General features: G+C 34.6%; 230 protein-coding genes, 1 other RNA gene, 1 pseudogene and 1 riboswitch (1 of these 233 only partly in view). Of the genes and pseudogenes, 108 read left to right on the top strand and 124 right to left on the bottom strand.

The genetic code is table 11. From position 1 onward, the window contains the following. Both P177_RS11865 and P177_RS11860 read right to left on the bottom strand, forming a co-directional pair. Complete coding sequence (locus P177_RS11865) at positions 1-645, bottom strand: DUF4337 domain-containing protein (protein WP_036155006.1); 645 nt, start codon at positions 643-645, stop codon at positions 1-3. Continuing rightward, positions 632-1,219, bottom strand: coding sequence for a non-canonical purine NTP diphosphatase (locus P177_RS11860; RefSeq protein WP_036155004.1), 588 nt, complete (start codon positions 1,217-1,219; stop codon positions 632-634). The genes P177_RS11865 and P177_RS11860 overlap by 14 nt, the downstream gene beginning before the upstream one ends. Positions 1,220-1,278: 59 nt before the next feature. Between P177_RS11860 and P177_RS11855 the strand changes: the two genes are divergently transcribed. From P177_RS11855 to P177_RS11830, 6 genes are all read left to right on the top strand, one after another. After that, positions 1,279-1,731: a methyltransferase family protein gene (locus P177_RS11855; protein ID WP_036155002.1), complete on the top strand. Its 453-nt coding sequence runs from the start codon at positions 1,279-1,281 to the stop codon at positions 1,729-1,731. 97 nt (positions 1,732-1,828) lie between these two features. After that, positions 1,829-2,434, top strand: a complete 606-nt coding sequence (locus P177_RS11850) for a SatD family protein (protein ID WP_036154999.1) — start codon at positions 1,829-1,831, stop codon at positions 2,432-2,434. Between the two features lie 2 nt (positions 2,435-2,436). Then, a complete protein-coding gene (locus P177_RS11845; protein WP_036154998.1) occupies positions 2,437-3,132 on the top strand; it encodes a DUF3307 domain-containing protein in 696 nt (231 codons plus the stop codon). A 10-nt stretch (positions 3,133-3,142) separates the two neighbouring features. Next, positions 3,143-3,931 carry an alpha/beta fold hydrolase gene (locus P177_RS11840; RefSeq protein WP_036154995.1) on the top strand — a complete coding sequence of 263 codons (789 nt, stop codon included), beginning with the start codon at positions 3,143-3,145 and terminating at the stop codon, positions 3,929-3,931. A 140-nt stretch (positions 3,932-4,071) separates the two neighbouring features. After that, the gene (serA, locus tag P177_RS11835) at positions 4,072-5,964 is read left to right on the top strand and encodes a phosphoglycerate dehydrogenase (protein WP_036158305.1); all 1,893 of its coding nucleotides are present in this window, start codon (positions 4,072-4,074) and stop codon (positions 5,962-5,964) included. A gap of 193 nt (positions 5,965-6,157) precedes the next feature. Further along, a complete protein-coding gene (locus tag P177_RS11830; protein WP_167333112.1) occupies positions 6,158-6,955 on the top strand; it encodes a type IV pili methyl-accepting chemotaxis transducer N-terminal domain-containing protein in 798 nt (265 codons plus the stop codon). Between the two features lie 9 nt (positions 6,956-6,964). Here the strand turns inward: P177_RS11830 and rlmH are convergent, their stop codons facing one another. Then, positions 6,965-7,438, bottom strand: a complete 474-nt coding sequence (gene rlmH / locus P177_RS11825) for a 23S rRNA (pseudouridine(1915)-N(3))-methyltransferase RlmH (RefSeq protein ID WP_036154991.1) — start codon at positions 7,436-7,438, stop codon at positions 6,965-6,967. 65 nt (positions 7,439-7,503) lie between these two features. Between rlmH and nadC the strand changes: the two genes are divergently transcribed. The 4 genes from nadC to priA are packed head-to-tail and all read left to right on the top strand — an operon-like array spanning position 7,504 to position 12,225. Beyond that, a complete protein-coding gene (gene nadC / locus P177_RS11820) occupies positions 7,504-8,361 on the top strand; it encodes a carboxylating nicotinate-nucleotide diphosphorylase (RefSeq protein WP_036154989.1) in 858 nt (285 codons plus the stop codon). Continuing rightward, positions 8,361-9,329, top strand: coding sequence for a YihY/virulence factor BrkB family protein (locus P177_RS11815; RefSeq protein WP_036154986.1), 969 nt, complete (start codon positions 8,361-8,363; stop codon positions 9,327-9,329). The genes nadC and P177_RS11815 overlap by 1 nt, the downstream gene beginning before the upstream one ends. After that, positions 9,326-9,766 (top strand): DUF2147 domain-containing protein, encoded by a 441-nt coding sequence (locus P177_RS11810; protein ID WP_036154984.1) that lies wholly within the window; start codon positions 9,326-9,328, stop codon positions 9,764-9,766. Before P177_RS11815 ends, P177_RS11810 begins: the two co-directional genes overlap by 4 nt. A gap of 2 nt (positions 9,767-9,768) precedes the next feature. Next, positions 9,769-12,225, top strand: coding sequence for a replication restart helicase PriA (gene priA, locus P177_RS11805; RefSeq protein WP_036158302.1), 2,457 nt, complete (start codon positions 9,769-9,771; stop codon positions 12,223-12,225). Between the two features lie 55 nt (positions 12,226-12,280). Here priA and P177_RS11800 read toward each other — a convergent pair whose 3' ends face one another. After that, the gene (locus P177_RS11800) at positions 12,281-12,973 is read right to left on the bottom strand and encodes a LytR/AlgR family response regulator transcription factor (protein ID WP_036154982.1); all 693 of its coding nucleotides are present in this window, start codon (positions 12,971-12,973) and stop codon (positions 12,281-12,283) included. 230 nt (positions 12,974-13,203) lie between these two features. Here P177_RS11800 and rpsF point away from each other — a divergent pair, with 230 nt between their 5' ends. The 8 genes from rpsF to P177_RS11760 all read left to right on the top strand — a co-directional run bounded on the left by rpsF (position 13,204) and on the right by P177_RS11760 (position 20,938). Continuing rightward, a complete protein-coding gene (gene rpsF / locus P177_RS11795) occupies positions 13,204-13,545 on the top strand; it encodes a 30S ribosomal protein S6 (RefSeq protein WP_036154980.1) in 342 nt (113 codons plus the stop codon). 5 nt (positions 13,546-13,550) lie between these two features. After that, positions 13,551-13,847, top strand: a complete 297-nt coding sequence (rpsR, locus tag P177_RS11790) for a 30S ribosomal protein S18 (RefSeq protein ID WP_027067300.1) — start codon at positions 13,551-13,553, stop codon at positions 13,845-13,847. Between the two features lie 13 nt (positions 13,848-13,860). Then, positions 13,861-14,313, top strand: a complete 453-nt coding sequence (gene rplI, locus P177_RS11785; protein ID WP_036154978.1) for a 50S ribosomal protein L9 — start codon at positions 13,861-13,863, stop codon at positions 14,311-14,313. Positions 14,314-14,416: 103 nt separating this feature from the next. Further along, the gene (locus tag P177_RS11780) at positions 14,417-17,518 is read left to right on the top strand and encodes a TonB-dependent receptor (protein ID WP_036158300.1); all 3,102 of its coding nucleotides are present in this window, start codon (positions 14,417-14,419) and stop codon (positions 17,516-17,518) included. A gap of 61 nt (positions 17,519-17,579) precedes the next feature. After that, complete coding sequence (locus P177_RS11775; RefSeq protein ID WP_036154976.1) at positions 17,580-18,056, top strand: DUF6495 family protein; 477 nt, start codon at positions 17,580-17,582, stop codon at positions 18,054-18,056. An 82-nt stretch (positions 18,057-18,138) separates the two neighbouring features. Continuing rightward, the gene (hisS, locus tag P177_RS11770; RefSeq protein WP_036154974.1) at positions 18,139-19,518 is read left to right on the top strand and encodes a histidine--tRNA ligase; all 1,380 of its coding nucleotides are present in this window, start codon (positions 18,139-18,141) and stop codon (positions 19,516-19,518) included. Positions 19,519-19,655: 137 nt separating this feature from the next. Beyond that, the gene (locus tag P177_RS11765) at positions 19,656-20,426 is read left to right on the top strand and encodes an SDR family NAD(P)-dependent oxidoreductase (RefSeq protein WP_036154972.1); all 771 of its coding nucleotides are present in this window, start codon (positions 19,656-19,658) and stop codon (positions 20,424-20,426) included. 77 nt (positions 20,427-20,503) lie between these two features. After that, positions 20,504-20,938 carry an RbsD/FucU domain-containing protein gene (locus P177_RS11760; RefSeq protein WP_036154970.1) on the top strand — a complete coding sequence of 145 codons (435 nt, stop codon included), beginning with the start codon at positions 20,504-20,506 and terminating at the stop codon, positions 20,936-20,938. Between the two features lie 29 nt (positions 20,939-20,967). Here P177_RS11760 and P177_RS11755 read toward each other — a convergent pair whose 3' ends face one another. Together P177_RS11755 and P177_RS11750 are read right to left on the bottom strand one after the other, a co-directional pair. Continuing rightward, complete coding sequence (locus tag P177_RS11755; protein WP_036154968.1) at positions 20,968-21,522, bottom strand: NUDIX hydrolase; 555 nt, start codon at positions 21,520-21,522, stop codon at positions 20,968-20,970. Positions 21,523-21,565: 43 nt separating this feature from the next. Further along, on the bottom strand, positions 21,566-22,654 hold the full coding sequence (locus tag P177_RS11750; protein WP_036154965.1) for a M42 family metallopeptidase: 1,089 nt from the start codon (positions 22,652-22,654) through the stop codon (positions 21,566-21,568). 104 nt (positions 22,655-22,758) lie between these two features. Here P177_RS11750 and P177_RS11745 point away from each other — a divergent pair, with 104 nt between their 5' ends. After that, positions 22,759-23,451 carry a DUF4294 domain-containing protein gene (locus P177_RS11745; RefSeq protein WP_036158297.1) on the top strand — a complete coding sequence of 231 codons (693 nt, stop codon included), beginning with the start codon at positions 22,759-22,761 and terminating at the stop codon, positions 23,449-23,451. On the opposite strand, the gene P177_RS11740 is transcribed toward P177_RS11745, so the two are convergent. From P177_RS11740 to P177_RS11695, 10 genes are all read right to left on the bottom strand, one after another. Next, a complete protein-coding gene (locus P177_RS11740; protein WP_036154963.1) occupies positions 23,448-23,687 on the bottom strand; it encodes a DUF6095 family protein in 240 nt (79 codons plus the stop codon). The two genes, P177_RS11745 and P177_RS11740, sit on opposite strands and share 4 nt — an antisense overlap. Next, complete coding sequence (locus P177_RS11735; protein WP_036154961.1) at positions 23,674-24,576, bottom strand: DUF4249 domain-containing protein; 903 nt, start codon at positions 24,574-24,576, stop codon at positions 23,674-23,676. The genes P177_RS11740 and P177_RS11735 overlap by 14 nt, the downstream gene beginning before the upstream one ends. 3 nt (positions 24,577-24,579) lie before the next feature. Then, a complete protein-coding gene (locus P177_RS11730; protein WP_036154959.1) occupies positions 24,580-26,979 on the bottom strand; it encodes a TonB-dependent receptor in 2,400 nt (799 codons plus the stop codon). 113 nt (positions 26,980-27,092) lie between these two features. Next, positions 27,093-29,309, bottom strand: a complete 2,217-nt coding sequence (locus P177_RS11725; RefSeq protein ID WP_036154957.1) for an NADP-dependent isocitrate dehydrogenase — start codon at positions 29,307-29,309, stop codon at positions 27,093-27,095. Positions 29,310-29,955: 646 nt separating this feature from the next. Further along, on the bottom strand, positions 29,956-30,306 hold the full coding sequence (gene rplS / locus P177_RS11720) for a 50S ribosomal protein L19 (RefSeq protein ID WP_036154956.1): 351 nt from the start codon (positions 30,304-30,306) through the stop codon (positions 29,956-29,958). A gap of 135 nt (positions 30,307-30,441) precedes the next feature. Beyond that, the gene (trmD, locus tag P177_RS11715; protein ID WP_036154955.1) at positions 30,442-31,116 is read right to left on the bottom strand and encodes a tRNA (guanosine(37)-N1)-methyltransferase TrmD; all 675 of its coding nucleotides are present in this window, start codon (positions 31,114-31,116) and stop codon (positions 30,442-30,444) included. Between the two features lie 17 nt (positions 31,117-31,133). Continuing rightward, on the bottom strand, positions 31,134-31,577 hold the full coding sequence (locus tag P177_RS11710) for a GNAT family N-acetyltransferase (RefSeq protein WP_036154954.1): 444 nt from the start codon (positions 31,575-31,577) through the stop codon (positions 31,134-31,136). A 33-nt stretch (positions 31,578-31,610) separates the two neighbouring features. Next, positions 31,611-32,234 (bottom strand): hypothetical protein, encoded by a 624-nt coding sequence (locus P177_RS11705; protein ID WP_036154953.1) that lies wholly within the window; start codon positions 32,232-32,234, stop codon positions 31,611-31,613. Positions 32,235-32,380: 146 nt separating this feature from the next. Further along, positions 32,381-33,829 carry a glyceraldehyde-3-phosphate dehydrogenase gene (locus P177_RS11700; protein ID WP_036154952.1) on the bottom strand — a complete coding sequence of 483 codons (1,449 nt, stop codon included), beginning with the start codon at positions 33,827-33,829 and terminating at the stop codon, positions 32,381-32,383. 116 nt (positions 33,830-33,945) lie between these two features. Next, positions 33,946-35,337 (bottom strand): S1C family serine protease, encoded by a 1,392-nt coding sequence (locus P177_RS11695; protein ID WP_036158293.1) that lies wholly within the window; start codon positions 35,335-35,337, stop codon positions 33,946-33,948. 127 nt (positions 35,338-35,464) lie between these two features. Here P177_RS11695 and dapF point away from each other — a divergent pair, with 127 nt between their 5' ends. The 4 genes from dapF to P177_RS11675 all read left to right on the top strand — a co-directional run bounded on the left by dapF (position 35,465) and on the right by P177_RS11675 (position 38,579). Continuing rightward, the gene (gene dapF / locus P177_RS11690; RefSeq protein ID WP_036154951.1) at positions 35,465-36,241 is read left to right on the top strand and encodes a diaminopimelate epimerase; all 777 of its coding nucleotides are present in this window, start codon (positions 35,465-35,467) and stop codon (positions 36,239-36,241) included. Then, positions 36,235-36,759 carry a GNAT family N-acetyltransferase gene (locus tag P177_RS11685; protein ID WP_036154950.1) on the top strand — a complete coding sequence of 175 codons (525 nt, stop codon included), beginning with the start codon at positions 36,235-36,237 and terminating at the stop codon, positions 36,757-36,759. Before dapF ends, P177_RS11685 begins: the two co-directional genes overlap by 7 nt. Further along, positions 36,759-37,802: an endolytic transglycosylase MltG gene (gene mltG, locus P177_RS11680; RefSeq protein ID WP_036154948.1), complete on the top strand. Its 1,044-nt coding sequence runs from the start codon at positions 36,759-36,761 to the stop codon at positions 37,800-37,802. The genes P177_RS11685 and mltG overlap by 1 nt, the downstream gene beginning before the upstream one ends. A gap of 147 nt (positions 37,803-37,949) precedes the next feature. Then, positions 37,950-38,579: a hypothetical protein gene (locus P177_RS11675; RefSeq protein WP_036154946.1), complete on the top strand. Its 630-nt coding sequence runs from the start codon at positions 37,950-37,952 to the stop codon at positions 38,577-38,579. 55 nt (positions 38,580-38,634) lie between these two features. On the opposite strand, the gene P177_RS11670 is transcribed toward P177_RS11675, so the two are convergent. The 3 genes from P177_RS11670 to dnaA are packed head-to-tail and all read right to left on the bottom strand — an operon-like array spanning position 38,635 to position 41,247. Then, the gene (locus P177_RS11670; RefSeq protein WP_036154944.1) at positions 38,635-39,357 is read right to left on the bottom strand and encodes an SAM-dependent methyltransferase; all 723 of its coding nucleotides are present in this window, start codon (positions 39,355-39,357) and stop codon (positions 38,635-38,637) included. Beyond that, positions 39,358-39,810: a low molecular weight protein-tyrosine-phosphatase gene (locus P177_RS11665; RefSeq protein ID WP_036154942.1), complete on the bottom strand. Its 453-nt coding sequence runs from the start codon at positions 39,808-39,810 to the stop codon at positions 39,358-39,360. Between the two features lie 12 nt (positions 39,811-39,822). Then, positions 39,823-41,247: a chromosomal replication initiator protein DnaA gene (gene dnaA / locus P177_RS11660; protein ID WP_036154940.1), complete on the bottom strand. Its 1,425-nt coding sequence runs from the start codon at positions 41,245-41,247 to the stop codon at positions 39,823-39,825. 202 nt (positions 41,248-41,449) lie between these two features. Between dnaA and P177_RS11655 the strand changes: the two genes are divergently transcribed. Continuing rightward, a complete protein-coding gene (locus P177_RS11655) occupies positions 41,450-41,848 on the top strand; it encodes an acyl-CoA thioesterase (protein ID WP_036154938.1) in 399 nt (132 codons plus the stop codon). 3 nt (positions 41,849-41,851) lie between these two features. Here P177_RS11655 and P177_RS11650 read toward each other — a convergent pair whose 3' ends face one another. From P177_RS11650 to ribD, 4 genes are read right to left on the bottom strand one after another with little or no spacing between them, the layout of a single operon-like run. Further along, entirely contained in the window at positions 41,852-42,454 is a 603-nt protein-coding gene (locus tag P177_RS11650) for an IMPACT family protein (protein ID WP_036154936.1), read from the bottom strand. An 18-nt stretch (positions 42,455-42,472) separates the two neighbouring features. Continuing rightward, a complete protein-coding gene (locus P177_RS11645) occupies positions 42,473-43,357 on the bottom strand; it encodes an EamA family transporter (protein ID WP_036154934.1) in 885 nt (294 codons plus the stop codon). Further along, complete coding sequence (locus P177_RS11640; protein ID WP_036154932.1) at positions 43,358-43,960, bottom strand: HAD family hydrolase; 603 nt, start codon at positions 43,958-43,960, stop codon at positions 43,358-43,360. Beyond that, positions 43,953-45,026 carry a bifunctional diaminohydroxyphosphoribosylaminopyrimidine deaminase/5-amino-6-(5-phosphoribosylamino)uracil reductase RibD gene (gene ribD / locus P177_RS11635; protein ID WP_084684681.1) on the bottom strand — a complete coding sequence of 358 codons (1,074 nt, stop codon included), beginning with the start codon at positions 45,024-45,026 and terminating at the stop codon, positions 43,953-43,955. Before ribD ends, P177_RS11640 begins: the two co-directional genes overlap by 8 nt. Before the next feature lie 110 nt (positions 45,027-45,136). On the opposite strand from ribD, the gene P177_RS11630 reads away from it, so the two are divergent. From P177_RS11630 to P177_RS11605, 6 genes are read left to right on the top strand one after another with little or no spacing between them, the layout of a single operon-like run. Further along, positions 45,137-45,622, top strand: coding sequence for a GNAT family N-acetyltransferase (locus P177_RS11630; protein ID WP_036154929.1), 486 nt, complete (start codon positions 45,137-45,139; stop codon positions 45,620-45,622). Positions 45,623-45,624: 2 nt separating this feature from the next. After that, on the top strand, positions 45,625-46,494 hold the full coding sequence (gene prmC / locus P177_RS11625) for a peptide chain release factor N(5)-glutamine methyltransferase (protein WP_036154927.1): 870 nt from the start codon (positions 45,625-45,627) through the stop codon (positions 46,492-46,494). Beyond that, a complete protein-coding gene (locus P177_RS11620; RefSeq protein WP_036154925.1) occupies positions 46,491-47,072 on the top strand; it encodes an LOG family protein in 582 nt (193 codons plus the stop codon). The genes prmC and P177_RS11620 overlap by 4 nt, the downstream gene beginning before the upstream one ends. A gap of 5 nt (positions 47,073-47,077) precedes the next feature. Next, positions 47,078-49,069, top strand: coding sequence for an NAD-dependent DNA ligase LigA (gene ligA / locus P177_RS11615; RefSeq protein ID WP_036154922.1), 1,992 nt, complete (start codon positions 47,078-47,080; stop codon positions 49,067-49,069). A 6-nt stretch (positions 49,070-49,075) separates the two neighbouring features. Further along, positions 49,076-50,314 (top strand): cation:proton antiporter, encoded by a 1,239-nt coding sequence (locus P177_RS11610; protein ID WP_036154920.1) that lies wholly within the window; start codon positions 49,076-49,078, stop codon positions 50,312-50,314. Further along, complete coding sequence (locus tag P177_RS11605) at positions 50,311-50,610, top strand: hypothetical protein (RefSeq protein WP_036154918.1); 300 nt, start codon at positions 50,311-50,313, stop codon at positions 50,608-50,610. Before P177_RS11610 ends, P177_RS11605 begins: the two co-directional genes overlap by 4 nt. 9 nt (positions 50,611-50,619) lie before the next feature. Here the strand turns inward: P177_RS11605 and P177_RS11600 are convergent, their stop codons facing one another. After that, entirely contained in the window at positions 50,620-51,045 is a 426-nt protein-coding gene (locus tag P177_RS11600; protein WP_036154916.1) for a hypothetical protein, read from the bottom strand. A 234-nt stretch (positions 51,046-51,279) separates the two neighbouring features. Between P177_RS11600 and P177_RS11595 the strand changes: the two genes are divergently transcribed. Together P177_RS11595 and P177_RS11590 are read left to right on the top strand one after the other, a co-directional pair. Continuing rightward, the gene (locus P177_RS11595) at positions 51,280-52,422 is read left to right on the top strand and encodes an MFS transporter (protein ID WP_036154913.1); all 1,143 of its coding nucleotides are present in this window, start codon (positions 51,280-51,282) and stop codon (positions 52,420-52,422) included. 51 nt (positions 52,423-52,473) lie between these two features. Further along, positions 52,474-53,235 carry a helix-turn-helix domain-containing protein gene (locus P177_RS11590; RefSeq protein WP_036154911.1) on the top strand — a complete coding sequence of 254 codons (762 nt, stop codon included), beginning with the start codon at positions 52,474-52,476 and terminating at the stop codon, positions 53,233-53,235. 72 nt (positions 53,236-53,307) lie between these two features. Here the strand turns inward: P177_RS11590 and P177_RS11585 are convergent, their stop codons facing one another. The 9 genes from P177_RS11585 to P177_RS11550 all read right to left on the bottom strand — a co-directional run bounded on the left by P177_RS11585 (position 53,308) and on the right by P177_RS11550 (position 60,449). Next, the gene (locus P177_RS11585) at positions 53,308-53,922 is read right to left on the bottom strand and encodes a fumarylacetoacetate hydrolase family protein (protein WP_036154909.1); all 615 of its coding nucleotides are present in this window, start codon (positions 53,920-53,922) and stop codon (positions 53,308-53,310) included. A gap of 126 nt (positions 53,923-54,048) precedes the next feature. Then, a complete protein-coding gene (gene blaOXA, locus P177_RS11580; protein ID WP_084684679.1) occupies positions 54,049-54,891 on the bottom strand; it encodes a class D beta-lactamase in 843 nt (280 codons plus the stop codon). Positions 54,892-55,004: 113 nt separating this feature from the next. Continuing rightward, a complete protein-coding gene (locus P177_RS11575) occupies positions 55,005-56,255 on the bottom strand; it encodes a hypothetical protein (protein WP_036154907.1) in 1,251 nt (416 codons plus the stop codon). Positions 56,256-56,357: 102 nt separating this feature from the next. Then, positions 56,358-56,498, bottom strand: a complete 141-nt coding sequence (locus tag P177_RS20095; protein WP_157486546.1) for a hypothetical protein — start codon at positions 56,496-56,498, stop codon at positions 56,358-56,360. A gap of 184 nt (positions 56,499-56,682) precedes the next feature. Continuing rightward, positions 56,683-57,003: a hypothetical protein gene (locus tag P177_RS20215; RefSeq protein WP_167333111.1), complete on the bottom strand. Its 321-nt coding sequence runs from the start codon at positions 57,001-57,003 to the stop codon at positions 56,683-56,685. Positions 57,004-57,157: 154 nt separating this feature from the next. Then, positions 57,158-58,156, bottom strand: a complete 999-nt coding sequence (locus P177_RS11565; protein ID WP_036154903.1) for a leucine-rich repeat domain-containing protein — start codon at positions 58,154-58,156, stop codon at positions 57,158-57,160. A 137-nt stretch (positions 58,157-58,293) separates the two neighbouring features. Continuing rightward, positions 58,294-58,743: a GNAT family N-acetyltransferase gene (locus P177_RS11560; RefSeq protein ID WP_036154901.1), complete on the bottom strand. Its 450-nt coding sequence runs from the start codon at positions 58,741-58,743 to the stop codon at positions 58,294-58,296. Between the two features lie 13 nt (positions 58,744-58,756). Next, positions 58,757-59,662 (bottom strand): bifunctional metallophosphatase/5'-nucleotidase, encoded by a 906-nt coding sequence (locus tag P177_RS11555; RefSeq protein WP_036154899.1) that lies wholly within the window; start codon positions 59,660-59,662, stop codon positions 58,757-58,759. A 1-nt stretch (position 59,663) separates the two neighbouring features. After that, positions 59,664-60,449 (bottom strand): 5'-nucleotidase C-terminal domain-containing protein, encoded by a 786-nt coding sequence (locus tag P177_RS11550; protein WP_036154897.1) that lies wholly within the window; start codon positions 60,447-60,449, stop codon positions 59,664-59,666. A gap of 45 nt (positions 60,450-60,494) precedes the next feature. On the opposite strand from P177_RS11550, the gene P177_RS11545 reads away from it, so the two are divergent. The 13 genes from P177_RS11545 (at position 60,495) to P177_RS11485 (ending at position 72,996) form a co-directional block, all read left to right on the top strand. Next, positions 60,495-61,028: a DUF6913 domain-containing protein gene (locus P177_RS11545; protein ID WP_036154895.1), complete on the top strand. Its 534-nt coding sequence runs from the start codon at positions 60,495-60,497 to the stop codon at positions 61,026-61,028. 2 nt (positions 61,029-61,030) lie between these two features. Then, entirely contained in the window at positions 61,031-61,921 is an 891-nt protein-coding gene (gene dapA, locus P177_RS11540; RefSeq protein ID WP_036154893.1) for a 4-hydroxy-tetrahydrodipicolinate synthase, read from the top strand. A gap of 119 nt (positions 61,922-62,040) precedes the next feature. Beyond that, on the top strand, positions 62,041-62,868 hold the full coding sequence (locus P177_RS11535) for an outer membrane protein assembly factor BamD (protein WP_245233032.1): 828 nt from the start codon (positions 62,041-62,043) through the stop codon (positions 62,866-62,868). 17 nt (positions 62,869-62,885) lie between these two features. Further along, on the top strand, positions 62,886-63,212 hold the full coding sequence (locus tag P177_RS11530) for a DNA-directed RNA polymerase subunit omega (RefSeq protein ID WP_036158283.1): 327 nt from the start codon (positions 62,886-62,888) through the stop codon (positions 63,210-63,212). 5 nt (positions 63,213-63,217) lie between these two features. Beyond that, on the top strand, positions 63,218-64,423 hold the full coding sequence (gene coaBC, locus P177_RS11525; RefSeq protein ID WP_036154890.1) for a bifunctional phosphopantothenoylcysteine decarboxylase/phosphopantothenate--cysteine ligase CoaBC: 1,206 nt from the start codon (positions 63,218-63,220) through the stop codon (positions 64,421-64,423). Next, positions 64,416-65,309, top strand: a complete 894-nt coding sequence (gene porD, locus P177_RS11520) for a type IX secretion system protein PorD (protein ID WP_036158279.1) — start codon at positions 64,416-64,418, stop codon at positions 65,307-65,309. Before coaBC ends, porD begins: the two co-directional genes overlap by 8 nt. 55 nt (positions 65,310-65,364) lie before the next feature. Next, the gene (gene recN / locus P177_RS11515; RefSeq protein WP_036154888.1) at positions 65,365-67,032 is read left to right on the top strand and encodes a DNA repair protein RecN; all 1,668 of its coding nucleotides are present in this window, start codon (positions 65,365-65,367) and stop codon (positions 67,030-67,032) included. Between the two features lie 161 nt (positions 67,033-67,193). Then, a complete protein-coding gene (locus tag P177_RS11510) occupies positions 67,194-68,000 on the top strand; it encodes an enoyl-ACP reductase FabI (protein ID WP_036154887.1) in 807 nt (268 codons plus the stop codon). A 55-nt stretch (positions 68,001-68,055) separates the two neighbouring features. Next, a complete protein-coding gene (locus P177_RS11505) occupies positions 68,056-69,063 on the top strand; it encodes a glycosyltransferase (RefSeq protein ID WP_036154885.1) in 1,008 nt (335 codons plus the stop codon). After that, positions 69,063-70,028, top strand: a complete 966-nt coding sequence (locus P177_RS11500) for a YbbR-like domain-containing protein (protein ID WP_036154883.1) — start codon at positions 69,063-69,065, stop codon at positions 70,026-70,028. The genes P177_RS11505 and P177_RS11500 overlap by 1 nt, the downstream gene beginning before the upstream one ends. Further along, positions 70,025-70,609, top strand: a complete 585-nt coding sequence (coaE, locus tag P177_RS11495) for a dephospho-CoA kinase (protein ID WP_036154881.1) — start codon at positions 70,025-70,027, stop codon at positions 70,607-70,609. Before P177_RS11500 ends, coaE begins: the two co-directional genes overlap by 4 nt. Positions 70,610-70,692: 83 nt before the next feature. Further along, positions 70,693-72,276 (top strand): sensor histidine kinase, encoded by a 1,584-nt coding sequence (locus P177_RS11490; protein WP_036154879.1) that lies wholly within the window; start codon positions 70,693-70,695, stop codon positions 72,274-72,276. A gap of 6 nt (positions 72,277-72,282) precedes the next feature. Then, positions 72,283-72,996, top strand: coding sequence for a response regulator transcription factor (locus P177_RS11485; protein ID WP_027067244.1), 714 nt, complete (start codon positions 72,283-72,285; stop codon positions 72,994-72,996). Between the two features lie 51 nt (positions 72,997-73,047). Here the strand turns inward: P177_RS11485 and P177_RS11480 are convergent, their stop codons facing one another. From P177_RS11480 to P177_RS11450, 7 genes are read right to left on the bottom strand one after another with little or no spacing between them, the layout of a single operon-like run. Then, positions 73,048-73,536: a gluconokinase gene (locus P177_RS11480; protein WP_036154878.1), complete on the bottom strand. Its 489-nt coding sequence runs from the start codon at positions 73,534-73,536 to the stop codon at positions 73,048-73,050. Next, a complete protein-coding gene (miaA, locus tag P177_RS11475; protein ID WP_036154876.1) occupies positions 73,529-74,449 on the bottom strand; it encodes a tRNA (adenosine(37)-N6)-dimethylallyltransferase MiaA in 921 nt (306 codons plus the stop codon). The genes P177_RS11480 and miaA overlap by 8 nt, the downstream gene beginning before the upstream one ends. Beyond that, a complete protein-coding gene (locus tag P177_RS11470; RefSeq protein WP_036154874.1) occupies positions 74,442-75,302 on the bottom strand; it encodes an ion transporter in 861 nt (286 codons plus the stop codon). Before P177_RS11470 ends, miaA begins: the two co-directional genes overlap by 8 nt. A 1-nt stretch (position 75,303) precedes the next feature. After that, positions 75,304-76,671 carry an exonuclease domain-containing protein gene (locus tag P177_RS11465; protein WP_036154872.1) on the bottom strand — a complete coding sequence of 456 codons (1,368 nt, stop codon included), beginning with the start codon at positions 76,669-76,671 and terminating at the stop codon, positions 75,304-75,306. Positions 76,672-76,711: 40 nt separating this feature from the next. Beyond that, positions 76,712-77,365 (bottom strand): YggS family pyridoxal phosphate-dependent enzyme, encoded by a 654-nt coding sequence (locus P177_RS11460; protein WP_036154870.1) that lies wholly within the window; start codon positions 77,363-77,365, stop codon positions 76,712-76,714. Positions 77,366-77,388: 23 nt separating this feature from the next. Beyond that, positions 77,389-78,279 carry a 3-hydroxybutyryl-CoA dehydrogenase gene (locus tag P177_RS11455; RefSeq protein WP_036154868.1) on the bottom strand — a complete coding sequence of 297 codons (891 nt, stop codon included), beginning with the start codon at positions 78,277-78,279 and terminating at the stop codon, positions 77,389-77,391. Beyond that, the gene (locus P177_RS11450; protein WP_036154866.1) at positions 78,276-79,250 is read right to left on the bottom strand and encodes a Gfo/Idh/MocA family protein; all 975 of its coding nucleotides are present in this window, start codon (positions 79,248-79,250) and stop codon (positions 78,276-78,278) included. The genes P177_RS11455 and P177_RS11450 overlap by 4 nt, the downstream gene beginning before the upstream one ends. A gap of 146 nt (positions 79,251-79,396) precedes the next feature. Between P177_RS11450 and P177_RS11445 the strand changes: the two genes are divergently transcribed. Continuing rightward, positions 79,397-80,038: a protein-L-isoaspartate(D-aspartate) O-methyltransferase gene (locus P177_RS11445; RefSeq protein WP_036154864.1), complete on the top strand. Its 642-nt coding sequence runs from the start codon at positions 79,397-79,399 to the stop codon at positions 80,036-80,038. Here P177_RS11445 and smpB read toward each other — a convergent pair. Both smpB and P177_RS11435 read right to left on the bottom strand, forming a co-directional pair. Beyond that, positions 80,035-80,496, bottom strand: coding sequence for an SsrA-binding protein SmpB (gene smpB / locus P177_RS11440; protein WP_036158277.1), 462 nt, complete (start codon positions 80,494-80,496; stop codon positions 80,035-80,037). The genes P177_RS11445 and smpB overlap by 4 nt on opposite strands. 69 nt (positions 80,497-80,565) lie before the next feature. Next, positions 80,566-81,108 (bottom strand): SixA phosphatase family protein, encoded by a 543-nt coding sequence (locus P177_RS11435; RefSeq protein WP_036154862.1) that lies wholly within the window; start codon positions 81,106-81,108, stop codon positions 80,566-80,568. A gap of 84 nt (positions 81,109-81,192) precedes the next feature. Here P177_RS11435 and P177_RS11430 point away from each other — a divergent pair, with 84 nt between their 5' ends. Next, the gene (locus tag P177_RS11430; RefSeq protein WP_036154859.1) at positions 81,193-82,830 is read left to right on the top strand and encodes a PorP/SprF family type IX secretion system membrane protein; all 1,638 of its coding nucleotides are present in this window, start codon (positions 81,193-81,195) and stop codon (positions 82,828-82,830) included. Positions 82,831-82,888: 58 nt separating this feature from the next. On the opposite strand, the gene P177_RS11425 is transcribed toward P177_RS11430, so the two are convergent. Next, positions 82,889-83,482, bottom strand: coding sequence for a TetR/AcrR family transcriptional regulator (locus P177_RS11425; protein WP_036154858.1), 594 nt, complete (start codon positions 83,480-83,482; stop codon positions 82,889-82,891). A 110-nt stretch (positions 83,483-83,592) separates the two neighbouring features. Further along, complete coding sequence (clpB, locus tag P177_RS11420; protein ID WP_036154856.1) at positions 83,593-86,193, bottom strand: ATP-dependent chaperone ClpB; 2,601 nt, start codon at positions 86,191-86,193, stop codon at positions 83,593-83,595. A 158-nt stretch (positions 86,194-86,351) separates the two neighbouring features. Here clpB and ytxJ point away from each other — a divergent pair, with 158 nt between their 5' ends. Further along, a complete protein-coding gene (ytxJ, locus tag P177_RS11415; protein ID WP_036154854.1) occupies positions 86,352-86,747 on the top strand; it encodes a bacillithiol system redox-active protein YtxJ in 396 nt (131 codons plus the stop codon). 30 nt (positions 86,748-86,777) lie between these two features. On the opposite strand, the gene P177_RS11410 is transcribed toward ytxJ, so the two are convergent. Next, on the bottom strand, positions 86,778-87,962 hold the full coding sequence (locus tag P177_RS11410) for a hypothetical protein (RefSeq protein WP_036154852.1): 1,185 nt from the start codon (positions 87,960-87,962) through the stop codon (positions 86,778-86,780). A gap of 247 nt (positions 87,963-88,209) precedes the next feature. Between P177_RS11410 and glyA the strand changes: the two genes are divergently transcribed. Then, entirely contained in the window at positions 88,210-89,484 is a 1,275-nt protein-coding gene (gene glyA / locus P177_RS11405; RefSeq protein ID WP_036154850.1) for a serine hydroxymethyltransferase, read from the top strand. 29 nt (positions 89,485-89,513) lie between these two features. Here glyA and P177_RS11400 read toward each other — a convergent pair whose 3' ends face one another. The 8 genes from P177_RS11400 to P177_RS11370 all read right to left on the bottom strand — a co-directional run bounded on the left by P177_RS11400 (position 89,514) and on the right by P177_RS11370 (position 97,391). Further along, positions 89,514-90,152: a hypothetical protein gene (locus P177_RS11400; RefSeq protein ID WP_036154848.1), complete on the bottom strand. Its 639-nt coding sequence runs from the start codon at positions 90,150-90,152 to the stop codon at positions 89,514-89,516. A 155-nt stretch (positions 90,153-90,307) separates the two neighbouring features. Next, positions 90,308-90,976, bottom strand: a complete 669-nt coding sequence (locus P177_RS11395) for a response regulator (RefSeq protein ID WP_036154846.1) — start codon at positions 90,974-90,976, stop codon at positions 90,308-90,310. A 24-nt stretch (positions 90,977-91,000) separates the two neighbouring features. Continuing rightward, positions 91,001-93,091 carry a tetratricopeptide repeat-containing sensor histidine kinase gene (locus P177_RS11390; RefSeq protein WP_036154844.1) on the bottom strand — a complete coding sequence of 697 codons (2,091 nt, stop codon included), beginning with the start codon at positions 93,089-93,091 and terminating at the stop codon, positions 91,001-91,003. A gap of 94 nt (positions 93,092-93,185) precedes the next feature. Continuing rightward, positions 93,186-93,362 (bottom strand): hypothetical protein, encoded by a 177-nt coding sequence (locus P177_RS20090; RefSeq protein ID WP_157486544.1) that lies wholly within the window; start codon positions 93,360-93,362, stop codon positions 93,186-93,188. A gap of 135 nt (positions 93,363-93,497) precedes the next feature. After that, a complete protein-coding gene (locus P177_RS11385) occupies positions 93,498-94,229 on the bottom strand; it encodes a LytR/AlgR family response regulator transcription factor (protein ID WP_036154842.1) in 732 nt (243 codons plus the stop codon). 144 nt (positions 94,230-94,373) lie between these two features. Continuing rightward, positions 94,374-95,918 carry a hypothetical protein gene (locus P177_RS11380; RefSeq protein ID WP_051941817.1) on the bottom strand — a complete coding sequence of 515 codons (1,545 nt, stop codon included), beginning with the start codon at positions 95,916-95,918 and terminating at the stop codon, positions 94,374-94,376. Positions 95,919-95,944: 26 nt separating this feature from the next. Further along, a complete protein-coding gene (locus P177_RS11375; RefSeq protein WP_036154840.1) occupies positions 95,945-96,331 on the bottom strand; it encodes an acyl-CoA thioesterase in 387 nt (128 codons plus the stop codon). A 4-nt stretch (positions 96,332-96,335) separates the two neighbouring features. After that, positions 96,336-97,391 carry a glutaminyl-peptide cyclotransferase gene (locus P177_RS11370; protein ID WP_036154838.1) on the bottom strand — a complete coding sequence of 352 codons (1,056 nt, stop codon included), beginning with the start codon at positions 97,389-97,391 and terminating at the stop codon, positions 96,336-96,338. A gap of 133 nt (positions 97,392-97,524) precedes the next feature. Between P177_RS11370 and ffs the strand changes: the two genes are divergently transcribed. Both ffs and P177_RS11365 read left to right on the top strand, forming a co-directional pair. Next, an RNA gene (gene ffs / locus P177_RS19810) (signal recognition particle sRNA small type) lies at positions 97,525-97,623 on the top strand. An 89-nt stretch (positions 97,624-97,712) separates the two neighbouring features. Beyond that, a complete protein-coding gene (locus P177_RS11365; RefSeq protein WP_036154835.1) occupies positions 97,713-98,522 on the top strand; it encodes an SDR family oxidoreductase in 810 nt (269 codons plus the stop codon). A gap of 30 nt (positions 98,523-98,552) precedes the next feature. Here P177_RS11365 and P177_RS11360 read toward each other — a convergent pair whose 3' ends face one another. Beyond that, positions 98,553-99,935: a transaldolase gene (locus P177_RS11360; protein ID WP_036154833.1), complete on the bottom strand. Its 1,383-nt coding sequence runs from the start codon at positions 99,933-99,935 to the stop codon at positions 98,553-98,555. Between the two features lie 179 nt (positions 99,936-100,114). On the opposite strand from P177_RS11360, the gene P177_RS11355 reads away from it, so the two are divergent. Together P177_RS11355 and P177_RS11350 are read left to right on the top strand one after the other, a co-directional pair. Next, complete coding sequence (locus tag P177_RS11355) at positions 100,115-101,737, top strand: ABC-F family ATP-binding cassette domain-containing protein (RefSeq protein ID WP_036154831.1); 1,623 nt, start codon at positions 100,115-100,117, stop codon at positions 101,735-101,737. Positions 101,738-101,769: 32 nt separating this feature from the next. Further along, a complete protein-coding gene (locus tag P177_RS11350; protein ID WP_036154829.1) occupies positions 101,770-102,894 on the top strand; it encodes a hypothetical protein in 1,125 nt (374 codons plus the stop codon). A gap of 2 nt (positions 102,895-102,896) precedes the next feature. On the opposite strand, the gene P177_RS11345 is transcribed toward P177_RS11350, so the two are convergent. Beyond that, positions 102,897-103,619 (bottom strand): hypothetical protein, encoded by a 723-nt coding sequence (locus P177_RS11345; protein WP_036154827.1) that lies wholly within the window; start codon positions 103,617-103,619, stop codon positions 102,897-102,899. Positions 103,620-103,825: 206 nt separating this feature from the next. On the opposite strand from P177_RS11345, the gene P177_RS11340 reads away from it, so the two are divergent. Next, complete coding sequence (locus tag P177_RS11340) at positions 103,826-104,398, top strand: fasciclin domain-containing protein (protein ID WP_036154826.1); 573 nt, start codon at positions 103,826-103,828, stop codon at positions 104,396-104,398. Here the strand turns inward: P177_RS11340 and pheT are convergent, their stop codons facing one another. Next, positions 104,399-106,828, bottom strand: a complete 2,430-nt coding sequence (pheT, locus tag P177_RS11335) for a phenylalanine--tRNA ligase subunit beta (RefSeq protein WP_036154824.1) — start codon at positions 106,826-106,828, stop codon at positions 104,399-104,401. Positions 106,829-106,955: 127 nt separating this feature from the next. Between pheT and P177_RS11330 the strand changes: the two genes are divergently transcribed. Beyond that, on the top strand, positions 106,956-108,179 hold the full coding sequence (locus P177_RS11330) for a TlpA family protein disulfide reductase (RefSeq protein ID WP_036154821.1): 1,224 nt from the start codon (positions 106,956-106,958) through the stop codon (positions 108,177-108,179). A 2-nt stretch (positions 108,180-108,181) separates the two neighbouring features. Here P177_RS11330 and leuB read toward each other — a convergent pair whose 3' ends face one another. Both leuB and P177_RS11320 read right to left on the bottom strand, forming a co-directional pair. Next, positions 108,182-109,300, bottom strand: a complete 1,119-nt coding sequence (leuB, locus tag P177_RS11325; RefSeq protein WP_036154820.1) for a 3-isopropylmalate dehydrogenase — start codon at positions 109,298-109,300, stop codon at positions 108,182-108,184. 2 nt (positions 109,301-109,302) lie between these two features. Then, entirely contained in the window at positions 109,303-110,475 is a 1,173-nt protein-coding gene (locus tag P177_RS11320; protein WP_036158270.1) for a 2-isopropylmalate synthase, read from the bottom strand. 145 nt (positions 110,476-110,620) lie between these two features. On the opposite strand from P177_RS11320, the gene P177_RS11315 reads away from it, so the two are divergent. Both P177_RS11315 and P177_RS11310 read left to right on the top strand, forming a co-directional pair. After that, positions 110,621-112,165, top strand: a complete 1,545-nt coding sequence (locus P177_RS11315; RefSeq protein ID WP_036154818.1) for a hypothetical protein — start codon at positions 110,621-110,623, stop codon at positions 112,163-112,165. 15 nt (positions 112,166-112,180) lie between these two features. Beyond that, positions 112,181-113,041 carry a DMT family transporter gene (locus P177_RS11310; protein WP_036154816.1) on the top strand — a complete coding sequence of 287 codons (861 nt, stop codon included), beginning with the start codon at positions 112,181-112,183 and terminating at the stop codon, positions 113,039-113,041. A gap of 8 nt (positions 113,042-113,049) precedes the next feature. Here the strand turns inward: P177_RS11310 and P177_RS11305 are convergent, their stop codons facing one another. The 4 genes from P177_RS11305 to panB are packed head-to-tail and all read right to left on the bottom strand — an operon-like array spanning position 113,050 to position 115,674. Then, a complete protein-coding gene (locus tag P177_RS11305; protein ID WP_245233031.1) occupies positions 113,050-113,580 on the bottom strand; it encodes a DUF4252 domain-containing protein in 531 nt (176 codons plus the stop codon). Positions 113,581-113,611: 31 nt separating this feature from the next. Beyond that, positions 113,612-114,310, bottom strand: coding sequence for an RluA family pseudouridine synthase (locus P177_RS11300; RefSeq protein WP_036154812.1), 699 nt, complete (start codon positions 114,308-114,310; stop codon positions 113,612-113,614). A gap of 13 nt (positions 114,311-114,323) precedes the next feature. Next, the gene (gene lspA, locus P177_RS11295) at positions 114,324-114,812 is read right to left on the bottom strand and encodes a signal peptidase II (protein WP_245233030.1); all 489 of its coding nucleotides are present in this window, start codon (positions 114,810-114,812) and stop codon (positions 114,324-114,326) included. 43 nt (positions 114,813-114,855) lie between these two features. After that, complete coding sequence (gene panB / locus P177_RS11290; RefSeq protein ID WP_036154808.1) at positions 114,856-115,674, bottom strand: 3-methyl-2-oxobutanoate hydroxymethyltransferase; 819 nt, start codon at positions 115,672-115,674, stop codon at positions 114,856-114,858. A gap of 134 nt (positions 115,675-115,808) precedes the next feature. Between panB and P177_RS11285 the strand changes: the two genes are divergently transcribed. Continuing rightward, a complete protein-coding gene (locus P177_RS11285) occupies positions 115,809-116,276 on the top strand; it encodes a hypothetical protein (RefSeq protein WP_036154806.1) in 468 nt (155 codons plus the stop codon). A gap of 11 nt (positions 116,277-116,287) precedes the next feature. On the opposite strand, the gene P177_RS11280 is transcribed toward P177_RS11285, so the two are convergent. After that, positions 116,288-117,331, bottom strand: coding sequence for a ThuA domain-containing protein (locus P177_RS11280; protein ID WP_036154804.1), 1,044 nt, complete (start codon positions 117,329-117,331; stop codon positions 116,288-116,290). Between the two features lie 160 nt (positions 117,332-117,491). Here P177_RS11280 and P177_RS11275 point away from each other — a divergent pair, with 160 nt between their 5' ends. Beyond that, entirely contained in the window at positions 117,492-118,022 is a 531-nt protein-coding gene (locus P177_RS11275; RefSeq protein ID WP_036154802.1) for a hypothetical protein, read from the top strand. Between the two features lie 26 nt (positions 118,023-118,048). Here P177_RS11275 and P177_RS11270 read toward each other — a convergent pair whose 3' ends face one another. Further along, positions 118,049-119,089 (bottom strand): alpha/beta hydrolase, encoded by a 1,041-nt coding sequence (locus P177_RS11270; protein ID WP_051941815.1) that lies wholly within the window; start codon positions 119,087-119,089, stop codon positions 118,049-118,051. Positions 119,090-119,208: 119 nt separating this feature from the next. Next, positions 119,209-119,850, bottom strand: coding sequence for a GyrI-like domain-containing protein (locus P177_RS11265; protein ID WP_036154800.1), 642 nt, complete (start codon positions 119,848-119,850; stop codon positions 119,209-119,211). A 181-nt stretch (positions 119,851-120,031) separates the two neighbouring features. On the opposite strand from P177_RS11265, the gene P177_RS11260 reads away from it, so the two are divergent. Then, positions 120,032-121,036 (top strand): sugar kinase, encoded by a 1,005-nt coding sequence (locus P177_RS11260; protein WP_036154799.1) that lies wholly within the window; start codon positions 120,032-120,034, stop codon positions 121,034-121,036. Between the two features lie 13 nt (positions 121,037-121,049). Here the strand turns inward: P177_RS11260 and P177_RS11255 are convergent, their stop codons facing one another. The 5 genes from P177_RS11255 to P177_RS11235 all read right to left on the bottom strand — a co-directional run bounded on the left by P177_RS11255 (position 121,050) and on the right by P177_RS11235 (position 125,155). Then, the gene (locus P177_RS11255; RefSeq protein WP_036154797.1) at positions 121,050-121,478 is read right to left on the bottom strand and encodes a hypothetical protein; all 429 of its coding nucleotides are present in this window, start codon (positions 121,476-121,478) and stop codon (positions 121,050-121,052) included. Then, positions 121,478-122,038 (bottom strand): hypothetical protein, encoded by a 561-nt coding sequence (locus tag P177_RS11250; RefSeq protein WP_036154795.1) that lies wholly within the window; start codon positions 122,036-122,038, stop codon positions 121,478-121,480. Before P177_RS11250 ends, P177_RS11255 begins: the two co-directional genes overlap by 1 nt. A gap of 238 nt (positions 122,039-122,276) precedes the next feature. Beyond that, positions 122,277-122,675, bottom strand: a complete 399-nt coding sequence (locus P177_RS11245) for an OsmC family protein (protein ID WP_036154793.1) — start codon at positions 122,673-122,675, stop codon at positions 122,277-122,279. Positions 122,676-122,908: 233 nt separating this feature from the next. Continuing rightward, on the bottom strand, positions 122,909-123,685 hold the full coding sequence (locus P177_RS11240; protein WP_036154791.1) for a TIGR03915 family putative DNA repair protein: 777 nt from the start codon (positions 123,683-123,685) through the stop codon (positions 122,909-122,911). Positions 123,686-123,895: 210 nt separating this feature from the next. After that, the gene (locus P177_RS11235) at positions 123,896-125,155 is read right to left on the bottom strand and encodes a putative DNA modification/repair radical SAM protein (protein WP_036154790.1); all 1,260 of its coding nucleotides are present in this window, start codon (positions 125,153-125,155) and stop codon (positions 123,896-123,898) included. Positions 125,156-125,294: 139 nt separating this feature from the next. Here P177_RS11235 and P177_RS11230 point away from each other — a divergent pair, with 139 nt between their 5' ends. Then, positions 125,295-126,062 (top strand): XRE family transcriptional regulator, encoded by a 768-nt coding sequence (locus P177_RS11230; protein WP_036154788.1) that lies wholly within the window; start codon positions 125,295-125,297, stop codon positions 126,060-126,062. A gap of 9 nt (positions 126,063-126,071) precedes the next feature. Here P177_RS11230 and P177_RS11225 read toward each other — a convergent pair whose 3' ends face one another. The 5 genes from P177_RS11225 to P177_RS11205 form a co-directional block, all read right to left on the bottom strand. Then, a complete protein-coding gene (locus P177_RS11225) occupies positions 126,072-126,497 on the bottom strand; it encodes a GNAT family N-acetyltransferase (protein WP_036154786.1) in 426 nt (141 codons plus the stop codon). A gap of 196 nt (positions 126,498-126,693) precedes the next feature. Further along, entirely contained in the window at positions 126,694-127,290 is a 597-nt protein-coding gene (locus tag P177_RS11220) for an LURP-one-related/scramblase family protein (protein ID WP_036154784.1), read from the bottom strand. A gap of 77 nt (positions 127,291-127,367) precedes the next feature. After that, entirely contained in the window at positions 127,368-128,066 is a 699-nt protein-coding gene (locus P177_RS11215) for a hypothetical protein (RefSeq protein ID WP_036154782.1), read from the bottom strand. A 73-nt stretch (positions 128,067-128,139) separates the two neighbouring features. Continuing rightward, positions 128,140-129,831, bottom strand: coding sequence for a gamma-glutamyltransferase (gene ggt / locus P177_RS11210; protein ID WP_036154780.1), 1,692 nt, complete (start codon positions 129,829-129,831; stop codon positions 128,140-128,142). A 56-nt stretch (positions 129,832-129,887) separates the two neighbouring features. Next, positions 129,888-130,490, bottom strand: coding sequence for an acyl carrier protein phosphodiesterase (locus P177_RS11205; RefSeq protein WP_036154778.1), 603 nt, complete (start codon positions 130,488-130,490; stop codon positions 129,888-129,890). A 95-nt stretch (positions 130,491-130,585) separates the two neighbouring features. Here P177_RS11205 and glmM point away from each other — a divergent pair, with 95 nt between their 5' ends. Continuing rightward, the gene (glmM, locus tag P177_RS11200; protein ID WP_036154776.1) at positions 130,586-131,974 is read left to right on the top strand and encodes a phosphoglucosamine mutase; all 1,389 of its coding nucleotides are present in this window, start codon (positions 130,586-130,588) and stop codon (positions 131,972-131,974) included. A 71-nt stretch (positions 131,975-132,045) separates the two neighbouring features. On the opposite strand, the gene P177_RS11195 is transcribed toward glmM, so the two are convergent. Beyond that, the gene (locus P177_RS11195) at positions 132,046-132,942 is read right to left on the bottom strand and encodes a lysophospholipid acyltransferase family protein (RefSeq protein WP_036154774.1); all 897 of its coding nucleotides are present in this window, start codon (positions 132,940-132,942) and stop codon (positions 132,046-132,048) included. Positions 132,943-132,999: 57 nt separating this feature from the next. On the opposite strand from P177_RS11195, the gene P177_RS11190 reads away from it, so the two are divergent. Together P177_RS11190 and P177_RS11185 are read left to right on the top strand one after the other, a co-directional pair. Beyond that, the gene (locus tag P177_RS11190; protein WP_036154772.1) at positions 133,000-133,650 is read left to right on the top strand and encodes a rhomboid family intramembrane serine protease; all 651 of its coding nucleotides are present in this window, start codon (positions 133,000-133,002) and stop codon (positions 133,648-133,650) included. A gap of 126 nt (positions 133,651-133,776) precedes the next feature. Next, positions 133,777-135,441, top strand: a complete 1,665-nt coding sequence (locus P177_RS11185) for an LVIVD repeat-containing protein (RefSeq protein WP_036154771.1) — start codon at positions 133,777-133,779, stop codon at positions 135,439-135,441. Positions 135,442-135,516: 75 nt separating this feature from the next. On the opposite strand, the gene P177_RS11180 is transcribed toward P177_RS11185, so the two are convergent. After that, a complete protein-coding gene (locus P177_RS11180) occupies positions 135,517-136,635 on the bottom strand; it encodes a TlpA disulfide reductase family protein (RefSeq protein ID WP_036154770.1) in 1,119 nt (372 codons plus the stop codon). 103 nt (positions 136,636-136,738) lie between these two features. Next, entirely contained in the window at positions 136,739-137,218 is a 480-nt protein-coding gene (locus tag P177_RS11175; protein ID WP_036154769.1) for a hypothetical protein, read from the bottom strand. 90 nt (positions 137,219-137,308) lie between these two features. Here P177_RS11175 and P177_RS11170 point away from each other — a divergent pair, with 90 nt between their 5' ends. Next, a complete protein-coding gene (locus tag P177_RS11170; protein WP_036154768.1) occupies positions 137,309-140,224 on the top strand; it encodes an FAD-binding and (Fe-S)-binding domain-containing protein in 2,916 nt (971 codons plus the stop codon). Positions 140,225-140,227: 3 nt separating this feature from the next. On the opposite strand, the gene P177_RS11165 is transcribed toward P177_RS11170, so the two are convergent. Further along, positions 140,228-141,094 (bottom strand): UDP-2,3-diacylglucosamine diphosphatase, encoded by an 867-nt coding sequence (locus P177_RS11165; protein ID WP_036154767.1) that lies wholly within the window; start codon positions 141,092-141,094, stop codon positions 140,228-140,230. Positions 141,095-141,321: 227 nt separating this feature from the next. Here P177_RS11165 and aroC point away from each other — a divergent pair, with 227 nt between their 5' ends. Both aroC and P177_RS11155 read left to right on the top strand, forming a co-directional pair. After that, positions 141,322-142,386 carry a chorismate synthase gene (aroC, locus tag P177_RS11160; RefSeq protein ID WP_036154766.1) on the top strand — a complete coding sequence of 355 codons (1,065 nt, stop codon included), beginning with the start codon at positions 141,322-141,324 and terminating at the stop codon, positions 142,384-142,386. A 61-nt stretch (positions 142,387-142,447) separates the two neighbouring features. Continuing rightward, positions 142,448-143,749 (top strand): dicarboxylate/amino acid:cation symporter, encoded by a 1,302-nt coding sequence (locus P177_RS11155; protein ID WP_036154765.1) that lies wholly within the window; start codon positions 142,448-142,450, stop codon positions 143,747-143,749. A 2-nt stretch (positions 143,750-143,751) separates the two neighbouring features. On the opposite strand, the gene P177_RS11150 is transcribed toward P177_RS11155, so the two are convergent. From P177_RS11150 to P177_RS11140, 3 genes are all read right to left on the bottom strand, one after another. Then, a complete protein-coding gene (locus P177_RS11150; RefSeq protein WP_036154764.1) occupies positions 143,752-144,864 on the bottom strand; it encodes an AsmA family protein in 1,113 nt (370 codons plus the stop codon). A gap of 132 nt (positions 144,865-144,996) precedes the next feature. Continuing rightward, the gene (locus P177_RS11145) at positions 144,997-145,401 is read right to left on the bottom strand and encodes a thiol-disulfide oxidoreductase DCC family protein (protein ID WP_036154763.1); all 405 of its coding nucleotides are present in this window, start codon (positions 145,399-145,401) and stop codon (positions 144,997-144,999) included. 158 nt (positions 145,402-145,559) lie between these two features. Then, the gene (locus tag P177_RS11140) at positions 145,560-147,731 is read right to left on the bottom strand and encodes an endonuclease MutS2 (protein WP_036154762.1); all 2,172 of its coding nucleotides are present in this window, start codon (positions 147,729-147,731) and stop codon (positions 145,560-145,562) included. 158 nt (positions 147,732-147,889) lie between these two features. Between P177_RS11140 and P177_RS11135 the strand changes: the two genes are divergently transcribed. Both P177_RS11135 and P177_RS11130 read left to right on the top strand, forming a co-directional pair. Beyond that, positions 147,890-148,555 (top strand): uracil-DNA glycosylase, encoded by a 666-nt coding sequence (locus tag P177_RS11135; protein ID WP_036158263.1) that lies wholly within the window; start codon positions 147,890-147,892, stop codon positions 148,553-148,555. Positions 148,556-148,635: 80 nt separating this feature from the next. Further along, on the top strand, positions 148,636-149,064 hold the full coding sequence (locus tag P177_RS11130; RefSeq protein WP_036154761.1) for a response regulator: 429 nt from the start codon (positions 148,636-148,638) through the stop codon (positions 149,062-149,064). Here the strand turns inward: P177_RS11130 and P177_RS11125 are convergent, their stop codons facing one another. The 6 genes from P177_RS11125 to P177_RS11100 all read right to left on the bottom strand — a co-directional run bounded on the left by P177_RS11125 (position 149,065) and on the right by P177_RS11100 (position 155,182). Continuing rightward, the gene (locus P177_RS11125; protein ID WP_036154760.1) at positions 149,065-149,910 is read right to left on the bottom strand and encodes a substrate-binding domain-containing protein; all 846 of its coding nucleotides are present in this window, start codon (positions 149,908-149,910) and stop codon (positions 149,065-149,067) included. It lies immediately after the preceding gene. Beyond that, a complete protein-coding gene (gene ppk1 / locus P177_RS11120; RefSeq protein ID WP_036154759.1) occupies positions 149,897-151,933 on the bottom strand; it encodes a polyphosphate kinase 1 in 2,037 nt (678 codons plus the stop codon). The genes P177_RS11125 and ppk1 overlap by 14 nt, the downstream gene beginning before the upstream one ends. A gap of 54 nt (positions 151,934-151,987) precedes the next feature. Continuing rightward, entirely contained in the window at positions 151,988-152,854 is an 867-nt protein-coding gene (locus P177_RS11115) for a nucleoside phosphorylase (RefSeq protein WP_036154757.1), read from the bottom strand. A gap of 1 nt (position 152,855) precedes the next feature. After that, positions 152,856-153,788 carry a DUF1835 domain-containing protein gene (locus P177_RS11110; protein WP_036154755.1) on the bottom strand — a complete coding sequence of 311 codons (933 nt, stop codon included), beginning with the start codon at positions 153,786-153,788 and terminating at the stop codon, positions 152,856-152,858. A 108-nt stretch (positions 153,789-153,896) separates the two neighbouring features. Next, positions 153,897-154,226, bottom strand: a complete 330-nt coding sequence (locus tag P177_RS11105) for a translation initiation factor (RefSeq protein ID WP_036154753.1) — start codon at positions 154,224-154,226, stop codon at positions 153,897-153,899. Positions 154,227-154,231: 5 nt separating this feature from the next. Then, the gene (locus P177_RS11100) at positions 154,232-155,182 is read right to left on the bottom strand and encodes an isopenicillin N synthase family dioxygenase (RefSeq protein ID WP_036154750.1); all 951 of its coding nucleotides are present in this window, start codon (positions 155,180-155,182) and stop codon (positions 154,232-154,234) included. Positions 155,183-155,304: 122 nt separating this feature from the next. Here P177_RS11100 and P177_RS11095 point away from each other — a divergent pair, with 122 nt between their 5' ends. The 10 genes from P177_RS11095 (at position 155,305) to P177_RS11050 (ending at position 164,563) form a co-directional block, all read left to right on the top strand. Then, positions 155,305-157,281 carry an alpha-ketoacid dehydrogenase subunit alpha/beta gene (locus P177_RS11095; RefSeq protein ID WP_036154748.1) on the top strand — a complete coding sequence of 659 codons (1,977 nt, stop codon included), beginning with the start codon at positions 155,305-155,307 and terminating at the stop codon, positions 157,279-157,281. A 257-nt stretch (positions 157,282-157,538) separates the two neighbouring features. Continuing rightward, positions 157,539-158,018, top strand: a complete 480-nt coding sequence (locus P177_RS11090) for a lipocalin family protein (protein ID WP_036154747.1) — start codon at positions 157,539-157,541, stop codon at positions 158,016-158,018. 27 nt (positions 158,019-158,045) lie between these two features. Next, on the top strand, positions 158,046-158,738 hold the full coding sequence (locus P177_RS11085; protein ID WP_036154745.1) for an OmpA family protein: 693 nt from the start codon (positions 158,046-158,048) through the stop codon (positions 158,736-158,738). A gap of 81 nt (positions 158,739-158,819) precedes the next feature. Beyond that, the gene (locus tag P177_RS11080; RefSeq protein ID WP_036154743.1) at positions 158,820-159,941 is read left to right on the top strand and encodes an NAD(P)/FAD-dependent oxidoreductase; all 1,122 of its coding nucleotides are present in this window, start codon (positions 158,820-158,822) and stop codon (positions 159,939-159,941) included. After that, positions 159,941-160,648: a methyltransferase domain-containing protein gene (locus P177_RS11075; RefSeq protein WP_036154741.1), complete on the top strand. Its 708-nt coding sequence runs from the start codon at positions 159,941-159,943 to the stop codon at positions 160,646-160,648. The genes P177_RS11080 and P177_RS11075 overlap by 1 nt, the downstream gene beginning before the upstream one ends. 24 nt (positions 160,649-160,672) lie before the next feature. Continuing rightward, positions 160,673-161,728, top strand: coding sequence for a type III polyketide synthase (locus tag P177_RS11070; RefSeq protein ID WP_036154739.1), 1,056 nt, complete (start codon positions 160,673-160,675; stop codon positions 161,726-161,728). Between the two features lie 18 nt (positions 161,729-161,746). Continuing rightward, on the top strand, positions 161,747-162,529 hold the full coding sequence (locus tag P177_RS11065) for an SDR family oxidoreductase (RefSeq protein ID WP_036154737.1): 783 nt from the start codon (positions 161,747-161,749) through the stop codon (positions 162,527-162,529). Between the two features lie 13 nt (positions 162,530-162,542). After that, positions 162,543-162,992 (top strand): 3-hydroxyacyl-ACP dehydratase FabZ family protein, encoded by a 450-nt coding sequence (locus P177_RS11060; RefSeq protein WP_036154734.1) that lies wholly within the window; start codon positions 162,543-162,545, stop codon positions 162,990-162,992. Then, positions 162,985-164,262, top strand: coding sequence for a beta-ketoacyl-[acyl-carrier-protein] synthase family protein (locus P177_RS11055; protein ID WP_036154733.1), 1,278 nt, complete (start codon positions 162,985-162,987; stop codon positions 164,260-164,262). Before P177_RS11060 ends, P177_RS11055 begins: the two co-directional genes overlap by 8 nt. A 46-nt stretch (positions 164,263-164,308) precedes the next feature. Continuing rightward, positions 164,309-164,563: an acyl carrier protein gene (locus P177_RS11050; RefSeq protein WP_036154731.1), complete on the top strand. Its 255-nt coding sequence runs from the start codon at positions 164,309-164,311 to the stop codon at positions 164,561-164,563. A gap of 23 nt (positions 164,564-164,586) precedes the next feature. Here P177_RS11050 and P177_RS11045 read toward each other — a convergent pair whose 3' ends face one another. Then, a complete protein-coding gene (locus P177_RS11045; protein WP_036154729.1) occupies positions 164,587-165,525 on the bottom strand; it encodes a TerC/Alx family metal homeostasis membrane protein in 939 nt (312 codons plus the stop codon). A 476-nt stretch (positions 165,526-166,001) separates the two neighbouring features. Between P177_RS11045 and P177_RS11040 the strand changes: the two genes are divergently transcribed. After that, complete coding sequence (locus P177_RS11040) at positions 166,002-166,292, top strand: hypothetical protein (protein ID WP_157486541.1); 291 nt, start codon at positions 166,002-166,004, stop codon at positions 166,290-166,292. A 12-nt stretch (positions 166,293-166,304) separates the two neighbouring features. Here the strand turns inward: P177_RS11040 and hpf are convergent, their stop codons facing one another. Continuing rightward, a complete protein-coding gene (hpf, locus tag P177_RS11035; protein WP_036154725.1) occupies positions 166,305-166,607 on the bottom strand; it encodes a ribosome hibernation-promoting factor, HPF/YfiA family in 303 nt (100 codons plus the stop codon). Between the two features lie 232 nt (positions 166,608-166,839). Between hpf and P177_RS11030 the strand changes: the two genes are divergently transcribed. The 6 genes from P177_RS11030 to P177_RS11005 all read left to right on the top strand — a co-directional run bounded on the left by P177_RS11030 (position 166,840) and on the right by P177_RS11005 (position 170,635). Continuing rightward, a complete protein-coding gene (locus tag P177_RS11030; RefSeq protein WP_036154723.1) occupies positions 166,840-167,172 on the top strand; it encodes a hypothetical protein in 333 nt (110 codons plus the stop codon). Between the two features lie 168 nt (positions 167,173-167,340). After that, positions 167,341-167,616, top strand: a complete 276-nt coding sequence (locus P177_RS11025; protein ID WP_036154721.1) for a hypothetical protein — start codon at positions 167,341-167,343, stop codon at positions 167,614-167,616. Between the two features lie 156 nt (positions 167,617-167,772). Continuing rightward, entirely contained in the window at positions 167,773-168,216 is a 444-nt protein-coding gene (locus P177_RS11020; protein WP_167333110.1) for a DUF4251 domain-containing protein, read from the top strand. 149 nt (positions 168,217-168,365) lie between these two features. Further along, the gene (locus tag P177_RS11015) at positions 168,366-168,794 is read left to right on the top strand and encodes an FKBP-type peptidyl-prolyl cis-trans isomerase (protein ID WP_036154719.1); all 429 of its coding nucleotides are present in this window, start codon (positions 168,366-168,368) and stop codon (positions 168,792-168,794) included. A 93-nt stretch (positions 168,795-168,887) separates the two neighbouring features. Then, positions 168,888-169,394 carry a TlpA family protein disulfide reductase gene (locus P177_RS11010; RefSeq protein WP_084684676.1) on the top strand — a complete coding sequence of 169 codons (507 nt, stop codon included), beginning with the start codon at positions 168,888-168,890 and terminating at the stop codon, positions 169,392-169,394. Further along, a complete protein-coding gene (locus tag P177_RS11005; RefSeq protein ID WP_036154715.1) occupies positions 169,394-170,635 on the top strand; it encodes a hypothetical protein in 1,242 nt (413 codons plus the stop codon). Before P177_RS11010 ends, P177_RS11005 begins: the two co-directional genes overlap by 1 nt. Here P177_RS11005 and P177_RS11000 read toward each other — a convergent pair. Beyond that, complete coding sequence (locus P177_RS11000) at positions 170,628-171,098, bottom strand: FKBP-type peptidyl-prolyl cis-trans isomerase (protein WP_036154713.1); 471 nt, start codon at positions 171,096-171,098, stop codon at positions 170,628-170,630. The two genes, P177_RS11005 and P177_RS11000, sit on opposite strands and share 8 nt — an antisense overlap. Positions 171,099-171,192: 94 nt before the next feature. Continuing rightward, positions 171,193-171,390, bottom strand: coding sequence for a hypothetical protein (locus tag P177_RS19805; RefSeq protein ID WP_084684675.1), 198 nt, complete (start codon positions 171,388-171,390; stop codon positions 171,193-171,195). 238 nt (positions 171,391-171,628) lie between these two features. Here P177_RS19805 and P177_RS10995 point away from each other — a divergent pair, with 238 nt between their 5' ends. The 12 genes from P177_RS10995 to P177_RS10940 all read left to right on the top strand — a co-directional run bounded on the left by P177_RS10995 (position 171,629) and on the right by P177_RS10940 (position 184,776). Further along, positions 171,629-171,823: a cold-shock protein gene (locus P177_RS10995; RefSeq protein ID WP_036154711.1), complete on the top strand. Its 195-nt coding sequence runs from the start codon at positions 171,629-171,631 to the stop codon at positions 171,821-171,823. Positions 171,824-172,004: 181 nt separating this feature from the next. Then, on the top strand, positions 172,005-172,442 hold the full coding sequence (locus P177_RS10990; RefSeq protein ID WP_036154709.1) for a hypothetical protein: 438 nt from the start codon (positions 172,005-172,007) through the stop codon (positions 172,440-172,442). 134 nt (positions 172,443-172,576) lie between these two features. After that, complete coding sequence (locus P177_RS10985; RefSeq protein WP_036154707.1) at positions 172,577-172,885, top strand: hypothetical protein; 309 nt, start codon at positions 172,577-172,579, stop codon at positions 172,883-172,885. Between the two features lie 182 nt (positions 172,886-173,067). Continuing rightward, a complete protein-coding gene (locus tag P177_RS10980) occupies positions 173,068-174,210 on the top strand; it encodes a DUF1444 family protein (RefSeq protein WP_036154706.1) in 1,143 nt (380 codons plus the stop codon). Between the two features lie 310 nt (positions 174,211-174,520). Beyond that, positions 174,521-174,934, top strand: a complete 414-nt coding sequence (locus P177_RS10975; protein ID WP_036154704.1) for an HYC_CC_PP family protein — start codon at positions 174,521-174,523, stop codon at positions 174,932-174,934. A gap of 123 nt (positions 174,935-175,057) precedes the next feature. Next, positions 175,058-178,810, top strand: a complete 3,753-nt coding sequence (locus P177_RS10970) for an efflux RND transporter permease subunit (RefSeq protein WP_036154702.1) — start codon at positions 175,058-175,060, stop codon at positions 178,808-178,810. Beyond that, the gene (locus P177_RS10965) at positions 178,807-180,024 is read left to right on the top strand and encodes a TolC family protein (protein WP_036154700.1); all 1,218 of its coding nucleotides are present in this window, start codon (positions 178,807-178,809) and stop codon (positions 180,022-180,024) included. The genes P177_RS10970 and P177_RS10965 overlap by 4 nt, the downstream gene beginning before the upstream one ends. Before the next feature lie 33 nt (positions 180,025-180,057). Further along, positions 180,058-180,633: a DUF3347 domain-containing protein gene (locus tag P177_RS10960; protein ID WP_036158258.1), complete on the top strand. Its 576-nt coding sequence runs from the start codon at positions 180,058-180,060 to the stop codon at positions 180,631-180,633. Between the two features lie 160 nt (positions 180,634-180,793). After that, on the top strand, positions 180,794-181,285 hold the full coding sequence (locus P177_RS10955) for a DUF305 domain-containing protein (protein ID WP_051941813.1): 492 nt from the start codon (positions 180,794-180,796) through the stop codon (positions 181,283-181,285). Between the two features lie 2 nt (positions 181,286-181,287). After that, positions 181,288-183,060 carry an efflux RND transporter periplasmic adaptor subunit gene (locus tag P177_RS10950; protein WP_036154698.1) on the top strand — a complete coding sequence of 591 codons (1,773 nt, stop codon included), beginning with the start codon at positions 181,288-181,290 and terminating at the stop codon, positions 183,058-183,060. A gap of 21 nt (positions 183,061-183,081) precedes the next feature. After that, the gene (locus P177_RS10945) at positions 183,082-183,912 is read left to right on the top strand and encodes a class I SAM-dependent methyltransferase (protein WP_036154696.1); all 831 of its coding nucleotides are present in this window, start codon (positions 183,082-183,084) and stop codon (positions 183,910-183,912) included. Positions 183,913-183,978: 66 nt separating this feature from the next. Continuing rightward, positions 183,979-184,776, top strand: a complete 798-nt coding sequence (locus tag P177_RS10940) for a CPBP family glutamic-type intramembrane protease (protein WP_036154694.1) — start codon at positions 183,979-183,981, stop codon at positions 184,774-184,776. 979 nt (positions 184,777-185,755) lie between these two features. Here P177_RS10940 and P177_RS10935 read toward each other — a convergent pair. The 10 genes from P177_RS10935 to P177_RS10890 all read right to left on the bottom strand — a co-directional run bounded on the left by P177_RS10935 (position 185,756) and on the right by P177_RS10890 (position 201,065). Continuing rightward, on the bottom strand, positions 185,756-186,970 hold the full coding sequence (locus P177_RS10935) for a phospholipase D-like domain-containing protein (RefSeq protein ID WP_036154692.1): 1,215 nt from the start codon (positions 186,968-186,970) through the stop codon (positions 185,756-185,758). Between the two features lie 177 nt (positions 186,971-187,147). Next, a complete protein-coding gene (locus P177_RS10930) occupies positions 187,148-188,119 on the bottom strand; it encodes an HNH endonuclease (protein WP_036154690.1) in 972 nt (323 codons plus the stop codon). Then, on the bottom strand, positions 188,097-190,340 hold the full coding sequence (locus tag P177_RS10925) for an AAA family ATPase (protein ID WP_036154689.1): 2,244 nt from the start codon (positions 190,338-190,340) through the stop codon (positions 188,097-188,099). The genes P177_RS10930 and P177_RS10925 overlap by 23 nt, the downstream gene beginning before the upstream one ends. Before the next feature lie 12 nt (positions 190,341-190,352). Beyond that, positions 190,353-193,604 carry a DEAD/DEAH box helicase gene (locus P177_RS10920; RefSeq protein ID WP_036154687.1) on the bottom strand — a complete coding sequence of 1,084 codons (3,252 nt, stop codon included), beginning with the start codon at positions 193,602-193,604 and terminating at the stop codon, positions 190,353-190,355. A gap of 1,072 nt (positions 193,605-194,676) precedes the next feature. Continuing rightward, on the bottom strand, positions 194,677-196,629 hold the full coding sequence (locus P177_RS10915) for a heavy metal translocating P-type ATPase (protein ID WP_036154685.1): 1,953 nt from the start codon (positions 196,627-196,629) through the stop codon (positions 194,677-194,679). Beyond that, positions 196,626-196,988: a DUF3703 domain-containing protein gene (locus tag P177_RS10910; protein WP_036154683.1), complete on the bottom strand. Its 363-nt coding sequence runs from the start codon at positions 196,986-196,988 to the stop codon at positions 196,626-196,628. Before P177_RS10910 ends, P177_RS10915 begins: the two co-directional genes overlap by 4 nt. Before the next feature lie 54 nt (positions 196,989-197,042). Beyond that, positions 197,043-197,459 (bottom strand): Fur family transcriptional regulator, encoded by a 417-nt coding sequence (locus P177_RS10905; RefSeq protein WP_036154681.1) that lies wholly within the window; start codon positions 197,457-197,459, stop codon positions 197,043-197,045. Between the two features lie 2 nt (positions 197,460-197,461). Further along, positions 197,462-199,648 (bottom strand): TonB-dependent receptor, encoded by a 2,187-nt coding sequence (locus P177_RS10900; protein WP_036154679.1) that lies wholly within the window; start codon positions 199,646-199,648, stop codon positions 197,462-197,464. Positions 199,649-199,697: 49 nt separating this feature from the next. Next, complete coding sequence (locus tag P177_RS10895; RefSeq protein WP_036154677.1) at positions 199,698-200,015, bottom strand: DUF6660 family protein; 318 nt, start codon at positions 200,013-200,015, stop codon at positions 199,698-199,700. 435 nt (positions 200,016-200,450) lie between these two features. Next, positions 200,451-201,065: a hypothetical protein gene (locus tag P177_RS10890; RefSeq protein ID WP_245233029.1), complete on the bottom strand. Its 615-nt coding sequence runs from the start codon at positions 201,063-201,065 to the stop codon at positions 200,451-200,453. A 635-nt stretch (positions 201,066-201,700) separates the two neighbouring features. Between P177_RS10890 and P177_RS10885 the strand changes: the two genes are divergently transcribed. Continuing rightward, a complete protein-coding gene (locus tag P177_RS10885) occupies positions 201,701-202,630 on the top strand; it encodes a pyridoxamine 5'-phosphate oxidase family protein (RefSeq protein ID WP_036154675.1) in 930 nt (309 codons plus the stop codon). A gap of 61 nt (positions 202,631-202,691) precedes the next feature. After that, the gene (locus tag P177_RS10880) at positions 202,692-203,669 is read left to right on the top strand and encodes an alpha/beta fold hydrolase (RefSeq protein ID WP_036154673.1); all 978 of its coding nucleotides are present in this window, start codon (positions 202,692-202,694) and stop codon (positions 203,667-203,669) included. 18 nt (positions 203,670-203,687) lie between these two features. Here P177_RS10880 and P177_RS10875 read toward each other — a convergent pair whose 3' ends face one another. From P177_RS10875 to P177_RS10805, 17 genes and pseudogenes are all read right to left on the bottom strand, one after another. Further along, positions 203,688-204,560 (bottom strand): RNA polymerase sigma factor, encoded by an 873-nt coding sequence (locus tag P177_RS10875; protein WP_036154671.1) that lies wholly within the window; start codon positions 204,558-204,560, stop codon positions 203,688-203,690. A 56-nt stretch (positions 204,561-204,616) separates the two neighbouring features. Beyond that, positions 204,617-205,366 carry an SDR family oxidoreductase gene (locus P177_RS10870; protein WP_036158246.1) on the bottom strand — a complete coding sequence of 250 codons (750 nt, stop codon included), beginning with the start codon at positions 205,364-205,366 and terminating at the stop codon, positions 204,617-204,619. Between the two features lie 399 nt (positions 205,367-205,765). Next, positions 205,766-205,990 (bottom strand): annotated as a pseudogene (locus P177_RS20560) (DUF6642 family protein). Positions 205,991-206,022: 32 nt separating this feature from the next. After that, positions 206,023-206,994 (bottom strand): TIGR03571 family LLM class oxidoreductase, encoded by a 972-nt coding sequence (locus P177_RS10865; protein ID WP_036154668.1) that lies wholly within the window; start codon positions 206,992-206,994, stop codon positions 206,023-206,025. A gap of 56 nt (positions 206,995-207,050) precedes the next feature. Beyond that, on the bottom strand, positions 207,051-207,881 hold the full coding sequence (locus P177_RS10860) for an aldo/keto reductase (RefSeq protein ID WP_316930802.1): 831 nt from the start codon (positions 207,879-207,881) through the stop codon (positions 207,051-207,053). 111 nt (positions 207,882-207,992) lie between these two features. Continuing rightward, a complete protein-coding gene (locus tag P177_RS10855) occupies positions 207,993-209,201 on the bottom strand; it encodes an MFS transporter (RefSeq protein ID WP_036158243.1) in 1,209 nt (402 codons plus the stop codon). 25 nt (positions 209,202-209,226) lie between these two features. After that, a complete protein-coding gene (locus P177_RS20370) occupies positions 209,227-209,379 on the bottom strand; it encodes a hypothetical protein (RefSeq protein WP_245233028.1) in 153 nt (50 codons plus the stop codon). Next, positions 209,380-210,165 (bottom strand): cyclase family protein, encoded by a 786-nt coding sequence (locus P177_RS10850; protein WP_245233027.1) that lies wholly within the window; start codon positions 210,163-210,165, stop codon positions 209,380-209,382. 133 nt (positions 210,166-210,298) lie between these two features. Continuing rightward, positions 210,299-211,396, bottom strand: coding sequence for an L-dopachrome tautomerase-related protein (locus tag P177_RS10845; RefSeq protein WP_084684672.1), 1,098 nt, complete (start codon positions 211,394-211,396; stop codon positions 210,299-210,301). 32 nt (positions 211,397-211,428) lie between these two features. Continuing rightward, on the bottom strand, positions 211,429-211,911 hold the full coding sequence (locus tag P177_RS10840; RefSeq protein WP_051941812.1) for a cupin domain-containing protein: 483 nt from the start codon (positions 211,909-211,911) through the stop codon (positions 211,429-211,431). A gap of 118 nt (positions 211,912-212,029) precedes the next feature. After that, a complete protein-coding gene (locus P177_RS10835; RefSeq protein WP_036154665.1) occupies positions 212,030-212,602 on the bottom strand; it encodes a Crp/Fnr family transcriptional regulator in 573 nt (190 codons plus the stop codon). 122 nt (positions 212,603-212,724) lie between these two features. Continuing rightward, the gene (locus P177_RS10830; protein WP_036154663.1) at positions 212,725-213,324 is read right to left on the bottom strand and encodes a DUF6642 family protein; all 600 of its coding nucleotides are present in this window, start codon (positions 213,322-213,324) and stop codon (positions 212,725-212,727) included. Between the two features lie 151 nt (positions 213,325-213,475). Then, positions 213,476-214,276, bottom strand: a complete 801-nt coding sequence (locus P177_RS10825; protein WP_036154661.1) for a hypothetical protein — start codon at positions 214,274-214,276, stop codon at positions 213,476-213,478. A gap of 18 nt (positions 214,277-214,294) precedes the next feature. Further along, positions 214,295-215,017, bottom strand: a complete 723-nt coding sequence (locus P177_RS10820; RefSeq protein WP_167333109.1) for an alpha/beta hydrolase — start codon at positions 215,015-215,017, stop codon at positions 214,295-214,297. A 224-nt stretch (positions 215,018-215,241) separates the two neighbouring features. Then, a complete protein-coding gene (locus tag P177_RS10815; protein ID WP_051941810.1) occupies positions 215,242-215,808 on the bottom strand; it encodes a hypothetical protein in 567 nt (188 codons plus the stop codon). A gap of 20 nt (positions 215,809-215,828) precedes the next feature. Further along, the gene (locus P177_RS10810) at positions 215,829-216,560 is read right to left on the bottom strand and encodes an NAD(P)-dependent oxidoreductase (protein ID WP_036154659.1); all 732 of its coding nucleotides are present in this window, start codon (positions 216,558-216,560) and stop codon (positions 215,829-215,831) included. 124 nt (positions 216,561-216,684) lie between these two features. After that, entirely contained in the window at positions 216,685-217,734 is a 1,050-nt protein-coding gene (locus tag P177_RS10805; protein WP_036154657.1) for a serine hydrolase domain-containing protein, read from the bottom strand. A gap of 171 nt (positions 217,735-217,905) precedes the next feature. Between P177_RS10805 and P177_RS10800 the strand changes: the two genes are divergently transcribed. The 5 genes from P177_RS10800 (at position 217,906) to P177_RS10780 (ending at position 224,459) form a co-directional block, all read left to right on the top strand. Continuing rightward, positions 217,906-218,502, top strand: a complete 597-nt coding sequence (locus tag P177_RS10800; protein WP_036154655.1) for a hypothetical protein — start codon at positions 217,906-217,908, stop codon at positions 218,500-218,502. Between the two features lie 230 nt (positions 218,503-218,732). Then, positions 218,733-219,428, top strand: coding sequence for a TIGR04282 family arsenosugar biosynthesis glycosyltransferase (locus tag P177_RS19445; RefSeq protein ID WP_051941809.1), 696 nt, complete (start codon positions 218,733-218,735; stop codon positions 219,426-219,428). Positions 219,429-219,483: 55 nt separating this feature from the next. Then, positions 219,484-222,504 carry a TonB-dependent receptor gene (locus P177_RS10790; protein ID WP_051941808.1) on the top strand — a complete coding sequence of 1,007 codons (3,021 nt, stop codon included), beginning with the start codon at positions 219,484-219,486 and terminating at the stop codon, positions 222,502-222,504. 33 nt (positions 222,505-222,537) lie between these two features. After that, positions 222,538-223,479, top strand: a complete 942-nt coding sequence (locus P177_RS10785; protein ID WP_036154653.1) for a nucleoside hydrolase — start codon at positions 222,538-222,540, stop codon at positions 223,477-223,479. A 5-nt stretch (positions 223,480-223,484) separates the two neighbouring features. Next, the gene (locus P177_RS10780; protein WP_036154652.1) at positions 223,485-224,459 is read left to right on the top strand and encodes a phosphotransferase; all 975 of its coding nucleotides are present in this window, start codon (positions 223,485-223,487) and stop codon (positions 224,457-224,459) included. 81 nt (positions 224,460-224,540) lie between these two features. On the opposite strand, the gene P177_RS10775 is transcribed toward P177_RS10780, so the two are convergent. The 5 genes from P177_RS10775 to P177_RS10755 all read right to left on the bottom strand — a co-directional run bounded on the left by P177_RS10775 (position 224,541) and on the right by P177_RS10755 (position 228,993). Then, entirely contained in the window at positions 224,541-225,305 is a 765-nt protein-coding gene (locus P177_RS10775; RefSeq protein WP_036154650.1) for a phosphoribosyltransferase family protein, read from the bottom strand. A 3-nt stretch (positions 225,306-225,308) separates the two neighbouring features. After that, positions 225,309-226,307 (bottom strand): hypothetical protein, encoded by a 999-nt coding sequence (locus P177_RS10770; protein ID WP_036154647.1) that lies wholly within the window; start codon positions 226,305-226,307, stop codon positions 225,309-225,311. A 10-nt stretch (positions 226,308-226,317) separates the two neighbouring features. Then, entirely contained in the window at positions 226,318-227,772 is a 1,455-nt protein-coding gene (locus tag P177_RS10765; protein WP_036154645.1) for a nicotinate phosphoribosyltransferase, read from the bottom strand. Positions 227,773-227,782: 10 nt separating this feature from the next. Then, on the bottom strand, positions 227,783-228,220 hold the full coding sequence (locus tag P177_RS19440) for a nucleoside 2-deoxyribosyltransferase domain-containing protein (protein ID WP_051941807.1): 438 nt from the start codon (positions 228,218-228,220) through the stop codon (positions 227,783-227,785). 98 nt (positions 228,221-228,318) lie between these two features. Then, entirely contained in the window at positions 228,319-228,993 is a 675-nt protein-coding gene (locus P177_RS10755) for an NUDIX hydrolase (protein WP_036154644.1), read from the bottom strand. A 202-nt stretch (positions 228,994-229,195) separates the two neighbouring features. Further along, positions 229,196-229,289: riboswitch (TPP riboswitch) on the top strand. A 104-nt stretch (positions 229,290-229,393) separates the two neighbouring features. Between P177_RS10755 and thiS the strand changes: the two genes are divergently transcribed. The 3 genes in view from thiS to thiE are tightly spaced (at most 36 nt apart) and all read left to right on the top strand, a layout consistent with a single transcriptional unit that may run on beyond the window. Next, positions 229,394-229,597, top strand: a complete 204-nt coding sequence (gene thiS, locus P177_RS10750; RefSeq protein WP_036158226.1) for a sulfur carrier protein ThiS — start codon at positions 229,394-229,396, stop codon at positions 229,595-229,597. A gap of 36 nt (positions 229,598-229,633) precedes the next feature. Beyond that, positions 229,634-230,275, top strand: a complete 642-nt coding sequence (locus tag P177_RS10745) for a thiamine phosphate synthase (RefSeq protein ID WP_051941806.1) — start codon at positions 229,634-229,636, stop codon at positions 230,273-230,275. A gap of 14 nt (positions 230,276-230,289) precedes the next feature. Beyond that, positions 230,290-230,686, top strand: the 5' portion of a protein-coding gene (thiE, locus tag P177_RS10740; RefSeq protein ID WP_036154642.1) for a thiamine phosphate synthase. The gene runs 257 nt beyond the window's last position; the window shows 397 of its 654 coding nt (coding positions 1-397); its start codon is at positions 230,290-230,292; the stop codon falls past the right edge of the window.

Here is a 230,686-nt window from a genome sequence, read left to right as displayed (position 1 = left end):
TTACGGTGCCAGTGTATAACCATATATAGAAAGAAAAGTTCCTGTAATACCAAAGATAATCATAAGCACAATTAAGCCTTTTTGTAATGCAGGACTATCATATATAATAATGCATACGGCACCTAGAACGATGCAGATTTGATAAAACAGTAAGGCGTAGTCAAATTTTTTGGTGGCGTAATCATAGGTTTGTGTCAATTTTTCCCATTGTTTTACTCCGGTAATTTTACCCATTTTACCTTCTATATCTTGTACCCAGTTTTCTTCACCTACCACAGAAGAACCTAAAAGTATTTCTGTTTTTTCAGATTTATACTTAGTAATCTTTTTTTCAACGTCTGCCATTTTAAGTTCAATCGTCTCAATTTTATCACCTGTAACAATACCGCTCTCAATTAAAGCGCCTAAATAATCGAGTTCACTTTCCTTTAGGCTCTCTTTGATACTTTTTGACTGATACCAACTAGAATAGCTTACAACATTGTTGTGCGCAATCATCATTTCTTCTTCTAGCTCTCCATTTACCATTTGTGATATGGCCATAAGAGCGGCAAATAGTGCTATAAGTACACCGCCAATTGCTTCTGCACGTTCAGACGCAACCGATACTTCTACCGTTTCGTTATTTTTTTTACCCTGTAACATGAATACTATTTAAAAATGCAATCAGTTTTTTAAATGCTATTGCCCTGTGGCTAATTTCGTTTTTAATGGATAAAGGTAGTTCTGCAAAAGTCTCTTCATATCCATTAGGTTTGAAAATAGGGTCGTAGCCAAAACCATTTTCTCCTCTTTTATTTTCGGTAATGACTCCTTCTATTTTCCCTTCAAATATATGCGTTTTACCATTTAGGTTTAAAGCAATTACAGTTTTGAAGTGAGCTGATCGGTTTTGTTTTTCTTTAAGATTGTCCAGTAATTTGTCCATGTTGGCATTAGAATCGTTCTTTAAACCTGCATAACGAGCAGAATATACTCCAGGCTCTCCGTTGAGAGCATCTACCAAAAGTCCGGTGTCATCGGCAAAACATGATAATTGGAATTGGTCTGTAACAAAATCTGCCTTGATTTTGGCATTACCTTCTAATGTATTTGCAGTTTCGGGTATATCAGTAGTACAGCCAATAGTATTTAGGTTAATAAGTTCAATTTGGTCAGTTACCATTTGCTGAACTTCTTTTAATTTATTGGGGTTATGGGTGGCAAAAACAAGCTTCATGGGAACAATTTGGAATCTGGTTTGTCAATTTACACCTTCAAAAGTACTAATTTTATAAAATGGAATTAAAAGTACCACCAGCTTTAGTGTTTTTATGTTTTGGATTGATGATGTATCTGTTATCAGAATTTTTACCTATCGGTTATTTTGATTTCTTTGGCAAGCTCTTATTGACAAAGATTTTGATTGGTTTAGGATTGGTAATTGCACTTTTTGCTTTATTTCAATTTAGAAAAGCTAGAACAACCGTAGACCCGACTATGCCAGATAAAGCTTCTAACTTAGTTGTTGGCGGAATTTTTAAATTCTCTAGAAACCCTATGTATTTAGCGCTACTTCTTTTGCTATTAGCTTTAGGAGTATTTTTGGGTAATGCTTTTAACACGTTGATAGCTGCGGGTTTTGTTGGGTATATGAATCGTTTTCAGATTATACCCGAAGAGAAAATTCTATTGAATAAATTTGGGCGTTCCTTCAAAGATTATTGTATATTAACAAGGCGCTGGTTTTAAGCAACTTATTTTTCTTAATATTAATTGTAAACCTAATAATGTAGAATATTACTTATTTAGCTTATAATTTAATATATTAGCGTTTTAACTAATAATCATGATAGCTATAATCACCGGAGATATTATTAATTCTGAAAATCATCCTAGTTCTCAATGGATTGATTTATTGAAGAATTATTTTAGGAAATTTGGAGAATCGCCCATGAACTGGGAGATTTACAGAGGGGATGAATTTCAGTTAAAGGTTACGGAGAAAAATGCATTGTTTACGGCAATTCGCATTAAAGCCATGCTTAAAACTATAAAAGGTTTAGATGTAAGAATGGGTATTGGTATTGGTCTTGAGACATACATAGGTACTGGTGTTACAGAATCTAATGGACCGGCTTATCAACGATCAGGGCGTAATTTTGAAACGCTAAAAGAGAGTAAGGTAAACCTTAGTATTGCAACCGGAGAACAGGCACGTGACCGTACATTGAATTTAATGTTGAGATTAGCTTTGGATTTTATGGATGATTGGAGCGTTGTTTCTGCAGAAATTGTAACATTGTCGCTAGACTATCCTCATTATTCGCAAAAAGAAATTGCACAACAGTTGGGTATTAAACAGTCTGCCGTTAGTCAGCGATTAAAAAGAGCAAGATTAGATTTGGTTTTAGATGTATTATCATATTATAAAGAATTAATTACCGCAAAATAAATATGTTGATTTTCATAAAACTAGTGTTAGCTCATTTAATTGGAGACTTCGTTTTACAACCCACAAGATGGGTACTTCACAAGCAAGCGAACAAGATAAAATCTAAATTTCTATACTTACATGTGTTGTTGCATTTTACACTATACATGCTCCTTTTATGGGATTTGTCGTTATGGGAAATAGCATTAACGGTAACCATTGCTCATTTTGCTATTGACGTATTAAAACTGTATTCGAATGCTTTGTTCAAAAGAAAAAGTATTCCATTTTTTATAGATCAAGTATTACATGTTTTGGTTATTTATTGTTGTGCTTTTTATACTGACTTATATGCTCATACTTTATCGCTATTCGAAAATTTAGATTGGTACTTGGTAACTGCAATTGTCTTTGTAACCTATCCCGCGGCAATTATCATGGGTATGATTTTAGAAGGAATGTCTAATCAGATCGAAACAGATCACAAATCGCTTCCCAATGCCGGTAAGTATATTGGTATAATAGAAAGGTTATTTGTTTTAATTTTTATAGTGCTTGGTAGGTGGGAAGTTATTGGTTTATTGATAGCTGCAAAATCGGTTTTTAGATTCAATGACTTAAAAGAACGCAATAATAGAAAGTTAACAGAGTACATTTTAATAGGAACTTTAGTGAGTTTTGGTTTAGCTATTTTAGCAGGTCTTCTGTATATATCTTAAATAAGAAATAATGTCCACAAGATATTTTTTACTCTGTTTTTTACTGATAATCTTCTCTCAAGCAATTAATTCTCAATCAAACAAATTTAAATCATTTGACGGTGTACAAATTGTCTATACCGATGAAGGTAACGGAGAGGTGGTATTATTGTTACACGGATTTATAAACTCTAGAAAATCTTGGGAAAAAACAGCTCTAAGGAAAGATTTATTGGAAGCCGGTTACCGAGTAATCATTCCTGATTTACGTGGTAATGGCGATTCTGATAAGCCGCAAAGCGAAGAAGCATATCAAAACAATGCCGAAGTTAAAGATTTGGTGCTGTTAATGAATCATCTAAATATTGATAGGTATAAGGCTGTTGGTTATTCTAGAGGAAGTATTGTTTTGGCAAAATTACTAACGGAAGATAATAGAATAGAAAAGGCGGTTTTAGGTGGAATGGGAATAGATTTTACCAACCCAAATTGGGATAGAAGAATGATGTTCTCTAGAGCTTTTAATGGTAATGTCAATGACATTACCAAAGGAGCGGTAGATTATGCAAAATCTATTAATGCAGATTTACGTTCCTTACATTTGCAACAAAAGTACCAACCGGTAACATCAATTGGTGAATTAAATAAAATAGAGATTGATGTCTTGGTAATATGTGGTGATGAAGATATTGAAAATGGAGATGCAAAAGACCTGAGCCATAATTTTGAAAACGGAGAATTGATTAAAGTAGTTGGTGATCATAACGGTACTTTTAAAACTCAGGCCTTTTCAAATTCAGTAGTTCAATTTTTAGAATAAAAGAAGCCATTTTGTTAATTTGCATCATAACCTAACCTTTTTGTTTTATTTACAAGATATCGTATATCAGGATAAATTAAATTTTTACTTTTGTTTCTTATTTTTAGAACCAAAAATTCCTATCTAACCAAAAGAAAATGATGGTAGAAGTAAGTAGAAAATATGTTTTTGATTTCGACAGTACATTGACTAGGGTAGAAGCCTTAGATGTACTTGCTGAAATGACTTTAGAAGGAAGGTCAAACAAAGACGAGGTAATTCAGGAAATACAGAAAATTACCAATTTAGGTATAGACGGTGATATTTCGTTTACCGAGTCTTTGGAACGTCGAATTAAATTATTACATGCTAAAAAAGAAGATTTAGAGGGTTTAGTAGAAAATCTTAGAAATAAAATTTCTAAGTCCATCGCCGCTAATAAAGAGTTTTTTGAAAAGTATGCGGATGATATTTATGTAATATCTTGCGGTTTCAAAGAGTTTATTGATCCTATTGTAAAAGAATACAATATACCATCTGATCGAGTGTATGCAAATACTTTTAAATTCGACGAGGAAGGAAATATCATCGGTTTCGATGAAAAAAATGTGTTATCTCAGCATAACGGCAAGATTGATTGCTTAAAGCAAATGAATTTGGATGGAGAAGTTCAAGTGATTGGAGATGGTTACAGTGATTATGTAATGCGCGAGGCAGGTATTGCAGATAAGTTTTTTGCATATACCGAAAACGTGCATAGAGAAAAAGCCGCTAACAATGCGGATTATGTTACACCAAGTTTAGATGAATTTTTATTTGTGAACAAATTGCCAAGAAATATCTCGTACCCAAAGAATAGAATTAAGGTTCTATTATTAGAAAATGTGCACACCGCTGCATTCGATAATTTATCAGAAGACGGTTTTTCCGTTGAATTGATCAAACATAGTTTACCAGAGGAGGAGCTGATCGAAAAAATTAAGGGCGTTCACGTTCTTGGTATTCGTTCTAAGACTCAGGTAACAAAAGCTGTTTTAGATGCTGCTGACAAATTATTAGTTGTTGGTGCTTTTTGTATAGGTACAACGCAAATAGACTTAGAAACGGCAAAGAAAAAAGGTGTTGTCGCCTTTAACGCTCCTTATAGTAATACGCGATCAGTTGTTGAATTGGCTATAGGTGAAATTATTATGTTAATGCGTAGTGTATTTGACCGTAGTAGGGAGATACATGAAGGACAATGGCAAAAAACAGCAGCCGGTTCTCGTGAAGTGCGTGGTAAAAACCTAGGTATTGTTGGATATGGAAATATCGGTAAGCAATTATCCGTTTTAGCTGAAGCAATGGGTATGCGGGTTTATTACTATGATGTAGATGATAAGTTAGCGTTAGGTAATGCTGTCAAATGCAATACTTTAGAAGACCTGTTAGGTGTGTCTGATGTAGTTACCTTGCATATTGATGATAATAAGGCAAATAAAAACTTTATTGGAGAGCGCGAATTAAAGCAAATGAAAAAAGGTGCTATGCTGATTAATCTTTCTAGAGGTTTCGTTGTAGATATTGATGCCTTGGCAGAAGGATTGAAGAATGGCCACGTTGGTGGTGCAGCAATTGATGTGTATCCAGATGAGCCAAGAAGTAATGGTGACTTTCAAACAAAATTACAAGGTTTTCCTAATGTAATTCTTACGCCGCATGTTGGTGGTAGTACAGAAGAAGCACAGCGTGATATTGCTGATTTCGTACCTAATAAAATTATGGATTATATCAACTCAGGTAACACTGTAGATGCGGTTAATTTCCCGAATATTCGGTTGCCAAAACAAAATAAATCGCACCGTTTTTTACATATTCATAAAAACGTACCGGGCATTATGGCGAAAATCAACAAGGTGTTGGCTCAGTATGAATTAAATATTACAAGCCAATATTTATCTACGGACAATGAAGTTGGTTATGTAATTACCGATTTGGATAAGGAATACAACAAAGAGGTAATTAAAGAACTTAAGAAAGTAGAGAACACCATTAAATTTAGAGTTCTATACTAGATGTTTTAATTGTGATTACCACAAGGTTTTAATTTTATAAATACTTATAGTAAAAGTGCAAGTTGAAAAACTTGCACTTTTTTTTGTTCAGGTTTTACCTTTTTATTACAACATTTTTAAGATAAAACGGTTATGGTAGGGATGCATTTACAATTTGTAGGAAATATCTTTAATTATGTTTAAAAAGGTTTTAGTGAAATTAAAATCTGGTAAGTTTAATAACTACTATCTGTTGGTGTTTACCGTAATTGTGTTAACCATATTAATACAATCTATTATTCAGTATTCATTGTCCAAACAAAGACAAGATTCATTAAGAATTAATGAAGCTGGTAGGCAAAGAATGCTTTCTCAGTCTATTATGAAACATGTTTACGAATGTAAATACGGTACGTGCGATTTTGGAAAGTTGCGTATGGCTATGAATAAGTTGGCAAATGCGAATATCTCTTTACAACAAGGGAATGATGCTACAGGTATTCCAAAACTGGATAATGAAGAAGTGCAGAATAACTTTAATAAACTGCAACCCCATTTAAAGTATATGATGGAAACTCTTGATGATTTCACACAGTTAAAATCAGTTGATATAGAAAAACTGTCGTCAGAAACGGATCAGTTTTTGGTAATTATGGATACTATAGTAGGGCAATTTCAATCAGCGGCCCAAGAAGATGTAAAAACCTTAATGATTATTGAATTGGAATTAGCAGTTTTTTCATTATTGATTTTAATCTTTGAAATTTTCTTCTTCATTAATCCATCAATAAAAAAGATGGCAATTCAAAATCAAAAATTAAAAGAAATCAATTGGCATCAGACCCATGCTTTTGACTCGCACATGAAGAATATAAGGAATTATAACCATGTGTTGAAGATTGAAAAAAACATAGCACATAAAGAAGAACTCATATCATTTCTAATGGAAGAGCTTACAGACCTTGAGGTCGTTTCCAATAACATGGTAAAATCTTTAGAAAAACAAGCTTAGCCCTTTTGTTTACTGATGATGGTAAGGTTCATTCTTTAGAATGGTAAATGCCCTGTACACCTGTTCGGTTATAAATAAACGTACCATTTGATGGGAAAAGGTCATTTTAGATAAACTTATTTTCCCAGAAGCTTTCGCATATATTTCGTTACTGAAACCGTAAGGACCGCCAATTAAGAATACCACTTGCTTTATGCCAGAATTCATCTTCTTTTGTAAAAAGGTAGAAAATTCAACAGAGGTATATTGTTTTCCTTTTTCATCAAAAAGTATTAAAACATCTGTAGTAGATAATCTTTTAAGAATAAGCTCACCTTCTTTGTCTTTCTGTTGGTCTTCAGATAGATTCTTTGTCTTCTTTAAATCTGGAATTAATTCTATTTCAAAATTTACATAATGCTGTAATCGCTTTTGATATACTGCAATTAATTCTTGTAGTTGTTTGCTATCGGTTTTGCCAATAGCCAAAAGTTTTATAGTCATATGTCAAAAGTAAATCAATTTCGCAAATGGATTTGTAAATTAGCGATACAATAGATTTATTACATATGATTTCAGAAGAACAATTTAAAGAAGAAATAAAATTAATCATAGCAAATGCCATTAGAGAAGATGTAGGTGATGGTGATCATAGTTCGTTGGCATGTATTCCAGGTACAGCAACAGGAAAAGCTAAGTTGTTGGTAAAAGATGAAGGGATAATTGCTGGTGTAGATTTTGCCGAACTTGTTTTCTATTTTGTTGACCCTAATTTAAAGATAGAGAAATTGATAGAAGATGGTACGCCGGTAAGTCACGGTGATATCGTGTTTTATATAGAAGGTAGTTCACAAAGCATATTAAAAGCTGAACGTTTGGTCTTGAACGCTATGCAAAGAATGAGTGCAATAGCTACTAAGACCAATATGTTCGTTAATCTTTTAAAAGGTACGGGTACCAAAATTTTGGATACTAGAAAAACTACACCGGGTATACGTGCGCTAGAGAAGTGGGCGGTAAAAATTGGAGGTGGCGAAAATCATAGATTTGCGTTGTATGATATGATCATGTTGAAAGATAATCATATTGATTTTGCAGGCGGAATTACCAAAGCAATCAATAAGACAAAGAACTATTTAAAAGAAACGGGTCGTGATTTAAAGATAATCGTTGAAGCTAGGAACTTAGAGGAGATCAAAGAAATTTTAGAGTCAGAGGGCGTATACCGCATATTAATAGATAACTTTAATTACGAGGATACCCGCACAGCTGTTAAATTAATAGGTGATATTTGTTTGACCGAATCCTCTGGTGGTATCAATGAAAAAACAATTCGTGAATATGCAGAATGTGGTGTAGATTATATTTCTTCAGGTGCATTAACACATTCGGTTTATAATTTAGATTTGAGTTTAAAAGCGGTTTAATGTCTTTAGAGGTCGAAGAAAAGCTAGAAAAAATTCCCGTTGTAAATTGGTTGGTCAGGTTTTTGAAACAAATCAGGCTACCCGGTTTTGAGGGGCTTTCTATTTATGACCTTATTGAGATGTATGTGCTTGGTATATTAAGAGGTACATTGTCTACACGTGCTAGTGCAATTGCTTTTAGTTTATTTATGGCATTATTTCCATTAATAATTTTTATGGTTACATTGGTGCCATTTTTAGTGTCATATATTAGTATTGAGCATGGTGATTTTGACGTACAATTCCAGTTGTTTTTAGAGTCCTTTTTACCAAGTGCTACAGGTGATTATTTTGGTGAAGTATTTACACAGATAAAAGATCAGAAGCGAGGTGGTTTGTTGTCATCGGCATTTTTATTGTCAATATTCTTAATAGCCAACGGGGTCAACTCTATATTCGGTGGCTTTGAAACATCGTATCATATAAAACTAACAAGACATTTTTTTAGACAGTATTTATATGCATTGATGGTAGGTTTAATTCTGGGAATTCTAGTTATAGTGGGTTTTGTAGCATACATATACTTTGAATTTTACGTATTAGGGTATTTATCTGAGTTTGCTGCTAAGCAAGGTGGGTATATATTAGGAGAAGACGAAGTGGTAGGTGTACAAATAGCAAAAGTGTTATTTTTTATAATTCTATCGTATTTCACAACTGCCATACTCTATTATTTTGGTACTAGAGAAGGTAAGCAAGCGAAGTTTTTTTCTTTTGGGGCATTAATGACAACGGTTTTATTTTTATTGACCTCGTATCTTTTTGGTATTTACGTTGAAAAGTTTGCTAGGTACAATGAATTATATGGAGCTTTAGGGGGATTATTGATTTTAATGGTCTACATCTGGTTAAATTCTAATATATTGCTACTTGGGTTTGAGCTTAACGCATCTCTCAACACATTACGTAAAATCACTAAAAAAGAATGATAAATAAAACTGTACAATTAAGTATCCTCTTAACATTATTTATTTCAATGAGCATTTCTGCACAATCGGTTTTTGGTACGTGGAAAACTATTGATGACCGCACCGGTCTGCCTAAAGGCGTTATTGAAATCTATAAAAAAGATGGATTAATGTATGGCAAGGTTGTTAAGATTTTAGAAGAAGGACAAGAAAATAGAATTTGTGATAAATGTGACGGAGACTTAAAAGATAAACCTGTAACCGGTATGGAAATTATTACCGGTGGTGAGTTACACGATGATGGGGAATGGAAAGGAAAGCGTTTATTTGACCCAGAACAAGCAATGACTTTTCGTTTTAAGATATGGTTGAATCCAGATAATCCAGATGAGTTGAAAGTCCGTGGTTATTTAGCATTTATCTATAGAACCCAAACATGGCTACGGGTGGAAGGATAATTATGGCGAACTTTATTAATGTAATATTACCAATTCCGTTAGAGAAAAGTTTTACGTATAGTATAACTGCTGAAGAGGCGGCATTACTGCAACCTGGAATGCGTGTAGCAGTGCCTTTTGGTAAATCAAAGATATATACCGGTGTAGTTCAGAGTATTCATCAGAATCCGCCAGAAGTCTACGAGGCAAAGGAAATTCACCAATTATTAGACGATTATCCAATTGTAAACCCAACTCAGTTAAAACATTGGGAATGGATAGCGTCCTATTATATGTGTTCGTTAGGAGAAGTGGTACGCAGTGCACTTCCTAGTGCTTTTCTATTAGAGAGCGAAACTTTGGTTCTAAGGAATAGGGAAAACGAAATAGATGAAAACGAACTTTTAGATGATGAGTTTTTGGTGTTCGAAGCTTTGCAACATCAAACTATATTAAAAGTTCAAGAAGTTTCCGCTATAATAGAGCGTAAAAATGTGCTGCCAATTCTTAAGCGATTATTAGAGAAAAAAGTAATTGTATTAAAAGAGGAAGTTTACGAACAATACAAGCCAAAGTTGGTTAGGTATGTGAAATTAGGTGCAGAACATACTTCCGACGAAAAACTAGAAGAACTTTTAAAAACATTGACCAGGGCGCCAAAGCAAAGTCAAGTTGTACTTTCTTTATTTCAGTTACAGGGTAAAAGTCAACATCCAATCAAGATTTCTGAGCTTGAAGCGTCTAGTAATACCTCTAAATCAGTCATAAAGTCATTGGTAGATAAGGGTATTTTAGAAGAATATTACATAAAGACCGATCGGGTCAATTATGATGGTGAAGCAGATAATTCTGAAACCAAAGAATTAAATGAATATCAAAAGACTGCACTTGTAGATATTAAATCTTCATTTGAAACCGGAAAAGTCACTTTGTTAAAAGGAGTAACATCTTCTGGTAAGACCGAAGTTTATGTAAAGCTGATAGAAGAATGTTTGGAAAAAGGTTTGCAGGTATTATATCTGTTGCCTGAAATAGCCTTGACCACACAGTTGATCAGTAGACTGCAAGAGTATTTTGGTGAAAAAATCGCTATTTACCATTCTAAGTATAATGTACAAGAACGTGTAGAAGTTTGGCAAAATGTTTTGCAAGCAAAACCTAAAGCCCAATTAGTTATTGGGGCTAGATCGGCAATGTACTTGCCGTTTAGTAAGTTGGGGTTGGTCATTGTAGATGAAGAGCATGAGAGTTCTTTTAAGCAATTTGATCCTGCGCCAAGATATCATGCAAGAGATGCGGCAATTGTTTTAGGGCATCTACATAAGGCAAATATACTGCTAGGTTCGGCAACACCAAGTGTAGAAAGTTATTACAATGTGCAGACAGGTAAATATGGCTATGCAGAAATAACCAGGCGTTATGGTAATGTGCTTATGCCAGAAATGGAACTGGTAGATATTAAAGAAGCTTCTAGAAAAAGAAAGATGAAAGGTCATTTCTCTGAACGTCTATTTATGGAAATGGAAGAGACGTTAAGGGAAGGTGCACAAATCATACTTTTTCAGAATAGAAGGGGTTTTGCTCCATTAATGGAGTGTTTAACATGTGGTCATACCCCACAATGCCCAAATTGCGATGTTAGTTTAACCTATCATCAATATAGAAAACAATTACGTTGCCACTACTGTGGTCATCATACGGCATTGCCAGAAATTTGTTTTGCATGTGGTAGTCCAGAATTGGATACCAAAGGTTTTGGTACTGAACAAATAGAGAAAGAAGTATCTGGATTATTTCCCGAAGCTAAAGTAGGTAGAATGGATTTAGATACTACGCGAGGTAAACACGGTTACGAAAAGATAATTACCGCTTTTGAACAGCAAGAATTGGATATTTTGGTAGGTACCCAAATGGTAACTAAAGGGCTGGATTTTAGAAACGTGAATTTGGTGGGTGTAATGAATGCCGATTCACTTTTGAATTTCCCAGATTATCGTGCTCATGAAAGAACCTATCAATTATTGACCCAAGTATCGGGTAGGGCAGGGCGCACCAAGAAAAGAGGTCGTGTAATTATTCAGACCTATAATCCGTATCATCAAATATTAAAACAAGTAACCACCGGTGATTATGAGGGTATGTATACAGAACAATTGTATGAAAGGGAGCAGTTTAAATATCCTCCGGTAAATAGAATTATCAAAGTTACATTTAAACATAAAAATTACAATATTCTAAATGAAGCTGCAGATTGGTTTGCAGGTGCATTACGTACTAATTTTGGAGGAACCGTATTAGGACCAGAATACCCGCCAGTGGCAAGAATTAGAAATCAATATTTAAAACATATTGTAATCAAAGTTCAAAAAGCACATTCCCTTGCACAAACAAAAGCGAATATTAGACGAATAGAAAAATCGTTTAAAGCCGTGGCAATGTATAGAAGTGTTAGGGTCGTATATAATGTAGACCATATATAAACTAAAAAAGACCGCTAATTAGCGGTCTTTTTTGAAAGTAAAATTATACCATATATTATACGTTACTTAGCGCTTCGGCTAGTTCTGTCTTTTTATTTCTACTTAGAGGTATTGATCTACCGCTAACTTCAACATTCTTACTGTTGAATTTTTCAACCTTTTCTAGGTTAATGATATATGATTTGTGAATTCTTAAAAACTTATCTTCTGGCAGTTGCTTTTCAAAAGATTTCATTGTTGATAAGATTACGATATTAGCTTCGTCAGTTACTAATTTTATATAGTCACCAAGTGCTTCGATCCACTTAATATCATTCAAGATAACCTTTCTTTTCTTTAGGTTACTCTTTACAAAAATATGCTCTTCGTCTTCATTGACTCTGTGCAGTTGTTCGTAATTTGCTACAGCTCTTTTAACAGATGCGTCAAAACGTGCCATGGTAATCGGTTTATGTAAATAATCCGTTACATCATAGTCAAATGCTTTAAGTGCATAATCTGGTTTACCGGTAATCAAAATTACCTGAGGACTGTTTTCTAGGGACTCCAGTAGGTCGAATCCTGTAATGATTGGCATTTCAACATCAAGAAAAATAAGATCTATCTCATGGTTCTTGATTCCGTTTTTAGCCTCGATAGCATTACTGTATTCAGCTACCATAGTCAAATTCGGATGATTGTTTACCAACTTGGCAACGGCCATCCTTTGCATGGATGATTCGTCAACGATGATACTTCTTAACTTCATAAGGGTTGATTTGTGGGGTTAAATCATCGACAAAGAACCGAAAAAACATGCTGAACTGCAATAAAAGATGTGAACAATGCACTGTTGATCGTGTATTTGGTAATGATATAATATTTAAGATTTGGATTAATTTTTAATGTTGTTACCATTCAATAACGAAGAATATTCGCATTTCTTATAATTATTTTAAAAAAATATCTATTTTTGCACTCCTTAAAAACAAATATAATATGAACCATTACGAAACTGTTTTCATTTTGAATCCCGTTCTATCTGATGTTCAGATAGAGGAAACAGTTAAGAAATTCGAAGATTTCTTAATTAACAATGGCGCCAAAATGGTAGCTAAAGAGAACTGGGGGCTAAAGAAGTTAGCTTATCCTATTCAAAACAAAAAAAGTGGATTTTACCACTTGTTTGAATTTACTAACTCTGGTGAGGTAGTTACACCTTACGAGCAAGAGTTTAGAAGAGATGAACGTGTTATGCGTTTCTTGACCGTTAAATTGGACAAGCACGCAATTGCATGGGCAGAAAAAAGAAGAACAAGAAACAAAACCGCTAAAGCTTAAGTATTATGGCAACATTACAACAACAGGCAAAAGGAAAAAAAGATGGAGAGATCAGATATCTTACTCCATTAAACATTGAAACCAACACTAAGAAGAAGTATTGTCGTTTTAAAAAATCTGGTATTAAGTACGTAGATTATAAAGATGCTGATTTTTTATTGAAGTTGGTAAACGAGCAAGGTAAATTGTTACCTAGAAGACTTACAGGAACTTCATTGAAGTATCAAAGAAAAGTGGCACAAGCCGTAAAGAGAGCTCGTCATTTGGCGTTAATGCCATATGTTGCTGATTTATTAAAATAATAAGAAAAGAATCATGGAGCTTATATTAAAAGAAGACGTACAAAATTTAGGTTTTAAAGACGACGTAGTAAATGTTAAGAACGGTTACGGAAGAAATTTCCTTATACCACAAGGCTTAGCTACTATGGCTACTGTTTCTGCTAAAAAAGTTTTAGCTGAGAACTTAAAGCAAAGAGCACATAAAGATAAAAAAGTTGTTGATGCTGCTAAGAAAGTAGAAGAAGCATTAAAAGCTTTAGAATTAAAAATCACTGCAAAGACTGGTGCAGCCGATAAATTATTCGGTTCTGTTACTAATGGTGATTTGGCTGATGCAATTGAAAAAGAAGGTCATTCAATTGACAAAAAATTCATTAGTATTCAAGGTGGTGCAGTTAAAAGAACTGGACCTTACAATGCACAAATTAGATTACACCGTGAGGTGATTGTTGATTTTGGTTTCGAAGTAGTTGCGGAACAGAAATAATTAACTATCTAAGTTGATAAATTTAAAAGAGCTATGCGTGCATAGCTCTTTTTTTATTGGTATGTTTGTTAAAGAACTCATAAATAACTCAAAACCAATAAAAATGAAAAACAACTTGTTTTTTCAATTGCTGTTGCTGCTTTTTGTAAGTGCAACCTATGGTCAAGTTACTACCTCTAATATTAGAGGTTTGGTAATGGATGATCAAGATCAATCACTATTTGGCGCTAATATTGTCGCTATTCACACCCCAACAGGAACAAAATATGGATCAATTACCAATGAAGATGGTAGATTCAACCTTTTAAACCTTCGTGTTGGTGGTCCTTACACGGTTGAAATTTCTTATGTAGGCTTTAAGCCTTATTTGCTTACGGATGTAAATTTATCTTTAGGTCAAACGTTCAATGTTGATGTTAAGTTGGCGAGTGAAAGTCAGGCATTAGACGAGGTTACGGTTGTTTCTGATCGTTCAGGTACTTTTAGTAGCGATAGAACAGGTGCAGAAACTAGTGTAGGTAGAAGAGAATTAACAAGATTACCGACTATTTCACGTTCAGCACAAGATTTTACACGTTTAGAGCCTACCGCTAGTGGTAATTCTTTTGGAGGTAGAAATGACCAGTTCAACAACTTTTCATTGGATGGAGCAATTTTCAACAACCCATTTGGTTTAGATGCTGCTACACCAGGAGGTCAGACAAATTCGCAACCAATATCATTAGATGCCATTGAGCAAATTCAGGTTTCTACGGCACCCTATGATGTTACTCAATCAGGATTTACAGGAGCTTCTGTAAATGCTGTTACTAAAAGTGGTTCTAATGAATTTCACGGTACGGTGTATGGTTTTTTCAGAAATGAAGATATGACCGGTGGTAAAATTAAAGGTGATGACATCGTTAAGCCTAAATTGGATCAAAGTCAGTACGGAGTTAGTATCGGCGGACCAATTGTAAAAAACAAATTATTTTTCTTTGCCAACTTTGAAAGAGATGAACGTACAGATTTAGGTACAAATGGCTGGGTGCCAAACACCGGTTCTGGAGCAATTAATGAATCTAGGGTTTTAGAAAGCGATTTAATCGCGGTTAGAGATCAGCTTTTAGCGGTTGGTTATGATCCTGGTGCTTATACAGGATATACGCATGATGCAGAATCTACCAAAGGTCTTTTAAAGTTAGATTGGAATATTAATGATAACAATCGTTTGGCTGTTATTTATAACTTTTTGAAATCTTCACAAGAGAAACCTGCACACCCAACGGCAATACAATTTAGAGGTCCTAATGCAAACACATTACAGTTTCAGAATTCAGGATATGAAATAAATAATGACCTAAAGTCTATTCAAGTTGAATTGAACTCGACCTTATCGGAAACGGCTTCAAACAAGTTACAAGTAGGATATACCCACTTTGACGATTATAGAAACCCGTTTTCTACACCCGCACCTTCAATTAATATAGCTAAAGACGGGTCTAATTATATAATTGCTGGGCATGAGCCTTTTTCTGCGCATAATAGATTGGATCAAAAGGTATTTCAGATAACGAACAATCTTAATTTCTATAAAGGTGATCATACATATACCGTAGGTTTCTCATTAGAGAAGTTTATGTTCGATAATTCTTTTAATCTAACAGCTTACGGATTTTCAAAATTTGGAAGCGTAGATATTGCGGATTTTGATGCAACTACCTATGATTTTGCTGGTCCACAAGCAACATTTAATGCAAATAATGCAGTTCCAGATGGTGAAGGTTGGGCATTGGCAGAAACTAATGTGGGTCAATTAGCTTTTTATGTTCAAGATGAATGGAATGTAAATGAGAAATTCAAATTAACATATGGTGTTCGTTTTGATAAGCCTTTGTTCTTTGACTCTGCAGAAAAAGCACAAGATGTTATTGATAGAGGTTTTGTTATAGCTGATCAGCCATACCAAAATCCTAATACAGGGGAAACTGTATTTATAGATAACACGCAAATGCCTTCTAACGATTGGTTGATATCTCCAAGAGTTGGTTTTAACTATGATGTTTATGATGATAAATCATTTCAATTGCGTGGTGGTTCTGGTCTGTTTACCGGTCGTTTCCCATTCGTATGGTTAGGAAATCAGATTTCTTCTCCAGACGTATTTTTCTTGCAGGCTGTTGATCCAGATTATAAGTTTCCACAAGTATGGAGAACAAACTTAGGCGCAGATAAGCGTTTAGATAATGGTATGGTGCTTACGGCAGATGTATCGTATACTAAAGATATTAATGGTCCTCATGTGCAGAATTGGGCATTAACGTCGCCTTCTTCTAACTTGGCAGGAGTAGATAATAGAGCAATTTATACCTCGAACGATTTATTGAATTCTGAAGGATTTGGAGCTGGACCTTTTGTATTTACAAACTCTAATAAAGGTAGAATTTGGAATGCATCTTTAAAAGCTCAGAAAAACTTCAGCAATGGTTTGTATACTATGTTGGCGTATAGTTATTTAGATGCTAAAGATGTGAATTCAATTGAAGCAGAGATAACATCAGATGCTTTTGCAGGTAACCCAATTATCAATGATGCCAATGCAGATGTACTAGCGCCATCAAAATATGGAGATAAGCATAGATTCATTGGTGTAGCTAGTAAAAACTGGCAATACGGTAAATGGGCTACTACACTTTCTACGTTCTTTGAATATGCTCAAGGTGGTAGATTCAACTATACTTATGGTGGAGATATTAATGGTGACGGTTCTGGTATCAATGACCTAATTTATGTGCCTACATCTGCAGAAATAGGACAAATGCAATTTTCAGGTGCTGGTCAAGGAACAGCTTTTGATGCGTACATTGCTCAAGACGATTACTTAAGTGGTCGCAGAGGTCAATATGCAGAGCGTTACGGAGCTTTAGCGCCATGGAGAGGGCGTTGGGACGTTAAGTTCTTACAAGATTATAAAATCACTGTATCTGAAGGTAAAACCAATACCATTCAATTTAGTGTAGATGTGTTGAACATAGGTAACTTGATCAGTTCTGATTGGGGCTTGGTACAACAACCTAACGCAGTACAACCTATTGGTGTATCTGTAGATTCGGATACAAACGTACCTACGTATACGTTTAGTTCTGATTTAACAGAAACTTTTGGGTACGATGCTAGTTTATTATCTAGATGGCAAGCACAAGTAGGATTGAGATATATCTTCTAAGTTTTTAAAATTAAGTTGTAAAAGCCCTAACAAATATGTTGGGGCTTTTTATTTTTGCAAAATGAAATATACGAGGCTAACAAAAGAACAATTAGAAGAGTTGCATCCAGAATTTATTAATTTTCTGGCAACACAATCTATAACTGGCGATGAGTGGGATACTATAAAAAAGGATAAACCAGAAGTAGCGGAGGAAGAGTTAGATGTTTTTAGCGATTTGGTATGGGAAGGAGTGCTGACTAAAGTTTCTTATTTAGAGAATATTTCAGACAAGCAAATGCACCTATTTCATTTAACCGAAAAAGAAATGAAATTGATATCGGTAAAAGTGATGAATCCTGAAATTGACTTAACTACGCCAATAGGTTTTGACTGGTTCAAGAGAAATTGGCAATCAGATTTCGTAGAATATTTGACCGCTGCAAAAGCTTATACTGATGATAAAAATGTAGACAAGTTTTTGTTACTTCAGCAAGGAGCGGTTATAACAAAAGGAGAATTGTATAAATGGTTCGAAAAAATAATCGTTACCAAATAAAACAATAATAATCTAGTATTCATACTATAGGAATATTGTCTTAGTTATTTGAAGGCTATATTTGTAATACAATAAAAAATTAATGGCACAGAAACCATCCATACCAAAAGGAACCCGCGATTTTAATCCATCAGAAATTGCAAAGCGTAATTATATATTTGACATCATTAAAAGAAACTTTCAAACGTATGGCTTTCAGCCTATTGAAACCCCTTCTTTTGAGAATTCAGATACGTTATTGGGTAAATATGGAGAAGAAGGTGATCGATTGATTTTTAAGATTTTGAATTCCGGAGATTTTCTTAGAAAGGTAGATGATGCTACTTATGCGGACAAAAATTCAAACAGTATTGCTCCAAAAATTACAGAAAAAGCCTTGCGGTATGATTTAACCGTTCCCTTTGCACGGTACGTAGTAATGCACCAAAACGAGTTGGATTTCCCTTTTAAGCGTTATCAAATTCAACCCGTTTGGAGAGCGGATAGACCTCAAAAAGGTCGGTTTAGAGAATTTTTTCAATGCGATGCTGATGTAGTGGGGTCAGATTCCTTATTACAAGAGGTGGAATTGATTCAGTTATATGATGCCGTATTTTCCGATTTAAAATTGGAAGGGGCAACCATAAAAATGAACAATAGAAAAATATTAGCAGGTATAGCAGAAGTTATAGGAGCTAAAGATTTACTTATAGATTTTACCGTTGCTTTAGATAAGTTAGATAAAATAGGGGAGGACGGAGTTAAAAAAGAAATGCTTGCTAAGGGGATTTCTGAGGAAGCAATTGAAAAGGCATCTCCATTATTTTTACCTCAAGGAAGTAACGATGAGCAATTAGAGCGTTTAGATGCCTTATTGAAAGATTCTGAAGAAGGTAAAAAAGGCTTGGAAGAACTTCGTTTTATTTTAGAAACCATAGCTGTTTTAGGCTTGCAATCCGCTAATTTATCTATAGATGTTACTCTTGCACGCGGGCTTAATTATTACACAGGAGCTATTTTTGAGGTTGCAGCGCCAGAAGGTGTGAAAATGGGGTCTATAGGTGGTGGCGGTCGCTATGATGACCTTACCGGTATTTTTGGTTTGAAGAACGTAAGTGGAGTAGGAATATCGTTTGGTCTAGATCGTATTTATTTGGTTTTAGAAGATTTAGGGCTCTTCCCAGAGGCAATTGACCAATCTCTACAAGTATTGTGTGTCAATTTTGGAGATAAAGAAGCTATGGCAGCCTTAAAACTGGTAAGTCAATTACGTAAGCAAGGTGTTAAAGCCGATATTTATCCTTCTAGTGCCAAGATGCAAAAACAAATGAAATATGCCAATAATCGTAATGTACCTTATGTAGTTTTGATTGGGGAACAAGAGTTGGATGAGAATTCATTCGTTGTAAAAAACATGAAAGAAGGTACACAAGAAAAGTATAGTTTAAACAAAGTTGCAGACTTTGTAAATTACTTGAGCTAACTACTTTAAAATCAGATAAAAGTTTACTGAGTCATTTTTGATTATATTTGGTTAACCAATTTGGTTGTGCAATTCTACATTGTATAATTGATATAGGATTAAATCAAAATTAAATCAAGTTTTATAATTACAACATCATGACGAACAGTAACAAATTATCTGGAAAAAATATACTCATAACAGCCGGTGCTCAAGGAATTGGAGAGGCAATTACCAAGCATTTTATTGATAGCGGTGCCAATGTTGCTATTCATTATTTTTCTAGTTCAGATACTGCAAATGAATTGGTAAAGTACGCGACCGATAAGGATTTAAAAGCAATTGCAATATCTGGGGATTTAACCAAAGAAGAAGATGCAAATGCATTAGTTGAAAAAACGGTTGAAGCTTTAGGCGGTCTAAATATTCTTGTAAATAATGCCGGGTCTTTAGTGGCTAGAAAGTTACTAAGCGAAATGGAAGCAGAATTTTGGCACAAGGTGATGGATATTAATTTGACTTCAATGATGTTCGTTACACGAGCAGCAGCACCATATTTGGCAAAGAATGAAAATAGTAGCATTGTTAATTTGGCATCTTTAGCTGGGCGTAAAGGCGGTCACCCTGGATCATTGGTGTACTCTACAAGTAAAGGAGCTATTTTAACCTATACAAGGGCACTTGCATCAGAATTGGGGCCTCAGGGAACAAGAGTTAATGCGGTTGCACCAGGACTAATCTTAGGCACCTCATTTCACAATACACATACCACTAAAGAATCTGCAGCAGAAACTACAAAAGGTATTCCTATTCAAAGAGCCGGTAATGCAGATGATGTTGCCAGAGCTGTGTTGTATTTAGCCTCTGAATATGATGGCTTTATTACTGGAGCTACGCTTGATATAAATGGCGGAGTTTACAACATGTAATATTCGATAAAATCATTGTAAAACTAGTCGCTTTAGGGTGACTAGTTTTTAATTCTAATACTTCTTAAAATATAATTATGCTTAAGACTCCGGTTATTCATCCTACAATTATGGAAGCGCTTGGGCGCTCAGGTCATTTTGCACAAGTGGTTATTGCAGATGGTAATTTACCTGTTGGTGCAATGACAGGTCCTAATTCAACAACGGTTCATTTAAACTTTCGCCCTGGATTGTTAGATGCACTCACTGTGTTAGAAGGTATATTAGAAGTTTGTCCTGTACAAGGTGCTATAGTAATGGAAAAGCCTGCGGAAGCCAATGCAGAAATTCATGATGCCTATAAAAATTTGTTGGGAGATGTGACTTGGGATAAAATGGAACGTTGGGCTTTTTATGATAAAATTAGAGATGAAAATACCACGCTGATTATTCAAACAGGTGAACAACGACGTTTCGCTAATTTAATTTTAACTGTTGGCGTTGTAAAAATGGCTGAAGAATCGGGTTTTTAAATGCACTTTTTTAAAGAAGAATGTAAAGGCTACACGTTGTTGTTTTTACTGGATATTTCTTTAAGTATAGTCTTATAATAAGAAATATCATGAGGAACATAATTGTATTTTGAAGTGTCCTTCATTGCTTTGCTAAATTGTTTTATCGACTCTAGTTTTAATGCCTCAACTTCACTGTCCTGTTTTTGAAGTGCACTAAAAGGTAATTTTAGCTTAGTTATAAATGTATGATGAAATTCGTAATCCTTTAATATTTCAGAATGCTTTTTTACGGATTTGAAAATGCCTATTTTTTCTAAATCAGAAGGTAAAATTGTCAAACCTATTTCTTCTTGTACTTCACGTAATGCAGATGTTATGATGCCCTCTCCAGCCCCAATATGTCCAGCAACGGATACATCCCACAGTAACGGATATACATCTTTGTCTTTACCACGTTGCTGCACTAGAATATTTCCATCCGAAGTATAAAACCAAATATGAACGGTTTGATGAAACCAGCCTTTTTTGTGTGCTTCAGACTTCATGGCGGTGGTATTGGTCATGTTACCTTCAGCATCAAGAATGTCTATTAATTCATCCATAGAAATAAAAAAATCCCTCCGGTTAAAGAGGGATTATATAAATTTAATCGAAGTAGCTAAAAGTTTCTCCGTCTTTAATTGTTAAGAGTGTTTCGTAGATTAAACGAATTACATTTTCAACATCGTCTTTATGAACTGTTTCTACCGTTGTGTGCATGTAGCGTAGCGGCAAAGAAATCAATGCAGAAGCAACTCCGCCATTACTATAGGCAAAAGCATCAGTATCTGTACCTGTGGATCTAGAAGCGGCCATTCTTTGAAATGGTATCTTATTATCTTCAGCTGTTTTAATGATACGTTCGCGCAACTTGTTTTGAACTGCAGGCGCATAAGAAATTACAGGACCAGCACCAATTTCTGTATGACCTTGTACCTCTTTTTTAATCATAGGTGTGGTGGTATCATGACAAACATCTGTTACAATGGCAACATTTGGCTTAATAGTCTGTGTAATCATTTCTGCACCACGTAAACCTATTTCTTCCTGTACAGAATTTGTTATATAAAGTCCAAATGGCAACTCAACTTTATTCTCATGCAATAAACGAGCAACTTCGGCAATCATGAATCCGCCAGCTCTGTTGTCAATTGCCCTGCATACATACTTGTCTTTGTTAAGAATTTGAAACTCGTCTGGGTAAGTGATAACACAACCTACGTGAACCCCAAGCTTTTCTACTTCTTCTTTATTTGTGGCGCCAACATCAACCGTAATATTTTCGATTTTAGGAGTTTCTTCCTTATCTCCTTTACGGGTATGGATAGCAGGCCAGCCAAATATACCCTTTACAATTCCTTTAGTTGTATGGATATTTACCCATTTAGACGGTGCTATTTGATGATCACTACCACCATTTCTAATGACATGAATTAAACCGTTATCTGTGATATAGTTTACATACCAAGAAATTTCATCAGAATGTCCTTCAATAACTACTTTATATTTAGCATCAGGGTTTATAACGCCCACTGCTGTGCCATATGTATCGGTAATAAATGTATCTACATAAGGTTTAAGGTAGTCCATCCATATTTTTTGCCCTTCCCACTCATATCCAGTTGGGGCAGCATTATTCAGGTATTTTTCAAAGAAGTCTTCAGACTTTTTAGTAATTATTTTTTTATTTGCCATCAAAATAAGTTTAGAATACAAACTTAAGAATATTAGCGTTGTATTAGTAATAACCTTCTTTAATAATCGTTAATTTTGGCAGGACTTTTGTTAAGCCTATGGTAATGAAATATAACTTTTTACTTCTTTTTTTACTATTCAGCGGCATATTTATATGTAATGCCCAGGTTGAAGAACAGGAACTTGATTCCATTACGGAAAAGATGATTATTGTTGCTGGTGATTCTTTGGTTCAAAGTTCAATAGCCTTGCAAGAAGCTTATGTATTTGGTAAACTTAAATTCTCATCTTACGACGAAAAATTACGGTATTACATTTTACGTAGAAAAACGCAAAAAGTATATCCGTATGCAAAAATGGCGGCAGAGCGTTTGGTAGAGTTGAACGATAGTTTGTCGAATATGAAGAACAATCGTAAACGTAAAAAGTATACTAAAAAAGTACAGAAATTTATTGAAGAGGAGTTTTCTGAAGAGTTGAAAAAATTAACGCGTACAGAGGGTCAAATTTTAGTTAAACTAATTTATAGGCAAACAGGTACTACGGCTTTTGATTTGGTAAAGGATTTAAGAAACGGATGGCGTGCATTTTGGTACAATACCACGGCAAAGCTTTTTAGTATTAGTATCAAAGAAGAATTTCACCCAGATCTGATTGAGGAAGATTACCTAATTGAAGATATTTTACAACGTGCTTTCTCTAAAGGTAAATTAGAGCGGCAAGAAACTGTTTTAGATTACGACTATGATAAGTTGTATAATAAGTGGAAGAGAACTACCAAAATACCTAAGGATTAAGATGATTTTGGTTTCTTTCCGAACATTGAGTCCATTATTGTAATAATACCTTTAAAACCTGTTCTAACTGCAAAGAATGCTAGGATTATCCCAATTATACAAACGGGCCAAAATAAAAAGTGTTCTTGATTTTTAAATGCCTGCCATAATACAATAGGCGCCGTAAACATTAGAACTACGGTAATCGCCAATTTTTTTAAACCTGTAACCAGTAAATCTTTATCAGTTCGTCTCATTTTCTGTTATGGTTATACTGTCTTTATATTCTTCTACAATTGCAAAGTAACCTAATGCATAATTATCTGTATTATCAACATTATCAATATCGGTAATATTTATAATATTACCACGAACGGTAGCTGCCGGCGTTTGAAAAGGACCTTGGTCACCCCCGGACTGTACTATAACTTGGTTCATATAATTATAAAAAGGCTCGTCTACGCCAATAAGACTAACATCTACTACAGAGCTGGTGTTTACTTGAAGTTCATTGTCATAGAAATAAGAGAATACAAATGTCTGCCCTTGGTAAAATTCATCTTCCGTCACTAAAAATTCTCCAAAATCTAAATCTAATAGGTAAAAATCGTCACTATCTCCGGGATCGGTAAATGTTACGATAACTTCTGTTTCGTCACCTGAAAAAAGAGTTTCATCACCTTGCTCTAAAGAGTCTATTGGTACCGATTTTACATAAGTGGTAGTAGCTAAGTATTGCTCAGTATCTGTAGTGATCATCAGTTGAAAAACATCACCTTCATTGATATTACCAACCCTAATTCTTTGGTCGCTATCAAATGATGGGTCCGGAACCCATTTTCCGCTTCCAGGTTCAACTTCCGCTAAATTAGATACTCCGCCACCTTCCAAAATTTCTGGAGCATCTTCTCTGGGAGTGCCGTAATAAATGATAGCGCTTTTAATGGTTGCAACTGTATTTTCTTCAAAGAAAGAACTACTCTCTGAAACCACTATTTCAATTGGTAGGTATTCTTCATTTTCATTAACTCTGATTACCCCGTTAACAATGAGTCTACTAACATTATCTGGTAGCTCAACATCAACAACATCTTCGCATGATGCAAAGATTGTTATTATCAGTATACATATTAAATAGCGTTTCATAGCTTATAATTTAAAATTGTAGGTAACAGCGGGTACAATGCCGAATATAGATGTACGGACCGCTTCGTTTACACCTGTGTCATCATTCTGTCTAAAGCTAATAGAAGCAGCATTTCTTCTATTATAGACATTGTATAGGCTGAAAACCCATTCTCCTTTTATTTTTCTGGTTTTATTCTTTCTAGGAGTTAATGTGGCCGAAAGGTCTAGACGATTATATGCCGGTAATCGCTGTGTATTTCTAAGACCGTAATATGGTACGGTTAAGTTTTGAAACTGAAATTGACCGATTGGATAGTTGGTAGGTTGCCCGGTTTGGTAGGTGAAATTACCGCTAAAATTCCATTTGTCATTTGCATCAAAGCTTATGAACATAGAGATATCGTGGGTTTTGTCATATGGAGTGTTGTACCAATTTCCAAAATTTATCCCAGTTTCAATATTGCTACGACCATTATCTGTAGAAGATGTTCTTCCTGGTGTTCGCTGCTCTGATTTAGATAAAGTATATGCTAACCAGCCTTGAAGTTTACCTTCGTTTTTCCGTAGTAAAACTTCTAGTCCGTAGGCTCTTGCTTCACCATTTAAAATTACCTGTTCAATGGCATTGTTGGCAATTAAATTAGCGCCATCTATATAATCTATTCTGTTTTGAACGTCCTTATAGAAAACCTCTGTTTCAAAAGAATAATCCCCTTCGTTTATATTTTTAAAATATCCCAAGGCATATTGATCTAGCAACTGTGGTTTTGTAAAAGGTCCGCTAGGCGTCCATACATCTAAAGGAGTAGGGGAGCTTGTATTCGATAATAAGTGTAAATATTGAGCCAATCTTGTATAGCTAGCTTTAATGGAGCTGGTCTCGTTTAATGTGTATGATAAAGATGCTCTTGGTTCAAAATTACTGAAGTTGGATAATGTGGTTCCTTTACCGGGATTAATAACATCAATAGGTTCGGCTTCCTTATAAATTAATAACAAAGGGTCAAATTCAACAGGGTTGTTATTTGCGTATACATTTAACTCATCCTGACCCAGTCGCATGAAATGGCTAAAGCGTAATCCATAGCCTAGACTTAGATTGTCCGTTACTCTGTGTTCAAAATCTACATAGGCAGCAAATTCATTAGCATATTTTTGGATGAGCTGTTCTTCGATAATTCCTGACTCGGCGTTACTGGGCTCAATTTTTCCGGGGTTGAATTGATAGTACACGTTATTAACACCGTAGTTTACTTGTAATTTATCTGTAGCATAGTGTTTAAGGTCATATTTTATATTGAAATTTCTAATACCGGAATTCCAATTAAAACCTACAAAATCTAATTTTAGTCCGTAATAGTAATCAGAGTAAATTAAAGATAGGTTAGAGAAAAGTTTATCGGAAAATAAATGGTTCCATCTAAAGTTACCTACGGTATTGCCGTACGTGTTAACGAAACTATCATTAATCCCAAAAACATCGCGACCAAAATATCCGGACAGAAAAATATTATTCTTATCGTTTAATCTATAGTTTAACTTTGTGTTCAGGTCATAGAAATAGGCAGTGTTGTCCACATCGAAAAGAGGTAGAAAAAGATGCGCGTATGAAGCTCTACCACCAATAAGAAATGCAGCTTTATCCTTTTTTATAGGACCTTCAATTAAAAGTCTACTAGCAACGGCGCCAATACCACCGTTCATTTTAAACTCCTTACTGTTACCTTCTTTTTGAAATATATCTAATACCGATGACACTCTGCCGCCATAACGTGCTGGTATACCACCTTTATAGAGTTTTACATCTTTTATGGCATCGGGATTGAAAACAGAAAAGAATCCGAATAAGTGTGATGAATTAAAGATGATAGCTTCGTCTAACAAGATTAGATTTTGATCAGCTGCCCCTCCACGAACATTAAAGCCAGATGCACCTTCACCGGCATTGGTAACTCCAGGTAATAGCAATATGGATTTGATGACATCGGCTTCGCCAAGAATTACCGGTATTTTCTTTATGGTACCCACAGAAAGCGTGTTAACGCTCATTTGCGGCTTCCTAATATCCATCTTTTCCACATTTTCGGTAACCACTACTTCCTCTAACTGTTCGGCTTCTTCTTGTAATAAAAAATCTATACGTCTATTTTCGGTAAGTTCAATTTCTTTAATAATATCTTCAAAGCCTAAATAGCTAACAAGAACCTTATAAGTACCTTCAGGTAAGGATATAGAATAAAAACCATATTCATTGGTTGTAACACCGGTGCTTAATTCAGGTATGGCAACCGTAACCCCTATAAGTGTTTCGTTACTACTAGATTCGGATATAGAACCACTTAAAGTATATTTTTGTTGGCTCCATGAGGAAAAGGAGAAGCAAAGCAATGAGATAAGAATAGACGGTAAATATCCTTTCATCAATTTTTTTAGTAAAAATACTTAGAAAAAGGGGATACTCCTACAACTAATTAAAAGACAAAAAAAATACCCTTAACAAAAGTTAAGGGTATTATATAAATAAATTTTTAGGGTTAAATGGAGTTTAAAATACCATTTAAAGTTTTACTAGGTCTCATAGCTTCAGCAACAAGAGCAGCGTCTGGCTTGTAATAACCGCCAACATCTTGTTTAGAACCTTGAGCGTCTATTAATTCAGATATAATCTGTTCTTCTTTATCATTGATATCAGCACTTACTTTAGAGAATATAGCTTTTAACTCAGCATTGTCATCTTGTAATGCTAAAGCTTCTGCCCAATATTTAGCTAGAAAGAAGTGGCTGCCTCTAGTATCTATTTCCTTTACTTTTCTTGAAGGAGATTTATCGTTCAATAAAAATTTCTCTGTGGCACTATCTAAAGTGTCGCCAAGAACTTTAGCGGCTGCGTTTGAGTTTTTCTCTCCGTAGAATTCCAATGATACCCCTAGAGCTAAAAATTCACCTAAAGAATCCCATCTAAGATGTCCTTCTTCTAAAAACTGATCTACGTGTTTTGGGGCAGAACCACCAGCACCTGTTTCAAAAAGTCCCCCACCGTTCATTAAAGGTACAATAGAAAGCATTTTTGCACTTGTACCAACCTCTAAAATAGGGAAAAGATCAGTAAGGTAATCACGTAAAACGTTACCCGATACCGATATAGTATCTTTGCCGGCCTTCATTCTTTTTAAAGTAAATTCAGTAGCCTTAATAGGAGACATTATTTGAATATCTAAACCAGCAGTGTCTTCGTTTGCTAAGTAAGTGTTTACTTTTTTGATTAGTTCAGCATCATGAGCTCTATTTTCATCTAACCAGAAAATAGCAGGGTCATTCGTTGCTTTAGCTCTTGATACAGCTAATTTTACCCAGTCTTCAATGGGTGCATCCTTAACTTGGCACATTCTCCAAACATCTCCTGTATTTACAGAATGTTCTATTAAAACCTTACCTGTAGCTATATCAATAACTTGAACTTTCCCGCCTTGTTTTATTTCAAAAGTCTTATCATGAGAACCATATTCTTCAGCCTTTTGAGCCATAAGTCCTACGTTTGGTACCGTACCCATGGTAGTTGGGTCAAAAGCACCATGCTCTTTACAGAAATCTATAGTTGCACTGTATATTCCTGCATAACTACTATCAGGAATAACGGCTTTAGTATCTTGCGCTTTACCTTCTTTGTTCCACATTTGACCAGAGTTTCTGATCATTGCAGGCATTGAGGCATCGATAATGATATCACTAGGAACGTGAAGGTTGGTAATTCCTTTATCAGAATTTACCATAGCTAAATCCGGTCCATTTGCTAAAGCATCATCTAAATCTTTGTTGATGGCATCTTTTTCATTTGCAGGAAGTTTATCGATTTTCTGGTATAAACTAGCTAAACCATCATTAGGACTAACACCTAAAGTGTCAAAAGTGTCTGCATATTTTTCAAAGACAGGTTTTAGAAAAGTTTCTACAACATGACCAAAAATAATTGGATCGGACACTTTCATCATGGTTGCTTTTAAATGCACAGAGAAAAGAACACCTTTATCCTTAGCATCTTTGATTTCTTTCTTTAAGAAATCTAATAAAGCAGTTTTATTCATTACCGTTGCATCGATAATTTCACCCTTAAGCAAGCCAAGGTTGTCTTTAAGTATTGTTTCAGAACCCTCTGAAACTAATTTAATTTGTACAGAAGTGGCATCGCTCAATGTCAATGACTTTTCATTGGCTTGAAAATCGCCATCGCCCATAGTGGCAACATGCGTTTTAGAGCTAGAGCTCCATGCTCCCATACTATGCGGATTTTGCTTTGCGTAGTTTTTTACTGCTCTAGGTGCTCTACGGTCAGAGTTACCTTCACGTAATATCGGGTTTACCGCACTACCTTTAATTTTATCGTATTTCGCCTTAATTCCTTTCTCCTCGTCATTCTTAGGCTCGTCTGGGTAGTTAGGTAGTTTATAACCTTTAGACTGTAATTCTTGAATGGCTTCCTTTAATTGAGGAACAGAAGCACTAATATTAGGTAATTTTATAATGTTTGCTTCTGGCTGTTTAGCCATATTGCCCAATTCTTCCAAATCATTGGTCACTTGTTGTTCTTTCGTTAAAAGCTCGGGGAATGTAGCGGCAATTCTGCCAGCTAAAGAAATATCTTTAGTTTCAATTTCTATTCCTGATGATTTGGTAAATGCTTTAACGATAGGTAAAAAAGACTCTGTTGCCAAAGCTGGCGCCTCGTCTGTTTTAGTGTAAAAAATTTTGGACATGTGCAGTTTGTTTTAATTTAAGCGGAACAAATATACGATATTCTAAAAGTTTTGAAACGTGGAGATGCCTTAATATTTAAGGCTAGGGAAGAAGTTTTGTTAAATAACAAAAGCCATATCAATGTACGCATACAATGATATGGCTTTTTAGAAAAAGCTTACGGACAGTTTGTTCTAATTTTTTATTAGAACGGCAACCCTTGATTGCACCCGCTTTACTAATTCAACGTTGTAAAATGTTTTTCGATTCTCAGGTACGTAACCTGACATCTACACATCATTTCTTTTTTGCCGTCTTTATTGTAAAATAGAAACCTAGTATATAGTTTTTCTATAATTCAATTCATTTTAAGTGCTATAAGCGACAGCTTATAGTCTTAAAAATTACTCCATTCAATATTAATTAAATGTTTAAGTAGAACAGCAATACGTAAGAACGTAAACTTCGTAGTAATTTTAAAATTGGTTTTTTCGTCACTCCAATTTTTCGATTACACTACAATTTACAAAAAAATACAATTCAAATGTAAAATTTATAAATATTTATTAATCAACACTTTATGAACAGGTGTTATTCACTTTTGTTCATAAAAAAAGCACTGTCTCAAAAAATGAAACAGTGCTTAATATTATAATGGAGAGAAATTTATCCTCTTACCTCTTTAATTCTAGCTTTCTTACCAGTTAACTCACGGAAATAGTAAATTCTAGATCTACGTACTTTACCACGTTTATTAACTTCAATTTTTTGTAATGCTGGTAAGTTTACAGGGAAGATACGCTCAACACCTACTGTACCTGACATTTTACGGATAGTAAAAGTTTCTGTTGAACCAGAACCTCTACGTTGTATTACAACTCCTTTAAAGAACTGAGTTCTTGTTTTTTCACCTTCCTTAATTTCGTAGTATACTGTGATTGTATCACCAGCAGAGAATTTTGGAAAATCTTTTTTAGCTACGAACTCGTCTTGTACAAATTTTATTAATGATTCCATTGTCTATTTAATTGGAATTAAATTAAAGCAACATTCACGATTATCGTCAGAGGTTGTTCTAACAGGGTGCAAAAATAATATTTAAATTAAAACCCACAAGTATTTATATGGTTTTTCTTTAATATTAAAAATTGGCTACTCAAGTAAGTCCGGTCGTAGTTTTTCGGTACGCTCGTATGCCTTGTTTTCACGCCACTCTTCAATTTTTCCGAAATTACCGCTTAATAAAACATCTGGGACCTTCATCCCGTCGTATTCAGCAGGTCTAGTGTATACTGGCGGTGCTAAAAGTCCATCCTGAAAGGTATCCGTCAGGGCAGAAGTTTCATCGTTCAATACACCTGGTAGTAATCTAATAATAGAATCGCACAGAACTGCAGCACCTAATTCTCCGCCGGAAAGTACGTAATCTCCTATGGATATTTCTTTAGTGATAAAAGCATCTCTAACACGTTGGTCAACACCTTTATAATGCCCGCAAAGAATTATAATGTTCTCTACCATGGAAAGTGTATTTGCCATTTTCTGATTTAGAGTAGCGCCATCCGGCGTCATGTAGATAACTTCATCATAGTCTCGTTGCGACTTCAATTCGGTAATACACTTGTCTATTGGTTCTATCATTAAAACCATACCTGCGCCGCCGCCAAACTGATAGTCATCAACATTACGGTATTTGGTAGAGGTGTAATCCCTAATATTATGAAAGTGGACTTCAACCAATCCTTTATCAATGGCTCTTTTTAAAATGGAGGCTTCAAACGGGCTGGTAAGTAATTCAGGTAATACGGTAATAATATCTATTCGCATCTTTTAATCTTGCATCATCATTTAACCTGCCAAAAGTAATGAAAAGCATGGTAATCTTTTTCCCATCCTAATTTCTCATATAATTTTTGAGCAGGATTATCAATAGCTGTTTCCAATGCTAGTCCTTTGTAGCTATTCTCTTTGCAAAATTCTTGCGCTTTTAAAAGTAATTGTTCACCAATAGATTTTCCTCTATAATCCGCATGAACAAACAAATCATTTAAAATGAGGGATTCTTGTAGACTTACAGAAGAGAAAGTATAATATAATTGTGTAAAACCTACGGCTTTATTGTTTTCGTATGCTGCAAATATGATGGATTCCTCTTTTGTAATTCTACTTTTTAAAAACTTGGTTGCAGCATCAATATCAGATTCCATTTTATAAAACACTCTATACCCATCAAAAAGAGGTAAGATGTCGTTAATGTCTGCTATTGTAATTCTTTTTATTTGTATCATATCAAAAAAAAAGCTCCATAAAGGAGCTTTTAATTATTTAGTTTTCTTCTGCTTATTTATTTCATCTTGTAGTTGCCTGCTTATTTTTTGCTCTCGCTCTAAAGCTCTTCTTCTATGGTCTTCGTATTCAACTTCTAGTTCAGAAAGGTTTTGTTTTGCCTCTTGTGTTAAAATATTACTATTTCTAAATTTATAGATAAATAAACCTAGCGTTAAAAACAATGCTCCAATTATTGTCCAAAGAACAAAATTATAAGTCCCTTTAGAGACAGGTAGACCTAAAAAAGACATGCTATCTTTTTCTTCGGTAACCGCGCCTAAATTAGTGGTTGTCTCTTCTAATTTTTTATTTAAGGATGTAATTGTAGTCTCATGTTCAGCAATAGTAGATTTTAGCTCGCCTGTTTTTTTATTCATGGCAGCAATAGAATCTAAAACATTCTTTCTAATCTTAAATAGATTAGTTTCTTTAACCACTTCATATCTAACACCGTCTGCCCTATAATTTCCAGAACGCTTAGCAATATAATCGAACTGATTGCTGATCGGACCTTCGTCTAAAGATAATTTATCTTCCTCTTCTTCAGTATCTTGAGCAAATTGTACGTTACTGGCTAAAAGAAAGGCCAGTAATAATAGTATTCGATAAAACTTCATGTAATAGATTCTTAGGTTAATTTGAATAATTTAGAGTTGACTAAAGTACTTTATAATTATTGAATTATAAAAAAAAAGTATAAAGCTTGAACTAGTTTATTTAACTACGTTACTAATTACCAAATAGATGTTTTTTTTATAGCTTTTTAATAATAAGTAAAACGACGTACTTTGGCAATATACTTTGCCAAACGAATAACTTGGTGCGAATAACCATATTCATTGTCATACCATATATAAAGAACAACATTTTTTCCTGAATCCGATACTATAGTTGCCATACTATCATAAATAGATGGGGCAGAAGTACCTATGATATCCGATGACACCAATTCTTTATCTAATGAATATTTGATTTGTTCTACTAAATCACCTTCAAGAGCGTATTTTTTAATCATGCTGTTAACACCTTCAAGGGATGTCTTTTGGTCAACATCAAGATTTAAAATAGCTAAAGAACCATTAGGTACTGGAACGCGAATGGCGTTAGAAGTTAACTTCCCTTTCAAAGATGGTAGCGCTTTTGTAACTGCTTTTCCGGCTCCTGTTTCGGTAATGACCATATTAAGTGCGGCTGCACGACCTCTTCTGTATTTACCATGCATATTGTCCACCAAATTTTGATCGTTCGTATATGCATGAATAGTTTCTAGGTGTCCTTTTTCAATACCTAAAGTTTCTTCAATAGCCTTTAGTATTGGTGTAATGGCATTAGTTGTGCAAGAAGCAGCTGAAAAAATCTCAGTGTCGTCTGGGTCATATTCTAAATGATTAACCCCGTGGACAATATTAGCTACCTCTTTACCTGGTGCTGTTAATAGCACTTTAGATGCTCCTTTAGCTTGTAAATGTCTTTCTAATTGTTCTTTGGTTCTGAAGGCACCGGTGTTATCTATGACCAAAGCATGATTAATACCGTATTCCGTATAATCAATCTCTTCTGGCATGTTTGCGTATATAACATGTACCGTTGTACCGTTAATAATAAGTTTAAGATTGGCGTAGTCAACTTTTACCGTACCATTAAAGATTCCATGAACAGAATCCGTTCTAAGTAAACTAGCTCTTTTTTCAAGATTCTCTATGCTAGGTTTTCCTCTTACTACAATTGCTCTTAATCGTAATTGGTTTCCTTTACCTGTTTTGGACATTAACTCTCTGGCAACTAATCTGCCAATTCGTCCAAATCCGTATAAAACAACATCTTTAGGTTCTATACTTTTAAAATCTTGTGCAGATTGTAATTTGTCTATTACAAAAGATTTAACGTTGTTTAAAATGTTGGTATCAGAATGATATTCATACGTTAATTTACCAATATCAAGTTTAGATGGTGGCAACGACATGTCTGATATTGAACGAAGTATTTCTACCGAATCAAAAATAGATATCGGTTTCTGTACAAATTCACCAGCGTATTCGTGCAAGTGAATAATATCACTTACATTTTTGTCAATAACCTGATTTTTAAAAAGGACAATTTCAATGGATTTATCATACCATAAATCACTCACGATTTTGATAAATTCAGTCGTAGCTTTTCTACGGTCTGCTTGGAATGCCAGCTCTTTTTCAAATGTGGTCTGTGGAGCCATAATTAGTTGATTATTTTTAGAATTCGCACAAAACTAGAAAAATTAAGCGCTTTAAATAAATATTTTTCAAAAAAAAGCCTTCGTTTTTGCGAAGGCTGTATTTTTAAGGCTATTTGTTATTGAAATATCAATCGATCTCGTTCACCATTTGAGCCTACCATAACAATAACCGTTTTTCCATATTTAGAAATACTTCCAAAGGCAGTATAGGCATCGTCAATATTTCCTATTTCATGATCGTCAACTTTAACAATTACTTTTTCAGATAAACCATAACCTCTGTATCTTTCAGGTACGCCCGTGATTTTTACACCAGATGTTGTTTTGTAAACCTTCTTGTCATGTTCTGTTAGATTTCTTACTTCTAAGCCCATTTCAGGAACAACCAAGGATTGTCTTTCTTTTAAAACTAACGGTAAAGTTAATAGCTCTTTGTCTCTATCAATAACAAAAGCCAAAGTATCTCCAGGTCTTTTTGTAGAAAGATATCCAGTTAAATCTGGATATTTATGCACATCTATTTCATCGACTTTTTTAATAATATCACCGACAACAATACCGGCTTCTTGTGCTGCAGACTCTTCTTCTACTAATTCAATAAAGACTCCGTCAATATTATTGATACCTTTTTCTATAGCATCTCTAGTGTTCACCGGGGCAGGACTTATGCCCATAAATCCTTTTTGAACGTTACCATATTCCAATATGTCTTGAACGACTTTTTTTGCAATATTACTAGGTACGGCAAAGGAATACCCAACATAAGAACCTGTTTGTGATGTAATAGCCGTATTGATACCTACTAAATCTCCATTGGTATTTACTAATGCACCACCAGAGTTGCCAGGGTTTACAGCGGCATCGGTCTGTATGAAAGATTGGTTTTTTCCTAGATTACGAGCTTTAGCGCTAACTATACCTGCGGTAACTGTGGAAGTTAGGTTGAAAGGATTACCTACGGCTAACACCCATTCGCCAATTTTAGTATGGTCAGAATCGCCAAAAGCTAAATAAGGTAGCTTTTCATTAGGGTCAATTTTTATTAAAGCAATATCAGAATTAGGGTCGGTGCCAATCAATTCAGCATTGTATGTTCTGTTGTTGTTTAAAGTGACCTGTAATTGAGTAGCTTTATTGATAACGTGGTTATTGGTGACAATATATCCGTCAGAAGATATAATTACCCCAGATCCTGTTCCTACCTGTGGTACCGCACTTCTGCTGGTTCCATAAAAAACATCGAATATAGTGGTAGGAGCCTTACTTATGGTAATATTCTTAACGTGGACTACGGCATTAACAGTATTTTCGGCCGCAACGGTAAAATCTACTTCATTGATACCGGCACCTCTAGCAGAGGTTGGAGTGTAGCTTGCATTTACAACACCGCCATTGCTTTCTTGGCTAATGATAGTGAAATTTTCCTTCTCGAAAAATAGTTTGTAAGCACCCAATGTAATTGCACCGGCAAAAACGGATACAAACAAGAGACTTGCTATTCTTTTCATATTCATTAAAGATTTAACGTATTCTACACAAAATTACTCGTTTTTATGCTATTTCATAAGCGTTTAACTACTTTTTAACTACCAAGCAAAACGTAATTATGTGCTATCTTTGAGACTTTATTATAGCATGGAAAATACGTTTTATAAATATCAGGGTACAGGTAATGATTTTGTGATGATTGATAATCGTAACAAAGAATTTCCAAAGGATGATTCAGAATTAATTGCTAAAATTTGCCATAGAAGATTTGGGGTAGGTTCTGATGGACTTATTTTATTGGAGAATGATGAGACTACCGATTTTAGAATGGTATATTATAATGCCGATGGAAATGAAGGGAGTATGTGTGGTAATGGTGGAAGATGCATTGTGGCTTTTGCCCATTTTTTAGAAATCATAAAGAAGGAAACCGTTTTTATCGCTGTAGATGGTCTTCATGAGGCAACTATTGTAGGTGATGTGGTAAGTCTTAAAATGACAGATGTAAGCGAAATTAAGGAAAAGTCAAATGCCCTCTTTATGAATACGGGTTCACCGCATCATGTACAAATGGTAAAGGAGTTAAAGTCGTTTGATGTTGCAAAAGAAGGTGCACGTATGCGATATGGTATCTATGGAGAAAAGGGTAGTAATATCAATTTTGTAGAGGCAAATACCGCAGGTGGATTTGATATAAGAACCTATGAGCGTGGAGTGGAAGATGAAACTTTGTCATGTGGTACAGGGGTAACTGCAGTTGCATTAAGTATGTTTCATCTGGGTAATACAAAAGATAAGGTCGTTGCCGTTAATGCATTAGGCGGTCATTTAGAAGTAACCTTCCAAGAAGAGGACGGTGTGTATAGCAATATCTTCCTTAAAGGAGAGGCTAAGCAAGTATTTAAAGGAGAACTAACGTGGTAACATTAAAAGGAGAACAAATATATCTAAGGGCTTTAGAACAAAGGGATCTCGATTTTTTGTACGAAATTGAGAATAATACCAGTGTTTGGGAAGTGAGCGGTACGGTTACGCCGTATTCTAAAGATGTGTTGCAACTTTATCTAGACAGTGCTCACAGAGATATTTATGATGTAAAGCAGTTAAGGCTGGTAATATGTTCAAAGGATCATAAAGCTGTCGGTTTAATTGATGTTTTTGATTTTGAGCCAAATCATAATCGGGCAGGTATCGGAATAATCGTTTTAGATGAGGGTCAAAGAAATAGGGGAATAGGTTCAGAGGCTATTACTCTATTGTGTAATTACCTATTTAATGTTTTGGGGTTAAAGCAGATCTACGCAAATATTTTAGAGGAGAATGCACCAAGTCTGCATTTATTCAAAAAACTAGGATTTCAAGAAATTGGAGTTAAGAAAGATTGGGTGCGTTTTAAGGATACCTATAAGAATGAAGTATTATTGCAAAAAATAAATAATTAATGTACATCAAGCGTATTTTACTGGGCGTAGTGCTCTTAGGTTTAATTGGAGGCGGAATTTTTGCTTATACGGTTTACGGAACTTTTTTTACTCCAAACACTAGTTTTAATAATGAAGAGGCTATAGTTTTTATACCTACGGATGCTACTATTGAGGATTTAAAAGAACGACTTTCTCCGGTATTGGAAGATTTTGATTCATTTGAGTCAGCTGCAGATAGAAAAGGATATTTAGATAATATTAAGGCAGGAAGGTATAGAGTAGGTAAGGGGATGAACAATAATGAGATTGTGAATTCCTTGCGAAGTGGAAACTTACCTGTTAAAGTTTCATTTAACAATCAAGAAAATCTCAATGATTTAGCGGGAAGAATTGCAAGTCAGATCGAGGCAGATAGCATTTCATTGGTCGCGGCATTCAATGATAAAGATTTTTTGAAGGCAAACGGATTTGACGACGCAAATAAAATATCATTGTATATCCCTAATAGCTATGAGTTCTTTTGGAATACATCTGCAGAATCATTTAGAGGTAGAATGTTGAAAGAATACAATCGCTTTTGGACCGATACCCGTAAAGAAAAGGCGAGTGCTCTTGGTTTAAAGCCAAATGAGGTAATTGCCTTGGCGTCTATTGTTCATAAAGAAACCGCAAAAGTTGATGAAAGACCTACGGTTGCAGGTGTTTATTTGAATCGATTAAGGAAGAGAATGTTGTTGCAGGCTGACCCTACCGTTATTTATGCAATTAAGAAAGAAACGGGAAATTTTGATACTATAATTAAAAGAGTGCTGTATAGGGACCTGGAAATGGATTCTCCATATAATACGTATAAGTATGCCGGTTTGCCACCTGGGCCCATTGCAATGCCTGATATTACTGCAATAGATGCTGTTTTGAACCCCAAAAAGCACAATTATTACTATTTTGTAGCAAATGTAGAAAAGTTCGGTTATCACATGTTTGCAGAGAATTTAACGCAACACAACCGAAATAAAGCACAGTACATCCGATGGATTAACGCTCAGAAAATCAAGAGGTAAGCTTTCGTCCGAATTTTAGAACTTGTTAACTAATTCTGTATTCTTTTAACAGAACCTTCTTAAACTCTTAAAATTTCAGGTCTACCTTTGCCGCAGAAATTTAAGCAAGCAAATAGTAGTCGCCGTAAGTCTTAAGAAATATATGGTATGAGAAGATGGATATTAGCAAGTTGTCCTCTTATTGTGATTTTTGTTTTATCTGGTTATGGGTTTAAACCTTTTACGGTTGAAGTGCCTAGCCAGTTAAAAGTGAAGGAATCTTTTTTGGTTTCTTACCCTCAGGAAGAGGCTTTATTGGCAAATTATCAAATCGCTCCCCCCTTTCTTGGTAGTCAATTTATAGGCTTTAAAGAAGCATTGGCTTTTAAAGAGTCTCAAGGCAATTATTTTGTGATCAATACTTTTGGTTACTTGGGTAAGTATCAATTTGGTCTAGGTACGCTAGAGTTAGTTGGTGTTTATGATGGCAACCAGTTTTTGAGTGACCCGGTGTTGCAAGAAAAAGTATTTCAGGTGAACACGTCACGTAACAAATGGGTCTTAAGAAGAGATATTAAACGTTATGTTGGTGTAAAAATGAATGGTATACAAATAACGGAATCTGGTATTTTGGCTGCTGCACATTTAGCAGGACCTGGTAATGTAAAATTATATCTAAGATCTCACGGTCGTATGGAGCTTTCAGATGGTTATGGAACCAGTATTTCTAATTATATGAAAAAGTTTGCGGGTTATGATGTTTCTATGGTAGAGGCAAAACGTAATCCTAGAATATAAGAGTTTAAGTAGATATGAAAATGGGAAACCTTGGCATTTTTTTGTCAAGGTTTTTTTATGCCTGAATTATAAAAATAGCAGGTCTTTTGTGTAAATCTACATTCTCTTTTTTCCAATTTATAGCCGTCTTGGTTTTAATGTATTCCGTAGGTAATGTAATATCGGCAGCTACGCATATTCTTGTGCTTGGAGCTAATGTTTTAATAAGCTCTTCTAGCATTTTGTTATTACGGTAGGGTGTTTCAATAAATAGTTGAGATTGGTTTTCTTCTTTAGATCTGCGTTCCAAATTCTTGATGTACTTTTTACGGTCAGAACTATCAATAGGTAGGTAGCCATTAAAAGCAAAATTTTGACCGTTCATGCCACTTGCCATCAAAGCTAATAGTATGGAAGAGGGACCAACCAAAGGTATTACTTGAATATTTTTATCATGTGCAATTTTAACTACTGCAGCTCCTGGATCCGCAATACCTGGACAGCCGGCTTCAGATAGTATTCCTACATCAAAACCTTCTAAACACGGATTCAAAAAACTTGGGATCTCAGCAGGTTCCGTAAACTTGTTTAAAACAAATAGTTTTAAATCTGGTTGCGATTTTCTAGGGCTGATTTTTTTGATAAAACGACGAGCGGTTTTTTCATTTTCAACCACGTAGTGGTCTAATTTTTCAATTGTTTGTTTAATTGAGATTGGTAAAACCTCTAAAGGTGGCATATCGCCTAATGTTGTAGGTATTAAATATACTTGTCCTGTTTTTCCGTTTTGCACACTCATTTATTTACTTTGTAATCTTACGGCTATCCTATCGCAAGCTTGGTCGATCATTTGAAATACATGTTCAAATCCGTCTTCAGCATCATAATATGGATCTGGCACTTCTTTATCAGAAGAACTTATTTCATTTAAGATAAGCTTCACTTTTTCTACCTCATCATTATTTCTTGCTAGACTTATGATATTGGCGTAGTTACTTTTGTCCATGGCATATATCACATCAAAAGCATCAAAATCAGAAACGGTAAATTTTCTACAAACTTGGGAGCTTATGTCCAAACCATGTTCAAGGGCTACTTTAATCGATCTTGGGTCAGGAGAATTACCAATATGATAACCTCCGGTACCTGCCGAATCAACGAAAATTTTGGTAGCGTCAACTTTACTTTTTAGAATGCCCTCTGCTAATGGAGACCTACATATATTGCCCAGGCAAACCATCAACACTTTCATGTAACGTAAGTTTTAAGAAAATTTCTTAGTAAGGTCATCTATGTATTTGCGAAACTGTTTGTCGGTTTCGGCAAGATTGTCAACAGTTTTACATGCGTGTAAAACAGTAGCATGATCTCTTTTTCCAATTTGCGAACCAATACTTGCTAATGAAGCTTTGGTAAACTTCTTAGCAAAGAACATCGCTAATTGTCTAGCCTGTACAATGTGTCTTTTTCTTGTTTTAGACTGTAACGTGGCAACGTCCATTTCAAAGTAATCAGAAACTACTTTTTGTATGTAGTCAATAGATACTTCGCGTTTGGTGTTCTTTACAAACTTTTCTACAACCTGTTGAGCAAGCTCAATAGTAACCTCTCTTTTATTTAAAGTAGACTGTGCTATTAGGGAGATAATGGCACCTTCTAATTCTCTAATATTTGTTTTAATATGTTTAGCAACATATTCTATGATGTCTTCAGGTATTTCAACACCATCTCTATATAACTTATTCTTTAAGATAGAGATTCTTGTTTCGTAATCAGGACTCTGCAGTTCTGCCGATAATCCCCATTTGAAACGAGAAAGTAAGCGTTGTTCAATATCCTGCATATCTACAGGCGCTTTGTCTGAAGTTAAAATAACTTGTTTTCCATTTTGGTGTAAATGGTTGAAAATATGGAAGAATACATCTTGCGTACCAGATTTACCTGATAAGAATTGTACATCATCAATAATCAATACATCTATTAACTGATAGAAATGAATAAAGTCATTTCTAGTATTTTTCTTAACAGATTCAATATACTGCTGTGTAAATTTCTCAGCGGAAATATATAAAACAGTACGTTCAGGATATTTATCTTTTATTTCAACACCAATAGCATGAGCTAAGTGAGTTTTTCCAAGACCTACACCGCCAAAAACCAATAACGGATTAAAAGATGTGCCACCTGGTTTATTGGCAACAGCCATACCTGCAGATCTTGCCAATCTGTTAGAGTCACCTTCTAGGAAGTTGTCAAAGTTATAATTAGGATTTAACTGTGATTCTATTTTGATATTTCTAATACCTGGAATTACGAACGGATTACGTAATTCTGGATTTTTAGATTTAATTGGGACATCCATTTCTTGAGCGGCCATTGCACCTCTGTTGGAACTTGGAATCTTTTCTGTAAAAGGCTCTTTGTTACCATAGGTGTTTTCCATTCTAATGATATAAACCAACTTTGCAGATTCACCTAACTCTTTGGTTAAAGCAACTTTTAAAAGTTTAACATAATGTTCTTCTAGCCACTCGTAAAAGAATTTACTTGGCACTTGAATACTTAATGCGTTTTCTGAAAGTTTAATAGGTTTAATGGGCTCAAACCATGTTTTGAATGCCTGCGGTTGGATATTATCCTTAATAAACACCAAACAGTTTTTCCATACGGAATTTGCAGTAACACTCATAATAAATTATACTCTTTTAATGGTTAGTGTTGAGCTATAGGTGATTATAAAAAATCAATATAGGTTCTCGTTCAACTTGGGCAAATATGTGAACAAAATATTGAAAAAAAAAATCGATTGTCATTGAATTTGACCTTTTTTTTTCTCATGTTCGCTTACTCAATAGGGGAGCTTTTAAATATATACTTTTTACTTGAAATAAATGCGAACAAACGAAATTTCTTTTCGAATTAGATACTCAGAAACAGACCAGATGGGGGTTGTCTATCATGGTAACTATGCTCAATACTTAGAATTGGCAAGAGTTGAATGGTTAAGGGCGTTAGGTATTTCTTACAAAAGCATGGAGGAAGGCGGAATTATGCTCCCGGTAATAAGTTTGTCCATAAAATATTTGAAGTCGGCTTTGTATGATGATTTAATAACAGTTAAAGTTATTTTGAATAAAAAACCTGCTGTAAGAATTGAATTTGATTATGAAATTACAAATGAAGCAGGAGAATTATTAGCTACGGCAAATACTGTTTTGGTTTTTATGGATATGGAGCGTAAAAGACCTACTAGATGTCCGCAAATACTTTTAGATAAATTGGGGTATTGAAAATTATTCAATTTCCTTTATTTCTAATTTGTGATGAGCTTTTAAAAGTTTCATTGTTTTTTTGAAATCACTTTTATTGATGGAGAGTATCATTTTGCATTTTAAATGTAAATCTTGAGAAACGATATTCAATTGGTATTTTTTTACCAAACGCATTACAATATCCATTTCTGAATATTCAAAAGTTACCGATAATTGTTGCTGTAAAACCTTGGTAACTATTTTAGTATTTTCCAACGCTAGCTTAGCGGCTTCTTTGTAAGCACTTATTAATCCGCCTACTCCTAATTTTGTACCACCAAAAACACGTACAACGGCAACTAGGGTATTTGTTACATCAAAAGATTGTAATTGACCATAAATGGGCATACCGGCAGAATTGTTTGGCTCTCCATCGTCATTAGCGCGATATGATTTTGTTTCAATACCCATTTGCCAAGCATAGCATACGTGGTTTGCTGTGGGATATTCTTTTTTAAGAGCTTCAATATGTTCTTTAATCGTTTCTTCATCAGAAACAGGAAAACAATAGCCATAAAACTTGCTCTTTCGCTCTTTGAACAAAATAGGACCAGATGGTTTGGCGATTGTTTTATAGGCGTCCATTGTAGTAATCGGTATATTTTAAATGAAAGTCATTAGTTGCTGACCAAAAGCGACTAGAATGATACTAAAGATAGCCAATCCTATTCCAAACCAGTTTTTGATCGTTAGGCGCTCTCTGAAAAGTAAAATACCAAGCAAAGTTGAGAACATAACAATAGCAACATTGTTTATGGTAAAAACCGAAGCACTGTTCCACGTAGGATGTTGTAGCGCTTTTAGTAAAAAGTAGATGGAAAAATAATTAGGTATACCTAAGCAAATACCGCCAAGTATATTTTTGAAATTAATTTTAAGTCGTTGCTTGGTAGATTTAAATGCTATGAAGAACAAACCGAATATACCTGCAGCGGCAAAAACCGTAGCTGAGAACAAGGCATATTCCTCTTCGGGCATATGTGCATCTTGAAAATACTTTATGCTGGTATCGATAGTTCCGGAACCTAGAAAGACCAAAACAGGTAGTGCAAAAGCCCATTTCTCCGCTTTGATCTTCTTTTCTTTTAATGAAGTAAAGTAAACGGCTAATAAGGCTAATATGATTCCTATAATTTCTAATACTCCAAGTGACTCTTTATAGAAGAACACTCCGAATAGTACCGGAATGGTTAACGACATTTTTGTAGCAACCGAAGCAACGGATACTCCTAATTTTTGAGATGTAGCCGCCATTAAATTGAATATCAGTATGAAAAGAAGACCTAAAGCGACACTTCCCCAAAACCAACTTTTCTGTGGTATTTCAGCTAGGTGTATAGGCTCATTATAATAAATGACACCTACAGTGCAAGCAATAAAGTAATTGGTAATTATGGCATATATCGTTTGAACCTGATATTTGGCATACAATTTAAAAATAACGAAGATTAAACTTGAAAAAAGAATGCTAAGCGCTAAATACATCATTTAGAGATGGCTTAAAGTTTCTAGAACATCTTCTTTACCTACTTGAAGATTCCAGCAATGTACACCTAACTTAGAGGCGGCATCTGTATTTTCTTTAGTGTCATCTACAAAGAACGTCTCATTTGCAATTAATTCATTTTCTTTCAAGACAAACTCATATATATCTGCATTAGGTTTGCGCATTTTCATTTCCTGAGATAGGTAGAAAACCTCAAAACAGTTTTTAAACCTGTTGAAGCGTTCCAATCCCATGGATTCTTTCACTTTGTCTATGTGTAAATCATTGGTATTACTTAATAAAAACAATCGGTATTTATTATCACTTTTTAGTTTTTCAATGAATTCTAAGCGTTCTTCAGGAAAATCTAAAATAATGGAATTCCATGCGTCTTTAATTTGATCTTTAGAAGCATTGGTAAAAATATCCTGTAGTCTATTAACAAATTCATCAGACTCCATTAATCCCATTTCGTATTCTTTAAAAATAGTATCCAATTCCGGGGTCAATTCAGTAAACCCAAATTTTGCCATTTCTAATAAAGGGGCTTGCTTATCTAGATTAATGAAGATATCTCCAAAATCAAATATGATATTTTTAATCATTACGTATTATGGTTAGTTGGTCAGTTAAAATTTGAATTTGTTTTAGTTTGCGTCCTGATATTTTCGGTGCGGCAATACCTTTAGAGAATCTGTTTGTTCCTTTAAAAATTCGTGCTTCGTCCCAAAGACCAGCATCAATAAAACTTTGAAGTGTTTGTAATCCGCCTTCGATTATGACACTTTGTATTTGATCTTCGTGCATTATATTGCAAAGTTGTTGTGGTATGTTAGAATTAAAATCTAAGACTTTATAAGTTACTTCGGCAATATCATCTTCGCGGTCATTTATTTCGGTACAAACAATGGTCTTTTGTTTTCCGTCAAAAACATGATAATCCGTTGTTATTTTTTGGCTTCTATCTAATACTATGCGTATTGGTGCTTTGCCGTCCCAATCTCTTAAGTTTAATTGCGGATTGTCATCTAAGACCGTATTCGTGCCTACCAAAATACCAGCCTCTTCACTTCGCCATTTATGCACTAATTGTCGAGATTTGGTATTAGTAATCCAATAGGGTTTCTTCTCTTCTCCACGTTTTAATGGTTCAGGAGCAATAAATCCGTCAGCGGTTTCTGCCCATTTTAAAATTAAGTATGGCCGTCTTTTAGTGAAAAAAGTAAGAAAGCGTTTGTGATGTTCCTCGCATTCTTTTTGTAGAATACCAACTAGTACAATACAACCTGCTTCTTCTAGTTTTTTAATTCCTTTACCGGCTACTTTTTCATGCGGATCCTTTAAACCTATAACAACTTTAGGGATTCCCATTTTTATTATTAAATCTGCACAAGGCGGAGTTTTCCCGTAATGAGAACAAGGTTCTAAGGTTACATAAATGGTAGATGATTTTAAAAGCGAAACATCAGTAACGGAGTTAATTGCATTTACCTCAGCGTGAGAACCACCGTATGCGCTAGTAAACCCTTCGCCAATAATTTTATCATCATGTACAATTACAGCGCCTACCATAGGGTTGGGTGCTGTTAAGCCTAGTCCGTTCTTTGCTATCTGTATACAACGAAGCATATAGGTTTCATCGGTAGAAAGCGCATCTCTATTTAACGGCATTGAATTGTTGGTATCTAGATTATTAATGGACATCAAACTTTAACATTATATGCATATCACGTATCTTCACACCTCAAAAATAGTACTTTAAAACCTATTGCCTTATTCTTATGGAAAATGTCATTATCCGTGAAATTAGAAAGGGAGATAACCCACAAGTAGCCAAAGTTATACGACAAGTTTTGGTGGATATGGGTGTTCCAAAAGTGGGAACAGCATATGAAGACCCTTCATTAGATAACATGTTTGAACACTATGAGAAACCTAAGGCAACTTATTTTGTTGTAGAAGAGAATGGTTCTATTTTGGGATGTGCAGGTATAGCTCAATTAGATAATTATGAGGGTAATGTAAGTGAGCTTCAGAAAATGTATTTTTTAAAAGAGGCTAGAGGTAAGGGTTTAGGGCATAAAATGATAAGCGTTTGTTTAAATCGTGCCAAAGAATATGGTTTTGATTCTTGTTATCTAGAAACATTACCTAGTATGGAAGCGGCTCAGAAATTATACAAGAAAATGGGCTTTGAATATATAGAAGGCAGAATGGGAGATACGGGTCATTATTCTTGTCCCGTGTTCATGCTTAAAAAATTGTAACTGTGTTATTAAAGGAGATTAAAAATATATTTCATTTAGAATTAGATGCTATTTATGGTAAGGACGAGGTAAATAGTTTCTTCTATTTACTAATTGAGCATTATTTTGATTTAGAACGTTTTGTTCTGGCAATTCAACCAGAGTTAATTATAGATAAAGAACAGGAGACTTTTATATTTCAAGCCTTATCTGAATTAAAACTAGAAAAGCCTATTCAGCATATTATTGGAACATCATATTTTATGGACCTAGATTTTAAGGTCAATGAGCATGTATTGATACCAAGACCTGAAACTGAAGAATTGGTTCGTTGGGTATTGGATGATGTAAAAGTTGTAAAACAATCATCAACTATTCTAGATATGGGTACAGGTAGTGGGTGTATTCCAATTTCTGTGGATAAGAATTTGACGAATGCAAAAGTATTCGGGTTGGATATTTCTTCGGATGCTTTAAAAGTAGCAGATGAAAATAACCGATTACTTGGTGCTAGCGTAAAGTTTTTCAAAGCGGATATACTGTCTCTGGATAAAGAAACGGCAATAAAAGAATTAGACCAGAAGTTTGATATCATTATATCTAATCCGCCATATGTGCGAGAATTAGAAAAAGAAGAAATGCAGAATAATGTCATAGACCATGAGCCTGGTTTGGCACTTTTTGTTCCTGATGAAGACCCATTAAAGTTTTATAGCGCAGTAGTTAATTTTGCAGCTGACCATCTAAATGAAGACGGATGTTTGTATTTAGAGATTAATCAGTATTTAGGTAAAGAAACGATGATTTTATTAAAAGAATCTAATTTCAAGACTATAGAGTTACGGAAAGATATGTTTGGCAATGACCGCATGATAAAAGGAATAAGAAAATGAAAAGTATTGTAGTTTTTTGCGGTAGTAGTGAAGGTGTTGATTCTGCATATGGTTTACAGGCATCAGAATTAGGAGAGACTTTTGGGAAGAATAATATTCAATTAGTTTATGGTGGCGCTAAAATAGGCATCATGGCTAAAGTAGCTGAAGGAGTATTAAACAATGGAGGAAAGGTGATAGGAGTAATTCCTGTATTTCTAAAAAAGAAAGAAGTGGTTCATGAGGGCTTGACAGAATTAATAGTTACCCAAAACATGCATGAACGTAAATTGAAGATGCATGATCTATCTGACGGAATACTAATGCTACCTGGGGGATTTGGAACCTTAGAAGAATTTTTTGAAATGTTGACCTGGTCTCAACTGGGGCTACATCAATATCCGATAGGAATATTAAATACAAACGGATTTTATGATTCCCTTTTAAAGATGATGCATGACATGGTCAAAGAAGGTTTTGTAAAACAAGAACATATAAATACTATTTTGGTGGACGATGATATAGATTCATTGTTAGAGAAAATGGAAAATTACATTCCGTTACCAACACCAAAGTGGATTAATAAAGAGCAGCTTTAAGGAATATGAAAGCAAAAATAGAAGCACTTAGAAAAGAATTACGAGAGCATAATCATAATTACTACGTGTTGGATAATCCGACCATTTCTGATTATGATTTTGATATGAAATTGAAAGAATTACAGGATTTGGAGGCAAAACATCCAGAATTCTATGATGCCAGTTCACCTTCACTTCGGGTTGGTGGAATGATCACTAAGAATTTTGCGACCGTAGTTCATGAGCACAGAATGTATTCTTTAGATAATTCGTACTCCAAAGAAGATTTAGAAGATTGGGAGAAACGTATTCAGCGTAACCTAGGGGATGTGCCTGTTGCTTTTACGTGCGAGTTAAAGTACGATGGTGCTTCTATCAGTATAACCTATGAAAAAGGAAAACTGATAAAGGCAGTTACCCGTGGTGACGGAATTCAGGGAGACGATGTCACCAATAATATTAAAACGATAAAATCTGTTCCGCTGCAACTAAAGGGAGATTACCCTGAGAAGTTTGATATACGTGGAGAAATCGTTTTGCCTTTTGACGGATTCATGAAAATGAACGAAGAGCGCGTAGCAAATGGAGAAGATCCATACATGAACCCTAGAAATACAGCATCAGGTAGTTTAAAACTTCAGGATAGTAGTGCTGTTGCGGAAAGACCGTTGGAGTGTTTGTTGTATAGTATAGTAGGTAGAAACTTAAATATAGATTCTCAGTTTCACATGTTAGAGAAAGCCCGTGAATGGGGTTTTAAAGTGCCAACCGTTGCAAAGCTTTGCCAAACTACAGATGAAGTGATGGCTTTTGTTGAGGAATGGGATGTGAAAAGACATGAATTGCCTTATGAGACGGACGGAGTTGTGATTAAAGTAAATAGTCTTCAGAATCAAGAAGAATTGGGCTTTACTTCCAAAGCTCCAAGATGGGCAATGGCATATAAGTTTAAGGCGGAACAAGTTTCTACTACCCTCAATGAAATTACATATCAAGTAGGGCGTACAGGGGCAATTACACCTGTAGCGAATTTAGAACCTGTTTTATTGGCAGGTACAACGGTCAAAAGAGCTTCATTGCATAATGCAGATCAAATAGCAAAATTAGATATTCGTGTTGGCGATACCGTATTTGTAGAAAAGGGAGGGGAAATTATTCCAAAAATTATAGCTGTAGATTTAACCAAAAGACCTGCAGATTCCAAACCTACTAAGTATATACATCAATGTCCGGAATGTGGAACAGAGCTGACTAGAACAGTAGGCGATGCTAAACATTACTGTCCTAATGAATATGGTTGTCCTCCACAGATAACGGGTCGAATTCAGCATTTTATTTCAAGAAAGGCAATGGATATTGAAGGCTTAGGTGGTGAGACTGTAGAGTTGTTATTTAAAGAAGGTTTAATAGACGATTATGCAGATTTGTATAAACTCACCAAAGAAGATGTATTGCCTTTGGAGCGAATGGCAGAGAAGTCCGCCGAAAATTTAGTCAAAGGAGTATCAGAATCGGTAAAAGTGCCTTTTGAGCGTGTTTTGTTCGCTTTAGGAATTCGTTTTGTAGGGGAGACCGTGGCAAAGAAATTGGCAAAAGCATATAAGAATATAGATGCGCTGAAAGAAGCAACTCTAGAGCACTTGACTTCAGTAGATGAAATAGGTGATCGTATAGCACAAAGTGTAATAGACTTTTTTGCAAATGAAAAGAATATAGATGCTATAGAAAGATTACGTAGCTACGGAGTGCAATTAGAAATATCTGCAGAGAAATTGCAAAACCAGACCGATACTTTAGCGGGTAAAACCTTTGTAGTATCAGGTGTTTTTGAGATATTAAGTAGAGATGAACTTAAGAAGAAAATAGAAGATAATGGAGGTAAGGTAGGTTCTTCCATATCATCAAAGACTAGTTTTTTGGTTGCAGGGGATAAAATGGGACCAAGTAAGCGTACCAAGGCAGAGAAGCTGGAAATACCGATTATCAGTGAGCAAGATTTTATTAATATGTTAGCATAAACAACTATGGACGTTTTTACAATAATTTCAGTACTAGTATTTCTATCGGCAATTTTTGGCTATATAAATGCTCGTTTTCTAAAACTACCTAACAGTATTGGCTTAATGCTGATTACAATTCTGTTTACATTGGCAGTTTTTTTAATAGGTTATATTGATGACACTTTAATTAATGCAGAGCGATATATCATAACACAGATTGATTTTAAAGCTGTATTACTAGATATTATGTTGAGTTTCCTGTTATTCGCAGGAGCGCTCCATACAAATTTTGAACAATTAAAAGTACAGCGTTGGCCTATATTGGTGTTCTCTACCTTAGGTGTGTTGGTGTCTACTTTTTTAGTAGGTACAAGCATGTATTATTTATTACAATTGATAGGAATGGATATCTCTTTTATCTATTGTCTATTGTTCGGTTCGTTAATCTCACCTACAGATCCAATTGCAGTATTGGGAATTTTGAAGAAGGCAGGAGCACCAAAGCAATTGGAAACTAAAATTGTTGGTGAATCATTGTTTAATGATGGGGTAGGAGTGGTTGTTTTCTTAACCATTTTTCAGCTTGCATCTACAACTGAGGTTGCTGTTAGTCCGTTAGACATTTTAGAACTTTTTGGAGTTGAGGTCATAGGTGGTTTAGCATTAGGTCTAGCGTTAGGTTGGGGAACATGGAAGCTTATGAAATCTATTGATGATTATGATATAGAAGTAATCATCACCTTGGCAACGGTAATGGTAGGTACATTGATAGCGCAGAAATTCCATTTGTCGGCTCCATTGGCAATGGTTGCTGCAGGTTTGGTGGTTGGTAATGACACGGTACGTAATTCAGCCATGTCAGAAACAACAGAAACTTACGTAGATAAATTTTGGGAGCTGTTAGATATTTTATTGAACACTTTACTGTTTGTTTTAATTGGGATGGAAATGCTTGTACTATCTTTTAAAACAGAATATGTAATTGCTGGGTTGTTAGCAATTCCGTTAGTATTGGTTTGTCGATACTTGTCGCTATTAATTCCTATTAAATTCTTTGAGAAGAAACTAGATTTTATACCGAAAACTAATTTGGTGATGACCTGGGGCGGTTTGCGTGGAGGTATTTCCATAGCATTGGCATTAGGCTTATCTGATGAAATGCATAGAGATGCATTTCTAGTAATCACATATATAGTTGTTGTATTCTCTATTATTGGACAAGGCTTAACAGTAGAAAAGCTTATTAAAAGAGTTGTAAAATGATACCGAAGAACTATCTTGAATTTGAAAAGAGTTTAGAACTGTCCACTGTTCCAAAAGAATGGTCAGACGGATTAAAAGCGGCTTGGTATGATGCTAAAGGAGATTGGGAAGCTTCTCATAACATAGCACAGGATATGCATAATACTTTAGGTAGTTGGTTACATGCCTATTTGCATAGAAAAGAAGGCGACCGTTTTAATGCAGGATATTGGTACAGGTTGGCGAATAAAGAATATCCAACAATTACCTTAGATGAAGAGCTTAAGGTAATTGTGGAATATATTATTCAAAATTAAATTGAGTTACTAATTTGTTTCTTCCAATGATACTATGTGAGTAAACTCCGCGCTTCCTTTAGAGTCTTTAGCTTTCACTTTAAAAGCAGCACCTCCATTAAAATCTGAATTAAATTTAATGGTAGCAATAGATTTTAAAGTAGAATCAGTTGCACTTTCTTCAATATTAATAATTTCTATACTTCCAGATTCAATAGTCCATGTGATAGTTGCTACACGAGCATTAAACTCCGTAGCGAATGTAATTGTTTCATTAGGTAATGCAAAGTCTGTACCATTGAAACAAACTTTAGTGCTTGTAGTAGAAAAATCCCCTAAATCACAAGAGGTAAAACTTTTTGGGTTTAAGCTTGACTCGTTATCATCATCACTAGAACATGAAAATTGAAAAGTAGCAATAACAATTAAGAGTAACAGGTTAATTGATTTTTTCATTGGTGGGAGTTTAAATAGGTTTGTAATAAGAAATAACAACTCTAAAATAGGAAAAATAGTACATAAAGTTATCTGTTTAACCTTTTTTAATGTTAAAATTCAGTTGTAGTTGTAGTTGTAGTTGTAGTTGTAGTTGTAGTTGTAGTTGTAGGTGTAGTTGAAAATTTCCATTTTGGACTACCATTTTAGAGAATTGGCAAAGTACTTCAAGTGAATTAACTTGAACTTTGCAGTATGAAAAAAATATCAAACTTCGGAATATTTACACTACTGTTAGTGAGCAGTTTAACGATAATGGTAGGTACCGTAATTGCGCCATCATTATCAGGAATTATACAACATAAAGATTTGGGTTTTTCGCCTAGTTGGTTAATTACGTTACCGTCATTAGGTGTTGTGGTTTTTGCTCCTTTAATAGGTTGGTTGTTGAATAAGATGAGTCCGCTTAAATTGCTCGCTCTTGGACTAGTTCCATATGCCGTTTTGGGGTTAATAGGCGCTTTTATAGACAATCAATACCTTTTAATTTTAGATCGTTTTTTACTAGGTGCGGCAACGGTTGCAATTCAAGTTTCGGTCACCGCATACATAGCAGCACAATATGAAGGTGAAGCGCGTATGAAAATGATTGCTTGGCAAGGAATGGCTATAGAGTTAGGTGGCGTAGTTTTTTTGGCAATAGGAGGGATTTTAGGTGAAATGTTCTGGCAATATCCCTTTTATATCTATCTCATAGCGTTAGTATGTCTTTTGTTGGTTTTTAAAACCTTACCAAAAATTGAAGAATCCGTTAGAGAAGAGGAAACTTCTGCTGAGGTTACTACAAGGGAAAAACTTAAAACACGAATAATTGTATCCTCGTCCTTACTGGCTATGATGTTATTTTTTATAGGCTTTGTAACCCTACCATTGTATCTGCCAACGAATTTTGGTTTTAGCGAATCTGAAACAGGATATCTTATGGCGTTCATTTCTGTTATTGCTATTGTTACGGCTAGTCAAATGCCTAGAATGGTTAAATTATTAGGAGATGGAAAGACGGTTACTTTGGGGTTTGTTTTTTTTATGTTAGGCTATATCGTTCTCGCTTTGGCTACAAGTGTGCCTTTCCTAATATTGACAGCTATTTGTATTGGAATAGGATTTGGGTTTACCATTCCACTGCTAAACCATATGACCATAGAAGTGAGTAATAGTCAAAACCAGGGAAAAAATTTAGGGTTGTTTTCAATGGCGGTCTTTGGTGGTCAATTCTTGTCAACCTTTATAGAATATATTTCTAAAAATTATATGGCGGTCTATGGGGTGACTGCGGCTTTGGCATTGGTAATTGCATTGGTAATGTATTATCAATTTCAAAAAGCAAGCAAAGACTAGTATTGTTTGAATTCTTTATACTTTTATAGTCTACTATGAAAGCAAAAGAATTTGAATAGCTGGAAGACCAAAATAAAGATCACTGTAAATTTTGAATCGAATACAGAATTGCTATCTGATAATTCCATGGGTATATATTTTGAATATGATTCAGATGAAACCTTGGTTGTTCATTTTAAACCATTGAACGAGGTGTTTTCAGAGAGTACTCTTTTTAGCACTCAGGGTGTATTAATCAATTTTGAACGTGATTTAATTGACGAAGATGATATAGAGTATGCTTTAGATGTAATGTCGTTATTCAACAAGTTTCCGCAGTATCATATTCAAGATGCAAAAGAAGTAAATCAAATAAGTAAGATAATTGAATTACTGAAAGATGAATACTGTAGTGCTACAGTGTCATACATAATGCTGAAAACTTTGTTAAAGGTGCTATTATTACATTTAATTCGATTTCAGAACGATGAGTTATTACCTCAAGATATTCACCAGAAAAGAGTATTTCAGTTTTTGGAATTAATGGAAGTTAATTTTTTAAAAGAAACAAATTCAGATTATTATGCCAATGAATTGGGAATTAGTACAAAACGCTTAAACCAGATTTTACAAGATAAATTGAACTTGACCGCTAAGCAGATTATTCAGCAGCGACAAGTTACCGAGGCAAAACGAAAGCTTATAAAAAGTGAAATTACTACAAAGGAATTGGCGTTTGAATTAGGATTTGAATCCATCAGTAGCTTTTCCCGTTTTTTTAAGAAAAATGTAGGTGTAAGTCCAACGGTATTTAAATCTCAGCAACACTCATAATTACTACTGGTTTACTAAAAAAAAATCGGAACCAATATATGGCCCCGATTTTAAAACTTCCTAAAACGGAGATTAAATCATTTTGAAATCCAATAATAACTCTCCTTCTATAGAAGCTTGTAAGTGATCTCCTTTAAATGTTTCACCTGCACCTATAGCAGGGGTTCCTGTGAATATCATATCACCAGGATTCAATGTCATAAATGTAGAAACAAAGCTGATGATTTCAGCAAAGTTATAAATGATATATCCAGTATTACCAACCTGTTTCTTTTCACCGTTAATTACTAAGTCAAAATTAATGTTGTCTAATTCTGGAAAATCGGAGATAGGCTTAAAACCAGCAATAGGTGAGGCGCCATCAAAACCTTTTGCCAAAGCCCAAGGTCCTTTTTTCTCTCTACTAGCAGTAAGTACATCTTTTGCGGTATAATCAATACCAATACCTATTTCAGAAATATATGAATTTGCCTCTTCTACGGTTACATTTTTAGCAGTTTTTCCTATTTTAACCACCAATTCTACTTCGTAAATCAGTTGATTGGTAATAGCAGGAAATTCCACATCTTTACTATCAGTGACTAAAGAAGAATCTGGCTTTGTAAATATGAGTTGCGTATCATTCTTTAATCCGTCTATTTCAGATTTGTCAACTACGTAATTCTTGCCTATACCTATAATTTTCATGCTTGTGATGTTGGTGTATATTTATTTTTGGAGTGAAATTAATGATTAAATCATGTGTAGTAACCTCTTTTTATTGAAATCACAAGAATCTATATTTTTGTTTTAAGACTATTTGATATAATCAGATCATTTAATGACCCGTAACTCTTTTAATGCCGCAAGGGTAACCTCTTTTCTAGTATGTATAAAATCGTTAAGTTCTATTTTGTTATTAATAGCTTCTAAATTAGTAGCAAAGAAATAAACATGGTTCTTAACTTCTATAAAGCCAACGAACCAGCCATTATATTGGTTGTTGCTATTAGATAATCCTGTTTTACCGCTGAGCTTGTAATCAGTTGTATTCTCAATTAACATGACATCTTGCATAATATGCTTGGTTCTCTTTGATATTGGTAACTGGTCATTGAAATATCGTTTTAGAAAATCTATTTGCTGCATTTGGTTAATTCTAGAATCACCCTTTAACCAGAAATCCGTGATATTATCAGCATTTATTTTTAGATTTCCGTATTGTAGATTTTCAACATATTCGTTCATACGTTGAGCCCCAATTTTTGCAGCAACTTCTTGATAGCATGGTACACATGAAAATTGAAAGGCATCTCGCAGTACTAAGTCTTGCTCCCAAAAGTTTGACCATTTCTCTTCACCATCCCATTTAAATATGGTGCTGTCACTTTTAATAACTCCCGTTTCCAAGCCGATAATACTATTTGTAATTTTAAAAGTGGATGCGGGTAAGTTACCATGTGTAGCCCACTTAAAGTTATTGGAATAATAGGTGTTATTATTTAAATCGTAAATTAAAATAGATCCTTTGATATTATTAGATTCAATGATAGTTTGAAATTCAGACTTGTTTATTTTAGTGCTATTCGATTTTGATTCACTCAAAATTTCAGTCCTCTTTTGGTCTTTACAAGAAACGATACAAACGATTAAAAATAGCAGTTTACATATTTTCATTTAATAATTGGATTGTATTTAACGACGGAGTCATAAATATAAGCTTGAAGTATCCATTAATACAATTAACTAGGTAATTTAGGATAGTGTTAATGTAGCTAATTTTAGGTAGTTTAATTCATTTCTTCAATAGGGGTACTCGCTTTTGAGTCTGATATTAAAATGGCATAATCTATAAAATCCGTCGTAGATTTTCCTTTCACCGCTTCGCCGTTAGATGTATCATCTTGCATAACAACTTCAATTAAATCTGGTATTCCATCGATATAAGGAGAATTGGCGGAATTCAATTTGAATAATGTCATATCAGAAATTTTAGATTTTTTTAGGTGTTCAATACCTAAAAAATACTCTTTCTCATAATCACCAATACCATAGCCACCTTCGGTGGTAAAAGATTTATAGTTACCTTTTTCATCATACACATGGTCCCACAGTACACGACTATTTGTCAAATAGCCAATAACGGAAACAATGTTTTCTTTCTTGTACACATTGTTTTCTATAAGACGTGTAAAAAATGATGGATTACTCCCTTCTCGCTGTTTTTCTAAATGAAAGAATCCGAACCTTGCAAAATGTACATTTTCCTTGAAATTATATAAAGAGTCTAGATGCATATAATTATTAAAAATCACTTCTTCTCGGTTTATTTTAGGATTGAAGGAATACTTTAAGTCTTGTATAATATGCTTAAAAGCGAAGCTATCATCTATAAATTCTGTAAACGCTAACTTATTTGCCTCATAATATGCTACGAAATCTCTCATGACCTTTTTAGAATAACTATTATAGTAAGGTGAATAATCTGTAGTGTCTAAAGCGACCATCTGATTTAATTCTTGAATCACTGGGTGTATAAAACTGTCAGTCTTTAGCAACTTTAAAATGTGTTTAGAAGTGTATTTATAGGTCACCAATTGGTCAATGCCTACAACGGTCAGTTTGTCTTTTTCTGGTAATTTATCATTTAAGATTTTAAGGTCTTTCCATTTTTGGAACGTTTCAATACTGCGATCCTGCGGTACTCGCATACCATAGTTACTTACTAAATCTTTTAATAATATAGTGTCACCGGTCTGTAAGTACGCGTTAAAGAAGTGACCTAAGCTAAAATCGGTTTCAGGTAAGTAATATTTAATAGTGCCTTCTTTGGTTAGTGAAGTAAGTAAGGTATGCTCAGCGGCCTCGGTTTTTATACTTCCATGGTAGGCTCCAAAACCAATGATGTTAAAATTTTGTTGAGGAAATTTGAACTCACCCTTTGTTATGTCAATACGATTAGTTTTTAGATAATCTGTTTTTGTTTGAGCGTAGTTGTATACAGATAAAAGTATAAAGATTGCTGTAAAAATTCTTTTCATGGTTTGGTTTTCATAAGAGATAACCAATTTTAAAAATTGTTACAGCAACCCATTCAGAAAATTACTTTTTGATGTTAGCTAAAGTATTGTCAATAATTGAAATTAATAAAGGGTACCTATAACCTGAGTTTTCTTTTCAAAAAACATTTCCTTGCCGTTTTTCAATTCATTGTGCTTTTCTAAAGCATTCAACTTAATGTTGTTTTTGATAGAATACTTTTCTTGTGGAATGTCAACTTGCATAATATTGAGTTTAGAATGAGTATCTAAAATAAAAATTAATCATCTTAAAATCAGACAATTAAGTTTTAAAATTGCAGTATTAGTTAAGAAATGCGAATATGTTTTTTTTGGATAGGTAAAATTATGAAGCTTACTTTTAAGAGGTACTTTTTTTGAGTATTTATCTTAAGAATAATGACTGATTTCAATTTTTGACAAGCTTGATAATCAAATAGGGCATTAAGATACCTATGTAAATTAATAAAGTAGAGTATAGCTCAAATGGTTCGGCAAGTATATATTCAGGAATTAAAGGGTTGGTATGCTTAGCAGAAAAAATCATGATGAAGAGACCAATTCCGATAAATAATAAAACAAAAAGAAGTACGGTTAAGGTATCAATGAATAATTCTTTTAACCTAAATTCTTTTCTGGTTGAATTATATAGCATTCCAAAGAATGGAATAGTTGCTATGGCAATATAATCAAGTGAATTTGTTGAAATTCCAAAATAATAGTCGGTCAATTTTACCAGGTTTTCAGTTAGTAGAAGTTGAAGTTTCGACCCGAATCCAAAATTTAAAACTAAGAAAATAAGTGCGCAAAAACCGAAAATTATAACTTTTATTTTTTTTGGTATTTTATTCAATTTAAAATAGATTTTTTTTGTTTAAGGTGTTTTAAAAGCCTTTAGTAATTTTTTGAGCTTTCAATTTCATGTCTTCGTATTTGTTCTTAAATTCTAAACATTTCTCATCAGCTTTAGGGTTATTGCATTTTACTTTACCTGCACCCTTACCTAAAAACTCAAAATAACCAGGGTTAGGGTCTTTGATAATTCTTCTACCTTCATGGTTTATAGAAACCTCAGGATGTTCTTTTTTTAGAATTTCTTCAGATAATTTTGAGCGGGAATCTTTTTTGGGAAGATAAAGCACATTGCAGTACCCATGCACTACTTTTTTAAAAGGTTCCCAAACTGCACCTTCTACATTTGGAAGAACGGTTTCTAAATAAGCAAATTCTTCAGTAGGGAACATATTACTGATTACATTTATTTTTTTTAGTTTCTGTAGCTCTGTAATGGGTTTAAAAGCAGGGTAAGGGGTTTTATTTATGACCCAAATTAAGGCTAGTACTTCAAGGTTTTGTAGTCCTTTTAAAAATTCAAAATTCTCAATAGGTTGTTTCCAATCTAGCGTTCCGTTTATATATAAATATTTTAAACTATTAATTCCTGATAACCCATCGAAATTTTTAACTTTTCTAAGATTTTCGAAATGTAAAGATTTTAGTTTTGTCAATTTCGTTAGTGGCGAAAGGTCTGTGAACCCAGAAACATATTCAAGAACTAATTCTTCTAAATTGTACAATTCGCCAATAAAGTCAATGTCTTTTGCTCTAAAAAAAGTAACTCTTAATCTTTTAAGATGTGTCAGTTTTCTAATGGCATGAACTTGTTCTTTGCTGGGGTTGTTTAGGGTTAGTTCCTCAAGGTTCGGGCAATCAAATATTTGTAACCAATGTTCCTTTTTTTGACCTTTACCAATAGTTAAAATTTTAACTTCTTCTTTATTACCAATTTCGAAATTTGCTATAAAAGCAAATCGTTCTCTATTGGGTATTGTTGTCCAATAGTCGTCTGTTCTATCTAAGAAATCTCCAAAATGATGTTTCATCGGTAGTAATCTATGGTCTATTTAATATCTCGAACGTTTTAATATTAGAATAGTTGCATTGATACTAATTAAGATTATCTGAAAAATGATAAGATGAACTGAGTATTTAAAGACCGTTTATATTAATTAATAATTAGTTACAACACCTTCCTAAAACAAACACTATTTGCCATGTGCTCGTACGGAGGGTAATTATCGATAATTGTGTAATTATTCTTTTTATAAAGTGCTAGGGCTTCCGGCTGGCGTAATCCGGTTTCTAATACAGCGTATGAATAGTTTAATTCTTTTGCCCATTTTTCCAAAACAACGAGTGTTTTTGAGGCAATACCTTTACCCCGAAAACTTGGTTGTACATACATGCGTTTAATTTCAACGGAATCCTTATTGAATTCCTGGAATGCACCACATGCAACAAGGGTTTCATCAGAATAAAAAACTACACAATTTTTCAACGTATCAATACCATTAAACTGTGCATAGAAAGTATTCTCGTCTCCATCTCGTAATGCCAGATCAGCATCAAGTAAGGCAACTAATTCTTTAAAGTTTTCGTTATCGCTAGCGCAACGTTTATAGTAAAGCATAAGAGGTCTCTTTTTAGACTTTAATTGTATATCCGTTTGCGTTAACAGTGCTATTATCAAAATAGAAATCAATTCTACCCAAATTTACCCCAAAACATCCTACTTGATTTACCAATACATCTCGTTCTGCGGCGTTCGTAACAATAGTCGGTTTATCTAGAAAGGTATGCGTATGTCCACCAATAATTAAATCGGTGTATTTAGTTCTTTTGGCAAGTTTTAAATCATCTGGCTTTTGAGAATTATATTCGTAACCTAAATGAGAAAGGCAAATAACCAAATCGCATTTTTCCTCTTCTTTAAGCTTGGTTTCCATATCGGTAGCCAATTCATATGGGTCAAGAAATTTAGTCTCTTTAAAGAGTTGTTTTGTAACCAAACCGTCTAGTTTAATCCCTAATCCGTAGACACCAACTTTAATTCCGTCTTTTTCATAAATCTTGTAGGGCTCTGTTAATCCGTCTAAAACGGTATTAGAAAAGTCGTAATTGGCACTAATAAAATTAAACTTAGCGTAGGGCATTTGGGCTAAAAGTCCGTCAATACCATTATCAAAATCATGATTTCCAATTGTAGTGGCATCATAATTAAGCATGCTCATTAATTTAAATTCTAGTTCACCACCATAAAAATTGAAGTAGGGGGTACCTTGAAAAATATCGCCCGCATCAAAAAGAAACGTATTCGGATTCTCTTTTCTTATACTGTCTACTAAACCCGCTCTGCGAGCCAAGCCTCCCAACCCAGGGAAATCTGCATGGTCGTTGGGGAAAGCATCTACATGACTGTGTACATCATTGGTGTGTAAAATGGTAATGTGTTTCTTTTTAGATTCGATACAAGAATTTAGTCCCAAACCACCAAGGGTTAATAGGCTAGTGGATGCGGCAGTGTTTCGTATAAATTTTCTTCTTTCCATTTTACTGTAATTGATAATATCTTAAATCTACTTTTGGGGCAAGGGTATCCGCTTTAGAAAAGAAATCTATCATGGCATTACGTATTTTATAATCGGTTTCCGTTTTAGAAAGTGCTTCTTTAAAAAAGCTCATATTATCACCGCCGGTAACTAAGTAGTCTGATGTGGCTACATTATAAGTTTTGTCTTTATCTAAAGGTTTTCCGTCTATTGTAAAAGATTTGACCGAATTGTCTTTGTTGAGAATAAGCTGCATACCTGCAACAGGGTGCGCTCTTTTGGACTTAATAAGGTAATCTATCATTTTTAATAAAGATGTACCTTTAAGTGCTACGACAACCACCGAGTTTTCAAACGGCATTACCTCATAAGCAGTTCTAGAGGTAACATTTCCTTTAGAGATAATCGATCTAATACCGCCATGGTTTAAAAGTACCAGATCAATACTATTTCCGGTGCGCTTTTTAAAAATAGGATTGGTCTCACTCAGTACAATATCTGCCATTAAATTACCGGCTGTGGTATTGAATTTACCATCTGTTTTTGAAATAACATAAGGTGCATATGCCAATGTACTATCTAAAATACTTTCGACGCGATCATGATAAGGCTGAATAAATTTTTGAATACTGTCAACAGAAGTATAAGTGGTATCAATTGCTATCTGCTTGCCAGTCAGTTCAGTGAGTTTATCAGGATTGTTTTTACAGGATACTAAATTCAACAATGTTATAAATATAACATAATGTTTTATATTTAAAATACCAAAGTGTTTTAACTTCGCCATATAGTTGCAGGGATATTATTTACATTTGTCTAAATGTAAAAATACATGTTTTTAAAAGGAATTAAGGACAAGTTTAAACGGAAATCGGGCCGTAAAATATTAAAACAACTGTTGGCAACACCAGTTGCTGTAACGCGTGAGGGTAAAGGAATACGTTCTGTAGGTTGTATTGTGGATTTAGATAAATTTGAGAAATCTGAAGTGTTTTTTCAATTTCAAGAAGAGTTGTCATTGCATCCCAATGCCGTTAAAATAATTGGATATAAGCGTTTTTATGATAAAAACTCGCCATATGCCACTCCTGTTTTTTCAGATAAAGACTTAGGGTGGAACGGTGAAATTGAAAACAGCTATGCCCTTGAGTTTTTAGGACGGGAATATGACCTATTAGTGAATTATTATAATGAGGATAGCCTGTTGTTGAATTTAATGTCGGTGAAGGCGAAGGCTCGTTTAAAAGTAGGGTTCAAAGAAGTGGGACCTACTTACAATGATTTAATGTTAGATACGCCATTAAAGGACTTTCAGATATTTAAAAAAGAATTGAAAAAGTACTTGGGCATTTTTAAAGAGATTTAATTATGAAAGATTTAAGGGGAGCAGGAGTAGCGTTAATAACGCCTTTTAAAGAAGATGGATCAGTAGATGTAGAGGCTCTTAGAAAAGTTGTAGCTTTTAATATTGAAGGCAACATAGATTACTTGGTGGTTTTAGGAACTACGGCAGAATCGGTAACCTTATCAAAAGAAGAAAAGCAATTGGTCATGCGTACCGTAGAAGAAGCAAATCAAGGTGCTTTGCCTTTGGTTATAGGTATAGGGGGTAATAATACCATGGCATTGGTAGAAGAGCTAAAATCTGCAGATTTATCTGCGTATGATGCCATTTTATCTGTTTCTCCGTATTACAACAGACCTACGCAAGAAGGTATTTATCAACATTTCGCAGCACTTTCGCAAGCTTCGCCTTTGCCTATTATTCTATATAATGTACCAGGTCGTACAGGTAGTAATATGTTACCAGAGACAGTAGTACGTTTGGCAAAGAAATTTGACAAAATCGTTGCGGTTAAAGAAGCTTGCGGAGATATGACCCAAGTTCAAGAACTCATATCAAAAAGACCAGAAGGTTTCTTAGTACTTTCTGGAGATGATATTACGTCCTTACCAACAATAGTTGCCGGTGGTGACGGGGTAATTTCAGTTATTGGTCAAGGTTTACCAGAAGAATTTTCAAAAATGGTTCATGAAGGATTAGATGGTAATACTGAAGTAGCCTATAGCTACCACTACAAAATGCAAGATGGTATGAAGTTGATTTTCGAAGAAGGAAACCCAGCAGGTATCAAAGTTATTTTTGAATATTTAGGCTTGGCAAAACCCTTTGTGCGGTTACCATTAATTACGGCTAGTGATGCTTTAAAGCATAGAATTGTTTCATTTATGGAATCTATGATACGCATACCAGCATAAATATTCGTTAAATCTTCACTTAGTAGGACATTCTTGTGCTGTAAAGCCTGTACTTTTATTGGTTTAAAATGTTTTTTAAATCCATTGATAATCACTAATTTTGCAAAATGTTTTTTAAAATGAGGAGAGTTTTTCCATTACTATTGATTGCCATTGCTTTACAATCTTGTAGCGAGTACCAAAAAGTGCTTAAGAACGATGATGTAAAAGCGAAATACGACATGGCCGAAACTTTCTACGAAGAAGGTGACTTTAGAAGGGCTAACAGATTACTTGAGCAAATTGCGCCCAAGTATGTAGGTAAGCCTCAAGGTGAGCGTGTTATGTTCTTTTTGTCTAACAGTTATTTTATGCGTGGAGATTACAACATGGCAGGCTACCAGTTTGAGCGTTTTGTAAAATCATATCCTAAAAGTGACAAAATGGTAGAAGCTAGTTTTTTAGGGGCTAAAAGTTTCTATGAGTTATCTCCAGATTATTCTTTAGATCAGACCGATACGGATAAGGCTTTATTGAAATTGCAGAATTTCATTAATGCATATTCTGAATCTGAGTATTATGCAGAAGCAAATGCCATGGCGCAAGAGCTTACAACAAAAAAAGAGGAAAAAGCGTTTGAGATATTAAAGCAGTATAACAAATTGGGCGAGTTCAATTATGATATGCTTAAATCTGCAGTAGCGGCTAGTGATAACTTTGTGTCAGATAATCCTGGTTCTCCGTTTAGGGAAGAGGCAATGTTTGTAAAGGTTGAAGCGTTAACACATATGGCTGTAAATAGCTTTGAGCAGTTAAAGGAAGAGCGTTTAAAAAATGCAAAGGCGGCACATGCTGCAATGAAAAAGCAGTTTCCTGAATCTAAATTCGATAAGGAAGCTACAGATTTAATTGAAAAAATTGATAAAGAATTACAACGCATGCAAGCGCAGACCGTTGAATCAAAATAAATAATTTAATTATGAATATGAACGATTTAAAAAACTCTAAAGCATCGGTATCTACGGTAACTATTAACCGTAATGAGTTTGATGAGCCAACTGAAAATATCTACGAGGCTATTTCAATTGCTGCAAAACGTGCTGTTCAGATCAATTCTGAAATTAAAAAAGAGCTTTTAGAGAAATTGGAAGAGTTTGCTACTTATAGTGACAGTTTAGAAGAAGTTTTTGAAAACAAAGAGCAAATCGAAGTTTCTAAGTTTTACGAAAAATTACCTAAGCCACACGCAATGGCGGTAGAAGAGTGGTTGATGGATAAAATCTACCATAGAAACACAGAAAAAGACGCTTAAGAAATATGTTGAACGGCAAAAATGTTCTTTTAGGAATTACCGGAGGAATTGCTGCTTATAAAACAACATTCTTAGTTCGTTTATTTATAAAAGCTGGCGCTAACGTTAAGGTCATACTTACCGATAGCGCCAGCTCCTTTGTTACCCCGCTTACCCTAGCTACTTTGGCTAAAAATCCCGTAGTCCTTGATTTTGTTAAGACAGAAGAGAATACGGTAGATTGGAATCATCACGTAGAAATGGGACTTTGGGCAGACTTGATGTTGATTGCGCCAGCTACGGCAAATACCATGTCTAAAATGGCAACAGGTAATTGCGACAATATTTTAATGGCTACCTATTTATCGGCTAAATGTCCGGTTTTCGTTGCTCCGGCTATGGATTTGGATATGTATAAGCATCCAAGCACAAAAAGTTCTTTAGATGCCCTTGCTTCATTTAGTAACATGATCATACCTGCAGCAAGTGGTGAACTTGCCAGTGGTTTACATGGAGAAGGTAGAATGGCTGAGCCTGAAGATATCATAAGCTTTATAAAGAAGCGACTATCGGAAGGATTGCCATTGTCAGGAAAAAAAGTGTTGATTACTGCAGGTCCAACCTACGAAGCTATTGATCCTGTACGTTTTATAGGAAATCATTCTTCTGGGTTAATGGGATTTGAGCTTGCTAAAACGGCTGCAAACCTTGGTGCCGAAGTGTATTTGGTTACCGGACCAACAAACTTATCTGTTACTCATGATCTTATTCACGTAGTCAATGTGGTATCCGCTGATGATATGTATCATAGTGCTCAAATGCATTATAAAACATCTGATATTGTTATTTGTGCAGCAGCGGTTGCAGATTATAGACCTAAATCCATTGCAGAACAGAAAATTAAAAAATCCGAAGAAAATTTTACTATTGAATTGGTAAAGAATAAAGATATCTTAAAAACCTTCGGTGATCATAAAAAGCATCAGTTCTTGGTTGGTTTCGCCCTAGAAACCGAAAACGAAATTGAAAATGCAAAAGGTAAACTAAAGCGTAAAAACCTAGATGCCATCGTGTTGAATTCTATGCGAGATAAAGGTGCTGGTTTTGGCGGCGTTACCAATAAAATTTCATTTATAGATACCAATTCTAACATTACTGCGTTTGAACTAAAGACCAAGGCAGAAGTTGCCGTGGATATCTTCAATGAAATTATTAAAAGACGATATGCGTAAGGCAGTATTTCTATTACTTTTCACCTTTATAGGATTAGTTGTAAATGCTCAAGAATTAACTTGTGCGGTTACGGTCAATTCTGATCAGCTTACTCAAGGAGACCAGCAGGTTTTTAAAACTTTAGAGCGTTCGCTGAATGATTTTGTCAATAAGACCAAATGGACAAATAGAGTGTATAAAGAGAATGAAAGGGTAAATGCGCAAATGTTCATTACTATCACCTCTTACGAATCCAATAGCTTTAGTGGTAATATTCAAATTCAGTCTTCAAGACCTGTTTATAATACTTCGTATTCTACACCAGTTTTTAATTACAAGGACAATGCGTTCAATTTTCAATACATAGAATTTCAGCCGATGATTTTCAATGAGAATCAGTTCGAGTCTAATTTGGTTAGTGTCATGGCGTATTACGTGTATGTAATATTAGGATTAGATGCCGATACGTTTTCTTTAGAAGGCGGAACTGAGTTTTATAGAAAAGCACAGAATATTGTTACACAGGCACAAGGTAGTAACTCTGCGGGATGGAGCCAGTCAGCCGATTCTAACAGAAGTAGATTTGAATTAATTGATAATCTTTTATCGAATACCTATAGAGAGTACCGTATTGCTATGTATAACTACCACAGAAAAGGGCTAGATATATTGCCTGATAACAACAGCACGGGTAAGCAAGTAATCGCAGGTACAATGAATCTTTTTCAGACCATGATCAATAGAAGGCCCAATGCCTTTTTGATTTCAACTTTTTTTGATGCAAAATCAGAAGAGATAAAGAATATTTTCTCTGACGGACCAAAAGTTGATATCGTAAAGCTGAAAGAAACCCTTAATAAAATAGCTCCTTTATACGCTACAACTTGGAACGATATTAAATATTGAACCATTTTACAAAACGGAATTATAGATTACCTTTGTGAATCTAAAATTCTAACGTGTGCTTTCAACCCTTTCCATTTCTAATTACGCATTAATTGATCGTCTAGAAGTAGACTTCAATAAAGGTTTCACGGTTATTACCGGTGAAACTGGCGCCGGTAAATCTATTTTACTTGGCGGACTATCTTTAGTGTTAGGTAAACGTGCAGATTTAAGTTCTTTACGGGTTAAAGATCAGAAATGTATTATTGAGGGTACTTTTAAGATAGACACGTACGGACTCCAGAGTTTTTTTGAAGAAAATGATTTGGACTATGATGATAGTACAGTCATTAGGCGAGAGATTTTACCAAGTGGTAAGTCTAGAGCATTTGTAAACGATACGCCGGTTACGTTAGGGGTCTTATCTACATTGGGTGAAAACCTAATAGATATTCATTCTCAGCATCAGACTATGCAACTTACTGAAAATGACTTTCAGTTAAAATTAGTAGATGCGCTGGCAAACAATCAAAAAAGATTAACGGCATATAGAAAAGATTTAAAAACTTATCGTAAAGCGCAGAAGGAATTAGAGAAACTTATTGAAATTCAAAGCACAGCGAACAAAGAACAAGATTACAATACGTTTTTGTTGGAAGAATTAGAAAAAGCACCGTTAAAAGCAGGAGTAATTGAAGAGCTGGAAGAAGAATATGAACAGCTGAACAATGTGGAGTTGATTATGGAGCAGTTATCTAAAGGAGACCAATTGTTCAATGATGAGCAAATAGGGGTTTTACCTTTAGTAACAGAAATGCGCCAATCACTTTCAAAACTGATAGATTTTGGGTCTAGCTACAAAGATTTGTTTGAGCGTGTAAAATCTGTAATGATAGAACTAGATGATGTGAGTTCAGAATTGCAGCGTCTTCAAGAAGGGGTAGAGGCGAACCCTGATCAGTTAGAACAGGTGAATAATAAATTACAGCTGCTGTATAATTTACAGAAAAAGCATAATGTCAGCGATATAGCTGAGTTGATTAGCATTAAGAACGACCTTGCTGATAAAGTTTTTGAAACTGCCAATTTAGATGATAAAATTGCAGCTAGAACAAAGGAAATAGAAGAGATGGAAGCTGTCTTGGAATCAAAGGCTATTTTGTTACGAGAAAAAAGAAACTTGGTAATTCCACAACTTAAGAAAAAATTGGAGTCCGATTTGGGGCTATTAGGTATGCCAAGTGCATCGTTCGAAATAAAATTAAGCGCCGCGGAGGCGTTTGCAGTTACCGGTAAAGATGAGCTTTCATTTTTATTTACCGCCAATAGAGGTGGTAGTTATGGCGAATTAAAGAAAGTAGCATCTGGTGGGGAATTGTCTAGAATAATGTTGGTGATCAAATCCATACTTGCCAAGTATGAAAAGTTACCGACTATTATGTTCGATGAAATAGATACTGGTGTGTCAGGGGAAATATCTGACCGCATGGCAGATATAATGAAAGATATGAGTGCGGATCTGCAAGTATTTTCGATTACGCATTTACCGCAAGTAGCATCAAAAGGAAACAACCATTTCAAAGTCTTTAAAACCGAAGGTAAAGAACGTACGATGACCAATTTAAAGCAATTGACCAATGATGAAAGAGTGGTAGAGTTGGCTCATATGTTAAGCGGTAAAGATCTTTCTGATTCTGCATTGGCACATGCAAAAGAACTTTTAAGTGCATCTTCAAGTATATAAAACATTACATTTTTTAAAAATGTGATTGGTCTTGTGCCAATTGAGATTTTATGCTACTACATTAAGACTGTTGTTTTAGGGTTTTTAAGTAGTACTTCAATTCTCTATTAACATATTTTGGATATCTTTGAATTTTAAATCTAACTATAGAATCAACCATCATGGGATATAACTTATTAAAAGGTAAAAGGGGAATTATTTTTGGAGCATTAGACGAAAGTTCTATTGCGTGGAAAACAGCGCAAACGGTACACGCAGAAGGCGGTACTTTTGTTTTGACAAACGCCCCAATTGCTATGAGAATGGGTCAGATAGACCAATTGGCAAAAGAAACAGGATCAGAAATTATACCTGCAGATGCTACAAGTGTTGAAGACTTGGATAATTTAGTAGCAAAGGCAGTTGAAATTTTAGGAGGAAAAATAGATTTCGTATTACATTCAATCGGTATGTCCGTTAACGTACGTAAAGGTCGTGCTTACACAGATGAAAAATATGATTTTACGGCTAAAGGATGGGATGTTTCTGCGCTTTCTTTTCATAAAGTATTGCAATCACTTTATAAAGCGGATGCTATGAACGAGTGGGGTAGTGTTGTGGCTTTGACTTACATGGCCGCGCAAAGAACATTTCCGGATTATAACGATATGGCAGATAACAAAGCGTATTTAGAATCTGTTGCCCGTAGCTTTGGTTATTTCTTTGGTAAAGAGAAAAACGTACGTGTAAACACTATTTCTCAATCACCTACTGCAACAACTGCAGGACAAGGAGTAAAAGGTTTTGACGGCTTTATCAGTTATGCGGAAAAAATGTCTCCGTTAGGTAATGCTTCAGCTCAAGACTGTGCTGATTATACTATTACCTTATTCTCTGATCTTACCAGAAAGGTAACCATGCAGAACTTGTTTCATGACGGTGGTTTCTCTAATACAGGAGTTAGTCAAGAAGTTATAGAGAAGTTTTAATCAAGATTTTAATATTCCAATTTTATTGGAGCCTATTCATTTAAGGAGCGTAAAAATGGACTTGTCGTTTTCTTTTATCATTCCCGTATACAATAGACCCAACGAAATTAAGGAACTGTTGGATAGTCTACGTTTACAAACCTATGACAAAACTTTTGAGGTGGTTATCGTCGAAGACGGTTCTACTATTTCATCTGAAGAAGTCATAGGTGAGTATGTAGATGATCTAGCTATTTCATATTACAAGAAGCCAAATTCTGGTCCTGGAGATTCTCGGAATTACGGTATGGCTAGGGCAAAAGGCAATTACTTTATAGTATTGGATTCTGATTGTATTTTACCACCACAGTATCTTGTGGCTGCAGAAAAGAGTTTGCAAGAAGATTTTGTTCATTGTTATGGTGGTCCGGATGCGGCACATGAATCTTTTTCTACAGTTCAAAAAGCAATTAACTATGCTATGACTTCTTTTTTGACCACAGGAGGAATTCGTGGTGGTAAGAAATCAGTAGATAAATTTCAGCCCAGAAGCTTTAATATGGGTATTTCTAAAGAAGCTTTTAGTACAGTGGGCGGTTATGGAAATATTCACCCCGGTGAAGATCCGGATCTAACCATACGCATTTGGAATAAAGGGTATAGAACTAAATTGATTTCAGAAGCATTTGTGTATCATAAAAGGCGAATAGACTGGAACAAATTTTATATTCAGGTGAATAAATTTGGTATGGTACGCCCTATATTAAATAAATGGCATCCGGAGACCAAGAAGATTACCTATTGGTTTCCAACTGTATTTTGTTTAGGATTTGTGGTTTCGGTATTATTGGCATTAGTAGGTTTCAAAATTCCGTGGTTTATATATTCAACATACTTTTTAGTTTTGTTTATAGATGCGCTTTTAAAAACTCGTAATTTAAAAGTGGCATTTTTATCACTGGTGGCAACAGCGATACAATTTTTTGGATATGGATACGGATTTTTAAAATCAACCTTGTATATTAATTCTTCAAATAAAAAGCCAGAGGAAATTTTTCCCAAATTATTTTTTAGAGTGAATTGATGGAACGTTTAGTAGAGTGGATAAAAACAGGACTAAAGAAAAGAAAGGTAAAAGTCTTTCTTGTGTTCTTGTTGTGTGCTTCACTCGCTTGGTTAATTAATAAGTTATCGCTTACCTATACAAATAACACTACTTTTCAAGTGGAATATGTAAATGTTCCGGACGAATTCTTATTGGCAAATACTCCAAAAGATGAAATTGAAGTACGTCTTCAAGCAGCTGGATTTCAATTTTTAGGATATGAATTAAAACCCAAGCAGGTAAAGTTAGATGTTAGTAAGGTGATGCATAAAGATGATGCCTACTATTTAACATCGGATCAAATTAGAATTCAGTTAGAATCTCAGCTTAATAATTATAGCATACTTACAGATTTTGATAGTGATGCTATATATTTTGACTTTACATCTTTAGAAACCAAGAAGGTACCAGTAAAAGTAATGGTAGATATGACCTTTGCTTCAAACCACATTCTGGAAGGGGAGATTGAAGTAGTGCCAGATTCAATTCAAATTTCAGGTCCTAAAAGTCAAATTGATACTATAAAACAAATTAGAACGACATTGTTTAAGTCTGATTATATAAATACTTCATTCTCAAATGAAATCGCCTTACAATTACCGGAACAATTAAAAGGAACAACTTTTTCAAATAAAAAAGTTAGGCTCTCTGGTAAGGTGGTTAAATTTTCTGAACAAGTAATAGAAGTTCCTGTTCAGGTAATCAATTTACCAGAAAATGTAAAGGTTCGTACTTTTCCAGAAATAGTTGAAGTCCGGTGTCAGGGTACTTTAGAGCATTTGAAGGAATTGGAAATAGGAGATTTTTCTGTAGAGGCAGATTATGCTACGCTCTCAAAAGAAAACGAGAATACCTTGTCCGTAAAATTGGTGAAATATCCAAGAAGTTTAAACAATGCTGTAATCAGCACAAATGAAGTTGAATTTATACTTCGAAGAGAATGATGATAATAGGTTTAACAGGTGGAATAGGTAGCGGAAAATCTACGGTAGCTACTATGTTTAAAGAGTTAGGTGTTCCGGTTTATGATTCCGATCAACGTGCGAAATACTTAATGAATACTTCCAAAGTTATACATGACCAATTAGTTGCATTATTAGGGGAAGAGGCTTTTAAGGATGGTGCGTTAAACAAATCATATATAGCTGGTAAAGTTTTTAATGATACAGAGTTATTGGCAAAACTCAATAATATAGTGCATCCTGTGGTGAGGCAAGATTTTATAGATTGGTCAAATGATCAAGATGCAAACTATGTAATTCAAGAAACAGCTTTGTTGTTTGAAAATAAGGCTCAAGAACTCTATGATGATGTCATATTAGTAACCGCTCCCAAAGAAGTCCGTATTAATCGTGTGTTAGATAGGGATAACACTACAAGAGAGCAGGTTGAAGCACGTATGAACAATCAACTTGATGATGAAACCAAATTAGAATTAGCCAATTATGTAATTGAAAATACTGACTTAGAAAGAACTAGGTCAAAAGTGCTACAAGTTCACGCATCTATCCTCTCTGACTGTTAGTAATTTAGCAATTTTAACATTTTTGTTAAGGTTAGGTTAAACGTACTACCCTCTAACTGTTAAATCTTTAATTTTAACACCCAATGAACAAAAAGTTATTTGTGCTCTTAGTGGTTTTAATGAGCCTTTCACTTATTGGTCTGATTTTCGTTCAAAGTTTTTGGATTAGCAAATCCATAGATAGTGGAGAAGAACAATTCTCTAGCAGTGTTTCAGAAGCATTGAACAGCGTCACCAATAAAATTACCGAAAGGGAATCTAAAAACTACTTTGATAGGTATTTACATGCAAAGGATAGTATTGGAGGAGAGCTAAAAGGTGCTCAGCTGACTAATTTTTTCTTTATTGATAGGGATATCAATTCTAATGAAATATTACTGTATGAACACGGTATATTAGAAGAAGATTATGGTATTTCGTCTACGTTCTTTGATAGTAGTGATGGTGCGGATACCACTATCATTAAAAATTTTACCAGTAAACGAACTACCTCGATTTTTAGGGCAGATTTTGATATAGAAAGTAATACGCCACGTTTTAATCCTATTCAAAGGATTGAAAAAATTGGGGGTCTTAACAAAATGGAAAAGGCTGCCATGGAAGAAATGTTTATGGTTCATGCAAAGCGTGTACCTATTCACAAGCGTGTTTCCAAGCAAGAAATTGAATTGTTGCTGCAACGAGAATTGGAGAACAGAGGTGTTGATATTGCTTTTGAGTATGGAGTGTATAGCAATGGTCTACCGACCAAGGTGAAATCTTCCAAATTTAAATATGCAGAATCAAACATCTATAAATCTCCCATGTTTGTAGATTTTGAAGGAGTCTCAAATTTCGATTTGTTAGTTTCCTTTCCAAAGAAAAAACGATTCTTGGTACAGTCCATTTTAGGTCTGGCGCTTCTTTCGCTGTTATTTACCATTATCATAGTGGTAGCTTATGCAGGGGCAATTTATCAGTTGATACGTCAAAAGCAGATATCTGAAATAAAAACAGATTTCATTAATAATATGACGCATGAGTTTAAAACTCCCATTGCGACTATTAATCTTGCTGTAGAAGCGATTAGAAACCCTAAGATAATTACCGATCAAGAAAAGGTTTTGCGCTATTTACAGATGATTAGAGATGAGAATAAAAGAATGCATGCTCAAGTAGAAAATGTATTAAGAATCTCTAAACTTGAAAAAAATCAGCTTGATATTAGTAAGGATAGGGTTAACGTTCACGACATTATAGAAGACGCTATTACTCACGTTCAATTAATCGTTGATGATAGAGGCGGATATATACATACACATTTAGATGCTGAACGATGTGAAGTGTTAGCTAATGAAATGCATTTTACCAATGTTATTGTAAATATGTTGGATAATGCAATCAAGTATTCTGAAGAAGCACCAAAAATTGATGTATTTACAGAAAGAGCTAAAAATTATATTATAATAAAAGTGCAAGATCAAGGTGCTGGTATGAGCAAGGCTGTGGTCAAGAAAGTATTTGAAAAATTCTATAGAGAGCACACAGGAGATTTGCACAACGTTAAAGGACATGGATTAGGATTGTCTTACGTTAAAAAAATAGTAGAAGACCACCAAGGCGAAGTATATGCCGAAAGTGAAAAAGGAAAAGGAAGTACATTTTACATAAAACTGCCGTTAATATAAAAATATATGGAAACAATAAACAAGAAAATACTTTTAGTAGAGGATGACCCAAATTTTGGGATTGTATTGAAGGATTATTTGTCAATGAATGATTTTGATGTCACTTTGGCCAAGAATGGAATGGAAGGATTTGAGAAGTTCAAAAAAGATAATTATGATATCTGTATTTTAGATGTGATGATGCCTTATAAGGACGGTTTCACGTTAGCGAAAGAAATTCGTGAAAAGAATGAGAATGTTCCAATTGTTTTTTTGACGGCAAAAACAATGAAGGAAGATGTTCTTAAAGGATATAAAGCTGGTGCAGATGATTATTTGAACAAGCCTTTTGATTCTGAAGTTCTACTTATGAAATTAAAAGCGATTCTTCAAAGAAAAGCTTCTAACGGATTGGCGGATAGCAAGAAATTTGAATTTACAATTGGTGGTTTTCACTTGAATTCTAAATTAAGATTCTTGAAATATAAAGATGAGGAATCAATTAAGCTTTCTCCAAAAGAGAATGAGCTATTGCGTTTGTTGGCTTTACATGAAAATGATTTAATGCCAAGAGAGCTTGCGCTGACTAAGATATGGAGAGATGATAACTACTTTACATCTCGTAGTATGGATGTTTATATTGCTAAACTACGTAAGTATCTTAAGGTTGATGATACCGTTGAAATATTGAACATACATGGTGAAGGTTTCCGTTTGGTTGTAAAGACTGAAGGAGAGTAATCTTACTAAGAACTATTATAAAAAAGCATCCTACTGGGATGCTTTTTTGTTTTATAACTTTTCTATAATATCCTTTACAATTTCATTGGGAGTTTGATCTATAGAAACTGTAAGTGCATCTTTTGGAGTTTCAAGATCATCAAATTGAGATTGCAACAAGCCTTTTGGCATGTAATGGTTTTCTCGTTTGTTTAGTCGGGCTTCTATGAGTTCAAAACTACCATCTAAAAAAACAAATTGATGTTTGTTCTCTAAATTTTTGCCAAGTATAGTTCTGTATTTTTCCTTAAGGGAAGAGCAAACTATAACAGCGCCAGTCTCTAAATTTTCAATACCTACCTCATTAAGTTTCTCTAGCCAACCCTGGCGATCATTATCGTTTAATGGACGACCTTCTCTCATTTTTTTCACGTTCGCTTCTGGATGAAAACTATCACCATCAAAAAAAGGAAATTGTAATTTCTCTGCTAACAGTTGACCAATGGTAGATTTGCCACTACCGGAAACACCCATTAAGAATAAGATTTGCTTTTTAACCATGCTTTAAATTTACAATTTCATTATCAATTTCTTGTAAAAGACTTTTAGGTGTATAATTATACTCAACCCATTTGGTATCCTTGTTTCTTAAAAACCAAGTCAGTTGTCTTTTAGCAAATCTTCGTGTATTTTTCTTTATTTCAGATATAGCGAACTCTAAGGTCCATTCATCATTAAAATAATTAAAAAGTTCTTTGTAGCCCACAGTTTGCAAAGCATTATAGTCCTTGTAATTAACTAAGCTTTTGGCTTCTTCTAAAAGTCCGGCTTCAACCATAAGGTCTACACGTTGATTTATGCGTTCATAGATCAAAGGTCGCTCAGCTTTTAACCCTACGGATAAAACCTTGAATGCTCTTTTTGCTTTTGGTTTGTTTAAGAACGATGAATAGGGAGTACCGCTACCAATGGTAACTTCTAACGCCCTGATCACTCTTTGGGGATTATAAATATCTACCTTTTCAAAATATGTAGGGTCTAATTGTTTTAACTTCTTTTGTAGAGCTTCAATACCATTTTCTGCCAATTCGGTATTCAAATATTCACGAATCGATGGGTCTACAGTAGGAAAGTTGTTTAGTCCGTCTGTAACGGCATTTACATACAGACCACTACCACCAACCATAATTACCACATCATGAACTTTAAAAAGATCGGATAGTTTTTGAATGGCTTCTCTTTCAAAATCACCCACGGTGTATTGTTCAGTAATACTTTTGTGCTGTATGAAATGGTGTTTTGCTTGAGATAGCTCGTCTAAACTTGGTACAGCAGTACCAATATTCATTTCTTTGAAAAACTGTCTAGAATCGGCTGATATAATTTCTGTATTGTAATGTTGAGCTAAAATTATGGCCAATTTGGTTTTCCCGATGGCTGTTGGTCCAACTACCGATATAAGAATTTTATTCATTTAAAATAGATCCACAGTTATAACAATGAGTAGCATCATCTCTATGACCTTCTTTGCTACATGTTGGGCAACATTGTGTATTCACATGAACGTAACTCCCAGATTCTTTTAGATTAGAAGTGTCATCTCTATTTTGTTTAGAGAATTCAGCAGTAACCATACCTGTTGGTACGGCAATGATACCATAACCTAATAGCATAATTATCGTTGCAATTGCTTGCCCTTGTGGTGTTATAGGAGCAATATCACCATAACCAACAGTAGTTAGTGTTACAATGGTCCAGTATATGCTTGTAGGTATGCTTGTAAACCCTGCTTCATCACCCTCTACCAAATACATTAGAGTACCCATCATAACAGATGCGATAAGTACGGCAAATAGAAATACGGTAATTTTTGCTCTACTCGCTTTTAATGCTCTTTTTAATTGAGAAGCTTCACCTAGAAAACGAGCAAGTTTTAAAATACGGAAAACACGTAATAACCTAAATGCGCGTACGGCTAAGAGTACTTGGGATCCAGCAAAAATATAGGAAATATATAACGGTATAGTAGATAAGAAATCTATGATACCGTAAAAACTAAATATATAGGCACTAGGTTTTCTTATAGAAATTATTCGTGCTATGTATTCAATGGTAAAGAAAATGGTAACGATCCATTCAAGTACAAATAGAATTTCATGGTATTCAGCGTCAATAGCTTTTACACTTTCTAGCATGATAAGAATAACACTGAAAATGATAATTATGAAGAGAATAATATCGAACAATTTACCCATGGGGGTATCTGCTTCATAAATTATTTCATGAATTTTATGTTTCCAAGGTGCTAGTTTTTCGTCTTCCTTCAAACTAATCGTTTATTTCAATTATTTTAAGTACCCGCTTCTTTCTCAGATAAGATTCAATAAGATAATTAGCATCACGAGTACCGTTCATTGGTGTAATTATACTTTCTAAGATATGAATATTATTTATTTGATAGTTCAGATCATAGAATCCGAATCCTACTAAAGAACCATTTTTAAGCAAAATAGCACTTTGTTCCCCAATTTCTCTACCCTTGTCAACCACAACAACTTTATTTGCTTTAATGCTGTTTTGTGTAGTTGCAGCTATAACTCGTTTATTATATTCTTCAACGTCTTCTTTATCTATACAAGCGCCTTTACAATTACCATCATCATAGCCTGAACAATTGTTTCGAGCTTCACTGATACCGTTTACTTTTTCGCACAGACCAAATTCTTTGGTAATTTTATACAAATAATTCATAGCACTGAATACACCGTTAAAAAGCCCTAATGGCTCTTTACATTCTCTATAAGGTTTAATGTCTAAAGAAAAATAACCATTTTCGTTTACGCTTTTGCAAATAGCGTGGCTATACATTCTTTTTTTAGGAATGCTACTGTATTTAGGTCTAAGTTTTAAAAGTTCTTCATGTTCCTTTAAAATAGCTACAAGTTCATTACCCGTAAGTTCAAAAGTAACTTTTTTGGTGTCCTTGGTTAACTTTCTAGATTTATCATTGGTCTTGGTGAATATCTGATTGACCCTCTTTTTTATATCGCTTGTTTTGCTAAGGTGAATAATGTCTCCATCTTTATTATGCATATAAAAGACTCCGGTTTTGTTCGGTAGGTCCCGCACAATATCCAATTGTTTTTCAGAAAGTTCACCCTGGGTTTCTTTTCTTATGGTGTCTTTAATGATTATTTTTTCAGAATCTTTGGCAAGCAAAAGTTTAAACAGTTTTATAGTTGCCAAAGCATCACCATTAGCGCGGTGTCTATCACTTACCGGTATACCTAGGGATCGTACCAATTTACCTAAACTGTATGATTCCGCATCTGGTAATAAAAGCTTAGATAGGTCTACGGTGCAAAGGGTTTTGCGTTCAAAATTATAGCCTAAACGTCTAAATTCGGTTCTTAGAATTCTATAATCGAACTGGGCATTATGGGCAACGATTACGGTATCTTCCGTAATCTCAATAATACGTTTGGCAACCTCATAAAATTTAGGTGCCGTTCTAAGCATTTTACTATTAATGCCCGTTAGTTTAACCACAAATGGTTGTATATCCCTTTCCGGATTTACTAAACTAATGAATTTGTCAACTACTTTTTGTCCATCAAATTTGTGAATAGCAATTTCGGTGATTCCCTCTTCATTAAATTTTCCTCCGGTAGTTTCAATATCTAAAATTGCGTACATGTATTATAATATAATTTGTGGGGTAGTAATGTTTTAGATATTAATTTCTAGATCCAAAGATACTACTTCCTATACGTACCATGTTACTGCCTTCTTCAATTGCGATTTTATAATCACCACTCATACCCATAGAGAGGGTAGTAAAATCGGTATAGTTATTACAAAGTTTTGTATAAAGTGATTTTAAACCGCTGAACTCCTTGCGAACCTGATTGTCATTATCAGTAAAGGTTGCCATGCCCATTAGACCTACAATCTTTACATTTTTGTAAGCCTTAAATTCTTCGTTGGCTACCAATTCAAGTAATTCTTCTTCATTAAACCCGAATTTTGTGTCTTCTTCGGCAATATGTACCTGAAGTAAACATGAGATGGTACGATTGTGTTTTTCTGCTTGTTTATTAATTTCTGCCAATAATCTTGGGCTGTCAACCCCATGAACCAAAGAAACGTATTCAGCCATGTATTTGACTTTATTGCGCTGTAAATGACCGATCATATGCCATTCAATATCTTTTGGTAGGTTCTCCCACTTTTCTGTCATTTCTTGAACCCTGTTCTCTCCAAAAACACGTTGCCCCTCATCATAAGCTTCCTGAATAAATGACATTGGTTTTGTTTTAGATACGGCAACTAAGGTTACGGTATCAGGAATGGTTTCTTTAATGGCTAATAAGTTTTCTTTTATAGACATATAAACTTCAATTCTAGAATGCTTTATTTAGTGAACTGATTTGATACAACTTCAGCTTTTCTGTTTGCGGAATAATCGTAAAACCCTTCACCGGATTTTATTCCCTTTTTCCCTGCCATTACCATATTTACAAGTAATGGGGATGGTGCATATTTAGGGTTTTTGAATCCGTCATGCATCACGTTTAAAATAGAAAGACAAACATCTAATCCTATAAAATCCGCTAATTGTAACGGACCCATAGGGTGCGCCATACCTAATTTCATTACCGTATCTATTTCTTCAACACCTGCAACGCCATGATGCAATGTTTCAATAGCTTCATTGATCATAGGCATTAAAATTCTATTAGCAACAAAACCAGGGTAGTCGTTCACTTCTGTCGGAATCTTTCCTAATTCTTTAGAAAGCTCCATAATTGAAGTTGTGGTCTCGTTAGAAGTGCTATAGCCTCTAATAATCTCCACTAATTTCATTATAGGAACCGGATTCATAAAATGCATTCCAATAACTTTTTCAGGTCTATTGGTAGCTGCGGCAATCTGAGTTATGGAAATAGAAGAAGTGTTTGATGCTAAAATGGTATTTGCATCACAGACATCATCAAGCTCTTTAAAAATTTTTAATTTGATGGTTACATTTTCTGTGGCAGCTTCAATAGCAAGATCAACCTTTGATACACCTGCTTTCAATTCTGTAAAAGATTTGATATTTGCTAGTGTGTTTTCTTTGTCGGATATCGTTATTTTTTCTTTAGCTACCATTCTGTCCAAATTCTTGGCTATGGTGGCAAGACCTTTATCTAAAGCTTCTCTAGAAACATCAATTAGGTGAACTTGAAAGTTGTTTTGGGCAAATACGTGGGCAATTCCGTTGCCCATTGTACCTGCACCTATAACTGCAATTGTCTTCATATTTTATTTGGATTAAATGCTGCAATAATTTGTAGAGCAACTTTTAGCGCTTGTGTACCTTGTTTTAAACTTACAACAGGAGTTGTGTTATTGTTTATAGCGTCTGCGAAAGATTCTAGCTCATCTAAAATAGCGTTATTGGTCTCAATAGATGGGTTTTCAAAATAAATTTGTTTTTTGATACCTTCGGCGTTTTGTAGAATCATATCAAAATCTCCCGGTTCTTTAGGGGCATCTTTCATTTTCACGACTTCCACTTTCTTCTCAAGAAAATCTACGGAAATATAAGCGTCTTTTTGAAAGAAACGAGATTTTCTCATGTTCTTTAAAGAGATTCTACTAGCCGTTAAATTCGCTACACATCCGTTAGCAAACTCTAATCTGGCATTTGCAATATCTGGAGATTGACTAATAACCGAAACTCCGCTAGCATTTACCTGTACTACTTCAGAATTTACAACACTTAGAATAGCGTCAATATCGTGAATCATTAAATCTAGAACAACAGGCACATCAGTGCCTCGTGGATTAAATTCAGCCAATCTATGGGCTTCAATGAACATAGGGTCTTTTATAGCGTGCTTTACAGAAGTAAATGCAGGGTTAAAACGCTCCACATGTCCCACTTGTCCCTTTACTCCAAATTCCTCTTCTAGTTCAAGTAGTGAATTAGCTTCTTCTAGGGTGTGTGTAATAGGTTTTTCAATAAAAATATGCTTACTTTTTTCGATGGCTTTTTTTGCACAATCGTAATGAGAAAGGGTAGGAGTTACAATATCAACGACATCAACGGCATCAATTAAATCATCAAGACTTTTGAAATAAGTATATCCAAATTCCGAGCTAACCTTTTCTCCATTAGAACTATCGGCATCGTAAAAACCAACGAGTTCATATTTTTTAGATTCATTTAGAAGTCTAAGGTGGATTTTACCTAGATGCCCAGCTCCTAAAACACCAACTTTTAACATTTGTTTCGTTTTCCTCAAAAATACGCATAGTTAGGTACTTTTATCCTATGCAAGATTTCAATTTTAGAAAAAATAAATATAAGTTTTCGTTGGTTCTTCCGTCGTTTAAAGAACTTTATTAACTTTGAAGGACAAACCGACTACCATTGAAAGATACCTTAAAACACAGGGGAATGCGCAACCATTTAGCGCAAGTATTGATAGACAAAGGAATAGCTGATAAAAGTGTTCTGGATGCTGTTAGAGAAATACCTAGACACTTATTTATAGATAGTAGTTTTGAGGGGCATGCCTATCAAAACAAAGCTTTTCCTATTGCTGCGAACCAAACAATATCTCACCCGTATACCGTTGCTTTTCAAACTGAATTATTAGAACTAGAACAAGGGCAAAAAGTTTTGGAAATTGGTACAGGTAGTGGTTACCAGACCGCAGTACTTTTAAAATTGAAGGTAAAAGTCTACACTATTGAAAGACAGTTAGAATTATTTAAAAAGACTAATATTTTCTTCAAAAAAATGGGTTATCGACCTAAGCAGGTCATCTTTGGAGATGGGTATAAAGGTTTGCCTAAAGAAGCTCCGTTTGATCGTATTATTGTAACCGCAGGTGCACCTTCAGTACCTAAGGCTTTATTATCGCAATTAAAAGTAGGAGGTAGGTTAGTAATACCAATAGGTTTTGAAGAACAGATAATGACATTGTTCGTGAGAACTACAGAAAAAGAATTCTCTAAGACAGAATACGGTTCCTTTAGATTTGTACCGTTGTTAGAGAATAAAAACTAGCCGTTAAAATTCTTCTTTATACGATCAAGATCTCTCTTATTGTCGCGGTCTTTTATAGACTCTCTTTTGTCGTAAAGTTTTTTACCTTTCGCTAATGCAATTTGCATTTTAGCAAAGCCTCTTTCATTTACAAAAACACGAAGGGGTACAATGGTTAAACCAGAGGTATTTACTTCTTTACTGAGTTTTTTAAGTTCTCTTCTCTGTAATAGTAATTTACGCGCAGCTTTCGGTTTGTGGTTAAAGTGAGATGCATGGGAGTATTCGTCTATCTGCATGTTAATAACAAATAGCTCATCTCTATCATTAAATTCACAAAAACTCTCTGAAATAGACGCGCGACCTTCTCTGATAGCTTTGATTTCGGTACCGGCTAAAACGATACCTGCCGTATAGTTATCTAAAAGCTCGTATTCAAAACGAGCTCTTTTGTTCTTAATGTTTATTGTATTCTGCATCACAGGCAAAAGTAAGAACATTTGAATGAATGTCTTAGCCTTTTAAAAGTTATTGCTAACGATATTATTTTAATCTGGACAGTTACAGTTGAAAATTAGTTTTTCTACTGAAGATATGCCGTTAATGATCTTAACGATAAACAAAGTTCCGTTTTCGCTATCATCAATGTCATAATACTTTTGTTCGTCAATTAATTTATTTACAAATTCAGGAGTAGTGTTACTGTGACCAACAATTAGTACATTATTATTTAAATTATCAGCTTTAAATTGAGCAATGTCAATAGTGCTAGGGTCGTAATACTGAACATCAATATTTTGCTTAACAGAAGTAGGTGCTGCTGTCATTGCAGTTCTGTTATAGTCCGTAGAATAAATAGCATTCAACTCTGTGTCTGCAAGAATTTCTGCCCAATGCATGGCTCTGCCTAATCCTTTTTGATTAAGTTCGGGGTCAGAATCGTCAGGGTTGTTTCTATTCTTTTCGGCATGTCTTATGAGATAAAATGTCGAAATTGAAGTTTGTTCTTGCGATGTGTCAATAACTGGCTGATCTTTGCAGGAAAGATTGATTGCCAAAAAAAATAAAAGAACAATTTTTAATGCTTTCATGAAATTTTGTTTGGTGTATTAATTTAATAACTAAAATTAGTTGAAAATAGTACTATAAATAGTCTATTTTTTGTTTTTTTGCATATGAAAAAAATTTGTGGGGCACTTCTTATTGGTTTTGTAGTTCTAGGTATAAAGGCTCAAGAAGTCGTACTTCCTACTGATTTTAGGCAGCAAAATCTTACTGAATATAACAGTAGTTTAATAAATCCTGCTTATAGTTTAGACCGTAATAATCCCTCTTCAGTAGCATTGTGGGCTAGATGGCAATGGCAATCTTATGATGCGGACCCAACTTCACTATTCTTGAATTATACAGCAAGACTAAATGATGTATCTGCTGCTGGTGTTGGTTTTTTTCAGCATAATACAGGAATCTTCTTAAATACCGGTGCGGCCCTTAACTACGCTCATACAATAGAGTTGAGTGAAGGTATTATTTTAGGAGTTGGTTTAAACGTTTTTGCTTTTCAACAGAAATTGGCAGATGATCGCTTTTTTATTCCTAACCCGTTACAGACTACTGCAGAGAATGATTTTATTCTGCAAATGGCACCAGGAGTTAATTTGAGTATTGATAGATTTAATATTGGCTTAGTATCTGAAAATTTATTTGATTATAATTTCTCTTCTAATGAACGAAATACAAGTCCTGATGATAGAATGTTTCAGGCTTTGGTAAGTTATGATGTTCCTGTTAGTGTATTGAGTGCGGATGACAGTTCGGTTTTAAGACCTATGCTGTATTATAAGACTATTCCGGGACTTGACAATCAAGTGGGAATGACGGCATTATTGACAACAAACAAATATTGGGCGCAAGCAGGTTATAATAGTTTCTATGGATTTTCTGGAGGTGTAGGAGGTCGTTTCTTTAAACGTTTCTCTTTTGGCGCATTGGTTGAAGTTGGTACAAGTTCAGATTTAAAAGGTCAAGATCCATCGTTTGAGTTGGTGACATCATATAAGCTAGGTGCCATAAAAACACCTGAAGAAAAGCTTGAAGAGCAGTTAATTGCAGAAGAGGAAAAACAAAAAGAGGGTGTACTAGTTAAACAAGAAGAGAATACCGTTGTATCTAATGAACTGTCTAAAGCAGAGAAGTTAGCCCTTAAGCGCGAATCTAAAAAACAAGAGCGTTTGGCACTCATAGAAAGTAAAAGGATAAAGGATTCTATTCAAGCTGCTTCAAGAAAGTCTGATTTGGTCGTAAAAGAATCAAAGAGAGATATTAAACGAAAAAGAGATTCTTTAGAAAGTGCAAGAGCAGAACAAGCTTTAGCGCAAGCTAGAGCATTAAAACAGCAACAACAGCAAGATTCAATTGCGGCGGTAATGAAAAAGGAGGCAGCTGCTGTAGCATTGGCACAACAACGAAGACAAGATTCTATTGCGGAAAGCAAAGCTTTGGCAATGAAGAATGAAGTCGTAGAGGTTAAAGCTGGTGAGAAATATGAAGAAGTGACCAAAGAAGGTTCATTAGAACCTGGGTATTATTTGATAGCAAATGTATTTGGTACTAAAAAATACTTAGATGCTTTCTTGGCGGATATGAAGAAGAGAGGAATCAATGCTAAATCTTTCTTCAGGCAAAAGAATAAATATAACTATGTGTATTTAGCTAAATACAACTTCATAAAAGATGCTAGGGAAGCCAGAGACTCTGATCTGGGAGGAAAATACACTGATAAAATATGGATATTCAGGGTAACGGGTGAGTAGAAAACTTATCCGCTATCAGGTTATTTTATTAGTAGTAAGCCCGCAATGACTTTGAAATTTACTTTAGTTCTCTTTTAATTAATACATCTAAATACGTAACTGTATTTAGTAAGTATTTACGATCCTTTGTAATGGTAGCCATTGAAATTGCTCCTTGAATAATCGTAAATAGTTGTTTTGAGAACTGTAGTGGAGAAACTGGTAGTTTAAACTCTCCGTTATTAATGCCATTTTCAAAGACCAAGGCTATTTTACCTTCAATTTCCTTTATGGTTTCTTTAGCTGCGGCAGCAAGTAGTTTATTATTGTGTTGAGCGTCTATACCAACATTTAAAATAGGGCAACCACCCATTTTCATTGTAAAAATATCATACTTTTTATAAAAGTCGATTAGATTTTCAATTTTAGCCATGGCATTACCTTCAATTGATAAGTACTCATCAATAGCAGTAAGCAATAAACTTCTGTTGTAATCAAAAGCAGCTAAGGCAAGAGCCTCTTTATTTTCGAAGTTACCGTAAAGTGCACCCTTAGTTAAATTGGTGGCGTCGGTTAAATCGCTCATACTGGTACCTACATACCCATGTTTGTTAAATACAGGTGCGACAGTCTCAATAATAAATGCGGTAGTTCTTTCGGCTTTGGTTGACATAATAGACTGTTTTATGTAAAGATAAATAATCTATACTGTATGGTATATATTGTTCATAAAAAAAGCGCTCATATATTTCATATGAACGCTTTTCTAACAAATTTTTAAAATTAGACTGTAATTTCCTCTTGATTCCTAAAAACTAGACCATTGTCAAAGGCGTCCAGTAATACAACACTATCAGCTTTAATTTCTCCGCTTAGCAAGGCTTTGGACATATTGTTAAGAACCTCTTTTTGGATAGTCCTTTTTACAGGTCTTGCGCCAAATTGCGGGTCGTAACCTTTCTCTGCCAAATAATCTATAGCTTCTTCTGTAGCATCTAAAGTAATTTGTTGATGGTCTAACATTTTCTTTAAACTATCTAGTTGAAGTCTTACAATTTCTTTGATGTTGTCTTTTGTTAAAGGGGTAAACATGACAATGTCATCAATTCTATTTATAAACTCAGGTCTTACAGTTTTCTTTAATAGACCTAGTACTTCAACTCTGGCAGCTTCAGTTGCGCTATAAACGTCTACTGCATTCTCAAAGGTGTCTTGAATGATATCACTACCCATATTACTGGTCATGATGATAATCGTATTTTTAAAATCTGCAACACGACCTTTATTATCTGTCAGTCTACCTTCATCCAATACTTGTAATAAGATATTGAAAGTATCTGGATGCGCTTTTTCAATCTCATCTAAAAGCACAACAGAATAAGGTCTTCTACGCACAGCTTCGGTTAATTGTCCGCCTTCATCATAACCTACATATCCTGGAGGTGCACCAACAAGTCTGCTTACCGAATGTCTTTCTTGATATTCGCTCATGTCTATTCTTGTCATGGCATTTTCATCATCAAATAAATAAGATGCCAATGTTTTTGCCAACTCGGTTTTACCAACACCTGTTGTTCCTAGGAAAAGAAACGAACCAATAGGTTTTTTAGAGTCTTGCAAACCGGCTCTACTTCTTCGTATAGCATCAGAAACCGCTTCAATAGCTTCTTCTTGACCAACTACACGTTTATGGAGCACTTCTTCAAGCTTTAATAGCTTTTCGCGTTCACTTTGCAACATTTTAGTAACTGGTATTCCTGTCCATTTTGCTACTACTTCAGCAATATCATCACTAGTAACCTCTTCTTTAATCAGGGTTCCTGCATGTTGCTGCTCGGCAAGATCATCTTGCAATTTAGTCAGGTTTTCCTGTGCTTCTTTAATTTTACCGTACCTGATTTCCGCTACTTTACCATAGTCACCATTTCTTTCGGCACGTTCGGCTTCAGCTTTGAAATTCTCAATATCCAATTTTGTCTGCTGAATATTGTCAACAACCGATTTTTCACTCTCCCATTGGGCAAAAATTTCGTTTCGCTCCTCCTTGATATTGGCTAAATCTAGATTTAAGACCTTTAACTTCTGCTTGTCGTTTTCGCGTTTGATCGCTTCAATTTCAATTTCAATCTGCATAATCTTACGATCAAGAACATCTAGCTCTTCAGGTTTAGAATTAATTTCCATTCTAAGTTTAGAAGCCGCCTCGTCCATAAGATCAATAGCCTTATCCGGCAAAAATCTATTGGTAATATAACGTTGCGATAATTCTACTGCAGAAATAACCGCCTCATCTTTAATGCGAACCTTATGGTGCGCTTCATATTTCTCTTTAATACCTCTAAGAATAGAAATTGCACTTTCAGTATCTGGTTGGTCTACAACAACTTTTTGAAACCTTCTTTCTAGGGCTTTATCTTTTTCAAAATACTTTTGGTATTCATCTAATGTCGTTGCACCTATTGATCTTAATTCGCCTCTTGCAAGGGCTGGTTTAAGAATATTTGCAGCATCCATGGCTCCTTGCCCGCCACCTGCACCAACTAGTGTATGTATTTCATCAATAAATAAGATAATATCACCATCTGCGCTAACAACCTCTTTAATTACGGCTTTTAAACGTTCTTCAAATTCTCCTTTGTATTTTGCACCTGCAATTAAGGCGCCCATATCTAGGGAGTAAATTACTTTATCCTTTAGGTTCTCCGGAATATCGCCTTGAATGATTCTATGTGCTAAACCTTCTACAATAGCGGTTTTACCAACACCTGGCTCACCAACAAGAATAGGATTGTTTTTTGTTCGTCTTGATAGAATTTGAAGGATTCTACGAATTTCTTCATCACGACCAATGACCGGATCTAGTTTGCCGCTATCCGCAAGTTCATTTAAGTTCTTTGCGTACTTTTTAAGCGAGTTGTAACTATCTTCGGCACTTTGAGAAGTAACTTTATCTCCGTTACGCAATTCGCTAATAGCAGCCATTAAATGCTTCTCTGTTGCACCCTGATCTTTTAAAATTTGGGCTATTTTACTTTTAGATTTTAAAATAGCTAGAAAGAGGTGTTCTATAGAAACATATTCATCTTCCATATTTTTGGCGATGATACTTGCTTCGTTTAAAGTTTTGCCGGCTTCTCTTGAAAATTGAATATCGCCACCTTCCACTTTAGGAAAGCTAGCTAACTCTTTTTCAATAATTTGTTGAACCAAAGAAAAGTTAATTCCCAATTTTTTAATTAAAAAGGGCATCACGTTTTCTTCAACCTCGGTAAGGGCTTTAAATAAATGTTCGTTCTCAATTTGCTGATGACCGTTATTTTGGGCAATCAGCTGGGCTTGTTGAATTGCCTCCTGTGATTTTATAGTAAAATTATTTATATTCATTTTCTTTCGGTTTTAGTTAATTGTAATACTTTTGATGTGTAATAGTCAACAATCTTACCAATTGAATTTACAAGACAAAATGGCTGTAAATTAGAGAAATCGAATGACAATAAGTCAGTTGTAGTTTGCTGAAAAGACAATATTAAATTAAGAATTTTATGGGAATATTTGGTAGTTTATTTGGTAGTTCCAAGAGTAGTGATGGAGAAAATTCATCAGGAATTCCTTGGATACCTCTTAATGCTGTAGATCAATTAAATAATATTAAACTAGCGTCTAAAGGTAGGCCTCAGGTAATATTTAAGCACTCCACATCTTGCGGAATCAGTAGAATGGTTTTAAATATGTTTAAAAGCAGTTATGGTCTAGAAGATGGACAAATGGATCTTTACTTTTTAGATCTGTTGGCGAATAGGGATGTTTCTAATGCGGTAGCTTCAGAATTTGGAGTGATGCATCAATCTCCTCAGTTATTAATTATTAAGAATGGGGTAGTGGTGATCCATGATTCACATGGGGCAATATCTGATATTAAGCTAGAACAATATATATAAAAAAAGCCCCGTATGAACGGGGCTTTTTTCTTAATTGAAACGTTGATTGTTTAATATGTTCTTAAGGTTGTTCTTTAAGTCTTCGCCTGCATCATAAACCATTTGTTCATTGCTGGGGAATGGTATTCTTGCAAGTTGTAAAAGAGAAACTAGGTCATTATCAAGTGCTCTTTTATCTCCGTCATAATTGGCGTAAACATGCTCAAATACGAATTGACTTGATAATGGGTATTGATTTACTTTCTGTTGCTTTTTTAAATCAATAAAACTAACTACTCCCGTTACCTCGGCGCTTTTAAACTGTGTAAATTGATAAAAATCACATCTAACGGTTTTAAACTTATCAACCTTTATGCTGTTACCAAGACTGTCTGTTACCACATTGCCATTACGATCTTCAACAAAGGTATATCCGTCTTTTATTTGACGCTCTTTGCTAATTTGCTTCTCTCTAATTTGTTCAGGAGAAATATTGATATCTTGAAAAGACACCTCCATTTGGTAATCATATAATTGATTTTGTATTCTATTGGTATGGTACTCCGTCCAATTAGAATTTAACCCATAGGTATTCAAATTTAAAAGTTCATCTTCTAATCTTTTAGGTATAATTTGATCTGTATTGTTTGTCATGTTGACGATAACGTAATCTAGTCCTTTTAAATACGCTTCGTCTATTTTGATCATTACGTCTTTGTAATTAGGGTTGATCTCGTCTAGGTAGTTAAGATCATTGTAAGCTTTTCTAAAATCAGATTTGTATATGGCATCCGTCAGTAAAGCAGTGGCATTTGAGTATAAAAATTCAGATAACTCAGCTTTAGCGGCCAATAAATCGTCATCGTAATTCTTGAAAATGAAATTTGCTTTTCTGTTTTCGTCTTGTATATGTAAAGGTAGTAAAGGACGAATACGCTCTTGAATAGATTTTAATCTATTGTAACTGTTGTATATTTCCTCATAGTTTGCCGCATTGCCATCTTTTTTTAAAAATTTAATATGCTGCAGCTCCCTCTCGGTATTTTTTTTATATCCTTCTTCTAAAAGAATAATGTATTGCTGATTGCTTTTTTTGGTCTTATTTTCTGCAATATTCATTACTGCTTTATTAATTGCAGTCTCGTAATTACCAGAGTTAAGAGCCTCTTGTGTTTTTTTTACCCCACTACATGCAAGTAGTAGACCGATAAAACTAAATAGTAGAAATTTTTTCATGCCTATTATTATTAGAATTTATAATAGCTATTCAACAGCCGTGCCATAAAAGTCTTTTTATTAAACGTAAAGGGGTAAGGAATAGTATATTTTAGATGACCTGCTTATTATAATCACCTTATAGGCATGTAAATAGGGTATAGTTATTAACTTATTTTAATAAATAAGTTATGTGATTATACTCTTTTCTATATTTCATTAGATAAGCTATTTGTATTTTTGCAACTTATTTAAAAGATAAAGTACCATGCAACGCGATACCACAATTTTTAATCTAATTGAAGAAGAGAAGCAACGTCAAATCAACGGAATTGAATTGATTGCCTCTGAAAATTTTACTAGTCCGCAAGTAATGGAGGCTCAAGGCTCTGTACTTACAAACAAGTATGCCGAAGGATATCCAGGAAAAAGATATTACGGTGGGTGTGAAGTAGTAGATAAAGTAGAGCAATTAGCAATAGATAGGGCTAAGGAACTTTTTGGTGCAGCATATGCCAATGTGCAACCACATTCAGGTTCTCAGGCAAATGCAGCTGTGTATCATGCATGTTTACAGCCAGGAGACAAAATTTTAGGTTTTGATCTATCTCATGGTGGTCACTTAACACACGGGTCTCCTGTAAACTTTTCAGGAAGATTGTATACTCCGGTATTTTATGGTGTTGATAAAGAAACAGGAAGATTGGATTATGATAAAATTCAAGAAGTAGCTACAAAAGAACAGCCAAAATTAATTATCGCCGGAGCATCTGCATATTCTAGAGATATGGATTTTGAACGCTTTCGCAAAATTGCGGATAGCGTAAACGCTATACTTCTTGCCGATATCTCTCACCCAGCAGGATTGATTGCGAAGGGACTTTTAAATAACCCAATTCCTCACTGCCATATTGTTACTACAACTACTCATAAAACATTGAGGGGTCCTAGAGGTGGACTGATATTGATGGGTACGGATTTTGAAAATCCATTCGGGATTAAGTTGAAAAATGGAAACTTAAGAAAAATGTCCGCTTTATTGGACTTGGCTGTTTTTCCAGGAAATCAAGGTGGTCCTTTAGAACATGTTATTGCTGGTAAAGCAATTGCTTTTGGAGAGGCGTTGACAGATTCTTATGCTTCATATATAGCTCAGGTAAAGAAAAATGCTGATGCAATGGCAAAATCTTTTGTTGAACGTGGATATAATATCATTTCAGATGGTACTGATAACCATATGATGCTAATTGATCTTAGAAATAAAGATATTTCAGGAAAAGATGCTGAGAAAGCGTTGGTTTTAGCAGATATAACTGCGAACAAGAATATGGTACCGTTTGATGATAAATCGCCATTTGTAACTTCAGGTATCCGTTTTGGTACCGCTGCAATTACGACCAGGGGATTGGTTGAAAGTGATATGGAAAAAGTAGTAGATTTTATTGATCAGGTGATTACAAATCCTGAAAATGAAGCTATAATAAAAGAGGTAAGAAGTCAAGTTAATGCAATGATGAAAACAAGACCAATCTTTAATGCATAATTAAAAAAGTGAAAATAGATTTAGAGTTTTTATTCAGATAAAAACTCTAAATCTCCACTTACGTAAGTGTTTTTATGAACATCATAAATAGATGCTTCGTCGTCTTTGTCGAGGTAAATTCCCCAAAATTCAGAATATGATTTTGGAGCTGTATTTAATTGATTTTCATTTGCATCTATATTCTCAATGATATCTTCAAATATAGGAACGAAAATCTCATATGGTTTTTGAGTAAGTCCCCTTGTCAAAAAGACATAATTAAATGCAATTTGCTTTATAATATCATTTAATTGAGTGGGTATACTTTTATCGTAAATACGCTTTATAACAATACTAGTATCGTTTAAAAAGAATGTAAGCTCTTCAATATCAATATTATGCTGATTTTTTAGGTTTAAAACGTCTAAAGCATGTTGTAATGGCGATTCTGTTTTTCCGTTATATCCCCACCTTCCTGTATTGAAATGAGATAGCAGCTCTAATAAATCTAAATTACAAGATACTTCTAGAACTAAACTAATAGAATTAAAAGTAATATGCTTGTTGTTCAATTTCACGTCAGAGAAATAATGAAATCCTATTGAGCTTAGAAATTCATCTATACCAACAATATCTTTGGTGTATTCTAATTTTGAATTATTGATGAAATTTTCGTAGTTAAAGGGCATATAGTTGGAAGTTTATAGCGTTCTTTAACATAAAGATACTTTTCTAACTTCACAATTTAGCATAGGAAATCCTTAGAATTTCGGAGGATATTATTATAAAATAAAAATATATTTTGTAATCAACTGATAATCAAATTTTTAAAAAATTGTCTGATTTAAAGAAAGCCACGTGTTTTGGCTTCGTTAATTAGGGCAAGGTCATTTCCATTTTTAACATCAAACAGGGCTTTAAGTTGCCTTTTTCTTGCTTCAACTGTCGTATTTGCCGACCCTATTAATGGAGCTATATCTCTAGTGTGAATACCTTGAGAAAGATGGTAAAGAATTTTTTGATCTTGTTCATCTATCACAATATCGGTAGACATTCTTCTACGTATGGCAGAAAGGGCGCTTGCCGTATAATAAGGGGATTCGTTTACAATGGTTTCAACCATAGTTTTAAGAGACATCTCATCTATTTCAGATTTAACCATATATCCATCAGGATTCACAGTTTTAAAAATATTATTGATTCTATAGTTGTCGCTATAAGAAGACATAAATACCACCTTGGATTTAGGTACTTCTGCTCTTGCTACTATTCCTAAATCAATTCCTGTTCTTGGGTCTTTTGATTCTGGTGAGAATAATTGAATATCTAATAGAATAATATCATAAGGCACTGCGCGCTTAGAATTTTCAATTTTAGTCTTACCTTTCTCAAAACTCGTAGCAATTTCTACTTTGACATTAAAATCTGTAAAATCAGAGTCCTCTAAGATATATTTATATCCTAGAGCTGTCATTTCGTGGTCATCTACCGCTAAAATTCGTACAGTGTTCATAGATTACGATTCTAATGTAATTTACTAAACGTTTTTATAATTGATATTATTATTATTTATTTTTTTATTTTCCATTGTAATAGGGATATTTAAAGATATGGTAGTGCCTTGTCCTTCAGTTGAATCTATATGAAAGTTACCATTTAGCTTATCCATTCTAGAAGCAATATTTCTAATCCCTATTCCTTTCTTGCCTTTATTAACGTTATATCCAATACCGTTATCGCTCATGATAACACTAAAATTGTCATCACTTCTATAAAAAGTTACTTCAAAGTATGAGCACTTAGAATGTTTTATGGCATTTTGAAAAGTCTCTTGAATAATGCGATAGACGTTAATTTTAATGTCACCGTCTAGACTATCCCAATTTTCATCTTCATTAAAATGAAATATAGTTTTAATCCTCTTAATCTTGTTATTAGCAAGAAGCGTTTCTACAGAATCTGTAAAATTATTTATTTTTTGATACGCACTATGACTTAATTCGTGAGAGATAGACCTAATTTCATTCTCAATTTCTTGTAAAGAGCCAAGGGCTTTAGATTTCTCTTGAATTGCTTCATCTGTAGCACGCTTGTTTAAACCGGTAAGAATCATGCGGGCACCCAGCATTTTACCTAGAACCCCATCATGTAATTCTTCTGAAATTCGTTTTTGCTCTAAGCGTTTAACTTCATCAACTTTTTGCTTTTGCATCAACATTAAATTAAAAATCTCTTGGTTGTTTGCCTGCTGTTGCTGATCAAAACGAAGTTTTTGATTTTTTGCCCGCTGGTTAATAATGATATAGATAGAGAGTCCAAGTAAAAAGAATCCTGTAGCAATACCTATCCAAATTTGTTTTTGTTTTGACAGCGTTTCTTTTTCACTTTCAAGCTCTATATTTTCGGCAATAAATTCATCCGTTTCAAAACTTATGCGGGCAAATTTATTCAATTGTTTACGTTCTGCTATTTGTAGGCTATCGTTAAGTTTGATAAATTTTTTGAAATAATCTGATGCATTATTCTTGTCTAAAATGGCTAAGTATTGCCATGTTTTTAAAAGCTGCTCATTTGAATTACCTGCAATTGATAATTCTTCTGCCAATTTAGCCTTGCTAATTGCCATTAAGGTATCTCTGGCATAAGCCATATATTCAGCATAACTATGGTAGCTTGACGCTAAACTACCGGTATCATCTAATTTTTCTTTTATTTTAATAGCTTTGATTAGTAGACTGTCAACGTTTAAGGTGTCTTTACTATATAATTTTGCAGTGGCGAGGTTACTTATTGCTTTGGCATATAGACTGAGATCCTCTGTATATAAGTTATTTGTATTTAAAACTTTCTCAAAATTTTCAATTGCTTGTGGGTATTGTTTATTGTTTCTATAGGTTACTCCAATGTTATTGATAATTCTGGCTTCGTCAATATTGGAACTGGAAGTCTTTTTTAGATAAAATAAGGCTTCGTTGTAATAAGCTAAGGATTTATCATATTCTTCTACATCGTTCAAAACAATACCTAAAAGGTTATAACAATCAGATAATTTTTTGTCGTCCTTAATTGATTTAAAATGTTCAATAGCTTTTATAGTATTTGCTTCGCTGCCTATATAATCTTTGATCTTCATCTGAATGGTTGCCATATTCAAATGCAATTGCCCAGCGCTATATTTATCTTCGGTAGTTTCAAAAATATCTAGTGCTTCTCCGTAATAAAAAAATGCACTATCCTTTATAATTCTTTTATTTAAAAAAGCTCCCAAATCCCAGTAAGCGTTTGCTGCACCTAAGGAATCATTAATTCTTTTATTTGCGGAAATAGCATTTTTATTTACTTTACGGAAAAGTAAGCTGTCAGTAATAAAATTTTGATTAAACGATAGTTTAGAGAAATATAATGCTTTTAAGGAATCGTTGTTCGTATTTTTCGCTAGGTTAAAGGCTTTTAATTGTAGTACTAATTTTTGTTCTTCTGTAGTCTCGGGCTTATTACTTTCAGCTATCCAGATAGAGATACTATCTTTTGAAGTTTTTGTTTCTTGTGCTAGCTTTGCGGGTTCTATTTTTGACCAACCAAAGCATAGTAAGAGTAATAGGATTATGGAAAAATGAGGCTTGTTCAAAAAAAAATGATTTTATATAGACGAAAAAAACCAAGGTATAAAAAAAGCCTTTAACAATCATGTTAAAGGCTTTTTTTGTATTTGTATTTTTTACTTAAGCAATTCTTTTTGGCGGTTTTCTGTCATCTGGTGGTGTTGAACAGTCGTCACATTCAGCTGTATTCATACTGTCATTTAGAAATTCAGTTGTATTGCTTGTATCTTCAATAACTACTGTAGCCATACCAACTGCCATTACTACAATTGCTAAAATACTTGTTACTTTTTTCATACTGTGTGTTTTTAGGGGTTTTGGTTTATTATACTGCCAAAGTAATATCCATTTGGAAGTAAAGAACACAGTATTTTAAAACTTGAGTGTTTGGTTAAGTTCTGTTAGTATATGACCTGGTTTTAAAAGAATTCTTTAATTTAATGCAGAGAGGGTATTTTTTGAAAGGATGCTTTTTAAGTTGTCCATATTCTCTCGGTAAGATTTAGAGAAAGGGATATTCTCGTTTACCGCTTTAATTGCGCATATAGATTTTCCGAAATTGATGCGAGATACATAGCTAGTATTTACAATATAGCTTTGGTGAATACGCATAAAATTTTCTGGTAATGTTTTCTCAAAGGTCTTTAACGTTTTATATGCATTAATAATTGTACCATCTTTCATGAAAAACTCGGTAGTGTTATTATCGGCTTTTAGATAAAGAATATCATTGGTATTTAAATATTGAAAATCATTATATGATTTTAAGCATAGTGTTGCCGGTGCTTTTTCTTTTGGCATTCTTTTTTGAAGTTTCATTAATGACTTGCGAATATCAAATTCATTAAAGGGTTGAAGCCAGTAATCGAAGAAACCATTTTTTATAGCGTCGTAAGCATAGTTTTTTGTTGATGCAATACCGATAAGAATTGGTAGTTGATTCATATATAGGTGAATCTCTGTAACCATTAAGAACACAGAGGCATAATCATTGTTTAGATTAATGAAAACAATATCTGGAGCGTATTTTAGTATATCATTCAATCCGTCAGAAGGATTGCTAGTGGTGTTAATACACTCAAAATCTCCATACTCCTCCAAAAAAGCATGCAATTGCAAATTTGAAACAGCATCAGGGTCTATTATGGTGTACGTATAATTCAAGAAAAATAGAGTATACCACGAATTTAAACATAGGTAAGAAAAGGAAGACCTAGAATGTCCTTATAAAAACCAAGGATATGTTGATAAAATCAGTGTTCATGGGGTTTGTGAGCGAAAAAACTTTCAAAATAATGTCAGGTTCACTTATAAATCTTTCTCTTTTGCTTGATAAGCACCTAGATCAGGGTTAGGAATTCTAGAAGTTCCTATGATGTCAAATGGAGTGGCATTGGCAGTATTAATATCACCTTTATTGATTAATTCAGAGTCTAATCCAATTCTAAAATCATTCTCGCTAGGTTGAAAATAGTCTAACTCTCCGTTAAGAATTACGTTGAGATAGTGTTCTTCGTTTTCAAAATCATAAAGTTCATCATCACTGGTTGCGGATTGATTTTCATCAAACCTTATAAAACAATTTTGAAATTTGTAATTAAATGCGTTTTGGCTGTTTTCTTGAAGGGAAATCTCATTAGAGCTATTCCCATCAATGATGCAATTTTTAAAATCTGCTTGAAGCAAATCCAATCCGTTTTCGCTATTGGTGTTAGAAGTATTGCTTATGGTAACACTAGGATTAAATCTGAAACCCTTGTTCCAATAATTTGCAATAGTAGCATGAGTAAAAGAATAGCTACCACCGTTTTCTATTAAAAGGGATGAATTTCCAGATGATCCTAAGACTAGGTTAGAAGCGTCAATGTTTGCACTTCTAGCCCAAAGATTATATCTAAAACTATTAACAATGCGGCTATTGGTGATGGTCAATGTTTTTTCTGGTTCATTAGTTTGTCCTTCTACGTATAAACCTAATTCAGCATTTTTTATAGTTAAGTGATTAATGGTGTTGCTTATACTACCTGCACTAATCCAGATTGTGCCCCATTGTCCTGAAATATCATCAAATTCTGGCTCTAATCGATCTCCTTCAAATATGACTTCGTTTTCAAATAGTATATCGTCAGAACTTAATTCGCCATTTATAGTAATAGTAGATTCCTCTTGTACTAATATACCCGAGTTTTCATGAAAGTGAACTCTTGTACCAGGGTCAATAACAAGTTCTTTACCTTTTGGTACAATAGCGTATCCGTAGATAACGTATGATTTTTCTCTATTAAAATTTAAGTGAGTGTCAGGTAATTCAAAACCTTCTATTTCTATAGGGTTACCTGTTTCATCATTATATAAAACTATAGTTTCAACATTGTTTTCGTTAGCATCATTAGGATAAAGAAATATAGCATCTTTTACCAGTGTTACCAATTCAACGGTTTGCTGAAATGGTTCATTGTCAAAAAGAATGGCATCGGTGTAAAGCAATTCATTGAGCGAATTATCAGTAATATCTATTGTAGTTTCTACAAATACAAAAAGGCTATCTTCAGCGTAAATAGGTGTATTTACAAATTCTTTGCCGGCAATGCCATCAACATTTAGTCTGTAAAAGCTCTCGCTACCATTTCTAAGAGATATATTAGGTATTATAATGTCATCTTTAGTATCGTTATAAACTTTTAAAGTATACGTGCTACTGCCTATGTTTGAAAAAACAGTGTCAAGGTACACAGTGTCTCTAGAAAAGGAAAGGTGACCATTACTTTCAGCGTATTCAAAATCTTTCCTACATGAAGTACCCCAAAGAAGAGCAAATAGGGTAGAAAGTATAATCAAGATTCTAAGGCGCACAATAAAAAGGTTTTACTTCATCTAAGTTAAAGGAAAATTTCTTTGATCTCCTCAGGAATTCGTATAGGTCTATAGGATTTACTATCAAGAAGACACCATTCTGTACTTGATCTAACCAGTAATTTATTGGTTGTGCCGTGTTTCATCTCTACAATTCTAACACATTTGGCGCCAGAACTTGATTCTATGTGTGTTGATATAGTAATTGGGTCATCTAATACTGCTGCACGTTTATATTCTATATGATGCGTTAGAACTACCCAAATGACATCTTGCTGCATTTTTGTAGTAGCAACTTTTTGCCAATGTTCTTTAGAGATGTCCTGTATCCACTGAACATAACGTACATTGTTCACATGATTTAAATCGTCTAGGTCGTCATGTGAAACAATGAGCTCTTTTTGAAATGCCATATTGCTATTTTTTCTCAATTTGCACCTCAAACATTTTGTCCCAAAACTTTCCGGTAACAAAAAAAGTTTTTCGCTTAGGGTGATACGCTATTCCATTAAGCACGTAGTTGGTTTTATCCCAATTTTCGGTTTTGGTAATCATATCGCTCAAGCCGCTGAAATTAATAACCCCTTCAATGGCACCTGTTTTACTGTCTATAATCATTACGCTAGGTTTTTGATATACGTTAGCGTAAATTTTTCCGTCAACATACTCCAATTCATTAGCAGAATTAAAAATAGAAGAATTGGTTACGGTTTCTATATATCCTTCTTCTGTCATGGTATCAGGATTTATAAACCAAATTTTCTCTGTACCATCACTTTTAAAAATTTTAGAGCCATCATTGGTCAATCCCCAGCCTTCACGACTTTTTCCGTATTGAAAATTATCCAATTTTTCAAATGTGTTTAGGTCATAAATAAACCCCAATCCACTTTGCCAAGTAAGTTGAAAGATTTTATCATTTAATATAGTGATTCCTTCTCCAAAATAAGTTTCGTCTAAATCTATTTGCTCAAATACCTTACCTGATTTAAAATCTAGTTTTCTTAAAATTGATTGGCCCTTTTTACCGGTTGATTCATATAAGGTGTCATTATGAAATTCTAAGCCTTGTGTATAAGATTTTGTATCGTGCGGGTATTCGTTGATAATAGTATACGTGTAAATTTCAGGAGCTTTATCTGAAAGTACTTTTAGGTTTTTGTTGATATCTACGGTTTCGCCATCAAAAGTGATTTTAGCGGTCAACACTTTATTTCCTAAAGTTGGTAAATCAAATTTTATTTTATCATTATTAAGAGGAATAGGCGTGCCGTCAATACTATATACTACGTTTTCTATCTCTTTTTCCTTTTTATTTTTAATACTTATACCAATTTCTTGATTTAGTTGAACCTGGTTTACATTTTTCTCTAAACTAATCTCGAATAGGGAAGATGCTTTTTGATTGCCACTGCCACATGCAGTAAATAAGCTGGTAATAAGAACGATACAGAAATAATTAATAATTTTCATTAAGAAAATGGGTGTTTAAGTTGATGTAGTATTTTACTACAAGAAGGCTTTCTTGTTATTTATAGGCAATTTAATTCATAAAAATAAGAAACTAAAGGATTGTCAAAGTTTTAAAAGATTGTATATTTGCACCCGGCAAGTCCTACACGACCAGCTCCTGTAGAATCCCCCAGGGTGGGAACGCAGCAAGGGTATACGGTCGTAGCGGTGCGATGTAGGTAGCTTGCCTTTTTTTGTGCCCTAAAGTGAAATATTTTATTTTTAGGTAACACATTCATAACCAATTCTATATAATGTTTAGCATCGCTTATTTTCTATAAAATGAAAACAAAAGTAGTACTAATTACAGGTGGGTCTTCAGGTATTGGCAAAGCAATAGGTATACATTTAAAGGAAAAAGGATATAAAGTCTACGGTACAACACGTAGCAAAAGTAAATATCCTTCATTTTCAGATTTTCCACTATTAGAGATGGATGTTAGAAATACAGATACCATTAAGAGTTGTATTGCATCATTACTTGAACTTGAAGATAGAATTGATGTATTGATCAATAATGCAGGGGTAGGTATAACTGGTCCTATGGAAGAAACACCACATGAGGAGGTACTAAAAGCATTTGCAACCAATTTCAACGGACCTTTAAATGTGATGAATACTGTTTTGCCTGTAATGCGTGAGCAGAAAGAAGGTCTTATTATTAACATTACATCTATTGCAGGTTATATGGGGTTACCGTTTAGAGGTATTTATTCAGCATCTAAGGGGGCTCTAGAGATTGTAACGGAAAGTTATAGAATGGAAACGAAATCCTTTGGAGTTCACCTTACTACGCTTGCACCCGGTGATTTTGCAACTAATATTGCTTCTGGTAGATATCATACTCCGGTTTACGATGATTCTGCATATAAAAAGGCATATAAGAATACCTTAGAGGCTATTGATGCAGATGTTGATAGTGGAGGTGACCCTTCAGATGTTGCAAAAAAAATCGCAAAAATAATACAGACTAAAAACCCGAAGCCTCATTATAAGGTGGGTTCCTTTATTCAAAAATTCTCCTTGACGCTTAAAAATCTACTACCTGGTCGTTGGTTCGAGAAATTACTTGAAGGTCATAGCTCTCATTAATTTTCATCTGAAAATAATAAAACTGAATTTTTAATTTTTATAAATGTTGGAGAAACCGTCTACTATTACAGAGTTATCTGTAATGATAGCCTTGTTCATAGGATATAAAACTAATTTTTCTGTTAGTTCTTTAAAGTCATTACTATGGTATTGTAATGAAGGATCTACACCAATTGAAGCTATAATCTTTTTCCACTGTGCATAATCCGTTTTAATATTAATGCCAATAAGTTGATGGTCGGGCTTTTTCTCCTTAAGTATAGCTATTCTCTTAAAGATGTTTTTGTATTGTCTACTATTGGTTCCTGACCAGAAATAAAATAAAACTTTTTTATTGGCTGCAATCTCTGTTAGTGTTTTGCTTTCATTTTCATAGCTGACAACATCTAAATCAGGAATTGTCTTTGTGGGTTGAAGATTTGCAATACCCTCGTACAGGTTTTCAATTTCTTCTAGATGCATGTTGTTTTTAGAAACTCTCTTAAATTCCTTCAAGAAAATTTCAGTGTTTTCAGGAGCATCTTTTTTCTTTAATAAATAATCAAAAGCTACATTTCTAAAAAGATTATCTCGTAATTCTCTTTCTACTACAAGGCTGTCTATTAGATGTAGTTTGTGCTTTTTATAATGCAATTGCTTGCTTTCGTTCTTAAAATCATTTTCGCAATCGTTTAAACAGCTCATGTAAGCCAAATTTCCTAAATGGGCTTTCATAAAATCATAATAAGGTCTAAGGTAGGTAAGTGTATGGTCACCGTAGTTTATTTGATTTCTATATGCATAAAAATCCTTAGGTAATTCGTGAAGATTTTCTTCAGCAGTTTTGCTTTTATGTCTAAAGGGATAAATCTCTTTATATCTATTGTAGGTGTAATCTATACTACCGTTAAGTAGTTCCATTGCTTCGTTAGATAGAAGACTTTCAGAATTTAACTCGGCTAATTTATTGACCTTATCTTGTTTTAAGGATGTTATTTTATCTAAAAACTCTTGAGGTTCCATTTTATAATATTCTGAGTACATATCAGAATCTTCTTCTTCAGTAGCTAAAAAGAGTTCTAGTAAAAAATTATTGGTTTCTTCATTACTGCCGGAGAAAACCAAAGACTCATCAAAATAAATGGTATTTAATCGTACCATTAAACTATCACCTTTTTCTAAATAAACATATTGATGTTCTGGGGCTAGGTTAAAATGATACAGCCCATTTTCAATTGAAGTTAACTTAAACTTAAATCGGTTTTTATCATCAAGTTTTGCGGAGTCAACTTTAATTCCTCCCTTTAATAAAATCACTTGATCACTCGTAGGATTCACGATTTCACCGGCAAAAAGCACGGTTTCAGAATCCTTTTTTGTGGAGGAACAACCCAATAATAAGGCTACAAATGTAGAGAGTAAAATTCTAGTCATATAGTATATGGGACTGGTGTTAGCCAAAAATAATAAACCTAATCACCAGATGTTGTTAATAGCTAGTTAAATGTTGTGATGCGCTAACTTAAGAATCTTTTATTGAATTTGATACTAAACTAGGTAGTTCAAGCCTATAAATTCTGTATTTTTGCACGGATTTTTAAAATTTTGTTTCTATGTTATCTGTTTCTAATCTTTCTGTCCAATTTGGTAAACGAGTATTGTTCGATGAAGTAAACGTTGCCTTTACCCAAGGTAACTGTTATGGTATTATTGGTGCTAACGGTGCCGGTAAATCTACTTTTTTGAAAATACTAGCTGGGCAAATGGACCCAACTTCTGGTCATGTGCATTTAGAGCCAGGTAAGAGAATGTCCATATTAGAACAGAATCATAACTCTGCTGATGATTTTACGGTATTAGAAGCTGTTGTTATGGGTAACAAACCGCTTTATGAGATCAAAAAAGAGATAGATGCCCTTTATGCTGATTACGATGATAAAAATGCAGATAGAATAGGGGAGTTGCAGGTGAAATTTGAAGAAATGAACGGGTGGAACGCAGATAGTAACGCAGCTGCATTATTGTCAAACTTAGGTATAAACGCGGATTTGCATTTCACTTTAATGTCCGAGTTAGATTCTAAATTAAAAGTACGTGTGCTTTTGGCACAGGCATTATTTGGAAATCCTGATGTGTTGATTATGGATGAGCCTACCAACGACTTGGATTATGAAACAATTAGTTGGTTAGAGAATTTCTTGGCAGATTATGAAAATACGGTAATAGTAGTGAGTCATGACCGTCACTTCTTAGATACGGTTTGTACTGATATTGGCGATATAGATTTCGGAAAATTGAATTTATATTCAGGTAACTATACGTTTTGGTATGAGAGTAGCCAATTAGCAGCTCGTCAACGTGCACAACAAAACAAGAAGGCGGAAGAAAAAGCAAAGGAACTGCAAGAATTTATTGCTCGTTTTAGTGCAAACGTTGCAAAAAGTAAGCAAGCAACTTCTCGTAAAAAGATGTTGTCTAAGTTAAAGGTAGATGATATTAAACCCTCTAGCCGTAGATATCCTGCAATTATATTTGATAGAGAGCGAGAAGCTGGTGATCAAATATTGAATGTAGAAGGACTTTCCGCTTCAACTGATGAAGGAGACATATTATTCGACAATGTAAACATCAACTTGGCAAAAGGAGATAAAATTGCCATTATTTCAAGAGATTCTAGAGCCACATCAGCGTTCTATGATATTATAAACGGTAATAAAAAAGCAGATAAAGGTACTTTTCAGTGGGGTATTACTACCACACAATCTTATCTGCCAGCAGATAATTCAGACTTTTTTACAAGTAACATCAATTTAGTAGATTGGTTGCGCCAATACGCCAAAACCGAGGAAGAACGTGAAGAAGTTTACATACGTGGTTTCTTGGGTAAAATGCTATTTAGTGGAGAAGAAGCCTTAAAAAAATGTACGGTTCTTTCTGGAGGAGAGAAAGTACGTTGTATGTTGAGTAGAATGATGTTACTGCGTGCAAATGTATTGATGTTAGATGAGCCTACAAATCACTTAGATTTAGAAAGTATTACGGCATTCAATAACTCTCTTAAGAACTTTAAGGGAACTGTTATGTTAACAACACATGATCATGAGTTTGCACAAACAGTTGCAAATAGAATCATAGAATTAACTCCTAAAGGCAACATTGATAGGTATTCAACGTTTGATGAATATATGTCTGACAAGGCATTAAAAGATCAGCGTAACAAAATGTACGCTGAATAAGCATAGAATAGATTAACCCAAATCGATGTTTTATGAAAACCTACAAATATGTGGCCTGCTTTGCGCTGGCCTTTAGTTTCTTTGCATGCGAAAAATCTTCTGAACAAGTTGAAGAAGAAGTAGCAACAAGTGTACAAGTTGATTATACTGTTTTTCTTCAAAATAACAATCTGTTAAATGGGGTTGTTGTGGGATCTGGTAATGAAGAATTTGCAGTAAAAAGTACCTTAAGTTCATTTACTGATATTCCTTCTAACGCTATAACTTATAAAACAGCAACAGATATAAGTTATTACGCTACCACCAATTGCCTGGCAACATTACAATGGTATAATGCTGAAACTTCTATTACTGAATCGGTATCACTTTTTGAAGATATAAATGCGTGTGATATAAATGTGCTTTCAATGGCTCATTCAAATGAAATGTTGGCAGTAGCTTACGAGAGAGAGTTGCTTGGTAAGGATAATCAATTTGTTGTTCGTCTAAATTCACTTATTGGTTCAGTCAATGATCCAACAGAAATTTCTTTGGACAAGAAGCCTGTTGATGTAGTTATTTCAACTGACAGATTATTTGTATTAACAATAAACGAATTCATTACAGATGAATTTCATTTATCTGCAATAGATCTGAATACCAATGAAGTTTTAATGGAATTGGATTTGGGATTAGATGCACAACGTTTATTTACCAATAGCAGTGGTGATATTATTATCAGCTATCCTGAATTACACACTATTATAGACCCTATTACTTTAGATAAATCATACACTACTTATGGTGAGAATACGGAACCGGGTTTTATAACAACTACAGATTTTTATATTGATAATAGCGGTAAGTTTTATTTTCAAAAAAACGTGCCAAGTGCAGAAATAGAAGAGGTGCCGGCAATTTACGACTTTGAAAAGAATAGTACCGTTGTATATCTATTTGAAAATTTCTTGACAGAGACTGAGTTAAATATGAAATATAGTGTAGCAAATACATCTGCAATTGCGTACGATGAAAAGAACAATTATGTTCTAATAGGCTATGAGAAAAATGGGCAGACAGATAAAGGGGGAATTCTAAGAATTACTCCTGCTCCTGATTTTAAATTAATTGATAATATTGATTTAGACGGAGTGCCTAGAACCATTTTTGTAGAATAGATTTAGCTATTAAAATATTTACTGTTCCAAATAGCCGGATTAAAGTTCTTGCCCATTGCAAACCCGTAAAATATTACTACTGAGGCCATACACTTGAACATGAAAAAGAACAATATCCAAAATTGAGCATTAGAGCTTGATTTTGAAAAGAGTCCGTCTGGTATTAGTAATGTTATAGCAAAACTCAACAAAAATACTATAAAGGCTAAATTAACTATATTTTTAAATGGCCACATTAATAACTTGCGTAACGGGTGCAGGTCATTACCCCATTGATGCACTAAATAGTGATATTTATTACCTATGGGAGCAAATAATAATGGATCATCTTTATCTTCTAGTTTAAAAAGTTTAGAGGGAGCTATTATTTTAAATGTTTTTATTTCCAATTCATGTTCTTTCTCTAGCGTTTTAATTTTTGATAACGCTTCTGCGGGAATTTGTCCTTTAAAATATTTTGTATCTAAAAAGCGTAATCTATAATCGATGCAAATTTGTTTGATTTCGTCAATGTGATAAATCTTTCCACTATCCAATAAGTCAATATTGAAATTATTAAATGGAATACCTTTGCTGGTTGAAATATTATCTTCAATTCTTTCTAGTTCATTATCAAGATTAGAAAGAATGCCATAGACTTCTTTCATTCTTGTCTCATCAGATGAAGCCTGCTTATTTCTAACTTTAGATAGCTTTTGTTCAATATTCGTTTTAGGTAGAAACATATTCTTTTTTTTAGCAATACACTCAAAGTTAGTTAATTAGTGATTTCATCAAAATTCTGTTCAACTTAATTAAAAGTTAATAAAATGTTAAAATCATTCTATTTGATAATTTTGGCTAGGTGTCAAACACATCAAATTGTATCTTGACGAAGAAATCGAACCGTTTGTCGATTTTTAGAACATTTGCCCCTTAAGAACCAACTATCATGAAAAAATGGACATCCCTCGTGTCCCTGTGCGCCCTATTTTTAGGGATTCAGGCCTATGCACAGGACAATGCAATTGAATTTAAATTCGAGAATCTTATCTCTAATATTAAGACGGAAAAATCCATTTTAGAACGAACAGAATCTTTTGCTAATCATTCTTCTTTGCTAGATGCTCTAAGGGCTACAAATTTGGACAAGGTCTTGGATTATACAGGAGAATTTACTGTTTTTGCACCTTCTAACCTTGCATTTGAAAAGCTATCAAAAAATACTATCGATAAATTATACGATCCTGAAAATAGAAAAACATTGAGAGATATGCTTTCTTATCACATTGTAGCAGATAAATTATCGGCTTCTACAATTTTAAAGGCAATGTGCAGAGGCAACGGTATTGCAAAGTTTACTACTATTCAAGGAGAAAAAATAACGGCAACCATGAAAGGTATAGACATTGTCCTTACAGATACATTTGGGAACAGCGCAGTTATTACCACTGCAGATTCTAATCAATCTAACGGCATCATCCATGAGGTTGATACCGTTTTTGTGCCAGAAAAAATGCTTTGATTAGCGCAGTGTAGCTCCTAAATTACGTTCGTAAGTATTCTGTAACTTAGACATAATTTTTTCTATTTGCTTTTCAGTTAAAGTGCTTTTGTCATCTTGCAGAGTAAAACTTACTGCATAAGATTTCTTACCTTCTGGTAAATTTTTGCCTTCGTATACATCAAAAAGCGTCATGTCTTTTAAATATTTGCGCTCCGCCCCAAATGCAAGGTCATAAAGTTCTTTGTAAGTAGCTTTATTATCTAGTAATAATGCAAAATCCCTTTTTACTTCTGGGTGTTTTGGAATTTCTTTATAACTAACCGGTGACGTTTTAATTTGTTTTAAAACAGCGTCCCAATCAAAATCTGCGAACAGCACATTTTGCTTTATGTCAAAATGTTTTAGAATAGATGTCTTTATCAAACCAAAAGAAACCAATTCTTTTTTCTTATGTGTAAATGATAATCCTTCAGAAAATAATGGTGAATTTGTTGGTGTACTTTTTAAATCTGATAACCCTAATCTCAATAGAACAGACCTTACTATTGATTTAAGTTCAAAAAAGTTAGAAGCAATGGCATTGTTAGTCCAGCTATCTGGTATTGAATCTCCACTAATTAATATACTTAAATATTTTGGTTCAATGCGTTTGTCGCCTTTAGCATAGTAGGTTTTTCCAAACTCGAATAATTTAAGATTAGGACGTCTACGGTTAATATTATGACTAGCGACCTCTAATGCAGAGAATAAAGAAGTTCTTCTTAGTATAGATAAATCACCACTTAAAGGGTTGATTATTTCAATAGATTTACGCTCTTGGTCCTCATTTGGCACTAAAGAGGTATAGTCAGGGTTTGTTAAACTATTGGTTAAGATTTCATAATAACCTTTTGCAGCTAAAGCATTGCCAACAATGTTTTGTATTGTATGGTCGGCAGCTGCTTCTGTCGTAGCTATAGATGCATTAAATTTTTGGCCAAAAGCTACATTGTTGTACCCGTATACTCTTAAAATTTCTTCAATAACGTCTACTTGTCGCTGCACATCAACACGATAAGAAGGAACTTCAAGTCCCATTCCTGCTTCAGTAACATTTTTGACTTTAATGTCTAAAGATGCTAATATTGATTTTATAGTGTCTTGTGGAATTTCTTGCCCAATAAGCTTATTGATTTTTTTAAAAGCCAAGAACACTTCAAAATTCGGATGTTTTTTAGGGTATAGGTCGTAAACGTCAGAGGTGATTTCCCCACCTGCAATTTCTTTGATTAAAAGGGCTGCACGTTTTAAACTGTACTCCACATTTTCAATATCGATACCACGTTCAAATCTAAAAGACGCATCAGTATTTAAACCATGTCTTTTGGCTGATTTTCTGATAGAAACAGGATTGAAATAAGCACTCTCCAAAAATATAGATGTTGTTTCTTCGGTTACACCAGAACCTAATCCGCCAAATACACCTGCTAAACATAATGGTTTTTCGGTGTCGCAAATCATTAAATCATCTTCGTGCAAAGTTCTTTCAACTCCGTCAAGTGTTGTGAATTTGGTACCCTTCTCTAATGTTTTGACAACTATTTTGTTTCCTTTAATTTTTGCAGCATCAAAAGCGTGTAATGGTTGCCCTAGTTCATGTAGAACATAGTTTGTGGCATCTACCACATTGTTTTTTGGTGTAAGACCAATAGCTTTTAATCTATTTTGAAGCCATGTAGGAGAGGGCTGAATGATTAAGTTACTCAAGCTTATACCGCAGTAACGTGGCGCCAACTCAGGTTTTAATACATCAACATCAATTTTAAGTGATCTATCGTTTATATTGAAATGACTTGTAGAAGGGGTAATCAATTCTTTTGTGATTTCCTTTTGTTTAAGCCCCGCTTTTAAATCTCTTGCTACGCCAAAATGACTCATGGCATCGGCACGGTTTGGTGTTAGGCCAATTTCAAAAACTTCATCCTCTTCAATGTCAAAAACCTCTGAACAAGGTGTGCCCACTTTAAGACTTTTGTCAAGCACCATGATACCATCATGACTATTACCAAGACCTAATTCGTCTTCGGCGCAAATCATGCCAAAGCTTTCTTCCCCTCTTATCTTTCCTTTTTTAATGGTCCAAGCTTCACCTTCAGCGGTATATAGTGTAGTGCCAATAGTAGCAACCGGTACTTTCTGACCTACAGCAACATTCTTGGCGCCACAAACTATTTGTACAGGAGCTTCAAGACCTATATCTACCATTGTAACATTCAACTTATCCGCATTGGTGTGTTTCTCACAACTTAATACATGACCAACAACAATCCCTTTTAATCCGCCTTTTACAGATTCAAATTTTTCAACTCCTTCAACTTCTAAACCTAAATCAGTTAAAAGTTCTCCGGTTTTTTGTGATTCCCAATCTATTTGTATGAACTGTTTAAGCCAGTTATATGATATTTTCATTCAAAAAATTTATAGGTTGCAAAGATAAAACAATGCCCGTATACATTCTATAAGCTATGAAGTCTTTATTTTAATTTTTAATTCTGCCATTTTAATTGTTTATTAGAAGTTAAATTAAAAATGAATTATGAGATTTAGTATTGCAGTACTATCCGTTTTAATGTTATTAGTTGGGTGTAAAGAGAATGGGCAAAATGAAAACTTATCTGAGGGTAATTGGCTTGTAGAGTTAGATGTGATGGATAACCAAATATTACCTTTTAATCTAAAGGTCAATAAAAATGCCCATGGTAAGTATACAATGCAAATTTTTAATGCAGAAGAAGTTATTGATGTAGATGAAATAGAAATAAGTGGTGACTCTATAATTATGCAGACACCGGTTTTTGAAGGTTACCTATCAGGTACTTTTACTAAAAATTCTATTGAAGGTAAGTTTATTAAAGAAAGCCTAGATAGAATTGTGCCCTTTAAGGCTATTTACGGTGAAGAAGAACGGTTCAAGATTAAGAATGGAAGTATAGATAAGAATGTTTCAGGCATTTGGGAAACCTATTTTAGCCCTGATTTAGAAGAGGAATACGTGGGTAAAGGTATTTTTTTACAAGATGATAATAAGGTTACGGGTACTTTTAGAACTACAACAGGAGATTATAGGTTTTTAGATGGTGTTCTTGATGGAGATTCTTTAAAATTATCCGCATTTGATGGTGCCCATGCTTTTCTATTCAATGCAAAGATTACAGATTCTACAATGAACGGTGTTTTTTACTCTGGTAATCATTTTAAGGAGCCCTTTGTAGCTACTAGAAATGATGGGTTTGAATTGCCAGACCCGGATTCATTAACTTTTTTAAAGGAAGGATATGATAAATTGGCATTTACTTTCCCTGATGTAGAAGGGAATATGATCTCTTTAAGTGATAAAAAATATCAAGATAAGGTAGTGATTGTTCAGTTGATGGGTACCTGGTGCCCTAACTGTTTAGATGAAACTAAATATTTAGTAGATTATTTAAAGGGGAATAACGAAATTGAAGTAATAGGTTTAGCCTTTGAATCTGCCAAAACAGAAGAAATTGCCAAAAAGGGAATTAAAAGATTGAAAGATAGGGTAGAAGTAACATATCCTATTCTATTGGCACAATACGGTACTTATGACAAGCAAAAAGCTCAAGAGAAATTACCGATGCTAAACCACGTACTTTCGTATCCCACTACTATTTTTATTGATAAAAAAGGTGATGTTCGAAAAATTCATACCGGTTTTAACGGTCCTGCAACCGGGGAGAAGTTTGAGGAGTTTAAAACAGAATTTAATGCGTTAATTACCGAATTGAATAATGAATAAGGTTATATAATCGTAGATTTTCCTAGCCCGATGTTTTCATCGTTGATATTGAAATTTCCGTCTAATTCCATAATGTTGTCGGCTATAAAATCACCTACGTAATTAGTACCATATTTAGAGCTTCCTAAAATATCTGGAGTAACAATTTTTTTAGAAAATGATTTTAATACTGCAGCAACGACGGCATCAGATTCTTCGTTCATCTTAAAATGTTGCAATAGCATCGCCATGCTTAAAATAGAAGCTACGGGGTTTGCAATATTTTTGCCTGCTGCATCTGGATAAGAACCGTGTATTGGCTCGAACATGGCATGCTCAAGTCCAACTGAAGCTGACGGTAAAAGTCCAATCGATCCTGCAATAACACTTCCTTGGTCAGAAAGAATATCACCGAACATATTATCGGTTAGAATAACATCGAACTGAGAAGGGTTTAAAATCATCTGTACAGCCGCATTGTCTATAAATAGGCAGTTAAGCGTTACATCTGGGTAGCTTTCAGAAATTGAGCGCACCACACGTCTCCATAAACGAGATGTTTCAAGAACATTGGCTTTATCAACCAATGTTACCTTCTTTTTTCTTGAACGGGCAGATTTAAAAGCTAAATGCGCAATTCTGCTTATTTCAGATTCTGAATAAGTACAGGTGTCAGTAGCAGAATTCTTTTCTTCGTCAATAGATTTTTCGCCATAATAAATTCCGCCAGCAAGCTCTCTGAAAATAACCAAATCGGTATTCTGCACTTGGGTTTTGGAAAGTGGTGATTGTTTTACTAAAGAAGGAAAAACTTTTACGGGTCTAATATTTGCAAATAGTCCTAATTTCTTACGTAATTTTAATAAACCTTGCTCTGGCCAAACCTTTGATTTAGGATCGTCATCAAATTCCGGTAAGCCTAACGCGCCAAATAAAGTGGCATCTGTAGTTTTGCATAATTTTAGCGTTTCTTTTGGCAATGGGCTACCTGTTTGTTTGATAGCAGATGCCCCAATAAGTCCCTTTTTAAAGGTGAAGCTATGCCCAAAAGTTTCTTCAACAGATCGTAGGCACTTTATAGATTGTGCAACGACCTCAGGTCCAATTCCATCTCCCTCTAAAACAGCAATATCTAGATGCATAATTAGCTAATACTTTGTAAATCTATATTTGAAGTCTCTATAATTTGATGAATATCATCATCTTTTACTTCTTTTCTAGTGTCCGCATATCTTAAGAATTCTTGATATACGTCATCTAATTGTGTTTTCGTTAATTCGTAACCCACAATTTTTGCTCTGTATGCTAGGGCAGCTCTACCACTTCTTGCAGTCAAAACAATAGAAGATTCTGTGACACCTACATCCGCAGGATCTATAATCTCATAAGTTTCCCTATTTTTAATAACTCCATCTTGGTGAATACCAGAACTATGCGCAAATGCATTGGCGCCTACAATAGCTTTGTTAGGTTGCACCATCATACCCATTTTACGAGAAACCATTAAACTGGTATCATAAAGTAATTTACTGTTTATGGTAGTATCAAAATTTAAATTGGGATGTTGGCGCATAATCATGACGACTTCTTCTAAAGAAGTATTACCGGCGCGTTCACCAATACCATTTATGGTACATTCAATTTGTCTTGCGCCATTAATGACGCCGGCAATTGAATTTGCGGTTGCCAAACCTAAATCGTTATGACAGTGACATGATAGTATAGCCTTGTCTATGCCTTTTACGTTTTCATATAAATATTTTATTTTGGCGCCATATTCATCTGGCAAACAATACCCTGTAGTATCAGGAATATTAAGAACAGTAGCACCTGCTTTAATTACCGCTTCGCATACGCGAGCCAAAAACTCATTATCTGTTCGGCCGGCATCTTCAGCGTAAAACTCAACATCTTCAACAAAAGTCTTGGCATAGCTAACAGCGGAAACTGCACGCTCAATAATCGCATCTCTATTAGAATTGAATTTAAATTTAATATGAGAGTCAGATGTACCAATTCCAGTATGTATTCTTGGAATTTTAGCATGTTTAAGAGCTTCTGCTGCGACTTCAATGTCATTTTTGACTGCACGTGTCAATCCACAAACAGTAGCATTTTTAACGAGTTTAGCTATGGCTTCTACAGATTTGAAATCTCCAGGACTTGAAACGGGAAAACCAGCTTCAATTACATTAACACCTAGTACATCTAGGCGTTCAGCAATGACCAATTTTTGCTCCCGGTCTAATTTACAACCTGGTACTTGCTCTCCATCTCTTAAAGTAGTGTCAAATATTTGAACGATATCTTTACTCATATTATTTACGTAGTTTTACTCGTCAAACGAATATATAACCTAAAACATAAGGCTAAGAAAATTTGTAAACTTGTTTACAATGTTAAGTCAGATTTATAGGTATATAAAACATTGAATTTCAATTACTTAAACTCATATTTTTACGATGACAAATGCGCATAAAGATGCTTTGTTCGTTTTAGTTAAATCACTTTCTAAATCAGAGAAGCGTCAATTTAAGCTTTATGTAGGCAGATTGGGAGTGAATACCGATGCCAAATTTTTGGCGCTGTTCAATTTATTGGATAAGATTAAGCGATATGATGAGAAAACCATACTCGAAAGTGGTATTGTTAAAAAGGCACAACTTTCTAACTTAAAAGCTCACCTTTATAAACAGATTTTGGTAAGCCTAAGGTTGAACCCTGTTAACCAAAATATAAGGGTTCAGATACGAGAGCAGTTAGATTTTGCAACTATTTTATATCAAAAAGGGCTTTATAAGCAAAGTTTGAAAATTTTGGATAAAGTAAAGGCTATCGCTATTGAAAATGAAGAAAAGAACATTGCTTACGAAATTGTTGAGCTAGAGAAAATTATTGAAACTCAGTACATTACCCGCAGTATACCTGATCGTGCTGATGAGCTAGCTATACAGGCAAAAGAATTATCTGCGCATAATGTAATGACAAGTAAGCTTTCTAATCTTTCTCTGCAATTATATGGCATGATGCTTAAAGTAGGTTATGCTAGAAGTGATGAAGATTATATCAAGGTAAAAACATACTTCAATGATCATTTGCCGTTATATAATATTGAGGACTTAGGTTTTAGAGAAAAGTTATGGTTATACAAAGCTCACTTATGGTATAGTTTTTTAACCCAAGATTTCTTATCGTGCTTTAAATATGCCAGTAAATGGGTAGATCTTTTCTATGATCATAAGGACATGATTTATTTAAATCCGGTGTTCTTCTTAAAAGGGAATCATTATTTATTAGAATCTCTTTTTTATGTTCAGTATAGTTCTCAGTTTAAAGAAGTTTTGGAACGTTTGGAGATTACAATAAAAGAGAAAGAATTTCCAAATAACGATAATATTAATTCTCTGGTATTTATGTATTTAAATGCCAATAAATTAAACCTGCATTTTCTTGAAGGGACTTTTGAAAAAGGATTATATCTGGTAAAGATTATTGAATACGGTATCAATAAGCATAGAGATAGGATAGATGTACACCATGTAATGGTTCTTTATTATAAAATAGCATGTCTGTATTTTGGTATTGGAGATAATAAAACCTGTATTCAATATTTAAAAAAGATTATTGAGAATAAGAACTTAAAAATGCGAGAAGACCTAATGTGTTTTGCGCGTGTATTAAGTTTAGTTGCTCATTATGAGGCGGGTATGGACTATCATTTAGAAGTTCAATTAAAAAGCACGTATAAGTTTTTATTGAAGATGGATGATATGCATGCCGTACAAAAAGAGATGATAAAGTTTCTTAGAAGTTTAGGCGGTATTTATCCTAACCAGTTAAAAGCTGAATTTCAGAAATTATATAACGAACTTAAAAAATACGAGGATCATCCGTACGAAAAAAGGGCTTTCTTGTACTTGGATATTTTATCATGGTTAGAGAGTCATTTGCAGAATAAACCTGTCTCTCAAATTATGCGAGAAAAAGCGTTGAAAAAATCACGTTAGGTGAAATTTATGTAGATGAAAAGTAATCACCTTCAGCATTTATTGGAAATTAACCTCGCCATGCTTTTTGTAGCTACGTCTGGTGCCTTAGGACGTTATGTTCAGTTGTCGGTGCCTGTGGCAATTGGTGCTAGGGCAATACTAGCTTTTTTGGCATTGTTTCTATATTGTAAATGGAAAGGATTCAGTTTAAAAATAGATAAAAGAGATGCTCCGGTAATTTTTCTAAGTGGGATATTAATGGGAGTACACTGGGTAACTTATTTCTACGCATTAAAGTTATCTAATGTGGCAATAGGTATGCTTTCTATATTTACGTACCCAGTGATAACGGCTTTTTTAGAACCTATTCTTTTAAAAACCAAATTTCAATTAGTGCATTTGCTCCTTGCTTTTTTAGTGCTTACCGGAATGTATTTTCTTAGTCCCACCTTAGATATTGAAAATTCATATACAATAGCTATCGGTTTTGGTGTATTTTCTGCTCTTGCATACGCTTTGCGCAATATTATTTTGAAGCAAAAAGTTTCAAGATATAATGGTTCAATGCTTATGACGTATCAGACTGCAATTGTTGGCATTGTTTTATTTCCTTTCTTATTTTCGGTACCAACAACTACGCTTTTAAATCAATGGGAAGTATTGGTTGCACTAGCGGTTTTAACCACGGCTATTGGTCATACTATGTTCTTGATGACGTTTAAACATTTCAATATTACTACAGTAAGTATATTAAGTAGTGTGCAACCTGTTTATGGTATTTTGATAGGAGCTATTTTCTTATCTGAAATACCAAAAGGAACAACAATTTTAGGAGGTATACTTATTTTAAGTTCGGTGGTAATAGAAAGTATACGTTCTAAAAAACCGACTTGAAGTTATTCTTAGTTCTGTGAATTGATACCTGGTGTACTAGCGCCAAATTGATTGATGATATTATCTCCGAATTTGGTAAACTGTTCATTTTTAGCCATCTCTCTAACTTTTACAGGGTCAAAATCACCATTGAAATATAAAAACGAACCGTTTTGGTTATCGTTGTTGTAAATTAATATCTCTTTTACGGAATTCTTTTTTTCACGTACGGAAACTACATTACGCTTTAAATTATCATTCTTTCTAAATACCTCAATAAAAGAGTTACCTGTAATACCGTTCATTTGCTGATTTAAAAATTGGGTTCTATCTGCCGTTGTGCTTGGGAATTGCATGTATCTTAAATCTTTGGTATTTCCTACCATAGCTTTCATTTCTGGAGAGATTTCACTGATCATAGATAACATGAATTGTGGTACACGCACCGCGGTAACTTGATTATCATTTTTATGGGCGTTATAAAATGTATCAATAGAGTTGTAACTACCGCAAGAAGTAATTACTAAGAATATAATTAAGGCACAAATTTTCTTTAACATGGTAAAAGTGTTTGTACTAAAAGTAAGAAAATTAAAGACATGCATTCCAAATAGGATCATTTGGTGGAGGAGCAATAATTTCTAAAGGTTCTTTTTTTACTGGATGTATTATACGCAGTTTTCTAGCATGTAAATGAATACTGCCGTTAGCATTGCTTCTGTCAAATCCGTATTTTAAGTCGCCCTTAATAGGGCTGCCAATGGCAGTAAGCTGTGACCTTATTTGATGGTGACGACCAGTTTCCAAATCAACTTCCAAAAGAAAATATCTATCTAATTTTTTTATGATGCGGTACGTTAAAATTGCTTTTTTACTATCTGGAACTTCTTTGATGTGGGCGTAAGATTTGTTTTGTTTCGTATTTCGCTTCATCCAATGAACCAATCTTTTCTCAGCTTCGTTCGGACAATTTTTTACCACTGCCCAATAGGTTTTTTTTGCATCTTTCTCCGCAAACATTTTGTTTAGCCTAGGTAAAGCTTTAGAGGTTTTGGCAAATACTACAATACCAGATGTAGGGCGATCCAAACGATGCACAACTCCTAAATATACATTGCCGGGTTTGTTATACTTTTTCTTTAGAAATGCTTTTACGGTGTCACTTAACGGTCTATCGCCAGTTTTATCACCTTGTACGATATCACCTGGGCGTTTGTTGATTACTATTAAGTGATTGTCTTCAAATAGTACTTGAAGGTTATCTACGGTAGAATGTTGTTTTTTCGACAAATTTTAGTCTTATCTAATTAATTATTGTACTACCTAAATTGCCAGTTTTTTTTCCTCTTATTATTAAAAATATAAACATAAGAACGCCAATGGTTACTGCAACGTCAGCCATATTGAATATTCCCGTTCTCCATACGCCTAATCTAATCTGAAAAAAATCTGTAACGGACCCATAAGCAATTCGGTCTATTAAATTTCCTAATCCGCCACCTATGACCAAAGCAAAAGCAACAATCAATAAAAGATTTAAATTGGGTTTGCTCATAATTCTATAGAGCATTATCAATAGTAATAACATTGGTAATGCCTGTAGCAGAAATCTCTTTAAAATAGGAGGGAAGTCCTGTCCAAAGCCAAGCATAGCACCTGTATTCTCCACATTTGTAAGAATCAAATGATTTTTTATTACAGGAATAAAAACTTCTGGCTCTACTTTTTGGCGTGTTAGTTCTTTAGATACTTGATCGCAACCAACCGTCATTAAAACAATGATTAGAATCAAAAATTTACTAAAATATTTAGAACGCTTCAAAAGTTTTTGTTATTTAATACTGCTCTTCATCATTAGGGAAATCTTGACTTTTTACATCGCTTACATAGTTAGAAATGGCATTGCCCATTTCTTCATAAAGGTTCATGTATCTACGTAGAAAACGAGGATTGAATTCATGTGTCATTCCTAATAAATCATGCACTACAAGAACTTGTCCGTCAGCGTGCTTACCACCACCTATACCAATGGTTGGTATGGTTAAGCTTTCGGAAACCTTTTTTGTTAATTGAGCGGGTATTTTTTCTAGAACCAGACCAAAGCATCCTAGTTTCTCTAGTAATTTGGCATCTTCCATTAATTTTTCAGCTTCTTCCTCTTCTTTAGCACGAACCGTGTAGGTTCCAAACTTGTAGATGGACTGTGGTGTTAAGCCTAAATGCCCCATAACGGGTATACCAGCGGCAAGAATTCTTTTAACAGACTCCTTTATCTCTGCGCCGCCTTCTAATTTTACGGCGTGTGCACCACTTTCTTTCATAATTCTAATAGCAGAACGCAAAGCTTCTTTGGGGTCACTTTGGTAACTTCCAAATGGTAAATCAACCACAACTAATGCTCTGTCAATTGCTCTAATAACAGAAGAAGCATGATAAATCATTTGATCTAAGGTAATAGGTAAAGTGGTTTCATGACCGGCCATTACATTACTGGCAGAATCGCCAACCAAAATAACATCTACCTTAGCGGCATCTACAATTTTGGCCATTGAATAGTCGTATGCAGTCAACATGGAGATTTTCTCTCCGTTCTTCTTCATTTCTACTAATGATTTTACAGTGACTCTTTTGTATTCTTTTTTAGCTACAGACATATTTCAATATTGATTAACAAGCATAAAAGTAAGGAGTTTTACTGAGATTAAGCATTAAGGATATAGAATCCATTTAAAAGATTACAATTAATAATTAATTAATTTTACAGTGAATTCTTAATCGAAGCGGAAACATGAAAAATATTTATATTCTATTAGCATTTTTGACATATAGTTTGGTTAATGCCCAAATAGAAGAAGAGGTGAAGGTAAAGTATGCGGTAGAGACTTTCTTTTATGCTTTAAATGGTAAAAATGAATTTGCGATGAAGCGGGTTGTAGATGCCGATATTAAAATGCAAACGGTAAATTTAAATGTGCTAGGCAAGATGATTGTTCGTGATACAAATTTTAATGATTTAATAAACTTTATGATTACCACACCAGATTCTATACCTTTTCATGAAAAGATTCTGGATTATAAAATACAAATTGATGGTGGTATGGCGCACGTTTGGGCGCCATATGAATTTTGGTACAATGGAGAATTCAGTCATTGCGGAGTTAACTCCTTTCAGTTATTTAAAGAAGAAGATGCTTGGAAAATTATATATCTAGTTGATTCTAGAAGAAAGGAAGATTGCAAGCCGGTTTCAGACTAATTAATAGCATACTATTTCCACGGTCTTGAATTTGAGGCATCAGCTTTTGGGAAATCTTTTGGAACTTTTAGAGTAACCTTTCCTGTTGCTGCCCATTCGGCACCACGTTGTAAAGTTGTAATAAAACCAACACATTCCATGGAGTAATCAAAATGCCCTAATGTAGAGTGAAATACACGTCCTTTACCATAATTGATAGCCATTAACTGCGGTACATTCTGTCCTAAGCCCTTAACGTTAGGGTCCCATGGCGGAGCATTTTTCTCCACATCCGCAAAAGCAGTTGCCAATATTGTAGCGTTTTCAAACGGTCCCCTCATGCGTTCGTACATTTCATCTGGTGTGTGCAACCATTTCTCAGGTATACCTTTCATTATAGGGTGTTCTGGTGCTCTAGTTGTTAATTGAAATTCATACTCCGGTCCGTGAGAGCCACAAACTCCTTCAGATGAATCTTTTATAATTTTACCTGCATCGTTATAATATACATACGGCCCAGACTTCTCATCACGTCCTCCCCATGCACCTAAACCAATCATTTTATTATACTCGTCCCATTCTCCCCAAGCATTGTCGGCTGCATGAACAACCACTAAACCACCACCGTTATTCATATAGGCTTCAAAATCCTTTCTAGTTCCCTCTGGCCACAATGGTGAATCGGCACCTAGGTTAGAAATAATAACATCATAATCATTGAAATTAAATGTAAAGTCTGAAGTCTGAATAGGACTCTCGGAAATATGATAGGTCTTATCTTCTAATGGGTAAGTTTCTATAAATGAATGGTAAGCTTCTGGTCTATCCTTATTGTATTTAATGCCCAACCAAACAGAGTCCATTCTTTGAACATTTACCGTAAATAAATCGGTTTGTTCTAAATAATCTTTCATCATCATGGTAGTTTTTGGCCAGACGTAGTGGTTGTTCTGTCCGTCAATAATTAAAGCTTTTAATTTAGCCGGTGGTTGAACTTGCTCTACTGATTCTTTTTTTTTCTCTCCACAAGCTGTAAGTAATAAGCTAAATAAAACAACTGACATTAAATTTTTCATGTTGATGTATTATGGTTAATTCCAATGTTGACTTTAAATGTACATGAAGAAGTTAAGATGGCAAAAAACAGACAACAATAAGTAAAGAACAAAAAGTAGATTTCTTTTTGCTGATGATAAAAACTGATCTTAAATTAGCATGAAACAAAATTAGAATACAATGAAAATATTAGGAATAGGATCTAGAATATTACATGCAGAATACGGTAAGGGGGTAATCACTAATGTGTCTAGCAATATGTATTGGGTTACATTCATGGATAAAGGATTGGAAACTATTGAGATTGATGCTGATTTTGAAGTTATTGAAGCTATTGATAATGAAGTGGATACCGTAAGTTTTTTTGATGTAGAAAGTTCATTGGTTGCTATTTTACAAAAATGGAGTGATGCAACCCAGCGTGTAGCTATCGCGGATAAATGGAAAGGCGGAAATATAGTTTTAGAGCCAGGTGAAAGCGGCGGTAGTAACAAAGAAATACCTATTAATACATTTTTTCATAAAATAGTAATGGTACGTGATCGTATACGTGTTATGGAGCAAAAAATAAATTCAAGTAAGAATTTAGATGATCAGGAAAAAATAGACTTGCAGCAGTATATTACCCGTATTTATGGTAGTTTAACCACATTTAATGTGCTCTTTAAAGCAAAAAGCGACCATTTTATTGGAGAGAGGTCAGGTAAGTAGCTCTTTTGTGTTGAAGATGGCATAATTCAATTTTGCACACGGAGCGATTTTGCAATTTCATATTGCTTCTTTAAAATACGTTCATTAAATCCATGGGCTGCATTAGAAACGATTACATATTCTTTTCTTGGAGCCCTAATTTTCTCAAAATAAGGTTTGTTCAACTCTTTAGAACATAAAATATCATGTTCCCCTTGAATCATGAATACTGGTAATTTAAAGGTTAGTGCGGTTTTGTTAAAATCAATATTGCTGACCATGGAAGGTACGCCAATAGTATGGTCACCAACAAGGTTTAAAAAGGAGTAATCATCACCGTTATATCTATCTCTACTATCTTCATTGTTTTCGTATTCTGCAGCAATTCTCCACCAGTTAGATGGGGCAGGATCTGCAAATTCTTTTTCAAACTGTTTTACTACACGTAAAAGTTGACCGTAGTTTTTAGCTCTTTGGTATGGCGGCGGACCTAAATCATTAAGTTTTAAAAGGGTAGGGGTATCTTCTTTGATATTTGCTATTTTGTATACGTGCGAATAGGCGTCATCAATATTTCTTGTAAAATCCACAAATTGAGCATGACCAATATAGGCATGAAATAATTCCGGATGTTTCTGCGCCATTTTCGTTGCAAGAATTGAACCCCAAGAAGTACCCATCAATATCACTTTTCTTTGACTTAAACGTTTAAGTATATATTGAGTAACAGCAATACCGTCATTAGTCATATCTGAAACCGTTAGCAGATTGTTAGTATAGAATTCATCATTGATTTCTTTAGGGCAATTTCTGCCAAATGTTCTGCCGGCACCTCTCTGGTCCCAGTGAACAATGGTAAATTCTTTCTGCCATTCAGCATAGATATCATCTTTAAAATGACTCATACTACTACCCGGACCACCATGTATTAACAAAACTACAGGGTTATTGATGTCACTTCCATTAATGGTAATCCACTGTTCAATACCACCGATACTAACAAACTTAGCTTCAGAAATTTTTTTTTGAGAAAAAGATGTATTAGATGAAAGTAATATTAAAAGGAAAATGAAATTCTTTAATTGCATTTTGTTGATGATTTGATGATGAATATGGGTGCTACGAAGATATCTTTCCAAATACTTTATATAGGTACAAGGTATCTGTCTTAATTTTTATTTTGCTTTGTGACATATTTTACAAACTTTTATACCTCTAATTGAAAACGTAAAACGGTTTTTAACTTCTCTTCAGTAACCTTTCTAAAATCAGATAAATAGATTTCTTTATGAACTTTAGACTTTCTTTTTAGGTTTTTTGACATGGCAAAAGCTTCCATTTTTTTAAAGGTTTCAATTTCATTGTCATAACTGCCAATATGTAGCATTTGAATACATGGACCTTCGGTAATTTCTATAAACTGTATACGTTCTAAAAGTCTTTGTGGTTTCTTTTTTTTAGTATACTCAAGTATTTCATTAAAAAAATCAATAGATATAAATGCCGGTTGCCTAATCATTAAATTATAAACCAGTTCATTTTTATTTAGTACGCCTTTATAGTTCTTTTTTGCACTTTCAGAAATATCCCATTCGCCTTCTAATGGGTAAACGGTCCAGTCAATATAGTTTTCAGGTACAACTGTCATTTTTTTCAAAGTCATTTTAATAGCATAAGCAACGCTGTATAAAGTTTGAATATGTTCTGTAAAAAGAGAACTATTTGGATTTCCTTCTCCATGTATGCTCAAATACTGAAATTTTGGAACATTAATAAGTTCAGGTTTATTTTTTGGCATATAAATACCTTTCTCCGTTTTTCTCCATTCATGTTTTATTGTAGACTTCATATAAACAAAGTAAATAAATAAGGAAGAAGGTTGCACTTATAACATAAGTATTATACAAATTATAGTATTTCATTACGGTTTTGTTGCGTAGATATCATTCATTTATCTCTTGTTTTGATATATTTTTTAACAACTAAGGTTTTTAATTGTGCATTGGTTATTTTAGGATAAAATTTATATTATGGGTAAGGTCATTACATTCGGTGAAGTATTAATGCGAATTTCGCCAAGGGGTAATAAGAAGTTTGTTCAATCTAATATAGTTGAATTTTATTTTGGAGGAACAGAGTTGAATGTGGGAATTTCCATTTCTAATTTTGGAGGGAATGTAAAACATATTAGTGCCGTATCCGATGATTTTATTGGAGATACTGCTCTGACTTATATTCAAAAGTTTGGAGTAGATACATCAGCGGTAGTTAAGTCTAAAAGACCCTTGGGAGTCTACTTTTTGGAAGTGGGCGCCGTAATTAGACCTAGCATGATTTCTTATAACCGATCCCATTCCGCATTTTCTGAAATAGAACCATCTAAAGTTAATTGGGAAACTGCGTTGGAAGGTGGCGAATGGTTACATTGGACAGGGATAACACCAGCCTTATCTCAAGGAGCTTTTGACGTATTAAAAGAGGGTTTAAAATTAGCTAGGGAAAAGGGTTTAGCTGTTTCTGCTGATCCAACCTACCGTAGTGGTTTATGGAAATATGGTCAAGACCCTAAAGAAGCACTTATAGAACTACTAAATTATTCTACCATATTTATTGGCGGTGTAAATGAAATCAACGAGGTTTTAGGAACGGATTTTGGTTATGAAAATGATGATTTTATTGAGGCTAGTAAGCAGTTGATGAAAGAATTTCCAAGTATTGAAAAAGTATTCGATAAAATAAGGACGTCTCTGAACTCCTCTTGGCATAAAATAAGAGCACGAATGTGGAACGGTCATGAGTTTAGGGAAACCGAAGATATTGACATTACCCATGTAGTTGATCGTATAGGTACGGGAGATGCTTTTGCTGCAGGACTAATTTATGGGTTACAAGAATATGAAGATTATAAAGCTATGGAGTTTGCTAGCGCAGCATGTGCTTTAAAACATACCTATGAAGGAGACGTCAATTTTGCTACCGTTAATGAGGTCAATAATATAATTGCAGGAAATATTACCGGTAGATTAATGCGTTGAGATATCATTACATTTATTTCCACTTACGTAGTCTAAGTATCGCTTTTAGCTTATAAATACTTTTAGAAAATGCAAATGAAAAGGCAAAGGTGGTTAATAGCGCAATAAATGCCAGGGCACCAAGTGCACCGCCAAAACCTTGAAATAAATTGTTCTTATTAATATAAATAATGCTAAATAGACATCCTGCAATTGCCAAATGAATGTAACTTCTTCTAGTGGTTGTTGAAATCATACCTATGAAAGAAGTTCCTATAAATACTACAGGTATGTTTTTTGTTAGGTATGTATTTAATAAATCAGGGAAATAGTAAAAAAATAAGCCTACTAAAAGAGATAAAAGGGCAGATGCTCTTACTGCACCTTGATTATGGTGATGACTCACATAAAAAGTTGTTATTGCACCTAAGATTCCGGTAACTATTATGATAAAATTGTTCATTAAGCCATTAGGTTAAGTAGATAGACAATAAAAACACCAAGAAAAGCCATAGTACCTAATTTACCGCCAATACCAATAAAAAGATTTTTTGATAATAGAAAAAACAATCCGGCAATGATTCCTGCGGCAATTACAAATCCCAGTGTTGGGGTAATGGTATTACTGGACATACCAACGAATACGCCGCAATATATTGCTGTTGGGAGTTCTTTGAAATAGTCAGATTGCTTATTTAATTTTGGGGTAAATGAGCCCAATGTACCAATTATGCCTGCCGATAAAACACTGCCTAATTGATAATTAACATTCAGTAAATGACAAGCAATTGCACCAATTGGTACCCATATAACAACAGATAGCTTTTCATAATCATATTTATTATGATGTAGGTCTAAATAACCATGGCCAAACAGCACCGTAGCAGAAATAAAAAATAATATTGTTATTGAAAAATAATTACTAGTATCGTAATTATTTTTTAAAATTAAAAACAGAATTACGATTTGTACAGTTAATACGGCAGCTAATGTAAACGAACGAATAGCTTTATCTCTCTTCATCAGGCAATTTATATTTTACTGTTATGGTAAAATGTTTCTAAGCTCGTATACAAAGTTTATAATTTACTTTTAAATCAACTATTCAAAACATAATTTATTCTCAATAATTTATATGTTTAATAGCTCCTTAAAGTCTAATTAATAATCTTACAGGAAGAATTCAATATGAAGATGTGTATTGTTAGAGAGTAGAATATTACTCGAAACGTTGTTGGAATAATATATTTACCTAGTCACTTTAAATTCTTATAATCTTCCCATTTATAGTACATACCTGTTTTAAAGTATTGTAAATAGTACCGTGCTTTTCAATATTTTTTTTAAGTAAATCTACGTTTAGTTTAGTGTCCTCGCTGAAAATGTTTAAGTGATAATTGATGCTGTCCATTCTTGGCGGATTGTCTAATCTTTTAGCTCTTATTTCTAATTTAGTATAGTTGTATTGAAATTTCATCAACAATGAAAAGCGCTCTACATTTTTAAGTATACACGAAGCTAACGAACCTAAAAAAATCTCAGCAGGATTTGGTAGTGTCTTTGCAGTTTTACCAGTAGTGTCAAAAACAATATGAGATTGCTTTATATGTATTTTACCGTCAATATTATAGTCTGAAGATGCCTTTATTCTATAATTCATAATTGAATATATATATTAAGTTGAAAATTAAAGTAATACAGTAGAATCAATTAAATAAAGAAATGACCTGAAAAATGAGAAATAAAACGACTACTCTACATCTTAAGAAAATCTTCCTACTATACTAATGCTCTATTTAATATAGAGTGTAAAATTTATTTAAAGATTATTACTAAAAATAAAATTATAATTTTTCTTAAATAATGATATATGTCAACTATAATGAAATTGATTTAAACCGCTTCCTTTTTTTCGGACAAGTATTTCCAATAACGCTTTGGTACATGTTGCACATGTAATTTGGTGTTAATACGAGATTTAATTGTGGTACTTTTAAAATAGTTGTTCCACAAGTCTTGATATTCATATTCTTCATCGGTAAAGGCATCACTCTTCTCAATACTGTTAGTATGAATATCAGTAAGATCAAGCGAAATAATTTCTACAGTTTGTAAATCATAAAAAATACCATACTTACGTTTTAGGTCGTAAACAATCCATTGCTGATCCGCATATCTATTTCTAAAGTGTTTGGATACCAATGGCAACACGTCAAAATCTGGTTCTATATTGGCAAAATAAACATCATCCTTGGTCAATTGAAAACGTACAAAAGCCTCCATTCTATGCTTTTCTCTTCCTACTTTATGCGCTAGTTGGTTAATCTTTAAAATACTCGCATCGCTAAAATCTGTAGCGTCCAGATACCTGCCTCCCATTAACTTTTGAATATAATGGTAGAGTAGGGCTTCAATATTATTCTGCTCACTTAAAAAAGCAAAGTATATGTTCTTTATTGCCGAATTACTTTTTTTTCGCACTCCGTTCCAAACACGTTGTGCTTTATCAATATTGGTGAATATAGTTTCGGTATCAGCAAACAGTCCACTTTGAAATCGACTATTTTTTTGAATATCGGCATGAGATAATTTTTGTTCAAAGCCAACAAAAACAGCGGTCAAAAAACCATTAAAACTACCATCGTAAACTAAAGTTTTTGAAGTATTCATATAAACAGTTTTAGAAGTTGAAGAAAAAGATTCGAGATACAATTTTTAGCCTTTTCTTAATTTTAGTTTTTAATAATACCATTTGGTATCCTAGGGCTAAAATTTGACTTTGACTACGGTCAACCACAGTACTAAAAATTGATAAATTCTGTGTATTGAGGGTGTTATTTAGGTTTTCCATAGTCGAATAAAAATTGATTAATTTATACTTTAATTAAATAATGATAATTGATTGTTATATTGATTTTTGAATTTTCCATTTTGAGATTGTAAAATCATTCCCTTTATCGTGGATGCATCTAAATCTCTTCGTTCCCAATCATTGGAATTACAGATGATAAAATACTTAGCTCGGTTAAGCGCTATTCCCATTTTTTTAAGATGTTCCCAGTTTAAACTACGGTACTTTCTGCCACTTATAATTTTATGAACAGAGCCCATTCCTATACCAGGAATTCTTGCCAACATTCGTGGTTCAGCTTTATTAATATCTACAGGAAAATAATTTAGGTTTCTAAGTGCCCACATTAGTTTGGGATCTATATCCATATCTAAATTAGGATTGTCCGCATCTAATATTTCGTTCACGCTAAAACCATAAAAACGAAGTAGCCAATCTGTCTGATATAGTCGGTTTTCACGAAGCATTGGAACTTCGGAACCTAAAGAAGGTAATCTGCTATCTGTAGAGATGGGTACGTAACCAGAGTAATAAACGCGTTTCATTTTATAATTCTTGTAAAAATGAGTTGCAGAGTACATGATGTCCTTATCACTTTCGCCTGTAGCACCTACTATCATTTGGGTACTTTGCCCTGCAGGGGCATATTTGGCAGTGCTTTTAATGATTTTTCGTTCTTCTTTATAACGAATAATTTCATCTTTTACCTTTTGCATAGGTTTAATGAAATCTTCATGTTTTTTGTCCGGAGCCAATAGTTTAAGGCCGGAGATAGTGGGGATTTCAATGTTGACCGACAAACGATCAGCATATAAACCGGCCTCGTACATAAGTTCATCACTGGCGCCTGGTATAGACTTTAAGTGAATGTATCCGTTAAAATTTTCTTCTTCACGCAATTTTTTAGCTACAGAAATAAGTCTTTCCATCGTATGGTCTGCACTTTTAAATATGCCGGAACTTAAGAACAGACCTTCTATATAATTTCTTCTATAGAAATTAATGGTTAAATCCACCACCTCCTGAATTTTAAAAGCAGCTCTTTGTATGTCGTTACTTTTACGTGTTACACAATAGGCGCAATCAAAGATGCAATGATTGGTCAGTAAGATCTTTAATAAAGAGACACAACGACCGTCCTCTGTATATGTGTGGCAAATTCCGTTTCCGGTATCTCCTAAGCCATTATTCTTATTCTTACGGTTGCTGCCGCTACTAGAACAAGACACATCATATTTAGCGGCATCCGCCAGTATATTTAATTTTTCCTTTATTCTATTAAAATCCATAGCAATTTGTAATTAATCCAAAATTATGGAATAATTCCTAATTATGGAAATAATCCAAATAATATTTTGGATATAATCCATAATCACTATATTTGAAGTATTGAGAATGCTAAATACTTGATTGATACCAAGCTATATTATGGAAAATGAATTGACATTAAAACGATTTACGGATTTACGACGGGAACTGGGTTATACACAGGCGGATTTTGCTGCGTTGATTGGTGTTTCTAGTACAACTGCAGATATAGAACGAGGTAGAACCAAACTTTCCGGTAAAGTGGTTTCAGAATTATTAAAACAATTCAAGATTAATCCGTTGTGGTTATTTGGCGAGAGTGAAGAACAGTACTTAGAGACTTCTAAGACAAGTGTAATACCTAAGGTAGTAACGGTAGATTCTGCTAATAGGGATAACATGGTTTTGGTGAATGCAAAAGCAGCGGCAGGATATCCACAAAATATTTCCGATACCAGTTGGTATCAACAATTACCAGCTTTTGATTTACCTATTCCAGAATTTAGAAATGCAACCTATCGTGGGTTTCAGGTAGAGGGTGATAGTATGTTGCCCAATTTACACCCCGGTGAGTGGGTTTTAGCTAGGGCAATTGAACATATAGATTATGTAAGCGCAAACAAAATGTACGTTGTAGTTTTACAAGATTCTATAATGGTTAAAAAGGTGGAGAAGCGACCAAATTCAAATAATGTAACGTTAATTTCTTTGAATGAAACATATCCACCTTATGATATTAAGCCTTTTCAAATTCAAGAAATTTGGGAAGTAAGTAGCAAAATAACGTTTAATGTAGATGCTACTACCGATAGCGGACTGCTACGACAATTGCAAGAGTCTATGAAAGAGTTAAAAGATCAATTACAACATGTTAAGAAGGTTAATTAAACTATAGGTTTAATATTTTTTAATATACATTCCACTTTCTTTTAACTTGAATCCTAAGCTTTTATATAGGGAAATTGCAGCGGTTCTGTGGTGACCGCTAAATAATAATACATCATCTAGTTTTGATGACTCTGCTTGTTCTAATAGTTTTTCCATTAGCTTTCTTCCAATGCCTTGACCTCTATAATCAGAGGAGACAACTACGTCTTCTATCATACCTTTATGACCGGATACTACCTTGTATTTTGCCATCATAGCAATACCAACTAATTTATCTTTATCCATACAGATTACGGCCTCAGTGGTGTTGTAATCAGATAATGCACTCGCAATATCCAATTGTGTCAAATCTGCATTTAATTGCTTATAGAGTTCCGTAAGTTGAGATTGCAGGTCTGACGTTACTTCATTTAGTGTGATTAATTTAATTTCCATAACCTAAAATTTTCTTTAAGAACTTAAAATTACTTCATTTTTCATCATTTAGGTAATCTGATTAAACATTCTAAAATGATTATATTAAGAAAAATGAAATTTGCTTGTAAGTAAGTGAGCAGAATTTTAGGTAGTAATAGTATTACTTAGATTATTCAATTCGCAAGCTGAGTATAATTTTATATTTAGCAGAATTTTAGCCTTTTCTTCGCTCAAGCAATACCATCATCATTAAACTTAATATGATAATATCATCATCTTTACCGTTCAGTTTTTTTACTTCACTAACCTTAAAACGACGACCAACTAATGATTTTTCTTTAGATAAACGCACCACAGTCTCATTGTTTTCATTGATAACCAAGTAAGCAGGATTAAGAAATAAACCTGTAAATAGGTTGATAATAGGAATTTGACCAACCAAACCGTCCATTACTTTTACCCAAGCATTCTCTTCTCTAATGGTATACTTTAATTGTTTATTTTGATCAAAAACCTCATAATGCGCTTTCCATAAAGAAGCCCATCCTTTACGACCTATTTTTCCATATTCCTTACCAGTAGGGTCAGAAAAAGAATAGCATGCAGAGAAGTCAATCCACCTATCTGCTTTAATATTGTAAAGTAAATTGGTTTTACTGTCATTTTCATAAACACCAACATTCTCCTTGAATTTAAAAAGCTTTTGCTTTACATAGGCAATCATTTTTCCATTGGCGTCTACGGCTGAAAAGTCATTTGATAAAGTGCCAATATGGAAAGTGAAATTTAAAGGAAATTCATAATCTTGCATGAAATTGATTTTATGTTGGTGTCCTACACTAACTCAGCTAGCTAAATTATATTATGTTTTAGCAAAGAAAATAGTTGTTAGCGCCCACTAACTTCGCCCATAGAAATTGAGAGTGGACCAAGTTTATGTTGTGTAGGTAAAAAGACGCCGCTTTCTGTTTTAACCCATTCTTCCCATGTAGCTTCTACACCGCCAATAGGTATAATTTTTGTCCAAAGTTTAAAACTCTTAGGTCTTCCGCTGGGTTCAATAATCCACATATAAGAATCTCCCGGGGTGTCTCCGCCTTGGGTATATGTAACCAATAATGCTTCTGAGCCATCTTTCATATCTACTAAATATCGTTCGGCACCTCGGTCAAAAGCTTTAAAAGGAGCCACAAGCCAGAAAGAATCATTATTAAAATAGCTTTGTGCTTTTTCAATTAAGTCTTGTGTTTTTTCATAAGCAACAGGTACATTATTAATAGCTGCTGTACTGGAAGAAGGGGTTATTAAATCTAATTGAACGACAATGTCGTCCCAAGAAACGGTAACAATTTCTTTCTCTCTATTCCAGATGTAATGGTGATCGCCTCTAAAAGACCATTCCAATACCTTTGTGTTGTTATAATTTTTATAATTAAGTGCATCGAACATTCTGTATGCTAAAGCATCTGCTTCTGGTCCAGATTCTCCTGTAGGTAAAGGTTCGTTATAGAGGTAATATAAGACTCCATAGCTTATTATGGCTAGTAAAATTAGAATACCTAATAACTTAAATAATTTCTTTAGCATAATATATTTAAATATTTCAATAATAAATTGTTGTATAAAGTATATAACCTTATTAAATCTAATTTAGCGTTGATTAAAAACCAACAGCGGCATCATCTCCACGTTTATCAGCACCCCCTTCAAGTTTTCCATTTGCTAAAACGCGAATGGCATCAACTTTACCTATAATAGGTGTTCTTTCTTCATTAATAATATATCCTTTAGATTTCATTTCTTCTTTTAAATCAGAGGAAAATCCGTCCGGTTCAAAAATGACCATATCTGGTAACCATTGATGATGAAAACGAGGAGCGTTAACGGCATCTTGCATACTCATTTTAAATTCATATCCATTTAAAATAGTTTGTGCCACAGCGGTAATTATTGTAGATCCACCTGGAGTTCCAACAACCATCCATAATTTACCGTTACGTTCAACAATAGTTGGGGTCATACTGCTCAACATTCTTTTTTCCGCAGCAATACTATTTGCTTCGGCACCTACAAGACCAAACATGTTGGGTACGCCTGCCTTAGAGCTGAAATCGTCCATTTCATTGTTTAAAAAGAAACCAAGCTCATCTGAATATAATTTAGAGCCGTAAGCGCCGTTAAGTGTTGTGGTGACGGATATGGCATTCCCTTCTTGATCTACAATAGAGTAGTGGGTGGTTTCCATGCTCTCTACGATCTCTATATTTCCATGTTCAACTTCAGAAGATTTAGTAGCCTTATCAAAAGAAAAATTAGCCATTCTTTCAGCTAGGTAATCGTCACTCAATAATTTATCATAAGGAATTTCAACAAAGTCAGGGTCACCTAAAAAGTAATTTCTATCAGCATAAGCTCTTCTAGAAGCTTCTGTGAATAATTGAACCATTTTTGGAGAATTGTGACCGAGTTTTGCAACGTCATGTTTTTCCATCATTTTGAATATTTGGTTGATGGTTACGCCACCACTACTAGGTGGGCTCATAGAAATAATATGTAAATCTTTGTAGTTGAAGGTAATTGGGTCTCTCCATACCGCCTGGTATTTTTCTAAATCCTCTTCAGTAATATACCCTCCTTTTTCTTGAATGAAAGCAGCTAGTTTTTGAGCTACTTTACCTTTGTAGAATCCGTCTCTACCATGCTTTGCAATGCTCCTAAATGTATTTGCCAACGCAGGATATTTAATGGTGTCATTAGTTTTGAAGGCAGTAGCAAACTTAGTGCTGTCACTGTTTACCTCTATAAATTTATCGCGTTGGCTAGCTAGTCTTTTTTCTTGATTAGCGGTTACTACAACACCACGTTCCGCTAAAGCAATCACCGGAGCCATGATTTCCTCTAAAGGAAGTGATCCAAACTTTTTATGCACTTCAATAATACCTGCAACTGTACCGGGTACACCAACGGCAGTGGCGCCTAAAGTACTTTTACCGGGAATTACGTTACCCAATGAATCTAAATACATGTCTCTGTGAGCAGATAAAGGAGCTTTCTCCCTATAATCTAAAGCACCAACTTCACCATCTGCTTTTCTATACACCATAAAGCCTCCGCCGCCAAGATTTCCTGCAAACGGATATGCGACTACCAAAGCCATTTCTGTGGCTACCATGGCATCAAAAGCGTTACCGCCTTTTTCCATAATATCACTTCCTATTTTAGAGGCTTCTTCGCGAGCAGATACTACCATTGCTTTTTCTGTAATTGTGCCTGTTGGGGTCGCAGGATTCTCTTTGCAACTGGCTAAAACAACCAATGCAGCTAGCATTAATACAAATTTTGTTTGGTTCATAGGTGGTTAAATTTATTATTTAATTATTTTATTTTTAAATATTGGATATAAGTATTTTATGATTTTTTATTATCTATAAGTGAAGTGTATTTTTGTTTTGAAAAAGTAATTAGCTCTTCAAAGAATTCGGTGAACTCTGCTTCAAAAGCATCATAATGTTCTTCAAGGTCAATAATGGCAAAATTCATTTTAGATTTATTATTCGTTCTACGGTTCATACCGTTCAGTACACGAGCAATTCCATCCATTTTTGAATAGTTGAAAATCCAATTATCGGTAATCATATAAGGCATCATCTTTTTAACCCCAATAGGTAATATTTCGTAATTGTCTTCCAAGAGGTCATAAAAATTATCTACAAAAACATCCAATGGAATATCTGAATATGTAGACCAATTTTTGGCTAAAAAGTGATCGTAATAGATGTCAACGATAACCCTACTGTAATGGCTGTAATTTGCATGAAGTCGTTTGCTGCTTATTCTAGGAATTGGATGAGAGTCGGTATAGGTGTCTATATGTCGATGTAATTTTATTCCCTTTTGTATCTTATTAGGTAAGTGATCAAATTTATTGGCGCGTATGCTATCGGCTATAAAATTACCGATCGTAATTTCTTTATCATTAAAAGAGAGATAAATATGAGCTAAAAAATTCATTCGATTAAATTGTGCTTGGTAAGTCGAATTTACAAAGAAGGGCAATAGTGATAAGTATGATACGTTTATATTTGCAAAAAACTTATTAAGATTATATGACACTAATAAAATCTATTTCAGGAATACGAGGAACTATTGGAGGAAAGCCAGGAGACAATCTTACACCTATTGATGCGGTAAAGTTTGCAGCTTCTTACGGAATTTGGTTGAAAGATTATTCTAAAAAGGAGAAGTTGAAAGTCGTTATTGGTCGTGATGCACGTTTGTCTGGTGAGATGATTCAAAATCTTGTAGTTTCTACTTTGGTAGGTTTAGGTATAGATGTGGTAGATTTAGATTTATCTACAACACCAACTGTTGAAATAGCGGTACCAATGGAAAAGGCGGATGGAGGTATCATCTTAACTGCAAGCCATAACCCAAAACAATGGAATGCACTAAAGCTTCTAAATGAAAAAGGTGAATTTTTAGATGCTGCCCAAGGTGCTAAAATTTTGGCAATAGCTGAAAAAGAAGATTTCGATTTTTCAGATGTAGATGATTTAGGGGTTATAAATAAGAATGACAGTTATATAGATATACATATAGATGAAGTTTTAAACCTGTCTTTGGTAGATGCCGAAGTGGTAAAAAAAGCGAAATTTAAAGTTGTGGTTGATGGAGTGAATTCTACAGGAGGAATTGCGATACCAAAACTTTTAAAGGAATTTGGCGTTGAAGTGGTTGAGTTGTATTGTGAGCCAACCGGTCATTTTCCACATAATCCAGAACCATTAAAAGAACACTTAAAGGATATTTGCGATTTAGTAGTTAAAGAAAAAGCTGATTTTGGTATCGTTGTAGATCCAGATGTTGACCGTTTGGCATTTATAAGTAACGATGGTGAAATGTTTGGTGAAGAATACACCTTGGTGGCTTGTGCAGATTATGTTTTGGGTAAAACCAAAGGTAATACGGTTTCTAACCTATCATCTTCTCGTGCTTTAAGAGATATTACACAAAAGCACGGTGGTACTTATGAAGCTGCGGCAGTTGGTGAAGTTAATGTAGTTACTAAAATGAAAGCAAATAATGCCGTTATTGGTGGAGAAGGTAATGGAGGTATCATTTATCCAGAAAGTCACTACGGTAGAGATTCATTAGTAGGTACTGCGTTATTTTTAATGTTAATGGCTGAAAAAGGTGGTACAGTGGCAGAGCTTAGAGCTAGCTACCCAAGCTACTTTATGAGTAAAAAGAAAATTCAGTTGACACCTGGTTTGGATGTTGATGGTATATTAAAGTCCATGGCAGAAAAATATGCCGCAGAGGAAATTTCTACGATTGATGGTGTAAAGGTTGACTTTGCTGAAAACTGGGTGCATCTTAGAAAATCTAATACAGAGCCTATTATTAGAATTTATACGGAAGCTAAAAGTCAGACCGAAGCTGATGGTTTGGCGGATCGAATTATTGGAGAAATAAAGTCTATAGCCGGTTTATAATCATAGAACCAGTTGTTAAAACAAGAAACCGGAAGTAGTTCAACTACTTCCGGTTTTTTCTTTTTATCCTTTTAGTTTACATCGGCAAATGCTGCTGGCTGTTTTCCTCTATGTTTCCATCGTTTGTGGGTCCATAGGTAATATTCTGGTTGTTCCCTTATTTGCTCTTCGGTAAGTCTTAAAAATTTGTTCGTAATTTCATGTTCTTTGGTTTCTTTGCTATTTATGGAAATAGGGGTGAACTCAGCCTTGTAGTGCCCGCGCTTTACCTTACTAACTTTAAGGAAAACAGTAGCCAATCCTGTTTTACGTGCCAAAGCTTCTCCACCGTTAAAAATTGGTACAGTGATACCCATAAAATCTGTCCAATAATGAGCTTTGTGAGCTTGTGGAGATTGGTCGCTGACCATACCGTAAGTTGATCTAATATTATTCCTATAATTCTGAATAACCGTTTTTGCAGTTTGTGCCTGGGTAATTAAAGTGGTATTCCAGCGCGCTCTTACTTTTCTAATAAATTTATCAAAATAAGAGTTGTTTATTTTTTGATAAACCGCATATCCTTTAGAGTTAACGTAATTGTTTATGCTAACATTCCATTCCCAATTGGCATAATGTGCGCATAAAATAATAATGCTTCGTTCTTTTTCTATCTCTAGTAAAACTTCTGGATTAACAAGGTGGTATTTTTTTGCAACGGCCTCCTTGCTTAAATTCATGGTTTTTACCATTTCTAAAAACATATCACAGAGGTGTTTGTAGAAATCTTTTTCAATACGATGTATTTCCTCTTTGGACTTATTGGGGAAAACTAAGTTTAAGTTTTCTTGTACCACTTTTCTTCTATAGCCAAATACACGGTATATGAAGAAACAGGCAATATCGGATAAACCGTAAAATAGACGATGTGGCAAAATGGAAACTATCCATAAAAACGGATAAATTAAAACAAAGGCCAATAGTTGCATTCTCAAAAAAATTATGGACAAATATAGTTATATTTGACGCCAAATAAAGGGCAGATAATGTACAACATTGATATAGCGACCATAGCAATAATAGCGGCAAATGTATTAGTGTCAATGAAGGGATTCAATGATACTACTTTTTTTGAACGATATAAATTCAGTATTGGTGCTATAAAGGCGGGGCAAAAAGATCGTATGGCAACTTCGGGATTTTTGCATGTAGATATTTCCCATTTGCTTTTTAATATGCTAACCCTTTATTTCTTTGCGGGCGTTGTAATTAATTGGTTTGATACTACAAAATTTCTGATTATTTATGCCGTAAGTCTTTTAGGAGGTAGCTTGTTGGCATTGAGTTTTCATAAAGATGAACCCTATTACTCGGCAGTTGGTGCCAGTGGTGCAGTAACGGGTATTTTGTATTCGGCAATTCTTCTTCAACCAGACATGAGATTAGGTATTATGTTTATACCGATTCCTGTCCCTGCATATGTTGTGGGTATTGGTTATTTGTTGTACTCTATTTATGGTATGAAGAAAAGATTGGGTAACATAGGACATACGGCACACTTTGGGGGTGCAATAGGCGGTTATTTAACTACACTCTTGTTCATGCCTAGTCTTTTGCAGACCGAAACCTTAATGGTGGGCTTGCTTGCATTACCAATAATCCTATTGATTGTGCTTGAAAAAATGGGTAAAATTTAGGCTATTTCTATTTTTTTTAAATCATAAGTGTATTATTTACCTTAATAATGTGCATTTCATCGTATTTCCCTGTATATAGGCAACATTAAGACAATTCGGGTCGTTAAACCAAAAACCCGAATTATAATGAAATCAACCCTATCTATCAGAAAAGTATGGTTAATGGCTGCAACTGCTTCGATTTTTGTAGCAAGTTGTAGTGATGAAACTACAGTTTTTGAAAACCCAGAAGATAATTTAGTAAGTGAAACCGACCAATCTAAGCTGGATAACAGTGTTAGCTTTGATCGTGCCGGTGTCTTGGATATTTTTGAAGATCCCATTGCCAGTGCAAAAAGATCAAGTGTTACAGGAAAAGATGAAGAGGAACAGGCAGGAGATTACCCGCTTTCACTTGTAGCTCAAATAGCTCCGCCTTCATTCACAAACGGAGAAAATTTGGCAGCAACCCATGTTGCCTTAGATGGTGATTACGGTTATGTATCGTATAATACAGTTGGTCAAGACTATGTAGGCGCTATTGATGTTATAGATATTAGCGACCCAACGAGTCCAAGGGTTACCTCAAGAGTTTATTATACGAATGCAGATTTAAATTCAATTGCCTATGATAATGGGTATTTATATGTTGCAGGTGGTGTAGATTCTGAAAAATCGGTTACGGCAACAGCAAATTCTCTTGTAGCTAAAATAGCTGTTAGTGGAGGTAGAATGAATACGACAAATATTACCTATGGTTTTCAAGAAGGCTTTAATGCTACAGATGTACGTATAATAGATAACAAAGCTGTAGTAACAAGTGGGCAAGAAGGCTTTGTGGTTGTTTACGATAAAAATGATTTAAGTGTGTTGAACGAAGCTGCTTTCTTGGATTTACGTTCTGTTGCATATAATGGTAATGAGGTGGCTGTTTTAGATGCTGCGCAGGGTGTAAGCTTTTTGGATCAGAATTTGAATACAACGCGTAGTATCGCTATTGAATCTGATTTCGGTGTCGATGCCAAGCGTACTTTAGACTTTTTGGATGATAATATTATTGTTTCGGAAGGAATAAAAGGTGCCGGAGTGTATAATGCAACTTCAGGAAGTTTTGTAGAATATTTGCCTATTTTAACAAGTCCGGAAAATGCAGAGCCAGGTGAAATAGTTACCAATGGTGTAGCTGTAAACGAAAATGTTCTGTTAATGGCTAACGGTGCTGGCGGATTAAGTCTCTCTGAGACTAATGATGACAACACTGTTGGTGTTGGTGTAATAGAGTTGACGGGTTCAATAAACTATGTTGCTACAAAAGATGATTATATTTTTGCAGCTTCAGGAAAACAAGGTTTTCAGATTATAAAATTAAACAGACCAGATGATAGTTTGGTAACACGTTGTGAAGATTTAACAGCGTATTCTGGTAGTTCATACCTAAATGTAAACACAGGTGATGATTTTGCTTTCAATGGTTACAAGAGGTTTTACAATATTAACGTAGGAGGTAATTTATTACTATGTGGTTCTTGGACCGTAAGCGACGGAGTCAATATTAACAGTAATGGTTTATTTGAAATGAACGGGACTATGGTAGTTGGTAGAAACTATAGTAGAAGAAATGTTTCTATAAACTCAGGAGCAAACTTAAGAGTAGAAGGGAATCTAACCATTTATGGAGATTTAATTCTTAATGAAGGTGCTACTATTGAATTTATAGGTGATGATTCTGTAGTCAATATCTTTGGTAGTGTAACTAGAGGTGCTGATACTACGGTAGAAGGAACTTTTAGAGATGTTAGAGGTGCATTTTAATAGACTTGGAAAAAAGATATAAAAAAGCCCGAACAATAACTATTGTTCGGGCTTTTTTGTGATTTATGTTGAAATCTAGTTTAGTAGCTCTGCTACTTTAGCTTCAAGAGCGGGTCCTCTTAGGTTCTTGGCTACGATAACACCGTTTTCATCCAATAAGAATGCAGCGGGTATGGCATCTACATTATAGAGCTTAGCAATTTGATCGTCAAAATATGCAATGTTGGAAATATGGTTCCAAACTAATCCGTCTTCTGCGATAGCTTTTTTCCAAGCTTCTTCAGTTCTATCTAATGAAACACCTAAAACATTTAGACCTTTGTCATGGTATTTATTATAAACTGCAACAATATTAGGGTTTTCAGCTCTACAAGGTCTACACCATCCGGCCCAGAAATCGATCAAGGTAACTTTTCCCATTACATCTTTTAAAGCAAGTTCACCACCATCAGGACTAGGACCTGAGAATTCAGGAGCTTTAGCGCCAATGCTTGAATTTTTATCAGCTGCCTCAGAAGCCTTTAATTTTTCAATACCTTCTTGTATTTGTTTTCCAGGTTTAGAGTTTTTAATCTCTTCTGAAAGCGTTTTGTAAATTTCTTCAGCTTCTTCTAGCTCAACTGCTTTGGTAGCAACAGCTCTATCCAAAACTAAGGCTGAGATTAACGCTTTGGGGTGGCTTTTTACATAGTCAAGTTCAAAAGTTTTGTACTCCTCTTGAAGTTCTTTCATTTCATCTTGTAGTGCCAATGCAGACTCGCCAGATGCAGCTTTCATATCTTGTTGTATAGATTGTGCTTGAAGAGAAATTTCTCTTGATTGTTCCATATAATCTGCGAACGTGTCATTTTGGAACGTTCCGCTTATATCTGCAAAGCCCATACTATCTCTTTGGGCGTTAAATTGAATTTCTCCGTTTTCAAGTATTACGGCAGTATAGCCAGGTAATTGTTCAACAAAGATATAATGAAGCTCAGGGATATCGGATTTTCCGGTAAAGGTAAACTCACCATTTGTTGTAGTAGCGGTATCAACTTCCATTGGTTGATTGTTTTCTCCTATTTTTTTCAGGAAAACACGAGTGCCATCTGTCATTTCACCTCTCAACTTACCATTTAGGGTAAAGCCTTCTGGCTTTGAGTTGCAGCTGAACAATAAAGCGCCTGCAAGCAGTATTAAAATACTATTTTTCATAAATTTCACTTAGATTAAGTTACAAATGTACTTATATATAGGATATAAAAAAAGACCCTTAACGCAATGGTTAAAGGTCTTTTTAATATCGTTATAATTGAGATTAAAACTGGTAGCGTATACCGAGTCCGATATCGAAATCGAAATTGTCAGAGAATCCGTCATAACCTATAACTCCAAGTTCTGGTCTAAAATCTAAGGATAGAATTAATGGAATGTCAAAATTATACTCTATACCAACATCACCAGCGGCAAAAATGAATAAACCGCCATCATCACCTGGGAAATCAACACTTCCTAAACCGCCACCAACTCCGTAATACCATTGAAAATCTCCTTCAATAGGTCTAACCCATTGATAAAGACCGGCAATTTTAAATGCATTAAAATTACGGCTATCTCTCCATCCTAAGTTAAACTCAGCCCTAGTGTCGCGTGTTAATGATTTTTGATAACTGACTTCAGCTCCAAATCCGTCACTATCTCCTAATCGTAATCCTAAGGCATGATTGGATATTTCTTGAGCAGAGAGGGAGCAAGTTGCTGTAAAAATCAATACGGTAATACCTTTTAAAATCTTCATATAGTTATTCTTTTTTGTGATGAAAAATGAGCCAATTTGTAATGCAGCTCACACAATAAAACTTAATTTAGCAATCAAAATTGTGTTACGTTGGATAATAATTCGCTGTCAAAGTTACGACAAGATATAGAGGGAGATGTACGATTTGATGATCTTACCAAGACTATTTACGCTACAGATGCATCTGTATATAGAAAAATACCTTTAGGGGCTGCTTTTCCAAAGAGTGTAGATGATATTAAAAAAATTATAAGGTTTGCTAACGATGAAAACATCGGACTTATACCTAGAACAGCGGGTACTTCCTTAGCTGGACAATGTGTGGGTGATGGTTTGGTGGTTGATGTATCAAAGCATTTTACAGAAATCATAAGCCTTGATCAAGAAAAGAAACAAGTAACGGTTCAACCTGGAGTTATTAGAGATGAGTTAAATCAATATCTAAAACCATACGGATTGTTCTTCGGTCCTAATACATCAACATCTAATAGATGTATGATAGGTGGTATGGTTGGCAACAATTCATCTGGTACTACATCTATTCAATATGGGGTAACTAGAGATAAGGTTATTTCTATGAAAACCATTCTGTCAGACGGGAGTGAGGCTGAATTTGGAAGAATTACAGCGTCAGAATTTAGGAAAAAGCAACAAGAACATACACTTGAAGCATCACTTTATAATAGTATATTTAAAGAACTAGATAATAAAGATATAGCTTCTGAAATAATTGAACATTTTCCGAAACCAGAAATACATAGAAGAAATACAGGTTATGCCGTAGACGAGTTATTGAAGTCTGATTTATTCGGTGGTGATTTATCTTACTTTAATATGGCAGAATTGCTATGTGGTAGTGAAGGTACACTAGCTTTTACGACAGAAATTACAGTGCAGTTAGATGACCTCCCACCAGCATTATCTGCAATGGTAGTTACGCATTACACCTCTTTGGAAGATTGTTTAATGGATGTAGTTCCGGTTATGGAACACCCGCTACAATTGTGCGAAATGATGGATAAAGTCATTTTAGATTGTACAAAGAATAACCGTGCCCAATTGGCGAATAGGTTTTTTGTAGAAGGTGATCCGGCTGCATTGTTAATGCTACAAGTTTCTTCACATACAGAAACTGAATTGAAAGAAGTGGTAGCGTCATTACAAAAAACCATAGCCAAATCTGGACTCAGTTATTCCAATCCTGTGTTATATGGAAATCAGATACCAAAAGCGATTGAGCTAAGAAAAGCAGGGTTGGGCCTGTTAGGTAATATTGTTGGGGACATGAAAGCCGTTGCCTGTATAGAAGATACTGCGGTAGCCTTGCCAGATTTAAAGGATTTTATTGCGGAGTTTTCGGTAATTATGAAAGGTTATGGGCAAAGTGCGGTGTATTATGCTCATGCAGGTGCTGGTGAACTGCATTTGAGGCCTATTCTAAATCTTAAAAAATCAACAGATGTAAGTCTATTTAGAAACATAACCACAGATGTTGCCAAATTGACTAAAAAATATAAAGGTTCATTTAGTGGGGAGCATGGCGATGGTATTGTACGTGCTGAGTTTATACCTATAATGATAGGTGATAAGAACTATGAACTTTTAAGAAGAATTAAATCTTATTTTGATCCAAAGGGTATATTCAACCCAGGTAAGATTGTAGATGCCTACCCAATGGATAAGTCTTTTCGTTATGAGGTAGACCGCAAAGAACCAGAGATTAAAACATTAATGGATTTTTCTGATAGTGAAGGTATACTTAAGGCAGCAGAAAAATGTAATGGTAGTGGTGACTGTAGAAAGACTCATCATATGAACGGTGGTATGTGTCCTAGTTACCACGCAACAAAAAATGAAAAAGATACTACTAGAGGTAGGGCAAATACTTTAAGAGAGTTTTTAACGAATCCTGATAGTGCGGCAAAGAATAGTTTTGATAGTCCAGAGATTAAAGAGGCTTTTGACCTTTGTTTAAGTTGTAAAGCTTGTGCAAGTGAGTGTCCTAGTAATGTAGACGTAGCCACTTTGAAGGCAGAGTTTTTATATCAATATCAAGAAGCAAATGGCTATTCTTTACGGGGAAAATTGTTTGCATATAACACCAAGCTAAACGGGTTGGGAAGTAAGGTTTCTGGTTTAACAAATGCTATTTATGATTCAAAGTTTCTAGGCGGATTGTTGAAGAAAACTAGCGGAGTGGCTAAAGAACGAACTTTGCCAAAAGTTTATAGTTTTAATTTCGATAAACATCTTCAAGAATATGGTAGTCAATATGTTAAGTCAAAGAGTAAAGTGATTTTATTTATAGATGAATTCACTAAATACTTGGATATTGAAGTAGGTAAAGATGCTATTGAGCTATTATCTAAACTTGGCTACGAAATTGAATTGTACTACGCGGAAAGTGGAAGAACATTTCTTTCAAAAGGCTTTTTAAAGCAAGCTCAAAAGTTAGCGATTAAGAATACGCAAGAATTAAAAAAGTTTGCAGATGCAGGTTTGCCTATTTTAGGTTTAGAGCCTTCGGCAATTTTATCTTTTAGGGATGAATACAAACGTATGACCACGGATAAAGAGATAGCGCAGAGAATAGCAGATAATTCATTTTTAATAGAAGAGTTTTTAGCAAAGGAAATAGCAGAAGGCAATTTAAAATCATCTGATTTTACAGATGAAGCTAGAGATATAAAAATTCATAATCATTGTCACCAAAAAGCATTGAGTAATCAAAAAGTTACGTTTGATGTATTGAATCTGCCCATAAATTATAAGGTCACCATTATAGCATCTGGTTGTTGTGGTATGGCGGGCTCCTTTGGGTACGAAGAAGAGCATTATGAAACCAGCATGAAAATTGGGTCTTTGAAATTATTCCCAGCAGTGAAAAAATCATCTGCAGAAACAATAATTGCAGCCAATGGTACTAGTTGTAGGCATCAAATATTTGATGGTACCAAGAGAATAGCCAAACATCCAGTAAGTATATTGAAAGAAGCTTTGGTATAATTCTTAGTCATTAAGACCATTTCTTTCATTTTGATTCAGTTCCCTGGTCTTTCGTTGTGTAATGGTAGCTATAAGCTCGTTCATATCCATAGACTTAAGTTCCTCGTCCATATAAAATGAAGCTAGCTTGTCATTTTCGTAACGGTATAGTTTCCAACGTTTGAAAGAGTATTCAAGTGCGGTCATGTGTTTTACCCAATCTCCGGAATTTAGATATAGGCATTCTCCTTTTTTCGTTTCAAATAGTTGTTTGTTCGGTGCATGGCTATGACCGCAAACTACATTATCGTAATGTTGCTTGATAGCCATTTTGGCTACGTTTTTTTCGAACAATGCAATTTGCTCTGGGTCGCGATTACCATGTTCTAATTCAGGGTTAGAGAAGGGTTTGTTCTTCTTTCCGAATAATTCAAGTCCCTTAGTCTTTAATTTTGCTAGTTTTAATAAAACGTCAAAACCTGCTCCACCAAAATTTAGTAGCCATTGAGAGTGACGAAATGAAAAATCAAAAATATCACCATGAAAAAATAAGGTGTTTTTTCCATTAAGTTTTAATATAAGTCTATTGGAAACTTGTATTGCCCCCATGTAGATGTCGTCAATTTTTCGAAAAGGTTCGTCTCGGTTACCTGTTATATAATGTACAACAGTGCCTTTGGCTGCTAAAGAGAATATTTTTTTAACGACTTTCAAATGCGAAGGGGGAAAGTAGTTATTTCGCATTTTTTTTGCATCGAGTATGTCGCCGTTAAGAATAAGAATCTTTGGGTTTATGCTAGATAGGTATGTCAATAATTCTTCTGCATGACATGCATAAGAACCTAAGTGAACATCTGATAAAACAGCTATTTCAAGACGGCGTTTTTTCAAGGGGATAATTTTAAGGACAAAATTAATCCTAATGGTATACGTGGTGGTTATTTAGTTGGTCAACAATTTTTAATCATAAGGTTAAATAATCATTATCACAAAAGAGTAAGGTTAAGCTAATATTAAGCACTTTTTAAATTTTTCTTTCCAGCATTTAACATTTACCTTTGAAGCTAGTTGAATTGTAAGTTTACAATCTGTATTATATTATTTAGAACGTACGTATTATGGCTGGAAATACCTTCGGAAACATATTTAGGGTAAGCACTTTTGGAGAATCTCATGGAAAGGCAATTGGAGGGGTTATAGATGGCTGTCCATCAGAAATTGAGTTAGATTTAAATGCTATACAAAATGATCTTGACCGTCGTAAACCAGGACAATCTGCCATTGTAACCCAAAGAAAAGAGCCAGATGAAGTAGAGTTTTATTCAGGAATTTTTGAAGGTAAAACTACGGGAACACCAATAGGTTTTGCGATTCATAATACAAATCAAAAATCTAAAGATTACGGACACATAAAAGATTCTTACAGACCATCACATGCAGATTACGTGTATGACAAAAAGTATGGATTTAGGGATTACCGTGGTGGTGGTAGAAGTTCTGCACGTGAAACGGCAAGTAGAGTAGTGGCAGGAGCTATTGCAAAACAGTTTTTGAAAGGGATAGAAATACAAGCTTTTGTATCTCAAGTTGGGGATATGAGTTTGGGAAAGCATTATACTGAATTAGATTTATCGTTAACGGAAACAAATGATGTGCGTTGCCCTGATCCCGAAATGGCATCCAAAATGGAAGAATATATCAAGTCTATTAAAAAAGACGGAGATACCATTGGCGGAATTATTACCTGTGTTGCCAAAAATGTACCGATTGGTTTGGGAGAGCCGGTTTTTGATAAGCTTCATGCAGAATTGGGCAAGGCAATGTTATCTATAAACGCGGTTAAAGGCTTTGAATACGGAAGCGGATTTGAAGGTGTGAAGATGAAAGGTAGTGAACACAACGATCAATTCAATAATGATGGTTCTACAAAAACTAACTATAGTGGAGGTATACAAGGTGGAATTAGCAATGGAATGGATATCTATTTCAATGTAGCTTTTAAGCCCGTTGCAACCGTAATTCAAGGTTACGAAACAATTGATAAAGAGGGTAATACCGTTAAAACTCAGGGCAAGGGCAGGCATGATCCTTGTGTAGTACCTAGGGCAGTACCAATAGTTGAGGCTATGACTGCATTGGTTTTGGCAGATTACACCCTATTAAACAGGACCATTAAATTATAGGTTCCGTTTTTAGCACTTTTCCTTGCAAAATACTATCTTACTTCCCTAAACTAATTTATATATGAGGAAGCTTGAGTTGCATTGGCAAATTCTAATAGGAATGTTAGCGGGAGTTTTATTTGCTTTAGCCATGGTTCAATTAGAATGGGGACCAAAATTCATTTCAGATTGGATCAAACCTTTTGGTAATATTTTCATCAACTCATTAAAGCTTATTGCCGTTCCTCTTATCTTAGGTTCATTGATAAAAGGAGTGTCAGATTTAAAGGATATTTCAAAACTTTCTCAAATGGGCGGTCGTACAATCGGTATTTATATCGCTACTACGGTTATTGCGGTTACCATTGGTTTAGGTGTTGTAAATATTGTAAAGCCAGGAGCTTCTATAACAGAAGCTACAAGAACAGAACTGGTTAACAATTACAAAGGCGATGCAGATGCCATTAAAACAAAGGCGGATAAGCAGAAGGAAGCCGGACCTTTACAGGCTTTAGAGGATTTAGTCCCTAGTAACATCTTTGCGGCAGCTTCCGATAATGGGAATATGCTACAAGTTATTTTCTTTGCTATTTTTTTCGGTATAGGGTTGATATTGATACCTGAAGAACAGGCTACACCCGTTAAAAAATTCTTTGACGGTTTCAATGAAGTTATTTTGAAACTGATAGATTTAATCATGCTTGCTGCTCCATATGGCGTATTTGCGCTATTGGCGGCGTTAATAGTAGAATCTCCTAGTTTAGATTTATTCAAAGCATTGGCCTGGTATGCTTTCTGTGTAGTACTGGGACTAGCATTAATGTTGGGTGTATATCTTCTTTTGGTTTGGGTATTTACGAAAACCTCGCCTAATACATTTATGAAAGGTATGTCACCCGCTCAACTCCTAGCTTTTTCCACGAGTTCAAGTGCTGCTACCTTGCCTGTAACTATGGAAAGAGTAGAGGAACATTTAGGGGTAGATGAAGAAGTAACAAGTTTTGTACTTCCAATTGGTGCTACTATAAACATGGATGGGACAAGCCTTTATCAGGCTATTGCTGCAGTATTTATTGCACAAGCTTTTGGTATGGACTTAAGTTTGTCTGCTCAGTTAGGAATTATTGTTACAGCAACACTTGCTTCTATTGGAAGTGCTGCTGTACCAGGGGCTGGAATGGTCATGCTAGTTATTGTACTTGCACAAGCAGGAATACCAGAAGCTGGTTTGGCATTGATATTTGCGGTGGATAGGCCATTGGATATGTGTAGAACGGTAATCAACGTATCAGGTGATGCATCTGTTTCTATGATGGTAGCAAAATCTGTTGGCAAGCTGCATGAACCAAAAGTCAAGAATTGGGACGACAATTATAAGAAGTAGATTTATTTCTTCTTTGATTTTTTGTCATTCAGTTTATCGGCAGCATCAGTGGCGTCTTTGTAATTTAGGTCATCGTCTACAACTTCCTTATAAGCTTGAACCCATGCGTTTCTAAATATTCTTGAGACCGTTGGCCAAATTTTGGTCTTAACGTTATTAAGATCTCCTTCTACGGGTATTTTGGTCGCTAAGGTATCTTCCTTGTGGTTTTTTAGAATAAACTTAAAAAAGCCTACAAATCCTTCCCATAGTGTTTTAAGAAATCCGTCGTCTTTGCCTATTAATTTGGCATTTTTTAAAATAGGTTTAAAAGAACCTTTCAAATATCCATCTGCAATAGCTAGTTCTCCGTACAAATCGAAAGAACCTTCATCAAAGTCGATACCTGCATAATAATTGGTGAAATCATTGAGTGCTTTTGCATTGGCATTTTCTAAACTCAGAGAGATATCCATGTCAGGAATTTCCTTTACCAAGTTCATGTCCCCATCTAGTATAACATCTCCATTACCAATAGATGTCGCTGTGGCATGTATGTTAGAAGGAAGCGTTCTGCTCTTTGCAACCACATTTCTAAGGTTTGATGCAGATAATTCTACATTAGATAAATGTAAATCAATATTTGGGTCTGCCTGCAATTGTAAAAAAGCAAATTTCCCGTTCTTAATAGTCAATTGGTTAATATCAATTGGTACCAAATCGGTAAGTGCTTTAGACCAATCTTCTGTATCAGCTACACCGGTGGTGTCCTGTTGATCTTCAAAAACATATAAAATGGTAGGTTCTGTCATTTCAATTTCACTCACAATTTCACCACGAAAAAGAGCTTTCCATTCTACTGAAATATCGGTTTTCTTGAAATCCAAGAAAGGGAGTTCGGTATTACCGTTTACTGTGTTTAGGTACATTCCGTGAATTGTATATGCTCCACGAATAATAGAAAGGTCTATATCCTTTACTTGACCGTAGTAGCCAGGTATATCTGCAAGAACTTTATTAACGTAATTTTTTACAAAATAGGGGAGGGATAAGCGAATTACAACGAGAAGTACAATCAAAACTACCGGTACCACGTATCTTTTTTTCTTATAATATCTCCTATGTACTTCGTTCATAAAATTCAATATTTATATCAAACGTTGATAAGATAAATGATTGAACTTAAAAGTGTTGGGTTATGGAGTGATAGGGGTAAAAGTCTTGCTGTTAGGATTAAAAAAAGATATTATGGATTGTTAAGATAACAATTAAATGAATTTACGCTTTAATTCTTCGGTGGGTATCATGCAAGCCTCTTTTTTACCGTACCATTTGTACCTGTTGGCGGCAATAAAATCGTATACGATATTTCGAAAGGACTCCGGAAGCCATAGTAAAATGGAGGAAATTGTTCTTAACCCTTTTAAATTCTTTCCAATTTCTAGCGCCGCGGTAGATTTTGTGTAATAGGCAATATTGGGCTCAATAAGAATTATGGAATCTATTTCATTAGTATCAATATTTCGCTCAGCCAATAATCTTTCGCCTGTTTCGCTCTGTATAGCTGCATATCTAAAAACATCATTTTCATCTCGCTTAATAGCAAACTGAACACTACTGTTGCATAGGTTGCAAACACCATCAAAAAGAATGATTTTTTTATTTGAATTCACATTGTAAAATTAAAACAATTTTTAATCAACATCTCACAACTTTTCTATAATAAAAATCTCGGTTAGAATTCTAGAATAAGTTGCAATCAGTGCTATATGTAATTTTAAAAGCCATAAATAATCGTATACGATTATTTACAACTAGCTGAAATATAGCATTATTTCTTCTTTTGAACCATTTCTAGTTGGTCTACACTAACATTGGTAGTAAATATGCCATAGTTGACAATAGCCTTCCCTTTTTCAAGTGAATCTATACTACCCACTGCCTTACCGTCTAACATACGAACGCGGTCACCAATTTTAAAAACAGGTCTTGGTTTATTCTTTTCCTTGAAAATAGCTTTCTTCTTTTCAACCTTCTTCTTCTCACGAATAACCTTTACTTCCTTTTGGACTTCTTGAGCCACCTTTGCCTTTTTAGCTCGCTCAGCCTTAGCCTGATTTGCAGTTTTCTTCTTTCTCTTGCTATTTTCGGTTTCAACTATTCTCAATAGCTCCGACACCAAAGGTCTTTTCTTGTTATCCTGAAAATATTTATCTGCGGCAACATTTACTTTATTGCCCAGTTGTATCATGCGCTGATCATGATCGTAGAGTTCTTGGTAGTTTTCTAGTTTAGATTTTATTTTGGCATTTAGCTTTTCTAATCTTTCGTTCTCCTCTCTAGCCTTATCTTCTTCCTCTTTCAACCTAGAGCCTGTTTGTGCCATTTTACTACGTTCTTTCTGCAGTTTAGCAATGGTTGCATCAAAACGGACTTTGCCGCGCTCTATTTTCTTCTTGGCTTTGTTGATGAGTGAGTAGGGGATGCCATTCTTTTGGGCAACCTCAAAAGTAAATGAACTACCCGCTTGTCCTAAAATCAATTGAAAGGTAGGTTCTAATGTTTTTCCATCAAAAAGCATATTTGCATTGGTTACATGTGGTAATTCATTGGCTAATGCTTTTAAGTTGGCGTAGTGGGTGGTAATTACTCCGTATGAGCCTCTTTCGTAGAAAACTTCTAAAAATGCTTCTGCAAGTGCACCGCCTAATTCTGGATCACTTCCAGTACCAAACTCGTCAATTAGGAATAAAGTGTTATTGTCACAACGCTTTAAAAATTGGTTCATGTTCTTTAAGCGGTAACTGTATGTGCTTAAGTGATTTTCAATACTTTGGTTATCGCCAATATCCGTTAAAATCTTTTTAAAGAAGCACACTTCACTTCTTTCATGAACGGGAATCAACATTCCACTTTGAAGCATTACTTGAAGCAGTCCAATTGTTTTTAAGGTGATACTCTTACCGCCTGCATTAGGACCGGAAATGACTATAATTCTATTTTCGTCATGCAGTTCAATTGTTTGCGGATAGGTTTTTTCACCTTTGCGTTTATTATTTAAAAATAGTAGTGGATGATATGCGTCTCGCAAAAACAATCTATTGTTAGAATTGATTTTTGGCAAAAGAGCGTTTATATCCTCTGCGTGCTTAGCTTTTGCCGCTATAACATCTACTTGTGTCAAAAAATCTTGATAATCGCTTAAAAGCGCTCTAAATGGTCTTATTTGATTTGTTAATTGTTTTAGAATACGCTGTACTTCTTCTTTTTCTTCAAACTCTAAATTATTAAGTTCTCGACTATATTTTAGAGAAGCTTCTGGTTCTATGTAGACAATGCTTCCGGTTTTTGACGTGCCCATCACGGCACCTTTTACTTTCTTACGGTACATGGCTTTTACTGCTAAAACACGTCTATTTTCAACCACAGACTCTCTGATCTCATCTAAATAATCTGAAGATTGATACGTGTTTAAGGCAGAACCAAAACTTTGACTGATCTTTCCGCGAACAGCATTTATTTGCCTCCTGATGGTAAACAGCTCTTCTGATGCATTGTCCTTTACCTCTCCAAATCGATCAATCACGTTATTGATTAAAATTGGAATTTCTGTGTTTTGCTCTAGTTTTAAAGCGAAATCATAAAATAGGGGATAGTATTCCTTAAATTTTTTAAAGAACTTTTGATGTTGTGCTACTGTGGTACAAATACTTGCTATTCTTTTGAACCCTTGTAGCTCTAACGTCGTATTTTCAATCTTTAGAAGTTTCAGGTCGGCATTAATGGTGTCGAAACCGTGATTGGGAATTCGATTTTCACTAATAAGAGAAGATAAATATTCGGCTGTTTTGCCAAGCTCTACTTTGATAACTTCGTCAGTAATGAACGGAGCAATTTCTAATGCCGCTTGTTTACCTAGCTCCGTATGGCAACGCGCAGAAACTTGTTGTAATACAGAGGGGAATTCTAAGTCTTGTAATGTTTTGGAATGTATGTTTGCCACGTTCTATTTTAATGAGCTGCAAAGGTACGCATTGACAATGAAATTTTTATTAGTGAGATTGCATTGAGCTTATTTGAATTGTGGTTAATAATGAATGATGATTGATTTTCGCTAAGGTTAATAGTAACTTTGATTCTAAAGTAAAATACGATAATACCATGAATATTGATTTAGATAATAGTTGGGAGAAACAGTTGTCACAAGAATTTGAAAAGCCGTATTTTAAAGAGTTAAAGCAGTTTGTTTCGCTTGAATATGAAGAGTATACGTGTTATCCACAGTATGCTGAGGTTTTTTCAGCTTTTAACCACTGTAAGTTTGAAGAAACCAAAGTGGTTATTTTAGGTCAAGATCCATATCATGGACCTAATCAAGCAAATGGATTGTGTTTTTCGGTTCAGGATGAAATAAAACATCCGCCATCATTGGTCAACATTTTTAAAGAAATTGAAACCGATATGAATACTCCGTACCCAGATAGTGGTAATCTAGAACGATGGGCAAAACAAGGCGTACTCTTATTAAATGCTACGCTTACGGTAAGGGCTCATGAAGCTGGTAGTCATCAAAAACATGGTTGGGAAGTATTTACCAATGCAGTGATTTCAAAATTGTCGGATAATAGGAAAAATATAGTTTTCATGCTCTGGGGCGGGTATGCAAAGAAGAAGGTAAAACTAATAGATGCAAAAAATCATTTTATACTAACATCTGGTCACCCTTCACCCTTAAGCGCAAATCGTGGATATTGGTTTGGAAACCATCATTTTTCTTCTTGTAATAAAATATTAGACGATTTAGGCAATAAAACAATCACGTGGTAAGTTAGATATCTAATAAATGCTTTAAATTTAGATTGTGCTTTGGGGCGCAATGGTAAATCAAAACTTAAATAACAGCTCAAATGAATAATTTAGATAGGTTAAATACTATTTTACTGGTAGATGATGATGATGCAAGCAACTTCTTACATTCCATTTTTATCAATAAATTAGATATGGATGTGAATATCAACTCTGCGCTCAACGGTCAAGAAGCTATAGATTTTATTCTTGGAAAAGGTCAGGAACAATTAGAATTACCGTGTATGGTGATGCTTGATTTAAGAATGCCTGTTATGGACGGATGGCAGTTTATGGATGCTTATGATGCTTTAGTTCCTAAAAAACTTAAAGACCAAATCACTATTGTTCTTGTAACCATAAGTGACAATAAAGAGGATAAAGAACGTGCTGCGGATGATAAATATGTTGCGGATTTTGCTCAGAAACCACTTTCTGATGAAACCTTCAAAGCATTAATTCAAAAGCATTACAGTTTAGCTGCTATTTAATTACTTTAATATTTGCGAGGAGGGAATTACTTTTTCTATCAAATTTAATTCTATTAAGGTCTGTTGAACCTTTTTCAAGGTACTTTCCGGTAGTTGTTTTTGGCTCCATTGAGTTATTTTTAGCCATTCTTGTATATCTTCTAATTTTTGATGATACCTATTTGCTAACGTAGCATCTATTCTAGGTATCTGTTTAAATTCAACCGTATACATGTTAATGATTGCAAGTATGTGGTTCAATATACCCTCGTTCTCTTTTAAAAATGAATTAGTACCTACCAAAACGAAACAAGGCCATGGTGTAGGGCAATTTCCTAAGTGTTTAAAAACTCCACGATCTACAAGTGGTTTTGTAGTAAAACGTTCCCACATGAAGTAATCTGCAGTTCCAGTAGATAAGCCTTCAACAGCCCCTTCTAAATTATTAATTAAATTGAATTTCAAATTTTCAGTGTCCCAGCCCATTTCTGTAGCTTGTACGTAGGACATTAGATGGCTACCGCTACCGTAACGGCTTATAGCGGCAGTAGTATCCTTTAAATCGTTTAGGGAGGTAAAGGAGCTTTTGGCGTCTACGTGAATTCCCCAAAGAAGGGGAGAGGCAATGTATTCTTGAATAATTTTCACCTCATTGCCTTCGGTTATGCTTTTTACAATGCCTTCGGTTAAGATAATTGCAAGGTCGGTCTCGTTGTTTTTGAGCATTTCGCTCATTTTACCCGTACCTTCGGGTACTTCGGTCCATTCTAAATTAATTCCCCTTTCTTCAAAAGCCCCTTCTTCGATGGCCAAGTGCCATGGAAGGTTAAAATGTTCTGGTACACCTATGATCTTAACGGTTTTCATCTAATTTATTTTTAAGGTAATCGTAAATAGCATATTGAGAGCGTATGCTGTCTTCATTAGGTAATTGCGCTACTTTTTTATTAGTGTTTTCCAAATCTAGAACACGTGCTTTTTGATTGTCGTTTAATTGTAGGGCAAGAATATGTTTTAACTCGTCAAAAATATCGGGATCTAGAATAGGGGTCAATACTTCTATTCGTCGGTCTAGGTTACGGGTCATCCAATCTGCAGAACCAATATACATCAGTTCGTCACCTTCATTTTCGAACAGGTAAATTCTGCCATGCTCTAAATAACGATCTACAATACTAGTGATGTAAACATTATCTTTCATTCCGTCGCTAGGGTCATCATTGGCAGTTAGATAGCAACAAAAACCTCTGACTATAAGCCGAACATCTACACCTGCATTAACGGCTCTGTACAATGCCCTAATCATATCAGAATCCTCAAGGCTGTTCATTTTAGCCGTAATAGCAGCTTTTTTACCTTCTCGGGCAGCGTTGATTTCGTTTTGAATAAGATTTAAAAATGTAATTCTAGTGGTAAACGGAGAAACTAAAAGGCGTTTTAGCTTTGGTACTATGATTTTTCGCTCCAAAACCTGAAAAACCTGCCCTAAATCTTTGGTTATTTTTTTATTAGCGGTAAATAGTCCGTGGTCACAATAAATTTTTGATGTTTTAGCGTTGAAATTACCGGTTCCTATATAGGCGTATCGTTTTACTTTGTCCTCTTCCTTTCTAAATACCATTGCTATTTTAGAGTGTACCTTTACTTGAGGTATACTGAAAATAACTTTGGCACCCTTTTCCTCAAAAATACGTCCCCATTTAATGTTATTAGCTTCATCAAACCTAGCTTGGGCTTCTACAAATAAAGTAACCTCTTTGTTATTATCCAATGCGGTTAATATAGCATCTGCCAGTGATGAAGACTTGGCAATGCGATAAATGGTCATTTTTATAGCAATAACATTGGGATCCGTGGCTGCTGTGGTCAGAAATTCCTCAACTACTTTGAAGTCCTGATACGGAAAATGTACCAATTGGTCTTTTACGGAGATACTTTCAAATATATTACTGGTATGCGATAGCACGGGATGTGGTAAAGCCGGTTTTTCTTGATATTGTAAATGTTCCGTTCCATCAGGTAGTGGAAAAGAAAAGAAATCCGACAAATTATGATATGCTCCGCCGGGGGACAAGTCTACCGTGCCCAAGTTAAAATCGGACTTTAGCGATTCTATCAACCAATTTGGCATGCATCCATCATAAAGTAAACGGGTTGCCTGTCCGTATAAACGTTTATCAAGTGAATTGTAGATTTTTTCTACTAATTCAATATCAGAATAGTCATCTTCTAAATATAATTCAGCATCCCTGGAAAGTTTAATGGAATAACAATCGATAATTTCTTTCTGAGGGAGTAATTTTTGAATATTCAATCTTATGGCATCATCCAAATAGCAAAATTGATGTCCGTCGCCAGGTAAACTTATAAATCTGTCTTGGTTTTCTGTGGGTATTTCAACAATACTATATTTTTGGTTAGGGTGCGTTACCGCCAAATAAAGTGCCCCATCCGTTAATTCTAAATTTTCTTTATGTACCGCACAAAACTCTCTTATACGCTTGTCAAATAATGACTCTAAAAACACTTTTTGTTGGTTCGTAAAGTTGGATGTATTGCGAACATAGATATTATGATCTTCTAATTCTGCAAGGGTAGCTTTGATTACATTACCAAACTCAACTTGTTGCTCATTAATCGTTTTTAATATGCGCTGTAAAGTGGTATTGGCCTTAAACATTAGTTTCTTTCGAAACTTTTTGTCTAGATGCTTTATTTGTCGTAGTTGAGAAACACGAACTTTAAAATACTCATCTAGGTTAGATGAAAAGATAGCCAAAAACTTCAATCGTTCTAATAAAGGTGTATCGGTACTTTTTGCTTCAAGTAATACACGTTCATTGAAATAAAGCCAATTAATATCTCTATGCTTCAGGTTGTCTCTTTTCATGATAAGATTTGCGTAAAAATAAGAAGTACAATAGTAAAATATTGTAAAAGTATGTTAAGCCAATCGGTTCAAGCAAAATTCTATTAACCTATCAACTGATTCTGTTGGAGTAATTGAAAACTCACCAGTAGATCTGTTGGCTAAAATGCAATTCATAGAAACCGCCTCATGACCTAAGAGTTGGGCCAAGGCATAAATACCTGAAGTTTCCATTTCTAGGTTGGTTAATTGAAGCTCTTTGAACTTAAACGTCGATAATTTCTCCATCAATTCCATTTGGCTAGGCTTAATTCTTAATTGACGCTGTTGTGGTCCGTAAAACCCTGTATTTGTTGCTGTGAAGCCTAATCGTATACGATTATCATTAAACAGTTTCCCAAGTTTTTCTGAGTAGGAGAGTACATATGGCCTCGCTTTATAAGAATCCCAAGAGGTATGTGCGATAAATTCATCTTCTATTTCTGGAAAGTTGATTTTATCATGCTCATAAAAGTGCAACAAGCCATCAAACCCAATTGAGTATTTACTGATCAAAAAAGAATCAATTGGAATATCTGGTTGTATGGCTCCCGTAGTACCAATTCTAATGATATCTAAAGAAGTGTGTTTCTCTTTAAGTGTTCTTGTCTTAAAATCAATATTTACAAGAGCGTCTAACTCGTTTAAAACGATATCGATATTGTCCGTGCCAATTCCTGTAGATATTACCGAAATACGTTTACCGTTTAAATGACCGGTATGTGTATGGAATTCGCGCTTACCTTTCTTTACTTCTACAGTATCAAAATGTCGAGATACCTGATGAACCCTGTCTGGGTCACCTACGGTAATAATGGTGTTCGCTATATCTTCTGGTAGTAAGTTAAGGTGGTAAATGCTACCATCTTCATTGATGATAAGCTCAGCAGGCTTTAATTGCATGCTATAATTTTAAGATTCGGTTCGTACTAGTGTTGTAGAGGAAATTGTACTTTAAAGCACCTCCTAAATACACATCATTGTCTTGAATGCAAGAGTAATAACTTGTTTGTCCTTTTAAAATCTCTTTTCCTTTTTTAGAAAGGCGAACAGGATTTAGGCTTGTAATCAATGGTTTTAGCCTAGTTATGGCGCGGTCGTACTGTGTGTTAGAAAAACCTAGGTTGCCCTGGTTTTTAAGTAAAACATCCATGTATTCCGTTTTTGATTTTGGTTTCTTGTCAATAGCAAGTTGCAAAATGGTATTCTCCATTTCATTTAAACCGTTATTGATGCTAGGGAAACGTTTTAAATGAGTCTTTACGGCATCACCTAGGTAATCAAATTGATAGTTCTCAAAGTCCGTTAAATTTTCTAAACGAATAGGATTGTTACTACAATATAATTGCCATACATAATCTGCGTATTCTGTATCATCTTGCGACAATACCTTTTTGTTATTATATAAACCTAATAATTGCTCGTCAGAAAGTTCGTTAAGGCTATATAATTTATCGGAATTATCTTCTTTTCCGCTACAGACCAATGATATTTGAGCGTATTTTCTGTGCGTTAACAACCAGCTGATAACCGCTAGCATATTTACTTGACAAAAAAGATCATACTCGAACCAAAGCACGATATGATCTTGTTGTTTGTGGCTACATAAAGACCTGTATTCTTTTAGGGTCTTTTCTATAAACCAAGATTTTGAAACTTTATAATTTTTATTGAGAAACTCGAATCGAGCTTTCCAAAAAGATTCTGTACCTACATTAGGTAAGGTTTGTCCTTCGCATAGCATTTCGCGCCATGTGATGACATCGCCATCTAAGTTTAATTTTTGGAGACGTTCGGTGAAAACATCGCCGTTGGTTATGTGCAAGAGAGAACTCATACCAGGTTTGATTTAGTTTGATTAGATTAAAAATAATACTAATAACAACGTTAAAAAATTATTTAACAGAAAACAAATGGAGCTTTCAAGGTAGTGCTTTTCACTTAATTAACCGCCTACTCGCTTCACAGAAAAGCCTTTATCTTTCAGTATTGCCATGATTTTATCCCTATAATCGCCCTGAATAATAATTTTATTATCCTTGAAACTGCCTCCTACACTAAGTTTAGTCTTCAATTCTTTGGCTAGTTTCTTAAAATCTTCATCGGCGCCGTTGTATCCCTCTAGAATAGTTATTGGTTTGCCTTTACGTTTTTCATACTTACATATGATTGGGTCATCTTGAAGCCAAATAGGATTATCCGTTGATTTTTCAACGGGAGTTTCCTCAGCCTCATGATCGGGGAATAAGTTCTTTAACTGGTCTTTAAGATCCATATGAATTACTTTTTAATTAACCCAAGGTCTATTAATCTTTCATGTAAAAATTCACCAGCTGTAATATCTTCGTACAGCTTCGGGTGGTCTTCGTCAATGCAGTTCTCAAGGCAATTTAAAGGCATCTCACTAACAGGGTGCATAAAAAATGGAACCGAATATCTAGATGTGCCCCATAATTCTCTTGGCGGATTAACTACTTGATGTATGGTAGACAATAGTTTGTTGTTCGTAAGACGAGAAAGCATGTCGCCAACGTTGATCATCAATTGATCTGGTCTTGCAATGGCATCAACCCACTCCCCATCGTGGTTTTGTACTTGAAGTCCCTTACCATGAGCACCCATTAACAGTGTAATAAGGTTAATATCTCCATGAGCTGCTGCTCTTACAGCGTTTTTAGGTTCAGATGTAATTGGTGGATAATGTATAGGACGCAAGATTGAATTTCCATTTTTAATGAAATCATCAAAATAAAATTCATCTAAATTCAAATGTAAAGCCAAAGCACGTAAAACGTATCTGGCAGTTTTCTCTAACATTTTATAGGTTTCTTTACCTACTTCATTAAATTTTGGAAGTTCTTCTACTATTACATTTGCAGGATATTCCTTTTCTAGTTCGTCATTATCTTCTACATATTGTCCAAAATGCCAGAACTCCTTTAAATCGCCTTCTTTTCTACCCTTGGCGTGCTCCTTGCCAAATGAAGTATAACCGCGTTGCCCACCAATACCTTCAATTTGGTATCCATCCTTTACATCACTAGGTAAATCAAAAAATTCCTTAATTTCTGAATATAAGGTATCCACAAATTCCTCGGATAAAAAATGTCCGCTTAATGCTACGAATCCAATATCTTCAAATGCTTTTCCAATTTCATTAATAAACTTTTGTTTTCTTTTTGGGTCTTCCGAAAGAAAATCCGACAAATCAACACTAGGTACTAAGCTCATATTTTAAAAGATTTTACGTAAAATTAATAATTATTGTCCATTTATAAGCGTTGTTATAATCGATACTTGCTATATGCATTTTTGTTACATTTATATTTTAATAGCCAAAATTGACCTAATTAATGAATTATACTGATTTTAAAGTAGCTCAAGATGTTAAGTTAACACTTTACAAATCAATGCTTAAGCCTCGTATGATTGAGGAGAAAATGTTGATTCTACTGCGTCAAGGCAAGGTTTCTAAATGGTTTAGTGGCATTGGTCAAGAAGCAATTTCCATTGGCGTTACTTCGGCTTTAGATGATGAAGAATACATCCTTCCCATGCATAGAAACCTTGGGGTGTTTACTACCAGAGAGATTCCTTTATACAGATTATTTGCACAATGGCAGGGTAAAGCAAGCGGATTCACTCAGGGAAGAGATCGTAGTTTTCATTTTGGTACCCAAGATTTTAAGATTGTAGGGATGATATCACATTTGGGTCCGCAATTGGGTGTGGCAGATGGTATAGCTCTTGCACATAAATTAAAAAAGGAAAAGAAGGTAACCGCTGTTTTTACAGGAGAAGGAGCTACTAGTGAAGGTGATTTTCATGAAGCTTTGAACGTGGCTTCGGTATGGGATTTACCGGTGCTTTTCTGTGTGGAGAATAATGGCTACGGATTATCAACACCCACAAATGAGCAATTTAGGTGTGAAAATATTGCGGATAAGGGAGCTGGCTACGGCATGGAATCCCACATCATAGACGGTAACAATATTTTGGAAGTTTTTTTTAAAGTCTCTCATTTGGTAAGGGATATGAGAATAAACCCTAGACCTGTGTTGTTAGAATTTAAGACTTTTCGCATGCGTGGGCATGAAGAAGCAAGTGGAACAAAATATGTGCCTCAGGAACTTTTAGATACTTGGGCAGAGAAAGATCCCTTGGAGAATTATACACAATATCTAATTGGTGAGAAGTTGTTGACTGAGGAAAGTATTGCCAATTACAAGGCAGATATTCAAGCTGAAATAGATGAACATCTAAGAATAGCCTTTAGTGAAGATACGATTACACCTAATGAAAGTAAAGAATTAAGTGAGGTATATCAAAAATTTGATTTAAAAGAAATTAGACCAAGTAGATTTGTAACTAATATTCGTCTAGTCGATGCTATTTCTGAAGGATTACGACAGTCTATGAAGAAATTTGACAATCTTGTCATCATGGGGCAAGACGTTGCGGAATATGGAGGGGTATTTAAAATAACAGACGGTTTTGTAAATGACTTTGGTAAAGAGCGCGTACGTAATACACCCATCTGTGAGTCGGCAATTGTATCGGCAGCTATGGGATTATCCATTAACGGAATGAAGGCGGTTATGGAGATGCAATTTGCAGATTTTGCGAGTAGCGGATTTAACCCTATAGTTAATTATTTAGCGAAGAGTTATTACCGTTGGGGCGAAAAAGCCGATGTGGTTATTAGAATGCCTTGTGGTGGTGGTGTTGCTGCCGGACCATTTCATTCACAAACAAATGAAGCGTGGTTTACTAAAACTCCCGGTCTAAAAGTAGTATATCCTGCATTTCCTTATGATGCAAAAGGTTTGTTGACAACTGCCATAGAAGACCCTAATCCAGTTCTGTTTTTTGAACATAAGGGGTTATATAGAAGTCTTTATCAGGAAGTACCTGTGGATTACTATACATTACCATTAGGTAAGGCAAGTCTTTTAAAACAAGGCGATCAGATTAGCATTGTAACCTATGGTGCTGGTGTGCATTGGGCATTAGAAGCTTTGGAAAATAATCCAGAAATACGAGCAGACCTTTTGGATTTAAGAACCTTACAGCCTTTAGATACCAAAGCTATTTATGATTCTGTGGTAAGAACAGGAAAATTGATTATTCTTCAAGAAGATAGCTTGTTTGGTGGTATTGCCAGTGATATTTCTGCTATGGTAATGGAAAATTGCTTTGAGTATTTAGATGGACCAATAAAAAGAGTAGGTAGTCTAGAAACTCCTATTCCTTTCGATGCTAACTTAGAGCAGCAATATCTTGCAAAATCAAGATTTGAATCTGATTTAAAAGAACTAATCGCGTATTAGTTAAACTGCCTTGGGTTAACCCATAATACATACTAAAAGAGCAAATGTTAAAATTTCTACGGCTTCCGACTGGGTTGGCAAGCCGCAAAGCATTATAAAAGCGCGTCTTGAGTAAACCCGTTAACAAATTTGTTAAAAGAGGTAAAAGGTTAGCATGTTTAGCAACATCTTTGCATTGTCATTTGGTCGAATACATGGATTTTTTTCATCCAACAAATGACAATTAACGTATATAAATCAAACCTAAATATTTACTTATGAAAAAAATGATTTTGCTTTTTAGTATTGTTCTTTTAGCATTTTCATGTTCAGTGTCTAAAGACGCTAGAGCAAAGCGCAATCTATTAAGCGGCACCTGGGCATTAAATAATGTTTCATTTGAAGGGAATACTGGTAATGTAAAAGCGGTATTATTCAATGATGTAGAGGATATTTGCCTAGAAGGCAGTGAGTGGTTCTTTCGTGACAACAATAGTACGGGACGTTATACAATTGCCCCATCAACATTTTGTACCGGTGGAGATCGTTACATTAGATGGTCTGTTGTAGAGCGTGAAGAGAACTACACTAGCCAATTACAGTTCAAATTTATCAACGAAAAAAATCAAGATATTTCTGGAGGTGCAGGTTACCGATTAAATATTGAAAACCTTACCGAAAATGCTATGACCTTAAAATCTAATGTTATGGTAGAAGGCACACCAATAAATGTCATTTACGAATTCAGTAAAAAATAAAACCTACTTAAAATTTAAATTAAGCATATGAAAACAATGATATTACGCAGAACTAGTTACTTTCTTGCTCTTGCCTTGGTAATGAGCTGTAGTACAGTTAAAAATGCAAATAAAACACAAAAAGGCGCTGTTATAGGGGCATCTGGTGGTGCCGTTATTGGTGGTATTTTAGGAAACAATGTTGGTAGTGGTAACAATACAGCTTTAGGTGCAATTTTAGGAGCAGCTATTGGTGGTGCCGCTGGTGGTTACATTGGTAATAGAATGGACCGTCAAGCAGAACGTATTGAAGAAGAAATTCCTGGTGCAGAAGTAAAACGTGTGGGAGAAGGTATTAATGTTACCTTTAATGAAGATGCCGGTGTGTATTTTGATACCAACAAAAGTAATGTACAAGGTACATCTGCAGCTACTTTAGATAAATTGGTAAGTATTTTTAAAGAATATCCTCAATCCAATATTTTAGTAGAAGGTCATACGGATAGTGCTGGAGCTGACGAGTATAATTTAAATCTGTCTAAGCAAAGAGCAGAATCTGTAACTAACTATTTAGTAAGTAAGGGAGTAAATGCTAGCCGTTTTGATACAAAATGGTATGGTGAAACACAACCAGTAGGTGATAATTCTACTACAGCTGGTAAAGCTAAGAACAGACGTGTTGAGTTGGCTATAGTTGCAAGTGAGTCTTTAAAACAAGAAGCACAAACGCAAACCAACTAAGAGATACAAATTTTAGTATTGAGTTAAAATTAAAGCCTTGCATTTGCAGGGCTTTTTTGTTTTTGGTGTAACTTCCATGCAGTGAAAGAGCATGGCATACTAATTATTGGAGGTGGATTGGCAGGGTTGACTGCTGCTATTCACTTGGTTTTGGAAGGATTGGATGTCGCCGTTATTGAAATGCAACAATATCCACATCATAAGGTATGTGGTGAATATGTATCTAAAGAAATTGACCCGTATTTAAAACGATTAGGAGTAGACCTAAAGGCTAAAGGGGCTAAAGATATTTCACAATTTCAAATAAGTACAGCAGACGGATATATAACTGAGACCGATTTACCCTTGGGCGGATTTGGCATAAGTAGATATGCGCTTGATCAATTGTTATACTTAAGAGCTCAGGAACTTGGCGTACAGTTTTATTTTGAAAAAGTGATTGAAACAGTTTTCAAGGGAGACGTTTTTACTATCAAAACTAAGTCCGGATGCTATTCTTCTAAAATAGCCATAGGTGCCTATGGTAAACGTTCTGTTATTGATAAAACTTTAAATAGAGACTTCAGTAAGAAAAAGCAATCGTGGTTGGCGGTTAAGGCACATTATGAACTTGAAGATTTTCAGGAGGATGTAGTGGCTTTACACAATTTTAATGGTGGTTATGGCGGACTCTCAAAAACGGAAACCGGAGCGGTTAATTTTTGTTATCTAGTTAATTATGAAAGTTTTAAAAAATACAAGGATATTCAAAATTTCAATACCGTTGTGGTTTCAGAGAACCCATATTTAAAAGAGTTTCTGTCCAATGCAATTCCTGTTTTTGAGAAACCTATGACCATTGCTCAAATCGCATTTGACGAAAAAGATAATGTGGTAGATCACATGCTAATGTGTGGCGATACTGCTGGGCTTATTCATCCACTTTGTGGTAATGGTATGGCCATGGCTATTCATAGTGCAAAAATAGCTTCAGAGTTAATTTTAAAATATGTTAACGAATCTGGTTATAATCGCAATGATTTGGAAATGGATTATAAAAAGGCTTGGTCAAAAGCTTTTGGTAAGCGTTTGTGGTTCGGTAGAAAATTACAGAGTATTTTAATAAATAAGAGATTAGTATCCATGGGAATTAAATCCGTCGGAAAATCGAAATCATTATTGAAGTTTATTATATCTAAAACCCATGGAGAACTAATATCGTAATGGTAGATTTTACACAAAGAAGTAGTGAAGTGGAGATTATGGATACCTTTTCAGGTACCACTAATGAGTTGGAAACGATACTGCAAGACATTAATAGGGTAAATAAATTACTTGGGGGCTATAGTATTACCTTAGATGCTGTATTTGAGTTACTTGAAAAGGAAATTAAAGAATCGTATACGATTTTAGATATGGGTTGTGCGGAAGGAACTATGCTTAGAAAGCTAGCAGAAGAAGCAAAAAAGCGGAATGTAAGCCTTAAGTTGATTGGTGTAGATTTTAATGAACAGGGTTTACAATTAGCAAAGCAATATTCGGCTGATTACCCTGAGATTAGTTACTTGAATACAGACATCTTAAGTGCTGATTTTTCTGGATGGGATGTTGATGTGGTAATGACGACTTTGACCTTGCATCATTTTTCGGATGAAGGCGTAATTAAGTTTGTAAATCGGTTTGTAGATATCGCAAAATTAGGGGTGGTCATAAATGATTTGGAACGTAGTCCCGTTGCCTATTATTTATTTAAGGCATTCAGTTTCTTTTTCATTAAAACGAAGATTGCAAAGAAAGACGGACTGTTATCTATCCGTAGGGCTTTTAAAAAAGAAGAATTACAGCATTTTGCTACCCAGGTTACCAATGCATCTCATATCATTAAATGGAAATGGGCTTTTAGATATGTATGGATTTTAAAAAAGAAATAGGTAGATTGAAGATTAAGAATAACTATGAATCATACAAGAATTGTTAGTGTTACCAAAGAACTGCCACCGTATTCTAAAGATACCAAGGATATTATTCCACTTGTAGAATTCTGGCTAAGCGGACAAGAGGAGCGTTTCTCTAGAAAAGTCGTAAAGATTTTTGAGGGTGCTGCTGTAGATAAGCGGTATTCTATTATGCCACCTGAAGACGTATTCATAACGACTTCTTTTGAAGATAAAAACAAAATTTACAGTAAGGAAGCTAAGCGCATGGGTGCCAATGTACTCAGGAACGCATTAAAGAAATGTGATTGGGATGCTTCTTCCATTGATTATATTATTACGGTAAGTTGTACGGGTATTATGATTCCGTCCTTAGATGCCTATTTAATAAACGAATTGGGAATGCGGCAAGATGTGGTAAGGCTTCCTGTAACAGAAATGGGTTGCGCAGCTGGAGTATCAGGACTTATTTATGCCCATAACTTCTTAAAATCAAATCCTGGTAAGCGTATCGCATTGGTTTCTGTTGAGAGTCCCACAGCAACATTTCAGTTACAGGACTATTCAATGGCAAATATGGTGAGCGCAGCTATTTTCGGTGATGGTGCGGCTTGCGTGTTGTTGTCATCAGAACAAGATGCTGTAGGTCCCAAGATAATTGGAGAAGAAATGTATCATTTTAAGGATGCTACACAAATGATGGGTTTTGATTTAACTAATCATGGTTTAAAAATGATTCTTGATCCGGCTGTACCAGAAACCATTTCTAATCACTTTGGTGATATTGTACATCCGTTTTTAGAAAAGTATGGAAGTGATATCAAAAAAGTGGACCATTTAATTTTTCATCCCGGAGGAAAGAAAATAGTACAAACGGTAGAATCGCTATTTGGTGCTCTGGGTAAAAATATTGATGATACCCGTGAGGTATTACGTCTTTATGGTAATATGAGCAGTGCTACTGTTTTATACGTCTTAGAGCGTTTTTTAGAAAAAGATATAGCAACAGGTGAGCAGGGATTGATATTGAGTTTTGGTCCCGGTTTCTCTGCACAGCGGGTATTGATAGAATGGTAGTATAATCAAAGAGCAATTATGAAAAATACCTATTGGGCTTTAATATTAGGAGGAAGTAGTGGACTTGGTCTAGCTACGGCAATGAAATTGGCAAGTCATGGCTATCATATTATAATCATGCATCGTGATCGCCGTGCGGTAATGGATGAGATAGAAAAAGATTTTGATGAAATTCGCTCCTACGGTAATGAGTTGATAGCAATGAACGTAGATGTATTGAATGCCGATAAACGCGCAGGTATCATTTCAGATATGCAGCAACAGTTACCGGAAGGGCATCAGATAAAAGTGATGATACATAGCGTTGCAAAAGGAACGTTGAAGCCCATGTATTCAGAAAATAGACCAACTTTGGTCGATACCGATTTTAGGATAACTTTTGATGCTATGGCGTTGAGTTTGTACGATTGGACCAAAGCACTGGCAATGGCTGGTTTGTTTGCTGATGATTCTCGCATTATATCATTTACAAGTGAGGGGAATACAAAAGCATTACCAAATTATAGTGCAGTTTCCGTGGCTAAAGTAGCATTGGAGGCGTTGACCAGAAGTATTGCTTTGGAGTTTGCGCCAATGGGTATAAAGGCAAACTGCATACAAGCAGGTATTACCATGACAAAGTCTTTATCTATGATTCCCGGATACGAGAGAATAAAAGAAAATGCATTAGAAAGAAATCCGCAGAAAAGACTGACTATGCCCGAAGACGTTGCAAATGCAGTGTATTTGTTAACTATGGATGAAGCAAAATGGATTACGGGAACCGTCATTAAAGTTGATGGCGGCGAAAGTTTGATGTAATATTTATCAGCTGATGAAAGAGTCTTATAATTGGATATTGAATAGATTGCCTTACACGGAACCATTTCTTTTTGTAAATGAGATTTTGCATGTAGATGATAAAGGTGCTGAGGGTACTTATAGGTTTTCACCCGATGCAGATTTTTATAAAGGTCATTTCAAAAACAATCCTGTTACACCGGGAGTGATTTTGACCGAATGTTGTGCACAAATCGGTTTGGTATGTTTGGGTATGTATCTATTAGGAAAAGAGTCTGAGATAGGGAATATGGCAATAGGTATGAGTAGCTCACAAATGGAATTTTTGCAACCTGTTTTTCCTGGTGAACGTGTTAGGGTGGTTTCGGAGTTAGTCTACTTTAGATTTCAGAAATTAAAATGTGAAGTAAAAATGTATAATGAAGACGATAAACTGGTCTGTAAAGGAGTTTTAGCGGGCATGATAGGAACAGCAAATGAATAGACGCGTTGTAATTACGGGTTTGGGAGTATGTGCGCCAAATGGTGTGGGACTTACTGATTTTACAAATGCTTTGCTAGATGGTAAAAGTGGACTACGGCATCAACCAAATTTAGAGAAGCTTGGTTTTGGTTGTCAAGTAGCGGGAGAACCTTTGGTAAAAGATAAACTCATTGATAACTACTTTACGCCTTTAGAGCGCAGAGGGCTGAATGCAACGGGAATCGTGTATGGTGTAATTGCCGGAATGGATGCTTGGAAAGATGCCGGATTAGAGAAAAATACAACAGATGAGCCAAGTTGGGACCAGGGAATCATTTTTGGAACAGGCATTTTAGGAGTTGATAAATTTAGGGAAGCCATTCATTTAATTGATGAGGGCAATGTGCGCAGACTTGGCAGTACTTCGGTAATACAGACTATGGCAAGCGGCATAAGTGCCTATTTAGGCGGCTTATTAGGTAGCGGAAATCAAGTTACCACGAACTCCGCAGCATGTACCACGGGTACCGAGGGTATACTAATGGCTTATGACCGTATTAGTCAAGGGAAATCCGAAATTATCTTGACAGGTAGTTGTAGTGATAGTGGACCGTATGTATGGGGTGGTTTTGATGCTATGCGTATTCTGCCTAGAGGCTATAATGATAACCCTACAAAAGCAAGCAGACCCATGAGCGCAACAGCTGGCGGATTCATACCTGGTAGTGGAGCAGGAGCACTGGTATTAGAGTCCTTGGAAAGCGCAGAAAAGCGCGGTGCCCATATCTATGCGGAAGTATTGGGAGGAGAAATCAATAGTGGCGGACAAATTGGGCAAGGTTCCATGACCGCACCAAATAGTGTGGCGGTGCAACGTTGTATTAGAAATGCCATAATCCATTCAGGAATTGAAGCATCTGATATAGATGTTATTAACGGACATTTGACCGCAACATCTAAAGACGGACTAGAAATAGAAAATTGGAGTAAAGCGTTAGGCAGAGAACATGAAGATTTTCCGTACATCAATTCATTTAAAGGTTCGGTGGGTCATTGTTTGGCTGCAGCTGGTAGTATTGAAAGTGTTGCATCCATATTACAGTTTAAAGAGCAGGTAGTTTTTAAGAATGTAAACTGTGAAGATATTCATCCGGAGATTTCAAAGTTGATATCAGAATCCTGTATCCCAAGGGAAACAAAAAAACATGCTCCTAAAGTAATTGCAAAAGCAAGTTTCGGATTCGGAGATGTAAATGCTTGTGTTATATTTAAGGCGTTTACCAAAGAATAATAAAAACTATAATTATACCAAATAGTATTTTTAATTGAACTTATATATGCTAAAAGAACAAAAATACCAAAAACTGAAAGAGATTATTGAAATCTATCTTCCCGAAGACGTAGCGGTCATTGACATTGAACAGGAAAGTCACTTCATGAACGATTTAAATATCAACTCTGCAAATCTTGTCGATATTGTGTTAGATGTAGAAGATACTTTCGACATCCGTCTAGAAAATGAGGACATGGAAAAAATGCAAACGGTAAACGATGCTATGGCAATTATTGATGCCAAGCTATTGGAAAAATAAGACTAGTTAGTTCTAACGGAAATCTATTCTTTATCCTTAATTAATACTGATGCTAGTATTCCTGCTACTAAAGAAACTGAGATTACGGTAAGCGAAACCCATTCAGGTAAATGAATATAGTGGGAGAACAACATCTTCAATCCTACAAAAGCAAGAATGACTACCAAACTGTAGTTGATATACTTAAATTTCTCTAGCATTCTTGAAATTAAAAAGTACATAGAACGTAATCCTAAAATAGCCAATATATTAGATGTAAATACGATAAAAGGATCTGCAGTAATGGCTAGAATTGCAGGTATGCTATCCAAGGCAAAAAGTATATCTGTAAGTTCAATAACAATTAGGGCTACAAATAGGGGAGTAGCGGCATTAAGTCCCATTCTTTTTACAAAGAAATCATGACCATGCATAGTCGTAGTAACCGGGTATATTTTTTTTATCTGCTTAAAAACAAATGAGTCTTTTGGGTCAAAATCATCATCATCACCCTTTAACATATTAAATGCTGTGTAAAGCAAGAATACACCAAATACATAAATAATCCATTCAAATTTGGTAATAAGTGCCACACCAAAGAATATCATTAAAGCCCTAAAGACAATAGCACCTAAAATTCCCCAAAATAACACGCGGTGCTGGTATAATGCCGGAATTTTAAAAGAGGAGAATATCACCGCTATTACAAAAACGTTGTCAACACTAAGAGAAAGTTCAATTAGATATCCTGTGATGTATTTTAGAACAGCGTCACTGGGAGTCAACCCTGTTGGGTTGGCAACAATCTCAGCATCAAAAACCCAATAGATTACACCACTGAAGGCAAAAGCCACAGTTACGAAAATAGTGGTCCAGATTCCGGCTTCCTTTGATTTTATGACATGTTCGTCTTTGTGAAAAACACCTAAATCCAAAGCAAGGAATATGAGAACAAAGGCAATAAAGACGATCCAGACTATCATATGTAATTTTTGAAGGTGCAAAGGTATTAAAAATTGACTTTACGTATTCCATTTCTCAAAAATGTTCAAACATCTAAATCAACTTATAAAAGATTTTTTATCAGATGACAAATATCGAACAGTTAGGTACATGTCATTAATGTAATCCTGTAAAAATTTAATCATAAAAATTGAAAGTTATAAAATGATGTTATCACTATTATAATGTAGCGATAAGAGTTGCTTTTGTAACTATAATAGTTGCTCACAAGGCGTGTGAGTATTTTCAACATATTGATTATCAATTGATTTTGAAGGATAAAATTGTATTATTTGTTTTCTGTAGGATAAACGACATTTATTACCCGATGAAGTGCAACTTTATTTTAAAATCAAGATAAGTGTAGATTTTTTATCTTAAATTTCGAGTAGAACAAGCTATTAAAATGAAAAAACTAACCTTTTTTTGTGGTTTTTTGCTATGCCTAAATTTGGGTGTGCAAAAGGTCCAAGCTCAAGATACCCTGCAATCGGATACCAGAGTAAAACAACGTATGCTATTAAATCAGTTTGAGTCAGATTATGTATTAACTGCTTCTGAAAGAATTGCGTTAAGGCAGAGCCGTATAGCATATCAACATCGAATGAAAGAAATATTGGATACTATTGATATTTCTGATGCAAGAAGAAAACGTTTAATTCAAGAATTAAAGAAGAACCCGTTTTCTGAACGGGTGCAGTCGGTAATTGCAAATCATACTAATTCTACAGATAGTATGGAACAATAAAAAAAATGCAGTCTAATGAGACTGCATTTTTGCTTTTCTTCTTTCCAATTGTCTTTTTAAATCTTCTATAGAGGAAGCGATTGCTGCTTCAAAACTATCTGAAGACGACTGTGCAAATAGGCGAGGACCTGGCGCACTCAAGCGTATGTTACATACCATACCTGAATCGGGGGAAGAGGTATTCTCTTTTTTAAAGAAAACATCTGATCGAACGATAAAATCGAATTTATCCAATAATTTCTCTAATTTCTCAGCAGCCATTATCTCTAATCGGTTGCTAGCTTTTACATCGTCGTATTCAAAATTGATATTCATAGGCTAAAAGTTTAGTTTAAGGTACTCATTTCAGCAGTCTATTACAATTAAAAAATTCTTAATATTTATTACAACCTGAGTTAAGTTTTAATAACCCTTTTGTTTCTAAAAGGTTAGCTAAAATACATATAATTTAAAGTAAAGTTAAACTTACACAAACATAGCCTAAATATACTTCTATTTTCTTATCTTGAAGTAAAATTCCCACAATTTCATATTTAAATCAACTGCCATGGAAAATGTAAAGGATAAATCTACGTGCTTAGGTAAATTGGAACGGTGTAAAAATACCATTCAACATTTTAAAATTAGGGTAGATTCATATTTATATGAACCCAGTACTATGGGGTTGTTTGAAACCAAGGCATATTTAAAAAATAGGATTTCAAAACTTTCAGAGGCGAATAGAAAATTGTTAGAATACTTAAAGACCACAAAAGAAATATTGCCAGAGCAATACCAAATGGTAAATTTTCATATACGAGAAACTTCTGAGCTTGAGTTTGATTTTATGGAGTATACCCTAAAGTTCAGAAAACCGGTTAGGATAAGACAACACGTTTAAATGCTTATTTCTTAGGTAATTGGTTAAAGTCCATATTATTTCTCTATAACATTCATGTTAATGTGTCATTTAAAATAAATGTTACTAATTTAGACGTAGAACATTAATGAAATTGATATGAAAATTTTTATGCGGCTTGCTATATGCTGCACATTTTTCTGTACAACTATGTTGTACTCACAATCTAACGATTCTACCACTACAAAACCAAATGAAGAAGACGAAGGTCCGGTAATGTTTCAATTTGAACCTAATTATGAAACTGCGGTAATGTTGCAAAGAGAGGCGTTGAAGCAAAAGATTAGGGGATTGGATACCTTAAATATATCTGACCGAAAACGTCAACGTATGATCAAGGCATTATATAAGGAGTCGCGCAACTTAAACTTCAAGAAGTCGGTATTGGTGAATACTGAATTTGAAGAAGAAGATTTTGAGGATTAGAACAAATCTTTTGGCATAGATTTCGTAGTGTAAAAGGAGAACGAACACATCGTATTAATGAGAACTCCATTTTTATTATTTATCGCTTTTTGTATTTTATGCAGTTGCAAGTCGTCAAAAACGATTATTAGCGATTCGCATCCTATTCATGCTTTAGTGACATCGAAGAATATTGAATTTACAGCTACTTCTGCAAGTCCAATGGTTACGCAAAGTATGACAGCAATAGCCAATAGCGGACTCATTGCTCCGGGTAATACCGTTTCTCGAATAGATTTAAACGGTACCGGTAATTTCTTAAAGATAGAAGGTGATAGTGTATCGGCTAATTTGCCTTATTTTGGTGAGCGTCAATTTGGTGGAGGCTATGGAGTTACTCCAGGAATTGAATTTAACGGATCTCCAAGTAATTACATTCAAGAATTTAATAACGATAAGCAAAAATATACCATCAGCTTTCAGATAAACAATTCGTCTGATAGATATATGGTTTATGTAGATATCTTTCCAAATATGTCTAGTGTAGTTTCTGTGAACATGGCAAATAGAAATACGATTCAGTATAACGGTCGTGTAAATGCTATTAATGAAGAGCAATAACCTGTTCAAAACTAGTAATTTGCCCTTGTTTTTTAGCGATAATGTTAAGAAGAGCCCAAAAACGGAAGGTTTTACCATAATCTTCGTTATTCCCTATTAAGAACAATACCTTTGCACTTCAATTAAGTTAAATAGTAGAATTTAATAGTATGAGTAAAGTAAAAGCAGATAGTCAAGTAAAAGTACATTACACAGGTAAACTAAGTAACGGTCAAACATTTGATAGTTCAGCTGGTAGAGAGCCATTAGATGTAAAATTAGGACAAGGTAGCTTAATACCAGGTTTTGAAAAAGGATTGCTTGATATGGAGGTTAATGATAAGAAAACTATCGTTATCGCTAAAGAAGATGCATACGGTGAAAAGCAAAAAGAGCTTTTTCAAACAGTTCAAAAATCAGATTTACCAGCAGATATGGAGCCAAAAGTAGATATGGCACTTATGGCAACAAATGCAGATGGTAGCGAAAGACAATTACGTGTTGCGGAAGTAAACGAAAATGATATCGTTGTAGATGCAAATCACCCATTGGCAGGTGAAGATTTAACCTTTGAATTAGAATTGGTTGAAGTACAGTAAAACGTATTACACATTATAAGAAAAACCGCCTATAAGGCGGTTTTTTTGTTTCTAAGCCTATAGGTTTCATAGTGCTAAATAGTATATTTGAATATGCATTTAAGAACACTGATATTCCTTACTACCGCGATTTTGATCATGGGTTGTAAAGAGAAAAAAACTACGAAGCCCCAACCTGAAAAAAAGGAAACCGTTTCAGAAAAAGTGACTACTTCTACTTATGAAGATATAAAGGGTAACCCTATAGAATTAAGCGATTACAAGGGCAAGCGCGTATTACTAAATTATTGGGCAACTTGGTGTAGACCATGTATAGAAGAAATGCCGGATATGGAAAAAGCCCAAGCCATTTTAGCTAATGAAAATTATGTTTTTCTATTTGCATCTGATCAGTCCATAGAAAAGATCGTGAAGTTTAAAGATGCACGCGGATTTCAGTTAGAATTTATAAAGTTTAATGGTATGTACGCAGAAGAAAATGTAAGTGCACTTCCGGCAACTTTTATATATAATGAGGCAGGGGAGAAGGTATTACGTTTTGATGGCGGATTGAAATGGGATAGTCCAGAAATGATTGAAAAACTTAAAGCAGTACAGTAATGCGATTAAATAGTAGTTCCGTAGTTCTTTTTGTAGTAGCTAGCTTGCTTATGGCTTGCAAGGAAGATTCAAAAATACCAAAGCCCGAAGAGCCAGTAGCTGTGGTGCAAGAAATAAAATCTCCCGCTGCGGCATCAAGTGCATTACCACACCTAATGTCCAATAAAGATGTAGCATTACTTTCTTGGGTAGAAACTTCCAATGATACTATTTCAACCATGCGATTTTCAGAATTGATTGATGGTGAGTGGCAAATAGCGCAAAATGTACTGAGTGGTACAGATTGGTTCGTGAATTGGGCAGATTACCCTATGATTACCGAAAACAATGGTAGTTTATGGTCTCACATATTAAAAAAATCTACCGAAGGCACCTATTCATATGATATAAAGATAAACGTGAAGCCTAAAGGTGCAACTATTTGGAAAACAGACATGCCTTTACATACAGATGGTACACCTACGGAGCATGGCTTTGTAAGCATTGTGCCATATAACAATAACTTTTTTGTGAATTGGCTAGATGGTAGAAATACCGAAGAAAATGAAGTGGGGGAGCGTGGAGCAATGACACTTAGAGCTGGTGTGGTTTCTGTAACGGGAGAACTATTGCAGGAATATGAGTTGGATGCACGAACCTGCGATTGCTGCCAGACAACATCCGCAATAACCGATAATGGTCCTGTTGTAATCTATAGAGATCGCTCAGATAATGAAATTCGAGATATTAGTATTGTTCGTCAAGTGGAAGGGGAGTGGACTGCACCCAAGGTAATTCATGAAGATGATTGGCAGATAAAAGGCTGCCCGGTCAACGGACCTAAAGTAGATGCACTTGGTAATAGTTTGGTAGTAGCTTGGTTTACCGGAGCATCAAAAAAACAAAAAGTACAAATCGCTTTTTCTTCGGATGGTGGCGCGGAATTTACAAAACCGATTATAGTTGCGGAAGGCGCTATTATGGGTCGGGTAGATGTGTTATGGATGGATGAAGATCAAGCTGTTGTAAGTTGGATGGAAGCCAATGACAAAACCGCATTGTTCAAAGCTATGATTGTACATAAAGATGGCACAACTTCCAAGAAACAATTAATTACTGAAATGGCAGATTCCCGTAAATCTGGATTTCCTCAAATGGAAATAGTGGAAGAAACCCTCTATTTTGCGTGGACAGAGCAAGTGGGCTCAGTTACACAAGTACGTACAGCAAAGATGTCTATTGATGCGTTTTCGTTTAATTAACCGAAATCAATTCGATATCAAAAACTAATACAGAACCACCAGGTATACCATTAAAATCAAAACTACCATAAGCTAAGTGAGAAGGAATAAGTAATACGCCATTACCGCCTTCATTGAAAAGGGGAATACCTTCTGTCCACCCGGCGATTACTTGATCAAGGCCAATTGATAATCCGTCAGTACTTTGATCAAAAACAGTACCATCTAAAAAATATCCTCTGTACGCGACCGTAACATTTGATGTAGCCGATGGTTGCGCTCCGTCACCTTGATTTTCAATAATATAATGCAAGCCAGATGCTGTGGTTTGTGATTCTAGTTCGTTTACAACTAAATATGCATTGATTTCCTCTTCATTAATAGCGGTATAATCAATAGGTTCAACAACCGTAGGCGTTTTATCATCTGATGACAAGCATGAAACCATAGTGGTTGCAAGAAAAAATAGAACTAGATATTTCATTATATAAATTTTTGAGGGAAGATAGTGCTTGAAGCAATACTATTGATACATCTTAAGAAGCATTTAACCATTAAGATGTTATGTAGTAAATAAATTAGGCAATGAATGTGTTTACAGAAAACCGAACACTACAATTCTTATACAGATATTTTTGAAATTTAATGGCGTGAGATTGCGATTCAAAAATAACGGCTTCTGTAATGCTGTTCGCTAAAACAAGATGCCCAATAAGGTATTCTACGTAGTAGGTGTTGTTTTCAGAAAGTAGAACAAAATTTGGTTTGGTCGTCACGTTTATTATTTTACGATACTAAAATAAAGCATTTATTTAATTGATCCTAATTTTTTTGAAATTCCTTAACAAAAGGTTATTTCATAAGGGTTCTAACCTTAAGTTTTCTATGTTGACCGTTGTATAAGTTACCACATCTGAAGGTCATACTAAAAAGTAAAATTAAATTAGATTATTAATTTTGGCATCATAGTTGCATCTATTCTAGTAATTATTAATATCAAATTATATTACATTTATGAGTACAGGAACAGTTAAATTCTTCAATGATGAAAAAGGCTACGGCTTTATTAAAGAAGAAGGTTCAACGAACGATCATTTCGTTCACATTTCAGGATTAGTTGACGAGATTCGCGAAGGCGATGAAGTAGAATTCGAACTAACCCAAGGAAAAAAAGGTTTAAACGCAGTTAACGTTAGAGTTATAGAATAAACTTCAAAAAGTCCGTCAGCAATGACGGACTTTTTATTTGGTAAAAACCCAAATGCGGTACAAGACAAACGTTTCATTTAAATGTCTACTATCATTATAGAAATCTCAAGGTAAATGCAGCAATGTAGCGCCTTGTTAGCGAAAAGTAATACCATTATTAACTATATATATTATAAACACTATGTTAGATCAATTAAAGCAAATGGCAATTGAAAAATTGCAAGAAACAATGAGCGCAAATTCTTTAAATTCTGAAGCAACCAGTGGCGCTGCAGAAGAGGGTGCTTCTTCTCTTATTAACTTACTTATGGAAAAAGTAAGCTCTGGAGATTTAAGCGCGGTAACTAGCCTGTTCTCAAATGACGGAAATGCAACTGAAGACAGTGGTATCGTTCAAAATTTGAAAGGCAAACTAGCTGAAATTTTGGAAAATAAAGGGATGAATACTGAAGAGGCACAAGCAGAGGCAAGTAATGTTGCACCAAATCTGGTAAATAGCCTTAAAGAAAAGTTTTTATCAAATGAAGCTTCAGATTCCGCTTTTAGTTTAGAAAGTCTTAGTGGATTAGTTGGCGGTGATGCCGGTAGTATACTTAACAAGGCTAAGGGTCTATTCTAATAGAAGCTAGGTGTTAAAAGATAAAACCGTTCATTAATGAGCGGTTTTTTTGTTATATAATCTTATGATAAGTTTAGCTTTTATGAATACAATCATTTCAATTATGCTTCGTTTTATATAAAATATATTGGCTTATGAAGAATTCAAAAAGTAATAAAAATGTGGTGAAAGTGACCGAGTTAGAACGTAAAAGAAAGTCGGTAACACAATTACTTTTAAAATTGGAATCTTATTTATTTGAGCCCCAAACCCATAGCGGTTTTGAGAAAAAAGAAAGTTTAAAAACAAACATAAACCTTGCGGCTACTAAGACAGATTCATTGTTAACTATTTTAAAAATGAATAATATTTCTATTAAGAAAAGTATGACTGATGTAGAACGCCAAATTGAGGAATGTTACGCCCTAGAACTAGAAGTGGCAAAGTATTTTTTAAATAGATAGAACAATCGCATAAAAACAAAAAAACCGCTCAGTAATGAGCGGTTTTTTTGTGCCTATTTGTTGTGTGCCAGTTATTTAAGATGTAATAGGGTAGTGACAAAGTATTTGAAATTGGGGAGTTGGTACACTAAAACGTGTATACAAAAGTTGTATATATAACCACAATATTAAATGACTTTTTAATGGAAACTTTATTACCTATCTTAAAAACAGCTGATTACCGTAAAGATGAAAAACTACAGTTTAAAGAATTTTTATTTAATGACAGTATAGCTCCTGTGGTGGCTTATGGAAAAGATCGCGGTAATGCCATGGTGTATGAAAGTGCTTCGGATGAGTCAGATTTGTATAATAGATTTCCGGGAATAAAGAAAGAGGCGCTTGCGAATTTAAAAGCAATAGATGTAGGCTATCAAATAACAGATGCAGAGGGGTCAAAAATACTATTTGCCGAAGGCAATGAATACACCAGTGAAAAGATATTGGATAAGGATTTCATGATCAAGATTGCGGCAGAGCTGAAGTGCGATACGCTAATGGTTGGTATACCTTTTAAGGGTGTGTTGATGGCTATTGATTCTAATTCAGAGATGCGTTTAAAGCTACCAGTGGTCGTAAAACAGTACTTTGAGAATCCTCAGCAAAACCCCATTTCAGATAAAGTATTTTTGGTCCAAAATGGGGAAGTGGTTGCCATGGGAGGAGAGAAATTACCAGAAAATAAATCTGATGAAAATTTTGTGATTTCTGAGAATAAGGCGCAAAACTATGGTATTGAACTAAAAAGTAAGAAGATAGAAGAACTGGTTACTGATATAAATACATCGTTTCAGCAGGTTATGCTTATGATATTGCAACGTAAATCTTTTGGCGGTGAAATAACCTTTAAATTAAGTAAGGCTATTGTTAAAGATGAAACTTTGATTAATAAATGCAATTCTATCATAGAGCAGATTGAGAAGAACGAAATGCTACAAACTATTTCTCAGGCATTGGCATCAAGTAAAGTACAATTTAAGTTTCTGCATGATGGTATACTAATAGCTCCAACAGCGACAGCTATATCAATTGAACCCAAGCCAATAAATGAACCAAAAGAAATTGTCAAAGAAACCATTAAGAAAATAGAACCAGTTGCTGTAAATAAAAAAGCACCGGTGACGACCAAGAAATCTAAACCTTGGTGGAAATTTTGGGCAAGTGAAGAACAAGAAATTCCAGAAATGATTAAAGCTGCAGAAGAAAAAGCAAAGCTAGATGAACTGAAATCTGGGACACAAAAAGATTTCGATAAGTCTGATCATAATAAGTTTATGCCAAAATAACTTAAGTTTTTGAATGTTGACAATTGTGATGAAATATGTACATAATACAGGGGTCTTAAAAATTCTATTTTACAAGTATTTAATGTAGTATGTTCATAATACTATAATATGTTATATTTCACAGGTTATAAGGAAGAATCAATAAAAAAAATGTTCATAACAAATGTTCATAGAATTATTTTAATAATTCAATATTTAAGCGTTTTTCGAAAAAACAAACTTTAAAGCTTAGTTAATTATTACAAATTAGTATAATTGAATTGTTAAAATAGTACAGGCCGTATTGTTTTAATTATTAATATTGCACTAAATGAAGAAGTTAGTTCACAAATTTGTATCTGTTTTAATGGCGGCTGTAGTTCTTTTGACTACTATGTCATTCAGTGTAGATATGCACTATTGTGGCGATATGTTGGTAGATTTTTCAATCGTTGATCAGGTTAAGTCATGCGGCATGGAAAAAGTGAAGACAGATTGTGATAATTTAGATATTACGCAAAAGTCTTGTTGTACAGACACACAATTAATTGTGGAAGGTACAGATAACATGAAAGTTTCGTTTGATCAGCTTTCTTTTGATCAACAGATATTAATTGCTTCTTTTACATATTCTTATTTAAATCTTTTTAAAGGAATAAACTCTACCAAGATTTCTTTTAAAGATTATGCGCCTCCGTTTGTCAAACAGGATGTGCAAGTGCTGCACCAGTCATTTTTAATTTGATTTATTAGATAGTTCCGATCTCTATCGGAAATTGAGCCCAGCAGGTTATCTGTTTTGGGCATGTTTTGTTGTTTTAATTTTTAACGCCAAAACTTTTCATTCACTATTTAATAACAATGATATATGCTAAATAAGAGCATTAAGTTTCTCATAGAAAATAAATTAGTGGCTATACTGTTATTCTCACTTTTTGTTTGTTGGGGGATTGTAAGCACACCTTTTAATTGGAATACCGGTATTCTACCGTCTAATCCGGTTGCTGTAGACGCCATACCAGATATAGGAGAAAACCAACAAATAGTTTTTAGCAAATGGGCTGGTAGGTCTCCGCAAGATATAGAAGACCAAATCACCTATCCTTTAACAACCACCCTTTTGGGAATACCTGGTGTTAAAACTATTCGTAGTTCATCTATGTTTGGCTTTTCTAGTATTTATATCATTTTCGAGGAAGATGTTGAATTTTACTGGACTCGAAGCCGCATTCTAGAAAAAATAAATTCGTTGCCAAGTGGTTTGCTTCCCGATGGTGTAAACCCCACATTAGGACCGGACGCTACAGGATTAGGGCAAATTTATTGGTACACTTTAGAAGGTCGAGATAAGGATGGTAATGTAACTGGAGGATGGGACTTACAAGAGCTTAGAAGCATTCAAGATTACTATGTAAAGTATGGGTTGGCTTCTGCGGGTGGTGTTTCTGAAGTAGCTTCCATTGGCGGGTATGTACAAGAATATCAAATAGATATTGAGCCTGAGAAAATGCGTCAATATGGTATTGGCTTAGGCGATGTCGTTAAGGCTGTTAAGGAGTCTAATCAAGATATTGGGGTACAGACTCTAGAAATGAATCAAGCGGAATATTTGGTTCGTGGCTTAGGTTATGTGAAATCTATTTCAGATTTAGAAGATGCGGTGGTAACTTCAAATGATTATACTTCGATTCATATCAAGGATATTGCAAATGTTCATTTAGGTCCCCAAGCAAGAAGGGGGATTTTGGATAAAGAAGGTTCAGAAGTTGTAGGTGGTGTAGTGGTTGCCAGATATGGTGCTAACCCCTTAGAGGTAATTAATAATATTAAGGAACAAATCAAAGAAATTGCACCGGGTTTACCTTCAAAAGTATTAGCTGATGGGAGAACATCCCAGTTAACCATAGTTCCTTTTTATGACCGTACAGAGCTTATTCAAGAAACCTTACATACGTTAAACGAAGCGCTTACGCTAGAAATTCTTATTACTATTCTTGTAATTATAGTCATGGTATTCAATCTACGTGCATCTATACTTATTTCGGGTTTATTGCCGGTGGCGGTATTGATGGTTTTTATTGCCATGAAACTATTTAATGTAGACGCTAATATTGTCGCATTATCTGGAATTGCAATCGCCATAGGTACTATGGTAGATGTTGGGGTAATACTCGCAGAGAATATGATTCGGCATCTAGAAGATGAGAAACTGCGTTTTCAAGAAAATGGTGTAGAATATACAACCAATGAAATTATATACAACGCAACAGCCGAGGTCTCTGGGGCAATATTAACAGCTGTTTTAACTACGATTATTAGTTTTTTACCTGTTTTTACAATGATTGGTGCAGAAGGTAAACTTTTTCGTCCGCTAGCATTTACCAAAACCATGGCATTAACGGCATCTTTGGTAATTGCACTTTTCTTAATACCCCCAATCGCCGCTTTTCTTTTTAGAAAGAGAAATTTAAAAATAGGGACTACATATTTTATTAATGGTTTATTAATAATTCTAGGTTCTATTGCCATTTTTTATGGCTATTGGTTGGGCTTATTGTTAGTTGCTTTTGGTGCTGTGGCTTTTTTTAAAATCAGTTCTTTTATCTCTTCGAAACAAGGGAATTTGATAAACATCATAATATCAACTATAGCAATTGTAGTCTTACTTGCAGAATACTGGAGACCACTTGGGTTTAATCGTAGCATTATCATGAATTTGATTTTTGTTTCAATTATTTGCTTCGGTCTATTGGGTGTATTTATAGTTTTTAGAAGGTATTATGACCAAATTCTTCGTTGGGCTTTAGAGAACCGACTTCTGTTTCTAACAATACCTACGGTTGTTTTAATACTGGGCGTTCTCATTATGAGAAATACTGGAAAAGAATTTATGCCTGCTCTTAATGAAGGCTCCTTTCTTTTAATGCCAACTTCTTTACCACATGCTGGTGTTGAAGAAAATAAGCGTGTACTACAACAACTAGATATGGCAGTTGCCAGTATTCCAGAAATAGAGACCGTAGTTGGTAAATCTGGTAGAACAGAATCTGCACTTGACCCAGCTCCTTTATCTATGTATGAAAACATGATTCAGTATAAGTCTGAATACATGAGAAATAGTAACGGAGAAAGGCAACGCTACAAGGTAAACGATGATGGATTGTTTGTTCTTAAGAATGATATGTACATTATTAACCCTAATAATGATATAAATGATGATGTAAATTATGAGGCTTCAATATTAAAAACAATAGCCACTATTAGGGATTTAATTGCTGATGACGATGGAGAATATTATCGAAACTGGCGACCAGAAATTAATACTCCAGATGATATTTGGAATGAAATAGTTAGGGTAACCAAATTCCCAGGGGTTACATCTGCTCCAAAATTACAACCTATTGAAACTAGACTTGTAATGTTGCAGACCGGTATGCGAGCTCCTATGGGCATTAAAGTTAAAGGACCTGATTTAAAAACTATTGAAGATTTCGGAATTCAATTGGAAGCCATTCTAAAGGAGGTTGAAGGGGTTAAGAAACAAGCTGTTTTTGCAGATCGTATCGTTGGTAAGCCATATCTACTTATTGACATTAAAAGAAAGCAATTAGCCCGTTATGGATTAACAATAATGGATGTGCAAGAGGTTCTTCAAGTAGCAGTTGGTGGTATGTCTCTTACGCAAACGGTAGAAGGCAGGGAACGTTACGGTGTAAGAGTTCGCTACCCTAGAGAATTAAGGGCGAACCCAGAAGATTTGAAAAATATTTATGTCCCAATAAATAATGGAACACAAGTGCCTTTGGGTGATCTTGTAGATATAAGATATGAACAAGGACCACAGGTTATTAAAAGTGAAGACACTTTTTTAATAGGTTATGTCTTGTTTGATAAATTGGATGGTTTTGCTGAAGTTAATGTTGTAGAAAGTGCACAAGCTCGAATTGAGCAAAAAATTGAAAACGGTAGTTTGATAGTTCCTCAGGGTGTCAGCTATCGCTTTACCGGAACCTATGAGAATCAACTAAGGGCAGAGAAAACACTTTCAATAGTAGTGCCTATGGCACTGTTAATTATTTTCTTGATATTATATTTTCAGTTTAAATCGGTAGCCACATCATTAATGGTGTTTACAGGCATCTCTGTTGCCTTTGCAGGTGGTTTTATCATGATCTGGTTATATGGACAAGATTGGTTTTTTAATTTTAGTTTATTCGGAGAAAATCTACGGACACTTTTTAATATGAAGACCATTAACCTAAGTGTAGCTGTCTGGGTTGGTTTTATTGCCTTGTTCGGTATTGCTACAGATGACGGTGTAGTTATGGCTACCTATCTCACCCAAACATTCGATAGGGAAAACCCTACAGATAAAACAGGAGTTCGAGTAGCAACTTTAGAAGCTGCAGGTAAACGTATTCGTCCTTGTTTAATGACTACCGTAACTACCATATTGGCACTACTGCCTGTACTAACATCTACGGGAAAGGGAAGTGATATTATGATGCCGATGGCTATTCCCATATTTGGAGGAATGATCATAGATATCACATCTTATTTCTTGGTTCCTGTTCTCTATAGCTGGAAAAAAGAATATCAACTTAAAAAATTAAATAGATGAAAAATAGTATTCTAAATCTCTGTTTTTGGTTTGTTGTTCTTTCCGTAAAAGCACAACATGTTCAAAAGTATATAGAAGAAGCGGTTGAAAATAATCCTGAGATTCAATCTCTGGAATTAAGATATCAAATTGCGGATGAAAAAGTAAATGAGGCGGCTTGGATTCCTAATACGGAAATAAGTGCCGGCTATTTTGTAAGTGAACCGGAAACTAGGGTTGGCGCACAACGTGCAAGGATAGGGGTAAAACAAATGTTGCCATGGTTTGGTACAATTACCGCCCGTGAAAATTACGCTACCTCAATGGCAGATTCTGAGTATGTGGAAATCGTTATCGCAAAAAGAAAATTGGCGCTATCGGTATCCCGATCATATTATGAGTTATTTCTAATACGTTCAAAGCAAGGAATACTTGAACAAAATATTCAACTATTACAAACCTATGAGCGCCTGGCATTAACCTCGGTACAAGTGGGAAAGGCTTCTGCGGTAGATGTTTTACGATTACAGATTCGCCAGAATGAGCTACAACAGCAAATAGAAATACTAGAAGAAGCTTTTATTTCTGAACGGTCAGCCTTCAATATTTTACGCAATAGAGAGGAAAATTCAGCTGTGGAAATAGTTGCCTTATTGGAAATTCCCAATGAGGATTTTGGTATAGATACAGAAAAACTTGCCCTTAACCCAGAACTATTAAAATATGATAAACTTTATGAGTCTGTTGTAAAATCAGAATTGCTTAACCAACGTGAAAGTGCACCTGCAATTGGGTTTGGTATAGATTATTTACCGGTTATCGAACGTACCGATATGGTCTTAGATGACAATGGTAAAGATATTTTAATGCCCATGGTTTCAGTTTCAGTGCCCATTTTTAATCATAGGTATAAATCTATTTCTAAGCAAAATGAATTACGAAAACAAGAAATAGAATTTCAAAAGAACAGTCGCCTTAATGTATTGGAGTCTGCTTTTGCAAAAGCGATATCAGAACGTAACCAAGCTAGAATAGCCTACAACATTCAAGGTAAAAATGTAGCGCAGGCCAAAGATGCCGAGCAAATTCTAATTGCCAATTACGAGACCGGCACAATTGACTTTAATGATGTGTTGGACATACAGGAACTACAGCTCAAATTTGAGTTGAATCAAATAGCATCAATAAAATCATTTTATACCCAACAATCAATTCTTAATTATCTAATTCAATAATAGAAATTAAAAAACTACATGAAAAATAAAAATATGAAAACAGTAAATAAAAGTATAGCTACGATTGCATTAACAACCATGATAATAGTGACAATCTCTTGTAAAGATGAGAAAAAAGGTAGCGAAGTTTCCTTAGAAGAGATAGAAATGAATGATGCAAAAAAAATGTCTATGAGTGCTTCGGAAAAAGTAAAGGTAGAAACTATTCTTTCAGATTACTTTAATCTTAAAAATGCATTAGTGGATGATGACAACGATAAAGCCAAAACCTTAGGCAATACACTTGCTAAATCTTTAAGTAGTCTTGATCAGTCACAGTATTCAGAAAATCAACTAGAGAAATTAGCAAGTATTATAGCAGATGCAACGGAGCAATCTAAACATATTTCAGAGGCTGATATAGTAAAACAGCGAGAGTATTTTAAAATTTTAAGTAAAGATTTAACCAATATGGTAGCCTTTACAGGAACAGAAAACACATTATATCAACAGTTTTGTCCAATGTATGATGATGGTAGTGCTTGGTTGAGTAAAAGCGATAATATTAAAAATCCGTATTACGGCAGTAAAATGCTTACCTGTGGGAAAGTGCAAAAGGAAATCAATTAAATAGTATTGTTGAAAAGATTTGTAATTGAAACTATGATGAGTTTAAAAAATACTACAGACTAAAGTCCTGATGTAGGAAGTGGAGTTATATGTTAATGGTTAGTGCTTAACCACTTCCTTACTCAGGCATTAAAAGACATGATAATAAAAAATATAAAAAATGAAAAAAGTAGAAAATGTAAGTAATGAAATGGGTGATAATAACTATACAAAATTTGCATTGATGCTCGTGGCATCCTTTGTGGCCATGTACATCAGCATGTACTTAAATACCTATGCTATAGACCATGTTTATTTTAGTCTCACAAGGTTCTATATGAGTTGTTTGGGTATTTCTACCATGGCATTGATCATGTTTTTTGCCATGCGTAATATGTATAAGAACAGAAAGAAGAATATGGTTATAATCTTTGGCAGTATAGCTTTGTTTTTAGCTGCTTTGGGCTTGGTTAGGGTACAAGCGCCCATTGTAGGTGATGTGTTGTGGATGAAGGCAATGATACCGCATCATTCTATTGCAATTTTAACCAGTGAACGTGCAGATATTCAGGATCCAGAGGTCAAAAAGTTGGCCAATGATATTATCAAAGCACAAAAAAGGGAAATCGAAGAAATGAAGGCGATGATCAAGCGCCTTGAAAACGAAAAATAAGTATGAAGAAAAATGTTCTTTACCTAGTTGCCGCCGTGTTCGTAGGGTTACTTTGTGGCTATTTTATATTTGGCACTAATTCTACTGCCCCGGGTGAAAAAGTGCACAATGATCATGACCATGAAGAGGTTGGATCCAGTGAAATGTGGACCTGCTCTATGCATCCACAGATCATGCAGTCAGAACCAGGCGATTGCCCCATATGTGGTATGGATTTGATACCTGCGGAGACAGGTGCGGACGGACTTTCGGCCAACGAAATTAAAATGACCGAAAATGCCATTGCCTTGGCAAATATTCAAACAGCGATAGTAGGATCGGTTGCTGGTGCATCTGAGGATAACAATATTTTACTTTCCGGTAAAATTGTACCCAATGATGAGAATAATGCGGTACAGGCCAGTTATTTTGATGGTCGTTTAGAACGTTTACATGTGAATTATGAGGGGCAAAAGATACAGAAAGGCCAGCTATTGGCAACCATTTATTCCCCTAATTTGGTCGCGGCACAACAAGAGCTTTTGACTACGTCAACCCTAAAAGAATCTCAACCGGCTTTATATGAAGCGGTGAGGAATAAATTGAAATTGTGGAAATTATCCGATGCTCAAATTGCCGCAATTGAAACTACAGGTAAGGTTAAGGACAATTTTCCGATCTATGCTACGGTAACCGGTACCGTTACAGAGGTTACGGCTAGGGAAGGGGACTACGTAAAACAAGGCCAGCCTATATTAAAAGTTAGTAACCTTACTACGGTTTGGGCAGAATTCGATGCTTATGAAAATCAAATATCAAGTTTAAAAGTTGGGCAGAAAATAAAAGTAGTTTTAAATGCTTATGCTACAAAAGAATTTGAGGCAACAGTATCTTTTGTAGACCCAATTTTAAGTAATGCTACCCGTACGGTCATTGTTAGGGCCATTCTTAAAAATACAGATGATTTATTTAAACCGGGTATGTTTGTTACCGGTAAAATCTCTGGTGAAAACAACCATAATGAGGATGTTATAACCGTACCTGCAAGTGCTGTAATGTGGACGGGGGAGCGGTCTTTGGTATACGTAAAAACTAGTGTGGATCAACCCATTTTTGAAATGCGGGAAGTAAATATCAACGGAAGAAATGGTGAAAACATAAGTATTGCTAGCGGCTTACAGCATGGAGAGGAAATTGTTACCAATGGTACTTTTACCATTGATGCTGCTGCACAGTTACAGGGTAAGAAATCTATGATGAACAAAATGGGAGGTAGGGTAATGACCGGACATGAACATCATACTGGGATGGAAGCTACTAGTAATAAAGCTGAAACATCATCTCATATGGAGATGGAATTTTCAAAGTCTTTTCAAGATGATTTTTCTAAGGCCTTGCATACCTATTTGGAAATGAAAGATGCATTTGTTTCTGGTGAACCCCAGCAAATTACTTCTTTGGCCAAAAAAGCTGCAGCTGCTTTTGAATCATTACCCAAAAAGGATTTGGGTACACTTGAAAAAGAACATTTGGAACAAAGTATAGCCATGTTCTCGGCAATTGGTAAAAGTGACCATCTAGACCAACAAAGAGAACATTTAGTAGTCTTAAATGAACATATTGTAGCTATGGCCATGAATTTGAAATCACCTATTGAGAGCTTGTATGTGCAACGTTGTCCTATGTCCAATAGCGACCAAGGCGCAGTATGGCTGAGTCTTGATGAAGAAATTAGGAACCCATATGTTGATAGGGGTATGTTAACCTGTGGTAGTGTAGTACAGGTAATTCAATAGACCTAAAAACATAAAAATGACATGAAAAAGCAAATTAAAGAATTTACAGGTGCAATTTTAATGCAGTTGCAACGTAAAAAAGCTGAATCTCTAATAAAAAAAGGAATCAGTTTTAATGTAGGTAACGAACTGAATTTAAATGAGCGGCTAATGCGTGCAGCACTTTTAAAACAAGCGGAGAAAAATGAAGATTTCAATCTACTTGCCGACTATCATAAAAACTTTTGGGAGCAAACCGGCAGAAAATATTTTTCGGAGAAAGAGAGTGTATTAAACGATTTCTTTTTGCCACATTGCTTACCTGTATTTGAAATGCTTAAAAAGCTTCTTAAAGCCAGTCCAGAAAAATACCATACCATGATAGAAATAGGTACAGGTAACGGTGAGGTTCTGGAGTATTTGAGTAGACAGTTTCCGCAAATAGAAAAATTCATTGGTATAGATTTAAGTTCTGATCAAATTGAATTTAACACAAAAAAATACCAGCAATATCCAAATATTGACTTTGTAGCCTCCGATGGTGCTGAATGGATTAGGAAAAACGGAACGGACAATATGATCATTTTAACTTCGGGTGGTGTTTTAGAGTATTTTACACAACAACAGTTAAATCAACTGTTCAGCTATTTAAACCATTTGAAAGACATTATTTTCATAGCAATCGAGCCAAAAGGGGTAGATGTTGATTTTACTAAAAATCCAAACTCGCAACCCTATGGAATAGAGCGGTCATTCTCTCATAACTACACGCAGCTTTTTGAAGAAACAGGATTTAGCTTATGGTATCAATCTGTGATTGAAGGGGTGCAAAAAGAAGCCGATTTTGAAGTGTTCGGCGCCATAAATCTATAGAATCTGGTATAAAGACTCAGTATAAGATTTTAACTAAATAACCAAACCACAACTACGAGAATACCGATGACCACAAAAAAGATCAACTTTTTAAAAAAGTACGAAATCTGGGTGTTTTTAACCCTGGCACCATTGTTGAATTTTGCTATAACCTTTGCAAAGAGTAGGGGGCTTATAGAGTTTTTCCCATATACCAACGGTAGGTTTTATGCACTGTTTTTCTTGTTAGTATTCATAGTGAAAATTACCAAGGGCAATGAAGGTATCAAGAATTTATTCAGACCTATGGCTGTGTGGAAAATTCACCCAAAATGGTATTTATTTAGTTTGCTCTTTGCTTTTACCATAGGGCTCATCACCTTATCGATCAAAGCCATATACCATAACGATATATCTTTTCTTCAGTTCGAATTATATATACCTACTTTAAAATTCACTTTGTTCTTGTTGTCATGGGCATTCTTGGGTGAGGTGGTCTGGATTGGGTATGCCGTGCGTGTACTGTCAAAGAAAATAAATCCGTTTTTGGCAACTCAGATTATTGGTTTTGTATGGTCTTTATGGTGGTTGCCGTCTGTTTATATCAATGTGGGGGTTATAGAAGATCTACCAGTGTGGCCCTTATTCTTGAATATGATGGGCGCAGCAGGTATGTGTGCCATAGTGTATTCAAAAACTAAAAGCGGAATTTGTGTTTTGGTGATACAATCTATGTTGAACATGTCTTTGGTATTATTACCAATTTCTCCAGATGCCGGTGATTATACGTATACCATATTTGCCGTATTATATTTTCTGATCATGTTGGTGTTTATGTATTTCATGCCGCTTAAAATTCACTCAGAACCTAAAAAAGTTTCTTAAGTTGAAATTTGCTAAAGCGAGCTTTTGAATTATCCTGTGGATGATTTAAAAGTCGGCGAGATGCAGCCGTTGGACTTGTGAAGTAAGAATTTTAATGATTGTATATGTTTTAGAATAGTGGATAATAAAAAGTCTATTTTACATAATATAAATTATAGTACAGATTGGTACATAAGATTTGTACGTCAACCTCTTAGCTGTAAGCTATAATTCTATTATGTAAAATATCCCTCGTATTTATAGTTTTTAAGAGAATTATGAACAGGGTCATCAACCTTTCTAATTTACGTAGCTTGAATATTTCTACACAGAAAAATACTTTTCGAAAATTTCAAATTCTTAGAAACCCCAGCGAGAAACCTTTTAGCTGTATCTATAATTAGCCGTTATGTAAAATAGCCGCTATCAAGCGCTCGATTGCTTTTTAAATTATAAAATGCTAAAAAACGCATTTAAAATTTAAACACAATTTGCCATCGCTTGCCAACGCCATTTAAAAGCTAACCTTTTAGATTCGTTCAAAATTCGTGTATTCGAGTAAATGTGTCCAAGATTTTTTTCTACAGCATTCTCGTCAGATTACCACAACAGCTCAAAATTTCGAAAATAAAATTTCTGAGCACTTGTTACCACTATCCTTTGTTTGAAGCTTTTCTTTAGGTACTTATAACATTATGTCAAATAGGATTTCAACATCGTAACCAGTAAGATTTTTATTTATCTTTTTTACTTGATAAAAAAAGAAACAAAAAAATCAAGGCTTACAGATAATTTTAGAAACAATGTACGGCTCAGTCCCTATATTCTAGAAAGCATTCTAACTCCTAAGACCACTTGGAATTCTTTGAAACACTAAAATGGTCAACAAACCTCATTACCAGCCCTCTAGAATATGGCCGCTCCCCTCGCCTATTGTTTAGCTAAAATCCTCTTAGGCCGTTTTGCCAACGCATCAGCTGGGTAAAAACGATAAGAATAATTATGTGTTGTATTCCTTACTTTCCTGTTTTAACAACCAATAAATTTCATTAAAAAAACTATCTACTTCTAGCATGTTTTTTAGATTCAATTGATTACATATTTCTTCAATTAATAAGCAATAGTCTTGATAGTTTTGTCCATTAAATGAATCACTATGTGCTTTATAATAAACCCCAGCTTCTTTTTTTAATACAGTTATAGGATTTGAATTAAGGTTTGCATACCTGTTTGGTTGAAAAGTCATCATTATCTCAGTTACGTAGTTAACCCTAGCTCCATGTACTTGCTGTACCAATTCTTTTGCTTGTACAAAAACTTTACTTGGTAATGCCTTCTGATTTCCTTTGATGAATTGAACTAAGTTTCTGAATTCGTTTTTACAATCATAAACGTCATGCCTTAAACGTAAAAGGCTTCCACTTTGCCACAAAGCCTTTTGCCCTGCTGCTCCAACAAGTAAGTCTATAATATCCTCAAATCTATCTTGGGTCAATCTTTTGCTATCAGCAATTTCATTCAATAGTTTTTTTGCTTCTTTATAATTTCTTTCTCGCTGCTTAAAATCTGCTTTACTTTGTGCTGTCCTATATTTTTTTAATCGCTTTTTAAGCTTTTTATAATCAAAAGCATAGTCAGACTCTCTTTTGTCTGGTGCTGCTTTTTGGTCTTTTCTAGCACTACGTTGGTCATTATAGAACTGCTCGTATCTTTTTATTAGCATCAAACTTATTGGATTTGCTTTATCTGCTGCGGTAATACTTTTAAAATACTTTATTGAAGCTTTCCAGTCTTTACTAGACGTTTTGGTTTTGCTAACCAATGAAACTTCTTCATTGGTTGTTAATCCCCCTTTAGTAATGTTAGCTGAGCCAGAAATTATAAAACCTTTACCATTATGTTTAAAAAGAAATAGTTTAGGATGAAAAACGTTAGTTTTATCGTCTGCCTTATCTAAAAACAGATTCGCATTTATATTATTTTTGAATAAGTAAAAAATACTTTTTAAAGCCTCAGGTTCTGTTAAACCAAAATTTTGACCTGCTATTATATTTATAGGTTTATCAGCTTTTATATGCTTTTTTATCGCTGGCAATATTAGTTTTAGACCAGACATTTTTAAAAACGCAGATGCTAACCAAACTTCGTCTGATTTTTCAAAACATTTAATGATAGTAGAAAGATGATTTGATTTAGTGTTATTTGATAGAATCATATTTTACAACTTTATTTACAGAAGTTCTTCACCTTATAAAGACGAATGGAGCACAATACATTAATAATCTTTATTACCAGCATTCTAGAATATGGCTGCTCCCATCACTTATTGTTTAGTCAAAATTCTCTTAGGGCGTTTTGCCAGCGCTTCATCCGCTAAGAAACAATAGACTTTTTAAATTAAATCTAAATCTTTACTAATATCCATTACTAACTTACTCATAGGTCTTTTATGTATATCCCTATCTTCTGTGTAATTACCAACTAAAGTTCTTTTAAACAATTCTGGATGTAAAGAAAGTTTATCAAAATTGAGTTTCAAAGTTTTCAAATATGACCTATTATATATCTGACTTTTAATAATTAATTCTTCAATTAAATCATTTTGAGTTTCATATATACCTTCAATATGAAATATTTCATTGAAATTTTTGGCCCCAACCACAGTATAACTGGGTTCACTAAAAGTAAAGACTATGTCCTCTGCATCTCTTGTTGTTAGGTATTTGGATTTTGAGTAAGGACTTAATTCAAACCTATAATTTGATTTAATAGTCCTACTTACATCATTTGTATATAATTCAAATTCAATTTTATTATTACTCTTAGCTCTATTACATGAAGAACATGCTGGATATAAGTTAAATAGACTAATGCTTAAAAAGGGATAATCGTCTTTTGAATGGTAGTGGTCTACATCAAATTTAGCAGAAAAACCACCTTTAGATTTCACAGCTGTAATCGATAATTGTGAATTACAATAAACGCAAGACTTTATACCTATTTCTTTAAAATATTTTGGATAAAAAGAACTTCTAAGATTTTTATAATCCAAGGCTACCAATATAGAGTTCTTTATTGGGCTCTTTACTTGTTTGGTAGTTCCATTTTTATAAGTTTTAGTGATTAGAGGTACATTAGCAATAACACCTCTATTACTATCTATTTTGTCAGAATCCCAAAGTAAAATATCGGTATTATCTTCAAATAATAAAATGATACTTTCTAAATAAGCCTTATCAATAATATCAACCGTTTTGGCATTCAAAGCATTTAATTTATCAATAGCTTTTTCTCTTTGGGTTGCTATATCCTTTAGAAAAAGTGCTTGAACTGCTAAAATTTTATTTATGTGTATGGCTATCATCTCTTAACTTCTCTAGTTTTTCTATTTGATTATCAATAAATTCATTTTTTGAATCTTTAAATGTTTCAACATATAAATCCATCAAACTCATATATAAAATTGGCTCGCCAACAATATCAATTATGTTTTTACATTTTTGTTTAAGACTATCCAATTTGTGTAACCCATATTTTTTGTCCTGAACATCTTTCATTATTTCAATAATTTCCTTGATTTTTTCCTTAGCAAACTCACCCATGAAACCTTTTTTCAAGAAAAAATCGTTAGCTAGCAAGTCATGTATATTTGCTCCAAATGTCTGTTGCTCAATAGTTTTAGCCTTTCCGTTATTTAATCTTAAAATATTTGAAGATGGAATATCTGATAAAATAAAAGGGGAATGTGTTAGAAAAATAATATGTATTGATTCAATACCGATTTCTCCATTCTCTTTTATATTTTCTAAAGCACTTAAAATATTTGAGGTTAACTCTCTTTGCATATCTGGATGATAGTAGATTTCGATTTCATCTAGAATGATAGAAATATTTTTATACGGCAACCTTATAACTTTGTTTTCATCATTTTCTTTACCCTTAGTTTTATCAACTTCATCAGAATGAACAGATTGTAAATTGTATAAATGGTAGGTAATTGTATTGATATTAAATATCATCTGTTGCTCACCAGAACTCAATTCACTAAGGCGTATGGGCTTAATGTTTGAGTTGTTTTTTATAGATAAGTCGAAATCAATATTAAAAAATCCAGGTAATGCAAATTCCATTAAAGCTGAGGCACTCAAATTCTTATAGTTTGGGTTACATTCTGCTAGCCAAATCCTAAATTTTGACATATCAAACTCTGCATAAGAATAATGATTTTTTTCATTCCATATTGATGAAGGGTTATTTGTGTACTTAATAAAATTAATGGTCTGTCTAAGTTTCTTTGTTATATGGCTCGTGTCATTTCTTAAAAAAGCCATGAACTTATTGTGATTATGATTTAATTTTTTGTCAAGAAATAAATCAGAATAATTATTCTTTATTTTTTCTATTTTCTTTTCTATATAACCTAGAGCAAAATCCTGATAATTTGTAAATCTAGTTAGATACTCAGTACCTAGTTTAGACCTCACAAAAACTACTGATTTTAGTCTATCAAAATCTTTTTTTGTGTATAATTTTGTTTTTGATTTTTTTAAATCTCTGTTTTCATCTTCAAAACTATCACACGTTATCAGAATAAAATCCTTTTTAGCAAATAATAAGAATTTTTTCAAATAGTATTTGTCTAGTAAAATAACTTCTGGTTTTTTTGCTATTTCAAACGTTAAATTTGACATTACTCTTTCATTAGAAAGGTGCAATTCTCTATTAATATTAAAATTACCATTGTCCCGCATCGGGTTAATAACTACAGGTGTAGCATATCCATCATTTTTATGAAATAAACTATTTATCCAATTACCCAGAACTTCTGAATTCAATGAATGATGTGAATAATTGAGACAAATAGAATAGAAAAAAGGGTCAAAAAAGAAGTTCTTTAACTTTTCCAACTCTCCATTAGGTTTGTATTTATGGCAGTTTAGTTCTTTGTTAGAAAAACTTATTGAATAAATTCCTTCAGAAGTTTCATAAACCAAAGCTACAGAGAGCTCATCTCTAATAGAGCGTTCAATTTTTAAATCATCTTGTTCTTGACCATGTAAGTATTCTAGGCGGTTTTTAATTATGTTTTTTAATAAAGTTTGACCGTCTGTTATACCTGCTAACTCCTTTTTATTTAAACTAAGATTATGGTCGTTTAGAATCTTAAATAGTTCTATAGGCCTAATTTTTCGTTTTGAGTCATATAACTTTTGTGCATCTTTTTGAGCTCTTTTAATCTGTTGATTGATGAGTTCTGAATGTTCTGTCAACAATGATTTTTTACTATTATATATACTCATAGTATAAATCAAATAGTATAAGAGTTCGATTAAAGCACTTTTTCCAGAACCATTTAATCCAACTAAAGCAGAAACTTCTACAGTAATTCCATTCTTTAAATCGTATAGACTATCTATGCTTTTTTTCTCATCTTTTAAAACCTTGGTAATTTTACTTTTATCAGCATCTAACTCTACTATAAAATCGTCTTTAAACTTGTAGGCTTCTCCAATAATTAAGTTTTTTCGGAATTTTTCAGCACAACCATTTAAAGGAATAATACAGAGAAGTTTAAATTGATTCATATCTATATTTTATCAGTAACTAGTTATTACGTTTAAATTGATGTCTGCAAATTCCTTAATATAATTTTCTGTGACCCCTAATAGGGTCAGGATACTACTTGAAGTTGATGATTTCGAAAGACTTGGTTGAACTATAAAAATTTCAAAATCCATGGATATTCTTTTCTTTGCTATAGACAATAATTTTATTAAATCATCCCTAGTGCCTTTCTCAATTCTAGAGCATTGTTTACCTTTTCGTCTTTTGACTTCACGTCTAAGCAGATGTTCAAAAAATTCTATCCCACTTTTATGTTTCCAATGTATTGACTTTTGGGCTTGACCACAAACTTCATAAAAATTACCAATGCTCTTATTAACTTTTCCTTCCTTGGCATATTTTAAATGATAGAAATTGACTTTTATCTTGTCTGGTAATTGCTTGATAGCTATCACATCTGCAATTTCTCCTGAATAATCGTCATCATATATTATATCGAAGTCCTCTTTTTTTAATTCTTCAATTACTTTATATTGAATAGAGTTGGATAGTTTTGGGTCTATGCCTTGTGCTTCTTTGCTTAAATCTATTCCTTTCCAATTCCAAGGAATTAATTTATCAATAGAAAAAGGGTTAATCATTTGACTTAATTCCACATAATAATTTCCAGTAAGAGCGGAACCATCAGCAAACCATATTGTAGGCACATATTTGTATAAAAAACGACTTAAGTTAACTCTATTAGTACCATATTCTACAATAACTGTATCTGCGGAAATTTTGATTATTTCGTAGTCATATATTGTATTACTTTCAATTGATTTTTCATTTAATTTAATCTCTAAATCAATTGTTTTATCTATTGTTTCCAACTGAAAATATAGTGCTTCATCTTCGGTAGCTTTTGTTATTTTTAATTCACAATTTGATAAATCATATTTCTTTCCGTCAATTAAAAACTTGTATTTTATTTCAGAATGGCTGTACATTTCTTCATCCCAATCTATCCAAACAGGAAAAATCCCTTTTGGTCTGATAGAAATTGATTTTGGCATAAGAGTTTCTTTCAAAACTTGATTGGGGTCTATCTTTTCATCAATAAGTTTTTTTCCAACCTCTTTGCACCATTCAGTATATTCTTTTAATCCTCCTCTTAATTTACTCCATATTTTACCTTTATAAGAACACCCTAAAGAGACTTTTTCTCCCTCGACATACCCAACTCCAAAAACAAAAGCTTTCTGACCTCGTTCTTTTTCGGCTATACTCAATGCTTGTTCTACATCTGTACCAACACTCATTCTAAAGCGAATATTCTTTCCTAAAAACTCTTTTAGGCCAACATTTTGCAATGAAACTCTTTGTAGTCCATGAAAGGCTCTGAATATATTTATTTCATTTATCTGTTCTGCATCTTTTCCAATAATAGCTTCTGCTAAATCTTTACTCGCGCTTTTGTCAGAGCTATAGATAAACAATAAGTTGTTTTTTGAATCCCAAAAAGCAATAGTAATACTCCATTGCAATTCATAAATTTCCTTGAAATTTCCCCAATCAACATTCTTTTTTTGAGCTGTTACTATTACTAAAACGTTTTGCTCTGTATTGATGTCAGAAAACCTATAATCACTTTCGTCAAAATTGGTCATTCCAACCTTGAAGTTGCTTGGAAACCAAGAATCTGTGTGATTTTTATAAACTACAGCGCTTAGTGGAGTGCGTATATTCTGTAGAGAAATAGTTGTGTCTCCCAGATTTTTAAAACCAGTAATGAATTCTTCATAAGCAATCTCATCATCAATTTCTCCAGTACTTAAAGAAGATAGTAGTAAATTCCAATCTGCATCTTGAGCGTATAGTTCGGCCAATTGATTCTTTACACTAATATCTGCCAAATTTGCAATAAATGATGCATCTCCCAATTCTTCATCATATTTGGTTCTTGTAAATCTACCAGCAAATTGTAATGTTATTGGTAAACTTTTTCGAATATCGTGGAACGCTGCCACTTTTAATTCTGGTAAATCAAACCCTTCTCCTAACATATCAACTGCCACAATTATTCTATGCTTTTTTAAGACAATATCTTGTAAAACAGTTTTCTTATCTAAAGTTTCTGAATGAATTACTACTGGATTAAGGTCAGATTGTTTTTTATAAATTTCAAATATTGATTTCGCACGGTCTTTCGTGCTGCATCTAGCCATTAAAATATGATTATATCCATTTTTGATATCTAGGCGTAGCCTTTCAATAGCTTTATCGGCAATTAAATTATCTGCTTTTTCCGAATCATATTCTCTAACCGGTATAAAATCAATTTTCTTAAAGTAGCCTTGTTCTTGTGCTTTTGCTAACGGAAAATTGAAAATTATTTTTCCATCTAATCGTTTTTGGTCATTACGAAAAGGTGTAGCCGTAAACATCAAAACTTTATCTTCATCAAATCGTTTTCTGAATAAGTCCCAAGATGATGCTTTTATATGATGTGCTTCATCAATAAAGATGTGTGTACATAATTCAGCAATTTTAGTTTGATGAGCTATTGGACTAGTAGCAACAATATTCATCGAGGTAACTATTACATTACTATTATTGAAAAAATGTTCTAATTCTTTTAAATCGGTAAACTTTTGTCTTAAAATCCCAACTTTTGGATAAGAAACTCTTTCTGCAATTATCCCAAATTGTTTTAATAGCCCCAAAGTTTTGAATTTATTGAATATCTGTGTTCTTAACGCATCTGATGGTACCGTAACAATGACTTTTTTACATTTATTAGCTATCAATAATGATAACATCGTTTCAGTCTTTCCCGTACCTGTTGGCATTACAACTACACCACTTTTGTCGGAAACTCTTAAATGACTAAGACTGGCATATAAAGCAGATATTTGTGGGATTCTTAAGCCATTTATACCATGGGCCAAATTTTCTTCTTTGAAATGAAAGTTGTCTTTCCAAGAATTAATAACTTGGTCGTTTGTCAGTATTTTACTTTTAGGATGTTTTAACCACTTTTTAATTTTAGTATCACCTGAAATTAGTCTTCCTAAAGTGGGATTGCTTGATGTGAACAAGACATAGTTATATTCCTCTGGAATATTGGTTTTATTACTTGTGAAATAGTAATCTTCTTTATTAAAGTTCAAAACCACACTTCCTCTTTTAGAACTAACTAATGTTGGATTTATTTCTGTTGCTTCCTCAACTAATTGTTCGATTCGATTTTTGTTCCCAGTTTTACTCCATACTTCTAACAAGAGTTGTGGTATTTTAATCATTGGTATAATTTATTTACCCATTTCTAGCAAAGGCTAAAAACAGTATGGTTATTAAAACTTTTGGGGAGAATTATAACTTGAATGAGACAATCAAATATATTAAAAATTAACAAGTATATATTTACGTAATTCCGTAATCATTTAAATTTTAGAGAGAATAATCTCATTCCATACACATTACCTCTTCACTCCTATCGTCGCTTGGGCAAAGAGTATTTCATTACATTTTGAGAAGAAAGTTTTTAGAAAGAAAAAAATCAATGAAGATTGTAACAACTTTCGCTTTTAATCAAAGCTCAAGTTACATAACGCGGAACATTATGGTACAAAGCATAGCATTTGAACCAGACAAGAGAATTTACGTTTGTAAGCTATAATTCTATATTATGTAAAATATCCCTAAACCTCTGAGATTTGATTAAAACTTACAACAGGGTCATCAACCTTTTTAAGCGGTGCCTGCGGCGCATATTTTCATTTGTACCATAATTAGCCGTTATGTAAAATAGCCGCTGCCCATGCGCTCATTGCTTTTTAAAATCAAATTGCTCAGGCAATTTATTTTAAACACAATCTCCAGCCGCATAGCCAACGCCATTTAAAAGCTAGCCTTTTAGATTCATTTAAAATTCGTTTATTCGAGGAAATGTGTGCAATATTTTTTTCTACAGCATTCTCGTCAGCTTGCCGCAACAGCTAAAAATTACTCTGCGAGATAATTTCTTAGCCCTTGCTAACCTCTCGTCTTGTTTTAATCTTTTCTTTAAGTACTTCTAACATTATGTCAAATAGACTTTAACATCCTAACCATTAAACGTTTCTTTTATCTTTTTTTCTTGATAAAAAAAGAAACAAAAAAATTAAGGCTTACAGATAATTTTGGAAACAATGTACGGCTCAGTCGCTATATTTTAGGATCCATTGTAACTCTTAAGACTACTTTAAGGTAAAAGCATCTTTTCAATTGTCAAGTAAAATAGTAACCAGCCCCCTAAAATATGGCCGCTCCCCTCGCCTATTGTTTTGCCAAAATTCTCTTAGGCCATGGACAAAATAGTAATCGATATAAGTGCTAACTCCAATTCATCCTTTGTAATCTAACTGCATTCAAAATAGCTAATAGCGCTACTCCTACATCGGCAAACACAGCTTCCCACATCGTAGCAAGTCCGCCAGCACCTAAAATCAGAACTATTACTTTCACTCCAAATGCTAAACCAATGTTTTGCCAAACAATTTTTCTGGTGGAACGTCCTATTTTTATTGCTCTGACCACTTTTGATGGTTGGTCAGTTTGAATAATAACATCTGCGGTCTCAATCGCTACATCACTCCCTAATCCACCCATTGCGATTCCGACGTCACTTGCCGCTAAAACTGGGGCATCATTTATTCCATCACCAATAAATGCGATTTTGTTTTCTGGGTTTTGTTTTAGTTTTTCAACTTCATTCAGTTTGTCTTCGGGCAGTAGACCACCTTTGGCTTTTTCAATGCTTAATTTGGAAGCTACTTTTTGTGTGATAGAATCCTTATCGCCAGATAGCATCATTATATTTTTGATTCCAACTTTATGCAGCGTTGTTATCGTTTCTTTTGCATCGTTCTTTAATTCATCCGCTATGACTACATAACCCGCAAACCTATTATCTATGGCTACTAAAACTATAGACTCTACAATGGTTTCAGTTTCTGCGGGAACTTCAATTTTATTAGCAATCATTAAAGCTTTGTTGCCTACTAAAACGTTTTTGCCATTTACAATCCCTCTTAAACCTTTACCTGCAATTTCAGACACTTCGGTAGCTTCAAAATCTTCTCCTTCAGCTTTGTACTCTAAAATGGCTTTAGCAATTGGATGTGTAGATTGTTCTTCCATCGCCATAAGGTATTGCATAAATTCAGTTTCATTCCAACCGATTGCTTTTACTTCTTTGATTTTAAAAACACCTTTGGTTACGGTACCTGTTTTGTCCATTACCAAAGTATTTATCTTGGTCATTGCATCTAAAAATGAAGCACCCTTGAAAAGTATTCCGTTTTTTGAAGCTGCTCCCAATCCACCGAAATAGCCTAATGGAATTGAAATTACCAACGCACAAGGGCAAGATATGACCAAGAAAATTAATGCTCTGTATAACCAATCTCTAAATACATAATCATCTAGAAAAAAGTAAGGAATTAATGTCACGCCAACAGCCAAAAACACGACGATTGGCGTATAAATCCTCGCAAATTTTCTGATAAATAATTCGGTTTTCGACTTGCGAGCTGTGGCATTTTGAACCATATCGAGAATTCGGGCAATGGAGCTATCCTTAAACTCTTTTGTAGTTTCAATTTCAATCACGCCATCGAGATTGATACTTCCTGCAAATACTTTCTCAGATTTAGTAATGGTATCAGGTTTGCTTTCGCCTGTTAAAGCCGCGGTATTGAATGAGCCTTTTTCAGAAAGCAAAATACCGTCCAATGGTACTTTTTCGCCCACGCGGACTTGTACTTTTTCGCCAATTTCCACAGTTTCGGGATTAACGGAAATGTAATCGTTGTTCCGATAGACCAAAGCTTCATTTGGTCTTACATCGAGCAAAGCTTTGATATTTGACTTTGCTCTATTTACAGCTGCATTCTGAAATAGTTCACCTACAGCATAAAACAACATTACAGCAACGCCTTCGGGATATTCTCCAATGATAAATGCACCAATTGTGGCTATAGACATTAAAAAGAATTCCGTGAAAACATCGCCACGTATCACATTTTTCCAGCCTTCCTTAATTACCGGAAACCCTACGGGAACGTATGCTATGGTATACCAAACTACTCTAACATAACCTTCAAATTGGAGAATTAAATCAAAGTAGTCTACTACAATTCCTAGAATAAGCATCACAAAGCTTATAATTGCTGGAATATACGTTTTGAATGCACTTCCATCTCCGTGGTCGTGACCATCATCATGATTATGTTCTTCTTCCGATTCTGGTTTTAAATCTCTTAAATTGACTTTCTTTTTTTTCATTTAGTATTTAATAATTTTTCAATATCATTTGGAATAGACATACGCTTCAAAGGGGGCACATTTGCTCCACCAGTATTACCAAGGGGAACGTGATTTATAAATGATTTCCAACCACCTACAAGCAACCTAATAATTTGACCTATTACTTCTTTAGTGTCTTTTTGTCTAAATCCAAATTTTAGCATTAGCCAATGTGAATAAGTATGCTGTAAGGGGTAAGATTGTCCTATGATATGACTACGTTCTAAATGATACCAAGCACTACCGTATTCCTTATTATCTAAACAGGAACTGTATTGTATTAATTCTTTATTATAAGCCTGCTTAAGATGTTCAGGTATTTTAGTATTAAACTTCATATCTATTAATTTTTGGATAAAATTAGTTTAATAGCTAGTGCAATGGAAGTGCATTTATTGCCCACTACACTTATCGCAAATACCTTTTACAACCAAGTTTATATTTTCCGAAACAAAGCCATCAGGAACTTTTATTTGAGGTATCTTATGTTCTGTTAAACAAACGGTTTCATTGCAATTATTACAATGAAAATGTAAGTGTAAATCTGTTTTTATATCACAACTACATCCTTGTTCGCAAAGTGCGTATTTTGTGATTCCTGTGCCATCATCAATCTGATGCACGATATCATTTTCCTCAAAGGTTTTTATAGTTCTGTATAGCGTAGTTCTGTCTGCCTTTTCAAAAGCATTTTCAATATTACTAAGCGTTACAGCTGCCTTGTTTTCCGCAAGAAACTTATAAATCAATAACCGCATTGCCGTAACACGAATATTTTTTGATTCTAATAATTGTTCAATTGTTTCCATAATTAATCGTGGTCTAAGTTTCCAAATGGTTTAATAATAAGTCCTACACTAAAGATAAAACCATCCGTGGGTCCATAAATCTCTGGAAAGACAGGATTTTCATGTGGTGGTAAAACCAATGGGGAAAATCTACTTTGCCTTCTATCTGTGAAGTTCTCAAAATTGATAAATACGCTTCCCCGTTTAAAATTACGCATTAACAGTAAGCCCATAGTTACAAAATCGGTTGTCTCAGTACCGTTTGATAAAAATTGTTTTCCCGTGTAATAGGTCTCATAGCCAATTCGCCACTTTTCAGACTCGTACATTAAAACGCTCCCCGCATTATGCTTTGCGGTTAAAGGTTTTTGTGGGTTACCTGGCAAATAATTTAGTTTGGTGTCGATAAGTGCATAGTTTAAAAACCATCTAAAATCTTTGTAAGTGAATTTAATATTGGTTTCTGCTCCTTTGCTAAAAATTTCATCTGGCGCATTTTCAAATTGAAAAAAACCATTATCTGTTGAATTTAACAACAAGCCTTTATTTATAGCTGTTGCATAGAACAATTGATTTACTGAAAAACCAATCTCATCGGATAAGCGTGCTTGATAGTTTACATCGAAATTAATACCATAAGAACGTTCTGCGTCTAAAGTTGATTTATCTATTGCTAGAACATTTTCGAAATTGATATATTCTGCTTCTTCTGTAAATATATCAGGTATTTTGTATCCTAAACCACCACCTATTCGGCTTGAAAATCCAATATCATTTTTATACAGTAATGATATTCTTGGCAGTGGGAAAAAACCAAAATCGGCATTATAATCTGCTCTTAATCCTGTTTCTAAAATCCATTTTTCGGATATATCAAAGATGTTATTAGCAAATGCACCAAAGGTTACATCTTTTTGGTCTCGCTGTAATGGTGCATTATCATTTTCATCAAAGTTTGAGGTATATAAATTTGCGCCAATTATCCAATCTGTATTTTCTGACGCCGTATTATATGTGATTTCAGTAAAAGTGTTTGTTTGCTGCCCATCAAAATTGAGACTAGGGACGCTTAAGTTCCTATCGAAAAAAGAGATACTATTTTTAAATTTTAATGAGCTAACAGAATCTAATTGTGTTTGATATACCAATTGACTACTTAATCTTTTGGAATTGTTTTCTTCTGTATATTGATGAATACCATTTTCGCCACTTTCAATTTTGGTAATATCTCCACCTATTCTATCATCATATGTTCCATTTAAACCAAACCACAGGGTTGTTTTCTCCGATGGATAATAAAACAATTTGGGATTGAAAGAAATTGAGGTTGTTTTTGGTAGGTTACTAAAACCATCATCTTCTGGGTCGTAAGCTTTTTGATAGTGCCCAGAACCATAAAGCGAAAAACCAAACTTTTCATTTCGTTTACTATAAAACACATTCGCTGTGCTTCCTAATGCTTGTGTTTGAGTTAGCATAATATCCAATGCAGGTTCTTCGTCAGGTGTTTTAGATACCATATTTACCAATCCTGCAATAGCACCGCCACCATAAAGGGTTGATGAACTTCCTTTTATAATCTCAAATTGTTGTAAGTCTAAAGGTGGAATTTGTAAAATACTTAAACCACTTGAAAAACCACCATATAATGGAAACCCATCTCTCAAAAGTTGTGTGTACCGACCATCCAATCCTTGAATACGAATATTGGTGCTACCACTACTTAATGATGTCTGTTGCATTTGTATACCTGTGCTTTCGCGAAGTACCATAGAAATATTAGTAGGATTCATTATTGCTTTCTCCCCTAGTTCCTCGACGCCAATAAACTCAATACGTGTTGGTATCTTTTTTAGAGTCCTTGTACTACGTGTAGATTGAAGTACCACTTCATCTAATACGTTAGCATCTACTTTAAGTTTAAAAATATAATCCGCATCACTAGGTACTTGAATTGTTGTTTCTAATGTTTGAAAGCCTAAAAATGAAATTACTGTTGAATGTTGACCGTTAGGTATTTCGGCAAATTCTGCTATACCATCAAAATTGGTAATAGCTCCTTTTTCTAATGTATCAAAGTAAACTGTAGCACCTATTAAGGGTTCGTTTTCATCCTCTGAATAGACGGTTATTTGAATATCTGATTTTTGTGCCTGTAGCGATAGGCATAGCAAAAACATGAGCTTTACGCTCAAAATGTGTTTGTTCATTTAATATGATTGTAATTAACTAAAAAAGTGATTTAAGAATCTAGAAGTCTTAGCTAATTACTTGGGGTGGTTGCCAAATGTTGGAATGAAAATCAAATCTATAAATTGACTGATAGATAGCTATTGATTGTGTAGAAATGCTGGTGTAAAAATTGAGTTCAAATGTGGCTAAAGGCTCATATGCTATTGACATACCACAACAATTACAAATACAGGTTATAGGACAAGAATCATCATTATCTTCTTGATGATTATGGTCTATGCTCAACTCTTGCTGTTGTTGGTCTTCAAAATTTTGACCATCAGAACATGGCTTTGCGGTCAAAGTGAACATGGTAACTGCTAGTATGAAGCTTATAAATTTCATTGCTACAAAGATATTAAATTCTAGATGCAATGGCTGTGCAAAGGTATATTGACCATTCCATACACATTACCACTTAGCTCCTACCGTCGCTTCGGGCAAAGAGTATTCCATTACCTTTTAAAAAGAAAGTCTTTGGAAAGAAAAAAATCAATGAAAATGGTAACAACTTTCGCTTTTAACCAAAGCTCAAGTTACATAACGCGGAACATTATGATTCATAAATAGAATCATAATTTGACGTTATATAAAATGTCTTAGTAACATAAAAATCGTAAGTTTTATTGTAGTCAAGAAAAGAACAATATATCATTATAGACTCTTATCGTAAACCATACTTTGGTTTAGTAATGGCATGGTTGCAACGCTTAAATATTTGCTTCTATTTATGATTTTTACATTAATTTGATGTGCAAATATTTAAGCGTGTTAATCAACTTAGAACCAACTAAACCCTACACCTATATTAAAGAGTACCGCGTCTCTATGTGCGTCGCTACTTAAAGATGCACGACCAAGAACTAATTTAGACTGCAGATTAAGTGCAAAGTTTTTCTTTTTGTAAATTTCGTAACCTGTACTTGCCATTACAGCACAACCAAAGTTCCAATCGTCATTTACATTATCTTCAATATCATATAGTGCTGGCGAATCTACTGCCAGACCAATTCCTCCATGTATCCACCAACGATCTTTCACCCAATATTGTAGCGATGGAACAAAAGCTCCAAAATGCCTATCATTATCCTGAAACTCATATATGTTTCCTGGCATAGCGGCGGTTATGGCAAGATTTTCATTTAACATATAGCCAAACTTTAAATCTGGAAATACGAAAGTTCCTTGAGATTTGTCGAAAGTTTGTAAACCGGCACTATCTTCTAAACTGATAATACCTCCTCCTACTGCAAATTCAAAGATAAAACCCTCCCTTTGTGTTGTTTCGGTATTTGTGTTCTGCGCATATGTAATACTAGTTATTAATACAAAGGCTACACAAGCTATTTTTGATACGATTTGATTTTTGATTGATAACATTTTAATTTTTTTCATGATTGTTCGTTTTTTGATTAATGATTGATGTGATTGATGATTTCTTTTTTAATGAATATCTATAATGATATAGAGTTTCATACTGCAAATGTCTATTAGTTTTGGGTAAATATTAAACACGAATTACTGAACTGTTAAATAATAGGGATGAATTGTTCTTATGCTAGCATTAAAGCAAATTTCTAAAATGAAGTTATTATTTTACAGACGCTGGCTCAACACTTTCAAATAAATCAGTATGCGAATACAGTAGCGAATTTGGCATAACTTCTTTAAAATAACCTATTAGATCTTCGCTTGTGGCATATTGGTTTGTGGTTGTTTTGAGTGTTCCGTTGGTGGTATTTCAGTCTTCAATAAAATGGCTCAGGGCTTTGTTTACTTGCCTCTCTTCTATTGCTTTTTGAAATTGATTTTAGATAAGGTCATAAACATCAAATAAAACTGATACAAGCTGTTAGTTTAGCCTTGTTTTACGACTATCAAAATAACGTTTAACAAAACCCAAAATGGCAAAAACTAGTTAAAGGACAAGCAGCCTAAGTTATGAACTGTTTAGGGTACAAATGATGTCTTTTTTCCTGAAGGCAGTGCGGTTACCTTTAATTAAGACGTTGCAAACATTGAATATAACTATGAGTACTATTTTCCATGAGGGACAATTAGCTGTGCAAAAAATAGCAGGTGAAGAAGAAATTGCTAAAAGTAGAATTCCTATGGTTAAGAATTCTCTGCACCCAAGATCCATTGGGTTTATTGAACATCAAGTTTTGGCTTTTCCTGGTAGTGAAGATTACAATGGACATATCTGGTTGTCTTTATTGGTTGGTGAAAGAGGGTTTATACAGGTACCCTCTGAGCAAGAAATTAAATTAGACCTATCTAAGGTTACTAGTAATCTAGATGATATTTTTTTTAAAAACATAGCAACTAAGCCTACTGTTGGTTTGTTATTTCATGAAGCAGCAAGAAGAGCGCGATATAGGGCTTGGGGAACGGCGCGCAAAGAAGGAAATCAACTTTCTTTTGATATAAAATTGGGCTATCCTAGTTGCCCCAAGCACATACAACGTGAAGTCATTGAAATTCGTAAGGATTCAAAAATTGAAGTTTCCACTTATGAAAAAGGAACCATTTTAGGTGAATTGGAGAAAGAATGGATAAGTCATGCCCACACTTTTTTCATAGCTACACAAACAAAAAAAGGGGATATAGAATCATCACATAGAGGCGGAAACCCTGGCTTTATTGAAATTCAAGAAAATGGACATTTACGTGTACCTGACTATTTAGGGAATAGCATGTTTAGCACTTTAGGTAACATTTATGAAAATCCAAAAGCAGCTTTGCTTTTTGTGGATTATAAAAAAGGAGAAACATTACAGCTCTCAGGAACTGCTGAGTTACAATTTAACCAAAACTCTAATGAAGATTTTCATACCTCTGGTGAAACGGGCAGATTTTGGACCTTTGAAACCAAACAATGGATTAGAACCATAAATCATCATGTGGTGCATACAGAATTTTTAGATTTTTCTCCGTTTAATATACCCAGTGCCCATTAATATTTTTATAGAATAGCTTTCAATACCTAGCTTATTATGAGCTTAGACAAGTAACAAAAAAATGAAAAATATCCATATTGTTTTAGGCACTGTATTTTTAGTGATAATAGGTTGTAGCAACCCTAAAGCACATACTGCTGAAGAGGAATCGTTTTTCCTCCCCCCACCTACTACCTATAATTATATAGAGGTTAACGATGTAAAATTATTTTATAGAGAAGCTGGAGACCCCAATAAACCAACTATCGTTTTATTACATGGTTATCCATCTTCCTCGCATAGTTATAGAAATTTGATTCCGATGTTGGCTAATCATTATCATATTATTGCACCCGATAATTTGGGGTCTGGATATAGTGATCATCCAAATCCAGATACTACAACCTATACGTTTGACCTACTTGCCGATTATACCGAAGCATTATTAACAAAACTTAATATTGATAATTACATTATGTATATGCAAGATTTTGGAGCTCCGGTTGGGTATCGAATGATGATGAAAAACCCGAAAAGAATAAACGCTTTAATTGTTCAAAATGCTAATGCCTATTTAGATGGATTGACACCAAAGCGACAAGATTTTTTTAAAAATGCACAACAAGATACATCTCAAGGACAGGTTGACTTTTTGTACTCCATAACAAGTAGAGAGGTGACTATCAACAAGCAATATTTATTTGATATTGATTCACTTAACTACAAAATTCAAAGCCCCGATGCGTGGACCCATGATTTGGCTTTTTTACAAAAACCGTCTGATAGAAATATACAGGTACAATTATTTCAAGATTATTACAATAACCTATTGGCTTATCCTAGTTGGCAAAAAATGTTGAAAGAAACACAACCTAAAACACTTATTGTTTGGGGTTCCAAAGATTTAAAATTCAATGCCAACGGAGCAAAAGCCTATTTAAGAGATTTGCCAAATGCAGAATTACATTTATTGGATGCAGGTCATTTTGCCGCTGAAGAAAAAACACGGGACATTGCCAGGCTTATTCTGAAATTCTTAAAAAAAGAAACTATTAAATAACGAAAGTTATTACTATTCTTATAAATCTAAAATTGATTTTATGAGATCGTTATTCAAGATTTCATCAACTATTTTTGATGCTTGTATAGGTGTTTGTGCAGGATGACTTTGAAACACTTTTTTATTTAATTCATCTACCGTGTTTGTAAATTGAGTGGCTTTATTCTTAGAAAGCTCGCTAATTTCTGAAGTATATCTCGTGTTAAATTTTAGGTTGGCAGGGTCAACCTTACCTTCTGTAATGTAACCTCTAGTTTTTTTAGAACATCTACATGGGTTGTTTGTATTTACCAATCCACATCTTTTATTCATCCAGTTATACAGCTCTTTGCGAGCGCGCATTAATTTGATTCTAAAATTACCAGGTGTAATTCCTAAAATTTCTCCACCAAGATTATGATCTATATCAAACATTTCGCCTAAAATATAAATCATGCGTTGTTCTTTAGACAAGCAAAGTAACATGCCTGTTGTACAATTTATTCTGATTTCTTCTATAGTATCTCTAAACTCTTTTTCTTCTTGGTCATTTAATTCAAAACTAGGAACATTATCGATTTCATTAAAATAGCTTTCGAAATTTACGACCCGCAACTGTCCCTTTTTCTTTTTATCATTTAAAAAATGGTTTACCGTTATACGATATAACCAAGTTCTAAATTTACTCTCACTCTTAAATTTGGCTAAAGCAGTTATTACTTTTATAAAAACTTCTTGAGTAACATCTTCAGCGTCAGCTACATTGCCCACCATTTTTAAAGCTAAATTGTAAACAAAAAGCTGGTGACGAACAATAAGCGTTTGAAGCGCTTTTTTGTCACCATCCACTGATAGCTGTACTAACTCTGTGTCACTACTATCCGTATAGTTATCTGGAAAAAAGTTTGTCATAATACAAAATTTAAAATCCTCATGTATAGAACTATAAATGAGGATTTTAATTATAATTATATAGAGTTAATTCCGCCTTGTACGGCAATTTCTTCACCGATGATATAAGAAGAATCATCAGAAGCTAAAAACAATACTGCTTTTGCTACTTCATCAGGATTTCCAAAGCGCTTTAATGCTGTTTGCGCAGTAATTGCTTCAGCCGCTCCAGATAGTACATCTTCAGGTAAACCAATTTTACCCCAGAAAGGCGTACCGATTGGACCAGGGCTTACGGCATTTACACGTATTCCTCTATCTGCAAGTTCAGCAGAAGAAACACGAACTAGAGAACGTAAAGCTGCTTTACTTGCACTTAATAAGCTACTACCGCCAAAACCAACTTCATTTAAATATGATGTAGTAACAACTACAGATGCTTTATCATTTAAGTATTGGATTCCTTTTTGTAATGTAAAGAAAGATCCTTTAAAGTTTACATCCATCATATCATCAAAGAATGCTTCATCTGTATCAGCTACAGGAGATAGTTTTCCTTTACCTACATTGATAAACAACGTATCTACACCACCAAATTTAGATTTGGTTTCTGAAAACAAACGTTCTAAATCGGCATGGTTTGTAACGTCACCTTTTACAGCGTGACTATTAGATCCTAATTGTTTTACTGCTGCGTCTAAAGCTTCTTGACCTCTACTAAAGATAACAACTTTAGCGCCGTTATTAATAAACTCTTGAGCTGTTGCCAAACCAATACCACTTGCACCACCGGTTATTACAGCTACTTTACCTTCTAACTTTCCCATTATTTTTGTTTTTTTAAATAAATTGAACATATTATTATTTGTATCTATAACTTGGACAATGAAAAAACAATGGTGTTACAAAACTTTTGAAATTAGGTTAAAAATAAATCTATACTAAAGATGTGCATATTATTACGTAAAACATTGATAATATGTGCTTTAAATTATAATTTTTGACTTGGTTTTAATAAGGCATATTCCAATAAAGTTTTAAGAATTTTTATAAAAATTTAGATTCTGAATCAATACTTAAAGTTATTACCAAAGTCTAAACCATATAATTTCAAAATTATAGTACGATAATTTTTATTCTGGAATTGAAACACTTGCGGGATAATTTGCAAGGTCAGGAGGCATTGAACATTTAATAAAATATGTATTCTTTAAAAGAATTTGTATTTAGTAATACAATCTAAAATCGAGAAGTTTACAAACATTGTAATGCCTTTGATGCAGCTCTTCTACAACCTCGAACATATCATCACCCTCTTGAAATAAGTTAAAGAAAGCTTTATCTAAGTTTGCGCTGCTTACCCCGTTATACGCATTACCGTACCCAGAGACGGCTTTGGTATTGGTAGTATCTAAAAAGTACTGGGCTTCTTATTCGTCTAGGTCAAGAATTTTTGCATTGGAGAAATGTAGGGTCTTGCCTTTTATTCGATCTTCAAAAACTCCGGCAATACCACTTCCTCAATTTTTGCAATAGCCTCACTTACGGGAGTTTCGGACTTTCTTAGGTTGATTGCCATATGGTTGACTCCTACATCTTCATAGGACTTTAAATATTCCGTAAGATGGTTGATGCCTACCGTACCACCAAATCGTTGTGGTTTAAAAGTCGCGTTGTCGTCTTTTGATAGGTTTAAATGTATAGCCGAAATATAAGGTTTTGCTGCTTGGTCTTCATCATACAAAGTATTACACCAGTATTTTCTGTTTTCCAAAGTTTCGGCAACAGGTCTTGGGTAATTAAACCAAGCTTGTGCATTTTTGGCAATCCAATTAATACTTTGACCAGAATGACCAGCTACTACTAGCGGAATGTCATTTTTTGGTTTAGGATAGACTTGAATACCACTGGTTAAAAAATCGTATTTAGATTTTAAATTACTATTTGTTTTCCAAGCTTCTTTAATGATATCAAGATTTTGTCTAAAGATTTCAGGTCTTTTTTTATAGTCGATTCCATACATTGGGAATTCCACAGGTCTGTCTCCCAAACCTAAGCCTAACAAAAGTCTGCCATCACTTAAATTTTCTATGGTAGCAGCGGCTTTCGCTAATTTTATAGGTTGTTGTAATGGCAATACTATGGCAGCTGTACCCAACAAAATGTTTTTGGTGGCAGCAGCTAAATAGCCCAAATATGGAAGCGTATCGAATAATTGTGCACCATCGCCAAAGTTAGGGTCGTACACAGGAACATCTCGCATCCATAAGGCTGCGAAGCCTGCTTCGTCAATTTGTTGTGCTAATGCTAAGTGATTGGAGATATCTGGAACTCCGAAAGGTCTGTTATCTTCCAAGCGTTTACGATTTCCTTCGGTTGACCAATCGTTATCTAAAGGAAACTCTATACCAAGTGTCATTTTACCTGGTTTGTATAGTTTATCAAATGGATTCATAGTGTGTGTTTATAAATTCATCAGGTATCCGTTAAGACACCTGATGAATAATGTGATTAAGCATTCCAGATACTATCTGCCGTGTAGGGTCCGTTGTCAACTTCCCAAAATTTACCGTCAATAAAGCGATGTGCTTTGTCTAAATCTTTCAACAACGCCATATCTTCTTCGGTAAGTGTATGGTTTAAGGTCTCTAGGTTCTGAAGCAATCTCGCTTCATTTATAGATTTAGGAATTACCGCAATGCCTCGTTGTATTGTATACGCCAATGCGACTTGTGCAGGTGACATATATCTTGCTTTGGCAATGTTTTTTATCGTATCATTTTCTAACAAACGAAGCGTGCTATTGTCATCTACAAGCGAGCCTAAAGGTGCGTATGCAGTTAGCAGAATATTATTTTTTACGCAGAATGATTGTAATGCTTCTTGCTGTAAAAACGGATGTATTTCTACCTGATTCATCTCTGGTTGATGCACTGCAGTCACCATTATTTCTTTCAACTGATTTTCATTGAAATTGCTCACGCCAATATGTTTTGCAAGTCCTTGCTCTAAAGCGGCTTCCATCCCTTTCCAAGTATTGGTTAAAGGCACCTCTGATAATGGAATAAAATCGGATGCTTTTTCTGGCATTTCTGTTCCTTTTTTTAAAGCTACTGGCCAGTGGATAAGATACAGGTCTAGATAATCTAGTTGTAAATCTTCTAAAGTCTGGTTCAATGCAGGAATCACATTTTCTTCTCCGTGAGAAGCATTCCATAATTTGGAAGTCACCCATAAATCGTTACGCGTAACCAAACCTTGTTTAATTGCTTCAGCAATGGCATTACCAACTTCTTTTTCGTTACCGTATGCCGCAGCACAGTCTATATGTCTGTATCCTATTTTAATAGCCTAAAGTACAGCATTGTACACTTCATTTGGTTCAGAACGAAACGTTCCTAAACCTAAAATTGGCATTTCGTCGTTATTTCTAAATTTTAATGCAGTCATTATTTATATTTTTTCTTTTTTGAATAAAACTAAGGTTAACAAGAATCCCACAATTACTAGAATACCACCTACCCAAGGTGTTGCTTCAATACCTAATTCAGATTCTACAACCATTCCGCCTACATAAGCACCAATAGCAATACCAACGTTAAAAGCTGCAATGTTTAAGGCTGATGCTACATCTTCGGTTCCTGGTAAGTATTTTTCAGCCATTTTAACAACATATAATTGTAATGCAGGTACGTTTGAAAAGGCTAATATTCCCATAAAAAACAAGGTTACTATAGCAAAAATCTGACTAGAAGCGGTGAAGTATAACACAAACAATACTATGGCTTGTAAAGCAAACATTACCAATAAGGCTTTTCCTGGTTTGTTGTTAGAGACTTTACCACCAATGATATTCCCAATTGCGATGGCAATACCATAAATTAAAAGGAATACGCTAGTCATATTTGAAGAGAAACCAGTCACTTCTTCTAACAGCGGAGTTAAGTAGGTAAACGTGACAAACGTACCACCATAACCAAATGCGGTAATGGCTAATACCAATAAAATAGACGGATTCTTAATCACCTTTAATTGGTCTATAAGTCGTAATGGAGCCGATTGTTTTATGTTTTTTGGAACCAAAGCCAAACTAGCTATTGCACCTACTAATCCTAAAAGGGCAACACCTATAAAAGTAGCTCTCCATCCAAAATTCTGACCTATATATGTTCCTAAAGGAACACCAGTTACAATAGCCACAGTAAGACCTGCAAACATTATAGAAATGGCAGTTGCCCGCTTATCTTTTGGAACCAAACTAGCTGCAATGGTAGACCCGATAGAAAAGAATACACCGTGTGCAAAACCTGTTACAACTCTAGATAATAGCAACAACTCAAAACTTGGTGAAATAGCTGCTAAACCGTTACCAATTATAAATAGTAACATAATTCCCATTAGTAATTGTTTTCTTGGAATTTTACCCGTTAATGCAGTTAAAATAGGTGCACCAATGGCAACACCAATGGCGTACAGACTTACTAATAATCCGGCTGATGTTAATGATGTACCTAGGTCACTTGCAACGGTAGATAATAAACCTACAATTACAAATTCCGTTGTTCCTATGGCAAATGCACTTATGGTTAATGCCCATAATGCTGCTGGTAGACTCTTCTTTTTGGCTACCGTAGTATCTCTATGTATTGTTGATGTTTCCATAATTTCTAATTGTTTTTTGTTATTGTTATTTAATGGCAACAGGGTTTATTTGTACTTGCGTAGAGCCTTCATATAAAGGGTGACCTAATACAAAAAGGAATTCCCAAGCTTTATCCTCAACCAACTCATCTACAAGAATATTTTCCAATACTTGTACACCGTATTCAGTTGCCATCATTTATTTTACAGGGAAAGACAGTGCGCTATTTTCGTGTGGTACAGCTTCAAAAGACCAGTTGTCTGCACCTGCTGCAACAATTCCTTTTTTACCTAAATAATGCGCAGCTTCAGTACCAATTCCAGGTCCGCCAGCTAGGTAGCGTTTGTCATCTTTACCCATTAACTTGGTCCATCCTGTATAAAATAAAACCACATCTCCTTTACGGATTTCAATACCTTGTTTCTTTGCTATTTTTTCAATGTCCTCAACTGTAAAAACAGTACCTTCTTTTACAATATCTTGATTGTAGTAAGAGCGCATATCTAGCACAACACCTCTAGTAACAATTGGAGGTAATTTTTCTAGACCTAATTTTTTCACACCGGAAACGGTTAAAAAATCTTCAACTTTATGTCCGTTATAATGCACATTGTCTCTACCGTAATGTGCCAATCCGTTTATTTGAGACCCGACACCTGTCCAACCAATCAATTGATCATCTACGTAGGTGAATTTATTAGAACCGGCAGCAGCAGTTTCTGGTTGTAACGTTTCAATATGAAAATATCTGTGACGGAAAGCTGCGGTTTCTGCATTTACTACCATTCCTAAGCGGTATACTTTTCCTTTTTTAACCAATTTTACGGCATCTAAAACCGTTTCTTCATTCAAAAGGTTAAGTGCACCAATTTCATCGTCTGCTCCATAAGGAGACGTTGGTACTTGTTGTGCGTTTGTATTTAAGGCAGTAGAAAGTGTAACTGCTAACGCCATTATTTTTAGAGTATTTAATATTGTTTTCATTTTAATATGTTTTTAAATTTCTGATACAAATTTCCGATTAAAGCCAAGTGTGTGCGAGGATGTACATCACCATTTTAAAGTGATGTATGTCACATTTAACACTGCTCATACATCACCTTATTATTAATTTTATTTAATCTTGAAGCTTCATTTTTAACACCAAGTATGGAGGTTTACTAGCATCTTTTCCTTCATTTAATAAAGGCAGATTATGAAGCTGATTTGCTACGATATACAAGTAGTTTCCGTGTATGGCAACACCATCGGGCCAAGAAAGATCTTTTTTAGATTGCGCAATGGTTTTCATTCCAGCAGGCGTACTTTCTACAATGGCTGAATTTTCAACATCGGTGACATAAACTTTTCCGTTTGCACCCACTTTAAATCCGTCAGATTTTGGTTTGTTGGCATAAAACTCGATGTACTTATTGAGGTCGCTATCTTGCTTACTTTCATCAGCTAATACGGCAGACGGAATGCGAAAAATTTTGGTATTCCCCATTGCACCATAGTAGATGTACTTGTTTTCATCATCAATAGAAATTGGATTTAATGGGTATCTTGGTTGAATGGTAGTACCGTCTTTTCTTTTGTGAGATACTAATCTGCCGTGAATTTTTACTGGTTCATCAGCCGACAAAAATGATGCATCCCCTTCCAGAACTCGTCTTATATAACCCGTTTCTAAGTTAATCACCACAAAAGCAGGTGCAATTGGCGGATTTAAAGCATCGGTCATATCTGCAATTACAGCAGTGTTGTTTTTTACATCAATCACAAAATCCTGTAAAAAAGGTTTTGATGACAATACTGTATTCGGAATAGGAAAAACCTTTGTGACATTACCGGTAACCAAATCAAATCCAACTAATTTTGGAGCCTGATTTTGTTTTACATTACCCATATCCAAAACCCAAAGTATTCCATTAGCATCTGCTTGAATTCCGATGGTTGAATTGATTCCTTTTATACTTCCGTTTTCTGGTTTAACAATCCACTCCTTATCTCCAAACGGAATGGCTTCTCCATTAGGTAAAATTTCTTTCACCATATATTTTGAAGCGCTTAAAGCACTCATTGTTACAAATATTCTTCCGTCTTTAGACACTGTTATATTCCCTGGTCTAGATTCTGGAAATGTTGCTATAGTTTCTAATTGTGCTTGTGCTAATAGTGTAAAATTCATTACAAATGCGAACAAGACTGTTTTTATAATTGTTATTGTTTTCATCGTTATTGTTTTTTAAAGTGAATATGAATTGATTAGTTGCCTAAAAATTTCTTTTGGGTTGATGGGTCTACCCAGATAACATCGCTTGGGTCTCTGGCAATGGCATCAAAAACGAGTACGTCTAACGGACCTTCTAAAATTTTTCCGTTACCGTGTGCTGTGCCTTTTCCCCAAAACAATAAGTCGCCTTTTCCTGCAACAACAGGACCTTTATCGGCAACATAAAATTCTGCTTTGCCATTTAAAATGTAGAGGTAGGCATCCGATTTTGCATGGTAGTGCATAGGTACTTCGTCATACAGCCTAAAGATTCTAACACCTGCGTGTTCACGGTCTATTAATCTGATGTCTTTGATGATACCATTATGACTTTTAGGAAGTAGTGTTACGTATTCATCAATATTGATAATACCGTAGGAGTTACCCATTAACGGTCTTTTGTCTTCTTGAGCATAGGCGTTAAAACCTATGGCAATTACTGTAAATAATAAAAAAAGTGTTCTTGTAGTTTTCATAGTACATTGTATTTAATTGTTCGATACAAAATTCTATGAAAACAAAGGGGTGTGCGAGGACATACATCACGGTTTTTTTGTGATGTATATCAATATGGAAAAGTGATTTAGGTCACTTTTAGCTGTTAAACCGACTTAAAGTCTCTCTGGATACGCCTAAATAAGACGCGATTAATTTTTTAGGAACGCGTTGTATTAATGTTGGAAGTTTATTTAATAGGTACTCATACCTACTTTCCGTGGTCATTGTAAGTAAAGACAAGATTCTTTGCTGTAGATTGATGTAACCGTGATTCGATTTAATTCTGAAAAAGTTGGCAACGGCAGGGACTTCAAAACAAATCTTTTCCCTGTTCTCTAAAGACAAACAGAAAAACTCAGAATCTTCAAGACAATCTACAAAAATAGTCCCTGATTCTTGGTGCTGAAAAGCACAATGGTCGCTCACCCAATAGTTTTCCATAGCAAATTGAAGAATATGTTCTTTGCCTTTTTCGTCTATGGAATACGCTTTTACTAAGCCTTTGATAATCCAATATTCAAAATCTACAGGTTGCCCTACTTGTATTAAGAATTGGTGTTTTTTAAGACTTTTAAATTCGAAGTGCGATTTAACAAAATTCCACTCCTCATCAGTTAAAGAAACGATTTCTTCAAAATGTTGTCTTAGTAACTGTAATTTGTCTTCCATAAAGCAAAAATACTTTTCTTTAATAAATTGCCAAGTAAAATAATCACCCTAGTTAATGATAAGTAAAGCAAACTGAAGATAAAGAAAAATTAGTGTTTATACACTTGTTGCTATCGTCAACTCTAATAATACAATCTAAAATCCAACATTTTACAGACATTGTAATGCCTTTGGTGCAGCTCTTCTACGACCTCAAACATATCATCATCTTCTTTAAATAAATTAAAGAATGCTTTATCAAGATTTGCACTGCTTACGCCGTTAAAAGCATTTCCGTAGCCAGAAACGGCTTTGGCGTTTGTAATATCTAAAAAGTACTGGGCTTCTTCTTCGTCTAGGTCAAGAATTTTTGCATTTGAAAAATGCAGGATTTTACCTTTTAATCGACCTTCAAAAATTTCGGCAATTTCTTGTAAAGTATAGTAGTAATCATTTAGACAGATACTATTTGCTTCGCCATGCATCACCAAATAAATAATCTCATAATCCTTAAAATTATGATCATCTAACACCAATGCGTTTAGACTATCTTCTAGTCCTTCTATGGTATCGCACGTTTTGTAGATACTTGCAATGCCATATTTCATGGCGAGTTGTTCCAAGCTTTGTTGTGCTTCGGTAAGTTGTTCAGTTTCTATATCATCGACACCTTCTAAACAGTAAATGAAATGGTCTTCATCCGTTAATTGTTCTTGGGGTAATTGTCTTCTTTTCTCTAACAAGCTTTTGTATTATTTGGGGTGTATGAAATACAAAATTACAGCAACTGTTTTATTCTTTTTAGCGTTTTTGGGATAAATATGGTTTGTAATAGGTAGTGCTTCCCTCCCATTTACAGCTAACATTGTTAATAGCCCATACTAGCCCAGGAAGCTATTGTTGTATAGCATCTAAGAATGGATGCATATCTAATAGCTCAATATCATCGCGCTTACGGAGTTCCCTTAAAAACCAACCTTTATGGCCTGCGCCATAGGTAATTAAAATCCGTTTACCTTGATAGCGGTGTTTTTCAAGAGCTTTTTCTATATTCCAATAATGTGCAATATTTATATTTTCCCAACCACCAAGACCTAGTTCTTCATTAAATAGCTCATTATAGGTTTGTAACCCTATATCTTGAATACTATCATATGTATTGGTATGGATAAAATAAGGATCATTAACCTTGCCACTTGCTTTGTATAAAGAATCTGTACGCTTATTAGCGCTAACGTATGCCGTCCAATCAGCTGTTCTAGAAGTGTCTTGCCTGATAGCCCTTAATTTCTCCCCTCGCTCATCTGCCATGATCTTAGTCCAACCAGCGGTAGGGATAATTTCAAAATCCATAGTTTTGGATAGCGGAAAAACAACATCTACATATTCAGGAAAACGCATGGTACGCGGCTCAGAAATACTATCGTCTCTTTTAAACCCTTCATAGGCAGTTTCAAAACGATTTGGAGGAATTTCGGTTAATATGTAATCAGGATTAATGTTCTCAATTAATCTTTTTAGGTAGATGGTTGTATAAACACTATCCGTAAGGTGTCCGCCGTGAATAGTTCCTAAAACTAATACTTCGTTTTTTACTTTTTTAACGTCGTCCTCTTTTTTGCTAGTTTGCTTGCAACTAATAATGGATAAAAGTAACGCGCATAGTATATAAAAATAGATGGTAGGCTGTCTCATGATGTGTTGAGGGTATAATTAGATTTGCTTTAAAAAGTTTTTTACAGCATTCCAATAGCCATCATTATCCTCAAATTTTTCCCACAGCGCTCGCGAACCATGATTTCCTTTGGTTGCCGGCACATACAATACTTTTGTTGTGGTAGGTATCGCTTGGTTTATAGCAGCCCAATTATCTTGTTCGTTTTGCGCAGAAGTTATAAATGTGGGTACTTTAATGTGTGCGGCACTATTTTTTATGAAATCGTCTTTGCCAAAATATTCTCCCGGAGAAAAAGCCATTGCGGCATCTACGCTGTCAGGGTAGTCGCCTGCATATTTAAGTACCAAAGAAGAAGAGTAAGAGCTGCCCCAGATAACTATTTTCTTTGGCATATATGTCTTTTTTACATAAGCTAGGGTTGCCTCAATATCTTGAAAAGCATCGATATATTTGGTTTCCTTTCCTGCTTCTACCGCTCTTTGGCTGGTTTGGTTGGTAACGGAGTTTACCGCTCCACCAGAGCGTTGGTCAATTGCCAAGCAGCTATAGCCCAAAGTGTTTAGTTTAGGCGCTATTTCTTTGTATTCTCCACGGCTCCAACCTGCTTGATGAAAAAGCATTATAAAGGTTTCGCTTCCTTTGGCTTCATAGTAATCTGCTGTAATCAATAGACCGTCTTTAGAAGGAAAGTCTATAGTTTTCTGTGCGAACATACAAATGGAGCTTAAGCTTAAAACAAAAGAGAAAATCGTTTTCATAAATAGCGTTGTTAGGTTATACATGCATGAGTCTACCATTACTGCATTTGCTTACAAAAAGTGAAGAATAAATCTTTTTGCAAGACCCAGATATAACGTATTGATTCTGGGGTTTGTGAAATACCAAATTAGGGTAACTGTTTATATTTTTTTATTTGTTAGGTATGAGCTGTAATAAATAGTGCCTCCCTCCCATTAATAGTTTTTGGGTTATGTTATTGCAGCTAATTTTTGCTACTAGATTTCAACTTACGAAAACCAAGTATAATCAAGACGACTATTAAAACTAAAAAATAAATAGTGGTAGCACTACTTTTAATAATTGAAAACATACTGGTGATATGTACACAAGTCTCTGTAACAGTTGGGTAGGCATTTAGCATGGAAATAATGCCGATGTTTTCAATATAATCCGCTATACCAGCAATTATGGGCAATAGACACAGATATAAGTAATTAGGGTTCAATTTAGATAGTTTCGTGAGGAAATAAGCCAGTACTGCTGCATAGGAAATACCAAAGAGTAATGGATAGATCATATCTACAGGAAGTTGTTTGGTAAGATACGTTTGGCGACCGGTATGGCCTAGTGTAAGAAAAAGGGTATTTACAACCTCTAAATCATATCCTGCGGGCATCATATCCAATAATTGCAATCCGTTCGAGAAAATCATCGTTGCCGGAATGGTAACTAAAAGCATATACGCATAAACGATATTGGTGAGTAAAAAAAGCACTAGTACCTTCTTGCCAGAATGTTGTTTTTCTAACTGTTTTATAAATCTTTTCATCTTACTAATATGCTATTTAATTAATTGCCTTGTGATGAACTATAGATAGCCGGCATTTGCCCCTTCCACTTATCCCATAGGTTATCGTCATTAATGAGATCAGCCATAAAATGAGCGACATTGATACGGCTAACTTTGCCGGCATTGAATATGGCGCTGCGTGTAGGCGAAGGGTAAATTTCATAATCGCTAACCTGCTCTTCATTTATTAATCCGTCTGGTCTCACGGCAACCCATTCAATGGCTTTATTATTTTGACCAATTTGGGTACGTAGATAATCTGCCGCCTTTTCATTATCTACATGTGGCGGAAGTAATAAGCGAAGCAAACCAATAACGAATTTTTGGGCGAAAGAAATCCGTTCGTTCAAATCACGATTACGATTCCCGGTGGTATTCATCAGCACAAACTTTGTAGTGCGTTCTAATGTATTAGATTTTATGGCATTGCATAAACGTTTTGTAGCATTGGTAACCAATTTTCTGGGGTGACCATAGATACCCTTCCAGGTTAAATTGTGCCCTAAGCACGATGCTACTGCATCGCAATCTTTGACTAAATTTTCCATTTCATAATTGCTTAATGCTAAAATACTCGCATTGATAATTTGAAGATTTTCATTGTTCTTCCATGATTCAGGGAGTTTATGGGGAGAACGTACAATTACTTTTACTAAGTGTTGTTGCAAAAGAAGTTGTGCTACTAATTTACTACCTGTGGCACCACTGGCGCCGACCACTAAAACTTTCATACTGATTTGATTGATTGATTGATTGATTGATTGATGATTTGACTGTAAGACGATGAAGTACTATTATTGTTACATACTTTAGTATGTAAATAATTAATTTTTAGTTAGTTATGAGGTTTTATAGCTATTTTTCTTTACGTAATATTTTAACCACACGGCTATGGGTAATTTGTAATAAGTTCCATTGATAGCCTTCAAAATCGGTCGTGTTCATAAATTGCACGACCACGGCATCAATATCTTTATGGTATTCTGCTAAACATTGGTAACCAGCAGCCAAGCCTCCATGATTAAATTCATAAAGGGAGGTGTAGATTTCCATTTCTTGTTCATTAAGTAAAGAGCCGTCGTTCAATGCTCTTAAGAATTTACCAACATCTTCTGCGGTAGCCAGCATCATACCGTTATCCTCGTTTTTAAAATCTTTATCTATTCCTACATAATAACCACTCATGACATCTTTGATATTTACTTCGTTGATAGACCCGTACGTATTGTTGAGTCCAAGTGGTATTAAGATTTCCTTTTTGAAATAATCTTGTCGGCTTCCACCAGTAACCTGCTCTATAATTCTGGAGAGTAGTAAGTAATTGGTATTGGAATAGCCATAATCTTTGTTGGGTTCAAAGTACGCTGGTAAATCCAATGCATATGTAAGCACATCTACATCCGTGTTCGGTTGGTTTTTCCAATACTCAGGATTGTCGGTGAAATTGGGAATGCCGCTTCGGTGCTGTACCATCATTCTCAACGTAATTTTATCGGCATTTTCAACTCTACCTGAAAGCTCTGGAAAATAATCAGTGAGCGGTTTATCTAAAGAAATACGATTTTCATTAGCTAATCTTGTGATGGCGACAGTTACATACAGCTTACTTACACTTGCAATTTTGAATAAGGCGTTTGGTTTGGCAGGTATTTGTTTTACGCTATTATGATAACCAGCGCCATAAAACGCCGGAGGCTTACCGGCTTCATCTACATATACAATGACTCCGTCAAATCCGTAACCTAAGGTTTGATCTACTTGCTCTTGTACCGTATTCGGTAAAGGTAATATCCATGCTTTCACTAAAATCCACGGTACAAACCATAAAGAAATGAAGGTACTGGCAAATAATATGATTCTGAATATTTGTTTTTTCTTACTGGTCTTTGGTTTGGTATGTTCCATGATGCTGTCCGTATGATTGATGATGCAAAACTATATGGAATTAAGATAACATTAAATTGAGAATTACCGAATTGTACTATTTTGGGGATGAATTGTTTGTTGGTTTATATAAAGCGTATAGCTTAATGAGCACAAAATGTTCATTATAGCAGAATTATTAAACAAGATATAGTGTATTTATTTTATGTCTATGGTGCTGGTTTTGGGCATATAAATAGGGTTCTCAATTTTATATACACTCAAAAAATTCCGCTAAAGAATTGTGTGCTGTTAACGAATTCTATCTATCACGATCAGGTACCAAAAGATATAAAAACACTACATATAGAAGATGCATTTTTTAAGGATCAAGATCGGTTCAACCTCTTTCTACAAAACTACATAAAGGATTATGAGATAGATACATTGGTTGTTGATGTTTTCCCGGCAGGTTTTTACGGAGAACTCGAAAAAAGTATCACAGGTATTACTACCATACAGACCATATTACTGGCTCGCATATTGAGCAAAGACTACTTTGAAAAATATGGGAGTCCGGTTTATGATATTGTCTTTACACTTGAAAAGGGTATTACGTTAGCGAATTATCAATATGAAAATGTAATTCCGTTTACTCTACAACTAGAGCCGAGAGAACGTTCGCAAGAAGTAATACTTAAGAAACCTTATTTTCTGGTCATGCACTCCTCCCCTATAGATGAGGTTTTGTTATTGTACAAACACGTAACAGGAAGAAACCACATTTTTTATCTTACTGATGAGCTATAGTGTTATTGAATTTTTTTAATAAAGTCGTTTTGGTGTTGCAGGTTTTAATTTGATCTGAGTCCATTTGAACTACCATAGGTTTAATCTCATCCGATTTTTCGGCTCTTTGAAATTTAGTACAGTCAAAATGAAATAAAAGAATTGGGTCCTCTCAAAATTTTAACAAATAGAATTGTAGTGTTTTAGATAACTTCACGACCAACGGTTTAAAATCGACCATTATCACTAAGTTGAGTACTACTGCCGTTCTTGTTTTTGCACTTTCTTCAGAAGAAGAGAGCAAGCATAAACATTTTATGGATTCTGGTGAACTTTCAGAAAAGTTAACGGCTAACAGTATTAGAAAAGCAGAAGCTGCTAATTTAGACTGTATACTGTATACAGAGAAACAACAAAAAGGAAACACCTTTGGGCAACGTTTTAGCAACGCTATGTCATCTGTTTTTGCTTTAGGCTATGATAATGTAATTGTTATTGGTAACGACACGCCTCAGTTACAATCTAAGCACATAAAAGAAGCGCATCAAAGGCTTCAACAAAATCAACCGACTATAGGTCCTAGTTTAGATGGAGGATTTTATTTATTGGCTATTGCTAAAGACCAATTTAAGGCAAACACATTTCAGACTTTTGATTGGCAAACTAATAAAATCTTTAGTCAGGTTCATCAGTATATTACTATTGAACTTAATGCAGATCAAGCACAAAATACAATTCATTGTCTTTCTGCTTTTTATGACCTTGATCATATAACCGGAGTTAAAAAGGTACTTGCCCAATTGGGTGCATCTTTCAAATTAATAAGTACCTGTTTACAAAAATTAATAGAAGCTTCTATTTTAATTACCCGAAACAGTCAAAATTTAAATGCTACATATTTCTTAGCCTGCTTTTACAATAAAGGCTCACCCAGCTGCATACATTAAACCAAGCTTTAATTTAATGTATCAATTGCACCAACTGGTGCTTTCAAAAATTTTTATGAAAAAATATTTAAGTATAGCACTCTTGCTATGTTGTACTGTGCTGTCTGCACAAGAAGATTTAGTAGTTACTGTTATTGATTTTAACACCAATAAACCCATTGAAGGAATCACTGTATCGTTATTAAATAAAAACATGGCCTATGAGGTCAATAAAAGCACATCAGCTTCAGGTAAAGTGTTTTTTAACTCTATACCTGTAGTAAATGGATATCAAGTAGTTTTTGATGGTGACGATACGTATGCAGCCCAAGTTTCAGAACTTTTAGATGTACGCTCAAACCAAGAACTTAGTTTACAATTTTTATTAATTCCTTCCTCCTCCGTAACTGAAAGTTTAGATGAAGTAGTAGTTTCTTCAATAGCCGGTGCTCGTATTAATAGAAAATCTGCAGAAGTTTCTTTTGAACTAAAAGAAGCAGAGTTGAAAGAGTTGCCTGTAGAAGGTAGAGATATAACCCGGGCTTTGTTTAGGTTACCAAATGTATCTCAGGCTACTGGTTTTTTTCCAGAGGCACCAAATGTAAGTATCAATGGTGGTAATGGTTTATTTACTTCATATTTAATTGATGGTCTGGATAATAACGAACGATTTTTAGGAGGTCAAAAATTTGCTATACCAGTTGGGTTTACTAAAGATATTACGGTTTTAACCAATAACTATTCTGCAGAATTTGGACTTTCTAATAATGGTGTTATCAACGTAACCACTAAATCTGGCGGTAATGAAATTGAGGGCGAAGTGTTTTTTGTTACAAGACCGGGTGCTTCTGTAGATGCTAGTTCTGCATTTGCACAACGCGATCTTTCAGGAAACCAGGTTCAAGATGGTTTTCAAAGATACCAACAAGGTTTTGCTATTGGGGGTCCGTTGGTAAAGGATAAAACGTTCTTTTTTCTAAATGCAGAATATACGAGAGATCTTAAAGACAACCTCTTAAACTCAGAACAACTAAACGTAAACGAAACCGTCAGAGGTAGTAATAATTTTACTTATATCTCTGCAAAGATTGATCAAAATTGGTCTAAAAACTTTAGAAGTTCGTTACGTGCCAATGTTGGTTTAGTTACTATAGAAAGACAAGGTGGAGGTCTCGAAGGCGGAGTTCTTTTTCCGTCTGCAGGAAATTTTCAAGATCGAAACTCATTAAATATCGCCTTTAAAAATGATTTTATTGGAGATAAATACAGTTTACAAAGTAACTTTCAATATTCTCGTTTTAGATGGGATTATGGCAGACCTATAGATGCAGATAGTCCACGTGTTACTATTTTAGATCCAGGATCAGCAGCAATAGCTATAATTGGTCGTCCCGGTTTTGATTTTGATGCATTGGAAAACACTTTTCAATTTCAACAAAAAGGTAAATTTTATTTAGGTAATCATACATTGAAAGCAGGTTTAGGGCTTATTTCTGGCAACCATAGTCTTACTGGCGGTGGTAACCCAAGCGGAAACTATTCGGTAAGATTAACTCAAGATCAACTGGATCAATTAAGTACGGCTAACCTTGGTAGTAGTTTAAGTATTACCGATTTACCTTCAGATGTTACGGTTACCTCTTATGATGTAGAATTGCGCCCACAGTCTTTTGGCACTACACAGAATATTTATTCTATTTATCTAGAAGATGAATGGAGTGCTACCGATAAACTTAAAATTACTTATGGTTTACGATATGATTATGATAACCTTTCTAAAGGTGGTAGTGATAAAGGAGATTTAAATAATATAGCACCACGTTTTAATTTTAACTATCAGCTTGGTGATAATGCAAGTATACGTGGTGGTTATGGTATTTTTTACGATAAAATCAATTATGCTATTTATAGTGATGCCTTACAACAAAATACGAACGGAGCAGATTACCGTGTACAACTTCAAGAATTTATTGACTTAGGTTTACTACCGGCAGATACCAATATTGACCGCGTTACTTTTGAAGGTAATTTAGCAGCTTCTTTTGTAGAGGCAGATAATATTAGTTATTTAAACGGTCCGTCTGGCGAAACGTTACAAGCGAATAGAGAAAACGTTTTTAGTAATGAGCGTCGTATACTAAATCCTGATGGTTACAAAAACCCATTTACACATCAATTTACTTTAGGTTACCAATTACAAATAGATCAAAGTAGTTTGTTTTATGTGGATTTGGTACATAATGAGGCTCGCGATTTATTTAGGCTTCGTAATTTAAATGCAGCGGCAGAATTTCCAATTGATACGAATTTTACACAAGATGATGTGCGTACTGCGGCAGAAGCAGATTTGTCAAGACCTATACCAATAGAAAATGGTGGTGCAACTATAAATGGAGAACGTTTAACTGGTATTGCCCGTAGCGTAGTTATTACAGAAAGTGAAGGTCGATCACGTTACTCTGCTTTAAGTCTTAACTATCAAAAAGACCGTGGTGAAGGCATATTTGGTTACCGTTTTAACTATACGCTATCATCTTCTAAAAATGATACGGAGGGAATCAATTTTAGAGCAATGGACGGTAATAATTATGACCTAGAATTTGGACCATCTATAAACGACAGAACACATCTTATCAATGCCATTGGTAGTTTATATCCAGTAAAAGGTTTGTCTGTTACCCTTGCAGGGTTATTACAAAGTGGTCAGCCTATTAACAGAATACCGAATACGACCATTGTTACTTCAGATTTTGAACAATTTTTAACGCGCGATTTAAATGGTGATGGTACTGGTTTTGGTGAAAATTTTACGGGAAACAGTGACCGCTCTCCAGGAGAGAGTAGAAATAGCGACCGTTTACCTTGGTCATATACTTTTGATTTGGCAGCACAATACCAATTTGAATTATCAAAAGGAAATAAAATAGAACTAAGAGCAGATGTTTTTAATCTTTTTAATAACGTAAACTTAAGTGGTTTTAGTAATAATGCTACGCAGAGCAACCAGATTCAAGAAGGACCGGCAGATAGCGGTTTTATAGCAAGAAATGCTGCACCACCAAGACAGTTTCAATTTAGTGCTAGATATTTGTTCTAATAGATGAATTATAAAATTTAAAGTAGAAAATTTATGTTGAATAAAATACATTGGGTGTTGTCTCTTTTCGTTGTTTTAATAACCATAAATGGATGTAAGGCACAGTTAAACCAGAAGGTTGAAAAAATTCCTCTAATTATAGATGCCGATACTGCAAATGAGGTTGATGATCTTTTTGCCCTTGTTCGTGCTATAGAAGAACCAAAATTTAATTTGTTGGCAATTACATCGGCGCAGTTTCACACCTCGCCATATGCTAGCGATAGTACGGTTGTTGAAAGTCAGCAAATAAACGAAAGGTTAATGAGTCTGTTAAACCAAACAGACATTGCGCTACCCTTGGGTAGTAACGATCCTCTAATGGCAAATGATGCCCCACAAAATTCAGAGGCGGCTCAATTTATTATTAAAAGAGCCCATGAAATAAAAGATGGAAATAAATTACAATTGGTCATTTTAGGATCTTGTACCAATGTAGCCTCTGCTATTTTATTAGATAGTACCATTGTACCTAAAATACAAGTGAATTATTTGGGCTTTTGGCATGATCCAGAAGTAAATAGTTATGACAAGAACGAGTTTAATTCTAGAAATGACAGTATTGCAGTAAATGTAATCATGAATTACCCTAAGCTTAAGGTTAGGGTAATGACGGCAACAACAAGTCAACATCTTGTATTTAAGAAAACAACTGTAGATACGCAATTAAAGGGAAAAGGCGGGATGCCCGATTATTTGGTAAACCGTTGGGAGACTTACCAACGATGGTGGACAGAGAAAGATCCGGAGAAAACAGAATGGATTATGTGGGACGTTGCTATTATTGAGGCCTTGGCCCATGAAGAATGGGCAACCTTAAAAACCTTTAAGACCCCTAAAGAAAACGTACAGCGCAATATTGAAGTATATACGAATATTGATGTTGAGCAAATGGAAAATGATTTTTGGAAACATATGAACCAACTTATTAAATAATATAGATGCAATTAACAGCTAATATTAACATAGAACTTTTGAGTACCTTTTTGACGAAGGAAGGTATTTTAGGGGATGGTGAAAAGGTAGAAAGCACCGAAAAACCAGGAGAAGGGAATATGAACGTTGTGTTACGTGTACGTACTAATCAACGAACTTTTATAGCAAAACAGTCTAGACCTTTTGTACAGAAATATCAAGATATTCCGGCACCTATAGATCGTATTTCAGTAGAGCATCAATTTTATCAGACTATTGAAAAAGGAACAATAGACGAACATTTACCAAAAGTACTAGGATTTCTTTCTAAAGAACACCTATTATTTCTAGAAGATTTAGGTGATAGCGAAGATTTTTCTTTTGTGTATAATACACGAGAAATCTCTAAAAGGCATATAGAACAATTAACGTCTATAGCTAGGGGAATTCATGAAAGTACACTTACAAGTTCTTACCCTGAAAACATAGAATTACGTAAACTAAACCATCAACACATATTTGTACTGCCTTTTTTAGAAGAAAACGGTTTCTCTTTAGATGATGTACAAGAAGGTTTACAGGCTTTATCATTACCACTAAAGCAAGATTTGCTATTAAAAGAAAAAATAGCTGTTCTTGGAAAATTGTATTTGACTACAACAGGTGGCGTATTGCTACATGGCGATTATTACCCTGGCAGTTGGATGTGTAAACAAGATGAAATATTTGTTTTAGATCCCGAGTTTAGTTTTTTAGGGTTCGCAGAATTTGATCTAGGAGTCATGGCGGCTCATCTTTTTATGGCAACAGGTAATACTAGTATATTAGAAGAAGTCATAGAAGGTTATCAACGCCCAATAAATAAATCACTAATGCGAGAATTTGCGGGTATGGAGGTTTTACGTCGTTTAATAGGTTTAGCTCAATTACCATTGAAACGTTCACTAGAAGAGAAGAAAACCTTACTTAGCACAGCCCGATCTTGGGTAGTGGGTGGCTAGCGTTTTTAGTTGTGCGTTGACAAATCTTTTAGATTAATTTTTATGTCTAGTTCATTTTAAAATGATTGGTAAGTAGCAATCTTATAGACTGGCGAGTTTATATTGAGTAACATAGTCATCATCAATATCCTTATAGCTATTGGTGCAATAAATATGGTCAATGGTTTCTTTGAGTTCATCAAAACCATAGTTGAATTGGGCGTGTGTAACATATAAATAAACCTTTGCGGCACCTTGTTTTTTCAAAGCTTCCGCCAAAAATTTGAATGTTCTGCCTCCATCGGCTAAATCGTCAACAATTAGGCATTGTTTGTCCTTTACATCACCTTGTATACTAATCACCGGAGCGCCATCTACCCGTACTTTATTGGAGGGTACTAAATCAGCATTTAGTTTTTCGGCAATTTCATGGGTCGTTTTATACGCACCAGCATCTGGACTCACTAATACTGGGTTACCTATTTGGTTATATGCTTTTTCAACAAAATCGAAATGAGATATTTTCTCTGAATTATCAATTAATGCCAATGAAATAGGACTATGCGGATGTAAGATGGCAACGGAATCAAACTTCATGTCATTGATAAACTTACAAATGACTTTTAAATCGAATGATTCTCCTTTATTAAATCGTCTATCTGATCGTTGCCCAATTAGGCAAAATATGGTGAGTTTAGCTATGGCTGTTTTATTAGTCGCATTTTCAGCATCCCAGGCTTCTTTGATAGCAGCAGCTCTGAACAAATCTTCATAACTGTTCCCTCTAATTTTAATATGAATATCTCCGCCTTCAATTATTTTAGCAGCTACTTGTCCGTCTTTAAATTTTTTAATTTCGTATTTCATATGCTAATTCTTTCTGTTGAAATTCTCTATTTCTTGTTTCAATATATGGTTTGAGCTGCCGTAACTTACGATAGTCACATCTAATGGCGAATTCTTAAATTTCTCTAGTGCTTTGAACAATGAATCTAGTATCCAATCTAAATCATTACCAAATGCTCCACCCCCTACTAAGGTCAAAAATACTTTATTAGAATTGTTGTTTTTAAGATTCACTAAAGCCGTATGTAAAGTAGCTTCATAGGTAGCTTCTAAAATTATTCGAGCAAAATTCTCCCAATAATAGGATTCGATATGCGAATATCCAACGGGCAATGCAGAACAATATATTTGAGATACAATTTGTTTTTTATCCGTCAATGTTACTTCTGTATTCCATTGTGTACCAACCTTTAGTTTACCCTTTAGAAACTCCCTTTGGGCATCTGTAAAACTTCCTATTTGCTTATTAATACTGAGCAAACCTTCTAGACTTAAAACAGCATAACCATTAGTCATTTCCCACAATTGTAGCTCCTCATTATTAAGCTCTTTACCGATCGAATCTAAACAATCGATCTGATATGTACCTGTTTGTCCGATTTGATCATTTACCGGCACAAAGTAATTTCTATATATGGTGCCTGCACCACAAGCTATGGCGCATGCCGGACCTTGGGTAAAGTCATTTTCATAAATACCTACTCCCGCTTTAGGAGAAACTTCTGGACCAACCATTTCCAGTAAATTAAACTGGGATGCCGCTTGAAATAGCGCGTGCTCATTTCTAGGGTTGGCATGTAATTCTTGTATGTCGGCAACAACTTCAGAGACCTTTATTTTGCTAATGCTGTTATTAAAAGTTTGTTGTTTCCTTAATTGTCCTAAGGAAACAACTTCTAACGACCCGAATTGATAGGATTTATTATTGACTTTAGAAATTAAATTCTGTCCGTCAATATTGATATTATCACGTACATATTCAGGTGATATTTCTTTAAATCCTGTCAATTCTTCGAACCACATAGCTTTTGTTTTAAAGATTGGTATTAATTCGTTCTCTAATCTCCTGTATATTTACTTGGTTCACAAACTGTCCGTCTTCATAGATTACTTGTAGCTCGCCCGTATTTTCCTCTTCAGGTGTTACTTGATCTACCAATACATATTCACCATTTTGTAACTCCACTTTTACCAATCCTTTAGCAGATTTTTTAACTCCGTCATCGGTAATAGGATCTTTGAAGATTTCTCTACGCTCCCCATTTACCACTACAGAAGTAGCTTTCATTGCAAAACCAAAAGTATCTCTGGTATTAAATTGGTAGGTAAAAGAACCAATACCAAGAACTACATTAGTGGTTGCAAAGCCTTTATCGCTTAAACGTTGACATATAGCCTCTGCTCTTTCTGTGGTAATACTGTCACCATAAATAGCACCAATATGCGAGTCTAATACTTTAAATCCTTGTTCGTTGACGGTTCCGCCAAAAATATCCCAAAGAAGTTCCACTACCCCTTTATCTTTAGGCGTGTTGCTGCCAAGCTCACGAGACTCTCCACAAATGATATCAACAGGATCTCCGCTATCTGGTCTGATCACTAATTTACCATCTCTAGAAAGTACTTCTTCTTTTAGCTGTGGAAGGTATTCGGTCAGTACTTTCCACAAATCCCACGTATCACTAACTACAGATAAAATTCCTGTTGGGTAGGTGTTCATTAAAGCTCTAAAAGTACCTATTTCATCATCTTTTGTACCTGCACACATAACGGAGTGTTCGGTAGCATTTACAGAACCAGCAACAAAACCCTCAGCCTTATAATAGTTACGTAGACTACTAATTACCGGTAATGTATCTGACCCTAAGAATACAGATGCGTGACCCATACCAGATGATATTGCACTTTGTAAACCGCCCATACCTCTCATGGAAAAATCGTGTCCTTGAAAATCGATAAAAGCCAAATTATCCTTATCGGTCTGTAAAGTCCATTTTTTAAAAATTCGTTTGTAACATAAAGCGATAGAAGCCGAAGTCATCGGTTGCCATAGCATGGTAGATAATATGGTTTCTAAGAAATTAGTAATCCAATAGAATTTTTTATCCGTGTTTACAACGGTTACCATTGGTACTCTAATAGGAACCTCTACCCCTTCTATTATTGATTTTACTTTAATAGGTAAATACTGTAAATCATGTAATTCTTCATAATGAGTAACATCATAATCTGTACCTAAGTAAAGCGATAACTCTTCTTTCAATTCATTACAGACCTGTGCTTTTGGCTTAGAAAAAAAGTTGTCCTGAAAATAATCATGTAACCATTGAAAAACATATTGTTGTCCAAATGAAACCACTTTGTCGCAACCTTTAGGAGCATATTTATTACTTCTGGGTGTCCAGTTAGAATAAACTTCTTCTGTTCCCCTTGGGTATTGTTGGTGGTGTCCTGTTTTATATCCGTCTGTTAATAGTAATCCGTTCATGATTTTATGTTTAAATGCTGTTTTTTAATAGTGTTTTTGCTTCGTTGAGGGTATTGAAAATTGGTGTGTTGTACTTATTGCAAAGGGTATGCACATAATCGCTTTTGTAAAATTCTTTCGGGCAGATGAAGATAAGCTTGTTAGAGGTTACATACATACCTAATTCTACTAAAGAAATTGGTGATTTGGATTCTTTTAGAAAATTTAATAGTATTAAATCCGATTGCTGTAAAGCACCTAACTCCCACACAATGTGATGCTTCATTTGCTCAGTGTTCAATTCATCATGATGTGTGTTTGTAGGGTCAAAGATGTCATTTGTGCCGAACTCGGCAATAATCTCTTCTCTCCAACTCCCCTCCTGCTTATGATCCATACTACCTGCTAGAAAAATAGAACGCTGGTTCTTTTTATTTATTGGGAGTATGTCGTTAGATGTATACATCATAATTATTAATTTGCGTATTTATAACGCAAATATAAAATATAATTTAAGTTTACAAAGTGTTATTTGTGTTTATTTTACGCAAACTATAAATTAGTTGTTTAAATTTCGAAGATGATTCCTTCTTTTTTAAGCTTGAAGTACCTGCTTTTATTGAACATAAAGAGGTTTGCAGGTCTGCCAGAACCTTTAGAAACTTTTTCGTCTAACTCATCTAAAACATTCAAGCTTAAGATTTTCTTTCTGAAATTACGTCTATCTACGTCCCTACCCAATAATGTAGTATACAATTTTTCTAAGTCTGAAAACGGAAATTTGGTGTCCAACAATTCAAAGCCGATAGGTTCATAGGTAATCTTTGCCTGTAACCTTGTAATGGCAAGTTTTAAAATTTCGGCATGATCAAAAGATAGTTGAGGCAAGTTGTTGATGTGAAACCACTGTGCCTCTTCAGCATCTGTGGAAGCCAATAATTTGAAAGCGCTCGGTTTTATTAACCCAAAATACGCAACGGAAACCACTCTATTTCTAGGGTCTCTTTCCGGGTTGCCAAAGGTGTATAGTTGTTCTAGGTAATTAATTTTGATTCCCGTTTCCTCCTTCAGCTCCCGCTCTACCGCTTCTTCTAAAGACTCCGTGTTTAAAACGAATCCGCCGGGAATAGCCCATTTTCCTTTAAAAGGCTCATATTTTCGTTTGATGAGTAAAACAGATATCGTTTCAGATTCATAACCAAAAACGACAGCATCTACAGAAAGCTTGATAGATTGTTGCATACTATGCGTATATTTTACGCTAATATATGAAAGTTTGTAGAATTAGAATGAAGTGCTTTATGTGGATCACACTACTCTATGCAATAATATTATCTGTATAAGTCTTGCTATTAGACCTGGTTTAGTGAGGTCAACAGAAAATAAATAATCAATCAATGCTACTTTCAGAATCATATCTCACATCAAATTCTTAATTTAGCGATGTAAACTTTAGGAGTAGCTATTTCATAGTTTGAGAAATATCCTTAGAACCTGATTTGATTAAGATCAACGTAGGGAAAAGTTAGCAGGATCAACCCCTGAACTTTCCGTTTTTCAATCCATTAGATCAATTCTTTCTGTTTACAACGTAATCCATATCAATGTTGCGTTTTGCATTTTTGATTAATTAATGAAGCAGATGATACACATAAAAGTAAACGACGCCCCTAAAAAAATAGCAGAAACTACTACGCTAGAGGAAATCATAAAAGAACTGGACATTTCTGTGAACGGTATAGCAGTTGCCGTAAATGAAAACATCGTCTCTAAAGCAACATGGGGAAATAAAACGTTAACCGAGAATGATGAGGTACTGATTATTAGGGCTACACAAGGAGGTTAAAGAAAATAGAACTGCAAATCGTACAAACCATAACAAATGATTGTAGTAATAGCACCGGAAAAAGATATACCCAATGAGATAGCCATTTTACATGAGCTGTTTCAAGAGGGCTTGGAGTATTATCATTTAAGGAAGCCATTTAAAGACTATCAACAACATTGTGATTACTTAGATGGTATCGATAAAAAATATCATGATAGAATCGTGGTGCACTTACATCATGAACTGATCAATAGTTACAATCTTAAGGGATTGCATTTTCAAGAGCAAATGCGAATAGATCATATTGATAACCCTGGGCAGTATTTTAAAAAGTTCGATATGTATGGTAAAACCATAAGCTCCTCTTTTCATGAACCAAAAGTTTTGGAAGCATGCGAGTTCGAATTTGATTACCATTTGCTGAGTCCGGTATTTTCATCTATCTCTAAAAAAGGCTATGAAGGCAAGGGTTTTGATGTCAACGCTATTGACAAATTCATAGTGGGTATGGGCGGTATTACCGATAAGACCATACCGGAAACCGTGCGATTGGGTTATAAGGGTATTGGCATTTTAGGCGGAATTTGGAATATGGAAAATCCGGTAAAAAGCTTTTTGGAAATACAGAAACAATATGAACGATCATGGAACGAACAGCGAAAAACATCGCTAAGAAATACAGCAAAAGACATTTAAGTTAAAGAAATTATATGATTCCAACATTACATTATATATCACAGGGTAAAACACCAGAAGAGCATTTAGATCATATACAAAAAGCCTGTACGGCAGGAGCGGAATTGGTACAGTTACGACTTAAAAAATTACCTGGTAAGGTGGTATGGGAAACGGCAAAAAAAGCAAGGGAAATCACGGAGAAATATCAAACTAGATTGATAATCAACGATTTTTATAAGATTGCTGCTGCCGTAAAAGCCGATGGTGTTCATTTAGGTAAAACAGATACGTGCCCAACTGTAGCTAGAAAAGAACTTTCTTCTTGGCAGATTATAGGTGGCACTGCCAATACCCTCGAAGATTGTGAAACTTTAATCGATAAGAATGTGGACTATATAGGTCTGGGTCCTTTTCGATTTACGGAGACCA

The sequence above is a fragment of the Maribacter forsetii DSM 18668 genome, from assembly GCF_000744105.1.
GTDB classification, from domain to species: domain Bacteria; phylum Bacteroidota; class Bacteroidia; order Flavobacteriales; family Flavobacteriaceae; genus Maribacter; species Maribacter forsetii.
The sequence above is the reverse complement of the archived record's forward strand: the minus strand, read 5'-3'. Positions and strand labels throughout refer to the sequence as shown.

Bases quoted from the DNA above. Each gene is read 5' to 3' on its own strand.
- P177_RS10895 (WP_036154677.1), bottom strand. From the start codon at position 200,015: ATGAAATTTATAAGCTTCATACTAGCAGTTACCATGTTCACTTTGACC.
- P177_RS10925 (WP_036154689.1), bottom strand. From the start codon at position 190,340: ATGAATCAATTTAAACTTCTCTGTATTATTCCTTTAAATGGTTGTGCT.
- P177_RS11450 (WP_036154866.1), bottom strand. From the start codon at position 79,250: ATGTTAAAAGTTGGTGTTTTAGGAGCTGGGCATCTAGGTAAAATCCAC.
- P177_RS11410 (WP_036154852.1), bottom strand. From the start codon at position 87,962: ATGAAAAAATTTCTACTATTTAGTTTTATCGGTCTACTACTTGCATGT.
- rlmH (WP_036154991.1), bottom strand. From the start codon at position 7,438: ATGACTATAAAACTTTTGGCTATTGGCAAAACCGATAGCAAACAACTA.
- P177_RS10835 (WP_036154665.1), bottom strand. From the start codon at position 212,602: ATGGAAGACAAATTACAGTTACTAAGACAACATTTTGAAGAAATCGTT.
- P177_RS10770 (WP_036154647.1), bottom strand. From the start codon at position 226,307: ATGTGGTTCGAAGAATTGACAGGATTTAAAGAAATATCACCTGAATAT.
- P177_RS11045 (WP_036154729.1), bottom strand. From the start codon at position 165,525: ATGATAGTCTGGATCGTCTTTATTGCCTTTGTTCTCATATTCCTTGCT.
- P177_RS11585 (WP_036154909.1), bottom strand. From the start codon at position 53,922: ATGAAAATTATAGGTATAGGCAAGAATTACGTAGTTGACAAATCTGAA.
- P177_RS10805 (WP_036154657.1), bottom strand. From the start codon at position 217,734: ATGGAACATACCAAACCAAAGACCAGTAAGAAAAAACAAATATTCAGA.
- P177_RS11355 (WP_036154831.1), top strand. From the start codon at position 100,115: ATGTTATCTGTTTCTAATCTTTCTGTCCAATTTGGTAAACGAGTATTG.
- P177_RS11430 (WP_036154859.1), top strand. From the start codon at position 81,193: ATGAAAAAAATTTGTGGGGCACTTCTTATTGGTTTTGTAGTTCTAGGT.
- P177_RS11060 (WP_036154734.1), top strand. From the start codon at position 162,543: ATGAAAGAGTCTTATAATTGGATATTGAATAGATTGCCTTACACGGAA.
- P177_RS11595 (WP_036154913.1), top strand. From the start codon at position 51,280: ATGAAAAAAATATCAAACTTCGGAATATTTACACTACTGTTAGTGAGC.
- P177_RS11705 (WP_036154953.1), bottom strand. From the start codon at position 32,234: ATGAAGTTTTATCGAATACTATTATTACTGGCCTTTCTTTTAGCCAGT.
- serA (WP_036158305.1), top strand. From the start codon at position 4,072: ATGGTAGAAGTAAGTAGAAAATATGTTTTTGATTTCGACAGTACATTG.
- P177_RS11725 (WP_036154957.1), bottom strand. From the start codon at position 29,309: ATGTCCAAAATTTTTTACACTAAAACAGACGAGGCGCCAGCTTTGGCA.
- clpB (WP_036154856.1), bottom strand. From the start codon at position 86,193: ATGAATATAAATAATTTTACTATAAAATCACAGGAGGCAATTCAACAA.
- P177_RS11005 (WP_036154715.1), top strand. From the start codon at position 169,394: ATGCGATTAAATAGTAGTTCCGTAGTTCTTTTTGTAGTAGCTAGCTTG.
- P177_RS11530 (WP_036158283.1), top strand. From the start codon at position 62,886: ATGAACGATTTAAAAAACTCTAAAGCATCGGTATCTACGGTAACTATT.
- P177_RS10825 (WP_036154661.1), bottom strand. From the start codon at position 214,276: ATGAGACAGCCTACCATCTATTTTTATATACTATGCGCGTTACTTTTA.
- P177_RS11395 (WP_036154846.1), bottom strand. From the start codon at position 90,976: ATGAACACTGTACGAATTTTAGCGGTAGATGACCACGAAATGACAGCT.
- P177_RS11435 (WP_036154862.1), bottom strand. From the start codon at position 81,108: ATGAAAGCATTAAAAATTGTTCTTTTATTTTTTTTGGCAATCAATCTT.
- P177_RS11155 (WP_036154765.1), top strand. From the start codon at position 142,448: ATGAGGAAGCTTGAGTTGCATTGGCAAATTCTAATAGGAATGTTAGCG.
- P177_RS11535 (WP_245233032.1), top strand. From the start codon at position 62,041: ATGAGGAGAGTTTTTCCATTACTATTGATTGCCATTGCTTTACAATCT.
- P177_RS11695 (WP_036158293.1), bottom strand. From the start codon at position 35,337: ATGAAAAGAATAGCAAGTCTCTTGTTTGTATCCGTTTTTGCCGGTGCA.
- P177_RS11765 (WP_036154972.1), top strand. From the start codon at position 19,656: ATGACGAACAGTAACAAATTATCTGGAAAAAATATACTCATAACAGCC.
- rpsF (WP_036154980.1), top strand. From the start codon at position 13,204: ATGAACCATTACGAAACTGTTTTCATTTTGAATCCCGTTCTATCTGAT.
- P177_RS11610 (WP_036154920.1), top strand. From the start codon at position 49,076: ATGGACGTTTTTACAATAATTTCAGTACTAGTATTTCTATCGGCAATT.
- P177_RS11735 (WP_036154961.1), bottom strand. From the start codon at position 24,576: ATGAAACGCTATTTAATATGTATACTGATAATAACAATCTTTGCATCA.
- P177_RS20095 (WP_157486546.1), bottom strand. From the start codon at position 56,498: ATGCAAGTTGACATTCCACAAGAAAAGTATTCTATCAAAAACAACATT.
- P177_RS11710 (WP_036154954.1), bottom strand. From the start codon at position 31,577: ATGATACAAATAAAAAGAATTACAATAGCAGACATTAACGACATCTTA.
- P177_RS11090 (WP_036154747.1), top strand. From the start codon at position 157,539: ATGAAAAAAATGATTTTGCTTTTTAGTATTGTTCTTTTAGCATTTTCA.
- P177_RS11095 (WP_036154748.1), top strand. From the start codon at position 155,305: ATGAATTATACTGATTTTAAAGTAGCTCAAGATGTTAAGTTAACACTT.
- P177_RS11700 (WP_036154952.1), bottom strand. From the start codon at position 33,829: ATGGCTCCACAGACCACATTTGAAAAAGAGCTGGCATTCCAAGCAGAC.
- P177_RS11330 (WP_036154821.1), top strand. From the start codon at position 106,956: ATGAGATTTAGTATTGCAGTACTATCCGTTTTAATGTTATTAGTTGGG.
- P177_RS11665 (WP_036154942.1), bottom strand. From the start codon at position 39,810: ATGAAAGTGTTGATGGTTTGCCTGGGCAATATATGTAGGTCTCCATTA.
- P177_RS10945 (WP_036154696.1), top strand. From the start codon at position 183,082: ATGAAAAAGCAAATTAAAGAATTTACAGGTGCAATTTTAATGCAGTTG.
- P177_RS11310 (WP_036154816.1), top strand. From the start codon at position 112,181: ATGAAAAGTAATCACCTTCAGCATTTATTGGAAATTAACCTCGCCATG.
- P177_RS11125 (WP_036154760.1), bottom strand. From the start codon at position 149,910: ATGAAAACCGTTAAGATCATAGGTGTACCAGAACATTTTAACCTTCCA.
- P177_RS11750 (WP_036154965.1), bottom strand. From the start codon at position 22,654: ATGGCAAATAAAAAAATAATTACTAAAAAGTCTGAAGACTTCTTTGAA.
- P177_RS11810 (WP_036154984.1), top strand. From the start codon at position 9,326: ATGATAAATAAAACTGTACAATTAAGTATCCTCTTAACATTATTTATT.
- thiS (WP_036158226.1), top strand. From the start codon at position 229,394: ATGATACACATAAAAGTAAACGACGCCCCTAAAAAAATAGCAGAAACT.
- aroC (WP_036154766.1), top strand. From the start codon at position 141,322: ATGGCTGGAAATACCTTCGGAAACATATTTAGGGTAAGCACTTTTGGA.
- P177_RS11655 (WP_036154938.1), top strand. From the start codon at position 41,450: ATGCGAACAAACGAAATTTCTTTTCGAATTAGATACTCAGAAACAGAC.
- P177_RS11260 (WP_036154799.1), top strand. From the start codon at position 120,032: ATGGGTAAGGTCATTACATTCGGTGAAGTATTAATGCGAATTTCGCCA.
- P177_RS10965 (WP_036154700.1), top strand. From the start codon at position 178,807: ATGAAAAATAGTATTCTAAATCTCTGTTTTTGGTTTGTTGTTCTTTCC.
- dnaA (WP_036154940.1), bottom strand. From the start codon at position 41,247: ATGAGTGTTACTGCAAATTCCGTATGGAAAAACTGTTTGGTGTTTATT.
- P177_RS11100 (WP_036154750.1), bottom strand. From the start codon at position 155,182: ATGAGCTTAGTACCTAGTGTTGATTTGTCGGATTTTCTTTCGGAAGAC.
- P177_RS11180 (WP_036154770.1), bottom strand. From the start codon at position 136,635: ATGAAAAATAGTATTTTAATACTGCTTGCAGGCGCTTTATTGTTCAGC.
- P177_RS11245 (WP_036154793.1), bottom strand. From the start codon at position 122,675: ATGAATTATAGAATAAAGGCATCTTCAGACTATAATATTGACGGTAAA.
- P177_RS10890 (WP_245233029.1), bottom strand. From the start codon at position 201,065: ATGAAAAAAATTAAAATGTTATCAATCAAAAATCAAATCGTATCAAAA.
- P177_RS10955 (WP_051941813.1), top strand. From the start codon at position 180,794: ATGAAAAAAGTAGAAAATGTAAGTAATGAAATGGGTGATAATAACTAT.
- P177_RS11425 (WP_036154858.1), bottom strand. From the start codon at position 83,482: ATGTCAACCAAAGCCGAAAGAACTACCGCATTTATTATTGAGACTGTC.
- priA (WP_036158302.1), top strand. From the start codon at position 9,769: ATGGCGAACTTTATTAATGTAATATTACCAATTCCGTTAGAGAAAAGT.
- P177_RS11285 (WP_036154806.1), top strand. From the start codon at position 115,809: ATGAAAAATATTTATATTCTATTAGCATTTTTGACATATAGTTTGGTT.
- coaE (WP_036154881.1), top strand. From the start codon at position 70,025: ATGATGATAATAGGTTTAACAGGTGGAATAGGTAGCGGAAAATCTACG.
- P177_RS11400 (WP_036154848.1), bottom strand. From the start codon at position 90,152: ATGCCCTTTAACTACGAAAATTTCATCAATAATTCAAAATTAGAATAC.
- P177_RS11670 (WP_036154944.1), bottom strand. From the start codon at position 39,357: ATGAGTGTGCAAAACGGAAAAACAGGACAAGTATATTTAATACCTACA.
- P177_RS11055 (WP_036154733.1), top strand. From the start codon at position 162,985: ATGAATAGACGCGTTGTAATTACGGGTTTGGGAGTATGTGCGCCAAAT.
- P177_RS10875 (WP_036154671.1), bottom strand. From the start codon at position 204,560: ATGACAAACTTTTTTCCAGATAACTATACGGATAGTAGTGACACAGAG.
- ppk1 (WP_036154759.1), bottom strand. From the start codon at position 151,933: ATGAAAAGAGACAACCTGAAGCATAGAGATATTAATTGGCTTTATTTC.
- mltG (WP_036154948.1), top strand. From the start codon at position 36,759: ATGTACATCAAGCGTATTTTACTGGGCGTAGTGCTCTTAGGTTTAATT.
- P177_RS11845 (WP_036154998.1), top strand. From the start codon at position 2,437: ATGTTGATTTTCATAAAACTAGTGTTAGCTCATTTAATTGGAGACTTC.
- P177_RS11010 (WP_084684676.1), top strand. From the start codon at position 168,888: ATGCATTTAAGAACACTGATATTCCTTACTACCGCGATTTTGATCATG.
- P177_RS10810 (WP_036154659.1), bottom strand. From the start codon at position 216,560: ATGAAAGTTTTAGTGGTCGGCGCCAGTGGTGCCACAGGTAGTAAATTA.
- P177_RS11510 (WP_036154887.1), top strand. From the start codon at position 67,194: ATGGGATATAACTTATTAAAAGGTAAAAGGGGAATTATTTTTGGAGCA.
- P177_RS11675 (WP_036154946.1), top strand. From the start codon at position 37,950: ATGAGAAGATGGATATTAGCAAGTTGTCCTCTTATTGTGATTTTTGTT.
- coaBC (WP_036154890.1), top strand. From the start codon at position 63,218: ATGTTGAACGGCAAAAATGTTCTTTTAGGAATTACCGGAGGAATTGCT.
- P177_RS11865 (WP_036155006.1), bottom strand. From the start codon at position 645: ATGTTACAGGGTAAAAAAAATAACGAAACGGTAGAAGTATCGGTTGCG.
- ribD (WP_084684681.1), bottom strand. From the start codon at position 45,026: ATGCCGTTAAATAGAGATGCGCTTTCTACCGATGAAACCTATATGCTT.
- P177_RS10960 (WP_036158258.1), top strand. From the start codon at position 180,058: ATGAAAACAGTAAATAAAAGTATAGCTACGATTGCATTAACAACCATG.
- P177_RS11645 (WP_036154934.1), bottom strand. From the start codon at position 43,357: ATGATGTATTTAGCGCTTAGCATTCTTTTTTCAAGTTTAATCTTCGTT.
- P177_RS11575 (WP_036154907.1), bottom strand. From the start codon at position 56,255: ATGAAAAGAATTTTTACAGCAATCTTTATACTTTTATCTGTATACAAC.
- P177_RS10900 (WP_036154679.1), bottom strand. From the start codon at position 199,648: ATGAACAAACACATTTTGAGCGTAAAGCTCATGTTTTTGCTATGCCTA.
- hisS (WP_036154974.1), top strand. From the start codon at position 18,139: ATGGCACAGAAACCATCCATACCAAAAGGAACCCGCGATTTTAATCCA.
- P177_RS10745 (WP_051941806.1), top strand. From the start codon at position 229,634: ATGATTGTAGTAATAGCACCGGAAAAAGATATACCCAATGAGATAGCC.
- P177_RS11345 (WP_036154827.1), bottom strand. From the start codon at position 103,619: ATGTTTCTACCTAAAACGAATATTGAACAAAAGCTATCTAAAGTTAGA.
- P177_RS20370 (WP_245233028.1), bottom strand. From the start codon at position 209,379: ATGATGGCAACTGAATACGGTGTACAAGTATTGGAAAATATTCTTGTA.
- P177_RS11075 (WP_036154741.1), top strand. From the start codon at position 159,941: ATGGTAGATTTTACACAAAGAAGTAGTGAAGTGGAGATTATGGATACC.
- P177_RS11850 (WP_036154999.1), top strand. From the start codon at position 1,829: ATGATAGCTATAATCACCGGAGATATTATTAATTCTGAAAATCATCCT.
- P177_RS11085 (WP_036154745.1), top strand. From the start codon at position 158,046: ATGAAAACAATGATATTACGCAGAACTAGTTACTTTCTTGCTCTTGCC.
- P177_RS11480 (WP_036154878.1), bottom strand. From the start codon at position 73,536: ATGGTTAAAAAGCAAATCTTATTCTTAATGGGTGTTTCCGGTAGTGGC.
- porD (WP_036158279.1), top strand. From the start codon at position 64,416: ATGCGTAAGGCAGTATTTCTATTACTTTTCACCTTTATAGGATTAGTT.
- glyA (WP_036154850.1), top strand. From the start codon at position 88,210: ATGCAACGCGATACCACAATTTTTAATCTAATTGAAGAAGAGAAGCAA.
- P177_RS10995 (WP_036154711.1), top strand. From the start codon at position 171,629: ATGAGTACAGGAACAGTTAAATTCTTCAATGATGAAAAAGGCTACGGC.
- P177_RS11800 (WP_036154982.1), bottom strand. From the start codon at position 12,973: ATGAAGTTAAGAAGTATCATCGTTGACGAATCATCCATGCAAAGGATG.
- P177_RS11730 (WP_036154959.1), bottom strand. From the start codon at position 26,979: ATGAAAGGATATTTACCGTCTATTCTTATCTCATTGCTTTGCTTCTCC.
- P177_RS11640 (WP_036154932.1), bottom strand. From the start codon at position 43,960: ATGATTAAAAATATCATATTTGATTTTGGAGATATCTTCATTAATCTA.
- P177_RS11150 (WP_036154764.1), bottom strand. From the start codon at position 144,864: ATGAACGAAGTACATAGGAGATATTATAAGAAAAAAAGATACGTGGTA.
- smpB (WP_036158277.1), bottom strand. From the start codon at position 80,496: ATGCAGAATACAATAAACATTAAGAACAAAAGAGCTCGTTTTGAATAC.
- rplS (WP_036154956.1), bottom strand. From the start codon at position 30,306: ATGGAATCATTAATAAAATTTGTACAAGACGAGTTCGTAGCTAAAAAA.
- P177_RS11190 (WP_036154772.1), top strand. From the start codon at position 133,000: ATGTACAACATTGATATAGCGACCATAGCAATAATAGCGGCAAATGTA.
- P177_RS10990 (WP_036154709.1), top strand. From the start codon at position 172,005: ATGTTAGATCAATTAAAGCAAATGGCAATTGAAAAATTGCAAGAAACA.
- P177_RS10855 (WP_036158243.1), bottom strand. From the start codon at position 209,201: ATGGAAACATCAACAATACATAGAGATACTACGGTAGCCAAAAAGAAG.
- rplI (WP_036154978.1), top strand. From the start codon at position 13,861: ATGGAGCTTATATTAAAAGAAGACGTACAAAATTTAGGTTTTAAAGAC.
- P177_RS11565 (WP_036154903.1), bottom strand. From the start codon at position 58,156: ATGAAACATCATTTTGGAGATTTCTTAGATAGAACAGACGACTATTGG.
- P177_RS11555 (WP_036154899.1), bottom strand. From the start codon at position 59,662: ATGGAAAGAAGAAAATTTATACGAAACACTGCCGCATCCACTAGCCTA.
- P177_RS11860 (WP_036155004.1), bottom strand. From the start codon at position 1,219: ATGAAGCTTGTTTTTGCCACCCATAACCCCAATAAATTAAAAGAAGTT.
- P177_RS11465 (WP_036154872.1), bottom strand. From the start codon at position 76,671: ATGTACGCAATTTTAGATATTGAAACTACCGGAGGAAAATTTAATGAA.
- P177_RS10915 (WP_036154685.1), bottom strand. From the start codon at position 196,629: ATGAAAAAAAAGAAAGTCAATTTAAGAGATTTAAAACCAGAATCGGAA.
- P177_RS11115 (WP_036154757.1), bottom strand. From the start codon at position 152,854: ATGCAATTAAAGCCTGCTGAGCTTATCATCAATGAAGATGGTAGCATT.
- P177_RS11315 (WP_036154818.1), top strand. From the start codon at position 110,621: ATGACAAATGCGCATAAAGATGCTTTGTTCGTTTTAGTTAAATCACTT.
- rpsR (WP_027067300.1), top strand. From the start codon at position 13,551: ATGGCAACATTACAACAACAGGCAAAAGGAAAAAAAGATGGAGAGATC.
- P177_RS10970 (WP_036154702.1), top strand. From the start codon at position 175,058: ATGCTAAATAAGAGCATTAAGTTTCTCATAGAAAATAAATTAGTGGCT.
- ytxJ (WP_036154854.1), top strand. From the start codon at position 86,352: ATGGGAATATTTGGTAGTTTATTTGGTAGTTCCAAGAGTAGTGATGGA.
- P177_RS11225 (WP_036154786.1), bottom strand. From the start codon at position 126,497: ATGGAAATTAAATTAATCACACTAAATGAAGTAACGTCAGACCTGCAA.
- P177_RS11070 (WP_036154739.1), top strand. From the start codon at position 160,673: ATGAATCATACAAGAATTGTTAGTGTTACCAAAGAACTGCCACCGTAT.
- P177_RS10785 (WP_036154653.1), top strand. From the start codon at position 222,538: ATGTTGAATAAAATACATTGGGTGTTGTCTCTTTTCGTTGTTTTAATA.
- P177_RS10985 (WP_036154707.1), top strand. From the start codon at position 172,577: ATGAAGAATTCAAAAAGTAATAAAAATGTGGTGAAAGTGACCGAGTTA.
- P177_RS10815 (WP_051941810.1), bottom strand. From the start codon at position 215,808: ATGAAAAGATTTATAAAACAGTTAGAAAAACAACATTCTGGCAAGAAG.
- P177_RS11460 (WP_036154870.1), bottom strand. From the start codon at position 77,365: ATGTCTATAAAAGAAAACTTATTAGCCATTAAAGAAACCATTCCTGAT.
- P177_RS11545 (WP_036154895.1), top strand. From the start codon at position 60,495: ATGTTTTTAAAAGGAATTAAGGACAAGTTTAAACGGAAATCGGGCCGT.
- P177_RS11485 (WP_027067244.1), top strand. From the start codon at position 72,283: ATGGAAACAATAAACAAGAAAATACTTTTAGTAGAGGATGACCCAAAT.
- P177_RS11490 (WP_036154879.1), top strand. From the start codon at position 70,693: ATGAACAAAAAGTTATTTGTGCTCTTAGTGGTTTTAATGAGCCTTTCA.
- P177_RS10790 (WP_051941808.1), top strand. From the start codon at position 219,484: ATGAAAAAATATTTAAGTATAGCACTCTTGCTATGTTGTACTGTGCTG.
- P177_RS11280 (WP_036154804.1), bottom strand. From the start codon at position 117,331: ATGAAAAATTTAATGTCAGTTGTTTTATTTAGCTTATTACTTACAGCT.
- P177_RS11365 (WP_036154835.1), top strand. From the start codon at position 97,713: ATGAAAACAAAAGTAGTACTAATTACAGGTGGGTCTTCAGGTATTGGC.
- P177_RS11235 (WP_036154790.1), bottom strand. From the start codon at position 125,155: ATGGATTTTAATAGAATAAAGGAAAAATTAAATATACTGGCGGATGCC.
- P177_RS11760 (WP_036154970.1), top strand. From the start codon at position 20,504: ATGCTTAAGACTCCGGTTATTCATCCTACAATTATGGAAGCGCTTGGG.
- P177_RS11780 (WP_036158300.1), top strand. From the start codon at position 14,417: ATGAAAAACAACTTGTTTTTTCAATTGCTGTTGCTGCTTTTTGTAAGT.
- P177_RS11650 (WP_036154936.1), bottom strand. From the start codon at position 42,454: ATGGACGCCTATAAAACAATCGCCAAACCATCTGGTCCTATTTTGTTC.
- P177_RS11030 (WP_036154723.1), top strand. From the start codon at position 166,840: ATGGAAAATGTAAAGGATAAATCTACGTGCTTAGGTAAATTGGAACGG.
- dapA (WP_036154893.1), top strand. From the start codon at position 61,031: ATGAAAGATTTAAGGGGAGCAGGAGTAGCGTTAATAACGCCTTTTAAA.
- P177_RS11215 (WP_036154782.1), bottom strand. From the start codon at position 128,066: ATGCTAAAGAAATTATTTAAGTTATTAGGTATTCTAATTTTACTAGCC.
- glmM (WP_036154776.1), top strand. From the start codon at position 130,586: ATGACACTAATAAAATCTATTTCAGGAATACGAGGAACTATTGGAGGA.
- P177_RS11740 (WP_036154963.1), bottom strand. From the start codon at position 23,687: ATGAGACGAACTGATAAAGATTTACTGGTTACAGGTTTAAAAAAATTG.
- ligA (WP_036154922.1), top strand. From the start codon at position 47,078: ATGAAAGCAAAAATAGAAGCACTTAGAAAAGAATTACGAGAGCATAAT.
- P177_RS11320 (WP_036158270.1), bottom strand. From the start codon at position 110,475: ATGAGTAAAGATATCGTTCAAATATTTGACACTACTTTAAGAGATGGA.
- P177_RS11050 (WP_036154731.1), top strand. From the start codon at position 164,309: ATGCTAAAAGAACAAAAATACCAAAAACTGAAAGAGATTATTGAAATC.
- P177_RS11065 (WP_036154737.1), top strand. From the start codon at position 161,747: ATGAAAAATACCTATTGGGCTTTAATATTAGGAGGAAGTAGTGGACTT.
- P177_RS11130 (WP_036154761.1), top strand. From the start codon at position 148,636: ATGAATAATTTAGATAGGTTAAATACTATTTTACTGGTAGATGATGAT.
- P177_RS11500 (WP_036154883.1), top strand. From the start codon at position 69,063: ATGGAACGTTTAGTAGAGTGGATAAAAACAGGACTAAAGAAAAGAAAG.
- ggt (WP_036154780.1), bottom strand. From the start codon at position 129,831: ATGAACCAAACAAAATTTGTATTAATGCTAGCTGCATTGGTTGTTTTA.
- P177_RS11220 (WP_036154784.1), bottom strand. From the start codon at position 127,290: ATGCAAGATTATGAATTTCCTTTAAATTTCACTTTCCATATTGGCACT.
- P177_RS11375 (WP_036154840.1), bottom strand. From the start codon at position 96,331: ATGGCATTTCAAAAAGAGCTCATTGTTTCACATGACGACCTAGACGAT.
- P177_RS11620 (WP_036154925.1), top strand. From the start codon at position 46,491: ATGAAAAGTATTGTAGTTTTTTGCGGTAGTAGTGAAGGTGTTGATTCT.
- trmD (WP_036154955.1), bottom strand. From the start codon at position 31,116: ATGCGAATAGATATTATTACCGTATTACCTGAATTACTTACCAGCCCG.
- P177_RS10975 (WP_036154704.1), top strand. From the start codon at position 174,521: ATGAAGAAGTTAGTTCACAAATTTGTATCTGTTTTAATGGCGGCTGTA.
- P177_RS11815 (WP_036154986.1), top strand. From the start codon at position 8,361: ATGTCTTTAGAGGTCGAAGAAAAGCTAGAAAAAATTCCCGTTGTAAAT.
- P177_RS11840 (WP_036154995.1), top strand. From the start codon at position 3,143: ATGTCCACAAGATATTTTTTACTCTGTTTTTTACTGATAATCTTCTCT.
- P177_RS11600 (WP_036154916.1), bottom strand. From the start codon at position 51,045: ATGAAAAAATCAATTAACCTGTTACTCTTAATTGTTATTGCTACTTTT.
- P177_RS11305 (WP_245233031.1), bottom strand. From the start codon at position 113,580: ATGTTAAAGAAAATTTGTGCCTTAATTATATTCTTAGTAATTACTTCT.
- P177_RS11350 (WP_036154829.1), top strand. From the start codon at position 101,770: ATGAAAACCTACAAATATGTGGCCTGCTTTGCGCTGGCCTTTAGTTTC.
- miaA (WP_036154876.1), bottom strand. From the start codon at position 74,449: ATGAATAAAATTCTTATATCGGTAGTTGGACCAACAGCCATCGGGAAA.
- leuB (WP_036154820.1), bottom strand. From the start codon at position 109,300: ATGCATCTAGATATTGCTGTTTTAGAGGGAGATGGAATTGGACCTGAG.
- P177_RS10905 (WP_036154681.1), bottom strand. From the start codon at position 197,459: ATGGAAACAATTGAACAATTATTAGAATCAAAAAATATTCGTGTTACG.
- P177_RS11175 (WP_036154769.1), bottom strand. From the start codon at position 137,218: ATGAAGATTTTAAAAGGTATTACCGTATTGATTTTTACAGCAACTTGC.
- P177_RS10755 (WP_036154644.1), bottom strand. From the start codon at position 228,993: ATGCAACAATCTATCAAGCTTTCTGTAGATGCTGTCGTTTTTGGTTAT.
- P177_RS10935 (WP_036154692.1), bottom strand. From the start codon at position 186,970: ATGATTCTATCAAATAACACTAAATCAAATCATCTTTCTACTATCATT.
- P177_RS11255 (WP_036154797.1), bottom strand. From the start codon at position 121,478: ATGAACAATTTTATCATAATAGTTACCGGAATCTTAGGTGCAATAACA.
- P177_RS11560 (WP_036154901.1), bottom strand. From the start codon at position 58,743: ATGCTTTACTATAAACGTTGCGCTAGCGATAACGAAAACTTTAAAGAA.
- P177_RS11360 (WP_036154833.1), bottom strand. From the start codon at position 99,935: ATGACTAGAATTTTACTCTCTACATTTGTAGCCTTATTATTGGGTTGT.
- P177_RS10950 (WP_036154698.1), top strand. From the start codon at position 181,288: ATGAAGAAAAATGTTCTTTACCTAGTTGCCGCCGTGTTCGTAGGGTTA.
- P177_RS10870 (WP_036158246.1), bottom strand. From the start codon at position 205,366: ATGGGAAAGTTAGAAGGTAAAGTAGCTGTAATAACCGGTGGTGCAAGT.
- P177_RS10850 (WP_245233027.1), bottom strand. From the start codon at position 210,165: ATGAAAACAATATTAAATACTCTAAAAATAATGGCGTTAGCAGTTACA.
- P177_RS10840 (WP_051941812.1), bottom strand. From the start codon at position 211,911: ATGAAAACTACAAGAACACTTTTTTTATTATTTACAGTAATTGCCATA.
- P177_RS11110 (WP_036154755.1), bottom strand. From the start codon at position 153,788: ATGAGTTCTCTCTTGCACATAACCAACGGCGATGTTTTCACCGAACGT.
- P177_RS11275 (WP_036154802.1), top strand. From the start codon at position 117,492: ATGAAAATATTAGGAATAGGATCTAGAATATTACATGCAGAATACGGT.
- P177_RS10880 (WP_036154673.1), top strand. From the start codon at position 202,692: ATGAAAAATATCCATATTGTTTTAGGCACTGTATTTTTAGTGATAATA.
- P177_RS11135 (WP_036158263.1), top strand. From the start codon at position 147,890: ATGAATATTGATTTAGATAATAGTTGGGAGAAACAGTTGTCACAAGAA.
- P177_RS10930 (WP_036154690.1), bottom strand. From the start codon at position 188,119: ATGATAGCCATACACATAAATAAAATTTTAGCAGTTCAAGCACTTTTT.
- P177_RS11605 (WP_036154918.1), top strand. From the start codon at position 50,311: ATGATACCGAAGAACTATCTTGAATTTGAAAAGAGTTTAGAACTGTCC.
- P177_RS11105 (WP_036154753.1), bottom strand. From the start codon at position 154,226: ATGGATCTTAAAGACCAGTTAAAGAACTTATTCCCCGATCATGAGGCT.
- P177_RS10940 (WP_036154694.1), top strand. From the start codon at position 183,979: ATGACCACAAAAAAGATCAACTTTTTAAAAAAGTACGAAATCTGGGTG.
- P177_RS11855 (WP_036155002.1), top strand. From the start codon at position 1,279: ATGGAATTAAAAGTACCACCAGCTTTAGTGTTTTTATGTTTTGGATTG.
- P177_RS11240 (WP_036154791.1), bottom strand. From the start codon at position 123,685: ATGAATACTTCAAAAACTTTAGTTTACGATGGTAGTTTTAATGGTTTT.
- hpf (WP_036154725.1), bottom strand. From the start codon at position 166,607: ATGAATATCAATTTTGAATACGACGATGTAAAAGCTAGCAACCGATTA.
- P177_RS11205 (WP_036154778.1), bottom strand. From the start codon at position 130,490: ATGAATTTTTTAGCTCATATTTATCTCTCTTTTAATGATAAAGAAATT.
- P177_RS11370 (WP_036154838.1), bottom strand. From the start codon at position 97,391: ATGAAAATTATTAATTATTTCTGTATCGTTCTTATTACCAGCTTATTT.
- P177_RS11230 (WP_036154788.1), top strand. From the start codon at position 125,295: ATGGAAAATGAATTGACATTAAAACGATTTACGGATTTACGACGGGAA.
- P177_RS11025 (WP_036154721.1), top strand. From the start codon at position 167,341: ATGTTGTACTCACAATCTAACGATTCTACCACTACAAAACCAAATGAA.
- P177_RS11755 (WP_036154968.1), bottom strand. From the start codon at position 21,522: ATGGATGAATTAATAGACATTCTTGATGCTGAAGGTAACATGACCAAT.
- P177_RS10765 (WP_036154645.1), bottom strand. From the start codon at position 227,772: ATGAACGGATTACTATTAACAGACGGATATAAAACAGGACACCACCAA.
- P177_RS11195 (WP_036154774.1), bottom strand. From the start codon at position 132,942: ATGCAACTATTGGCCTTTGTTTTAATTTATCCGTTTTTATGGATAGTT.
- P177_RS10865 (WP_036154668.1), bottom strand. From the start codon at position 206,994: ATGAATCCATTTGATAAACTATACAAACCAGGTAAAATGACACTTGGT.
- P177_RS11775 (WP_036154976.1), top strand. From the start codon at position 17,580: ATGAAATATACGAGGCTAACAAAAGAACAATTAGAAGAGTTGCATCCA.
- nadC (WP_036154989.1), top strand. From the start codon at position 7,504: ATGATTTCAGAAGAACAATTTAAAGAAGAAATAAAATTAATCATAGCA.
- P177_RS11265 (WP_036154800.1), bottom strand. From the start codon at position 119,850: ATGAAGTCTACAATAAAACATGAATGGAGAAAAACGGAGAAAGGTATT.
- P177_RS10910 (WP_036154683.1), bottom strand. From the start codon at position 196,988: ATGAAGTTTAATACTAAAATACCTGAACATCTTAAGCAGGCTTATAAT.
- P177_RS11270 (WP_051941815.1), bottom strand. From the start codon at position 119,089: ATGCAATTAAAGAATTTCATTTTCCTTTTAATATTACTTTCATCTAAT.
- P177_RS11185 (WP_036154771.1), top strand. From the start codon at position 133,777: ATGAAATCAACCCTATCTATCAGAAAAGTATGGTTAATGGCTGCAACT.
- P177_RS11455 (WP_036154868.1), bottom strand. From the start codon at position 78,279: ATGAAGACAATTGCAGTTATAGGTGCAGGTACAATGGGCAACGGAATT.
- dapF (WP_036154951.1), top strand. From the start codon at position 35,465: ATGGAAAATACGTTTTATAAATATCAGGGTACAGGTAATGATTTTGTG.
- P177_RS11015 (WP_036154719.1), top strand. From the start codon at position 168,366: ATGAGTAAAGTAAAAGCAGATAGTCAAGTAAAAGTACATTACACAGGT.
- blaOXA (WP_084684679.1), bottom strand. From the start codon at position 54,891: ATGAAAATATGTAAACTGCTATTTTTAATCGTTTGTATCGTTTCTTGT.
- P177_RS11000 (WP_036154713.1), bottom strand. From the start codon at position 171,098: ATGAAATATCTAGTTCTATTTTTTCTTGCAACCACTATGGTTTCATGC.
- P177_RS11250 (WP_036154795.1), bottom strand. From the start codon at position 122,038: ATGAAGAGAGATAAAGCTATTCGTTCGTTTACATTAGCTGCCGTATTA.
- P177_RS10885 (WP_036154675.1), top strand. From the start codon at position 201,701: ATGAGTACTATTTTCCATGAGGGACAATTAGCTGTGCAAAAAATAGCA.
- P177_RS10845 (WP_084684672.1), bottom strand. From the start codon at position 211,396: ATGAAAACAATAACAATTATAAAAACAGTCTTGTTCGCATTTGTAATG.
- P177_RS11630 (WP_036154929.1), top strand. From the start codon at position 45,137: ATGGAAAATGTCATTATCCGTGAAATTAGAAAGGGAGATAACCCACAA.
- pheT (WP_036154824.1), bottom strand. From the start codon at position 106,828: ATGAAAATATCATATAACTGGCTTAAACAGTTCATACAAATAGATTGG.
- P177_RS11745 (WP_036158297.1), top strand. From the start codon at position 22,759: ATGAAATATAACTTTTTACTTCTTTTTTTACTATTCAGCGGCATATTT.
- P177_RS10820 (WP_167333109.1), bottom strand. From the start codon at position 215,017: ATGAAAACGATTTTCTCTTTTGTTTTAAGCTTAAGCTCCATTTGTATG.
- P177_RS11550 (WP_036154897.1), bottom strand. From the start codon at position 60,449: ATGGCGAAGTTAAAACACTTTGGTATTTTAAATATAAAACATTATGTT.
- P177_RS19440 (WP_051941807.1), bottom strand. From the start codon at position 228,220: ATGATGTATACATCTAACGACATACTCCCAATAAATAAAAAGAACCAG.
- P177_RS10980 (WP_036154706.1), top strand. From the start codon at position 173,068: ATGGAAACTTTATTACCTATCTTAAAAACAGCTGATTACCGTAAAGAT.
- P177_RS11340 (WP_036154826.1), top strand. From the start codon at position 103,826: ATGAAAAAATGGACATCCCTCGTGTCCCTGTGCGCCCTATTTTTAGGG.
- P177_RS10775 (WP_036154650.1), bottom strand. From the start codon at position 225,305: ATGAAATACGAAATTAAAAAATTTAAAGACGGACAAGTAGCTGCTAAA.
- P177_RS10780 (WP_036154652.1), top strand. From the start codon at position 223,485: ATGCAATTAACAGCTAATATTAACATAGAACTTTTGAGTACCTTTTTG.
- P177_RS10920 (WP_036154687.1), bottom strand. From the start codon at position 193,604: ATGATTAAAATACCACAACTCTTGTTAGAAGTATGGAGTAAAACTGGG.
- P177_RS11505 (WP_036154885.1), top strand. From the start codon at position 68,056: ATGGACTTGTCGTTTTCTTTTATCATTCCCGTATACAATAGACCCAAC.
- panB (WP_036154808.1), bottom strand. From the start codon at position 115,674: ATGTCTGTAGCTAAAAAAGAATACAAAAGAGTCACTGTAAAATCATTA.
- P177_RS20090 (WP_157486544.1), bottom strand. From the start codon at position 93,362: ATGAAAAAAGTAACAAGTATTTTAGCAATTGTAGTAATGGCAGTTGGT.